This window comes from Fulvivirga sp. AWR4_260 (assembly GCF_056158185.1).
On sequence record NZ_JBSWSU010000015.1, the window covers coordinates 1,268,773 to 1,499,458 of the forward strand.

A 230,686-nucleotide genomic window follows, 5' to 3' on the forward strand; every position below is an offset into this window, starting at 1 on the left:
GCACATGGCAGCTTCCGGTGATTTTAATGATTCAAAGGCAATTGCTGAAATTTTAGCTCTATATACCGATAGTCAAAAAATCCTCAATCAGGTTGAAAGTGAAATCAAGGATAACAAAGCCTTGGCACGAAAGGACTATGACAGGTGGAGCATGGTTATGTTAGTGTCATGCTTCTTAATTATTTTATTGTTAGGTTTTCTGATAGTAGGCTTTTTGAAGCAGAAAAATGCTTTGGCGAAAGATATAGAAAATGTAAAAAACTCGGACGCTCAGCGTTCAAATGAACTCAGTAAATATGTAGAGGCTATTAGTCATGGTAATTTTGATAATCTTGAAAGTGTAGAATCTAATGACGATGAACTGTCCGGTGCTCTTAAAACCTTAAAAGAGCAGTTTGAACTCAACCAGAAAGAGTCTGATAGAAGAAGCTGGGTAAATACTGGATTGGCAGAGATAAATGAGATATTAAGATTGAATAATAATATCAATGAGCTTTCTAATCAGATCATTACTTATGTAATTAAGTATATGGAGGCGAATCAAGGATGCATTTTCATAGCTAGTGATGCAGAGCAGGACAGTTTGATGGAAATGAAAGCTATGTATGCGTATGGCAGGAAAAAATTTGTAGAGCGTAGCCTTAGCAAGGGACAAGGGTTAGCCGGCCAATGCTGGATTGAGGGACAAACTATTTACCTAACCGATGTGCCAGAAGAATACGTTAAGGTAACTTCGGGCTTAGGAGAGTCGCTACCCAATAGCGTGCTGATAGTTCCTTTAAAAGTCAATGAACTTACCTATGGTATACTTGAAATGGCTTCTTTCAAAAGGTTTGAGCAATATCAGATTGAATTTATTGAAAAGCTTTCTGAAGTTATAGCTTCTACCGTGGCTAATACCATTACTAATGAAACTACCAATAAATTGCTCCAAGAAACACAGCTGCAAGCAGAGGCTATGCGTGCTCAAGAGGAGGAAATGAGGCAGAACATGGAAGAATTGCAGGCTACTCAAGAGGAGATGAGCCGTGTAAGTAGAGATATGACATCGCAAATAGAAGCTATTAATGCAACTATGGCCAGCATAGAGTTTGATTTGGATGGTGTTATTCTTGATATTAATGAAAATTACCTTGAAATATTGGGCTATGGTAAGGCAGAGTTGTTGGGAGAGAGGCATGCCAAGTTGGTAAGTAAAGAAGATAAAATGTCCGAATCCTACCGAGAGTTTTGGGATCAGTTAAAAGAAGGCAGAGCTATTAATGGTTACTTTAAACGTCAAGACAAAAAAGGTAATGATATTCACATTAGAGGAATATACTCTCCACTATGTAATGCTGCCGGCAAACCTATTAAAGTAGTACAATTGGCTTATGATATTACTAATGAAGTCAAACAACAGGCAGCTGTTCAGCAGCAAGAAAAATATGTTACTGGAATTTTAGACAGCTCCTCAGATAATATATTTGTTATTGATAGGTCTTACTGTCTAAAAACAGTTAACAAGGCATTTCAAGACTTGATGGATAGTATTGAACTAGATATTAAAATAGGAGATTCTGTATTTGGTATTTTTGAAGGCTCTGAGCATAAAAAGCATCAGGCATATTATGATCGTGTTTTTCAAGGGGAGCAAATAGAGGAAGTAGACTATATTGAAAGAAGTGATAAGTACTACAACACTATTTATAGGCCTATTAAAAATGAAGCTGGAGAAATTGATTCGTGCGTAGTTTATGCAAAGGACCTTACAGAGCTTATGAAAGCTAAAAATGAATCTGAAAAGGCATTGTTATTAAGCCAACAACAAAAGGAGGAAATGCTAGCTCAAGAAGAGGAGCTTAGGCAAAATATGGAAGAGCTGTCAGCTACACAGGAGGAAATGGCTCGCGTGCTAGATCAAGTGCAGAAGAATGAAAATTATATGCAAGACCTAATTGATGCTAGTGTAGATACTATTGTGATGGTTGATAAAGACTTAAACCTAACAATATTTAATGAAAAGTATAAAAAAACATGGGAAGCAAAAGATTTAGTGCTTAGAAAAGGAATGCCATTGAGGGAAATTTATACTGATGACACGGAATTTAATAAGCACAAAGATATCATAAGCAAAGCTCTGAAGGGGGAGTATATTGAGGCTGAAATGAGCAAGGCAGATGGAGGTGTTACGTCTGATGTTAAGGTCACTTATACCCCAGTAAGAGGAGTAGATGATAAAATAGAAGTAGTTGCAATATTTGCTCGAGAAATAAATAGAAGCTAATATTATAAAGCCAAAGGAGTTTACTCCTTTGGCTTTATAATATTGTTACTAGTCTTAGTCGTTAAATGGTAGTAATGTTTTAATTGCTCTGCGTTGAGTTTTTGCTATTACTTAATTCTTTGATTACAGATTTCAGTTGGGCTTCAACAAAAATTAATTCATCACTTTTATTATTTATTATATCAGCTATATTTAAAATACATTCTTTTTCCTCAACAGGTATATCTGTATTGTTTTCTGTAAACAAACTAATGGAAGTTAGCTTAGATCTTAATTCCATAGAGGCTTTCTCTAACACCAACATATAATCCATTATTTGATGATATGACTTGTCTTCTAAGTGCATAGTTTCTTGTTTTAAAGTTTAAAATAAGAGGCCGTGTAAAAAAAGTTATCAGCACCTTTGAAGACCTACTCAGAAAAGCTGACCTCTCAAATTAACGGCCTCTCAGCAAATAAATTAACTAAGTTAAATAGCATAATAGGCTGGAGAACCCTCATTGTAGTATGGTTAGTTACTAACATTTTAGCTATTAATGTTAACTCATTGCTTATTACAGATCTTATAGCTCAATTTCACCTTATGCGAAAAGGTATTAGTATAGTAATAAAATATGGAAAGAATTGTTTTAGAATAAGTGTGGTTTTAATATGTCGATGCTTCACTATTGCTCTCGCTGAGTTATTTAAGTTAAAGTAATATTTATTTAAATTATGTTTTTATATATTATTTAAGAATTATGTAATTAATTCTTATTTTGGGAACATTAATTTTTTAAACTATGAAGAGAGGACGATTTTTGGGTAGTATAGGACTGGCTTTCTTGAGTGTTGGGGCTTTCCCTATGAAAGTATTAGAGAAAATCTCTGAGAGTAGAGGTAATTTTTTTTATATCTATTCTAATAATAAACTGAAGCGGAGATTTTATAAGTTTCTTAAAAATGTATTTAACCTTTACCCTGAAGATAAGCTCCACAATGTCATAGCAACAGCTAGTCGGGAGCATAATTCTGATCAGCAAATATACTCCAATGCACAACAGCAGCTGGGGGGTATAGACCCATTCCTTTCCATATTTACTTACAAGCTTCCTTCATTGCTTAAGCAGAAAGATGAAATGGCTAAGCAAACGGTAGAGTTATTGGGGAAAGGCTCTTCTTTCGATGGTTATCTAGAAATAGGTTCATCAGGACGGTACCTGGATTATCTTGAAGAAAAGGTCAAAATTAAAGGTAAACGTTGGTATGCAGATGGTAAAAAGCCCGGGTATTCGGTAACAGAAATGATTGACAGAGGGCAAATATCCATTGGTGCTGAATATATTCCTACAGATGAATACTGTACAAATTATGGTAATTATATAGCATTAGAAAGCCTTGATTTGGTGACAGTTTATATAGGATTTCATCATTGCCCATTAGACTTAAGGTGTGATTATATTTCTTCAATTAGAGATGTAATGCGTACAGGAGGGAAGTTGGTTTTAAGAGACCATGATTGTAATTCAGAAGATCAAAAAACTATAGTGGCATTGGCGCATGATGTTTTTAATATGGGTACTAATGAGTCATGGGATTATAATCAGCAAGAGATTCGCAACTTTTATTCCCTCCAGTTTATTCAGGAATTTGTCTCCTCATTAGGATTTAGGTTTGAGAAGCGATCGCTCTTTCAAAAAGGAGATCCAACTAAAAATGCACTAATGTTATTTACCAAAATCTAAAGCCAATCTCAGTGTATAGAATTCAAATTTTCATAGTAGTTATTTTTGCTTCCATTGTTGCTGTTTTTTTATTTATAGTTAAGCTGCTGGGGCGTTTTGTGAAATTTATACATCATAAAAAAAGGTATGCCATTCCATTTTATGCTTTTATAGCCTATGCATTTACTGTTTTTATTTTGGTTAAGGTGTCGGGAGATCCCCATTATGTTAAGGTGCTTGATAACAAGCGGGTGAATGATATCACGCAATTGAACGCGATTCAGGTGGGGCAGATTATTCAGCCGCATACTGTTGAAGACATTAGTCAGGCGATTAAATCCACGGATGGAAAAATTTCTATTGGAGGCGGGCGATTTAGTATGGGTGGTCAAATAGGTTATGAGAATAGCCTACATTTTGATATGAGGCAGTTTAATAAAGTATTGTCGCTTGATACCGTTAAAAAACAAGTGACCGTGCAAGCTGGGATAGTATGGCGGGACTTACAGAAAGTTATAGATAAGCATAATCTTGCAATTAAGATAATGCAGACTTACGCCAATTTTACTGTGGGTGGTTCAATATCTGTGAACTGTCATGGTAGATACATCGGTCATGGCCCTATCATTTCATCGGTAGTAAGCATAAAGCTTATTTTGGCTGATGGTAAGGTAATAATCGCAAATAGACAGCAAAATGTAGAGTTATTTAAGGCGGCTATAGGTGGCTATGGAGGTATAGGCGTAATTGCAGAAGCTACATTGCAATTAGTGGATAATACAAAAGTAGAGCGAGAAACGGAACTTGTAGAAGTAGCAGATTATAGAGCCTTTTTTAATGAAGAAATCCTTAGCGACAGTACAGTAATATTTCAAAATGGAGATCTATACCCTCCTAATTATGAAACTATTAATAATGTAGTATGGAAAGTGAGTACTAAAGAACTTACAGATACTACAAGAGTGACTCCGGAAGATGTGAACTATTGGTTGGAACCTCAATTAGTCAATATGGTTTCGTGGGGTAGTTTTGGTAAATGGGTAAGGCGGAATTTGATAGATCCGGCCTATTATAGTAAAGAAAAAGTGGTTTGGAGAAATAAAGAAGCCAGCTATGATGTAGCAGAATTAGAGCCAGCCTCGAGAGAAAAGACCACATATGTACTTCAAGAGTATTTTATACCCGTTGGTAATATAGAGTCTTTCATTCCTAAAATGAGAGCTGTTTATGAAAAGTACAATGTTAATGTTATTAATGTGTCTTTAAGGCATGCCTTTGCCGATAAAGAATCGTATTTGTCATGGGCTGATGAAGATGTTTTTGCTTTTGTGATATATTACAAACAGGGTACAGATGACGAGGCTAAAGATGATGTGGCCCGATGGACCGTAGAAATGACTGATGCTATTATAAGTGAAAAAGGTAAGTGGTATTTGCCATATCAGCCTCATGCTACACTTACACAATTTAATAAGGCTTTTCCAAAGGCGGAGGAATATTTTAAAATTAAGAATAGTGTTGACTCACTACACCGATTTACCAATAAGTTTTTGGATAAATACAATCCATATATAAGTACGGATTTAGCTAAAAAAAGAAAAGATATAAAGGGGTATTTCAGAGATGAAGGTCAGACTGTGCTTACAGTTCCGGAATGGTATTTGGTTTTTAATCCCAATGAATATGCCGATTATCTAGAATCTGGTGCAAACCCATCTAATTTTCCATTTTATGCCTCAATAGATGAATACTGGACCTTGTATGATAGATCTCAGCATTTAGTATCTGAAGCTTACGCTAATAATGATGAATACAACACAATGCTTCAGGTCATTGGTGTAAGTGTAACCATGGAATATGCTGCCAAACTTATCTACGAGAATACAATAGGCCGCCTTTTTAGTTGGTTTTATAATGGTACTATGTCTGACGAAGAGAAAGTAATAGTTCAAGCACAGCGTGCATATGCTGATTTTATTTATCATACTGCCTGGTATGAATTTGAATTTCTGCCATGGGTTAAAAAGGTATATACTACCAATAATCAAGAAAATAGCAATTGGCTGAGGAAGTGGGAGCGAATGTTATTCTTTACTGTGGAGTTTAGTTTTAAGGCTGCATATGCTCAATTGATAGATTGGGCAGCCAGTGCTACTTATGAGGAGCCTGTGAATGACATTTTTATGGTAGTAAATACGGAATCTCAGATAGCTGATGCTAGAGTAAGGGTAATGGAAGAAGATGACAGCCGTAAAATTGTGGCAATAAAAAGGTGGGGTGAATTTACAAAAACCTTGTTGGATTTAAATTCTGATGAGCTTTCTATACTCGAAATTAGTGGTAACGATCAAATAGCTGTATCTGTAATTACTAAGAGCGGAGATCTGCTGTCCTTTAAAAATGAGGAGTGGCTCTACAACTCTAAAGTAGTTACTGACAGCGAGCAAACACGGATATTATATTTGGTTCCAGTAAAAGAGCTCCTGCCATTTATTCGATTTGTTAAACAAGATAATAATGCTTCAATTGAACATATATATGATTTTTGATACTCAGATCTGCGTTGTGTGTAAATGTTCTATCTGATACAATATTTAGGCTAGTTAATTGTGAGACAGATAATTAACAGAAAATTTATTTGTAATTAGTCTAAATAAATTTCTTTGTCTCAACGCTAATTTATAGATTTGCATCAATTTAAAATTGATCTAAATAAAAAGGGGTGAATCTGTATCTTAAATCTGTAGTGTTATTTGTTTGTTTGTTTGCGAACACTACTTGTTTATGGAGTCAAAATGCTGGTAAATCTGCTGTAGAAGGTATAGTTAATTCTACAACAGGAGAAAGCTTAGTAGGCGTAAACGTGATTGTTAAAGGTGCTAATAAGGGGACTGTAACTGACATTAAAGGTCAATTTTTCATTAAGAACCTACCATCGGGTGTTTATACTTTAGTTTTTTCTTACGTAGGCTACCATTCTCAAGAAAAGGTGGTGACTGTTGAACCTGATAATATTTTGAAAGTAGGGGTGCAGTTAGAGGAAGAAACGCTTCAAATGAATGGGGTAGAGATTGTTGGTAAATCCATGGTTTCGGAAGTGAAAGCACTGCCATATGCAGTGGCTGCTGTGCCAGTTAAAAACTTGTACAACAGTGCTACTGATGCTAAGGAAGTATTGAACCGAGTGCCTGGGGTAAGAATTCAGCAAGAAGGAGGGGTAGGGTCCAATTATAATTTCACCTTAAATGGCTTTTCGGGCAATCAAGTCAAATTTTTTATGGATGGTATTCCTATGGATAACTTTGGTTCTTCTTTGAATCTTAATAATATCCCAGTGAATATGATTGATAGAATTGAGGTTTACAAGGGAGTAGTGCCAGTATGGTTGGGAACAGATGCACTTGGTGGAGCTGTCAATATTATTACCAACAAAAAAAATAATTTTCTCGATGCTTCCTATACCTATGGATCATTCAATACGCACTTGGCCTCTATTAATGCAGCAACAACAAATAAAGAGACAGGCCTTACATTTCGTGCTAATACATTTTATAACTACTCTGATAATGACTATAAGGTAGATGTACCTATTACTGATCTTAATGGTAATATACTGTATAATGATGAGGTGAGGAGATTTCATGATAGGTATAAGTCAGGAACCATAAAAGTAGAAGGAGGCTTTGTAGCCAGAAAGTTTGCAGATAATCTTCTGTTAGGAATGATTTATACTGAAAATAATAAGCAAGTTCAGAATGGTGTGACTATGACCGTGCCATATGGGCAATTGGTTAAGAAGGGGCATTCTTACATTCCATCATTAAAATATAGTAAGCAAGATTTATTTGTACATGGTTTAGATGTCAGCCTCAATGCGGCATACAGTTTAGCGGAAGAGAGCCAAGTTGATACCCTTGGGTATGCTTATAATTGGAAAGGGGATATTGTTTCTGATACTACTGACAATAATTCTAAAGCAATACGTACCACAGACCTTACTTATAAAGATAAGGAATTTACAACACAACTAAATACTGGGTATGCTATTGGCGAGAATAGTGCCGTGGCGTTAAATTACGCATACAGTAATTTTACCCGAAGTGCATTTGATAAAGAGCACCCAGATGATCCTGGAAATTTATATGATAAATCGCTGGTCAAACAACATGTAGGCCTGTCCTTAAAAAGAAATTTTGGTAAAAAAATTAATGTTACCGGCTTTGTCAAATATTATCATTTAAATGCGGAAACTTCAAAAGAGGTTGATTTTGCACTTCCAACTCAAAGAGTTGAGAAAGTTTCTAAAAAAACGAATAGTGTAGGGTACGGACTGGCCTCAAACTACTTCTTAAATACTGATTTACAATTAAAATTTTCTTATGAACATGCCTATCGACTACCAGTTCCGGGTGAGATTTTCGGTGTGCCACCATTTGTTTTGTCCAACCCTGATTTAGGACCTGAGCAGAGTGACAACATTAATGTAGGTGCTTTATATACTGGTAGACTAAGTGATAAAAATAGTCTAATGGTTGAGTTGAATGGTGTGTATAGAGGGACGGAAGATCTTATATATGCCGTGGTGAATAGTGGAGGGGCTACCATGCAGTATCAGAATTTGGGTAAAGCGAGAACTCTTGGTGTAGAGGGAAGTGCTACTTATAACTGGAGAAATAAACTCCATGCAGGTATTAATGTCACTTATCAAAATATCGTTGATAAGACCGATAAAATTTATAACGAGTCATATAATGGGCCTGGTATGGTCAAAAATTATCACAAGGGCTTTAAAGTTCCTAATATGCCTTACTTCTTTGGTAATCTGAATTTAGGTGCTGATTTTAAAAACGTACTCGCTGATAAAACTAACTTATCGGTTAACTACTATTTCAATTTTGTAGAAGAGTTTTATTTGACTTTTACAGAGTTGGGGGCTAATAACGATGACTTTATTATTCCAAGGCAGACGAGTCATAATATTGAGGTGTCATACAGCCTTAAAAACGGAAAATACAATATTACAGGTGAATGTAAGAATCTGTTTGATTCGGCATTGTATGATAAGTACTACTTGCAAAAGCCAGGCAGAGCATTTTATATAAAATTGAGATATACACTTTAAAACAATTAGATTTTTTTAACCAAATATATTTATGATTAATATGTTGTCACTTAAAATAAGCAGATCATTAGCCAAGTTACTTTTGGTTGCAGTTGTGGGTTTACTTTTTACATCTTGTGGTGATGATGATGATTTTCAGTCTTATTCAGGACCAGATCCATATGTGTTGTCATTGGCTGTTCAAGGCTCTGATGCTAGCTTCACTTATTATCAAGTGCCGTTAGAGCAAGTTGAAGAAGGAGTAATATCTGCAAAAGGTCAAGGTATAGTGTTGCCGGGCTATTATACTTTTAATCAAATAGATAAGCAGATTTTCGGTATGGGTGGCTTAGGGGCTACTGACTTAGTTCGTATAGACCAGAGCTCTACTACTGGACAATTGACAGAGTCTAATGGAAACATTAATTTCAATAATAGTGTTCAAGAGTTAATTAAAACTGAATCTAACAATCTTTTGGCTGTTGAGGTGTCTAGTGACGTAGATGTAATTAAGTTCAGCGTTATTGATCCAGCCTCTGTTACTGTTACTAGTACAAAAGAAATTCCCGTTTCTAAGATTACGGATAAAGTGGGGCCTTCGTTTTCAGGTCTTGTTCAAAGTGGTGACTATGTTTACCTGAGTTATTATATTTCTGATCCTGATAGCTATAAAACTGATTATACTGATCAAGCGGAAGTGGCAATATTCTCATATCCTGAACTAGAGTTTGTTAAAGTAATTACGGACACAAGAGTTGGGCCAGTTGGAGGTTTTGGAACCAAGTCAGGTTTAACTAAAGACGAGAAAGGTGATATATACGTATTGTCAAGTTCAAACCCAGCAAATGGTTTTAGCCAGTTCACTAAAAAGGGTGGAATTTTAAGAATCAATAAAGGTGAAACTACATTCGATGAAGATTACTTTTTTGATATTGAAGCTGCTACAGGAGGGTATAACACAGCTCACTTAAAGTATTTATCTAATGGTAAAGCATTTTCTGAAATTAATGCTCAGAAAAATTCAGAACAAGTAACCTGGTCAGATGGACCATTGAAGTCTGCTGTTGTTGACTTGTATAATAAAACGGTAACTTACATTACTGATGTGCCGGAACATACTGGCTTAGGAAGGAAGTTGGCTTCTGGAGCGTTATACAACAATGGTTATGTTTATTTTGTGGTACCTGAAGAAGATACAAACTTTGTATATAAAGTAAATGTAACAAACAATACCGCAGTAAAAGGAGCTGAAGTGGAAGCCTCTTTTGTAGCTGGATTCTTTAGACTATAATTCAAATAAAATATTGGCAGCTCTCATGCAAATGACGAGCTGCTTTTTTTATCTTCCTTCTTAATGAAAAGCAACAAAGAAAAATCTAAAAGTACATTTAGGAAAATTAATGACTGGCTTCACTTGTGGCTTGGTTTAGTTTCTGGTATTGTAGTTTTTATAGTCAGTATAACAGGCTGTTTTTATGCTTTTCAGCAAGAAATAAAAGATGCTTTAGAGCCTTGGAGGTTCGTTTCTATTCAAGATAAGTCATTTGTGCCACCAAGCGCTTTGTTAAAAGAGGCTAATGCGCATATGCCCGGTAAAGAACCTACAGGCTTAACATACAGTAATGAAGAAGGTGCTGCAGCGGTTGGTTACAGTGATTTTGAAAATGGAAAAAGAAGCTTTTCTGTTGTCTTTCTCAATCCATATTCTGGTGAATTCATAAGAAAGGAACAAACATTAGGTGGAGATCAATTTGATTTTTTTCGATTTGTTATAAATGGGCACAGAGCATTGTGGTTGCCTTATAATATCGGCAGGCCAATAGTAGGTGTGTGTACTCTTATTTTTGTATTTCTACTTATTTCAGGTCTTATTATGTGGTGGCCAAAGAAATGGAATAAAGCAAATAAGAAGAAAAGTTTTAGCATTAAATGGAATGGCAGCTTTAGGCGAGTAAACTATGATCTGCATAATGTATTAGGCTTTTATAGTTTGTTACTTGCTTTTGTGATAGCACTTACGGGGTTAGTATGGAGTTTTCACTGGGTGGAAGATGGTTTGTACTATCTTACTTCTGGGGGGCAAGAGAAACCAGGACATCATCATCCGCACTCTGATGTAAATATGGCTGAACTAGTGGAGATAGATTCTATAGCAGCTTTAGATAAGGCCTGGTATCTGACATTAGAGCACGAGCCTGATGTTCAAGGTATGTATATGACTCCTATCTTAAAAGACGATGATGATGCTATTGAAATCATTGCCTATCAGGATAATGGTTCTTTTTATGATCATAATTCATATTTTTATGACCGGTATACCCTTAAGCCACTTCGTATGCAAGGAGACCGTTTCAATGAGGCTTCATTTGCGGATCAGCTATCTATGATGAATTACGATATACACATTGGTGCGATTTTAGGCTTTGCAGGTAAGTTATTAGCTTTTTTGCTGAGTTTAATATGTGCGAGTTTACCTATAACAGGATTGTTAATCTGGCTTAATAAAAAGAAGAAATCCTCAAATAATGCTAATGGTAAGTCAGTGAATAAATCAAAAGTGAAAATGGCAAAGCCGAAAATTACCTTAGTAAACAGTTAAGTTACCAACTTTCTTGAAAACCGTTTTCTAACGCCCTTTTATAAACTTCTACATTGAAGCTGTATAAGTCTGGAGCTTTATGTGCTCCTCCTCTTCGGGTTTCATCCAGCTTATTTAATATGCCATAGCGCATCATTTTTCTATAGAAATTACCTCTATTTAATTTCTTGTCGAGTATAGTTTCATAAAGTTTCTGCAGTTCCGGCATGGTGAATTTCTCGGGAAGGAGGTTTAAACCCACAGGCTTATAATTTAAGTCACGCTGTAACTGTATCAAAGCATCTTTTAACATTTGCGCATGATCCATCATTAGTGGTGGAAGTTCATTAAGGTTTTTCCATGCCGCCTCTTGTGAAAACTCACCAGGTTTTGGTTCTACAGTTTCGAAGTCTATGAGGGCGTAATAGCCAATGGAAATAAACCTCTGCTTATTCCACAAATCGTCTGGATAATCTTTGAAGAAACCTTCAGATCTATTGAGCTTTCCATAAACATTAAAGTGGTTAAGAAATATATCTTTGGCTGATGTGCGTTCCTCTAATATCCGTTGAGCAGAACTATTCAAGTCCTCATCTTTATATAAATAGCCGCCAGGAAGCGCCCACTCTTTTGATTTTTTTAACCTCACTAGCAATATTTTTAGCGTGTCGTTATGAAAGCCAAATACAGTACAGTCTATACTAATATGTGCAAGGTATTTCTCTTTATTTTGGTCTGATGTCTCTATTAACTTGTGGAAAAGCTCAGTGTTCATCTCGCAAATATATTGGATTGAGGAAGAGATGAAAGTAAAACAGGAGAGTATATATGATCTAAGTTATTTAAATCGATTGCAAATTTTTATTGTTTCATTTTGAAGCAATGATAAAATAGAGTAATTTGGTAGACGTTAAGCTCGTGCGGCTTAATTAAGTTAAGGATTAAAGTATGAGGTTGAATCATATAAAGTGGATTTATTTGACTGTAGGGTTAATAAGCTACAGTAATATTATGGCGCAAAAAACACCGAAGTTGGGCAAGTCTTCTATAGAGAAGGTGATCAAGGCAATGACTCCTGAGGAGAAGGCTGATATACTTATAGGTCCTGGTATGCCGGGGTATGCAGGCTTAGTGCCATTGGAAGGTAAGCCGGATGTTCGGGTAGAAGGTGCTGCCGGAGGTACGCGAGCAATTCCTCGTTTGGGTATCCCCGAAACAGTAGTTGCTGATGGACCAGCAGGTTTGCGTATTCAGCCTATAAGAGAGGGGGATGATCAAACATACTATGCCACTGCTTTTCCTGTTGGTTCGGCCTTAGCTTCATCTTGGGATGTGAAATTGGTGGAAAATGTAGGGAAAGCAATGGGAGAAGAAGTGAAGGCTTATGGAGTTGATGTTTTATTGGCTCCGGCATTAAATATTCATAGAAACCCTCTAAATGGTAGAAACTTTGAATATTACTCCGAAGATCCACTGGTTTCTGGATTAATAGCAGCGGCCTATGTCAATGGTGTACAATCTAATGGAGTAGGGACTTCAATCAAACATTTTGCAGCCAATAATCAAGAAACTAATCGCTTGACCATAAATGAGCACATCAGTGAGCGAGCATTGAGAGAATTATACCTACGTGGATTTGAGTTTACTATAAAAAACTCTAAACCATGGACGGTAATGTCAGCATATAATAAAATTAATGGTGTTTACGCTTCTTCAAATAAAGATTTATTAACCACTGTTTTACGAGATGAATGGGGGTATGAAGGGTTTGTTATGACAGACTGGTTTGGCGGCTATGCTGGTTTTGAAGCTATCGTAAACCCTGATGCTGTTAGCGATGTGGTGGCGCAGATTGAAGCTGGTAACGATTTATTGATGCCGGGTTTGGAGGCTCAAAGAACCAAATTAATAAATGCTATAAAAAATGGAGAAATATCAGAGGAGGCTGTTAATGCAAGCTTAAAAAGGATTTTAACCATGGTGGTCAATTCTCCTTCTTTTAAAAAATATAAATTTGATAATAAGCCTGACCTGAAAGCCCATGCTTTGGTAACAAGGCAAGCTGCAGCTGAAGGCATGGTGCTCTTAAAGAATGATAAGAATACATTGCCGCTAAGTAATAAAGAATCAAAGGTAGCTTTATTTGGTAATTTCTCATATGAGTTTATCTCAGGAGGTACTGGTAGTGGTGATGTAAATGAGCTGTATACCATTTCCCTTACTGATGGATTGCAAAATGCTGGTTACAAGATTGATCAGAACTTAAAAAAAGTATATCAACCTTTTGTAAAGGAGGCACTTTTAGCAGAGCAAAAGAGAAGGGAATCGGAGGGTGGTCTATTGGCTAATAATCAACATGTAGAAGAAATGTCTCTTGATGAAGCTATGGTTGAGAAAAGTGCTCAAAACAATGAGCTGGCTATTATTACATTAGGAAGAAATTCAGGAGAGCAGTTTGATCGTCTATTAGATAGCGACTTTTACCTTGGTACAGATGAGATAAAGATGATTAATATGGTGTCGAGCAAGTTTCATGATAAAGGTAAAAAAGTAGTGGTGATTTTGAATATAGGAGGTGTTATAGAAACTGCAAGTTGGAAAGATAAAGTAGATGCTATTTTGTTGGCTTGGCAGCCAGGGCAAGAGGGGGGAAACGCAGTGGCTGATGTATTGGCAGGTGATGTTAACCCTTCAGGAAAATTAACCATGACTTTCCCTGTAGATTACAATCACCATCCATCATCATCGAATTGGTTAGGAAAACCTATTGAAAATCCTGAGGAAGTGTTCTATAAGGAAGGTATATATGTTGGGTATAGGTATTTCAATACTTTTAAGGTTAACCCTTCTTATGAGTTTGGCTATGGGAATTCATATACTGATTTTAAATATGAAAAACTCCAATTGAGTAGTGAAGTGGTAAATGAGCAGCTTGAAGTGTCCGTATCAGTTACCAATACAGGTAAAGTGGCGGGTAAGGAAGTAGTTCAATTATATATATCAGCGCCTGCAGCTATGGTAGATAAGCCAGAAGAGGAATTAAGAGCCTTTGCTAAAACAAAATTATTGCGGCCAGGTGAGTCTCAGGTGTTGTCATTTCAACTTTCTTTAAAAGATATGGCTTCTTTTATTGATGCCGAAAGCGCTTGGGTTGCAGAAAAGGGTACTTACTTGGTGAAAGTTGGTGCTTCTTCAAAAGATGTAAGACTTATAAGTAAATATAGAATTGAAGATAATATTACAGTAGAAAAGGTTAACAATTTGTTTGAGTTAGATACTCCTATGAACAGTTTGACTAATGATTAAATGAGGCACCTACTCAACTTCAAAATATGCTTAAAGGTGCACTGTAAAGAGGCCATTCAATTTTGAATGGCCTTGTTTGTATATAAATGTATTTTCTTCGTTGTTTATTTATATTATATTTTATTATTTGCAATCGTAATTATAATTAATTTAAATATTGAACTAATAAAATGAATTTTATTAAGAGTGTTTTTGTGGTTGCGTTTTTGACTTTTGCATTAGTATCTTGCTCAGATGATGATGATTCATCTCCCAATAATTATGTAACTGGAAAAGATATTGATTTTACTATCAAATCTGGATTTCTGTTTTATTATGGAGAATATAATAAGACCAATACTCAAGAGAAATATGAAGGGTCTAAGTATGAACTTACGTTATTTGATTTAGATAATGATGTTCTTGAAGATAACTTTGAGGAAGATTATAATGGTGCTTATCAAGGAATTTACTTTGAGTTATTTAGTAGTAATTCTACTGGGGTAGAGCCAGGTGAATATAGGATGGATTTAACCACTCCATTTTCTGTGAATACTTTTATTGCTTCCTCTTATTTCCTTGTATTAAATGATGATCAAGATGAGGAGCAGGAAAAGGAGTTGGATATAGTTGATGGTAAATTGATAGTAGAAAAGAATAAAGACACTTATACGCTTACTTTCACTCTTACGGATGAAAATGGTGATAAAGTTGAAGGACATTATAAAGGTGAGCTTACATTTGTAAAAGATGATTATGACATAAATGGACGTCTTAGTGCTCGTAAAAAATAAGTAAATTCGAAATATTGAAAAAGGCTGTTTTACTTAGTAGAACAGCCTTTTTAATTTTTGGCAAGTTCTATTTACTCAATCATTGAAAGAATATTGCAATACATTGAATTTTTTTCGTCTAATTATTATTAGACGAGTATCTTAGTCTATCTAAATTTCATATTCATGAGTAATTTCAAATTCAAAATCACGGCAGTTAAAATACTTTTTGGTCTTATTATTTCTGGCCTTGCTTTTTCTTGTAAGGATGATGATTCTTCAACAACTATTGATAGAACTAATGGGGCTTCTCGAGCAGAATTGACTACAGATTCAATATTTTTATATGCAAAGGAAATTTATTTTTGGAATGAAGATTTACCTGAGTACGATGATTTTGCACCTCGCAAATACATAACCTCAGAAGATGAGATTGATTATCTGGCTGATGAAATTTATGGTATAAGTAAATATGCGCTTAACCCTGCAACAGGAACTTCTTATGAATATCTGGCTGATGCTAACTATCCCAAATACTCATTTATAGAGGATAATTTAAGTGCTTCATCACAGTTAGGTGCTGTGGCTGTTAATTATTTAGATGGCCAAGATGAAGGGTTTGGTGTATCATTAGCTGCAATAGCTATCAATGATATTAGAGTTAAATACGTAACTACTGGATCCCCAGCCTATAAAGCAGGTCTACAAAGAGGTGATAAATTACTGGAAATTAATGGAAGAACTATACAAACTACTGAGTCTGATATCGACTATGTAAACAATACTTTTCAAGACAATTCATTATCTATGAAAGTTGAAAAGGCTGATAAGTCAGAGGTGACAGTTAACCTCACTCAAACCACTTACGATGTTAATCCGGTATTTAAAGATGCTGTAATAGAGGCTGGAGACAACAAGGTAGGGTATCTGGCCTACGATATGTTTTCATCTTTAGATAATTCTAAAGAGGTTTTAACCTCAGCTTTTTCCAAATTTGCAGCATCTCAGGTGAAAGATTTGATAGTAGATTTGAGGTATAATGGAGGGGGCTATGTGGCTACTGCAGATTTTTTAATCAATAATATCATTCCCGAAAGGCTTACAGGAAGTGTAATGTACACTGAGCACTTTAATGAACAAATGCGAACTGGCAATGCTACTATTCTGAAAAATCAAATTTATACCGACAGCAATGGTGATCCAGTAAAGGTAGGAGGGCGAAATGCTACTTATTTTGATATTGATTATTCCGATGCTAAGAATTTGACAAAATTCGAAAAAACTGGTCCGCTGCAAACCGTGGAAAATGTGTATTTTATTATCACTGGAGAAACTGCTTCTTCTAGTGAATTAGTCATAAATACTTTACAACCTTATATGAATGTTACACTTATTGGCTCTACTTCATATGGTAAGCCGGTAGGTTTTTTTGGGATTAACATTGATAAGTATACTATGTATATTCCTAATTTTGAAACTATCAATTCAAATGGAGAAGGTCAATATTATTCAGGATTTACTCCAGATGTAACCACTGCTGATGATCCTACTCATGATTTTGCAGACCCTGATGAAGCTTGTATTGCACAGGCTATAGCCATCATTAACGGTACATACGATCCTAACTCAAGAAATGCTAGAGCAAATGCTGATAAGCTAGTGGATATAACCTTTGCTAATAGATTTAATGGAATGATAGAAGATAGAAGCAGATGGAAGTAGTATGTGATTTTTTAGTAGATATTTGTGTTTTTTGGTTTTTGTGATTTTCTTTACTTTTATTATCAATAAAGTAATTAAGTTGTGAAATCCTTTAAGTTATTAGTTTTTATTTTTACTTGCTTCTTTTCAAGTATTGTGTCTTATGCTCAGAATGATCATTCTCCATTTCATATAGCTCCTCAGTTAGCTTTTAATACTTCTTGGTTTAATAGTAGAGTTGGACCATTTGGGACTGATGATAGGTATGACGAATTTGTAAGAATAAGTCCATTGATTGGGGTGAAATTACGTTACCAGATTAATGAGGTTATTTCATTTGAACCAGAAGTAAATTACAGCTTGAGAGGTGGATCTTATAGAATGGAGAATAGTAGTGTATTTTACGTTGGTGGTAATGGAGATGAAAAGGCTTATTATTTTAAAAATCACAGGTTGAATTATCTCGAAATTCCTTTATTGTTAGCTGTCAATTTTTCAAAACTTTTTAATAGAGAACTTGATGATTATAGGTTGCAGGTACGATTAAGCGCAGGATTAGCTCCTTCTATTAATACTGAGTCTAACATAAGATATAATGGCTTTGAAAAAGGTTCTGGAAATGGTTATATAGTGGATGTAGAAGAAAGTTATGAAGTTGAGCAATTTGATTATGCTGAGCAATTTGTATCCAATTATGTAGTCAATTTGGCTTTTGACTGGAATAGTATGTTTGTTAATCTTAAATACACACAGACTACAAACAATGTTTATCAACCTTCATTTTTGTCTGGAGATAATATGACCACTAAAATGTCAACGATTGCCATCGGTTGCGGCTACTTATTTAATCTTTAAATTCGAAATTTTTAATAGATAATAAGCTCGGTAAATATTACTGAGCTTTTTTTATTACTTTCAATTTGGATACTATTCTTTACAATCTAGCTACTTTTTCTGGTTAATAGGTACGCAACTTTGTATTCAAAAAAAGGAATAATGGGATACAATTTAAAAGATAAGGTTGTTGTAATAACGGGGGCAAGTAGTGGAATTGGTAAAGCTATAGCCATAACGTTAGTTCAGTGCAGGGCAAAAGTAGTACTTGGGGCTAGAAGGGAAGAAAGGCTTATAGCATTAGTTGACCAATTGTCTAAAGAAGGAGGCGAAGCTTCTTTTTTAATAATGGATGTTACAAAACGGAGTGATTTAAATGACCTTGTAGACTTAGCAGTAAAGAAATATGGTCGATTAGATGCTATAGTCAATAATGCAGGCGTGGCCAATATATCTCGTATAGATGAGTTGGATGTAGAGGGGTGGGAGGCAATGATTGATGTTAATTTAAAAGGAGTATTGTATGGGATGGCTGCTTCCATTGCAGTCTTTAAAAAACAGGGGGCAGGGCATATTGTTAATGTGATATCTACTTCAGGTATAAAAATAGTGCCTACCCAAGGAGTATACGCTGCTACAAAAAATGCTGTAAGAACTTTAGGCGAAGCTTTTAGGCAAGAGTCTGATGGAAAAATCAGGATTACAGGTGTTTCTCCTGGTTTTGTAAATACCGAATTGGTAAATGTGGGAGGTAATAAGGAAATACAGGAAATGATGGATAAGATAGCCATTAAGCCTGAAGCTATTGCTGAAACTGTTGCTTTTGCTTTAGCACAGCCTAAAGATGTAGAGGTCGGTGACTTGGTAGTAAGGCCAGCAGTTCAAAATTGATAATATTTATTCTATGGAAGGTAAAGCAAAGGTTTATTCATTTGATAATATTTCTGAGTTAATGGCTCACCTTAATCAGCCTAAACCTTTGCATCCACTTATAGCGCTTATTGATCATGATGCTAATGAAATTGAACTGGCAGAGGCAGGAAGTCAATACACACTTAATTTTTATAAGGTATCATTTAAGAAGGTTTTTTCCGGCCACGTAAACTATGGGTTAGGATATTATGATTTTAAAGAGGGAGGATTAGCCTTTTTGGCTCCTAATCAAGTGGTGACCATTACTGCTGACAAGATTAATTATGAGGGTTATTCTCTGTATGTACATCCTGATTTAATAGAAGCTTACCCTTTAGGAAATGCAATCCATAAATTTGGTTTTTTTTCCTATGCTGTTTCTGAAGCACTTTTTGTTTCAGAAAAGGAAAAAATGATATTAGAATCCCTCTTTTTGGCCATTGATGAGGAATTGAAGAATAATATAGATCAATTTAGTAATGATGTATTGGTATCTCAACTAGAGCTTCTTTTTAATCATAGTAATCGATTTTACAACAGACAATTTTTGACAAGAAAGTCAGCACATCATAAATTAATTCATCAATTAGATCAGTATCTTACCAACTATTTTAATGCTAATGTAGCACTGCAAAAAGGCCTACCATCAGTTGTGTCTATAGCCGATAAGCTAGGCGTTTCTGTGCAGTATCTGAGTGATATGTTGCGTACTTTAACGGGCTTAAATACTCAGCAATATATTCAAAATAAGATGATCGAAAAGGCTAAGACCTTACTTTCTACTACTCATATGTCGGTGGCAGAGGTGGCTTACCAGTTAGGGTTTGAGCACCCTCAGTCATTTCATAAAATTTTTAAAAGAAAGACAAATAGTTCACCTTTATCATTTAGGCAATCGGTTATTCATAAGAAAAATAATGGTTAGAGCTTTTATATTTACTAACCTTGACTTGTTCGGTATTAGCTATTAAATGAAAATTAAGCTCATTTGTACCCGCACTTAATGCTGTTATGGAAGATCTCTTAAAATTTTACTTGGATAAAGATGAACCCAATAAAAGTTGTTTATTGAGTTTGCGTCAATTGATATTAAAGAGCTTTGCTGCCTTAAAAGAAACGAGAAAATATGGAATGCCTTGCTTCTGTATTGAGAATAAACCACTTTTTTATTTGTGGGTAGACCGTAAAACTCAGTGTCCTTATATACTTTTTGTGGACGGAGGCAAACTTCAATATGACGTGCTAGAACAGGGTAAACGAGCCAAAATGAAGGTGCTGAGTGTGAACCCACATGAAGACTTACCTGTGGGTTTGATTAATGATATTTTGGCAGAAGCTATTGCCATCTATAAAAGGGGCAATTAATGAGGGTGACAGATGTATTTTAACTTGTACTTAATCCCTTTCTAATCTGGTTTTAATATACGAGGTATACATTTGGGCTAAGAGGATGGTGAAAACCGTTTTTCGTAAACTTTGTTAAATTCATTTTTGAAAACCTGAAGTGCGGGTTGGGCTGCACTTCGGTTTTTTCACAAAGAGCGGCCAACCTTCCCCCCAGAAGGCTGACTTTTCTTCGTGAATCATCATTCTCAAAATACATAAAAACCAAACTATATTTATCTTTAATAAATCTGATGATTTATTGAATTCATATCCGGGAAGCTCTTCCCTGCTTTTTTACTTGCTAATAAAGAGAAGGCCTCACTTATTAGTACATTTAATCTGTTTTCATTATCACTGAATAATGCCTCATAACTCTGGCTTTTATTTGGTGATTCGGTATAGTTAATAAAAGCCCTTTTTGATTTATGAATTCGCATTTCAATCCTTTTTAGAATTAGTGCTATTCTTGGATCATCAATATGTTTTTTTAGCTTATTTTTTTCTTGAACGTGCTTTACATATTGCGAATGATACTTGATATATGCGGCTTTATTTTTTAAGTAAGTATTCGCTTTGAAGTTGAGATTGGCCAACGATTTTATTTCGCGGCTTTGTAGGTTATCACAGCTAGTATAGCTTTCATACTGATAGCCTAATATTATACCTTTGTTTCGTATGCTCACATCATCAATAAAGGTTGATAGTTGAGTAAATAGAACTTCAGCATTATGAAAATTTAAGGTTATGTCATTTCCGCCACGTGTAAACGCAAATGGCGTGAATCCATAACTTTTGCATAAAACTTGAATTGCAGTTAGTACATCTCTCGTATATCCGCCCTTTAGATACTTCATGCTAAATGAAGAATCAAACTCATCGCAACATGCCTCATTGCTCCATTTCTTATGCAAAATCACTAGAATGTCTCCACCTGTTACTACTCCATTAATAAACTTCTGGCCGTATGTTGGCTCAAAGTTTCTTCTTATAGTATCGCAGGCCGTTGAATTAAGCTCGGGATAAGTGCTTAAAATGGAAACTGGGTTTAATACCGTAAGTTTTAGCAGCAGAGTGGTGCTGCTGGTGTTTATTTTTATTGCGTTTAGAACACTGTTAGGTATTTTATTGGTGTTTATTAAGAGTCTTTTGTTTAAGTCTAGGTGGGTAGAGGTAAATGATTTAAGCTCTTTCTTGGTAATTATTTTTCTTATACAATATTTGACACGCGTGCCTCCACAGCTTGGTTTGCTGGCGCTGAAAGGGTTGGTGGTAATGGCTGCATCTTTTACCGTATTATTATAGATATCCAGCCCTTTTCCCAAAAGCTGACTTTGCTGTTTTGAAATAGCACTTTGCCACTGGTTAGCCTGAATGTCCATAAAATGTTGGTTTTGGTTTCAGATAAATGATATCATAAATATCATAACATTATGTGGAAGTTTATTACAGCATTTTGGTGATTATGATGAATACTGCATTTGCAGTATTTCTAATCCTTGTAATTATAAATTATATTAAAAAAATTTTATAATTTGAATTAATGTATAAAATTATGATGTACAAGTCATTAAAATTTATTTAATAAATCTAATTTCTATAGTTATGGCAGAATTGAATATTTATTTACAATTGGATACCAGTGGGTTAAAAAGTTATTTGGAAGAATCAGCAGCTGGAGGTAAGGAGCCAGATCCTGATGTTATTTTACAGTATACAGTCCTGTTTGATCAGAATACTATGGTAGAAGGAATAGCAATTAAAAATCACCTCATAAATTTAGCGCTGTATGATGAAGTGAATTTTACGGTATTGCCAGCTGACTTAGCTAGTGACACAGTGGTTACTTTTGACTATACGGCTAACAGTAACGGGCTACCATATACGTTGAGTTCAGGAATTTCAAAATTAAAAATGACAGAAAATGCGGCAGCTTCTTTTAGTTGTCTTGCTGATGGTGCTATTGATGATGCCGACTTAAAATTTAATGCCAAAATAAAATATTTGAATTCTGATACTTACCCCATTATAATAGATCCAAAATTGCGTATTGACTCTAATGAATGATTGAAGTATTAAGATTTTATGAAAAGATTCTGTTAACAAATGGAATCTTTTTTGTTTTAGTCAGAGTATGGTGAGTTGATTTTATGTTTTTAATGATGTTGGATGATGGAATGAGCAGTAGGCTTATTGAATTTACAGTAATTATCACTTCATTTATTTATATATACTCCTTAAATTAAGCTTTGAAACGGCATTCTTTCCACAATAATAGAAGGCTTAATCATAACCATAACCAACCTGACATTATCATGCAACATAACATTTTTATTCAGATTGACACTGAAAAGGTGCTTTCTAAAATTAAATCTTTGCCCGAAACGGATGATTTTTTAACAGTGACCGAATACTCTGTACTCTACAATCAAGGGGCTATGGTGCTGGGGACAGCCGTTAAAGATTACTTACTGAAATTTACTATAGGTGATGTTATTAATTTTTGCGTAATACCGGGCGAGTTGTATGCTATTTCCTCCATTAATTTTTGCTGTCATGAGGGCAAGCCTTTTAAATGCAAAAGAGAGGGTGTTTTGAAAGTGGAATCAATAACGGATGTTTCTTTTCAATGTAAGGCTGAAGAAAGGTTGACGATTAAAGAGGATATTGTATTTTACTTTGAGTTACAACATCCCGAAATGAATGAATTGAAAAGATATAAAATTAAGATAGATCCCAAACTAAGAATTGATTCCAATTAATTTAATGAGTAAAAAAAAATTACTTGTCCTAGTTGGTATTTTGTTTAGCTGTAATGTATTCTCTCAAGATGTAACCAAAGCTGATAGTCTTAAAAATATTTTGTATAACAAGGATGAACTTGCTGATTCTATAAGTTATGAATTGCTTTTTTTATTAATTGAATATTCTCCTACGCCTTCCGATATAATAAAATATAGCGATGAATATTTGGCAAACAAAGCATCTCTTGATGAGGCAAATGTAATAAAGGTTCAAATAAAAAAGGGACTAGCTTATAGAATGTTAGGTGATTTGAAAAATTCACTTACTAACTTATTTAAAGCGGTTGATATTAGCCTTAAATATAATAGACCTCTGATTTTAGCAGAAGCTTATTCTGAAATTGCTAATACGTATTCTAGTAATAATGATTTGAAAAATTCCTTATTATTTGGTAATAAGGCTATTACAATTTTTGATAAGCATGGAAAGCAGCATCCGTTAGCTATTAATTTATTAAATAACGGGTATACCTATTATTTGATGGATAAATATGATTCGGCACTAATTTATTATGCAAGGTCAGAGCGGCTTTTTGAAAAGTTACAAAAGAAGGTTGGTATTGCTTATTGTATAGGTAATAAGGCGTTAGTGCATTGGAAACAGGGACTTAGGGAGCAAGCTATTGCTGAATTAAATGATGCTATCGAAAAGTTGATGCCATATGGCGACCAATTTGGGATTTCTGATTTTCATAATCAGCTAGGAAGCATTTATTTAGAAATTAATGATGTAGACAAGGCAATACATCATACTGAGACGGGGCTGTCTATAGCAGACTCGGCAGGTTTGAAGGAGCAGGTGAGGGATGCAGCGCTTGTATTGAGTAAGCTGTATGAAAATAAACTGGGTGATTATGAAAAGGCCTTAAACTATTATAAACAATATTTGTCCTATAAAGATAGTATTCAAAATGCTGAAACTACTAGGGAGATTGCGGATTTACGGACTGCCTATGAAGTAGGTTTACGAGAAAAGGAAATTAGCCTATTAGAAAAGGATAAATACTTGCAAAAGATATATATAGGTATCGCTATTATTTTAATGGTTCTTTTCATTGTTTTATTTCTCTTGAATAGGCAGAGATTAAAAAATCATAGGCTTACTGCTGAGGTGGAGCGCGAAAATCATAATAAGCAGGTGCAGGCTTTACTCCAAAAACACGAAAAGAATACCTTGGAGTCAATGATTGTAGGGAGAGAGAATGAAAGGCGGAGGATTGCTGGTGAACTTCATAATCATTTGGGTAATTTATTAGCCACTATTAAGGTCAATGTGAGTAACGTAGCATCAGGAAGTTTTAACAATATAGAAAAGCTTGAAGGCATGGTAGATCAGGCTTATAATGATGTTAGAAACTTATCTCATTCGTTAAATATGGGAGTATCTGAAGATTTTGGTTTAGAAGTGGCTCTAGCTGAGCTCACCGACCATCTTGCCATGAATAATAAGTTGCAGGTTGAGTTTACCTCTGCTTTAAATGATTGCAAAATTAGCTTTGAGCACGAAATTGTTATATATAGACTAATTCAGGAACTGGTAAGTAATATTCTGAAATATGCCAAGGCTTCTCAAATGTCTATTATGCTTACTTGTTATGGTGATGATGGCTTGGTTAATATTATGGTAAGTGATAATGGAGTAGGTTTTGACGTAAAAAAAATCTCTAAACGAAATAATGGAATGGGGCTTTCTTCAATGAGGGATTTAATTGCTCGTTTAAACGGTAGTTTTGAGTTGGATACTTACATAGGAAGAGGTACTACTGTAATTATAGATTTGCCGGTACATATAGTTAGTTAATATATGATTAAAGTTTTAATGATAGATGACCATCATCTGTTTGCAGAGGGTGTTAAGTCCATGTTTCAGCCTAATGACGGCATGCAGGTAGTGGCGCATACGGTTAATGGAAATGAGGCTCCTGCCATAATTGAAGCCCTGTCTATAGATGTGATACTGATGGATGTGGATATGCCTATTCTGGATGGGTTGTCAACTATGGACTTGTTAAAACGAAAAGGTATAAATGTGCCTATATTGATGCTAACCATGCATCAATCTATGAAACAAATTAAAGGTGCATTGGAAAAAGGCGCACAGGGTTATATTATAAAAGCAGCATCTAAAGAGGAGCTAAAAAGAGCCATTACTTGTGTGTTTAGGAGAGAAAATTATTTCCATGATAAAATCAGTAATCAGGTTTTTGACTACATGCGTGGAGCAAAAACTAAAACTGATAATGATATTTTGTCTCATAGAGAAAAAGAAATAATCTCTTGCCTTGCAAAAGGTCTAAATAGTAAAGCTATTGCAGATCAACTTTATATAAGCGAAAACACCGTTCGTACGCATAGGCGCAATATCATGCATAAACTACAAGTGAATACCTCTGCTGAGTTGGTGCGCTATGCTATGGAAAAAGGAATTATTGAAGTATAATTCTCATTTAGTGTAAAAGTTTAATTTTTCTTGCATGGCTTTCTGGGCTAATAATTCCCAACTTCATTGCTGCAGTCTATTTAAATGCTATTAAGTGTTTGAAATACTTTTAATTTATTGTCTTTTTTTACATCATTATAGAATTTTGAGAATATCAAACGATTGAATTATGAGATAATCTTATAGAGTGAAATGAAATATTTTTGTATTTTAGACAGCTCTACGCTAAATAAATCTATAAAACGATACTAGCATTGCTTATTGGGTAGCTCTTATTAAAAGCATTTATTTAGTGTCACATTATTCATTTTGATTTAAAAATTACATGATGGACTTTTATAAAGAAGGTAAAAATAGCTCTGTTGGTGATGTTCAAATTAATTATAATGATAGCCTATTAACGGGTGTAAACATCTATGGTGATGGAGATGCACTACATATTAAATCTACGAATTCGGGAGAAGGAAAAATTTATAGTATAGAAGGGAAATTTGTGACACTTCTGAAATATAATAGAGGAACCACAAAATATTACGGGTTGAAAAAAGGTTTTTATACCTTGAATCAATTTCAATTCTATATCAATTAAAAACACTCAAAAAAACAGTATAAGAGTAAGTTACATCACTTTTAGTGCGTAGTCAGGTTAAAATTTAAATTAGTGTTTGGCGTGTTTTGCACGATTGTTATCAATTAATTTGTTTTTTAAGGTAGAACCTGACTAATCCGATGCTGTTAAAGGCCACTTTTAGGTGGCCTTTCTTATTTATTTTATGCTATTGATGATTGAGGTTATTTCGCTAGTATCATTAACAATGTAATCAGCATTATACTTTTTTAGATCTTCGAGGGCACCATGTCCATAAGTTACTCCTATTGTCACCATTTTCATGTTTTTTCCTCCTATCATATCAAACTTGGTGTCACCAATCATAATACATTCATGGGCATGTAAATTATTGTTGGTTATCACATATTCGATAATTTCAGTCTTGTCTTTTCGTGTGTTATCGAGGTTGCTACCCACCATGTCTGTAAAATAGCTGTCGAGGTTAAAATGCTGAATAATTGCTTTGGCATAAATAGTAGGTTTTGATGTGGCCAAAAACAATCGGTATCCTAATTTATGAAGCGTTTTGATTAATTGCTCTACGCCAGGGTATAAGGTGTTTTGAAAAATGCCCTTTTCCGTATAATATTCTCTGTAAAAGGTGACTGCCTCATTGGCTTTTTCGGTGTCTAGATCATATCTATTCTGGAAAGAATCAATTAAAGGAGGGCCAATGAAGGAGCTGAATGAGGAGGTGTCGTTATCCACTATACCCATTTTGTCTAGGGCATATAGTATTGAATTAAAAATTCCCTCTTTTGATTCTATAATAGTACCGTCTAGGTCAAAAAGAACATTTTTTATTTTCAGCATGTAAGTATCAGTTAAAAAATCAAAACTACTTTATAAAGTGGCTAATTCATAATGATACCTGTTGGGTTTCCGTTTGGTTATATTTCAGGGTGACATCGGCAGTAATGCTTGGGCTTTTGGTTTGAGCGGATTAAACTTTGCACTACTTCTACTTCGTGTGAAAACCCACTATACTCCACTAGTATTTCTACAAAAGATAAAATTATATGCTTTATTGTAATTGACATTGAAATGTAATTTGAAAATTAAAGCAAAGAACATCTTATACGAAAGTATTCTCAATGGAGTAATGAAGGTGAACGTTGTATTAATTGAGGTTTTTAGAATTTACATTATTGAAAATCAAATGATAATATTGTTAACCTTTTAAATGAGGGTGTCATTTTTAATATTAAAGCAATAGTATTGTAAAGGATATAAATTAATAAATATGAAAAGTGTTTCAGTATTTTGCGGATCCAGTTTAGGAGAATCTGACGTTTATAGATCACAGGCCTTCGCATTGGGGCAAGCCTTGGCAGAAAATGGAATAGATTTAATATATGGAGGAGCCAAAGTGGGGCTTATGGGGGCTGTAGCAGATGGTGCGTTGAGTAAAGCAGGAAAAGTGATAGGCGTAATCCCTGAATTTTTAAAAACTAAAGAAATTGCACATGAAGGTCTAACTGAGTTGATTACAGTGGAAAGTATGCATGAGCGTAAAATTAAGATGAGTGATTTGTGTGAGGGGGTAATAGCTATGCCAGGTGGTTTTGGAACTATGGAGGAGCTTTTTGAGATGCTAACATGGGGGCAGTTGGGCTTGCATAAAAAGCCAATGGCATTATTTAATATTGATGGTTTTTATAATGCTTTAAGTTCTTTTATTCAAAAGATGGTAGACGATGGTTTTCTGAAAGAAATGAATCAAAAGATGTTGCTGATGAGTGATGATATAAAAGATTTACTTGATAAAATGGAGCATTATAAAGCGCCTGAGGTAGGGAAGTGGATTACAAAAGAGAGAACGTAGAAAAAAGGCCTTGAGATCAAGGCCTTTAGTATTATTTCTTTAATGTAAGCTTTTGTGTTTTAACGTCATCACTATTGGTTCCAATCATGATTTCGAATTCTCCTGCATCAGATACAAACTCTAAATCAGGGTTATAGTATTTTAACATTTCTTCTGTAATGGTGAACTCAATAGTTTTGGTTTCTCCTGCTTTTATCAATACCTTTTTGAATCCTTTAAGCTCTTTGAGCGGCCTAGATATACTGGCTACAAGGTCTCTGATATACAGCTGTACTATTTCTTCTCCATCTACTTTTCCTGAATTGGTAACAGTAATTGAGGCTTTAATACTACCATTAGCATTGATTTCATTGCTGCTTAGTTTCAAGTCTCCATAGGTAAATGTTGTATAGCTTAAACCGTACCCGAATGGATAAAGAGGTGCGTTTTTCTCATCCAAATAGTTGCTTCTGAATTTTTCAAAACCATTATCAGAGGCAGGGCGACCCGTTAAAAGATGGTTGTAATACAATGGAATTTGACCTACACTTCTGGGGAAGGTCGCTACCAATTTTCCGCTAGGGTTTACATCACCAAAAAGCACATCACCTATGGCATAGGCCGCTTCACTTCCTCCAAACCAAACATTTAAAATAGCAGGTACATTTTCCTTTTCCCAAGTTAACGTAAGTGGACGACCAGTGAACAATACTAATACCACCGGTTTACCTGTTTTTAATAGTTCTGCTAATAATTTTTGCTGTACAGCAGGTATGCCTATGCTGGTTTTGCTGCTAGATTCACCGCTCATTTCTGAAGACTCGCCAATAGCTGCAACTATTACATCTGCATTTTTTGCTATTTCTAAAGCTTCATTTCTTAGCTCTTCTTCGCTTCGGTTATCACGACCTAGTTCTCGGCCAAACATGGTAGCATCTTTTTCTAATTTCTCATCTCTAGTTAAATTAGACCCTTTAGCATACACTATTTGTGTGTCTTTTCCTACGATAGATTGTAAACCTTCAACTAAAGAGGCCGGCTTATCCAATTTGGCAGCCACACTCCATGTACCCACCATATTTGATTTGGTGTTAGCTAATGGGCCAACTACGGCAATAGTTTGTTTTTGGTCTTTATTTAATGGGAGAATGTCTCCTTCATTTTTTAAAAGCACAAAGCTTTTGCTTGCAATTTCTCTGGCAATGGCCCTGTTTTCTTTGCTAAAGATTTCTTTCTTAGCTCTTTTAGCGTCACAGAACTTATAAGGGTCATCAAATAAACCAAGCTTATATTTAGCCTCTAATATTCTTCTACAGGCTTTGTTTACCTGATCTTCAGAAACAGTACCTTCTTTAATCAGTGTTTCTAAATTGTTTAAAAAGCCTTCACTAACCATGTCCATGTCTAAGCCAGCATTCATCGCTAATTCAGATGCGTGCTTATAGTCTCCTAATCCGTGATTAACTATTTCTCCAACACCACCATAATCAGCAACAACAAAGCCTTCGAAATTCCACTGGTCTCTAAGCACGTCAGTTAGTAGCCACTTATTAGCATGAGAAGGTACTCCATTCACTGTGTTGAAAGAAGCCATTACACTACCCACGCCAGCTTCTACAGCAGCTTTGTATGGGTTTAGGTAGTAATTATACATTCCTACTTTACTCATGTCTACTGTATTATAATCTCTGCCAGCTTCTGCAGCACCATATAGTGCGAAATGTTTAACACAAGCTAGAATGTTGGTTTTTTCTGAATATAGATTTTCTTTTCCCTGATACCCGTAAATCATGGCCTTAGCCACTTCTCCTCCCAAATATGGGTCTTCACCACTACCTTCAGAAATACGGCCCCATCTCGGGTCTCTTGAAATATCTACCATAGGGCTGAAGGTCCAGTTGATACCATCAGCACTGGCCTCTGATGCTGCTACTTGTGCAGATTTTTCAATAGCTGCCATATCCCAGCTACAGGCTAGGCCAAGAGGAATAGGGAAAATAGTCTCATAGCCATGGATAACGTCCATGCCGAATAATAAAGGGATCTTCATACGACTTTCCGTCAGGGCAATTTTCTGGATGTCTTTAATTTTATCTCCACCTTTAATGTTGAACATTCCCCCAACTTCACCTTTCTTTATTCTATCGGCTATATGGCTGTTTGCGCCTAAGCCTGTGATAATATCTCCTTCACTAGGTAAGTTAAGCTGACCAATCTTTTCACGAAGGGTCATTTTTTCCATAAGGTCGTTGATAAACTTATCCATTTTTTCATTTTTGCCATCTTGTGCAAAGAGAGAGGTCGATGCGAAAAGTAGCATAACAGCAAAAAGTAGTTTTTTCATGTAGATTGTAGATTTTTAGTAAAACTGTATTTGACAATAAAGATATAATTATAATTCCTATTCTAGGCATAATGGCCGTTTGCCTCATGTTTGATGAAACTAAAATGCATGCTTGGAAGAAATGAACTGAGCAATATTTTTTCTATTGAGTGAATAGTTTGAGATATACCTTGATGTAAAATTTACCCTTGATTTTTGAAGTATTTACCGCTGTAAAATGCTTCAGTCTATTGATAAGTCAATGAGTGTTTGTTTAAGGTGAGTGAACCATCTGATCGTATGTTTTATCGATATGAATTGGGCGTTATATGAGCTACTCAATTTTAAGATGTTTAATTTTCAATAAGTCCGTGGAGTGTTAATGCTATTTATTATTATTTATCACCTTTCATGCATCTTGTCAAAAGGCATCAAAAAAGATATGGCAGCAGGAAATACCAGCAAAACGGAGACCTTCAAATCCAACTCTCCTTTAGTTAAAAACTTTAAACTGGCTGACGATATACTCATCCCATACCTTGTGGGTGATAAATTTGGCTACTGAGATAAAGATAAAAACATAGTGTTAGCTCTTCAGTGGGATTATGTAACAGCCTTTAATGATGATCTTGCCGGAGTAGCTTTAGAAAATAATGGTTTGGTTTCGGTGGCATTAATGAATAAAAAAAGGGAGCTACTTGCTGAATATGAATATGCTACTATAATACCTTTTAGAGATGGAGTCAAAGTGACCCCAGTGAAAGCCATAGGTGGCTTTTGGGGTATTATGGAAAGAGAAGGTAAGCTTACTAGTAGATTGTATGTATAATGAGCTTTATCCTTTACAAAAATTAGGGTTATGTCAAGTGCGTATAGGAAGAGATTGGGGTATTATAGATGCTTCAGGTGAAATCATTTATCCAGTAGAAAACAAAAAGATTTTTTATTACGGTGATGATGAGCTGACAGGTGTTAAAACCCATGAAGGTAAATATGGTTTTGTCAATGTGAAGGGTGATATAGTTATTCCATTTCAGTATGATGGTACTTCACAATTTATGGACGGAATAGCTTATGTTGAACTTGAGGATAGTGAATTTATTATCAATAATAAGAATGAGGTTATCTACGACCTGAGTAAGTATGATCTTGCTGTCTTGGACGACCCAGCTGTTGTAATAATTTATAAAGAGAATGGTAGTTATAGTTACTTGTCGGGACTGTTAGATTTTATAAACGATAAAGTTCTTTTGCCGATGAAATACCCAAATATTTCTAGGTTTCACTATGGTTATGCATCTATTCAAATGCCACAAGATGATTTGAAGCATGCAATGAAAGTTGGAGTGGTTGATGTAAGTGGCAATATTGTTGTTGAACCAATTTACGATGATATGTTCACGCATAACAAAGGTGTTTTTATAAGCTGGAAAGAGCATAAACGTTTTTTATTGGACTATGATGGTAATGTTCTTTACGTTACTAATAATTATATAGCCTCATTTGAGAACTCCGAAACTAAGGGTTTGTTTATCGAAGATACTGGCGCTGCAGATAGATATTTAATAGGCGTAGTAGATGAATTTGGTAACCCTGTTATCCCTGTTAAATATAACAATATGGATAATGATGGTTTTACAGATGAGGGTATTATTAGCATGAAAATGGATGGGAAGGATTATTATATAGATTTATTAGGGAATGAATATGTAAATTAATAATTTAATTGATATGTAATTATATTATTAAATTGTTTTATTTATTCTTAATACATAAGTCTATGTTGTTGTTTTTATCTATAGCAATTCTGGTGATTCTTCTATTACTTATCACCAGTTATAATAATCTGGTACGGAGAAGAAATAGGGTTAAATCATCTTTTAGCACCGTTGATGTAATGCTTAAAAAGCGTTATGATCTAATTCCTAATCTGGTAGCGGCAGTGAAGAATTTTATGCATCATGAGAAAAATCTGTTTGCTGAAATAACATTAATTAGAGAACAATTGAATGGCTTGCCTGCAAAATCAGATCAAAGAGCACAGGTTGAAAATAAGTTAAGTCAGCTCACGAGCCAGTTGAAAATATCTATGGAGGCCTATCCTGAAATTAAATCAGATCAAAATGTTCGTCACTTACAGCTTTCGCTGAATGACCTAGAAGAACAGATTTCTGCAGCGCGTAGAGTATATAATAATAGTGTTCGTGAATATAACAATAGTACGGAGACCTTTCCTTCTTCTATTATCGCCTCTATGTTTGGCTTTAGCCCAGAGACCTTTTTTGAAATAGATCCGATAGAAAGACAAAATGTAAGTGTAGGTAATTTATTCTCGTCATAGTTAAGTAAGCATGGAAATATCTAATTTAAAACAAGAACTAGAGGAAAGGGTAGGTAGAGTAGAAAAGGCGCGAAGTCGTAAATACACGATTCATAAAATATTCAAAAAATTTATCGCTCTTTTTAAATTTGTTTTTATTCTTTCGTTTCTGAGCTGCTATATAATGGTAGCTTTTCCGTTTCTGTTTGCTGTTCTTTGGCCAGTAATTGTGGTAGCTGTAGTCTCAGGTGGGGCATTTTTATTGTTAGAAGCGTATGATCCTGCTAATTCTTATCGAAAGTACTTTAAAGAGGAAATTGTAGGGTGGCTGATGCATCAAATAAATGAGAGTTATGATTATAACCCTGATGATAAAATTCCAGAGGAAGAAGTTACAAAATCTAATGTTTTTAAAGAAAAGCTAGACTTGTATCGAGGAGAAGATCATGTAAAGGGGGAGATAGAGGGTGTAGCTGTAGAATTTTGTGAAGGTCAATTTTACGTAGATAAAGAAACTGTAGGAAGCTTCTTTATGTCCCTTTTGGAGGATATAATGGGGTTTTTGTTGAAGCTGGTTTTATGGCCACTTTTATTGTTATCTGGAGGGAACACAGAAGTTCTTGATGAAGAGGAGGAGGAGGGGTCTCATAATTACATCATGTTTTTTGGAGGGTTGATAATGAAGGCGGATTTTAATAGAAGGCATAATGGGAACTTACACATATTACCGGCTTCAAAAGTTAGAAAGGGCTTATTGAAAACCGATTTTTATCATGGTAAAAAATTTATTGAAATGGATGATCCTCACTTTAACGAGACCTATGCAGTATATACTTCAGGGGAGTTAGAGGCTCATTATGTGTTGTCGACCAGCCTAATGGAAAAGTTGATGAGTTTAAATGCCTTGGCTAAATCTGATGTTTATTTCAGCTTGATGGAAGGGAAGTTGTATTTGGCTATCGACTGGGGAAAAGATTTGTTTGAAAGTCATATCAGTAAGCCCATTACCAGTGCGCAAGACATGGCTTACATAGTGGATCAAATTAATTTTTTCGAATATTTAGTGAGGCATTTATCCTTAGAAAGGAATATTTGGAAGTAGTAAGCACATCAGATGCTAATATTTCAATCCTAATTAATTTATAATTAAGTAAATATTGTATTTATTTAATTGTAAAAGTATTGTAATTGAATGTAAATAATATTGTTAATTCCTGTTAAGCATTTAAAATAAGTCTTTTTAAGTACAGGCATTAGCAAAAGTTAGCAATGATTTTTTACTAATAATACAATATGGCTACTGTAGTCCTTGGGCTTGACACCAGAAACAAAAAAGCGAAAGATTATCCACTAGTATTAAAGGTTTCGTATGGTGAAGTCCAATTGTGCGCTTGAATTTTGTTAGCCCTAGTTATTTATTATTACATCAAGCTTAATATTCAACTTGTCAAATCCAAAGCAAATACTAGCATTTGCTTTAGAAATGGAGGTATACGGATTATTATTTGTCGTTTTTAGTATGCTGCAATGTCCTGCATGAGGAGATGTTTTGTTTTTTTGTATCAACTGGGCTGGTTCTGAATACAATGGCGAAAAATATGGCAAAAATTACGTATGCACCTGTTAATGCGATCATAATTTTTGAATCTTCGGAATTATTAAAAACGCAATTTCACTACAGCAACCCTTGTTTTGGCTACAGACAAGATACATAGAAGCAAGACCTTTGTATCATCAAATAAAAGAAAGATGTCAAACAAAATTGAAAAAACAGCACTCGTAACAGGTGCCAACAAAGGGATTGGGTATCAAATAGCCAAAGCTTTATCAGAGAATGGATATAGGGTTTATCTAGGATCTAGAACTGTAGCAAATGGAACAAAAGCAGCAGCGGAAATCGGAGGAAATACAAAAGCCATTCAATTGGATATTACAAATACTGAATCCGTAGCAGCAGCCGTAGCAACCATCAATCAAGAAGCAGGTTCTTTGGATTTATTGGTCAATAACGCTGCTATTTCCAACACTGGGCTCAACGGGCGCTCATTAGAGCAAATTTTTGCCGATCAAATGCCTTCCGTTGCTTCTATTGAAGAATTGAAAACGGTCTGGCATACCAATGTTTTTAGTACGTTGGCAGTTACACAGGCTTTTCTACCGCTATTGAGAAAAGCAGAAAAAGCAAGAATTGTAACGGTAACAAGTGGTTTAAGTTCATTAACTTTAAATGCTAACCCAGAAAATCCGTTTCGATTTGGTTTCGATGCCGTGTATTCGGTTTCTAAAACCGCGTTGAATGGCCTTATGCTTTCCCTTTCCATCGAACTAGAGAAAGATAACATAAAAGTTCACTTGGTAAGTCCAGGGTTTACTGCGACAGATTTGAATAATTTTCAAGGTACCGATACATTGGAGTTTGGATCACGAGAGCCGATACGAGTTGCCTTATCAGAAGACTTGCCAACGGGAAGTTTTACGGCTCCAGAAAATTTTGCAGGTCCGCAATTAACGCTTCCTTGGTAGAATTTTTAACCAAACAGAGTCTGTCTTATGGTATAGACTCTGTTTTACTTGAAAAATGATAATGAAAAAGCGAAACGAAAATATTTCCAGATATCGTTCTATCACAGAGATTCACAAGGTATATAACTTACCCAAACCGAAACATCCATTGATCAGCCTCATACGTTTCGATGAAAATAATCCGTTCAACCTCAGCAATATTCCCAGATATGATGTCATCGATTTTTATAAAATAGCGTTCTCGAAGAATAGTATTGGGCGTTTAAAATACGGACAAGATTATTATGATTTTGATGAAGGAACTTTACTTTTCACGGCTCCCAATCAGCTGGTGGGCGAGATTGAATACGAAGGCGATATTTATGGGTATATTTTATTTGTGCATCCTGATTTATTTCTAGGTTATCCTTTAGCAAAAAACGTCAAAGATTTTGGTTTTTTCTCGTATTCGGTAAATGAAGCTTTGCACGTTTCTGATAATGAAAAAGAAGTCTTGTTATCGGTTTTTCGCATTATCGATACCGAACTAAATAACCGTGTGGATGAGTTTAGTCAAGGTGTTCTGATTGCCCAATTGGAGCTTTTGCTCAACTATGCCAATCGTTTTTATAAAAGACAATTCATTACTCGAAAAGTAGTACACCACGATGTTTTGGATAAACTAGAATCAATCTTGGATCACTCTTTCAGTTCTGAAAACACTTTAAATAATGGCATTCCCACTGTTCAATATTTGGCAAACCAAATGCATTTAACACCCGGATATTTAGGCGATTTATTGCGTTCGCTTATTGGGCTGAATGTGCAACAATACATACATCTCAAACTCATCGAGAAAGCCAAAGAACGACTTTCAACCACCGACTTAACCGTTTCAGAAATCGCTTATGAACTTGGATTTGAGCACTCGCAATCCTTTAGCAAACTATTCAAACAAAAAACCAATCAAAGTCCGCTGGAGTTTCGAGCCGGGTTTGCTTATACAGGCACAGCGTGACGTGCGTGTTTCTCGCTGAACTTTGCGAAGGACAACTTACTACTCATAACTCTATTGGACTAGCTACAAAATATGGAACAAAAAATATCAAGCTGTTTTGTTATAAATTAATTTTAATGCTTTTTCTAGTGGTGTCATATAGCCTAGTGCAGAATGTGGCCTCTGATGATTGTACCAGACAATATATTGTCTATACTATATCAAGCATGTAAATAATTGCAGAACTTTAACCTGTTTAACCATTCGTATTAGATTGATTTAAAGAAACCTTCAGCTACTGCATTATTCCAATACTTACCTCTTCTGCTCATAGCTATTACGCGACAAAAGGTGCCGGATCTTATTAGAGGCATACTGCACCCCTCTATCTGAATGGAAAATCAATTTGCCATTTTCAAATCTAATCATTGACGAACTCTCTTTTTTAGTACCACCTAAGGTAGAGACTCCAAGCTAGCAAAGAGTCAGTTGGGCGCATTCGTGCTAGCGATTGTGTGTGCCCAGCATGGGCATATGGTATCTAAGATACCAAATTATTCCAGAGGGTGAAAGTCCCTTATGCGCGGGAGTCGTGTCCCGAAGCATTAGCAAGTCGCAAGGTGGTTTGCCGTGAGGCATGTACTAAAGTAAGACAGACTGCAAAGTCCTGTTTTCAGTACTACCATTACCGTATCACGACTAAGAAAGAAAGGTTATAAAAGTATGCTGGATTATTACCTGAAACTTCAACCCGAGATTCAATGAACCGCGTAGTGCGAGACCCGTACGCTACGTGGTGTGTGAGGCGCATCGTGGGCTTACAGCTCACGGCCGTCTGCACGATTAGTTGCTTTTTGCTTTAAGTTCAAAGATGTATTCTCCTGTGTTTTCTGAAGTGTCTGTTGCCGTCAATTTAAGCATAAGGGGTTCCTTAGTGTTCCATTTCCCATTTAAAATGAGCTTTCCATTATCAAATTCCATCCATTCTGGAATTGCTGAATCATTTTCCAGGGTTAGTTGAAATGACAACTTCTCGTCATCTACATCTTTAAAGATATCTTTAGGAAAATGCAGTTCAAATTCTTCGTCATATCTAATTGAAGCATCTATTTGGGGGTTGTAGGCGTACGGAGAAAACACTGATTTAGTGCTTACCCAGTAAATATCAGAATCATAAAATGCCTGTTCATTTTCTTGGGTTACGCTTGTTCTGCTAAAGAAAAGAAACTTATTGTCTGGTGAAACGAATGGTCGTTGCTCAATTTCTTCACCGTTTATTAGTAAGCTCAATCTTTTAGGAACCGTCCATGCACCTTTCTTGGTGCGGTAACTGATAAATAAGTCGTGTTTAGATTTAGAATCGTATTTCCATGCTTGAACAATGATATAGTTTTCGTCAGGAGACAAAAACAAACTTTCTTCATCGGCCGGTGAACTTAAAATATCTGATTTTTGAACTTTGGAGTAGACACCAGATTCAAGTTGAGTATAATAAATATCACCGCAACATTGGTACTGATCATCTCGGTTCGATGTAAAATAGAAAGATCCACTTTTTGATTTGCCGTGCCCAGCCTCTCTTTCTGAGGAGTTGATTATGGAATCCAAAGGTTGAGGGTTAACGGCATTTTTGTCAACATACTCTGCAACCCATAAATCGGTAGGTGATTTATCAACAGATTTGACAAAATAGAGTTCCTTTCCGGATGGCGAGAACATCGGGAAAAACGTGTTTATGTTATCGGGGAGAAATGATTTTTTTGGTGATGTCCATTTCTCATTGTTGTAGTTCATCAGGTAAATACAGGTCTTTTCAGGGTTTGATTCATCAGCAACTCCAAAAGCCATGCTTTTGCCATCCGGAGAAATTGTGAAACCCATATCGAACCTACCTTTGACCGATACAACATCTTTTCCAAAGACTTGAGGAATGCTGTCAGGAGTTTCTTGTTCTAAGTAAGTAATATTTGGTGCTTCTGTATGCTTCTTAGGCGAGCATGAGAAAGACAATATTAAAAGAAAGGATATATAGAAGTATTGATTCATATTAAGGTTCATTTGAAATATGCGGCAATTGCAACTAACGGTCCGCATAAGATGTCGTAGCTCACGTTAGGAAACTATGCATTTTATACGGTGTGTGTGCCCAGCATGGGCATATGGTATCTAAGATGCCAAATTATTCCATAGGGTGAAAGTCCCTTGTGTGCGGAAGTCGTGTCCCGAAGTATTAGCAAGTCGCAAGGTGGTTTGTCGTGAGGCATGCACTGAAGTAAGCCAGACTGCAAAGTCCTGTTCTCAGAACTACCATTACCGTATCACAACTGAGAAAGAAAGGTTATAAAAGCATGCTGGATTATTACCTCAAACTTCAACCAGAGATTCAATGAACCGCGTAGTACGAGACCCGTACGCTACGTGGTGTGTGAGGCGCACCGTGGGCTTAAAGCTCACGGCCGTCTACACGATTAGCCACTGGCTTTACTTCTTTTTATCTTTTTTAGAAGTTTTCTTTAATGGTTTAATTTCATCAAGGGTGCTTTCAATTCCTTGCTCTTTAAATTCAGAGGAAAGTCCAATTTGTACAATATCCCTTTCCTTTCTCCAATAAATTACTGCTAAAAAGGCGATTGTGATTTGAACTTGTATTTCCGAATTATCTTTAAACTCTTTACTATCCCATTTTTCTTTTACTTTATTATTCTCTGGATTACTTACATCTATTACTGAAGCATATATATTTAAATCTTCATTAAGTAATTTTAGTTGACTATCCGCTTTTTCCTGTTCTAGTATATCTCTGTGTTCGATACTAGGTAAATCCGTTTTATTTAGCACATAAATTATATCTTGTATTCGATATTCAGTTGATGGAATGTATTTTGTTCTTGCATCATATTCTTTCAAAATTTCTTTTAAACGATAACCTGCGTTTACAGCAACAATAACAACATCAGGATTTTCTCCAATTAATTTATTTAAACCTTCAAGGAAATTATCCTTATTTAGTAAATATCGTCTAGTTCTTGAAACTAAAAATGAATTTGGAATAAATCGCTTTATACTATTTTGTGCTACTTGACTTGCAAAAATTGAATCGTAGTTTAAATGAGGAATGTCATTATCTGTAAATGCAGATTTTGACATTAAAGTCTGCCCACCAGTGACGGTTAATTTTAACTCATCATCTTTTTCTTTATCATCTAGTTCAATGAAAATATCATTATAGCTTTCGAATGCTTTTGAAATAATATCGTTTGATTTATTTTCGAAATTTTCAATTTTATCCTGAGATAACGGTGCATTTAATTTTTCTTGACCAATCTTATCTTTTATTTTGTCTTTTAAGGTTTTTGAGTAATTCTTGATTTCATCTGACTTTTCTGCAACGACTTCTGTATAACCTAAAACATTAATTAGCTCTTTATTTGATAATACATCATTAAGGCAATTTTCAAAGAATGATACAGTTGCCAACCAGTTGTTTAATTCAACGACATTATTGGGTAAATTTGGAAGTGCTGTAAAATCTTGGAAAGTATAATATTTATGTAGGGTCCACTGACGCAAAAATAAAACTGTTAAATAACTACAGATCCAATAATTAACTTGTCTTCTATTACCTAAATTATCCAGTTCGGGAAAATAAAATTTGATGTCAATCGGTGTCTGACGATTTTTAAACTCATTTCTAAATTCTTCAAACCACTCAAAAATTTCTGTCATTGTTTCCGGCAGAAGAACAAACTTTGGTGGTAATGATTGAGAATAATTTAATATGTATTTTAAGGTTTTGTACTGGTTTCTATATAATAAAAGACCTCCTAAAGCGTAATGAAATTCAAGAAACGTTCTTCTCTGTTGTAATCGGTTTTGGACTTCTATTTTATTTTTGACCTCTCCAGATTCAAAATCGTAGTCTTCTATAATTGGTTGTAATCTAAAATCTAGATACTGATGAGCGTTTGACCAATACATTTTTATAAACTTCTCATTCTCGCAAATAACATACAGATTTCTCCAAAGCCAATTATATGTCTCTTCGGAAATCGGTATTTCTTCAAAATCTTCTCCAAGTAACCACCAACCACTAACAGTTCTATGTTCTATTGCAGGTAGTTTTAGGTTACTGCTATTTGCTAACTGTACATTCAGTTTATGTACCATTGAATATAAATCTGCTGGATAAATCAATGGTTTGGACTTATCGTGATTTTTTCGAATCGAAGAGAATTCACTATAGTAAAATTCAAGCAAAGTCTCTTGTAAATGCTCATCTTGCTTATCAATTGCGTAAAAAGTAAATTCATTGATTGTTTTTAGAAAGTATGGTTTGTCCGTAGATTCCTTTTTAAGTGATGTGTATTTTTTAATTACATAGCTTAACAAAGAGGTTGGTTTACCATTGAAAAGGATGACCTTATTTAACCATTGGAAAAACAAAATGGTTAAGGTTGTGGTTAATGCAAAAACTAATAGTTTTGCGGAATTATTGATGAAAAAATTATCCCAACCAAAAGGTGGCCGAATTGGAAATATTAAAAATAGAAAAGAAATAATTGTTACATATAATGCTAACTGAAAGATTGATAATTCAATTCTTTTTTTTTCAAATTTTAAAATTACTGGTCGTTGAGGGATTTCTTTATTAAAAAGAACTGATAAATAGTTTGAATTGTATCTTTCTCCAATGTTTGATATTTTATCCACAATAATTGGATATGCAATACCCAAAATTGCAATATCAATTGCTATGCAAATTTCAACTATGTAATTTATTGTCATTCAGATTTTTTTTCAGCTTGTGGCTAACGGTCTCGGCTATGAGTAGTTGCGTGGTTTAGCGTTTAACTTAGCAAATACACACCAAACTGAAAATCCGCGAGGATTTTCAGAAGTAGGCGAGAACAAGCAATTACTTATAGCCATTGTTGTGTGTAGTTTTTATTTTATTCAGATGTCGGATTGGTAATTAATCCTACAATTTCGGTTACTTCATAATTAGCAACTGTTCTTGCACCCTCACGTGCGTGACATTTCATTCCAACTTTTATTTTGTCCTGATGATATTTTCGCATTTTGTCGTTAATAATCCACATTTTTGCTTTTCCCTCACTTTGAACAGGTTTCTCTATCTGCGTAATTACCTTTCCATTTTTATCTATGAATTCAGGCCATATCATAAAAAGATGGTCTTTATCGTGTTCTTTATGCTCGTACCACAAATCCCAACGTATGCCTTGGTAAGGTAGAGTTTTTCTTCCTCCTTCCATTTCAGTTAAAATTCTATATTCCACTTCAAAATCGTGAGGATGTTGCAGTCGCTCTATATATGATTTGTGCTCTTCCATTTTTCTTTAGCTGTCAGTGGAAATTATCAAATTTGGTTTTTCTCCAGCTTCTATTTTTCTGTAATTAACGAAAGCTCCACATTCCAAAATTGCGTTCAATAATTCAGGTGCATTTTCTTTTAGGTATTTTCCGTTGTCAATTTCCAAAAGAGTTGGTCTATCAGAAAGTTCGTCAACACAGTCAATCCAAGCATTCATATTTTCTCCATAGTAATCTGGGAAACTCATTTCTCTTTTAAATTCAGAGTGGAATGTCTTCCAATTCTTTAGTCTCTTACCCTTTATTCTGAATCTTTGCATTTCGTTTCTCAAATTACACACAACATCCGTATAACCGAACATTTATGTCCCTTATATACCTATAATAATATTAAGTTAATTAAAAATGTTAATATATCATCATGTTAGGTAAATTTAAAACTGTTAAAACTATATTTTACTGCAAATGAGTGATTTAATTAGCGGTATATTATCCGGATATTATACGTATAATATTCACTTCTCCGTGGTGCTGCTTAAGCTTGTAATTATTAAAGATTATTCCACTTCCTTATACACTACATTTACATTAGGGGTGTGTGTGTGTGATGTATCGCAGGATCTAGGCTTCATTGAAATGATTTCTTAGTACTATCCATTAAAGGTCTAGTATCGAATTCATAAGTTTTGTGTAAGATTGGTGATATTATATTCTCTATTAAGCCCGCTGGTTTTGAGGATTTGCCTATAGTATTGGATTCAATTTGCTAGTCTGATGATTATAGTATTTTTGAAACGTTAGCAAATACTTCGCAAAGTTGTAGGAAAGAATGAGGTTTAAATACTTTTTAATTGTAATATGTTGATTTGTGATGTTTTTTGGGGAATTGTAATTGTATTCACTTTCAACTTCTAAGTAAGAAAGCATTACCTGTTACAGGTAATGCTTTCTTACTAATAATTACTTCTTAATTACTTTTATAGTCTCGTTGCGTGTAGCAGAAGTTACTTTTATGAAGTAAATACCTGCTTTTTGAATGTTGCTGTCAATATCGATAGTTTTTGTACCGTTAGTACTGCTTAAGGTTTCGCTAATAAGTTTACCTTGTGAGTTATACATTTGTACGTTTATTTGCTCTCCTTCTTGTGATTTACCTATTTTGATAGATATTTTGTCTTCAAAAGGGTTAGGGTATACTTCAATGCTGTGGCTTTCTTCTGTAGCTAATTCAGTTGCTTTAGCTGCCAGTCTTGCTCCTGTGCCAGGAGATCCTGGTACAAGGTCTAACTTCCATCTTTGAGCATCACCGCCAAGGTCAGTCCATTGTTGTACATTAGCTCCAGGGGCGCTACTTCCTTGGTCTACATCTAATACTTGATTCGTATTTCTGTGTACAATTTTAAAGTAACCATCACCCATATAATCTAACATCCATCTTTGGGCGTCTCCACCAAGGTCAGTCCATTGCTGTACATTTGCACCAGGCTCTGCTACACCTTGATTTACATCAAGCACTTGGTTGGTGTTTAGGTGATTAAGTTTAAATGAGCCTCCTTCTTGCGCAGTAATTACCCATTTTTGGGCATCACCACCGATATCGAACCATTGAGCAACGTTCGCGCCTGGCTCAGTGCTACCTTGGTTTACATCCAGAACTTGGTTAGTTCCTTTGTGTGTTACTTTGTAAATACCACCAGATACTATTGGCATTTCCATTAACTCAAGTTTCCATTGTTGAGCATCTGACCCATTGTCAGTCCAAATGGCTACGTTAGTGCCTGCAGTAGCATCATTGTTGGCAACATCAAGACAATTGTGTGTTCCTTTGTTCACTAACTTAAAGAATCCTCCACTGGTTGGAATAATAGCCCATCTTTGAGCATCTCCGTTAAGATCTTCCCATTGTTGAACATTAGTTCCGGGCTGAGTACCTCCTGCATCTACATCCAAAACCTGATTAGTACCTAGGTGATTTAACTTGTAGTAGCCATCTGGCTGCAGTGTGATTTTCCACCTTTGTGCGGTAGCATTATTGTCTGTCCATTGCTGTACATTAGCACCGCTTTCTCCTGAGTTAGCATCAACATCTAGGCACTGGTTGGTTCCTTTATGTACTAATTTATAAATACCACCAGATACAATTTGGCTGCTTCCAGGGCCTCCAAAAATACCTCCAAACTTAAGTTTTACATTGCTGCCATTGTTGCTTCCTCTATCGATAGAAGCCATGGCTGCTATTTCTAACTTACCAGTTTCATAAAGAGCAGTCCATCTAAAGGCTGGCCACGTTACGGCTCCGAAAGGTCTTGAGTTTACTCTCCAAGTGGCGCCATAATTATCACTTAATGAAACATTGCCATTGTTAGAGCTTAGGTAAAGTCTTCCTGATGTGGTGCTTAAGATATAAGGGGCGCCACTTTGATCTGGAATCTCTTGTCCTAGGCCAATAGCCCAATTGACACCATCGTTAGAAGTTTTAATAAAAATGTTACAGTTGTTAGTGCCACATACTTCATAGGCTACTATCCATTTGCCATTAAGCATTTTTGTCCATACTGGCATGCCGGGTCTTGCTCCCGGTACGGAAGGCTCCCAGGCTACGTATATTTCAGGGCCCCAGCTTAGTCCTCCGTCCGAGCTGATTTTCTCTGAAATTACTTGACTCATGCTTGGGTTTTCTCTCACGTGTTTTTCATTAGCATACATCACTGCTAAGCGGCCATCATCCAAAATATTGAAATGAGGTTCATAAACACCTACGCCACCCATAGTGCCGGCAGGTCCTTCACTGGTGTCAATGGTGCTTAGGTAATGCCATGTAGTTCCATTGTCGGTGCTTTTGTACACAGGTAGTTTAAATGAAGTACCCCATACTACAGATCTGCACGATAATAAAATACTGCCATCAGGCATAAGTTGCATTTGTCCATTGTCAACTTCTCTTCCTGCTTCAGAAATCATTGAAATATTAGTCCAAGTCCTTCCATTATCACTGCTTTTGGCTATCTGTAAATCTAATCCGGGCTGAGCTCCATCATAAAAGGTTGTTACTGCTAGCCAGGTGCCATCTGTTAATCGTAGCATTCGGCCATATTCTGTCTGGCCGGGCGCGTTGTTTACAATGTATTCATTGCCCCAAGACTGTGCTATTACTTGTGGTGTAATAAATGGAATTACTAATAAACTTAATAGTAAAATGCATTTCGCAAGGCGTGCTGATCCCTTGCTTGTGTGTGCGGCAAGCTGCTGAATTCTTCCGCTTTTTACATGTTTCATAAATATAGGTTTAGGTAAATAATGTGCTTCTATATAGAGCACTTAATTCAACTGTGAATTAAGCGTAATTATAACGGTTATGGAAATTTTCTATATTAAATTTTGGCAGTTGAGAGGGGCTAAATGCTTGATATTTACTCTAATAATGTGCTTAGGGATGTGAGGTATTTAGTAGAAAAGAAAATAACTGGATAAGTTGAATTGAATAACATTAAATTATATAAAAATAATTATGCAGTTAAAGCTGAATAATTGAGCTTAAAATGGCATAACTAATAGTGTGTGCTGCTAGTTATAATATGAAGATAGATTGTATGGAGTCTATTGAGGAACCAATGAAATATGTCTGAGCTTTCGTTTTCAGGGTTTTTTCGCTTTGAATTGATTCATTGCGTTTGCTTGCGTTAAATATGTAGGCATTACACAGTTACGCCACCTAATTGAAAAGGCTAGTTTTTATGTAAGTTTTATTGTACTAAAAAATTATTTCGATAGTTGAATTTTACATCTGCTAAACTTCTTTTGTGTGCAGCTTTTCCTTTCTGAATTGTCTTGGACTTACTTGATGGTATCTTTTGAAGAACTTGTTGAGGTGACTTTCATCAGTAAAACCAAATTCATGCATAATTTCCTTTATTCTTTTAGTGCTATTCATTAACCTGTGTTCAATAAGGTTTAATTTGTATTTGGAAATATAGGCTTGCATGGTACTGCCAGTTTGGTTTTTGAAATATTTGCCTAGGTAGTTTGTTGATACACTAAATATTTCGCTTACGTGCTGGGCTTTTAGTTTTTCAGGGTAGTAAATATTGGTTTGAATGTATTGTAGAATTTGCGAAGCTCTTTCTTCATGTTGTTCTGGTATGGCCAATTGTATTCTGCGAGTAATATTTCTCGCCACTATGAGAATAAGCGTATTAATATATTGTATAACCAATTCTTGGTTATACACCTCTTTGTTTTTGTACTCTCTTATTATAGCCTCTATTATCGGTTTTACAATTTGCTTGTCTTCCAAATTGCACAGTATGCAGCCAGGTTTATGATTAGCGTTTTGTAGAATGTATTCTAACTTTTGCACATTGCTGTCAGTTATAGCCTCATTGCTTATGTATATGTCGTTAAACCGTAAAAAGAAGAATGTAGTGTCAGACTCAATATGAAAGGAGTGGCAGTCTTCAGGTGTGATTAAAAACATATGGTTTTCATGATAGGAAAACTGGCTATTATTTATGCATTGAATTCCGGTACCTGAAATCACATAGACTAATTCGAAGAAGCTGTGCTGGTGAGCTGATTCTTCTCCCTTGTTAATGGTTGTGTATTCTATTGAATAAGGCTGGTGTAAATTTTCTATAATCATGCGAAGGTAAAATTATACAAATAAAATGATCTTTATTGGTAATTAATTGCGCTTTGTGCTTTTGGTGCAGTGAGGTGCTTGTCTGCTGTCCATAGCATTGTCGTATTAATGATTGTGCGAAACCTGATGATGGGCTAATAGATAGGGGGAGGGCAATTGGTAAGTTTCTTAATAAAGAATAATGTTAAAAGGCGACCGTTTAGCCGCCTTTTAAATTCATATCATTTATAGGTCAGTGATGGTGTATTGGTTATCCACCTTTTCTATTTTTAGATACCTTACATTAAGTCCCTCATCGCTTGGGTAAAATACGCTAGAGTAAGTTTTTAGATTACTATTGTTTTGCCCAGCTAAATATAAAGTGTAGTCTACATTACCACCAGAAGCCTCTATGTATTCTACTTCTATGTAATAAGTACCATCCTTAAAATGATTCTCCAGTGCTAAGCTTTCAAAAGTGGTGAAATGTTCAGAGCTAGCCACTAAATCATCGCCTAAATATAGATAGAGGTCAATGTCTGCATCTGCTGTGGCTTGTTGGCTCGAGCTTCCCGTATTCCACTCTAGGTCAATAATTAATCCATCAGAACTTTCAATGACGTTAGTAGGCAAGTTCTCTTCATCAGAGCAAGAGTATAGAAATAATGTAAGTGTCAGTAAGTAAATGTATTTCATGTTTTTAATTAATTAGATGTTAATAAAGTTTTAGAAGCGGGTATATTTCCTGCGTTAGCCTCAAAGCGTTTTGTTCTGCCATCGTAAAAGCTTTTTGATGCATAATCAATTGCATTCTTTTTGATTTTTTGCTCTGCTTCGGTTCTTATACCATCTGCTTTGTCAAATTCTGACATCATGGTATAGGCTAAATAAATATTGTTGTATATGGCTTCTGTTACCTTTTTGTTTACTCTTGTTTTTTTTGCGTCTAAATCACTTTCCTCTAAAGCCTTAAACCAAATGTCGATAGCCTCGCTCATAGTGTTATTAAAATCATCAGAGAATATAATGTCGGTAGCAGCTACAAGAGACTGAGCTTCTTTAGCTTTTAGCCATGCATTTGTTAGGTCATCGTAATCGTAGGACTTAAATTTTTTCACCGTATAAAATGTAGTGTACAAATTTGAGGTTCCGTAAGAATACAAAGAGGTTAAACGAGCCTTTAGTGCTCCCGTGTGATTATTCAATAAGGTTCGCCTTAGTTTTGCTTGTACAGTTTTGTAGTTGTCATTCCACCATTTGTTTAAGTCTGATTCTGATCTAAACTCATTGCTTTTATAATATTGCATGCTTTGAGATCCGTTCACGAATTCTTGGTGAAGAGCATCAAACTCATCTGGTAAGTAAATTTCATAGTAAAGCGGATATTTGTATTCAAAGGTCAAGTAATAGTAAGTAACACTTACTTCTTTGTCATCTCTTTTTTCTGTGTGAACCGCAGTAAGGTATTTTACTTCGCTTTTGTAATAGGACTCTAGGCGTACTTTTAATTTAATACCATTGGACATTGTTTGTTTTAAGTGAGGAATTTTTGATGCAGCTTTTAGCTTATTTTCTACCTCAGATACATTGTCTCCTGCGTAAATGTAACTTCTGTTAATTTCTACATGGTAGCCGGCAATGTCTTCGGGTAGTGGTGTTAAAGGAAGTTGAGTGTATGTCACTTTTGTTTTTTCTCGGTCCAAATTTTGAGACCTTACATTCACCCCAAATGCTAAAAAAATAGCCACTAAGATTATAAATCTTTTCATTTCAAAAAATTTTAAGGTTTGTATTATCACTTAATGCGATATTTTTTATAAAAGTAACTGAAATAAATAACAATTTTCCATTTTATGTAAACATGTTATAATAATTTAAATATTAAATTTAATTAATCATTTTGTTTTTATGGCCTGCGGAATTGCTAGGGGCAGATATATTTGTTTTTTTGTAATTTTCGAAGGTTAATGATTTGTGTTCAAACCACATTAGTCAAATTAAAATTAATTCTTTTTGTAATATGCTGTTTATGAGATTTTTACATGTCTTGTTGCTTGTTTTTCTATCGGTTTCGGTGCTGAAAGCCGATATTCCTAATATTTATTTAAAGAGTAGTGCTAGTAATGATCAGTTGGTGGTGGCTTCGAAAATTTTTTGGAATGACAATAAGCCATTGACAAATGAATATTTTAGGGTGGAGAATGGTGAATTTACAGATGAATATGATGTAGCAGGAAAAAAGGTGAAAGTTGAGGCTTATTTCCCAGCCTTTGAAGGGGGGAGAAATGCCTGCGAATCATCGTATATACAACTAAATGTTTATGTTGATGATGTTATGGTTTTTGAAACTGAGCATTTTGGTCAGCATTGTCACCCATATTTTAATGGTATTTTAGGTCGAGCTAATTATTTAGTGGTTAAACCCTCTGCAAATGGAGCTATAGTTTCGCTGTCAGGAGAGTATAATGAGTTAGCAGGAGAATATGAGTATGAGAAATTTGAGTTGAGTAATATTTTAGTAAGACCAGCGGATAGTAGTGTTGATGATGTGTATGTTACTGATAAGATTAAGACCAAGTATGACGATATTTTCAATAAGAAAGGAGAAACTTCATATCATAATGGCTATTATGATGATGCCGTTTTGAATTTTACTAAGGCGGTGGAGTTGAATAGTCAATTTGGGCAGGCCTATAGTAATTTGGCCCTCTCATATGCTAAGTTAGGTAATAATGAAAAGGCTATTTGGGCAAATGAACAGGCTATAGAGGCGGCTTCAGGTAAAAATGCTCATATTACAAAAGCTAATTCTTATTATAACATTGGTAGGATTTACGAAAAAGAGGGGCAATGTGACAAGGCTCTAAATCATTATAATAAAGCTAAGGAAAATAATCCTAAATCAGCTTATGATGAAGCGATCGCAAGAGTGAAAAATAAATGTTTATGATACTGATTATATAAGAGGAGACTTTAGTAGCTCCCTCTTATATAGTTTAAATATTCTGGTTTGAAAAATCTTTATATTGAGGTGATTAAGCCATGTTTTGAGGTTGATTCTGACATTAACCAGAAATAGTCAATGAATATTTCCGCTTAATGGAACATGACTATTTGTTAACTTATGAAAGTTGTTGGTCAATGCTTTTAGTTATATTAGAATTTACCTCTCCGGTATGTGCAGTGCTTTTATTTTCAATAAGCATGATTTTGCATTCTTCATTGGCAGATACTCTATGGTTCACACCTTTTGATACCACATACATTTGCCCAGCCTTCAAAGTAAATGGAGGTTTGTTTTCTTCTTCAAATAGCAGTTCGCCCTCTAGCACGTAAAATAACTCATCTTCGTTTTTATGGTTGTGCCATGGTAAGTCTTCACCTTTAATTTTAGCCAATTTTACATACACATCATTTACTTCACCTACTACTTTAGGGGAGAAGTAATCTGTGATTTGATCGAATTTTTTTGAAATGTCTACAGGTTGCATAATGTTATAAACAAGATTTATCGTTAGGGTAATCAATATCGGAATGTTTTCTGTCCCATTCTTCAAGTAATTTGAGTATTGGTAGGAGATCGAGACCTTTTTCGGTTAAAGAATACTCTACTCTGGGTGGTAATTCTTTAAATTCTACGCGTTTTATCAGTCCATCCATTTCAAGTTCTCTTAATTGATCGGTTAAAACTTTACGCGAAATAATATCGATAACAGCCGCAATTTGTCCAAATCTCAAATTTTTGTCTCTAATCACCGCGATGATGATAGGTTTCCATTTAGATCCTAATGTAGCCATGGCGCTAGACAGCGGGCAGTTGCTTGATATCAGTTTGTGCTTAATCATTGATCAGTTACTTTTAGGTAACTACTATTTTATAATATTAGTTACTTATTAAAACTAATGATAGTTACATCTCGTAACCAGTATAGAGTATAATTAAAACTAAATTACGCATTTATGTCATTATCGTCTTTATTTGAGCCATTTAGCTATAAAAAACTGAACCTAAAAAATAGGTTTGTAATGGCTCCCATGACTCGTACACAATCTCCTCAGGGAATTCCTACTGATGAAGTTGTAGCTTATTATGAAAGAAGAGCTGCTGCGGAGGTTGGACTTATTTTATCTGAAGGTACGGTAATCAATAGAATAGGTTCTAAAAATCATTTCGATATACCTGATTTTCACGGAGATCAGGCCTTAGGTGCATGGCAAAAGGTAATCAATGCTGTGCATGATAAAGGAGGTGCTATGGCTCCTCAAATCTGGCATGTTGGAAATGTAAACTACTTAGGTCAGGACTTTGGTATTAAGTTAGAAGGCCCAGATAGCATGTCTTTAGAAGACATTCATGATACTATAAAGCAATATGCTGAAGCTGCGACAGCTGCAAAAAATCTAGGGTTCGATGCATTGGAGTTGCATGGAGCTCATGGCTATCTTATAGATCAGTTTTTCTGGGCAGAGACTAATAAAAGAACTGATGAATATGGTGGAAGTACTATAAAAGAAAGAAGCAAGTTTGCTGTTGACGTAGTGAAAGCAGTAAGAGCAGCTGTTGGTGAAGATTTCACTATTATTTTAAGGTTGTCGCAATGGAAGCAGCAGGAATACACTGCAAGATTAGCGAATACACCAGAGGAGATGGAGCAGTGGCTACAACCCCTTGCCGATGCCGGAGTAGATATTTTCCATTGCTCTACTAGGCGTTTTTGGGAGCCTGAATTTGAAAAGTCGGATATGAATTTTGCAGGCTGGGCTAAGAAGATAACTGGGCAGCCAACTATAACTGTTGGTTCTGTTGGGCTTTCAGGTGATTTTATGGCAGCTTTTTCAGGAGAAGGATCTGACTCTACCAATAATTTAAGTGACTTAGTAAAAATGTACGATAGAGGAGATTTTGATTTGGTGGCTGTAGGTAGAGCATTATTAAAAGATCCACAATGGGTGAAGAAGGTAAAAGAAGAGAGACTTGGTGAATTGCAAGACTTCGATAGCTCTAGCTTAGCGGTATATTATTAAGACTTTAGATAGTTAATATGTAAAGTTGAAGGCTCATCTTTAAAAGGGATGGGCCTTCTCTATTTTACCCTTAAACCATAAATTTAATCTATCTTTGAGGTTTAAACTTTACACTCATGGTAATGATAAGATTCTCTTTTTTAATCCTTTCTATTGGTCTTTTGTTAGGTTGTAACAGTCATACCAATACTGTTGGATATGATTCTGAAACGCTACATATAGAGAGAATTTCGAAACATACGTATTTGCATGTTTCTCATTTTACTGTTGAGGGGTTTGGTAAAGTAGCTTGTAATGGTTTGATTGTGGAAAATAATGGAGAGGCCATGGTGTTTGATACACCAGTTAATAATGAGATTTCTGATGAATTAATTCGCTGGATTGAAGATAGCCTGCATTTAAAAATAAACGCTGTGGTGCCTACTCATTTTCATTCTGATTGTCTTGGTGGGTTAGATGCGTTTCATCAAGCTAGTATAAAGTCATATGCTAACGAATTAACGGTACAGCTAGCTAAGGCGGATAGTGTAACTGAACCAATGGAGGGGTTTACTGGCAGCAAGGAGTTTTCTGTAGGAGGCTTAAAGGTGCTTGCAAGCTTTGAAGGTGCAGGACATACTAATGATAACATAATAGGTTATGTACCTGCTGATCATTTGATTTTTGGAGGGTGCCTGGTGAAATGTGATGGAGCTGATAAAGGTTACTTGGGGGATGCTAATACCGAAGAGTGGCCTCGTACTATAGATTCAGTAAGTGAAAGGTATGCTGATGTGTTGGTTGTTGTACCTGGACATGGAGCAGTGGGAGGAAAGCAGTTATTTGATTACACCAAAAAACTCTTCCAAACTAAGGATTAATAACTGATTTATGGAGTGCTATGCCTTTTCTTGCTTTTGAAAGGACTTGATACAGCTCTATGGTAAGTAAAAGTACAAAAATAGGACTTCCCTAATCTAAACGAACATTTGCAGGTTGGATAAATGTAACTGAACCAGTTATTTGGATTTACCAAAAATTAACTAAATCCAAATTATATTTATCATGAACAACCTTAAACCCAGCAGTAAATTATTACTGTTTCTTATGTTTTTTTGTGCATCGTTAATTGCCTCATTAACATCCTTTGCGCAGAATGCTAACTTTAAAGTGGTAGCTTTTTATTCCGGCACATGGGATGTCGCTCACATCAGCTTCGTTAATGAGGCTAAAAGGTGGTTTCCTCAGAAAGCTCAGGAGTATGGTTTTACATTTGAGGCTACCAACAACTGGGGTAATCTCAATGACTCATTTTTATCAACTTGTGATGTAGTAATCTTCTTAGATGATAAGCCCTCAGGAGCATCTCAAAAGGCTGCTTTTCAAAGGTACATGGATAATGGTGGGGGCTGGTTAGGCTTTCATGTGTCTGCCTTCAATACGAATCCCAACGGATGGAGTTGGTATCATAACACCTTTTTAGCTACTGGTGCATTTAGAACCAATACTTGGGGGCCTACTCCAGCTGTTTTGAAGGTTGAAAATAGAAATCATCCTGCTACTTCAAAATTGCCTGCTACTTTTACTTCTGCGGTTAGCGAATGGTACGGATGGAATAATGACCTTCGTAGTAATTCAAACATTCAAATTCTTTGTTCTGTAGATCCGGTGAGTTTTCCTCTGGGGTCAGATCCTAATCAATCATGGTATAGTGGTTATTATCCAATAGTATGGACTAATAAAAACTATAAAATGCTGTACATGAATTTTGGGCATAATGATATCGATTATGGCAATAACAATGCGGACAAGTCCAGCACTTTTGCTAGTGACATTCAAAATAACATCATCATTGATGGGCTTTTCTGGGCGGCAGGTGGCGGTACTCCTCAAGACGATAGTTATATGGCTTTGCCCGGAAAAGTATGTGCTATAAATTATAATAACATGAGTGGTGTGCAAAAAGAAAATACTACTGATGGTGATTGTGGGCAAAGTGTAGGTTATATAGATGCGGGTGACTGGATGACATACAGGGTAGATGTTGCTGTTGCGGGAAAATATGAAGTAAAATATAGGGTGGCCAGTGAAAGTGGTGGTGGCACCATTAGATTAGAGGAAGCCGGTGGTGGAGTTGCCTATGGTGCTGTTGAAGTTCCTTCAACGGGTGCATGGCAAAATTGGACTACCATTACAAATGAAATAGAGTTAAAGGCTGGAAAACAACAATTAGGATTGGCTGTACCTTCTGGTGGGTTTAATCTCAATTACATAGAGTTTTTACGGATTGGTGCTCCTGTGGAAATTGCCAAAATTGAAGCTGAAGATTATGCTTATATGAGCGGTGTTGAAACTCAGGCCACAACCGATGTTGGAGGTGGGTTAAATGTCGGGTATATTGATGCTGGTGATTGGATGTCTTATAATGCTGTTGATATACCTGCTAGTGGCACTTATACCATTGCATTTAGAGTAGCAAGTCAAGCAGGAGGAGGGAATATACAGCTAGAGAAGGCAGGTGGAGATTCTGTTTACGGAACTATTGCAGTTCCTTCTACCGGAGCATGGCAAAACTGGACCACTATTTATTATACGGTAGAGTTGCAGGCCGGAAATCAAAGTTTTGGTATTAAAGCCCTTTCAGGAGACTTTAATCTCAACTGGTTTGCTGTGTATCAAGGAAGTAGCGTGTCGTTGAATAGTAACTTGGCTCGTAGCTATAATGTTAGCAATAAGGATTTAATGAAATATGTTTACCCTAACCCTTTTGTTAATGCTGTGAAAATTCCTGTATCTAATACAGGTCAATATGTGAGTTTACTAATTTTTAATAGCGAAGGAGAGGAAGTGAAGTTTTATGAAAGTGAAGGGGTGGCAGAGCATAATAATTATCTGGTGTGGGATGGAACTGATTCAAAAGGGCAAAATGTAGAAAAGGGACTTTATTTTTATCGTCTTATTGTAGATGGTGTATCAACAACAGGGAAATTGATAAAAAATTAATTTGTTACTTACTTTAAAGAAAAGCTCTTTCCATTTGGGAAGAGCTTTTTTTATATTGTCAAACGAAAGATTATGTTGCTAATATTAATGAAATAAATACTATACTAATATATTTATGAGGTGTGAATCGTAACTTTCTAATTATTAAATAAATAAGGATTAAATGGCAAAATCTTGGACATATCTTATTAAACGCATGGTTTAATTTTGCGAATTATTAATTTCATTTTCTATATTTGTGGCTGATTGGCTATAATAAATACTTTAATGAAGTTTTAATTATTCTTAAAAAGTCAATATATTCATATAATATAGCTTTTGAAGAAAAAATAGTATTAAGTAATTGATTGTAAGTTAATTAATTATTATATTGTGTCTATGGTTTATGGGTTTAATGATTTTATAATCAAATAAAATTATTAATTGTTCACATTTATTCTTCCTCATTAATCTACAACTACTTCAACCTGACCTGAATTTTTAGGTAAAACTCGAAACCTTTTTCACATGAAATCCAAGTGGTATCACAGACTTAAGTTAAAGCAGCGCTTTGTTATTCTCACCACCCTTATTTTAATTGGTACGTTAGTGCCATTAGCTATTGTGATTTATAAGACACAAAGAGATCGAATAGTAGGCGATAGGGAAGAGGAGATGCGTAATCATCTGCAGGACATGACTGACCTGTTAGACTTACAGTTGAAAGAGAAGCAAATTCAGGTCAACTCTGCACTGAAAGTAGCCAATAGTGTTTTTTATGAGAGTGGCGAGCCATTAAATATTATAGATTCTGTTACGCTGAATTATACAGCTATCAACCAGATGAGTAAAGAAGCCAAAAGTGTGGAGCTTCCTCAGTGGGAGGTGGCAGGAAGTCCTGTGTTAGAACATTTCGCCCTTGTAGATCAAATTCAAAAGCTCACCGGGCAGACGGCTACCATTTTTCAAAAAATTGATGATGGTTACTTGAGAATTTCTACTAACGTACGCAAGTTAAATGGAGAAAGGGCCACCGGTACTTTCATTCCCAATTCATCTCCAGTGGTGCAGACCATAGAAAATGGTAAAACTTATAGGGGGAGAGCCTTTGTTGTAGATGATTGGTATCTTACGGCTTATGAACCTATCAAGTATCAAGGTCAAATAGTAGGTATATTGTATGTGGGGGTCAAAGAAAAGGATATGAATTTCCTTAAAGAGAAGTTCAAGAAAAAGCAATATTATGATTCCGGGTACCCTTATTTACTAACAAAAGAAGGTAAACTTTTAATACATCCATATGCCGAGGGGCAAAATGTAAGTGAGGTGAGTTGTATCAATCAAATGCAGAATATGGATGCTGGTTCTATTTTTTGTGAATGGGGCAGTGAAGAGGATCAGCTCATGTTGCATTTCTTTATGCACCATGATTTTTTAAATATGACTTTGGGTATTGCAGTGCCTAAAAAGGCTATAGTTGATGATCCATTAAATGAATTGAGTTATATTATTGGAGGAGGCTTTGTGCTTACCATTGTTACTCTTTTCGTTTTGATATCTTACTTTGCGGGTAGGCAATTGGCTCCATTAAAAGTTATTACTGAGCAACTTGATAATTTGGCTAACAGAAAGAAAGTGCAGGCCAATAGTTTCAAGAGACGAGACGAAATTGGGTTGATCAATGATTCACTCAATCAGGTGATTGAAAGTCAAAATCAGATATCCACCTTTGCTCAGGCTATAGGTCATCAAAAGTTTGATGTTGATTTTTCGTCTATGGGAGAGGAAGATGAACTGGGTAATGCATTAATAGGTATGAAAGAAAGCTTGAGAAAAGCTTCTATTGAGGAAAATCAACGTGCTTGGGTTAATGAAGGCTTACAAAAAGTTACAGAGTTGATTAGAAATAATCAGGATTCTGTGCTTCAGATGTGTAATGTATTGTTGCCAGCAATTATTAGATATATGCAGGCTAATCAAGGTGGGTTATTTATTTATAATGATGAAGGTGGAGATGAATACCTGAATCTGATGGCTACTTTTGCTTGGGATAGGCAAAAGCATATTGAAAGTAAAATATCTTTGAAGGATCCTACATCTCAAGGATTAATAGGTCAGTGTTATTTTGAGAAAAAGCAGATCATTTTAAAAGAAGTGCCGGAAGATTTTGTAAGAATCACATCGGGCTTGGGTGGTGCAAACCCTACTTTTATAATTATTCTTCCTATGGTGTATAGAGAGAAGATTTACGGAGTAATAGAGATAGCATCATTCAAAAAGTTAGAAGATAATCTTATTGAGTTTTTGCAGCAGAGTTGTCAAAGTATGGCTGCAGCTATTGCTTCTTTAAAAATTACAGAATCTACAGAAACCTTGTTGGCTGAGACCCAAGAAAAGGGTAGTGCTATTGCAGCTATGGAGGAGGAGCTTAGACAGAACCTCGAAGAGATGCAAGCTACTAATGAAAGTATGGTGAGAAAAGAAAAAGAATATCAAGAGAGGATAGCCGAGTTAGAAGCCTTATTGGGAGAGAAGGAAATTCTTTAATAGAAAATATAATAAGCCGATTTTTATCGGCTTTTTTTTATGTGAGCCATAGCTTCATTAATGTTTTTAACTTCCACTGTATCATATTTAACATTGCTTAGTAGCTGAGCTTTTTTAAATTGGGCTTGTGAAAAAATTGAACCTACTACCCGTATAGTCTTTACTGCCCCCATTTGAAATAGCCAGGCCTGAATTTCTTTCACTCTTTCTGCTTCATATTGATTGAGTACATCTAAGCTTGAGATGTCATTGATAATGGTAAAGCCTTGAGATAATTTTTGAGTTTCATAATGTAATATGGAGACTATATCTTTGAAATTAATATCTTCATTACTGTCTATAGCCTGAATGAATAAATAATTGTTTTCCTGATTTGCTTTTATATAATACATGCTAATTACTTTAAAAAGTATTTTTCAATTAGCATGCCACCATCCTACTATTGTTTAAATGCTATTTATCGTATGTTTTCTATTTCTTAGGTGGATTATTATTCCAATAAAAGGAATGTAATAAAAGTGGTGGAATGTTAACTAATGATAGGAAATGCTGCGAGTGAGTATGTAGTGGTTAATATAAAAAGGGGCTTAGACTTTAGTATGAAATAAAAAACTTTATATTTGCAGTTTTTTTAAAGGCAAAAAAATGACTAAACTGTTCAGTAACTTTACTGTAAACCCTAAAAATGATATCCTTTCAGGATTAACTGTTGCATTGGCTCTGGTGCCAGAGGCAGTAGCATTTTCTTTCTTAGCACATGTAGATCCATTAGTGGGGCTTTACGGAGCTTTCATGATGGGATTAATCACTGCTTTATTTGGTGGACGTCCGGGTATGATTTCCGGAGCAACCGGAGCTATGGCCATCGTAATGGTTGATTTGGTAAGAAAGGGTAATGAGGTGGGCATGGAGCTTGCCGCCCCAGTGGAAAATTTAGGGTTACAATGGTTATTCATTACACTACTATTCGTAGGTGTCATTCAAGCGTCTGCAGGTATCTTTAAACTAGGTAAGTTTGTAAGGTTGATACCTCATCCTGTGATGCTAGGTTTTGTGAATGGTTTGGCAATAGTGATTTTCTTGGCTCAGTTGGAGCTTTTTAAGGTGCCAGTAGGTGAGGAGAAGGTTTGGCTTCAAGGTGCTGATTTATGGATTATGATTGCATTAGTGGCAGTTACTATGGGGATAATGTTTGGATTGCCAAAGTTAACTAAAAAAGTGCCGGCAGCGCTAACAGCAATCATTGTAGTGGCGTGCATTACTATTTTTGGAGGGGTAGATGTTAATACTGTTGGGTCGTTTATTCGCCAGGGAGGAGGATCAGGTCTTCAAGGTGCATTGCCTACTATTCAGTTTCAGCTGTTAGATATTTTGCCTACCATATCAGGGCATTGGGGTACAGTTATTAGTACTGCCTTTCTTTTAGCAGCAGTAGGTCTTATTGAGTCATTGATGACATTGAACTTGGTAGATGAAATAACTGAAACTAGAGGTAGCGGTAATAGAGAATGTCTTGCGCAAGGAGCTGCTAACTTCATCAATGGTATGTTTGGTGGAATGGGCGGATGTGCTATGATTGGTCAGTCTATTATAAATGTTAATTCTGGTGGTAGAGGAAGGCTATCAGGTACGGTGGCGGCAGTTGCCTTATTGTGCTTTGTGCTGTTTGGAGCCCCTTTAATAGAACAGATACCTATAGCAGCATTAGTAGGTGTAATGTTCATGGTGGTAATAGGTACTTTTGCGTGGAGTAGTTTAAGAATCTTGCATAAGATTCCGTTGGCTGATGCTATTGTTTTAATTATTGTCTCAGTAATTACTGTATGGAAGGATTTAGCAGTGGCAGTAATAGCTGGTATTATCATTAGTGCTTTAGTTTTTGCATGGAGAAATGCTACTATGATTAGGGCGAGAAAGCGCGTTAAAGAAGATGGTTCTAAAGTATATGAGATTTGGGGGCCTTTATTCTTTGGATCTGTACAAAATTTCAATGCTAAATTTGATGTGAAAAATGACCCTGATAAAGTGGTAATTGATTTTATTGAATCTAAAATAAGTGATCATTCTGGTATAGAGGCTGTTTGGAACCTTACTGAAAAGTATTTAAATGTGGGTAAAAGTGTGAAGTTGTTGCACCTGAGTCCTGAGTGCAAGACTTTGTTGCTAAAGCATAATCCTGAGTTCGATAAGCTTATAGAGTCCTCAGTAGACGATCCTAGATATTACGTAGTTACAGATCAGATGGAAGAGAAGTTTGTTTAGATAATACTCCAAACCATATACACAAAGGAAGTCTTCAGAGGCTTCCTTTTTTGTTGATGTAGACTAATAAAAAAGGTTACCCCAAATGGGATAACCTTTTCTAACTCTTAAGAAATTGTATGATTGAATTATGAATTATTTAATTCCTCGGCTAAAAGTTTATTAGTAAGATATACTTTTCTTCCATTTTTGTAAAGATAGTAAGCCGTTACTAAAAGGGAGAAGGCAAGCAAATAAGCTGCTATTTCCCGGTAAGTCTTTTCTTGGTTGGCCTCTGTAAGCTGATTGTTTAATTCGGGTATTTCCAAATTAATCTTAATGAGGTTCTGTTTCATTAGGGTTTCAAGCTGAGCTTTTAAGTCTGAAAGTAAGATTATTTGCTGAGCTTGAAAACGAGTGGCATTTGAGTAAATGTTGTAATAGTCAAATGCTTGTTCTTTAGATAGGTGTGGCTTAGCAGCCTGTAATGCGCTGTCTAGATATAAAACATTTTTGGCTGATAAAGGGTAGATGATGCCCTCTTTCGTTAATTTAATGGCCTTATCAAAGCTGTTGATGCTTGATTCGTATTGCCCCATCTTATACTTTAAAACCCCCATATTGTTTAGAGTGTAGATTAACGATCGGGTGTCTTTATTTTCTTCTGTTTTTTTTATGTCAATTGATTTATTAAACCATTGCTCTGCTTCGCTGAAGTTGCCTTCTTCTAAGTAGGTTTCACCTACGTTATTATAAGCCATACCCTTTTTTAATGGGTCATTTTTGAGGTCATCGAAGTCAATAGAGGCCAAAAAATGGTTTCTTGCCAACTCATATTCCCCACGTTTCTTGTATAAATCACCTAAGCCGGTGTTGATGTCATATAAGGCGTAGTTGTTGTTGTAGTTAACTTCTATATCTAATGATTTCTTGTAATTGTCAAAGGCTAATTGATCATCTCTTAGTTCGGCATAAGAGAAGGCTATGTTTCTGTAGGCCATAGCTTCAAGCTTTTGGTCTCCAGATTGCTTATATATTTCTAGTGCTTTGTGGAAGTGTTTTAGCGCATTAGAGTACTCTTTGGCAGATAGATATATATTGCCTATATACATAAGGTTATCGGCCAAATGTAGAGGCTCTTCGAGTCTTATGAATAAGTCTATCGCTTTTCTGTAATTAAGGATTGCTTGACCTAAATATCCTTTATTTTTTTGAAGCAGGCCTATACGAGAGTAGGCCTTTGCTAAGTAGAGTTGATTGTCTAGTTTTTGAGCTAGATCTCTTTGGGCAGAAACATAAAATAGTGCGTCTTCAGGTGATTCTGAATTTTTACTTTTAAGGTATAACGCTTCTAATTTATCTTCGCCATCAGGCATGTTAAACACTTTATCATCTTGTCTACTATCTGATGGGTGGGCAGATAAAAAAAAAGACAGAAATAATAAAGGTAGAATTACTATATATTTCATAAGAGTTTAGGTTAAGCAGTTTTATTCCGCATAATTCAGAAAGTTGCTTTTCACAAAATTATTAAAAGTAACTCTAGGAAAAATACGTAATCCTACTTTTTATTACATAACTGATGGTAATTCTGATTAAGTTTATATAAACTTAGTCTCTAGATGGAGGGTCACCATCGCTGTTTGTACCTTCAGTAAGTTGTACATCAGGACTTGATTGTCTTGGCTTAATATCTTCAGAATCGTCAGAACAAGCTGTAAAGATTGCTCCGGAAGCCAAAAGTGCAATTGCTAAAATTACTTTTTTCATATTCGTTGGTTTTTCTAGTAAAAGATGCATCCAAGTAAAGGATTATTTAGAACGAATAAAAATGGTTTTTAGTATATAAATGACTTCTGTAATATAATGCACTTAAATGTAACTCCTTGATGCTCTATGTGATTAAGTGGCGTAATTAAGCTGTTGATGGGAAGACTATGGTAGAAAGGAAAAAGTGTAAATGTGTATATTCTGTTTCTTTTTGTTTAAAAAATGAGTAAAACCTTACATCAATATTTTAAATAATAACTTTGCTTTTTTAAATCTTTAAAAGATTTTGCTTCTAGCAAGGTTTACTATGTTGAATATATAAAAGTCTTTTTAGAAAAAGAAGATTTTATGGTCTTTTATTCTTCTTTTACGTTCCCCACATACTAAAATGTGTGATACGGCTATTGGTGTCAAACGAAATCAGGTAGTGGGGATACGTTTAGCTCAATTTTATTGAGTGAGCTCATACGATAATTTTATCTCAGGGATGTCTTCATTATCAGGGTTGATTACGCCCTCTGCTATTATGGTGTAGTACCTTGCCTCATTTAATCTAATATTTTCTAATTTGGCTATAACCTGATCGCCTTCCGCTGTAGGGTCGAATAATTCGTAGGTAGCTATAGATGCCTCTGTTTTAATAAATGAGCTTACACTCTTATAGGTTCTATAAGAAAATAAACTTTCGTTTTCATCTCTAATTCTCAAAGAAAGTTGAGGAAAACTAGGGCATAAGTTGATGAAGCGGATAGCAGCTTCAGAATAACCTAAATTTTCAAGTCCTTCATCTGTAGTGGTCACTAGGCTTACTGTGCTATCATTTGATGATGTTACAAAAATTGAGTACGTTTTACCTTCTTTGAAATTATATGATGGCAAGCCTATGATGGAGTCACTAGTGCTATAATCTACAAATTTGAAAGAGTTATTGCCAGCTTGAACGTAGCTGTATGATCTAAAATCACTAAAATTAAAAGGCTGATTAAGAGCTACACCATTAACTAAAATATTTAAAGTTGGAGTGTAGGCCGAGCCATTATATAATGCAATGGCTGCAGATGGAGTATAATTGAAATCTGAATCATCAGTATTATCCAAACAAGACGTGAGACTAATACTGGTTAATAAAAACAGAGAGCAAAGAAACGCGAAGTTTAACTTTTTGTAGTTGTATTTATTCATGTGAAAATGGTTGGTTTTTGTAATTACAAGACTCACGAAATCGTGATAAAGTTGTAATTATTTTCCATTTATCTTTTTAGTGGTAGACTCCCTTATTATTAAATCTGTAGGTAAGAAAATACCATCCTTTACTTCTTCTTCATCCTTAGCATTTATTTTATCAATAATGCCGGTTATCACAGTTTCTGCTATTTTTTCTATGGGCTGAGCAAGGGATGATATAGAAGGCTTGCTTACCCTGAACAAATCGTTGTCATCAAAGGATAAGACTGCGAGGTCTTCAGGGATTTTTAAGTTCAGTTGAGATATTGCTTCTAGTCCATTAACACCTAAGTAGTTAACGCTAAAGAATATAGCGTCTAAATCTTTGTTTTTGGAAATAAAACCTTTAATGTCTAATACTGATTTATTGTCTACTTGATTGTATGGTACTTCAAATACATTTTGTTCTAAGTTATTTTCCGATAAAGCCTTTTGATAGCCCCTTAGCCTTTCTTGCATTTGTGTTTGTTCTGATTCAATAGTAATGAATGCAATGTTGGTATACCCTTGCTCTATGAGGTGTAAAGTGCCCTTATAGGTGCTTTCTTGATTGTTTACCATCACGAACTCTGCTTCTATTTCTTCCAAAGTTCTATCTAAAAAGATTATTTTTTCACCTCTGTTTATTAAGGTTTGTATATCATCAACAAGGCCTGGAGGTGGGGTTAAGATGTAGCCATCAACGCCAAGGTTGTAGAACATGTTGAGAAATTCTTTGGCACGATCCGAATCATTTTCAGTACTACAATAAATGATTTTATAGTTGTTTTCATAGGCTTTCTCTTCTATGTTCCTTGCTATGCTCGCAAAAAATGGATTTGAAATATCTTCAACCATTAACCCTAAAATTTTTGTTTTGCCAGTTCTTAAACTTTGAGCAAACTGGTTAGGGCGGTAGCCTACCTCATCAACAAATTTGAGTACTTTCTTCACTAAAGCATCGCTGATACGCTTTTCCTTCGCCTTCCCATTCAGTATAAACGAAACGGTGGTTTTAGAAATATTTAACCTTGTGGCAATGTCATTAATGGAAATTTTTTCTTTCATAATGTTATCGGATATATTCAAATATAAAAAGATTTAGCACAATTTTCTTAATATATCACAGGCTGTAGTAATTTTGTTTTGATTAATATTTAGGCTAAATCGATTTTATAATTTGAATTGAAGTAATATATTTATGTTTTAAATGATTACATCAATTTTTTCATTTTAATAACCATGGATTTATATAAGGACAATCGTGTAGTAATGACACTTGATGCAGGAGGTACAAACTTTGTTTTTTCTGCATTACAGTATGGTGAGGAGATAATTAGTAGTATTGTGTTACCTTCTAATGCTCACGATTTAGACCTTTGCCTTAAGACAATAATTCAAGGTTTCGAAAAAGTAAATTCCCTTTTAAGTGTAGAGCCTTCGGCTATAAGTTTTGCTTTTCCTGGGCCAGCCGATTATAAATCAGGTATTATAGGTGACTTGATTAACCTACCAGCTTTTAGAGGAGGCATTCCTCTAGCTCCAATGTTAGAGGAGCATTTTCAGATACCGACATACATTAGTAATGATGGAGATTTGTTTGCTTATGGAGAGGCCATGGCTGGGGTGTTGCCAGAGGTTAATAAAACACTAGAGAAAAGAGGAGTAAAAAAACGTTATCGTAATCTTCTTGGCATTACCCTAGGAACGGGCTTTGGAGGCGGAATGGTTATGAATAATGAATTATGCGAAGGAGATAATTCATCGGCAGGGGAGATATGGCTTTTGCGTGATTTTAGTAATACAAAAATTATAGTAGAAGAGAGTGTGAGCATCAGGGCGGTACAGCGAGTGTATGCTGAGCTAGTGGGTGAAAATGATGGTTTTACTCCGAAAGAAATATATGAGATTGCCAGTGGTAATAAAGAAGGTGATCAGCAAGCAGCAGTAAAAGCATTTAATGTAATGGCCGAAAATATTGCAGAAGCTCTTAGTAATGCTATTACTTTATTAGATGGAATTATTGTTATCGGTGGAGGCATTTCAGGTGCATACCCTTTGCTGGCTCCCAAAATAGTAGAATGTATGAATGGTACTATTGAAAACCTTAAAGGAGATAAAATCAATAGGCTTACTTCTACTGTTTATGATTTAGAAAATCTGAATTCTGCCAAGGCATTTTTTGAATATGATATTAAAGAGGTTCAAATACCTTTTTCAAGTAAAACGGTGCAGTACACTCCTGAGAAACGCATAGCAATTTCAAAATCTAAATTAGGTACGAGCAAGGCCATCAGCTTAGGAGCTTATGCTGTGGCCTTAAAACGTCTTAATCAAGAGGAGATGGCTTCAATGTAAATTCAATATGGTACCCTTTGTTGAGCAGCTGTTCGTATTGAGTTTTATCAAAAGTATAAAGGTAGGCGCCTTTGCGAGAAGAAGATTTATCTTTGGCTTCAAGCTTTAATAGTAATTTTGTAGATAAAATTTTCTTCCTGAAATTTCTATCGTCTAAGTTCTGCTGATATATGGCTTCATAAAGCTTTAGTAATTGAGGTAGCGTAAATTTTTCTGGCAGAAGCTCAAAGCCCAAGGGGTGTGTTTTTGCCCTTGCCTGTAAATTTTTTATGCCCAGTTCAATCATTGAACTATGATCTAGAACGGTAGAAGGTAGTTTTGTTAATTCAAACCATTTTGCCCCTGTGTTTTCAACCACTTCTTCGTTAAGATCATCGAGTTTAATTAAACTCCAGTAAAGAATAGAAATTACCCTGCCTCCAGGATCTCTTTGTGCCGAGCCATAGGTGGAAAGAAGCTCAAGGTATACATCTTCTAAACCTGTAAAATCTTTTAATACTCGCTTAGCTGCGTCAGAAAGGTTTTCATTATAGTTTACAAGTCCTCCTATTAGAGACCAAGAACCAGAAAAAGGCTCTACTTTACGTTTAAATAATAACAATTTTAGTTTCTCATCCCTTATATCGTAGCCAAATACAAGGCAATCTATGGCAACCCACATGCGGTCTGCTTGATACATAATTTAAAAAGCTGTTAATTTTAAGCGTATTATATACGTTTAAAGGTTAATTTCTGGTAAAAAAATATTATAATTGATCCACCTATAAAACTACTATTCAAAAAATAAATAAACTCATGAATACTACAATTATTAATACTTTAAAGCAATCTTATGAGAGCAGGTTTGGAGAAAAGCCTGAACTGATGGTTAAATCTCCTGGTAGAATTAATCTTATTGGTGAGCATACTGATTACAATTTAGGATTTGTGTTGCCAGCAGCAGTGGATAAGGGGATTTATATGGCATTGAGTCCTAATGGTAAAAATGATTGTTATTTATATTCTGTAGATCAGGAGGAAGAATTTGTTTTTACAATAGGTGAATATAATACCAAGGTGGAACAGCAATGGTATAATTACATTTTGGGAGTAGTAGCCGAATTAGGTAAAAAAGGACATGAAGTTAAGGGTTTTAATCTTGTTTTTAGTGGAGATGTGCCCCAAGGAGCAGGTATGTCTTCGTCAGCCGCGTTAGAGTGTGCCACAGCATTGGCCATGGATCAATTATATTCATTAGGTCTAGAAAAAAGAGAGCTGGCCGAAATCAGTCAAAAATCTGAACATAACTATGTAGGTGTAAAGTGTGGTATTATGGATCAGTTTGCATCAGTGATGGGTAAAGAAGAGCAGGTTATTCGTTTGGATTGTAAATCTTTAGAGTATACCTACATTCCTTTACACCTCAAGGGGCATACTTTAATGTTATGTAATAGTCACGTAAGTCATAATTTGGCTAGTTCGGAATACAACGTGAGGAGGGAGCAGTGTGAAGAAGGTGTCGCTATTCTCAAAAAGTATGATAGTTCTATAGAGTCATTAAGAGATGTTTCTATAACATTATTAGATGCTCATAAAGATGAATTGAGCGAAGTAGTTTATAGAAGATGCAAATATGTAATTGAGGAAAATGATAGGGTGAATAAGTTTTGTGATGTTTTGCAAAACGATGACCTAGCTGCTGCCGGGGAAATACTTAAAGAGGCTGAAAAGGCCATGAAGGATGAGTATGAAATCACGTGTAAAGAAATTGACTTTTTAGCCGATTTTGCCAATGGATGGAATGGTGTAAAAGGAGCTCGTATGATGGGAGGAGGCTTCGGAGGTTGTATCATTACAATGGTCGAAGATGATGCAGTAGAGGCATTTAAAGAGGCAATATTTGAAAGCTATAAAAACGAATTTAACCTTGAACTCGATTTTTATGAGGTTAATATTGGTACAGGTTCTCAGGTAATAGAGGCATAAAACATTTTCCATGTCAAATTCATTAAGGTAATGCTACATTAATGAATTTGACATGGTTTGTAAAGAATATGATAGGCTAAGCGGGCAAGTGGCACTTGTTACCGGAGCAAATAGTGGAATAGGAAAAGCAATAGCCTTGGCATTGGGAGCAGAAGGGGCTAAAGTTATTGTAAATTATTATGAAGGGGATGATGCTGCGCAGGAGGTAGTAAATGAAATCAAGCAGAAGGGAACTGAAGCTGTAGCTATTAAAGCGGATGTTGGAGATGAGGCACAAGTCAAACAAATGTTTGAAAAGGTATTGAATACTTTCCATTATCTTGATATACTAGTAAATAACGCAGGTATTCAGCGCGATGCGCCTTTGGTTGATATGACTATAGATCAGTGGAACGCTGTATTAAGAACTAACTTAACGGGGCAGTTTTTATGCGCCAGAGAAGCATCTAAGATTTTTTTAAAACAAGGTGTTAGGCCAGGAGTATCTGTGGCCGCTGGCAAAATCATATGCATAAGTTCAGTACATGAGGTAATACCTTGGGCAGGACATGTTAATTATGCGGCTTCAAAAGGTGGCGTGGATTTACTGATGCAAACTATGGCTCAAGAAATGGCGCCTAATAAAATTCGTGTTAATAGTATTGGTCCAGGAGCTATTAAGACACCTATCAATAAAAAAGCATGGTCTACAGCCGAAGCCGAAAAGAAATTACTAGAACTCATACCCTACAAACGTGTTGGGGAACCACGTGATATAGGTAAATTAGCAGTGTTTCTAGCTGCAGATGAATCTGATTATATTACCGGAACTACGATATTCATTGATGGGGGTATGACATTATACCCGGGATTTGCTACTGGGGGGTGAAGCATTTTGACTTTAATCCCTTTCAATATTCCATATGATCTTGTCTATTTCATCAACAAACTGCTTTTCATTTTGACAATTGAAGTAGCTAAGCAAATTTCTTGATTCATGATCGCGGATGATGAAGTGCCCTGTAAAGAAGTTAACCTTAGCTTCATTACTTGGTAGACGCTTATATGCTTCCCGCTGCAGTGTGTTGTTTAATATGTAAAAGATTTTATCCTTTACTCCGTTAGATTCATTAAAGCTAGTACGTTGTTTAGAAATCACTTTAATCATAGCGTTTGTTTATTTGTTCTTGCTCATATGTAGTGGGTTGATTTCATAAATAATAGTAGTACAGTAGGTATTATAAAAATATAATAAATATTTTATATTTTATAACATTTATCTCTTAATTATTTGATTTCGAGAAGCTAGCAGTTCAAATATTAACATTGAACTGCTGCAAATCGATTTAGTCTTGTTGAAATATTTTATCTGTACGTACCCTTTTATCTGACGAATCTCTTATAGGTAGCTTTCACCATCATAAAAACTCCATAGCAAACCAAGCCAAATGCTACTAATGCCATTAGCCATGGCCCGCTAGTTGACTGCTGTATAAACGAGAAGGCACCTGAAGAACCTTGTATTTCTCCAGCATTACTATGCAGTGCTGCCTGTAGAAAAAAGTATCCAACTATGGCTATCAAAATTCCTCTGCTAGTAAAGCCTGCATATCCGGCTTTTTTAATTAATGATTGAGCTTTGTGGTAGGGGATTTTGCCTGAGTGAATATGTTTGGTGAAATCACCTTTATAAACTCTATAAAACTGATACAGTGCCTTTGCGAATAATGCTATTGCTATACAAATTACTACTATAGTGCCTGCTTCGCTTTGTAATAGTTTTGCCACCATGCCCTGCTTGGAGCTTCCTCCTCCGCTACCTCCACTGCCAAATAATTGGGATACTGCATATCCGCCCAATGAAAGGTACAGTATGCCACTTATGAAGTAGCCTGTTCTTACAGCCTTGGCTTTAAAATCATCGCCTTCATTATTTAGGTCTTGAAAAGATTGTAGAAACCTCCAAAAGGCATAGCACGCCAACCCTATAGCCATAAGAATGAGAAGTACATTGCCAAATGCTTGTTTCTGTAGGAAATCAATTACTTGAGTTTTGCCTGCTTTTTGACCTCCCATATTAAGTGCAGATAGTAGAGTAAGTACACCCGCTATCCCATAGACAGCTCCTTTGGCGTAGTGCCCCACTTTAGCGGTTTTCTCCTTCCAGTTGTCACCTTTTTCTGCAGAAATTGATATATGTGGATTCATAGTTTCTAGTTTAAATGGTTTAACTGACTAATTGAAAATACTATGCCGTGGTGTATAACAGCTTAGAAACTAATTATTAATACTGCAGGTGTAAAGAATTTTCCGCAATTGATCATCAATAATACACAGTGGTATTACCCATTTTTCGGTGTATTCACGAAATAGAATTGGTGTACTAATTAATTAAAAATGAGTTTAACACCATTTTATAAACTGTCTGCTTAATCGATTTTTAATTAAAAGAGCCAGTTAAAAAAGGCTATTGTGAGTTTAGCTATAACAAATAGCATAAAAAATAATATTATTAGAGTTATAAGAATTATGGTAATAAGTGTACCTTTGCCCGATCCTTGGTGTCTACCTTCATTATAATATTCTTTTAACAGCTTTACATTTCTGTTATTGGCTTTAAAGAATAGGTCGAAGATGGTACCGATAATAGGAATAGCACCAATTATGGTATCTAGGGCAACGTTAAGCATCATTTTAATAACCACCTTCTGGCTTGCTCCGTAGTTATACATCTGCCACACAAGCAGGCTAGATATGATGCAAGTTACACCCTCACCAAAAAAATGGTATTAGGCTGAAAATGGGATCCAACCCAAATTTTATTTTGGTACCAGGGATAGTAAACTTGCTATCCAAAAGTTCAGCTAACTTATCAATCCATTTAAATTGAGTTGAGGTGTGTGTATCGTGGGTATGAGTAATATTCATAAAATAACCTATTGATAATACTGTGCCAGAAGCAGACAATATCATTATACATAATTTAGCAATGTAATGATTTGTTGCCGATACGTGGTACCCTTTTGAGTATAATGACTTTATTTATTATTTTTTGAAAATTTTTAGAACTAAATACAATATATGACAGGATCAAAAGAAAGAACCCGCGAGTCAAGGGCGGCCATAGAAAGACTTTACATAACCATGAGACACCTTTTAATAAGAGGAAGCTATAAGCCTCTTGGGGTTTCTGGTCGCTCATTAATTGAGGCACTACTTACGCTGAGACCAGAAATTTATGGTACAGTGGCAGATCCTGAAAAGGTAGAGCTAGATGGTCTTTTATATGTGCTAGAAAGACTACCCAATGGGATAGAGGAATGTAGGTTTATTAAACTGGTGGCCAGAGAAGGTTATGAAGAGGCTGGCCATTCACCAATGGTTCCTATAAAGAGAAGACGAAACTGTTATCGCATTGATGCGGACAGGATGTATATAGAAATGACTAGAGGTAGAAGTGATATTTATGATATTTTAACTCACCTAACATTTTTATTTATAGAAGGAGAAAAGATCAAGAGTCATTGCCTTGATCAGAAGAATAGAATTATTGACGACTGGTACAGGCTTGAGGAGATAGTGAAGATGGAAGAGGCTGGAGAACCTTTTGATGAGAAAAAAGCGGCAGTTTATTTAAGTAACTTTCTTGGTAGGACTATTAAAGAAACCCAAGTAGCTATTGAGAAGTTTAAGAAAGGAAAAAATAATAACAGCCTTTACCATGTTATTTACTGGTTGGGGCAGAAGGCCATTTTAGAGGGGCAAGAAAGTGAAGATAGAGAAGTTACTTTTTCTTCTAAGCTTAGGGAGATAATTGGTCATCATATCTATGGCGAGAAATGGGCCAGAAAGATAAAGTCTTACTTGTATAGTAATGGCTTACATCAAAAACCGATACATATCATTAGTGCCAACTTACACAGTTTTTTAAATGCTATTTATGGTGTAAGTGCTATTGAAGATCAGGAGTTTGCTAACCTTGAAGATTTGGCTGTTAACTCAAGCAAAGAAGAAAATATAGAAATGCGCAGCCGTATTAGAGAGTACGCTTTGGACAACGGTATGCATGAAATTAAAGATCAGTCTGGTACTAATCTTTCCGTTCAGATATTTGATTTAGCGCATTTTGATCTAAATAAGCTTCCTGAGGACATCAGGCCTAAGGCAGAACTGAAAGAAAAGCCGGTGTTAATAGTTATGGACTATGCTTTCGGAGAGCAAGCTTTTGAATGCTTGGACGAACTGTTAAAGCCATATGAAGATGGACAGGATATTCATGATTTTAATATCAAGTCTGTTTCAATTATGGGTAAAGCTGGTATTTTAACTGGTAATAAAAGCGATATTATGCTGCCTACAGCACATGTTTTTGAAGGCACGGCTGATAATTATCCTATAGATAACGACATTGATCCGGATGAGTTTCAGGGTAAAATGTCTACGTATGTAGGTACTATGATTACTGTGTTGGGAACTTCCTTGCAAAATCGTGATGTGCTTAATCACTTTTTAACTTCTACCTGGAATGCCGTAGGGTTAGAAATGGAAGGGGCTCACTATCAAAAGGCCATACAGTCAGCAGCTAAAATCAGGAAAAGTATAGACGAGAATGTAAAAGTGCGCTACGCATATTATGCCTCAGATAACCCATTAGTTACGGGAAGTACGCTTGCTTCAGGAAGTTTAGGCTTAGAAGGAGTGAAGCCCACTTACCTTATTACAGCTGCTATTTTGAAAAAGATTTTAATCTAAGCTATTGAGCTTGTTCTGGCAAATATCCAGTATAGTGTTACAGAGATGTTTCACTTTAATCATATTTATCCTTTCAGCCTTGCCATCAGATGATGGCGAGGCTAGTAATTCCTCTCCCTTATCTATTTGCTTCTGTAGTAATTGAATTTCAAGCATTTTCAATGTGGGTAATATTTTGTGTCGCGCAGCCTGAAGTTTTGCTATATCACCTTCTTTTATAGATACTACATAACTGTCTCTGAATTTGGCCATTTCCATTAAAAATGTATCTAATAGCTTCACCATTAATGGAATATTTTTATCAGCTAAAGATTCTAATTTGGCCATGTTAATAAACGGTTTGCTTTTCTCGGTTTTAACAGGGGTGGTATTTTGTTTTATAGAAAGGTTGTTGATTATTTTTTCATATAAATCTTTAGGGTTAAATGGTTTAGATACAAAGTCATTCATTCCGGAAGCTAATACATTGTTTTTAATGTCCATTAATGCGCTGGCTGTTAGGGCAATAATAGGAACAAAATCCAGTGATCCTCCTAGCTTTCTTATTTCTTTGGCAGCGGTATATCCGTCCATTTCGGGCATTTGAAGATCCATAAGAATAAGGTCGTAATTATTGGATTTAACCTTTTCTATGGCCTGAAAACCATGTTCGGCAATGTCAGTGTTAGCGCCCCACATATCAAGAAATTTGCTGGCTACCATTTGGTTTACCAAGTTGTCTTCTACCAAAAGTATTTTAGTGCCTTTTAGGCTGTTATGACTGATAGTTTTTGAGGCATAAGCTTCTTCGGTAATGTCTTTGGTGCTTTTTTTAAACTCTAACGTGAAAGAAAATGTAGATCCTTTGTCTATCTCGCTTTCCACTTTAATTTCACTACCCCATAAGTTTACCAGTTTTTTAGTAATGGCCAGGCCTAATCCTGTACCTCCATATTTACGAGTAGTCTCTTTTTCTGCCTGGCTGAAGTGTTCGAATATGGTGTCTAGTTTATTTTTATTAATGCCAATACCCGTATCTTTCACGTAAAAGTCTATTTTAAGGCTTCTATTATCCATTTCAGCAACATGAGCAGAGATGATAATGCTCCCCTGATGAGTGAATTTTAGGGCATTGCTAGTTAGGTTGTTTAGTACTTGACCAAGTCTTACAGGGTCGCCAACAATTAAGTCGGGTATTTTGTAATCAATTCTAGTTTCTATATTGAGCTGGTTTTTGGGAGCTCTTAAAACCAGTGATTGGCGTATGCTTTTTAGTATCTCGCGTAAGTTGAAGTCTGTTTGCTCCAAAGCTACTTTGCCTGCCTCGATTTTGTTGTAATCAAGAATATCATTGATTAGAGATAGTAAATTTTCTGCAGAAAATCTTAATGTCTTTAAATTGTCAAGTTGATACTCTTGTGGTTTTTCTTCCAAGAGAATGTGGCTGAGCCCAATTACTGCATTTAGTGGGGTACGAATTTCGTGGCTCATTATAGAAAGAAAATCTGCCTTTGATTGAGAGGCTCTTTCCGCTTTTTCTTTGGCTTTTAGCAGCTCTTGTTCCTGATTTTTTTCTTTTGAGAAATCTTGAAACACACCATATATTTTAGCCACTTTGCCAGAAGACCATTCTACGGCACCAATAGTTCTAATCCATTTGTGTGTTCCTTTAGCTGATATAATGCCGAGTTTTATATCCCACCCTTGACCGCTTTTAATCGCATTGCTAACTAACTCGGTAATGATGGGCTGAGAATCTTCATCATAAAAGTGGATGGCTGTTTCTACATCGGGCATGAAGTCTTCTGGTACCTCATGAATTTTTTTGGTTATATCTGACCAGATTAAAGTGTTCTGTGTAATGTTAAATTCCCATTGACCAATTTGAGCCATATTCTGTGCTTGAGACAATAGGTGAGATTGCTTCTGAAACTCTAGCTCATAATGGTGTCTTTCTATAAACATGCCTAGCCAATTAGCTACTGTTTTTAAAAAGTCTATTTCCTTTTCATTAAAAGATTCGTTTTTCTGTTGGGGGGAGGTTAGACTCAGCGCTCCGTATAGAGTTTGATTAACGATAATAGGAAGTCCCAGAAAAGAATTCATTTCAAAAAAAGAAAAGCTGTGCTTATTAGGAAATTCGTTTGAGCCAATTTTTTCAAAAGCCAGTACATCATCTAGTGCTTCAGTATGTATTACCTGAGCGAGTAAGTCTAGCTGATCTGCCGGGATTTCTATTCCATCAAAATGATAGTGCGTGATTTCGTTTTTGTTTTCGCCAATTTTGGTAAGTGTAACCAAAGGAAATTTGATGAAATTACTCAATATACTTAAGGCTTTATTAACCTGATCATCAAAGATAAGGTCTGTGGCATTGGTAATTTCGTTAAAGAGCTGTATGTGATGAAGGAGTTGTTCTAACCTCTGTTCATTCACTTTTAGTTTTTCTTCAGCCGTTTTTAATCTGGTAATGTCTCGGGCTACGGCTCTTATGGAAGTGACAATTTCTTCATTGAATTCCATTTTTACATTCTGGCCAACCCATACCTCATCGCCATTTTTTCTTATCATGATAAATTCATAATAAGTGTTGGCTATTTTTTTATCCCTCTGGTTTTTATAAAACTCAATTAGCTTGGTGCGATGCTCCTCTTTTACTATTTCCCAGTATTTTGTGCTTCTGAGTTCTGATTTTTCAAATCCAGAATGTTTTATCAAACTACTATTTCCATATTTAAAGCAACCAGAATAGTCCAGTTCATAGATCATATCCTCTAACGATTCTACAATCTCTTCAAAATTGGATGGGGTGGTAGAAATATGACTTTTGGCTTTCATTAATTATCAATATATACATTTATCTGAAGATATAGTTGGATATGTAACATTTAAACTCAAATTAATTACTGAGTAAGCTTATGAGAATAAATGTTGATAATTATAATCTGTAAAGCGACAGATGGGTAGATATAAGCCCTTGATTTATACTTTTACTTTATTGTAAAAATGTTTCGGGGCAGGAGAAGTAATGATGAAGAGGTGTAAGTTTTGGAGGGGATAGTTAAAAAAAAGAAGTAAGTCGAGAGGACTTACTTTCTTAAAATGGGTACATGTACTACTTTTTTGGTTTCAAAAAATTCTTCTTCAAAATGATCTGATAAGTTGTACAAGGTGTATTTCTTTTTGGCTTCTTGAAGCTCCTCAGCCAAGTCTCCACCTTTAAGGTACAGAATGCCATTGCTAAGGGAGTTGATCGATTCTTTTTTAACTTTATTCTTTATCCATTGGTAAAAAGGCTTCAGTCTGGTTACGGCACGGCTTACTATAAAATCAAATTCACTATTTACTTGTTCTGCACGTGTTTGTTCTGCTTTAACATTGGTTAAGCCCAATGAATCACTCACGCCATTTACTACTTTTATCTTTTTCCCGATAGAATCTACTAAATAAAAGTTAACCTCAGGAAACATTATTGCTAATGGTATACCTGGGAATCCACCTCCAGTGCCTACATCCAATACATTGGAGCCCGGTTTGAAGTTCATGATTTTGGCAATGCCTAAAGAATGAAGTACATGATGCACATATAGCATCTCTGTGTCTTTGCGAGATATAACATTGATCTGACTATTCCAATCTACATATAGATCGTACAGTGCTTCAAATTGTGATTTTTGAAGGGTGTCAAGATTGGGAAAATACTTTTCTATAATATCAGATTTCATTTTGCTATGGAATATTTGTCATTAATTCAGAGCAAAGATGAGCATCTCTAATGAATTTTACTTCATTTATATATAAATACTACCAGGTTGAGAACTGGTAGTGGCCTAGTTTTTTAGTAGGTGATTTGGTCTACATATGGTCTTTTTTGTTCTTTACAAGATCGTACATTAACTCACGAGCTCTATGCAGCTGTGCTTTAATAGTTCCCAAAGGGGCATTTAATTCTGTGGCTATTTCTTCGTAAGAATATTCTTTAAAATACCTTAAACGTACTAGCTTTTGGTATTTTGCAGGTAGCTTGGTGACAAACATTTGTATAAGCTCTATTTTTTGGCTCTTAATAGCTTCTTCCTGAGGGTTCAGGTTGCTGTCTTCTACGTCTATTTGTACTGCCTCGCCATTATCATCTGTAAAAGACGTGTCAAGACTCATGGTCTCTAACCGTTTCTTTCTAATGAAATCGATAGCATTGTTGGTGGCAATTCTAAACAACCAAGTACTGAAAGTATAATCTTTTTTGAACCTATGCAGGTTTTTGAAAGCTTTTGCGAAGGCTTCAATAGTGAGGTCTTCCGCATCATCTACGTTTCTCACCATTTTTAATATCATATGATAAACAGGCCTCTTGTACCTTTCCATCAGCATAGCGTAGGCTTGTTCATCACCTTCTTTTACTGCTTGGTCAATTAACCTAAAGTCTTCTATTGCTTTATCAGAGAACTGTTTCTTTAACTCCATCTAACGCTTTTTGTAAAAAGTGCTCTTATTCCTATATAAATGTAAAAAGCATCAAAAATAAAATCTAGCAGTAATAATGACCAGAATGTGAATTTAATGCCTAGTTTTTTGCATGCGAGAATAAACGTGATATAAACCAACAAGGTTTTAATTATAAAACATGTTAGTAAAATATATGGTTGCATCTGCATGACAATTAGAAGAGCTAAAATTAACCAAAAAAATATATGACTTAATGAAAATAAGCCTAAAATAACTTTATTACTACTTTTATAATGTTTTCCTACATAAATATGTCTTAATTTTTGACGTATATAAGCTGAAAAAGTTGTTTTTGGTATAGAGTATGTAATGCTGTCGGCTCCGGTAGTTACTGCAGTATTGGCTTTTTTAGCATGTTTATTTACAAAAAGGTCATCATCCCCGCCTGTTACACTTAAGTGCCCCGAAAACCCCTTGTTGTTTATAAATAATGATTTTTTATATCCTAAATTTCGTCCTACACCCATGTATGGAGCGCCCACTAGGGCCAAACCCATGTATTGAATGGCAGTCCAGATGGTTTCAAACCTTATGAAGGTGTTTAATACTCCTTGCCTTTTTTCGTAATAAGAAAAGCCTAAGTTTATTTCGTTGTTGGTCAAGCCCGAAGACATTTCTTGAAGCCACAGGTCGTTGGCAGGAGTACAATCAGCATCTGTAAATACTAAATTTTCTTTTTTTGCAGCTTTTATTCCGAGTGTAAGGGCGTATTTTTTTCCGTTGAAGCTTTCTGGTTTTTCATTTACTTTCACCACTTTTAATCTAGGCTCTCTTGTAGCTTCTTCTAGTAAAAAATCATAAGAATCATCGTAAGATCGATCATCAATAACTACTATTTCGAAATCGGGATGATTTTGTTGGTAAAGTAATGGTAGTAATCTTCTTAAGTTAGCTTCTTCATTATGAGCGGCTATGATTACCGAAACGGGCTGAGGAGTAGAGTTGCCGCTATTTTTTTTGCTAAAGGCAGTGATATATATTAAGTAATAAATGACTTGAATTACAGTAGAGGTAATGAGTAATGCTATTAAAAAAATATAGGCCATTTAAATTTAATTTAGACTTTAGTGAATATAGTAAGATATTTTGAAAAGCAAGATGGAGCCGAGGATGAAAGGCATTGGGAGTATTCAATAAAACGTTAGACTCGTTAAATAATATCTTCTATTTTTGCAAAGTTTTAATTGTGATAGATGGATTTTAAGTTACAAGCTAAAGATACTGGAAGTAAGGCGAGAGCAGGAGTAATAACTACTGATCATGGCGAAATAAAAACGCCTATTTTTATGCCCGTAGGCACTGCAGGTTCTGTTAAGGCAGTGCACCAAAGAGAATTGAAGGAAGATATAAAAGCTCAAATTATTTTGGGTAATACGTATCATCTTTATTTAAGACCAGGGTTAGATATCATAGAAAGAGCTGGTGGTTTGCACAAGTTCAATGGTTGGGATAGACCTATTTTAACCGATAGTGGTGGCTATCAGGTATATTCTTTGGCCGATACTAGAAAAATAAAAGAGGAAGGAGTGACCTTTAAATCTCATATTGATGGATCGAGGCATAATTTTACACCTGAATACGTGATGGATATTCAGCGCACCATAGGGGCAGATATTATGATGGCCTTTGATGAGTGTACACCTTACCCTTGTGATTATGATTATGCAGAGAAATCAATGCATATGACCCATAGGTGGCTGAAACGATGCTGCGATAGGTTTGATAGTACAGAGGGAAAATATGGGTATAGCCAAACACTTTTTCCTATAGTACAGGGTAGTGTTTATAAAGATTTAAGGAAGCAGTCTGCTGAGGCTATCGCTTCTTTTGGAAGGGAAGGTAATGCTATTGGAGGTCTTTCAGTGGGAGAACCGGCAGAGATGATGTATGAAATGACTGATTTGGTGTGTGATATACTTCCATATGATAAACCTCGCTATTTAATGGGGGTAGGTACACCTGCCAATATTTTGGAGTGTATTGCTTTAGGAGTAGATATGTTCGATTGTGTAATGCCTACGCGTAATGCAAGAAATGGTATGTTATTTACATCTGAAGGCATTATTAATATTAAAAACAAAAAGTGGGATGATGATTTTTCTCCTATTGATACAGCGCTGGGTGGTTATGTAGATACATTTTATTCTAAAGCATATTTACGTCATTTAATTATGAGTAAAGAAATTTTAGGCGCGCAAATTGCTAGTATTCATAATCTAAGTTTTTATTTGTGGTTAGTAGGGCAGGCTCGTGAGCAAATAGAACAAGGGACTTTTGCCACTTGGAAAAATCAAATGGTGGAAAAAGTATCCAGAAGATTATAATAACCCATATTTAAGTTTTTATTAAAGCTATAAGCTAGTGAGATTAATTGATAAGTACATTCTAAAAAAGTTTCTTGGTGCTTTTATTTTTACAGTACTAATTATCGTAGCCATTATATTAGTAATTGATATAACTGAAAAAACGGATAAATTTTCAGAGGCACATCTTACTACACAGCAAGTTATTGGTTATTATCTTGATTTTATTCCTTGGATCGCTAATTTCATTACGCCTCTTACGGTTTTTATAGCCACAGTATTTGTAACAGCTAACATGGCAGGGCATACCGAAATAGTAGCTATACTGAGCAGTGGCGTATCATTCAAACGTATGTTGCTGCCCTATTTAATGGGGTCGGTACTTATAGCCATCATCAGTTTTATACTTATAGGGTGGGTAATCCCTAACTCCAATAAGTCACGGGTAGATTTCGAAATCAAGTACCTGAAAAGTAAGTTCTATTTCGATAAGACTAATTATCACATTCAGGTGGCCCCTAATACTTACCTTTACATAAGGCAGTATAATAACCAAACTAATATGGGGTATAATTTTACTTTGGAAAAGGTAGAAGGCACGGTGCTAAAGCAGAAACTATCGGCTATGCGAATTAAATGGAATGAAGAGAAGGAGAAGTGGACGCTTTCTAACTGGAAAACCTTGGAGCTAGATGGAGTAAAAGAGAGTATTAGCGAAGGTCAAACTATGGATACTACATTAGCTATTCATCCTAGTGAGTTTGCGAGTGACTACCATAGTTATGAAGCTATGACCATTAATGAGTTAGATGAAGAAATAGCCAAGCTTACCATGCGCGGGGCAAGTAATGTAGAGGTGTATGAAGTGGAGAAATATACCAGGTTTACAGCACCGTTTGCTGTGCTTATTCTCACGTTTATGGGAGTAATTGTATCTGCCCGAAAAACAAGAGGGGGAGCTGGTTTTCAAATAGCGCTAGGCTTCTTCCTGTCTTTCCTTTATATATTATGCTTTATAATGAGTAAAACCATAGCAGAAGCGGGCGGTTTGCCTCCGGCTATTTCTGTTTGGGTTCCTAATATTTTATTTGGTGGTATTTCTTTATTAATGTATAAGTATGTTCCAAGATAATGTCTGCAGCTAAAGACTATTTGAAACTTCATTTCGTGGTTCTGATATGGGGTTTCACGGCCATTTTAGGCTTATTAATTAATATCCCTTCATTGGATATCGTTTTTTACAGAACGCTAATTGCTTTTGTTTTTTTAGGTCTTGTGTTATTTTTTAAGAAACAAAACTTTAGAATTGGGAAGAACGAAATTTTTAAAATTCTTGGTACAGGCGCTATTATAGCCTTTCATTGGATGCTGTTTTTTGGTGCCGCTCGTGTTTCTAATGCTTCGGTGTGCTTGGCAGGTATTGCTACTTGTAGTTTGTGGACCAGTTTGATAGAGCCGCTATTCAATAAAAGAAAAGTGAAAATTTTTGAAGTAATACTGGGCATTGTAGTGTTACTAGGGCTTTATATTATTTTTAGGTTTGAGTTTGATAATGCACTAGGGTTATTAATGGCCATTGGTGCTGCATTTTTAGCAGCTGTATTTTCTGTCATTAACGGAGGGTTTACAAAAAAACACAGCCCATACATGATTACTTTTTATGAAATGTTGGGTGCATGCATCGCTAGTTTACTGTTTATAGTAATTTTTAAAATAGCTTATGCAGGAGATTATACCATTATTCATATGCCTACAGTAGCTGATTGGGGCTATTTGTTGTTGCTATCCGTAATTTGTACCGTGTATGCTTTTAGTATGTCAGTGGAGTTGATGAAGCGTATTTCGGCATTTGTGGTGAACCTTACGGTTAATTTAGAGCCTATTTACGGTATTATTTTAGCCCTAATTATATTTGGAGAGAAAGAGCAAATGGAAGGTGGATTTTATGTGGGTACGGGTGTTATTCTTTTGTCTGTGCTGATCTACCCATTAGTTAATAAATTTTATAAAAGAAAGGCTCTTGAACTAGATAACCTGCGTTAAAGGTAGCCTTCCCAAATAATATCACTTATGGTGTTGGTGTCAGGTTTATTTTCAAATATACCATATACGCTGGCACCAGAGCCACTCATGCTGGCATAAGTAGCTCCTGCATGGTAAAACTTATCTTTCAGAGATTTTATTTCTGGAAATTGGGGAAACACTGATAGTTCAAAGTCATTTTGAAGAAGTGTTTTCCATTCATTAATCGGTTTATTTTCAATGATTTCTTGCACCGATATTTCGGGCTCTTTGGGCATAACCTTACTATAGGCCGTAGCTGTGCTCACATGTACTTGAGGGCATGATAAGATCAGATATTTATTAGAAAGATCAATGTTTATTTTACTGAAAGTAGTACCAGTTTCTGTGGCTAAAATAGGTTTGTTTTCAATGAAAAACGGGCAGTCGCTACCTAGTTGTTTGGCCAATGCCTGCATTTGAGCGCTATTTAAACCAAGAGAAAATAACTCATTGAGCGCTTTAATTGTAAAAGCGCCATCAGCAGATCCTCCGCCTAAGCCTCCGCCCATAGGTATTATTTTGTGCAAGTGAATGCTTATACTGGGCAGGTCAAACTCCTTTTTAAGAAGTTGATAGGCTTTGATGATTAAATTGTTTTCAGTGTCTCCTGGTATTGGTAGACCGCTAGTGTTAAAAGAAAACTCAGTTGAGGGGATAATTTCTAATGGTTCTTGAAGTGGGACAGGGTAAAATACAGATGATATGTTATGAAGCCCATCCTCCCTTTTGGATAAAATATTAAGCCCTAAATTGATTTTGATGTTTGGGAATACAACCATTAGAAAACCTTTAAAAAATGAAAGGGGTAATTAATGAATAATTACCCCTTGAAATAATCTTTAACGATATATCTTACTTGCTAAGTTCAGCCACAATGTCTTCGGTAATTCCTGAGTTAGAGAATCCACCATCGTGCATTAAGTTTTGCATTGTTATCATTCTAGTGTAGTCACTAAACATCATTACAATGTAGTTAGCACAGTCTTCAGCACTAGCATTTCCTAGTGGAGACATTTTGTTTGCGTAATCGTAGAATACATCAAAACCAGTAACTCCGCTACCAGCAGTAGTCATAGTAGGAGACTGAGATATTGTGTTTACACGAACGTTGTTTTTCTTGGCGAAACGGTATCCGTAGCTTCTCGCAATTGATTCTAACAAAGACTTAGCTTGTGCCATGTCAGAGTAATCAGGGAATGTTCTTTGTGCAGCAATGTAAGACAAAGCTAAAACAGAACCCCACTCATTCATAGCTTCAGTTTTTTCAGCTGTCTGAAGTACTTTATGGAAAGAAACACCTGAGATATCTAAAGTTTTAAGGAACCAATCGTAGTTAAGATCACCATACTCTTTCCCTTTTCTAACATTAGGGCTCATACCTATAGAGTGAAGTACGAAGTCTAATTTTCCGCCTAATATTTCCATAGATTTCTCGAAAAGGTTAGTGAGGTCTTCTATAGAAGTAGCGTCAGCAGGAATAACCTCTGCGTTACATTCTTCAGCTAATTTATTGATCACCCCCATTCTAAGGGCTATAGGAGCATTAGTTAAAACAAATTCAGCACCTTCTGCTTTTGCCTTTAAGGCAGTTTTCCAAGCAATTGAATTTTCATCTAACGCACCAAAAATAATTCCTTTTTTTCCTTTAAGTATGTTATTACCCATGGTCTGTTTATTAATTCATTATTATGTAGCTGCAATAATACAAATTATTTACCATTAACAGTTAGCCATTGCTAGGCAATAAAACCAGAGTAGAGCTTCAATGAGTGTTGATGTATATTATCGGGTTATTTTAATAATTGGAACTTACTAAAACTAAATTATTCTAGAGGGCTGCTTATTTTTCCTCACAAATAAAATGAGCTAATAAAAAGGCTGTATCTGTAAAACTCTTACTTTTGGTGCGCTAAATTTTTTGAATATATGGATGCTTCTCAGCCTGTAGGTATTTTTGATAGTGGAATAGGGGGATTGACCGTAGCGCATGCTATAAAAAAGGTGTTGCCTAATGAATCTATGATATATTTTGGTGATACTGCACACCTACCATATGGAGATAAATCAGAGGCTGCGGTACAAGCCTATTCTATAAAAGTGGCTGATGTACTTTTGCAAAAAAACTGTAAAGTGATTGTTATAGCGTGCAATTCGGCCAGTTCTGCAGCGTTTGATTTACTTACAGAATACGCGGGTAGCAAAGCTAAAGTCATTAGTGTAATAGATCCGATGGTGAAGTATGTAGAACAGCACTACCAAGAAAAAAGGGTAGGCTTGATAGGTACTAAACGAACGGTTCAGTCAAATATATACGCAAATAAATTAGCTGCATATGAACATATTAATTTGGCTTCACTAGCTACTCCTTTATTAGTACCTATGATAGAAGAAGGCTTTTTTAATAACAAAATAAGTCATGAAATTATAGAAGAGTACTTAAAAGATGGACAGTTAGACAATATCGATGCGCTGATTCTTGGTTGTACTCATTATCCACTAATTAAACGACAGATAGCAGCATACTATCAAGGGAGAGTCGATGTTTTAGACTCATCAGAGATTACGGCAGCTTATTTAAAAGAACAACTGATGAAGTGGGACTTAATAAATGAAAACAGTAGAGGAGATGAGTATGATCAATTTTATGTTAGTGATTATACAGAGTCGTTTGAGGCTTCTACTAAGATATTTTTCAGAGAGAAAGTGCACTTAGAAAAGTATTTAATATGGGATTGAGATAAATAAGTTCAATTTTTTTCGTTACCAGAAATACAAATTGGAATATTATTGCGTATCTAGTGATTGTAAAATTAAATAAGTATTCGTTTTATTTGCAGTAAACTTAGCCATTATTCATGCCTACGATTCTATTCTACCTTCCATTTTTACTTATTTACGCGGTTTTTGCTATTTATGCAGAGAGGAAGGTTTCTGCCTTTATACAAGATAGGTATGGGCCAATGGAGGTAGGATATTACGGATTACTACAAACCGTAGCTGATTTATTAAAGCTCTTACAAAAGGAAGACATAATTCCTACCAAAGCAGATAAGAAGCTTTTTATTATAGCACCAGTACTTATTTTCGTTTCAGTATTTTCAGGGTTTGCAGTATTGCCTGTAACCTCCGGGTGGGAGGGCGCACCCATACAAACTGGCGTATTTTTCCTTTTAGCCATAATATCTTTAGATGTAATAGGCCTGTTAATGGCGGGTTGGGGCTCTAATAACAAATATTCATTATTGGGGGCCATGAGAGCTGCCTCTCAAATGATATCTTACGAGGTGCCCTTAACGATAAGCGTGCTTTCAGTAGTGGCCATATCTCAATCTTTGGATTTACAAGAGATTTCATTACAACAAGGTACGTTCATAGTAGATCAGGAGAATTATTTATTTGGAATAAAAGCATTGGGCATTAATGTAACAGAGGTAGGAGGTTTCCTTACTTGGAATGTATTTAGAATGCCCTTATTATTTATAGGTTGGCTTATTTTCTTTATTACCACATTAGCAGAAAGCAACAGAGCACCCTTTGATTTGCCCGAGGCAGAATCAGAATTGGTGGCTGGTTTTCAAACAGAATACTCTGGTTTTCGCTGGGCAGTGATTATGATGGCAGAATATGCTATGATGCTATTGGTGAGCTTTTTAGGTGTTATTCTGTTTTTAGGAAGCTGGAATACTGCGCTCCCAAACATTGGCGTGGTAGCACTTGCTGACTGGACTAGCGGAGAGCCGGGGACGGTAGCAGGACACTTGTGGGGTGCTTTTTGGATTATAAGTAAAGCCGTAATAGTTGTATTGATACAAATATGGGTAAGATGGACCTATCCTAGAGTAAGGCTCGATCAGTTGATGTCATTAGGATGGAAATATTTAACCCCTATAGCTTTAGTGCTGCTTATGGTTTCTGCAATATGGAGGCTGCTAATGCTATAAAGCTGTTTTTTTGAAAAATAAACTATACATATTTTCCTTTCTAATTCTACTGCTTACTAGAGGGGTATCAGCACAAGCTACAATAGATTCTCTCTCTAAAATGCACTATGAGTCAAGTCCTGACTCTATTAAAATTAAAATATTATTTTCTTTAATCCAGTCATACGGGTACACTAAGGTTGATACTTGCTTACAATTAGCCAAAACTGCAAGAGAAATATCTATAGCTAATAACGATGCTTTTAATGAAGCTGTAGCGGTAGAGAATATGGCTCATTTTTATAACGTGCAAAGCAACTATCAGCAGGCATTAAAATATGATCTTGAATCTTTAGAGCTTTACAAGAAGGCTAAATATGGTGATGGAGAGGTGATAGCCCTAAATAACATTGGAGAAGATTACTTTGACCTAGACCTTTTTAACGATGCTTATGACTATTATCAAAAAAGCTTAAGAAAAGCACAAGAGGTAAAGTATGACTTGTACGTAGCCATAGGTACTTATAATATTGGTAGGGTATTACGCTCTATGGGACAAACGCATAAAGCGTTAGAATATATAGTACAATCCAAAAAGTTAAGTGAAGCCATTGGCGATACAGAAGGACAAGCTTATGCGCTTAATGATATTGCTGAAATATATATTAGCGAAAGCCGTTATAAAGAAGCGCTAGATCGAATAGAACAAGCCTTATCAATCAGCAAAGAATTGGATATAGATATATTACAGCCAGAATTACTTCAAAAAAAGGCTAAAGTCTATATGAAATTAAACGATTACAACAGTGCCTTGCGCAACCTGGATAAGTCGTTTAAGTTTTTTCAAATGTTTGCGAGCCAAAGTGGTATAGCAGAGACCTACCTGTGGAAAGGCGTGGTGATGATGAAAATGCAGAACTACGATTCTGCCAACACTTATATGGTTCATAGCCTGTCTATTGCTCAGGAAATGAACAATAAAGAGCTAATTATTGAGTGTTTTAAAGAGCTTTCTAGGTTGTATGAAAAAAGGCAAATGTTTGAACATGCACTTTCTTTTTATAAACAGTATAAGGCTCAGGAAGACAGCTTGTTTGGCGAAAAAAAGAAAGAACAGTTTGCTCAAATTCAAATTAAATATGAGACTGTAAACAAAGATATGGAGATAGCCTTGCTCAATCAGCAAGAGCAAGAGCGTGCTATTGAGCTTAAAAAGGAAGAATTCTTTCGTAATATATTAGCCGTGATACTTGCCTTTACGGCCTTGCTATTGATTACAGCATACAGAAGTGGAAGGAGAAGAAAGCGTATCAATAGGTTGTTGGTGCTTCATCAAAAAGAAATGGAGCAGCAAAGTAAAAAGATGGAGAGTTTACTTGAGTTGAAAGATAAATTCTTTTCTATACTTTCTCATGACTTACGATCACCCATTCATGCGCTTATGGGCATATTTAATATACTCGATAAGGGAAATCTTACGCAAGAGGAGCTCCGTAGCCTTACTAATTCGCTAAGAATAAGGCTGGACAAAACTAAAGCCCTGCTAGATAATTTATTAGACTGGGCACTAGTACAAATGGATAATATTAGCTTGCAGGAAAAGAAAATTAAGCTGCAAAAAGTGGTGGAAAAGAATCTTGACTTGTACCGTGATGCCACTGACAAGCATATTGATTTTATTAACAAGGTTTCAGATTATTTCTTTGTAACGGCCGATGCTAATATGCTTGATTTGATACTACGAAACCTTATTAGCAATGCAGTAAAGTTTACAGATAATGGAGGCCAAGTGGTGGTAGACTGCGAAGAGGCTAATAACGATGAGTTAATAGTAAAAGTAGTTGATAGCGGTATCGGAATGAGTGATGAACAAAGAAATTTACTTTTTAATACGGATGAATTGCACAGTACCGCAGGTACAGCCAATGAACAAGGCACAGGCCTGGGGTTAAAGTTATGTAAAGAATTTGTAGAGAGGATGGGGGGACAGATATGGGTAGAGAGTATGGATGGAATAGGAACTACGTTTCTATTCACGATAAAAAAAGCACCTTTATTCTAAACATTTTCTAATAAAAGTTGGAATTTCATCCGTTACGGGGCAATATTTGTAACGGTTTTATTCAATGGATGTTTAGCCATTGAATTTAACGCCATAGACACAGAAGAATAAATACTCACATGGTGGCTTATTTAAAAAATATTAATTCTACTATCGGAACTTTGTTTACAGGACTAAAGCTTACTTTCAGGCATTTGCTGAAGGCAAGGAAGTCTGCTAAGCCTATCCACGTGAGTGAACCAAGTTATTTTGATCAGGCGGAAGGTATTGTTACTGTTCAATACCCACACGAAAGTATTCCTATACCAGATAACGGTCGTTATAGGTTGCACAATGAAATAGACGATTGTATAGTATGTGATAAGTGCGCCAAAGTTTGTCCTGTTGATTGTATTGAAATAGATCCTATAAAAGCAGTAGAGACTTACGGAAAAACCTCTGATGGTACTGCTAAAAGAATATATGCTGCTAAGTTTGATATAGATATGGCTAAGTGCTGTTTCTGTGGGCTTTGTACTACTGTGTGCCCTACAGAGTGCTTAACTATGACTAAGGTGCATGACTTTAGTGAGTATGATGTGGCGGACCACACCTACTCATTTGCTAATATGACACCTCTAGAAATACTTACTAAACGAAAAGAGCTGGAAGAGTATGAAGCAGAAAGAGCTGCCGCAAAAACCAAAACTGCGGCTACAGCAGGTAAAAGTAAGCCTGTAGCTGCTATGAAACCGAAGCCAGCAATAAAGAAACCTGTAGCTCCCAAAAGTGTAGATAATAATGACACGGAGGAGAAAGCTGCCAAACCAAAGCCTAAGTTTATTCCTAAAATGAAAGCTAAACCTGCCATAAAACCTAAAATGCCTAAAAAAGACCAGGGGGAGGATAATAATGATTGATATTATCTTTTATGCATTTGCTGGCCTGGCCGTAGTTTTTGCGCTCATCGTTCTATTTACTAAAAATATTTTATACGCAGCCTTTGCCTTAGTAGGCACGTTTTTATGTATTGCGGCTGTATATGTACTGGCTCAAGCCGAATTTTTGGCTATAGCTCAGTTAATGATCTATGTAGGTGGTATTTTAGTGCTACTAATATTTGGAGTAATGCTAACCAATAAAGTCAGAGAGGGAGTGTTGCTAACCTCTGCACATAATAAAGTAATTGGAGCTATAGTTTGTGTTTCTCTTTTCGCCATTTTGGTGTATGGTATACTTAGAATGAATTTAAGTGCCGTTGAAACTACAACCTATACAGAAAATAATGTAAACCAACTTGGAGAGGGCCTAATGAGCAGTTACCTTTTACCATTTGAAATAGCAGGAGTTATTTTATTGGTAGCCTTGGTAGGTGCAGCTACTATTTCAGGATATAAAAGTAAAGTAGATGAGCATTGAGAATTACTTCATACTAAGCGCACTGCTTTTTTCTATAGGGGTGGCCATTATGGTTACCAAGAAAAATGCCATTATGGTTTTAATGGGGATAGAGCTGGTTTTAAATGCAGCAAATATTAATTTTGTGGCTGCAAACCAATTATATGCAGCCCAGTTAGATGGGCAGTTCTTCGCACTTTTTGTCATTGTAATGGCTGCAGCGGAGGCATCTATAGGCTTAGCGATAGTGTTAAAAGTATATAAATACTTTACTACTACCGATTTGGATAAAATTAATCACCTAAAAGGATAAGGTTTGGACTACTCTCAAATGTTACAACCATTAGCTTGGACTACACCTACTTTATTAGCTTTAGTGGTATTGATTTTACCTTTTGCTACTTTTTTGATTAATACTATTGCAAGCAATTCATTAAAGAAGGTCACTTCTATAATTAGTACATTAACCATTTTTGTAGGTGCACTCATTTCTATCTATCTACTAATCAATGCATGGGGGGTAGCACCTTTTCATACTCGAGTAGAATGGTTTAAAATTGGTCATCTACCACCTATTACTGCAGGTATTTTGCTAGATAGCACAGCTGCAATAATGCTAGTAGTAGTTATGGTAATATCATGCCTAGTACACTTATACTCTATGAGTTATATGAAAGGTGATGAAGGTTTTAAGAAATATTATGCTTTTCTAGGCCTCTTTACTTTTTCTATGTTGGGTATTTTATTATCTGATAGCTTACTACTCATTTTTATATTTTGGGAATTGGTAGGACTATCATCTTACTTGTTAATAAGCCACTGGAATAAAAAAGATAGCGCTGTAAAGGCAGCAAAAAAGGCTTTTGTAGTGAATAGAGTAGGGGATGTTGGTTTTGTCATTGGGTTGGCTATTATGTGGATGCAATTTCAGACTTTTGATATAGAAGCATTAAAGCATCTTGTAGAATCGTCAGTGGTAGAGAATGGCAACTGGATATCATATTTAGGGCACCCGGTAAGTGTTAAATGGTTGTCTATTTCAGGCATATGCCTATTCTTAGGTGCCATGGGTAAGTCAGCTCAATTTCCTTTATTAGTATGGTTGCCCGATGCCATGGAAGGCCCAACTCCAGTTTCTGCATTAATACATGCTGCTACTATGGTAGCTGCAGGGGTATTTTTGATGACCCGAGTTTTTGTAATGCTGGATGTTACAGCCCTTACATTTATTGCCACTATAGGGGCAATAACTGCTTTTATGGGAGGGGTGGCAGCATTGGCACAGCATGATATTAAAAAAGTACTAGCTTATTCTACCATATCACAATTGGGATACATGCTTATGGGTATTGGGGTAGGAGCATATGATGCAGCACTTTTTCACTTGTTTACACATGCCTTCTTTAAAGCTTGTCTATTCCTTTCTGCAGGTGCAGTTATTCATGCTTTACACGATTACGAACATAAGTCTGGAGCACATTTTGATGCTCAGGATATGAGAAATATGGGTGGGTTAAGAAAGCATTTGCCTGTAACTTTTGTGGCTTATGTGGTTTCTACATTTGCATTAATAGGTATTCCATTCTTTTCTGGTTTCCTTTCTAAAGACGCATTGCTTTCTGGTGCTTATGCCTGGGCAGATGTTATGTCTGAAAATACCCTGTCATGGCACTATTTGATCCCCGATCTTGGGTTTATTACCGTTATTTTGACTGCACTCTATATGGTGAGGCAATTGTTGTTGGTGTTCTTCGGAGATTTTAGAGTGGCTTTAAGGAAGGGAATAGATACCTCTATAAAAGTGATGGAGGTACCTCACATCATGAAAATAGCCTTAGTAATATTGGGTGTAATGTCATTGGGAGTGATTTGGTCTATCAATCCATTTAGTCATAATGAAAGTTGGTTTTTCGAATCATTGAACATACCAGAAATTATTAGTCCTGGGTTTAATACAACTTGGCAGCATCATTTGGCTGAGCTAACAGAAGCTAACCATTTGCAAGTGAGTATAATATCATTAATAATGATTGTTATTGGAGCTGGTGTTGCTATTTACTTGTATCAACCAAAGGGAAGATACGTGGCTAACTATTATGAGCGACCAGAGGTAAGAAATGTGTGGCAGAAGCTCTCTTATAATAACTGGTATTTAGACCCTGTTTATAATAATTCTGTGGTGAAAGGTACAGAGTGGTTGGCCAGTATACTATTAAAATTTGAATCTCGAGTTATCGATAATATAATAGACAAGTTTGCCATTTTTAACGTAATTCTGGGGCATTTTATAGCCTGGATTGATCGGAATATTGTTGATGGTATTGTTAATTTTTCTGTTTTCTTTGCGGGGCGAATAGGCGTGATGACGAAGTCATTACAAGGAGGAAGGATTCAGAGTTATATTATAATTGCTTTTGCAGGTTTATTAATACTTATGTTTTGGATAATCTGGTAGTTCATGCTCAATAATTATTTACTTTCAATCTTAATATTTTTACCACTTACTGCTGCGGCAATAGTGGCTGTTCTGCCAGGTAAACTGCGTGATTCGTTTAAGTACGTATCATTAGGCGTGGTGTTAGTGCAGGCGTTTTTCTGTATTCCATTTTTCATTAATTATGACAATGCTGCTGCGGGGGTTAATAAAATAGAGCAATTTCAATTTGTTCAAAATATCCCATGGATCAACCTTAACCTTTCCAGTTTAGGTAAATTGTCTGCCCATTACTTTGTAGGGGTTGATGGACTAAGTGTTACCATGGTTTTACTTTCGGTATTTGTCTTATTGATAGGTACTGTTTCTTCATGGCATATACAAACCAAACAGAGAGGGTACTTTAGCCTTTTATTGTTGCTCAATGCTGCTATCATTGGTTGTTTTGTAGCCTTAGACTTTTTATTGTTTTATCTTTTCTTTGAGTTTATGCTATTGCCTATGTACTTCCTTATCGGCTTGTGGGGTGGTATTAGGCGCGAATACGCATCTATTAAGTTCTTTTTATATACGCTATTGGGGTCTGTATTTATTTTAATAGTAATGATAGCCCTTAACCTTAGTGTAATAGATCCGGTAGCTACGGCAGTTGAAAACAATATGGCAGAAAGCATTGAGGTGGTTACACCAGAGGTGGTCAACAAGGTGCAAGCCAAGCTAAAAGCTAACGAACTGGATGAAAGTACACTTGTACATACATTTAATATGGTGTACATGACAGACAGTAATAATTACATTCCTAACTCATTGTTAGATGCTCAAGCTGTAAAAACGATTTTTGGAAAACCAGCCAGGTTGGTAATGTTCTTACTGATTTTTATAGGCTTTGCTATTAAAATACCGGTAGTGCCCTTGCATACATGGTTGCCCGATGCTCACGTGGAGGCACCAACACCAATATCGGTTATTTTGGCCGGTATACTACTTAAAATAGGAGGGTATGGTCTTATTCGTACTGGCTACCTAATACTGCCAGACGGGGCAGTGCATTATGCTTGGTTAATAGGCTTTTTAGGAGCGTTATCCATTGTATATGGTGCCATGAATGCTTTAGGAAGTAAAGATTTGAAAAAATTGATAGCCTATTCTTCGGTATCGCATATGGGCTACGTTTTATTAGGCTTGGCTTCTCTCACTTCAGAGGGAGTTAGTGGAGCAGTATATCAGATGGTGAGCCATGGTGTAATCTCTCCTGCACTGTTTTTAATTGTAGGAGTATTATACGAGAGATCGCATGATCGATTAATTGGCAACTATTCCGGTTTGATGAATGTAATGCCTAAGTATACAATATTTACAGTTATTTTCTTTTTTGCATCATTAGGATTGCCAGGTTTTTCGGGTTTTATCTCAGAGGTGTTTGTGCTCTTAGGTTCTTTTAATTCTTCTGTAGTAAATGGACTTTTGCCACGTTGGATGACGGTAGTAGCTGCATCAGGCTTAGTGTTAAGTGCTGCCTATTATTTATGGACTATCCAAAGGATGTATTTTGGAGAGTATTACTGTAAAGTAGATTTGGAAACTGATACATTGTCAGACCTCAATGCAAGAGAATATGTTATGCTGATTCCATTAGTGGTATTGGCCATGGTTATGGGTATTTTCCCTAGCCTTTTATTAGATATTATTAATGAATCTGTTACTGTGTTTGTAGAAATGGTAAACACTAATGGATTAGAACTACTTCAGCAAAAATAAAGTGGGCAGTATTCACCAAAAGTTAATCAGTATAACCGAAAGCCTGGGTGGGCTACTACCAGAGATAATTATTGTATTAACATTATTGGTAGTGTTAACTCTTGGGCTTTTCAAAAAAGGCGAACAAGAGTGGCTATATCGTGCCGTGTCTGTAGCAGGTGTTTTTATCGTACTTTACTTAGAGTATCAGCAGTGGCATTCACTTGCTAAACAATCGCACATTAATCTTTTCGATATGCTCAGAAAAGATAGACTATCCGTTTTGTGGAGTGGTGTTATAGGTGTAGGAACAATCCTGTCTTTATTGATGGGATTTAAAGACGATAGCCTCAAAGCTAAGTCCAGTGAGTATTACGTATTGGTCTTATCTATGCTATTAGGAGCCAATATACTGGTAATGGCCAGTAACTTGTTGATGGTTTATCTGGGGCTCGAGATCCTTTCTCTTGGCGCATATGTACTCACTACTTTCGCATTTAACCAATCATCGGCTGAGTCGGGTATAAAATATTTACTGTTTGGTGCGGCTTCATCAGGTATAATGCTTTATGGCATGTCTTTGCTTTATACTATTACAGGAACTTTAGATTTTGAAGATGCACGTTTTGTGGAGCAGCTGATGCAGTCAGATAATATGGTAATTATAATTGCCGGAATATTAGTAATGGCCGGTCTGCTCTATAAGATATCGGCAGCACCTATGCATGTGTGGTCTCCAGATGTTTATACTTCTGCACCTACACCAGTAGTTGCTTTGTTTTCTGTAGTGCCCAAGTTGGCAGGTGTGGCTATTTTTATGAAGTGGGTAATGAATTTTAATCTCTTCGGTATGGCCCCGCTCAATTGGTCGGCTGTATTAGGACTTATAGCTGCAATTACTATTTTGGTGGGTAATTTTTCAGCTTTATGGCAGAAAAATGTTAAACGCATGCTGGCTTACTCTTCCATTGCGCACTCTGGGTTTATGCTACTTGGGATTGCCATCTTTTCTGAAGCAGCTTACGAAGCAGTGCTTTACTACGGCATGGTTTATCTTCTGATGAATATGGCCATTTTTATTATAGTTAATGATATCGAATATAGGTTAGGGTATACCTTATTTAAAGAATATAGTGGTTTAATTAAGATAGCTCCGGCTATTGTAGTGAGTGTAATAGTGTTAGCTATAGCACTTACCGGATTACCACCAACAGCAGGGTTCACTGCAAAACTATTTTTATTTACTGCATTATGGGAAAAGTATAATATCGCTGGTGAAAGCTGGATGTTGTACTTATTAATTTTTGGTTTACTCAATGCAGTAATATCATTATTTTTCTATCTGAAGCTGCCTTTCTATATGATTTTTAGAAGTAGTAGCGAAGAAGAAAAAAAGGATAAGTATAATTTTAATTTACAGAATTTTTTAGGCTTTATTTTGGTTTTAGCCGTATTGATAATATTCTTTAAGCCAGAGGCTTTGATGAGTATAATTAATAACGTTAGTTTTGCATTTTAACTACTGATAATGAGCGATATTATTAAACACGAATGTGGTATAGCACTAGTTAGGTTAAGAAAACCACTATCTTACTACATAGAAAAGTACGGGAGTCCTACATACGCTGTTAATAAGATGTACATTCTTATGGAAAAACAGCGAAATAGAGGCCAGGATGGAGTTGGAATTGCAAACATAAAGATCGATCAGAAACCGGGACTGCGTTATATTAGTAGGTATCGTTCTATCGACCAAGAACCTATCAAAAGCATATTTGAGAAGATAGGTAAAAAGTACCGCAAGGCGCAAAAAGAGGGGAAGGATAAGTATTACAGTGAGCAGTGGATGAAAGAAAACTGCGCATTTACCGGAGAGGTTTGGCTAGGCCACTTGCGTTATGGTACTCACGGTAAAAACAGTATTGAAAACTGTCACCCATTTTTAAGACAGAACAACTGGAGAAGTAGAAACCTGGTAGTAGCAGGTAACTTTAACATGACCAACCTTGATGAGCTTTTTAACATACTTATCAAACTTGGCCAGCACCCCAAAGAAAAAGTGGATACCGTAACGGTAATGGAGAAAATAGGCCACTTTTTGGATGAAGAGAATAATGATATTTTCAGAAAGTATAAAGAAGAATATACTAATCAGGAAATAACAGAAGTGATTGAGCGTGAGCTAGATCTTCAAAAGGTGCTTAGCAGAGCTTGTAAAGGCTTTGATGGAGGTTATGCTATGGCAGGCATGGTGGGGCATGGAGACGCTTTTGTGGCCAGAGACCCAGCAGGTATCAGACCTGCATATTACTATGCCGATGATGAGGTAATAGTAGTAGCTTCTGAAAAACCAGCGATCAAATCAGCATTTAATATTGACTATAGTCAGATAAAGGAGATCACTCCTGGTCATGCATTAATCATCAAAAAAAGTGGTGAGTATGCCGAGCATCAGTTCATAGAGCCTTTGGAGAAAACTTCGTGTAGTTTCGAAAGAATTTATTTCTCAAGGGGTACTGATCCTGACATCTATAATGAGAGAAAAAAATTAGGTCAACTTTTGGTGCCTCAAATTTTAGAGGCTATTGATCATGATTTAAAAAACACTGTCTTCTCTTACATTCCTAATACCGCAGAAACTGCATTTTTAGGGTTAATGGAAGGGATGGAAGATTACTTGAGTAACAAGAGGAAAGAGGTGGTGCTTAATGGTAAGCATATGGATGATTTGGCAGATTTCCTTTCGTTCAGGCCTAGAGTAGAAAAAATTGTACTTAAAGATGCTAAACTAAGGACCTTTATCGCAGATGATGACCATCGAGATGAAATGGTAGCTCAGGTGTACGATACTACATATGAGGTAATTAAAAAGAGAGTAGATACCTTAGTAATAGTAGATGACTCTATAGTAAGGGGAACTACGTTAGAGAAAAGTATCCTTACCATGCTTACACGCCTAGAGCCTAAGAAGGTCGTAATCGTATCTTCAGCGCCTCAAATTCGTTTCCCTGACTGTTATGGAATAGATATGTCTAAGATGAATGAATTCATCGCTTTTAGGGCTATGGTGCAGTTGTTGAAAGACAGAAATAAGGAGCATTTGATGGATGAGGTTTACGATAGATGTAAAACGGCTCTTGAAAATAAAGAGAACGTAAACTGCGTTAACCGATTATATGAGGAGTTCACTTACGATGAGATTTCTGAAAAAATAGCAGAAATAGTGAAACCACCAGAAATGAAAGCTCAGCTTGAAGTGATTTACCAAACGGTAGATAATTTGCATGTGGCATGCCCTAAACACTCGGGAGACTGGTATTTTACTGGTAATTTCCCTACTAAAGGGGGGATGAGGGTAGCTAACCAATCATTTGTAAACTTCATGGAAGGTAAACTTGTAAGAGCTTACTAAGAAGCCAAAACATAAAATAGTAAAGCCTCTGTATCTGATACAGAGGCTTTTTTGTTTACGCCTAACTTATTATAACTCAGCTGATACGCACGCATATTTAAAGTTGAAAATAATCATATAAATACCTGATGGAAACTTGCATTAATGCTATAACCTTTGTATCATGCTAAATCAATTTAGCGAAGTTGTTATCTTTCGGTTAACAAATGGCTTAGTTTTAGGCCTTTATGTTAGCGGGAGATGGCAATTCTTAAATTTTAACAAATGAATGATCATTTAATGAGTGAATGCACCTGAAAGTGAGGTGAAGTAGTGGAGGGTGTGCTGAGGCTTCTGCCATTAAATTATAGGTCTTATATGCTTAAATAATATTTAGTATGAACACCAGCGTAAAAAATCTTCCGGAAACTAGTCGTTTCGCGCGTGACAACTCAGGTGTGGCACAGCCATTTATGCACTCGAAGAGTGACGAAGAAATATGGTTGGCATTTAAAGCAGGTGATGAAGCTGCATTTATTTTTATTTATCAAACTTATTTTGATCCATTAGTTAATTATTGCTATCAGTTTACACAGGACCATGACCTTATAAAAGATTGTATTCAAGACCTATTTATATTTTTAAGAAAGAAACGCAAAACTATATCTGGTACCAATAATATTAAACTTTACCTATATAAATGTTGTAGAAATAGGATCATGGATTACATCAAAAAGAGTAATCGTAACCATAGGGTGCTGGGTGATGCTAAGTATTTTACTCCCATAATGTCTACCGAAGACAATATCATTAACCTTCAAACCAGAGAGCTAAAAGAACAGAAATTAAAAAATGCTATAGCTAAGCTTTCTTTGAAGGAACGCGAAATGATCTATTATTTCTATTTTGAAAATATGGATTACCAAACTATTACAGAACTAATGGGATATGAGCACATTAAGTCTGTAAGAAGCCTTTTATATAAAGCACTGAATAAGCTCAAGAATTATTTTCTTCTAATAATATTGTTTTTGCTGATCTCTGTTTAACCACTGATTTAAGAAGCACTTCCTTTTTATAAAACTTTTGAATTATAGTCATCTGATGCTTAATGGGTTATAAGTTTATTGCTAAATCGATTAATTTTTTGTGCGTGTTTTTCTTCTTTTTTTATAATTTTTGTTACCCGAGGATAACCTACTATACAATGAATAAGGAAGACAATGACCTGATTGACTTGCTTTTAAATGAAGATTTTAAGCGCTGGGTGATGATGCCTACCGCTGAAAGGGATCTTTACTGGAATACATGGTTGAGTGATAATCCGGCAAGACAACAACTGGTAATTCAGGCAAAGGAATTTATCAGGTCTGTTAACTACAGTAAATTGGAGTTTGAAAATAATGACAAGGAAATTGTATTAGCAAAGATCATTTCGGAAAAAAACTCGGTTTCATATCTCAAAGGAGCTAAGGGCTCTGCTCGGAGATATATTTATTTTAAGGTAGCAGCCGTGTTTCTGATTATGCTAACGGTTGCAGTACTTGTAAATGAGTTTTTAAAAGATACTGACGCAGATAAATATGTCTCTAATAATATCAGAAAGATAAAAAAGAGTACAGATGAAGGTCAGCGATTGACTTTTGCTTTACCCGATGGTTCCGTAGCTCATTTAAATAATGCTAGCCAGTTAACATATCCTTCTAGGTTCAATGAAAAACAAAGAGTAATTCATTTGCAAGGAGAGGCCTTTTTTGAAGTGAAATCTAATAGCGGGCGTCCATTTATAGTGGAGTCTAGAGGAGTTTATACCACAGCGGTGGGTACTGAATTTAATGTAAACGCATATGATGATGCCATATTGGTATCAGTTAAAGAAGGAAAGGTAGTTCTGACATCAGATTCAGTAAATACTTTGCCAGTGAGGGTAAATGAGGCGGCCGTACATAATGCTAACGGAAATTTACACCATGTGCCATTTGATGATGATAAGAGCTATGGGTGGGTTAATGGAGTGATGGTAATGAAGGACCAAAGCTTACAAGAAGTGAAGCGAATGTTGGAAAAGTGGTATGGTGTAGAAATTAGAATGATAGGTCATCATGATGACTGGAAACTTAATGGTCGATTTGAAAAGAAAAGCCTTGATGAGGTGCTCAAAAGCTTGAGCTTTACTTATGATTTTAAATATAAAATAGTGAATAACATAGTTACAATAAACCTTTAATTATATGATATAAAAACTGATTAAACCTAAACTGTTAGCCTCAATGGCTTTCGGTTAATGAATATCTAATCACACATCAACTTTAAAAATGGATTAGGTTCATTTATCAACTCATAACACTAACTAAAACCATGAAAAAGAATTTTAATGTTTTATCCCAAAGCTTTAAGCTTTTATGCTGTGGAGTTTTGGTTGGCCTTCTTTTACCCGAAGGTCTTAAAGCGGAGAATAAATCTGAACTCTCTGGCTTATACGCAATTCAACAAGATCAGGTTACTGTATCAGGTAAAATTACCGATATGACTACTGGTGAAGGGCTTCCTGGTGTAAACATTTTGATAAAGGGTACGGTCTTGGGTACAGTATCTGATGCTAATGGAGATTATACACTAAATGTCCCTTCTACCGAAAGTGTATTGATTTACAGCTACATTGGTTATGTGAGTGAAGAAATTCCGGTGGGGACACAAAGCACCATTGATGTAAGTCTTGTACAAGACATTACTTCGCTTCAAGAAGTAGTAGTAGTAGGTTATGGTACTATGAAAAAAAGTGAAGTGACATCATCAGTAGCTTCAGTAACTTCAGAAGATTTTAATAAAGTAGCAAGCCGCAGCCCGCTAGACCTTGTGCAAGGTAAAGTGGCCGGGTTAAATATTACCAGAGCGCGTGGTGGCAATCCTAACTCAAGTAGTTCCATTCAGCTGAGAGGGGTGACAAGTTTATCAGGAAACAACTCGCCTTTAATTGTAGTGGATGGAATTCCTGGTGGTAACTTAGATTTGATTCAACAGAATGATATTGAGTCAATCGATGTACTTAAAGATGGTTCTGCTGCTGCTATTTACGGAACACGTGGTAATGGTGGTGTGATTTTAATTACTACCAAGAAAGGTAAAGCCGGAGATACGAAGTTCAACTACAACGCATATGTAAGAAGAGATTTTGTAGATAATGCACCGGATGTTTTAAGTGCGAGTGAGTACAGAAATGCTCTTGATCAAGGTTATATTGTAGGCGATGACTTAGGAGGTAATGCTGACCTTTTTGATGAGATGATTAACAAGGATAATCTCAGTACTTATCATACGCTGTCTGCTGCAGGTGGAGGTGATAACTCTAATTACCGTGCTTCAGTATTTTATAAGAAATCTGAAGGTATTGCAGTGGAAAATGATAGAGAAGAATTTGGTGGTAGATTCAACTTCAATAGTAGAGGGTTAAATGACAAGTTAAGCATGCAAACCAATATTGCTATTAACTTGAATCAGCCGAACTTATTAGGCGGTTACGTAAATGAAAATGATCAAAGTTCAAGTGACTTTATCCAATCTGTATTATGGAACCCTACCTTGAATATTAAACAGTCTAATGGTCAGTTTAATGAATTGGAGTCAGGAGGATATAATCCTATTTCTCAATATGCACACCGTTTGTATGAAAGAGATCAGCAAACACTTTCAACAGATGTTAAATTCACTTTGGATATTGCTAAAGGACTAACAGCCTCTGCTTTTGGTGCATATCAAAGAAATAGCTATAACGACAGAGAGTATATTTCTAAAAATGACTTTGCATTAAGAGAAAGTACTTCTTATAAAGGTATGGGTTATGCCTCTAAGTATAATTACCTTAACTATAGCCGAGTATTTGAGTCCACTTTCAATTACAACAAGATAATTGATCAGCACTCATTTTCTGCATTGGCGGGCTACAGCTACCAGTACCAAACTACTGAAGAATACAGCTTGTCAAACACAGGTTTCACTACCGATGTATTTGAAGATTGGAATTTAGGAGCCGGTTTAGGAATAAACGACACCGGAAGTTTGCAAAACCCATCTATGGGTAGCCATAAAGAGGACAATACCCTTATTGCTTTCTTTGGTAGAGTGAATTACAATTTTGATGAAAAATACTTTGCTCAATTCATTTTGCGTAGAGAAGGTTCTTCTCGTTTCGGAGATAATAATAAGTGGGGTAATTTCCCAGCAGTTTCATTAGGATGGGCTATTCATAATGAAGGTTTTATGAGTGATCTTCCTGTAATTAATAAATTGAAGTTAAGGGCAGGTTACGGTGTTACCGGTAACCAAGGTATTCCGAATTATCAGTCTTTAGTTTTGTTGGGTACTGGAGGTGTTTATCTAATAGATGGAGAGTATTACCAGACTTATGGGCCTAACAGTAACCCTAACCCTGATTTGAAATGGGAGAAAAAGCAAGAGTTAAATTTAGGACTTGATTTCGCTGTTTTAGATAATAGAATTAGCGGATCGATAGATGTGTACCGTAGAAAAACAGTAGACTTATTGTATAACTATACGGCACAGCAGCCTCCATTTATTCAACCATCTGTGTATACTAACGTTGGAAGTATATTAAATAGAGGAGTAGAGGTAGTAATAGATGGTTTGGTTATGGAAAGTGGTGATTTTAACTGGAGAGCTACTTTAGCAGGCAACTACCAATATTCTAAGTTAGATGAGTTGTCTAATGAAAACTTCAAAGCGAGTTATTTAGAGGTGGCTAAATTGCCTAATCCTGGGAACTTGCCTAATGCCATCAGAATTGAAGATGGAGTGCAAATTGGTAGTTTTTATGGTAACCGCTATGCAGGTTTAACTGAAGATGGAAAGTGGTTATTCTACAATAAAGATGGAGATGTAGTAACTAAAGAAGAAGTTACCCAAGACGATAAGGCTTACATAGGTAATGGTGTACCTAAATACAATGCTTCTATTACCAATACCTTAACTTACAAGAATTTTGATTTTAGTTTTATGTTCAGAGGTAAGTTTGATTTTGATATTCTTAATGCTAAGGACATCTATTATGGAAACCCATATACAGCAAGAGGATTTAATGTGTTGAAAAGTGCCATTACCGACCATAGAGAATTGAACGATGATCCGGTGTATTCAGATTACTATCTTGAAAAAGGTGATTTTGTGAAGCTTGACAATATTACTTTAGGTTATACTGTACCAATGAAAAATAGTTATGTGTCTAACTTAAGGTTTTATGTAACAGGAACTAACCTTTTTACTTTCACAGGGTATAGCGGTATAGATCCCGAAATCCAAGACACCGGCTTAACAACAGGTATAGATGGTAAAGATTTCTATCCTAGAACTAAAGCATGGACAATAGGTGTAAATGTTGCATTTTAATTAGGAGGAATAACAATGAAATTAAATAAAATATATGTTGCAGTAGTGGCTCTTTTATTGGGTACTGCTTGCACTGATTTAGATGAAAATGTTTATAGCGAGGTTAGTAAAAAGGATTTTTATCAAAATTCTTTAGAAATCAAACAAGCGGCTTTTCGTCCTTTTACTCATATGCAGGCTTGGTTGGCTATTGGTGGAGAAAGAGGTTATTACTACCACAATGAACTAAGTGCAGACCAATTGGCATGGCCTCAAAAAGGGAGACACGGGTATGATAATGGTGATCATATCAGATTACATTATCACACATGGACTTCTCAGGAAAACAGGATTACCGAGTGTTGGAATTTGATGTGGACAGGTATTGGTTATATCAACTCTGCCATTCAGGATATTGAAGGACTTAAAAGAGAAGATTATGATCTTAGTGAAACAGAGTGGAATAATATCTTAAACGAACTAAAAGTTTTAAGAGCTTATCATTATCTGAAAGTGATGGATTTATTTGGTAACGTACCTATTGTTACTGAGGTACCGAAAGATCCATACCCCACAAGTCCTGAAACAAAATCAAGAAAAGAGGTTTTCGATTTTGTAAGAACAGAGTTAGAGACGTATGTGCCAAAATTGGCTAAATATGATGAAAGTATGATTGGTAGAGTTTCTCAAACTGCTGGTTATGCTATGCTTTCTGAGTTGTACCTTAATGCTGAAGTTTGGGCAGGAGAGAAGATGTATGACAAGTGTATTGAAGTTAGTAATAAAATTATAAACGGAGATGCGGGAGGCCTAGGAGGAGCACCTGTACTTGCTGATAGTTTATTAGAAACATTTAGTAACACTAACCACTACGCCTCTGAAAACTTATTCCAATTTGCCTATAGCAAGTCGGCAGGTTTCACATTCAACTGGGCAAGTTTACTAGCAGGGTTTTCATATTATAGTGAAATACTGGACGTAGATTATACTGGTAATAATGCCGTAGTAGTTATTCCAAGTGCCTTCGATGCTTTTGAAGATAATGATGCAAGAAAAGAGGCTTGGTTCTTATTTGGTCCTCAATATTATTATGGAGCTGATTCACTCGTAAAAGGTACTGAAGAGTATAAAGGAGAGCCTATTATATTTGTGAATACCATTAGGCGTGAAAGTGAGGGAGATCTTACCAGTGCAGGTGGTATGACGCAAGGAGAAGAAAATAGTGGCGCAAGGTTTAATAAATATAGATCAGGTAGACAGTCAGATGCGAATTATTGGGAAAACCACTATATCATTTATAGATTGACTGAAATTTACTTTAATAAGGCAGAGGCGATCATGCGCCAAAATAATGGTGTGGCTACTCAGGAGGCTGTTGATTTAATTAATGCCTCACGTCAGCGTGCATTTACTAAAGACGACTGGGTGGATGAACAATACACTACTGCTGAGTTAACCATGGATGAGCTATTAGCTGAACGTGGAAGGGAGTTTATCTTTGAAGGTAAGAGAAGAACTGACTTAATTAGGTTTGGTAAGTTTGTTACTACAAGCTGGTGGGATCATCAACCATCTAATGACCCTAATAAAAGGTTATTTCCGATACCTTATTCTGCAAAGGCAAATAATGATAACCTAGAGCAGAACGATGGTTATTAAAAAATAACTGATAGATACTAAAGAGGTACTTTGTAAAAGTGCCTCTTTTTTTTGATTATGAAATTTTGAATTTAATCAGAATTAAATCTCATGAATTAAAATATTTAAGAAATTAAAGGTGGTAAAATTAAATTTTTACAAATTTTAATTTTAACTGAGGTTGTTTGAGGCCTTGCTCACTTATTAGGGTGTAATCAGATGGTATATGTCCAGTAAGGAGATAGACATATTTTATTTTTTATTAAATGAGGACTTTAAAAAGTGGGTGCTGGAGCCTACTTATGAAAGAGATCTTTTTTGGTCTACATATGTCAAAAATCATCCCGATGAACTCAATGCTATTAATGCTGCCAAAGAATTTATACGAACTACTAATTATTATAAGTCTAGTATATCGCAGCATGAGAAAGATGCTGTACTTGCAAAAATAATAAAAGAAGATCCTTCCTTTATCCATAAATCTACTCAGAGGAAAAATTTCAATTTTAGGTTAAAAGCAGCTGCAACGGTTCTGTTAGTATGTATATTTTCAGTACTTACATATTTCATCTTACAGCATAAAACCACACCGCAGCTACAATATATTTCCAAAAAGACTACACAAGGACAAAGAGCCACCATCAAACTGTCTGATGGTAGTAGGGTAATACTCAATTGCAATAGTGAAATCATATTTGATGAGAATTACGGGGGTACCCATAGAAAAATTAAACTAGAAGGAGAGGCATTTTTTAACGTAGCAAAAAATGAAGCATTACCTTTCATTGTAACGGTGGATACCCTTCACATTCAAGCGTTAGGAACGGCTTTTAATGTAAATGCCTATCATAAAAAGAAATCTATCAAGGTGTCTTTGCAAGAAGGGCATCTTATGCTTCAAGACATATCTTCTGCAGCACCTCAATCTTACCTGAAAGAAGGTGAAGCTTTCAGCATTACTAAAGATAATTGGCAGAAATCAACCATAGATTATGGTGATATCAATTGGAAGGATGGCATTTTAACTTTTCAAAATGCGTCATTACCCCAAGTAAAAGAAACGCTAGAGCATTGGTATGGCGTGCAAGTAACTGTGGCGGGTAGTCCTGAAAATAACTGGCGAGTAAACGGGAAATTCAAAAATCAAGGATTACGCGAAGTGCTTGAAGGGCTGAGCTACACCTATGATGTACAATATAAAATTAAAGGAAAGCATGTGGAACTTAAATTTTAGCAAAATGAAAGAGATACCCTGAACATAAAATAACAGGGGCTTTTGGCGAAGCCCCTGAATAATAATGCCATCTACTTCACTGTAAATTGAATTTGGCGATTCTGATCGTAAGTAGATGATTAATTGATAGTTAAATGAATAACAATGTGAAAATATGAAAAAAAAGCTACAATTTTTACTATTGATGAGCTCAAAGTTGATGCTATATGGTGTCTTTCTACAAATGTTATTTGTAGGGGTGCTATTGGCTAATGGAGGCAATGCACAAACAAAAAGTGTTAAAGAGGTGTATGTCAATGTTGATATGCACGAAGCTTCTATAGCTAATGTTTTTAAGTTAATAGAGAAGAAAACGAATTTCAATTTTCTGTTTGATAGGAGTGATATAGATCCTGCCAAGAAAATTGATTATAGAGGCCGTGTTTCGGTGGCAGATTTGCTGGTTAAGGTTGCAGAATCTGCTAATCTGAGGTTCAGGCAGATTAATAACCAGATTAATGTGAGGCAGATGTCAGCATCAGGTTTAGATACTGATAACCTTGCTATTGAAATAGATCCTATAAAAATTACCGGAGTAGTAGTGGCTGACGATGGTTCAGGAGGTTTGCCTGGCGTTAACGTAAGTGTGAAAGGTACTACTCTAGGTTCTATTACAGATATTGAAGGTAGATATACTATTCAGGTCCCATCCAAAGATGCTGTGCTAATATTTTCCTATATCGGTTATGTTACTGAAGAGGTAAAGGTAGGAGAGAAGAGCATAATTGATGTTACACTAGCATCAGATATTACCACCCTGCAAGATGTAGTAGTGGTTGGTTATGGAGAGCAAAAGAAAATTAGTGTAGTAGGTGCTCAGTCAGAAGTGCCCATTAAAGAATTACAGCAGCCTGTAGCCAATGTGTCTACTATGCTGGCAGGGCGTATTTCTGGGCTTACTGGTGTTCAGCGTTCGGGGCAGCCTGGCTACGATGGTGCTGATATTTGGATTAGAGGTATCTCCACCTTTACGGGAGCGGGCAACTCGCCACTTATTTTGGTAGATGGTGTAGAAAGGTCTATGAATAACCTAGACCCGCAAGACATTGAGTCTTTTACCGTATTGAAAGATGCCGCTGCTACCGCAGTGTATGGGGTAAGAGGTGCTAATGGGGTTATTCTTATTAATACTAAAGAAGGTAAAGTAGGACCTCCAAAAGTAACTTTTGATTACAATGAAGGTATCACGGAATTTACAAAAATTCCAGATTTGGCAGATGGTGTTACTTATATGATGCTGGCCAATGAAGCCTTAACTACTCGTGGTCAAAATGCCAAATACTCTGAAGAAACCATTCGAAATACCATTAGCGGAGTTGATCCTTATGTTTACCCCAATGTAGATTGGTTTGATGAGGTGTTTAAAGATCAAGGAAGGAATAGAAAAGGAACTATCAATGTGAATGGTGGAGCTGAGAATGCTCAATATTATGTTTCTTTGGGCTATTATGATGAAACAGGGTTGTTTAATACCGATGCTTTAGAAGAATATAATTCTACTACTCGTTATAAAAGATACAATGTTACCACTAATGTTAACATTGATTTAACCAAAACCACAAAGCTTGATTTAGGTATTCAAGGTTATATTTCTGAAGGAAATTACCCGGCAGAAAAGGCTGAGGATATTTTCTTTCAGTCCATGCTAGTGCCACCGGTTGAGTATCCGGTGATGTACCCGGGAGGTTATGTGCCAGGTAGAAGCTCTAACGGTGATTTAAGAAACCCATATGCTGATGTGGCACTTCGTGGTTATAGAAATGAAACTAAAAATCAGATATACTCTAATTTCAAATTAACTCAGAAGTTAGATTCCTGGACCAAAGGGCTGTCATGGTCGGGGTTATTCGCTTTTGATGCTTACAATGAGCATATCATTACAAGAAACAAAAGAGAAAGCACATGGATTATTGATCAAAATAATCCTAGAAATGCAGACGGAACATTAAACTTAGGTACTCAGCCTACTTTTGCAGGACAGAATTTCTTGTCGTATGGTAGGCAAAATGGTGGAAATAGAAGGTTTTACCTTCAAACATCTTTCCATTATGATAGGGCTTTTGGAAAGCATTATGTTGGGGGGCTATTGCTGTTTAACCGTACTGACTACAATAATGCTTTTGCAGATAATTTCACGGAATCTATTCCTTTTCGTAACCAAGGTTTTGCTGGTAGAGCTACTTACTCTTATGACGATCGTTATTTCGTAGAAGTAAACGCGGGTTATAACGGGTCTGAAAATTTTGCTCCTGACAACAGGTATGGATTTTTCCCTTCTTTTGCTTTAGGCTGGGTGCTTTCTAATGAACAGTTCTTTGAGCCTTTAGATAATGTATTCGATTTTTTCAAAATTCGCTACTCTGACGGTAAAGTAGGTTCGGCCTCAGGAGCAGGTAGGTTTGCTTACCTCAGCTTTATGGATGATAGTGATGGTGTTAACGGATTTCAATTTGGGGAGAGCCCGTTGGGGTACGGAGGTATTTCAGAATCTTCTTACGGGGTAGATGTTACTTGGTCAGAGTCTAGAAAACAAGATTTAGGTCTTGAATTGTATGCTTTTAACAGAAGCCTTCAAATTATTGTAGATGTATTTAAAGAGCGTACGGAAGGTTCGTTCCTTCAAAGAGGCATAGTGCCTAACTACATTGGTTTGGCTACAGACCCGTATGGCAACTTGGGTATAGTTGAAAATAAAGGTACCGATGGAAGTATCAACTATAACAAAACCTTTAATGAAGTAAGGTTAGGCTTTAGAGGTACTTTCTCTTATAACAAAAACAAAATCATTGAGAATGACCAGCCTAAGACATTGTACCCGTGGCTAAATGAAAGGGGGAGAGGTGTATTAGCTCGAGAAGGTTATGTGGCGGAGAGACTATTTACATTAGAAGATGATGTAAATGGAGATGGTTTTATTGACCAGCAAGATGGCGATGAATACGCTAAGCAATTTGGACAAGTAATGCCGGGTGATATTAAGTACAAAGATTTGAATGGCGATGGTGAGATCAATGCTTATGACCGTACTCAAATCGGAAATGGAGATGTACCATCCTTCACTTATGGCTTTGGTATAAGTGGCGGTTATAAAGGCTTTGACATAAGCTTATTTTTCCAAGGCCAGCATGATGCCGATATATTATTGGGCCAAGAAGGTAATGATCCATGGTTTTCTAAATTAGGTATTATGCCCTTTACTGGCGATGGTGGTAGCGGTAACTTGTATAGTATTGCCACTGATCGTTGGACAGAAGAAAATAATAATGCCTACGCCACTTTCCCAAGACTTTCCTACGGTGCTTCGGGTGTTGGGCAGTCTAACAATACACAGCCTAGTACCTGGTGGATTAGAGATGTAGATTTTTTAAGATTGAAAACGGCTGAGATTGGTTATACCCTGCCAAAAAGAACGGTGGATAAATATGGTTTAAGCAATGTGAGGTTTTATCTGAGGGGAGTCAACCTGCTTACTTTCAGTGAATTCGATCTGTGGGATCCTGAATTGCTTACTTCTAACGGAGGTGCATACCCCAACACCAGGATATGCTCATTGGGTGTAAATGTTCAATTTTAATATGCTGAGCAATATGAATAAGATAAAAATATTAATATCAACAATACTTCTTCTCTCTGTTGTATGCAGCTGTGATGACGATTACTTAGATCAGGTGCCTGATGACAGACTTACATTTGAAGAGACTTTCAATAAAAAAAGTACGGTAGATGAGTACTTGGCAAATGTCTATTTCAGGATGCCCAATGAGTATGCGCAAAGGTATACTGCCGTTGAAAACTCGGGGCCATGGACAGGCGCTTCTGATGAAGCAGAGTATGTTTGGTCGTTCTCTGGCAGTAACTATCTTAACATTGGAGATTTTAATACCAGCACAGGTTTTGTAAGTACGCTTTGGTCTAATTTCTACAGAGCTATTAGAAACGCTACTAACTTTATTAATAATGTAGATAATTGTGAAAATTGTACTGACCTAATAAAGACTCAATATAAAGCGGAAGCTAGAATATTAAGAGCGTTCTTTTATTATAACTTGGTACGTACTTGGGGGCCTGTGCTTTTAATGGGTGATGAGCCTATATCACCCAGTGCAGATCTTTCTTCTTTAAAGTTAGAGAGAGCAACCATGGCCGAATGTGTAGACTATATCATATCTGAATTAGAAATTGGAGCTGAAATATTAAAGAATACACCTTTTAGAGAAGCATATGCAGGTAGAATGAGCAGACCCTTTGCCTTGGCGCTCAAAGAAAAAGTGCTGTTGCTTAATGCAAGTCCTTTGTTTAATGGCAATGCACAATATGCTGGAATGAAAAACTCTGAAGGGGTGGAGCTTATTGCTCAAGGAGTGGATAACAATAAATGGAAAATGGCAGCAGATGCGGCTAAAGCTTTTATTGATGAATATGTGCCAGGTTCTTTCAGTCTTTATAAAGAGAATGATGCCAATGGGGTATTCAATCCTTATCTCTCTACTAGAAATGTAATGTTTACTGATTGGAATGATGAGATTATCTATGCTCGTCCTCGTGGTTCCATATATTTATATTATGATGTTACTCCATATCATGCCGGCTATGACGGTTCTTTAAAAGGAGCCGGTGGTTTAGGGGCAACTCAGGAAATAGTAGACGCATATTTTATGAACAATGGAAGGACCATCGATGATCCGTTGTCTGGTTATCAAACTACTGGGTTTTCTGATTTTCAAGCTCCTTATGATTTTGAAGAAAGAGAAACATTTAATCAGTGGGTGAATAGGGAGCCGAGGTTTTATGTTGGCATTACTTATAACAACAGCCTTTGGCTTAACAGAACCTTGGGGAATGTAATTACTGAAACTTGGTATGGAGGTAATAGCGGTAAAAAGGTAGGGGTAAATGACTATAGCCCCACAGGTTATATTGTAAGGAAAGGAATACATACTCAAGCCTGGACAAATGCAAATTACTCCATACCGGTACTGAGGTTGGCAGAGATCTACCTAGATTATGCTGAAGCATTAAACGAATATGCGCCAGGCTCACCCGAAATCTTACTTTATCTGAATCTAATACGTGAAAGAGCAGGTATTCCTGAGTATGGTAGTAATGATTTGCCTGCGCCATCAGGACAGGCTGCCATGCGAGAGGCTATTAGAAAGGAAAGAAGGGTAGAGCTTGCATTCGAATCTGTACGATACTTTGATGCTCGCAGATGGTTAATTGCTGAGGATAAATTTGGTGGTGCTATGCACGGAATGGATATTCAGGCCGAAGAGGAAGAAGATTTTTATAATGTAGTCACATTTGAAAATAGAGTGTTTAATGCTCGTCATTACTTATGGCCCATCCCTCAAGATGAGGTTGATACTAATCCTTTATTGGTTCAAAATTCAGGATGGTAAAAGGCTTTCTTATCTCAATTATTAATTCAATGTGAATCCGATGATTAAAAGAATAAAATATTATAAAATATTGGTGCTTGCCATGGCGTTGGGGGTGTCTACGTTGGGGTATACTCAGGACCTTATAGAGCAAGAAACCGATGGTGAGTTGACCGTTTCAGCAGAGAATACTAATGCCGCTGAAAATTCTGAAAAGGTGATTGATAATAATATCGAAACTAAGTTTTTGCTCTACACTTTTGAAGGGTTAACTATTCAGTACAAATTTTCTAGTGCTAAAGTAGTGGATGGGTATAGTATTACTTCTGCTAACGATGCCCAGGATAGAGACCCCAGAGACTGGAAATTGCAAGGTTCTAATGATGGGGAAACTTGGACTACCATTCATACAGTAACCAATACTAGTTTTGATAGCCGATATTTCACCAAAAGTTTTGATTTAACCAACAATATAGCATACGCCTATTACAGGTTAAATATTAGTGCTATTAAATCTGGAGGCAATGGTTTATTTCAGCTGGCAGAGTGGAGATTGTTTAAGGTGCAGGCACCTCCTGCACCATCTGATCTATCTGTAACATCTACTGCACCTACTGAAAATTACCTCAGTTGGACAGATAATAGCACTTCTGCAGCAGATCAGGAAAGCTATTTCATAGTTGAAAGAGCAGCAGGAGCAGGTCAGTTTATGGTTGTTGATTCTGTAGGCGCAGACGTAAACACGTATACAGATGGTAGCGCAATGCCTAATACCTCATATGAGTACAGGGTGAAAGCAGTGAGAAAAGTTTCATCAGGTTATTCTAATACAGTCTCAGTATCTACTTCTGCTTCAAGCGGAATTTACGGAGATGTTACTGATGATGGAGGTAGCTTGTTTGTGGAGTTTGAGTCAGATAACGAAAATGAGAATTCACCCAAGATTATAGATAACAATTATGGTACAAAGTATTTGTATGGAGCTTCTACTGCCGCCTTTGAACCACTTTGGGTAGCTTATACGTCATCAGAGGCAGCTCCATTATTATTAACTAAGTATAGAATTACTACAGGTAATGATGCTCCTGATCGAGACCCGAAAGCATGGGCTTTAAAAGCTTCGGTAGATAGTGCCACTTGGGATCTGCTAGATGCTAGAAGCGGTGTTGAATTTGACAAAAGGTCTACTACTAATACCTTTTTAATTAGTGGAGCTACAGCCAAGGCGTATAAATATTTTGTACTAGATGTTACTAGTAACAATGGGAGCTCGGCCTTTCAGTTTGCCGAATTAGAAATTTTTGGATATGCCGAAGGAGCAGTGGAAATACCTACCAACTTAGCAGTTTCTGATAGCACTTTTGAGTCTATAGAAATCATGTGGCAAGATAATAGTTCTTCTGAAACAGGCTTTATTGTTGAAAGGTCAGAAGATGGTGTCAGCTATGAAGTAATTGGTGAATTAGCTGCTAATGTGAATACTTTCTCGGATACAGATTTAGGCTCTTACACCAAATATTACTACCGTGTGCAGAGTGTGAAGTCAGGCAGTAAATCCAGATATTCTGAAGTTTTGGAGACCATCACAGCTCCTGACCCAAAAATACCTGTTGCACCTATAAATGTGGCAGGCGAAGCATTATCAGCTTATGATATTAAATTAACATGGGAGGATATTACTGATAATGAGGATGGTTTTATTATAGAACGCTCTTTAGACAGTATAAACTTTAAAGCAGTTAACCAAGTAGGTGCTGATGTGGAGGAGTTTGTAGATGGTAATTTAAAAAAAGGAATCAAATATTATTACAGAGTAAAGGCATTTAATGGCTTTGGTGCTACTCAAGTGCCGCCTTCATATATTGAGGTAATTACATTGGGGAGTAATTTTCCTCCTGGTTTTAACACGGTAGATGATCAGGTGGCGTGTGCTGTTGATACGCGTTATCAAGTATTGATTGATGGTATTACAGCAGGAGAGGGGGAAGCCGATCAAAAATTACAGTTTAGTGTAAGCACTGATTTTCCTGAGCTTTTTAATGAGTTAGAAATAACGTCAACCACTACAGATTTCACTTATCTTAATTATACTACCACTACCGATACTATTCCTATTGCTACAGTGACCATTACACTAAAAGACGATGGAGGTAATAATAACGGTGGAGTAGATACTTATGAGCAGACCTTTTTGCTCACTGTGGATAGCACTATAGTTTCTGCTTCGGTGGATACCTCTAATCCTGTTGAAAGAGGGGCGGTAATAACATTATCTGCAGAGGGAGGTGTGTCTTATCATTGGCAGGATGCTCCTGGATATGTTGCAGGCCAAGATAAAGGGGATGTTCAAGTGAAGCCTACCCAAGATTTTCCATATGTGGTAGATATTCTTAGTCCGCAAGGCTGTGTGTTAACGGATACCGTAACGGTGAAAATGGCCGGTAGCTATGCTGTGGAACCTAATAATATATTAACACCGAATAATGATGGTTATAATGATACATGGGTGATTTGGAATGTGACATCATTTGAAGAAAATGAAGTAAAAGTATTTGACAGATCGGGACGTACGGTATATAGCGCCATAAATTATGACAACTCATGGGATGGTACTGCTGATAACGGTAAAAAGCTAGAGTCAGGAGTCTACTATTATGCAATTATATTAGGCCGTGGTTTGCCTAGGCTTACAGGAAGTTTAACTATCATCCACTAAAAGTCTCGAATCAATGAAAATAACAATAAATAAAAAAATAAAGTATGCCAGTGTAGCATTGGTGCTAGCATTAATGACAGGTGCTAAGTTTGCTTCAGCGCAGGTTAATACTTTAGGCTCGGCATATTATCAAAATCAATATCAGGTTAATCCGGCTTTAGCAGGTGCCAAGTCAGGCGATTTACTAATCAATGCTTCCTATCGTAAGCAAGCAACTGATATAGACGGGGCAGCACATGTTCAGGCTTTTACTGTAGAGTATGGCATGAATCCTAAAATGGGTGTAGGACTTAATATTTATAGAGAAAAAATAGGTTTGTTAGAATTCAGTAGGGTAATGGCCAGTTATGCATATCATTTACCTATGGCTGATAATCAGGAGTTAAGCTTTGGGCTTTCTGCAGGTGTAATTAGTCAGCAACTAGATGTAGATGGTATTAAGGGCGATGCTGGAGATCCTACAGCCATGGCTTTCGATAGTCAGGGAGCTACCTTTGATGTAGATTTCGGTGTAGCTTATCAGTTCAATGCACTGAAAGTGCAGGTGGCAGCCTTGCATTTAGGTACTTATGCTGATAATGAAAATATCATCTCTACCATAAGAAAGCCTACATATTTTGGGGCGGCAAGTTATAAAGTTACCCTCAAAGAGGCAGGTGTTAATTCCATTACGCTTGAGCCAAAAATATGTTATAGAAAGGTGGAGGATTATGATGGAATTATGGATGTTGGGTTTCAACTTGGCTTTCTTGGTGACAACCTAAACTTTATGACCATGTACCACAGCTCTCAAAATACATCAATGGGGGTAAGCTTTAGGCTGCTCGATGCTGTAAGACTCAATGGAGTTTATACCACCGATGCTAAAGATTTTGATGGGCTGGCAGGTAGTGACTATGAAATAGCCCTGCAAATACTTTTAAACAAATTCGTTAGTTTAAGTAAATAGTTAAAGGTAGAGGAGGCTGTTCTGTTCAGCCTCCTTTTTATTTCTTAATGTATGACATAAATTCAAGGGGAATATTTCATTAAACGCTAGTCGATAACATAACTTATTAAACAAAACACATAATGATTATTAATAAAATTAAAGCACTATTTACTATAGCCGCACTTCTTGTTTTAACAGGGGCATTTTCAAATTCTTATGCCCAGGTGGTATATAAAAAAAGTGGATATACACTTACTATTAATAACCAATCAGAAGATTTGGATGGTGATGTTTTAAATAATTTAATAGAAACATTTTTTACGGTCTACCCCGTTTTAGCCAGAAGTTATAATGAAAATGCTGTGAAAGATGTGGAGTTTTTCATTGATCCTGAATATAAAGGAGTGGCCGAGGCAGGAGGAGGTAGAGTGAGAATTAGTTCTAATTGGCTGAAGCAAAAGCCGGATGATTTTGATTTGGTTACGCATGAAGTGATGCACTTGGTGCAGGCTTACCCTAATGAGGCAGGTCCTTGGTGGGTGACAGAAGGTATTGCTGATTATGCTAGGTATGTATATGGTGTGGATAACCTCAAAGGTGGTTGGGCTATGCCAGAGTATAATAGCGAGCAAAACTACGATAATAGTTACCGAATTACCGCCCGTTTCTTCTTATGGATCGATAGAAAGGTGAAGCCGGGTTTTATCAAAAACCTTGATAATGCCATGAGAACTAAAACTTATACCGATAAAATATGGAAAAACGAGACCGGTAAGAATATTGATGACTTATGGAAGGCATATACCGCTAACCCAGTTATCTGACCACGAGAAATAATTAATTGCAAAATCGTCAGATAGGTTTGGTAAACCGATTTAGAAACCGCAATTTTAAGGTATGCTGAGGAATGAAGGCTCCTCAGCATATTCAAACTAAGCTAATTCTAACATTAAATTTCAAAATGAGGATTTTCTATATTTTCACTGTTTTGTTTATCTATAGTTTGGCTGCATCAGCTCAAATGGTAGATAAAGTTACCGACCCGGTTGATTACGTAAACCCATTGATGGGTACTGATTCTGATCCAGGTCTTTCCAATGGAAACACTTACCCTGCTATAGCAGTGCCATGGGGCATGAATTTCTGGACAGCGCAGACAGGGCCAATGGGCCACGGATGGGCTTATACTTATAATAGTCATAAGATTAGAGGATTTAAGCAGACACACCAGCCATCGCCATGGATGAATGATTATGGTCAATTTTCGATCATGCCTGTAATCGGTAAAAAGTTTAACCAAGATGCACGTGCAAGTTGGTTTTCTCACAAAGCAGAGGTAGTAAAGCCTTATTATTATAGTGTTTACTTGGCAGATCATGATGTAACTGTTGAGTTAACACCTACTGAAAGAGCTGCTCAGTTTCAAATTACTTTTCCGGAGTCTGATAGCGCTTATATTGTTGTAGATCCTTTCGATAAAGGTTCATACGTAAAGGTGATACCTGAAGAGAATAAAATTATTGGGTACACTACCAAATATGCCAGAGGTAAGCTTACTAATTTTAAAAACTACTTTGTAATTAAATTTGATAAAGCTTTCACAGACGTAAGTACTTGGGATGGTGATAAATTAGCTGCTGATAAAGCCGAAATGACAGCTGATCATGCTGGAGCCATTGTTGGTTTTAAAACTTCTAAAGAAGAAAAAATACACGTACAAGTAGCTTCTTCTTTTATTAGCTTCGAGCAGGCAGAGCTTAACCTAACGAGAGAAATCGGTAAAGATGATTTTGCTACTACCGAGAAAAAGGCACGTGATCTTTGGAATAAAACATTAGGTAAAATTAAGGTAGAAGGTGGTACCATCGATCAGGTGAGAACTTTCTACTCATGTTTATACAGAACTTTGTTCTTCCCTAATAAGCTTTACGAAATAAACGAAAAAGATGAAATAGTACACTGGAGTCCTTATAATGGTAAAATATTGCCAGGGTACATGTTTGCAGGTACAGGCTTTTGGGATACTTTCAGAGCACTTTATCCATTCTTAAACCTTGTTTATCCATCAATAAATAAAGAGATGCAAGCAGGTTTGGCTAATGACTACAAAGAAGGCGGTTGGTTGCCAGAGTGGTCTAGCCCTGGTTATGCTAATATTATGGTGGGTAATAATTCTGCTTCTGTTGTTTCTGATGCGTACATCAAAGGCCTAAGAGGTTATGATATTGAAACATTATACGAAGCATTAATTCATGGCGCTAACAATGCCGGGCCTATGACTGCAGTGGGTAGAGCTGGTGCTGAGTACTATGTAGACCTCGGTTATGTACCTTATGATATTGGCTTAAATGAAAGCGCAGCAAGGTCATTAGAATATGCTTATGATGATTTTGCTATTTATCAATTGGCAAAAGCTTTAGGGAAGAAGAAAAAAGAAATTAAGTTATACAGAGAAAGAGCCATGAATTATAAGAAACTCTTTGACCCTGCTACAGGTTTGATGAGAGGTAAAAATAAAGACGGTTCATTCCAAACACCATTTAATCCTTTTAAGTGGGGCGATGCATTTACTGAAGGAAACAGCTGGCACTATAGCTGGTCAGTATTTCACGATCCTCAAGGGTTAGTAGATTTAATGGGAGGTAAAGATAATTTTGTGGCCAAGTTAGATAGTGTGTTTGATCTTCCTCCAATTTTTGATGATAGCTATTACGGTGGTGTTATCCATGAAATTAGAGAAATGCAAATCGCTGATATGGGGCAGTATGCTCATGGTAACCAGCCAATACAGCATATGATTTACATGTATAACTATGCTGGTGCACCTTGGAAAGCTCAGTATTGGGCCAGAGAAACCATGAACAGAATGTATAAGCCTACACCAGATGGCTATTGTGGAGATGAAGACAATGGACAAACTTCTGCTTGGTATGTGTTCTCTTCTATGGGATTCTATCCGGTGTGTCCTGCTGTTAATCAATATGTGTTAGGAGCCCCATTATTTAAAAAAGTAACTGTTGAGTTAGAAAATGGAAATAAGCTTGAGATTAATGCAAAAGAGAATAGTGATGCAAATCGTTATGTTCAGAAGCTTACTATCAACGGAACGGAGAGCACAAAGAATTACCTAGACCACAACGAGATAGTAAAAGGGGCTACGCTTAATTTTGAAATGGGCGATAAGCCAAATAAAAATAGAGGAGTAAATAAGGAAGACTTCCCTTATTCTCTATCTAACGAGAAATAACTACAATTATACAGATCAAATAAATGATTAAGAAAAATTGGCTATATGGCGTGTTGCTTAGTGCGGTTGCATTTAATGGTCATGCGCAAGATAAAGACGATAAAAACCTTGTTCAGTATGTAGACCCCATGATTGGCACGGCCAAAATGGGGCATACTTATCCGGGTGCTACAGCTCCTTTCGGTATGGTGCAGCTGAGCCCTGATACCGATACCATTCCCTATGCAGTAGATGGTAAATATACTGGAGATGTGTATAAGTATTGTGCTGGTTATCAGTATGAAGATAAAACCATAGTAGGTTTTAGTCATACGCACTTTAGTGGTACTGGGCATTCTGATTTAGGAGATTTTTTAGTGATGCCTACCACTGGCAAACTTCAATTGAACCCAGGAACTGCCGACCATCCTGAGAGTGGATATAGATCAAAGTTCAGTCATGATAATGAAACCGCTGAAGCGGGTTATTATAAAGTAAAGCTTGATGACGATAATATTACTGCTGAATTAACCGCAACTACTCGCGTGGGTGTTCACCAGTACACTTTTCCAGAGTCAAAAGAGGCTCATATCATTCTTGACATGATGTATGGCATATATAACTATGACGAGAAGACAACATGGGCTTTTATCAGAATGGAGAATGATACGTTGGTTACAGGTTATAAATCTACCAACGGCTGGGCAAGAACTAGAACAGAATATTTTGCCATGGCTTTTAGTAAGCCAATAAAAACTTATGGTTTCAAAAGCTATGAAAAACATCCTTATCATGGTTTTTGGGGTAGATTCGATCAGGAACATAATTTCCCTGAAGCAGCAAATGAGAAGATAAGAGCGCATTTTGATTTTGAAACTCAAGAAGGAGAAAAAATTAAAGTGAAATTTGCCTTGTCTCCAGTGAGCACAGAAAATGCTATCGAAAATATGAAAGCAGAAGTGCCAGGGTGGGATTTTGATGCTGTTAAAAAGCAAACCCAATCAGCCTGGAATAAAGAGCTGAGCAAAGTGGTGGCCGATGCAGGCAGTGAATATGAGATGAAGAATTTCTACACCGCAATGTATCATGCCTTTTTAGGGCCTACCGTTTATATGGATGTAAATGGCGAGTACAAAGGTTTAGACCAAAATGTACACAAGGCCGATGGATTTACTAATTATACAAGTTTTTCTTTATGGGATACTTATCGTGCCTTACATCCTTTATTTAATGTTTTACAGCCAACCAGAAACCAAAACATGGTGCAAAGTATGCTTGCTCACTATGATCAAAGTGTACACAAAATGTTGCCCATTTGGTCACACTATGGAAATGAAAACTGGTGTATGATAGGCTACCACAGTGTGCCGGTTATCGCTGATGCAGTAATAAAAGGGAATGCTGACTTTGATGTAGAGCATGCTTTACAAGCTTGTATCAACACGGCAAATACAAGATATTTTGATGGTATAGGCGAATATATTGATCGTGGATTTGTGCCAGAAGACAAGAGCAGAGCTTCTGTGTCCAAAACATTAGAGTATGCTTTTGATGATTGGTGCATAGCTCAAATGGCTAAGAAGTTGGGTAAAGAGGATGTATACAAAGAGTTTATGAAGCGTTCAGAAAACTACAAAAATGTATATGATCCTAAAACTGGTTTCATGAGACCTAAATTGGCTAATGGCGAGTGGGTGAAAGAATTTGATCCATTAGATACACATTGGAAAGGTTTTATTGAAGGTAATTCGTGGAACTACAGTCTTTATGTGCCGCAAGATCCTGCTGCTATGATAGAAATGATGGGAGGTAAAGATAAGTTTACTCCTCATTTAGATTCATTATTCTCAATGGAGCTGCCAGATAAGTATTTTGAGCATACAGAAGATATCAGTAGAGATGGAATTATAGGAAACTATGTGCATGGTAATGAGCCATCGCACCATGTGGTATATCTGTATAACTGGACTGATCAGCCATGGAAGGCTCAGGATAAGATTAGAATGATTTTAAAAGCCATGTATAAACCTGCAGCCAATGGCTTAGGAGGTAATGACGACTTCGGGCAGATGAGTGCTTGGTACTTGTTCAGTTCATTGGGCTTTTATCCTGTTGCACCAGGATCTAATCAGTACATGCTAGGAAGCCCAGCTGTAAAATCTGCTACTATCAATTTAGAAAATGGTAAAACATTTAAAATTGAAGCTAAAAAACAAAGTGATAAAAATGTGTATGTTAAAAAAGTGGAGCTAAATGGAAAAGCTGTAAACGAAAGATACATTACACATGAAGATATAGAAAAAGGTGGTACGCTTACATTTTATATGAGTAGCAAACCAACCAAATAAGACAATAGATTTAGTAATAGTGGACGGAAAGGTACAGCGGGTGGTATTTATTTATCATTGCTGTGCCTTTTTTTGTTTGCGCTAAACGATTAACGTACAAACTCCTAATAACTACTACCCATGAAAAAACGCGATTTTATTAAAACTTCTGCCTTAATAGGCACCGGAGCTATGCTTGCCAATCCTTGGTCATTATTGGCTAAAGACAAAGGTTCATTTCCTGTAGTGCGTACTCCCGAGGCTAAGCGTAACTTTAGCAGTAAAGCTATAGAAAAGGCTATTAAGGAATTTAAAAAGCATGTGAGTGACCCCGAATTAGGCTGGTTATTCGAGAACTGCTTTCCCAATACTTTAGATACTACAGTTACCTACACTGAAAAAGGAGGGAAGCCAGATACTTATGTGATTACTGGTGATATAGATGCTATGTGGTTAAGAGATAGTGTAGCTCAGGTGTGGCCGTACATGAAGTTTGTAGATAAAGATGAAAAGCTTAAAAGTTTAATTGCCGGGGTTATTAACAGGCAAATGAGCTATATCATTAAAGATTCTTATGCCAATGCCTTTTACGATGATCCTAAAAAAGTGGGCGAGTGGGCATCGGACTATACCGATATGAAACCCGGAGTGCATGAGCGTAAATGGGAAATAGATTCGTTGTGTTATCCTATAAGGTTGGCTTATAATTATTGGAAAGAGACTGGAGATACTGCTCCTTTTGATGACAACTGGCATAACGCCATGAAGTTGGTGCTCAGTACCTTTAAAGATCAGCAGAGAAAAGAAGGTAGAGGTAAATATCACTTCCAAAGAAATACGCCAAGAGCAACAGACTCTTTGCCTATGTCAGGTTATGGTTACCCTGTAAATCCAGTAGGTTTAATCTCTTCAAGCTTCCGACCTAGTGACGATGCTACTATTTACCCTTTTCTAATTCCTTCAAATTTCTTTGCGGTAGTGAGTTTAAATCAGGCTGCAGAAATGCTAATAGCATTGAAGAATGACAGTGCCACGGCTTCACAAATGAAAGCAATGGCTAAAGAGGTGAAGGCTGCTATTGATAAATATGCGGTAGTTGAACATCCTAAATTTGGTAAAATCTATGCTTATGAAGTAAACGGATTTGGTAGCTATAATTTAATGGACGATTCTAATGTGCCGAGTCTTCTTTCCTTGCCTTATCTCGATGCTATAGATGTGAAGGATCCATTATATGTGAACACCCGTAACTATGTACTTTCTGATAGTAATCCGTTTTTCTTTAAAGGCAAAGCTGCCGAAGGCATAGGTGGCCCACACGTAGGTATGGATTTTATATGGCCTATGAGTATTACTATGAGAGGCTTAACCAGCACTGATAATGAGGAAATAAAGGAATGTATACAGATGCTGAAGAAAACGCATGGCGGTACAGGTTTTATGCATGAAGGTTTCCATAAAGATGATCCTACCAATTTTACTAGGTCATGGTTTGCTTGGGCTAACACATTGTTTGGAGAGTTCTTGTATAAGACTTATGAAACAGCACCTAATCTATTAAAAGCTTAATATTTAACTACTACATAAGAATGCGCAAAATATCATTAGTCATACTTTTTGTTGTAATAGGTGCGGCTGCTTTTGCTCAAAAAAAAGCAGGCAATCCTATCGTAAAAGGCTGGTATGCAGACCCAGAGGGAATTATTTTTGATAAGCAATATTGGGTTTATCCCACTTTTTCTGATGCTTATGAAAAACAAGTTTTTATGGATGCTTTTTCATCAAAGGATCTCATAAAGTGGAAAAAACATGAACATATCATTGATACGGCTGCTGTAAAATGGGCGCACAAAGCTATGTGGGCTCCTGCCATTGTGCATAAGGGGGATAAGTATTATTTGTTTTTTGCTGCTAATGATATTCAAAGTGACAGTGAAGAGGGAGGAATTGGTATTGGTGTGGCTGATAAGCCTGAGGGGCCATACAAAGATTATTTAGGTAAGCCTTTGTTAGATAAGTTTTATAATGGAGCTCAGCCTATAGATCAGTTTGTTTTTAAAGATCAAGATGGTCAATATTATATGATTTATGGTGGCTGGGGGCACTGTAACATTGTTAAACTGAAAGATGATTTTACAGGATTTGATACGTTTAGTGATGGTACTACTTTTAAGGAGATAACACCAGAAGGATACGTAGAGGGCCCTTTCATGTTTATTAAAGATGGTAAATACTATTTTATGTGGTCTGAAGGTGGCTGGGGTGGCCCTGATTATAAAGTGGCCTATGGTATTGCAGATTCTCCTTTTGGACCTTTTGAAAGGATAGGAGTGGTCTTGCAGCAAGACCCTAAAGTAGCCACCGGTGCAGGCCACCATTCTATGATTCATGTAGCAGAAAAGGATGATTGGTATATTGTGTACCATAGAAGGCCACTGTCTGAAACCCATCATAATCATAGAGCCACCTGTATTGATAAGGTGGAATTTGATGAAAATGGATTCATTAAACCAGTTAAAATTACTTTTGAAGGCGTAGAAAAAAATAAGCTGAAGTGATAAGTAGTAGACTCAAACTTGTGTGCGGTGTTTTAATTCTAGCTGCTATTTTCAACAATAGGGCTTCAGCACAAGAGCAACCAGCAGATTATGTAAATGTATTTTTAGGAACTTCAGGAGATCACGGTCAGTTATCTCCTGCAGCTTCATACCCTTTTAGTATGTTGAGTATTGGGCCTCAAACTTATCCTAATTTACATGCAGGATATGAATACTATGCAAAGGAGTATTTAGGTTTTACTCACACCAGAATGGAAGGTGTGGGTTGTCAGGGAGACGGAGGTAACGTTTTAATTAGGCCTTTTACTGATGGTAAACCATATGAACATCTTACTAGAATTTCTCAAGATGGAGCGCCCGGTTTTTTTGCTGCTCAGTTTGATAATGGTATCAATGCCGCTGTGGCTGTAAGTGGAAAAGAAGGAGTGCATAAATACAATTTTGAAGGTGAAAATAATGGGCTTTACATAGATTTGGGATACGCGTTTGTAGGCCGATTTATAGAAGAGCAACATGAAAATGGAGATGATTACCTTAAGGGGTATTTTAAAGCCGGCACCACGTGTAGTAGGGGAGCTTACACTATTTATTATTACATTCATTTTGATCATAAGGTGAAGTGGCAGGAAGTTGAAGAACATCAATTGATTGCTTCTTTTGCTCATAATATTAAAAGCACTGAGACCAAAATTGCCTTCTCATCAGTAAGTACTGAATATGCCGAGAAATCTATTTCAAAATCATCTTATGCAGAAATAGCTAAAAACGCTAGAGAAGCATGGAACAGTGAATTGGGTAGGGTAGAAGTTAATGGTGATGAGGAGAGAAAGGCATTGTTTTACTCTCTGTTATATAGAACAATGCAAAGTCCATTTAAAATTTCTGAAAATGACGGGGTCTATAAAAATATAGATGGTTCTGAAGGGAAATCAAAAGAAGTGATGTACAATGGTTGGGCTATATGGGATAACTATAAAACTCAATTGCCCTTATTGTCATTTCTAATGCCAGAGCGATATGCAAATTTTATGTGGTCAATAAAACAGATGTATTTGCATGGGAAGCAAGATTTTTCAACCCCAAATGAGCCTTCATTGACCGTGCGTACAGAGCACGCGCTTCCGGTATTATTAGATGCTTACAATAAAGGGTATAAGCTGTCTTTTAAAGATGCGCTAGATTCTATGAAGGCGGAGAATGAAAGGCTAGATTATGGTACTCCTGATAAGGCTCTCGAAGCTGCATATGACGATTGGGCGTTAGCCAATATTTATGATATTGAAGGGAATGAAGGCGAAGCTAAAAAGTATTTTGAAAAGGCAAAGGGTTACAAAGAATATTGGGAGAAGGATTTTAAGGACCTGAGTAAACGTGATATTGATTGGATGCCTGCTAGGAATATGTATCAAGGCACTATTTGGCAATATCGCTGGTTGGTGCCGTATGATTTGAAAGGATTGATTGACTTATGTGGAGGAGAAAATGAATTTGTGAGTCAGCTGGATCAATTTTTTGACGGTGATTATTATAACCATGCCAATGAGCCCGATATTCAAGTGCCATGGATGTATAATGCTACGAGTTCTTCATGGAAAAGTGAGTTGCTGATACATCAGTTGGCATTAGATACTGTGAATCAATTTTATTTTAATAATAATAGTAAAGGTATAGATCCTTATGTAGGTAAAATATATAAAAATGAGCCAAAGGCCTTTTTACGAACCATGGATGATGATGCAGGAGCCATGTCAGCATGGTATGTGTTGGCTTCCATTGGATTATCGCCCGCATTAGTAGGAGAGCCTATATATTATATGCACGTACCTTTTTATGAATCGGTAACCTTGAAAGGAGGGAAATCTCCATTAAAGGTACAGGTACTTAATTATTCTGAAGATAAGATCTTTATTAAGCAAGTAAAGTTAAATGGAAAGGTATTAAATCGTCATTGGTTAACTCATAAGGAACTGATGGCTGGAGGACTTTTGGAAATCACTGCTGCGGACGTGCCTCTATTGAATAGCAATATTGAAGTTTACCAAAGCGAGCTGAATAATTATTAAGGGCTGATATAGGTTGCTTAACCTTATAAAGTGCAATTGGTCGAAGTGTGTTGTGCGTATTTAAGTGATATGTATACCTTCGTATCAATTAAAGCCAACTATAGACAACGAAAAGCCCCGATAGACTAGGTTCATCGGGGCTTTTTTTATGATCTATTTTAATTAAATCTCATCGATTTTTTGCTCAACATGCCTTTTGAGTTTAGGCATAAACGTATTATTGAAGTCTGTGATTTCATTTTATAAGAATGATACGCTATCCTATAATTTTTTTGACTTATGATAGTTCACCTGCTTTGTAGAGTGTGATGTCTTTTGGTAAAGCGACACCTGTTGGCTTAGGTGGGGTACAGTATGCCTGCCCTTTGATGGCACTTTTGGCCTTGCCATTGTAGAGTATATGATATTTTTAACTGTTTATTTAGTTTTATACGTAGGTCTGAGCGATTTAATTGTAATTCAGAAAGATTTATAATGCAGTTAGTTGTAAGTGTCCAATTCTTTTATCGATAAAAACAGTCATTCAACTGGCGTAAAAGTTTTTGGTGGATACTGGGTGGCAAGTTCTCAGGTTAAACAATACCTTCGTATCAATTAAAGCCAACTATAGACAACAGAAAGCCCCGATAGAACTAGGTTCATCGGGGCTTTTCTTTATTTAAACTTAAGCAATTTCTATTATTGTTTGATGAACTTACCAATTACGGTTTTGTCACCTTGTTTTAGGTTATAAATGTATAATCCCTTTGGAGATTGTGTCAGGTCAAAGTCAAATTTTCGTTGACCGTTTGAGGTAGCTTCAATCTCAATAGTTGTTATTATTTTTCCTGTTAAATCCATAATCTGCATTGTTGCAGGTATTTCATATGGTAATGAAACAGTGATGGTTCCTTTATCGTGCAGTGGGTTAGGGCTAATCAAAGCATTGATATCTTGCGTATTGCTTGCTACTTTGCGCGCGTTTAAACTTGGTAATGCAGTTACTGTTATGGAAGAGGCTTCATCATTCCATCCAGCATCTACTAAGCAAGGGATATCACCTGTAAGCACTAATGTATTTCCGCTGAAATTGTGATCTTGATATAAGGTGACCTGATATCCATCAGCAATTTTTAATGAGCTCAATTCATCATTAGGCATGCCTAAGGCTTGCAAATCACTAAGGTTGTAATTGCCTACTTGTAATTGTGCTGAAATACCCAGATAGTCACAGTGTTCACTTAATACTACTATGGCATCATTATCTCCACCACCATCATCGCCATTAAATACGCTATTAATAGCTTGTGCATACGCAGCAGTGGCTGAGGTGTTGTCAAAGTCATCGTAGAGCCACATAAATCCACCTTTGATATTGCAAGAGTTTTTCCATGTTGTCAGTTGGCTTGTAACTTGGCTGGTGGTGCTGTAAGTGTCCCAAAGACCAGGGAAAATAGGAATATCGCCAAAATTCCAATTACATGGAGAGTTGCCAGACCCTCCGGCATAGCATTGTAAATCTATACGATCAATGGTTCCTGGTCTAGCAGCATTGGTGTTGGTGGCTACACTTGTCCAGAAGCTAGCGGCAGTGTAAGGGCAGAGGGATACTTTGAAGCCAATGTCGCTAAGCATAATGGCAAACTGCGTGGCAGTAGCGGCATCGTAGGTGCTTTCATCATCAAAACTAAAGCCGTCTACAGCAGGAATGTTGTCTTTTATGGCTTTAAAGTTTTTATATAAATTCGTTTCTGGGCCTGTTCCATAAGCGTTGATCAAAGTTTTTATATGCCCAAAGGTGCCAGAGCCCCAAGCGCTCAGCCCAAACTCTACTCTTTGCACGTTCGTTTCTCCTGCTTTTAGACTGGCCATATCTTGTGGGAAATAAGGATAAGTTTCATTTCCTATGTACTGGCCACTTTCGCAAAGTGGAAATTCTCCGTTAAATCCAAGGTCACCATTTTCGTCACTGTGGATTGTCCAGACAATGACATGTGTAAATCCTGAGTTTTTTAATTCACTAATGGAGTAATCACGGTTTTTATAAATAGGACCTCCACCATAAATGGCTGATTGTCCAAAAGATGTTATGTGAAATAACAGGGTGATGGTTAATGTGAAAATTAACCGGAATAGGTAATTAGTTTTTATCATATCGATTGAGTTAGGTTTTAACTAAGCAGTGTGCTTAGCCTTGGTTGATGGTTTGTTTATTAAAATTTACCAATAATTATGCGGTAAAACCAGTTTTAATATTCCTATTTTCAATAGTATTTTGTAGTTGTTTAATAGTAAGGAGGTTGTGAATTGCAGTTTATCTGCAATTATTACTTTTTAACTGTGAAATAAGGAGGAAATAGAGATGATGTTGAAAATTCAGGCTTCTGGGCATACCTTAGTATCAATTAAAGCCAACTATAGACAACAGAAAGCTCTGAGCGACTAGGTCCTCAGAGCTTTTTTATTTATAGTGCTTAGGAGACAAATAAAAAATGATGTGCAACCGTAAGATGAATCATTTAAAGGTCAAAACTTGCAATTAAACATTAAATAAGTTGCTTGGTCGATGCAGAGTATGCAGCAGAGCAGTAAAGCCTTACCTTAGTATCAATTAAAGCCAACTATAGACAACAGAAAGCTCTGAGCGACTAGGTCCTCAGAGCTTTTTTTATTTATAGAGCTTAGGTGACCAATAAAAAATGATATGCCACTGTAAGGTGAATCATTTAAAGGTTAAAACTTGCAATTAAACATTAAATAAGTTGCATTGGTCGATGCAGAGTATGCAGCAGAACAGTAAAGCCTTACCTTAGTATCAATTAAAGCCAACTATAGACAACAGAAAGCTCTGAGTGACCAGGTCCTCAGAGCTTTTTTTATTTATAGAGCTTAGGAGACAAATAAAAAATGATGCGCAAGCATAAGGTGAATCATTTAAAGTTAAAACTCGCAATTAAACATTAAATAAGTTGCATTGGTCGATGCAGAGTATGCAGCAGAACAGTAAAGCCTTACCTTAGTATCAATTAAAGCCAACTATAGACAACAGAAAGCTCTGAGTGACCAGGTCCTCAGAGCTTTTTTATTTATAGAGCTTAGGTTGCAAATTGAAAATGATATGCAACCATTAGGTGAATCATTTAAAGTTAAAACTCGCAATTAAACATTAAATAAGTTGCTTGGTCGATGTAGAGTATGCAGCAGAACAGTAAAGCCTTACCTTAGTATCAATTAAAGCCAACTATAGACAACAGAAAGCTCTGAGCGACTAGGTCCTCAGAGCTTTTTTTATTTTATCTCATCCCTTTTTTCTTGCCTTTCCCCTTTATATGTTCAATAAGGGCGTATTTAACACAAAGCCTCTATAAAAGTTTAAATTAGTTAAACTTAATCACTTCATTTATCGTAATAACTATTAGATATCAGTTAGAAAATAACAAAGCAATAGAATAATTTTAATTTCATTAATTCAGGTTTGAAACTGCCTTGGGGTAAATTCCAAGGCAGTTCTTTTTTATATAGCTGGTATTAATTCAATGATGAGGAATATTAAGAACCCTACCGTATTGCCTATTGCATTGGCTGTAATAGGTGTAGTACTTTTTTCAGCTAAAGCAGTGATGGTGAAGTTGGCGTATCAATACGAAGTTGATCCGGTAACTTTATTACTTTTTAGAATGGCCTTTGCTTTTCCTTTTTACTTGTTAATGGCTTTACTAAATAAAGACCGTAAGACAAAAAAGTTAAATAGAAAGGATTGGGTGTGGTTAATTTGTTTTGGTATAATCGGATATTACTTGGCCAGTTTATTTGATTTTCTGGGGCTTCAATATATCAAAGCTAGTCTTGAGCGAATTATATTGTTTATTTACCCTACGTTGGTATTGTTTATTACGTGGCTGTTTTTTAAACAACGACCTACTAAAGTTCAGGCTTTGGCTATAGGGGTAAGTTATTTGGGCATATTTTTGGCCTTTAGTGAAGAACTAAGAATAACTACTATGGATAGTGGTCAGCTGTACCTTGGAGGTTTTCTTATTTTTATGAGTGCTATTACGTATGCATCTTATTTGGTGGGGAGTGGGTATTTGATTCCAAAATTGGGCGCATCACTGTTTACTTCATATGCCATGATGATAGCCTGCATATGTGTAATGATTCATTATTGGGTAACTACAGAAGTCCATTTAGGAGATTACCCTGCGGAGGTATATTATTTAGGAATCGCCATGGCTACACTTTCTACTGTTATACCATCGTATCTTATTTCTTATGCTATTAAATCTTTGGGAGCTTCCAATTTTTCAATTATCGGCAGTTTAGGTCCCATTTCTACTATCATATTAGCTAATATTTTTCTTGATGAGTCTTTTAGCGCATTGCAACTGGTCGGGACAGTGGTGGTTATTTTCGCTATCATCATCATCAGTAGAAGTAAAAAGTAGAGTTATTTGCTGATCAGGTTTTTGTAAACTATGTTTTGCATCAATTCTTCTTTTCTTTGTCGAGAAATGGGGATGTCATACTTACTGATTTTAAGTTTATTGCCTGTTATAGAGTTAATTGCATTGGCATTGACTAAGTATGACCTATGCGTTCTGATGAAGTTGTTTTTTGATAATACATCTTCCATAGAAGCCATGGTTTGGTGTATAGTCAGCACTTTATCTTTCAGAAATAGTTTAAGGTAATTTTGCATTGCCTCTACAAATAAAATCTCTTCACTTTTTATTTTAATAAAAGCGTCTCCTTGCCTGATGTACATATTTTCAGATGCCTGATCCAAATTTATTGACGTATCATGATTATGCAGTTTATATGCTTTTTGGCAAGCCAGTGAGAAGCGTTCAAAACCGATAGGCTTTAATAAATAATCAACTACATGAAGGTTAAAGGCATCTAATGCATATTCGGAGTAGGCTGTGGTAAAAATGGTTAAAGGTGGCTTTTTTAGGCTTTCTAGCAATTCAATGCCAGTAAGAGTGGGCATATTAATATCTAAAAATAGTAGATCAATATCTGTATGGTTAAGTGTAGAGTAGGCTTCTTGTGGTGCAGAACAAGTGCTTATAAGTTCTAAATAATCTAATTTATTGATATAGTGAGTTAGGCCCCTTATAGCTATAGATTCATCATCTACTACCATACATTTTAATATTGATGATTTTGTGTTCATGGCTATAAGTTTATAGTGAGATTAACGGAAAATTGAGAAGAATTCTGATGAATTAACAGCGTATGCGAGTTGGGAAATAGAATAGACAATCGTGTTTGTATATTTTTCAGCCCAAGTCCTTTTTGCTCAGTATCTTTTTTTACAGTCGATGGATTTATAGTATTTTCTACCATAAACAGTATTTGATTTTTATAATGCTTTAAATGAATAGATATGAATCCGGGAGTGTGTTCATTTTTATAAACGTACTTAAATGCATTTTCTATAAAAGTGATAAATAGTAAAGAAGGTATGGTTGTGGTGGGGTCTTCCACGTCCCAATGGCAATCGATATTAATTTGCTTTTCCCAGCGTATTTTTTCTACTGCTATAAAACTTTTGAGATACATAATTTCTTCATTTATGCTCACGCGTTCGGTATCCCCCTTGTACAGTTGATACCTCAATATGTCAGCATACTGGAGTAAAAGCGTAGAAGCTTTGTCTACATCTTCCTGCATAAGTACATGTATGTGATTTAACACGTTAAACATAAAATGAGGTGTAACCTGGTGTTTTAATGTCTGTAGTTGGTATTCGTGCAGTGTCTTTTGGGATTTTACATATTCTATTAAAAATCTGAGGCCACATATACATAAGTTAATAAATAGACCTGCAGATAAAGAAGTGTATATGCTATATATTGGTTCGGAGGCTATGCTAAAGTATTCTGAAGTAGGGAAGTATTGGAGCTTTTCTAAGTAATGAAATAGATATAGGTACGCCAATAAAACTGCTGCTACTGCTATGGATAGGAGAATGAAGGCCATAAAGAAGTGTAGCATTTTTTTCTGGTTGAGCGCTTTCAATAAAATGCTATTGCTCAAGGCAGTTGCTATAGGGTAAATGCTGAGAGTAATACAGCTAGAAAAAATTAATGTTTCTAATAAAGATTCCGTTTGAGGGTACATCTGAATGATAAATACCAATAGTAAGATTATCCAATAACTAGTGGTAAACAAGCAGCTATTTTCGAGTGCACTACGATTCATGTTGCAAAATTAACCTTAATAAAGAAACTGCTGTCGCGGTTCGTCAAAGGCAGTATGCTGTTGGTCAAAAAGATTATTGTAAGCAGTAAACATCTATCAACTTTGTAGCTCAATTTAAAAATTGTTCAGTTATGAAATTCGTTCTGCTTATTTTTTTTAGTTCTTTATTTTCAGTTGCTTATGCCCAAGTAAATATCAAAACTGAGTTTGTAGGGAAGTCACAATATCGATATAGTGACGGAGAGCACAGCAATAGAGTGGGGGACAGCGAGGGCAGTGCTATGGTCTATCAGATAGGAGCAAAACTGCCAGTAAAAATTAAAAGTATAAAGGATAATGAGAAGGATATATGGGGCGTAGCCTTTAACACTGCATATGTAGATTTAAATAATAATGGTTTTGATGATGATTTGGTGGTAAGTGAAGTAAGTAATGCATCAATTGGTGTATTTCACTTGAAAGATCTTAATGAAAAATGGACACTGTTGACCATGCTTGGAGGGGGTGTGTATGCGGTTTCTCCTAGGTTAAGCGAAGTTACAGGAAAGCAGTTGTTGGTTAATGTGGGAGGTTTATTTATTAGGCACCTTAAACCAAATCTGGATTTAGGAATAGGTGCAGCGCTCAATAATTCATTAGGTTACCCAATGCTTTATCCGGCTTTGTATGTAAAGTGGACAAAAGAGGGGAAGTATATGCTTGATGTTTCTATGCTAGAGGGCGTGAGTATATCCTTAGCTTATGAAGTGAGGGACAATTTAAAATTAAGTTATGTAGTGGAAGTAGATGGGCAGTTAGCTATGCTTCGTCATAATGATAAAGATGCCATGTTTACCCATCAATATATTGTTACTGGAATTCGACCTGAATTGAGGTTATCCGATCATTGGAACTTGCCAATTACTGTGGGTATTAATGCGCAAAGAACCGCTCAGATTTATGAGCGAAAGTTGAAGAGTTTGTGGAGCGATTCTAATTATTATTTCCGATTATCTCCTTATGCATCTATTGGTCTAAGTTATGATTTTTAAAAAGTAAAAGGCTTCACAAAAGTGAAGCCTTTTACTTTTTAAAAGAATGTATCTATTCCTTTATGATCATTTGAGAGAACTGTTCTCTTGAATTTTTAACAGAGAGAATATAAGTTCCAGGTTTAATATTATTGAAATCTAAAGTGTTAAAGCCATCTTTGGTTAGCGTTAAAGTCTGTTTAAAGTATGTTTTTCCGCTTAAATCTATCAGTGATATTTCACAAGGTTCATTACCGAAGTTAAGGCCTTCAAGTTTTATGCTATTGTTGAAAGGATTAGGATAAGCTTTGGCGGCTTTATCATTCAGAGCATCTTCAACTCCTGTTAAAAAAGAAGCATTACCGAAAGTTAGAATGTAGCTTCTTCCACCGTAGGCGCGATAAGTGTCATCGTCCGTTGTAAATTCTCCAGTAAGAGTACCCGTGGTTATTAAATAATCTTCTTCAATTACGGCAATATCGCTTCCTCGTGAATTCATGTCTAAATAATATGCCCATTGGAAATCTCCATTGCTGTTAAACTTCGTAGTTATAGCACCAAATGAAGAATAGGCATCAAATTTTAGTCCATCTATAGTGGCACTTTTATAGACTGTAGAATGGAGGTATAAGTTATCCATCTTATCAAAATCAATTCCTGAGTAGCCAGAGAAGTTTCCTAATTGTATGCTTTTTGCCCAGAGGCTATTTCCATCTAAGTCATACTTTGCAATGAAAGTATTATAACTTAAGGTAGAATTTAAGTTCGTACTACCTATAAAAACATTCTTCCCATGACCACCAATTAAATAAATTCCATTGTTAGTTTGATGAATAAGTTGCCCCCATGTGAAAAAATCTGAAGAATCATCTTCTGGAGCTCTGCCAAATGTTTTCAACCAGTTTATATTACCATTACTGTCAAAGTTTAAAATGATATTTCGTCCATCATTTAATCTGTTCAGGCTATAATCTTTACCAAAAACTTTAATACTATACTCTTCTGTTTCATCTGCCATGTCAATCTCTGCAGTAAGTGTAATGGAATTACTTCCTGCAGATAATATACTATTGTAACCACTAAGTGAGTTGAGGTTAATGTTTTTTAACCACATGACTTGACCCGTCTTATTTAATTTTGCTACATAAAAAGATTTCTGTAACCCTGGAGAATCGATACTTGTAGCGGCAATAGATATTTTATCTGAATAAATTCCAGTGACAAAAATGTCACCTTTTTTATCACAGCTAATGTTTGCAGAGAGCGCACCTTTCAGTGATAAGGTCCAATATTCATCAGAAGTGTAATCAAGACTAGTTAAGAATAAACCTGAATTGTTAATTTTGTTATTATTGATTTCGATTTCTTGTGCTGAGTATCCAATTAAGATCGCATTATGATTTGTCGAATCAATAGCTAATTGAGGTCCATAATAACTATAAGATAAGTTAGCGTTCTTAATAGATTGAGACCAAATTAATTGATTTTTATTTTTGTGCGAAACAAGAATAGTTGATTCTTTATTGTTGTATTCTTGAGTGTTCCATTTGCTTTTTCCTAAGTGCTCTGATAGGTAAAAATCACTACTTCCAACATGTTCTACATCAGTGATTTTTGTATTTCCGCTTTGGCCGGCAGCGGTAGTTTGAAATATTGGAGAGTCAACATTTTCATTGGATTTAAAAAGCAGTGCATCTGTTACTAAAATACCTGCAACGATAAGTTTATCATTTTCAGTGGTTAGATTGTTTAATGAAATGTCACCAATATTGGCATAATCTAATTTACTAAACATGAAATTACTATCAAATCTGTATACTTTTTTTGAGTATTTAATAATAGCATAAGTAGCAGCACTAGTCGTTTGGATATTTAATATGCTAGTTTGGGCATGATGATATTGATCATCAAATTCGTTTGAAGTAATATAACCCCCTGAAGTGTTGAAATAAGAAGCAACATATCCATTGGAGTTCAATATATTATTGTCATTCCAGCCTCCCCCCGGATTAGTGGTGTGAAAATAAATTATCTGATTGTTAGAGTTTATTGTAACTCTTGAGGGAATCATGAATTCTGTGTCTTTAGATAGCTTGACCCAATTGTACTTTAGGGTTTTTAAGTTAAATGATGCGATGAAAATTGGAGGGATACTATGATGTTCATCATAAAATACATCTCCAAAATTTATGTAACCGTTAGTTTGACCTATAAATATTAGGTTATCACCATCTAAAGTCATGTCTTTTAAACTCACTGAATGCTCAAGGTTAATAGATGAAATTTTATCACCATTGGAATGGTAGATTTCTAAATTGGTATCTCCATTATTGAATAATATAGAATCATTTCGCGAGATGATAGAGGTGCCTGGGTCAGGGCGTGGCTCTTCCGTCATCCAAGAATTATTACCATTCAATTCAAAGGAGGCGAGGAAAGCTTGACTTTCATTAGATACAAAAGTATTGTTTTTCATATAAATGGTTGCAGCTTCCATTATCCCAGATACAATGATTTTATTGTTTGCTATTATAAGATTTTCAATGGTAACATCATTATGGTCGGAGTCCATGAAATTGGTAGCGCTAAGAATATTGCCAGAAGCATCATATTCTGTTAGAAAATAGGTATGTAAGCCTTTTCCTTTTAGTGTAGTGCTGCCAACTTCAATACTATTTTGGTATGTGCCAACAGTGTAAAGTTTATTGTTTACTTCAAAAACAAATTCATTGGAGCTAGTTCCATTACCTCCAGGAAGTTCTAAGTCTGTGAGAGAAGGCGCACCTTCTGTGGTAATTACCCTTGAGTTCAGGTTTTGCGAGAAGCAGAAGTTGGCCTTAAATAGTACAATAAATAAAATAAGTAGAATTTTTTTCATATTAAAAAATCTTTATATAATAATTATTGCAATGTATGTATAAATATTTCTTTTTTAAAGTCTAAAAGGGGGTTTATTTGTATGTTATAGCCTTGTGCATAGGTGCTTATAAATAAAAAAAGCGTCTATTTATTCAAATAGACGCTTTTGAAAGATGATTAAATAGTAATTTAAATCACTACGTTGACTATCTTTTTAGGTACCACTATTACCTTTTTAGGAGTTTTTCCTTCTAGCCATTTTTGAATTACCTCAGAGGCTAGTACTTCTTTTTCTATTTCTTCTTTAGCCATCGTCAGTGGAAATTGCATTTTAGCACGCATTTTTCCATTTACTGATACCGGATACTCATGTGCATCTTCTACCAAGTGGCTTTCATCGTAAGCAGGGTAGGAGGCATTAGTTATGCTGTTTACATTACCTAACTTGCTCCATATTTCTTCTGCAATATGAGGTGCATAAGGCGCTATCAGAACTACTAATTCTTTTAAAATTTCAGCCTTGTTACACTTTAATGAAGTTAATTCGTTTACACAGATCATAAACTCACTTACAGAGGTGTTGAAAGAGTATCTTTCTATATCTTCTTGAGCCTTTTTAATAGTTTTGTGTAAAACTTTAAGTTCTTCTTTTGTAGCTTTTTCATCAGATACAAAGAAGTTGTCTTCAGCGTCATGATAAAGGTTCCAGAATCTTCTTAAGAACTTAAATACACCATCTATACCATTAGTATTCCAAGGTTTGAATTGCTCCAATGGCCCTAAGAACATCTCATATAGCCTCAATGTATCAGCCCCGTATTTGTCTATAATTTCATCCGGGTTAACCACATTGTATTTAGACTTGGACATCTTTTCTACCTCAGAGCCACAGATGTATTTGCCATCTTCTTCAGTGATGATGATAGCATCTTTAAGCTCAGCTCGCCAGTTCTTGAATGCTTCAATGTTCATTTCATCATTATGAACAAAGCTGATGTCTACATGTATAGGAGAGATGGTTTCGAAGTCTAAACTATTAACTTCGAAGTTTGTATTATTTGTTGAGTTGAAAATGGCTACACCATCAATTACTTGTTTGGTTATAGCGCTTTTTTCCTCTTCAGAAATTTTGTCCTTTTTTATTTTAGTAACAAAGCCTTTAGATAAATAAACTTCTGGCTTTTTACCACTGATGTCTTCCTTGTAATTAATTCCCAACCTGTAAACCAAGCTAGATACTCCTTGTATCATTCCTTGGTTGATTAGCTTTTTGAAAGGCTCTTCAACAGTTACTAAACCTTGGTCGAAAAGGAATTTAGTCCAGAAACGAGAGTATAATAAGTGTCCAGTAGCATGTTCTGAACCGCCAATATATAAGTCCACATTTTCCCAATACTCTTGAGCTTCTTTACTTACAAATTCGCCATCATTATTGGCATCCATGTATCTAAAGAAATACCAGCTAGAACCTGCCCAGCCAGGCATTGTGCTCATTTCTATGGGATAACCCTCTGCTGTAGCCCAATCTTTGGCTCTTCCTAAAGGTGGCTCTCCATCTTCAGTGGGTAAATATTTGTCAATTTCTGGCAATACTACAGGTAATTGATCTTCGCTCATTAGATGAGGTAAGCCGTCTTTAAAATATACAGGCAATGGCTCTCCCCAATATCTCTGTCTTGTAAAGATGGCGTCACGCATTCTGTAGTTGATTTTTGCCTGACCTATACATCTTATTTCTAACTCTTCTATACCTTTTGTGATGGCTTCTAATGGAGATAGGCCATTAAGGAAATCAGAATTAATCATTTTTCCTTCTTTAGTAGGGTCAGCAGCTTCTTCTATATTGGCCCCATCAATTATTGGCGTTATTGGTAAATCAAAATGCTTAGCAAAATCATAGTCTCTTTGGTCTCCTGCAGGCACAGCCATAACAGCGCCAGTGCCATAACCTGCTAATACATAGTCAGCTACCCAGATAGGTATTTTTTCTTCACTAAACGGGTGTATTGCATATGCTCCCGTAAAAGCACCAGTAATGGTTTTTACATCTGTCATACGCTCGCGCTCAGATCGGTTGCTAGCCTTTTCAGTATAAGCAAAAACTTCCTCTTGCTGATCAGCCGTTACTATTTTTTTTACTAACTCGCTTTCAGGAGCTAAAGCAAGGTAAGTGACACCAAAAATAGTATCAATTCGAGTAGTAAATACAGTGATGTCTATAGCATGGCCGTCTACTCTAAAATCGAGTTCAGCACCCATAGATTTGCCAATCCAGTTGCGTTGCATTTCTTTTAATGGCTCTGGCCAATCGATGGTATCTAGGCCTTGCAATAACCTTTCTGCATAGGCAGTGATACGCATCATCCACTGCATCATTTTTTTTCTTTCTACAGGATGACCACCTCTTTCTGAGTAGCCATCTTTTACTTCATCATTAGAAAGTACTGTGCCTAATGCAGGGCACCAGTTTACTGTGGTGTCAGCAATGTAAGCTAATCTATACTTTAAAAGTAAAGTTTGTTTCTCTTCATCAGAATAACCATTCCACTCCTCGGCACTGAATACAGGGGTATCCTCATCACATGTAGCTACTATCGATTCATTTCCATCTTTTTCGAAAATAGTAATAAGGTTTTCAATGGATTCGGCTTTTTCCTCTCCTTTATTATACCAGCTATTAAATAGCTGCATAAAAATCCATTGTGTCCATTTATAGAATTTAGGGTCAGAAGTTCTTAATTCTTTATCCCAATCAAAAGAGAAGCCTATGTTAGTAAGCTGCTCTTTGTATCTTTTTATATTTTCTTCAGTAGTTATGGCAGGGTGCTGTCCTGTTTGAATAGCGTATTGCTCAGCAGGCAAACCAAATGCATCAAATCCCATAGGGTGTAATACATTGTAGCCTTTTAATTTCTTATATCTAGATACAATATCAGAAGCAATATAACCCAGCGGGTGGCCCACGTGAAGTCCCGCGCCAGAAGGATAGGGAAACATGTCTAAAGAATAAAATTTAGGTTTAGACGTGTCTACAGAAGCTTTATATGTATTGTTTTCGGCCCAGTATTTCTGCCATTTTTTTTCTATTTCGCTAAAGTTATATTCTGCCATTTTACTTTTTTTAGTTTACAGAGCTGCAAAAATAACAGGATTTTATTGCATTAGAAGAGTTAGAGGAAGTAAATATAGAAGGTGTGTGAGAAAGTGTATGTCTTACATCTGATAAGGGTGGGGCATTTGTGTTGCTTTTATTTATTGGAGGCAATTATGATAGCATTGCTTGGGAGTGGATAAAATACAAGTGGACTTGTGATGTTGCTATCATGAAAGTTTTAGATGTATTACTGGCTATTGCTTGAATATATGAAAATATAAAAGCCTCTAACTTGTAGAGGCTTTTGTTAATATTTTAGTTGTGAGCTATTGGGTCTGGATTTCCGTCTGGGTCACCAGAAACATACCCGTCAGATTGGATGTTGCCATTCGTAACGAGTAATAGACCTGCTACGTGCGGAGCAGCCATTGAAGTACCACTGATGGTGTTGTATCCACCATTTAACCATGTAGACTCAATGCTTGATCCAGGAGCTGCAAAATCTATTGGCGGGTTAGCATAGTTTGAGAAGTAAGATAGCCCGTCACTGCTTGTCATAGCAGAAACTGTGTAGATTCTAGAGCCATTAACTCTTGCAGGCGAAGTGTTATTCGCATTTTGAGATTCATTACCGGCAGCTAAAGATACATATACACCAGCGTTACCCAGAGCAATTACTGCGTTATCAACAGACGTATCTGTAGGGCCGCCAAGGCTTAAGTTGGCAACATCGCCTGGATTAGCCGTTTGCGCAACATAGTCAATTCCTGAAATTACTCCAGCGTAGGTTCCTGATCCTTGAGAATTAAGTACTTGTACAGCTACTACTTCTACGCCTGCAGCTACACCTACTACACCTATACCGTTATCAATGGCACCAATAGTTCCGGCTACGTGCGTACCGTGGCCGTTTCCATCATTAGGGCTACTAGTAACGAAACTAGTACTTAGCGAGGTGTTTACATTTAAATCGGGGTGGTCTAAATCTATACCAGTATCAATAATGTAAGCTCTTTTAGAAGAATTGCTAAAATCAACAGGGCCGCCTACTCTTGTAATACCCCAAGGTGTAGTTTGATCAGGGCTAGGATCCGGATCTTCATTACACACCTCTAACCAAGGGAAAAGTGCGCAATACCATGGAACTAAAGCTATTACTCTGTTTGGGGTGATTGATTTTATGTTGGGCATGCTTTTTAGTTGCTCTAGCTCTGCATTGCCAATGTTGTCAACAGAAAAACCTAATAAGCCATTAGAGGAATATACATTTTTTAAATGCTTTTGTTCGATTCCCGCCTTGGCTACCAGATTGGTCATCATAGGCTTTGCTGCAATTTGTCTTGCATTATAGCCTTTCGAAATTCTCATATTAGTGGTCATGGATTCATCGTTAAGCGTTACAATGTAACTTCCGGGAATAATATCCCCATGGCCCTCAACGGTAGTTTCTACGGCTAATTGTTTTTCTTGGTTGGTAGGTTGATCTACAATTTGCTGGTTTTCTTCATTACATGAAGAGATGATGGCTGATGAAATAAAAGCTGCGCTAAATAGGAAAGCGCTTCTCCTTAATAAATGTTTCATATTTATTTGGTTTAGTTTAATTGGTTGGGTGGCAATTTATTTTGAATTAATTTTAATAAAAAATGGTTTTTCGGCTATAGACGTTAAATTATTGCGGTGTAATTTATTTTTACAGTATAATATTTTTGTAAACCCAATTATTGGTGTTTGTGATTTCTTTTAAGGATTGTACCGAACACTTTTTTAAATGCAATTACGTTGCATTAAGTAATAAATAGGCTTAATGTTAAAAGTTTTATAAAATAATATGTAATTCCTTGTATTTTGACATGTTCATCAGTGTGTGCTGCTTAGTTATGTCTCTGATTAAGCCCACTCTTTACTGCGCTTTTACTCTACTGTATTAGTGTGGTGTAGTAAATAAATTCAGACTTTTGTATTTTTAGCCCATGAGATACATCCTGCTTATAATTACCTGTTTCTTATTTCTTACTGCATGTGATAAGCCTGTCAATAGAAAGGCAAAGTCACATACGGAGCATATCAACACGCACCCTAGTAAAAACTATCACTATATAGATATAGACACTGCCGATATTGCTTATGAAGAGGCCGTGTATGTGCCGGTGTATTCCGATATTTATTATTTAGATGGAAGTAGAAAATTTGCACTTACTGCTACACTAAGTTTGCGTAACCTTAATATGCAGGATAGTATTTATATTAAAGAGGTGGACTATTATAACTCCGAAGGAGAATTAGTGAGGCAATATATAAAAAAGGCTATTGCTCTTACTCCTTTACAAACAGTGGAGATAGTGGTGCCTCATGATGATGCCGCAGGTGGGCCAGGAGCAAACTTCATTGTTCATTGGTTTTCAAAAAAGGCGGTATTGCCTCTTTTTGCCCAAGCAGTTATGATTGGTACTGCCAGTCAACAAGGCTTGTCTTTTACCACCGAAGGGATAGTAATTTCAAAATAATATAGACCAACGCCTTGATGCGGTGATAAGGACATCATCGCAAAAGATTAAACGATCATGAATTTATGATATGATTTCCGTTGTGTTATCGCCAACATGCTGGTTTTGAAGTTTTTTCTATGAACTTATTAATGATAATATTAAGTTTGTAGAATTCATGATATTCAGTTTTCACGAAAATAGAAATTGTCGCGTTTTCAGTTTTGAATTTTTAGTCTTTAGAATCCAAACGGCTGAATATATCCCTCCTATGCCTAAACATTAGTTAGGTAAATTAAATTATATACTAAGACTCAATCATCAGAAGTGAATTCTTGCTTCTGTGTTTTATCATAATTATAACCAAAACTATATTATAACCTATGATTTTTAAGAAAGGGATAGTAGGCCTATGCCTATTAGCCAGCGTAAATCTATTCGCACAAGAAAAACCACCAACAGAAAAACCAGAGTTAAAAGTAGGCGGGGCACTACGTTTTAACTATAACCTATCCACCTGGAAAGAAGGGCAAGTGAAAAGAGGAGGTGACTTTGGCTACGATATGTTTCGAATCAATGCTAAGGCCAAATATAAAGGCGTAAAGTTAAATGTTGAGTACCGTCAATATTCAACAGCTTTTGGCGGTGGCATGCTCAAGCAAGGGTGGATGGCCTATGACTTAGATAGTAAAAATGAATTGCAACTGGGACTTACTCAAGTTCCGTTTGGGATTACACAGTATAATTCGCACAACTGGTTCTTTGGTCTCAATTATTATGTGGGACTAGAAGATGACCACGACATGGGTTTGAAACTCATCCATAAGGGCGAAAAATGGGATTACAACCTCGCTTTTTTCAAAAATGCAGAAGAATTGCGCTTTGGTTCAGCAACTGATGCATCAGATAGCCGCTATTCTTATGATGTAGGCTCTATTGATTTAGATGGAGATGAGGTGTTGGAGCTCAGAAACAAAGAGGTCAACCAAGTAAATGGAAAACTTGTATACAAGGCAGGCAATGATAAAGTGAAGCATAGAATAGGAGGTTCGGTGCAGTATGGCGGACTTTTTAATTTGGATACAGAAGACATGGGGCACCATTACGCACTTGCTGGTCATTATGAGATGGTAGCTGGCAAATTTGATTTAAAGGCTCAAGTTTCTCATTTTCAGTATTCACCGGCTAATCCTGATGGGGAAACCGATGATGTAATTGCGATGACAGCATATGGAGCACCTTACTTGGTAGCTTCAGAGGCTACTACATATACACTTGGTGTTGCTTATTCGATTCCTGTAGAGTGGGGGCCGGTATCAAACCTGCAGGTGTATAACGACTTTGGTTATATGACCAAATCTATCGATGCATTTAAAGATACTTATATGAATGTTACGGGCGTGCTAGTAACAGCTGGTCAGGTTTATACTTATATAGACTTTGCGGCAGGGAAAGATCAGCCGTGGTTAGGACCCGAGTGGACCAATGCCTTAGGTGCTGGCTCTGCAGATGCTTCTTGGGAGGCACGATTTAACATCAATTTTGGGTATTATTTTTAATACATAAAGCATTACTATGGGAAGTGAAAATGTACGAAGTGACGAAAAAGAATTTCTTGGCATAAAAGCCAATGGTCCAGTTTTTATAGGTTCGTTAGTAATTATTATGGCTCTGGTACTTACCACGGTTATAGTAGGAAAACCTATGGAAAAATGGTTTAGTGAAACCCAAAACTATATAGCCGATCATGTTGGTTGGTTCTTTATTTTACTGGTAAATGGGTTGTTGATATTTGCCGTGTTTTTAGGTTTTGGAAAATACAATAATGTAAGAATAGGCGGTAAAGATGCCAAGCCCGAGTTTACCATGTTAGGCTGGTTTTCTATGTTATTCAGCGCAGGTATGGGTATAGGGCTGTTGTTCTGGAGTGTGGCGGAGCCAATATTCCACTTTAATAGCAATCCTTTTCTTAAAAATCCTGAAAATCAGGTGGCAGCGGCCAAAGAGGCTATGGGTATTACATTTCTTCATTGGGGGGTACATGCTTGGGCACTTTATGCAATTGTAGGGGTGGCACTTGCCTTCTTTACTTTTAATAAAAAGTTGCCGCTTACTATCAGATCTGTGTTTTATCCTCTTTTTGGGGAGAAAATACATGGGCCTATTGGCGATGTAATTGATATTGTAAGTGTTATTGCTACGCTTTTTGGTTTGGCTACATCACTAGGCTTAGGCGTGCAGCAGGTGAATGCCGGCCTTACCTACCTATTCGATATAGAAAGTAGTAGTACTGTACAGGTGATATTGATTGTAGTGATTACCTTTTTTGCCACTTTATCATTGATTTTAGGTATTGATAAAGGTATAAGAATGCTGAGTGAGTGGAACATGAGATTGGCCATTTTCTTATTGTTATTTGTACTTGTAGTAGGGCCTACCTTGTTTATATTCAAATCTTTTGTGCAGAATATAGGTCATTACATCTACGAATTTTTTGAGTTAAGCTTCTGGACTAATACTTATAAAGGAGTAGGTCAAGAGAAAAACTGGCAAAATTCATGGACAGTATTCTACTGGGCATGGTGGATATCATGGTCGCCATTTGTAGGAATATTTATAGCTAGAATATCTAAAGGAAGAACCATTAAAGAATTTATTTTAGGGGTTTTATTAGTGCCTTCTTTGCTTACTTTTTTATGGATGTCAGTGTTTGGTGGCAGTGCCATTTACCAAGAGCTCATAGGAAATGATACCATTACAGAGGCTGTAAATAAGAATGTAGCTACTGCTATTTACTATTTATTGGAACAATATCCTCTTACAACATTTGCATCTATAGTTACGGTGCTTTTGGTAGCAAGTTTCTTTGTTACCTCATCAGATTCAGGATCATTTGTGGTAGATACTCTAACTTCTGGAGGGAGACACGATGCTCCGAAAGGACAGAAAATATTCTGGGCTTCTATGGAAGGTTTGGTGGCTGCTGTTTTGTTAGTAGGAGGGGGATTAACAGCCCTTCAGACTGCTTCAATTCTTACAGGTCTGCCGTTTGCAATCATCATCATTGTAATGTGTTTTAGTTTCTATAAGTCACTTAAAGAATATGGTGATAAAGAAATAGAGGAGGCGCGTCAGCAGCATTCTCCAAAAAAGGAATAATTGACAGTGATTTAACTTTTTTAAGAGCAATTGATATTTAGTTATCAATTGCTCTTTTTATTTTTACTCATAATTAATAGAATCAAGGAATGAAAGATAAGCCGAAGATGAGTTACAAACCCACAAAGTTTAAATTAATACTGGTAACGGTATTGTGGTTTTTTGGTGTGTCTCTGTCATTGCTTGCAGTTACTGATCTTTTTACTGAACCTCTGTTTCAACAAAAATTCCTCACTTTAGGCTTTATGATATTATTTTCCACAATGACAGTAGTTGTGGTGCATTATAACTATTGGACAAAGAGGAATAAAGATTAATTTATTTGTGGGCAAGGTTCAATTTGTGTGCTAGCCATTTTACAGTTGATCCTTGTATTAGTATTGAAGATATCACCACTATAAAGGAGATGTTGAATAGGTTTTCGGCCACCGGTACTCCATCAACTAATGGTATCAATGAGAAAACAATAGGTGTGGCACCTTTGAGGCCTACCCATGAAATGAAGGTTTTATGTTGCCAGGTTTTCTTTTTTATAAAAATATAAGTAATCCATGTAGCTATTGGCCTGGCTACAAATATCAGTATTAGGCTTATAATAATTGCAGGTACTATTACATTGCCAACGTGAGTGATATACACTTGCAGGCCGAGGATTAAAAATAGAGCAGCTTCCATGAGCCAAGAGATGCCCTCATAAAAATTAAGGTTGAAGTCTAGGTATTCCCATTTTTTATTGCCCAAATAAATGCCTGCTACATACACGGCAAGAAACGCACTGCCACCAACGAGCTCATTAAGCCCAAAGATAAATAGTACGCTGCAAATGAGTACCATGGGAGATTGTCCCTTTTTTAGTTTAGCCTTGTGGATGAGGTAATAAATGAAAGCACCCACGCCTAAGCCAGATAATACTCCAAAGACAGCATTCCATAAAAATTGAGGCACTATAGTTAGGTAGCTTTGGTCTTCGATAGTAAGAAAAGATGAAAGGCTGATGGTTAAAAAGTAAGCCATAGGATCATTAGTTCCAGATTCAAATTCTAAAACATACCCTAGTTGATTTTTTAACCGCAACTGTGTGCTTTCAAGAATTGAAAATACTGCTGCAGCATCGGTAGAGGAGATTACTGCTCCTAGTAGTAATGATTCTAAAAATGACCAACCCAGTAAAAAGTACACGCCAATACCTACGCACAGGGCAGTAATGAGTACGCCAATAGATGCCATGGAAAGGCCCTGAGTAGCTACTTTTTTTAGCTCTGGCCATGAGGAACCTATGCCCCCGAAAAATAGAATGAAGCAGAGTGCAATTTGACTGATTTTTAAAGTGAGCTCAGGGTAGTTATAGTCAAAATCATAGACCCCACCATTGCCCAACACTAAGCCTATACCAAGTATGCCTAATAGAGATGATACTCCAAACTTAGAAGCAAACTTGCCAGTGAGTACGCTGAGTAGCAATAGCACCGAAATAATAATGATAGTGTAGTAATAGTTTAATTCCATTTCTAATTATTATTTCAGTGCCAAAGTATCAATTATTTTAATTGTGAAATTAATGCATCAACATCGTTTTTAATAGATGGAATGCCTTCAGATTCGCCTTTCAAGGCATTAGACATATAGTCAGGAATATCTTTGCCTGATGATAATTTAGATTTGATGTCCGTTAAAATAGCTTTTAGGTTTTCGGCATCATTGTTATCATTAAGTTTTTTAAGGATGTCATCAATTAAAGAGATGGCTGGATGATCGACTTTGGCCTCTTCTCTAATCACTTTTGCTGTGGTATAAGTCGTAAGTGTTTTAGCATCCATGCACTTGTTGTATTCATCTACTATTAGTGCTATGTCTCCTCTTTTATACTCTTTGTTATCAATTTTGGCAGTTACAGTTTCACAGTTTTCTAAGAAGTTAGTCAAAGTAGCTTTAAATAAAAATGTAGGTACATCTATACCTTCGCCAGTTCTTTTAAGAAGAAACTGGTTGCCAAAGTCATGTGTTCCTTCAGCTCTGTATTCCATCAAGCTTAAATAACCTGGCTTTATCTCTTTCATTATTTTATAGCTGTCAGCTACTTTGGCGGGTCTATAAGTGCTTCCTTCATTGGTGAATGATAAGAACTGATAAGCTTTATAGCGTTTATTACCATTATCATTTTTCAGTATTATCTCATCGGCTTGGTTGCTGGGCATTAAAATTTGAATTTCACCACTTAACGTATCGCCTTGTGTAGTAATTAAATAATCTTGAGCTTGGCTAAAACTAAAAGTGAATAGAAGTACTGCCAACATTGAACACCATTTATTCATCATAAAAATTGCTTATTTTCTAATTTTGTTTGTTAAAATGCATTGGATGCCAATGCATAATAGATAGTAATTTCTTTATAGTTAGTAGTTTATAACGATAATGATAAGGCTTTAGCCTTCATTTCTGGAAATATCTTTACAAATTATCAAATGCTTTTTTAATAATAGCACAAGCTTTGTGAATATCTTCATCGCTAATGTTAATTGGTGGTGCTACTCTAAAACTCCACGGGCACGATAAAAACCAGAAAGTGATAATGCCATTGTCTAAACACTCTTTAGCTATTTGAAATACCTGATCTTGGTTTTCAAAGTCAATAGCAAACATTAACCCTATACGCCTTATTTCTTTGATTTTCGGGTGTTGAAGTAGGCTTTCAATAAGTTGGCCTTTTCTTTCTACTTCATCAAGTAGGTTTTCATTTTCAATAATCTCCAACACTGCCAAAGCCGAAGCGCAACTGACAGGGTTTCCGCCAAAAGTAGTAATGTGCCCTAACATAGGTTCATGTGTTAGGGTATACATTTTATCATACGAAGATATGAATGCACCTATGGGTAAGCCTCCACCCAAGGCTTTGGCTGTGGTGAGTATGTCGGGCACTACATTGTAATGCTCAAAAGCAAACAATTTGCCGGTGCGGCCGATTCCACTTTGTATTTCATCAAATATTAACTGAGCTCCTGTTTCGTCACAGCGCTTGCGGATGGCTTGCATGTATGCTAGGTCTGGCACCCTTACCCCAGCATCGCCTTGTATGGTTTCCATTATAACTGCAGCGGTCTTATTGGTGATCTGCTGCAAATCTTCTTCTATATTAAACCTGATAAAACGAACATCAGGCAACAATGGCCTAAAAGCCATTTTTTTTGTTTCATTACCCGAAACGCTCAAGCTGCCATGAGTGCTGCCGTGATATGCTCCTCTGAATGAGATAATTTCGCTTCGTCCTGTTACGCGTTTGGCCAACTTTAGTGCTCCTTCATTGGCCTCTGTACCGCTGTTTGTAAAATAACTACAGTTAAGTGATTCGGGTAAAAGTGAGGCCAGTTTTTTTGCCAATAGGTTGGGAGTAGACTGCACATATTCTCCATATACCATCACGTGCAAGTGTTTATCTACCTGTTTTTTTATGGCTTCTTTTATATGAGGGTGACCATGCCCCAGGTTGCTAACTCCTACGGCCGAAATAAAATCCATGTAGGCTGTACCTTCAGGAGAGTATAGGTAACTGCCTTCTGCCCGTTCAATATCTAATAATATTGGAGATTGGGTAGTTTGCGCTAAATTTTTAAGAAAAATATCGTGACTGAATTCCATGGCGCAAAAATAAAGAATGCGCACGGACTTATTTTATTCTTTTTCTTTAATAAGGTGAGTAAGTTTTTAATAAAATGTGTTGGCTGGCGGTAGTGTAGTCTCTCCATATTTTATTAATAGGGTGCTGGCTGTGTGCAGCTACCATGCCTAATGCTTGATAAAGTTCGAATGCAGATAAGTTTAAGAACTTATAGAAAATATTGATGTAGTTAATATAATCAGCTTGCAATTGCTGGTCTACACCTTTGCTAGTGCAGGCATTCCATAGGGTGTCGGCCTTTTCGTATAAATTATTACTGTGGCTTTTGTATTGTCGCTTTACTTGTTTTATCAGCCAGCTTACTTCGTGTCTATGCAATTCTATTTTTATTGTTTTGCTATATAGCTCTGCTTCTTGGAGCAGGTGAAGAAGGCAGCCCATAAGTACAGGAAGTATGGAGGATTTGGCAAACAGCGTAAATGGTAAATGATATAATTTGTAGTCATAATCATTGACCATGAGGTCGAGATCAAAGGCCATATCATCTTCTACGGTCACATTTTCGATGCTTACAGTATTCGAAAGCGTGTTTTTTAATCCATACATGTGCCAGTCAGTAGTAATGGTTGCTTCTAGAGGCAAAAAAGCAAAAGGCTTTACCTGATCGTTGAGTTGCAAGTTAGCCGTAAATAAAGTGGCGTAATTGCTGCCACTGCAGTATTTCCAGCTCCCAGTTAGGTGATAAACATTATTCTGTTTCACGGCTATACCTGTAGGTCTATCGCTGCCAGCGATTACAAATTTTGGATCGTGAATATATTTTTCTGCAAGCGTACTGTTAAAGAAAGCTGTAAAGAAACCACCGCCAGAGCCAATTTGTACTGCCCAGCCCAAGTCACCGTCTATTTTAGAGCAGGCCTCTATGTACTTCATACCTTCAGCCAGTGTGCAGCCTTTGCCTCCAAAGTAAGTAGGTGTGAAAAGTTTAAAAAGATGGTGTTCATAAATGAAATTTAAAACTTCTGTAGGCCAGCAATCAGAGTGATGTGCGCTAAATATGTTTCTTAGTGTGGCCGCTTGTAGAGGTGAAAAGTTCATCATCAGGCAATAATAATGTAATTCACTGAAGGCTTTAAATATAAAACAGGATATTGTTTTTCTGCAAGTAATGGATGACTTGTAGAGCGCTACAAATTATTGAGCAAACAGAAGCATGAATCTTTCGTAAGTGCTAACAGGAAGATGGTAAAATAATAAAGACGATGAAAAAGCCACAAGACAGATTTTCAGGGCACGCAGAGATATATAAAAAATTTAGACCAGTATACCCTCCGGCACTATACGAATACATTTTAAGGTATTGTGCTACAAAAAGTGTGGCTTGGGATTGTGGTACAGGTAACGGACAAGTGGCAGAAGAGTTGATTAAATACTTTGATCAGGTATATGCTTCTGATATAAGCGCAAAACAGCTAGCAGAAGCGCCAAGTAATAGTAAAGTGAGTTATATGGTGAGTAGGGCAGAGCATACTAATTTTGAAGCCAATAGGTTTGATTTAATAACCGTTGCACAGGCACTGCATTGGTTTGATTTTACAGCGTTTAATAAGGAAGTGGAAAGAGTATTGAAACCAGGCGGAGTATTGGCTGTTTGGGGATATGATTTGTTGAGAATTAATGAAGTGGTTAATCCAATTATTGATGATTTTTATTTTAATAAAATCTATAATTATTGGGATAGCGAAAGGAGGTTTATCGAGAATCGTTATGCCGATATTTCATTGCCGTTTACTCAGCATGTAGTAGCTGAATCGTTTTCAATAGACTTGAAATGGTCTTTAAGTCAGCTTGAAGGCTATTTTAGTTCATGGTCTGCGGTGCAGAAATATGAAAAGCAACATAGTGGTGAACAGCCAGTTGAGCAGTTGATGAGTTCAATTCGTAAGGTGTACGCTCAAGAATATGTGCATGTGCAATTTCCTGTGTTTCTACACCTGAGGAAGTCTGAATAAGGATGATAAACGTATGTATATGTCGTCTGTCTGGTCGTAATGGTTAGTTTTTTTTATCTGAACGCTTTGTGTTTTTTGTATGTAATTGATTTTTAGCGTATTGTGGTGTCGTCTGTCTCCGGGTAAAATCATACCATCGAGGGTAGACGACATTTATTTATATTAAAAGGTTAAGAAAAGTTGCTAATAATTAAAATATTGCCCAATTTCAACTAGAACCATACGGGTTTTAATCGCACCTAACAGGAATTGAAATAAGCTTTAACACGAACATGAAAAAGTCTGCTATAGAGTTTTAATCGCACCTAACAGGAATTGAAATTCGTAATAATGAACAAAAGCCCTAGATCGAAATATAGTTTTAATCGCACCTAACAGGAATTGAAATTGGCCGATTGAAAGTAAATTCTAGTTTGCCCATTTGTTTTAATCGCACCTAACAGGAATTGAAATCATTTTCCCCGTTTATGATGGGTTTTCCGTTTTCGTGTTTTAATCGCACCTAACAGGAATTGAAATAAAAGTTGCTCAAATAAAAGGCTTCCCACTACCAGAGTTTTAATCGCACCTAACAGGAATTGAAATAACATATGCATAACAGAGACAAAACATGACAAAGGTTTTAATCGCACCTAACAGGAATTGAAATATATTTAAGGTACAGGAGTAGAGAGGTTAATAAATTTGTTTTAATCGCACCTAACAGGAATTGAAATTTATTTAATACTTCGTCCGCATCTTCTTTATAATATGGTTTTAATCGCACCTAACAGGAATTGAAATTGAAAATTTAATGTTTAATGATGGTTCAGTAACAAGTGTTTTAATCGCACCTAACAGGAATTGAAATTATGCATTAGCATAAAAAAAAGCGGTGAAGATCTTCGTTTTAATCGCACCTAACAGGAATTGAAATTAGGTCGGCCGCATGTGAAGCATTTGGCACGCCTGGTTTTAATCGCACCTAACAGGAATTGAAATATACCACGGAAGTAAAAACAATGCCTTTATACTTCCGTTTTAATCGCACCTAACAGGAATTGAAATATGCTAGGCATCCTGAAAACCAGCATAGTTTTGGTTGTTTTAATCGCACCTAACAGGAATTGAAATGCTTGAAACATCTGGGTCATTATCGCCTGTGCTTTTGTTTTAATCGCACCTAACAGGAATTGAAATGCGCAAAGCAGGTGCTTTCATAACTGTTCTTACGAAGTTTTAATCGCACCTAACAGGAATTGAAATCTATGTTAATATCTCTGTCAATTAAGTTTAAAAATTGTTTTAATCGCACCTAACAGGAATTGAAATATATCTTGAACTGCTGACCAACTAACGCCTTCGTCAGGTTTTAATCGCACCTAACAGGAATTGAAATTAATCAGGGGTGCTATCTGCGGTTATGACTGGTGTAGTTTTAATCGCACCTAACAGGAATTGAATATAGCATCATCAAAAGCGGCTTTATGTCAAATATGGGCTAAGCTTTAAAAGCTTATCATCTTTTTATGAGCACAGCACTCAGGCCCAAGTGCTTATTACATTAATGTAAAACAATGTTTAACATGTATTAACACTATAATTGGTGTAACTATTTAATGATCAGGTGGCTAATGATGGCATTAACAACACATAGTTAAGATTGAGGAAACATTAAGTTAATATAAGATGGCGTTCTTTGACGAAATTTTTTCGTAATGAAGATGAAGCCTTATTTTTTATTAATAGTAGGCATATTAGCCTTGTATTCATGTACTGAAGACCGCGTAATTCCTGAAGAGCAGGTAGACGAGTCAACTTATGATTTAGTACATTATTGGAATTTTAACGATAATAGTTCTGATCAAGATTTAATCAATCCCACTTACTCAGTTGGTGGAGCTTCTTTGGGTTATGCTGGTAGTAGCTATGACGATACTGACGAGGGGTCAGACATTAATGCGCGCAATAACGATGCTGCGGAAAATGCCCTAAGATTGAGAAATCCTTCAGGTGATTTTATTATTAGCATCCCTACAGTTGGGTTTGACGATGTAATACTGACTTATGCCGTAATGCGTACCAATAGCGGGCCGCAACAGCAAAAAGTGTATTATTCTATTGATGGAATAAATTATACACAAGATGGGTTAGAAAATGCAGATTATGCTGTGACCGAGAATTTTGTGCAGCATCAGTTCGATTTTTCGAGTATTAGTGCCACCAGTAACAATCCTGACTTTAAAGTAAAAATCACCTTTGACGTAAATGCTGACGGTGAATCTGGTAATTCTCGGTTTGATAACCTTACATTAGATGGTAAGAGAAATGGTGTAGATATTCCTGAATATGAGTCAGAAGGCGATGCAGGTACACAAGCTAAGGTTTTTCAATACTGGGATTTTAACGATGTAGAAGATTTTTTAACACCTACTATTGGTGATGGTAGCTGGTCTTTCTCAGGAGAGACTTATGATGATGTAGAAGGAACTGTTTTAAATGCTATGCCCAATGATTCTGCAGCTACAGCTTTGAGGTTAAGAAACCCGTCTGGTGATTTCATACTATCTCTACCTGCTAAAGGTTACGAAAATTTAATATTGAAATTTGCTGTTCAGCGTTCTGGCAAAGGAGCTCCTTCTCAAAATGTGTTTTACTCTGATAACGGTACTGATTTTAAACAAGATGGTTTGCAGGTAACATCATTTGATGTGCCTGAAGAAGATGAAACCGAAGAGAATTTAGGATATACAATTATTACAATAGATTTTTCTGACATTTCATCTGTAAATAATAACGAGAATTTTAAAGTTAAATTCTCTTCTGAAGCCACAGAAAAAGGAAATACACGCTTCGATAATATAACATTAGAAGGTCATTCAATATAACTCAATGAAATTTTATATTAAGTCATTAACAGCCATAAGCTTTTTATTGGTGAGCTCATGGTTATGTGCACAGGATATTAAACCTGTAAAAATTAAGCCAACAAAGAAGGTTGATATCGCTATTCCAGAACCATCTGATGTGGCGCTGTCAGCCGATGGTAAGTCATTATTTATAGTAAGTGATAATGGATACCTTTTCGAAACTGATCTGGATGGAAGCATAGTACGCAAGGCTGAAAACTATTTAGGGCTTGATAATGAGGCGGTATACGCTGATGAGCAGTATGTATATGCAGTAGAGGAATTTTCCAGATCTGTGAAACAGTTTGATTTAAAGACTTTTAACCAAGATCGTACTTATAGTTTTCCGTATCACGGAGGAAGAAATAAGGGCTATGAAGCTTTTACTTATAACAAGGCAAAAGGGCGGTATATGCTGATTACGGAAAAGGACCCAATTTATGTATTTGAGTTGAGCCAAGAGTTTGAAGTATTAAACAAATTAGACCTTAGCGCAGTGGCAAGAGATATATCAGCCGCTACTTTTTATAATGGGTATGTATACTTGCTAAGTGATGAAGACCGTAGTATTTTAAAACTCGATCCTCATTCATATAAAGTATTAGCTCAGTGGATTATCCCTGTGCTCAACCCAGAGGGGGTAACTTTTGATCCTAAAGGTAATATCATAGTCATTTCAGATGCTATGCAAAAGATGTTTTATTTCAACAACCCTGAAAATTAATATATTTTGAAAAGAGTATTATTTGTATTGTTTTTAGTATGTGTCAGCACTTGGGTTAAGGCGCAGGTGACTATTGGCACGGGAGATCATGTGGTTGAAATAAAAGGTAGGCTCTCTACTTACTATAATCAACGTTTCTTGAAAGATGAAGAAGAAGACCAAAAAAAGAATAGGTTTAAATTAAGGGATGCTCAAATTGATATTGAAGGTAGAGTAAAAAACTTGTGGGAGTACGAGGTACAAGTAGATTTTGCTGACCTAGCTGCCGGAGGTGAAATTGATCCTGCTAACCCAGGGTTGATGGATGCTAATGTTACCTATAAAGGTTTATCTTTTATGAATGTAAAGTTAGGTTACGGTAAAGTGCCATATTCAAGAAGTTCTTTAACTCCGTTTCCATATTCGCCATATTGGCAAAGAGCACAGGTTGTGAGGGGCGACTTATTTAGTCGTAGAGATGTAGGAGTAACGCTATTTAAAGATTTTTGGAAAAGTAGAGTTAACGCATATTTAGGTGCTTACACTGGTTTAGGAGAGTACTCGCTGCGTGGTGATAATGACGCAAGCGGTAGTTTAGAATACATCGGTAGAGTGGATGTTTCGTATCCGGCAGGAAGCAAAAAAAGAGATATAGATTATGTGCATAGCCCTATTCCTATTTTTACATTGGGTGTGAATGGACGCTACGCCAATAAAAAATTACCTGAAGGAGAAGAGTTGCCTGAAGATAGCCAAGGAGAGTATGGAATGAGTGTGATAGACGGAAAAAAGTATGTTTATGGCCTAGATTTATCTTTCCAATACCAAGGTTTCTCTGGCCAGTTTGAAATACATCAAATAAAGGGAAAACCACAAAATACTAATGATCCTTTGTTTTTAGGGCTTACGGAAGATAAAACCGATGGATATTTCCTTGCAGGAGGGTACTTAGGGCAAATCAATTACTTTGCTAAAGACATAAAAACCATCATAAGTGTAAGGTATGAGCAGCTTGATTTAAATGATCTTGCCAAAGGAGATTCTAAAAGATTATCAGCGGCACTAGCTTATCAGCTTAAAGGTTTCGATGCTATGTTTAAAGCACAATATTTTAATGTGCTGTCAGAAGAAGAAACCATGGATGTACTGAAGTGGAAGGAGCAAGTGAGAGTAGGGCTTGTTTTGAACCTCTAGTAAATATACAATATTGATAGAAAGGCTTAGGGGGTACTCTAAGCCTTTTTTTATATATCAAAATTGGTTACTTCTACTACTTTGCCTGGCTCCAATTCATTTAAACAGGTATTGCCAATCCTCACCCTTATAAGTTGTAGGGTTGGAAAGTTTACGCCTGCTGTCATTTTACGAATCTGCCTAAATTTTCCTTCGGTTATAATAATGCGAATCCAACTGGTAACACGGTTTCCCATTTGCTTTTTAACTATAGCTTTTGGTAAACTAGCAACCTTATCTACCTTGCATGGCTTAGTAAGGTAGCTTTGCCCATTAATACTAATTGCTATACCCGTTCTTAGTTGGTTTAAAGCTGTGTCTGTAATGTCACCATCCAGCTGGGCCAAGTATTCTTTTTCTACGGTATTACTTCTTATTAATTCACTTACCTGACCATCTGTGGTTAATAATAACAAACCTTCAGAATTTTTATCTAACCTTCCTATAGCCATAGTGCCTTCAGGAAAGTCAAATAACTCGCCTAGTAGCTTCTTGTTCTTCCGTTTGTTTTGGTTGAATACAAATTGAGATAGATAGCCAAATGGTTTGTTAAGTATAAAGTGTCTATGTTCTGGCATTGGCTTATCGGTTAAAAAGCACAAAGATAAACTTCCTAAATCATCAGCTTTAGTTTTGTTATTGTAAATTAGATGGAGAACCATTTATAAGAGCAATGAAAAAGATTAACGTAGGTATATTTCTTTTTAATGAGGTGGAGGTGCTAGACTTTGCGGGGCCATTTGAGGTATTTTCTTTGGCAGAAAAAAATAATATGAAATGCTGCAATGTGATGACCATAGCAGAGCAAAAAGGAGCTATTAGTGCTAGAAATGGTTTGAAAGTATGTGCTGATTTTGATTTTAATGATACATTCAACTTAGATGTTTTAATAGTGCCAGGAGGGTACGGTGCTGAAGAAGTAGAGCGTTTTAACCCTACTGTAATAGATTGGGTGAAAGCTCAAAAGAAAGAGGTAGATATACTTGCCTCTGTTTGTACAGGTGCTTTTATCCTGGCAGAGGCGGGGCTTTTGAATGGGAGGCGAGTAACTACTCACTGGATGGATACTAATAAATTAGCAGAGGAATATAAAGACCTTGAGGTCATTAGTGATGTGAAATATATTGATGAGGGTGAAATAGTGACCTCTGCAGGCATTTCTGCAGGTATAAACATGTCTTTTGGTTTATTAGAAAGGCTACTCGGAAAAACAGTGGCCAGTGCAGTGGCCAAAAGGATGGAATACGATATAGAGTTGTAGCAGTATGCTATCCAATGAAATACATTCATTGGATAGCAATATTGATTATTTTTTAAGCTTAATCACTTCTGTTTTACCTTCAGAAACTACTTTAAGTACTACTATGCTATTGGCAGGAATAGTACTTGCATCAAGTTCAATATTGGGGCGTGCTGTAGTAGTCTGGAATAAAAGATTACCTTTTAAGTCATATAAATAAATAGATGAGGCGGTATCTTTTTCTCCCAAATTAATGGTAAGCTTATCAGTAATTGGGTTAGGGAAAGCATTAATGCTTACTTCTTTGTTAGCGATAACACCTATTTTAGTATTGCTGCTATTTAAAGAATAATCAGCAAAACCCAATTGCGATACCACAGCCCAGCTGTCAGAAATGTCAGTAAATGCTAAGCTAATGCTGTTGTTAATGTTTAGTGTGCTTAAACCAATAGCTATTTCAACAAAAGCATTGCTTTTAAATGCAGTTATGGCAGAAATATATGCCCAAGACCAGTCACTTCCAGTACCTGTGTACTGATATAAAGATCCGTTTTCTACCATGTATTCTATACCAGAAGCACTGAAATCGGTACTCTGATAGCCTGTATTCGTATTTTTATCAGCATCAATAAAGAAATGGTAGTTCGTAGAGCTTAGGTTTGCTCCTGATACCGATAAAAATAATGAGCTATTGTCATTAAAAGCCTTTAATGTTTGAGCTGTTTGGTTGCCTGCAGTAGCTATTGATTCAATGCTAGACCAATCTGAAGCGTCTCCATCTATAGCTATGCTTAAAACTGGAGTAGCAGAACCGGCTTCATCGGCACCTACGTCTATTCTTCCATTGGCAACTCTTGCTTCACCATCTATGTCCACTTCACCTGCGTAAGCACTGTAATTGGGGCTTCCTGCGTTTATACATGGCGAAGTTTCAGTTAAATGAACATCAGGAGATGTAGCATTCGCATTTTGCAATAAAGGGTTAACATTTAGAGAGCTGTTGTCATTATTTTCAGCTTTAAACTGTGAAAAAGTTAATGTGCTCCATCCTGTGGCAGTTTGCTTACTAACGATAGGGCTTAAGCCAAGATCATTGTAAAATACATTATACCCAAAAGTGTTGTTGGCTGTACCTAAAGCCTGAGTGATCATAGGCTGGTACAGGCCATGGAAAATGTTATTGTAAACTTCAATGTAGCTACTGTTTTGTATTACAATTTCTGATCCCCAGCTATCGGTGGTTGAGTTTTTTAGAAAAGTATTTCCACTGATGTAACAGTTGGTAACTTCTCCTTGTAAACCATCATCATCTCCGCTGGTACCAATCATAATACCTGCTTTTTCGTTGTTATAAACTACATTGTTGAGCACCTTTATGCCTGAAGTAACACCTCCGTCTACTTGTCCTTGGTTTTCGCTACCAATAGTAATACCGTATCTGCTACTATAAATTCTATTGTTGGCAATAATGATGTCTTTACCACCGTCTACATATATGCCTCCATTATCAGTAATGTTACATTTGGCTTCATAAACAGTATTGTTAATAATTTTACCATTACGAGCCTGTGCACTGTTAGGCCAACTTCCTAGACCATAAGCATCAATAGCAATGTTAGTTACATGGTGTACCGTGTTATTTTCTACCACAAAACCATCTACATTAGCTTTTACCGTAATTGATTCATTCCATCCGGTCATGCAATAAGAAACCGTATTTCCACTGATTAACACGTTGGTAATAGGAGAGGAGGTATCAGTACCTGCTATCATTAAAGGATTTACTCCTACTACATTGTTGCCAGGGTTGTCAGTGGCATCCCAGCTTCCTTCACGGTAAGCAAAATCAGTTAAATTGTTGTTTAAAATGCTAATGCCTGAGCCAGAACCTTCTACTGCTATACCGGTTGACCAAGCTAATTTTCTAATGTTGGTAACATTGAAATTAGAAAATGTAATGTTATTAGGGTTAAAAATGTAAACGGTGTTTACTGCGTTGCCATCTCCTGTAATGTTAACAATGCCGTCACCAGCTGCTGTAATGGTGAGGTTGCTTTTGTTGCTTACTTCTATGGCCTGTGCATAAGTACCAGCATGGATAATAATTTGATCACCAGCTGCTGAATTGTCTATGCTTGACTGAATGTTATCTCCAGGATAAACATGTCGATCCGTTGCATACAACGAAGAAAGTGATGCTGCACTAAAAAATAGTGCGAGCAAAGTTGATTTTTTCATATTAATGGATTTGGTTATAAATAAAATATTGGCATTTGGATATAGCCAATATTTTAAAAGAGAAATATACAAGTATAATCTTATTAAAAAATGTCTAAAAAATATGAAGTAATAAAAATCCAGTTTAAGGGTAGGTTATTCCGGTTAATTTTTCCGCCCTTTGCCATAGTTCGGTAGCTATGGCTGTATCGTGAGAAACATCGTTAGATTCTACCAATGTGGGTTGTCCTTTAAACTCCCAAAGTCCATCTGGTCCTAAATATTCACCTCCTTCTATTTCGCTATTCAGTACAGCATTGACTAACGGGAGTGCCCCTTTGTGCGGTTTTTGAAAAAGAAACGGTGCTACCAGCTTGATGAAATGCTGTATTTTTTTTGATAGGTATTGATCCAAAGCAGTAGTAGATACGCCCGGGTGTACCGCAACTGAAAGAACATTACAATTTTTAGCTTTTAACTTTCTGTCAAGATGGTATGCAAACATCAGGCAGGCCAGTTTACTTTGGCTGTAGGCTTTTTTGCTAGTGTAATTGTGGTTCAGGTTAATATCTTCAAAGTTAATTTCACCTATTTTATGAGCTATGCTGCTAAGTGAAATTATTCTGGAGCCGGGCAGTTGCAAAAGCAATGGAAGAAGAAGTCCTGTAAGTAAAAAGTGGCCTAAAAAGTTAACCTGAAGGTGCATTTCATTGCCGTCATTGGTTATTTGGCGTTTGGGGAGTATAATACCTGCATTGTTGATAAGTACGTTGAGGCTATTGTATCTTTTTAGTACTTTATTGGCCGCCATTTTAACTGATGCAAAGTCAGATAGATCAATTTGGATAAGGTCTAGCTCAGCTTCGGGGTAGCGCATTTTAATTTTTGAAATGGCCTTTTCACCTTTAGGCAAATTTCTACATGCCATAATCACGAAATAGCCTTCTTCTACTAGTTTTAAAGCAGTCTCAAATCCGAGTCCAGAATTGGCTCCTGTAATTAAGGCTTTTTTTTGTGAGGTAGAAAGTTCGTTATCCATGGCGCTGATCTTTTCTATAAATTAGAAATTCTAATTCAAATTTTTATCAATGTCATTGTTTTCAGGGGTGAGTATTGATAGATTACAAGAGGTATTCTTACAAGCTTTTAGGTGGGGTGCTCTATAAGCTTTGTATTATTATTCATTTATTTAAAATACAACTGCTGATTTTATCTTAAGGGTAGAATGAAGCCTAATTTTAACCTTAAGAGGTGGGAATTTAAATTTATAGGTGTTTTTTGAGACGGAAGATTTTAATTTGTTGTATTTTTTTGTAACTAGTGTATGTATTTAGAGTGCTAAAATGCAGTTACTACAGTAATGTTTGTTTTATGCTAAATAAAAGATCAAATTAGATAATTTTTTGCTAAAAAAAATTGATCTTTATGTAACATAATGCATCACAAAACAGTCTAATCTAAAAATAAACCCTAAGCGTATGTCTATTTTACGAAAAACTGTTATCGAAAAAGTATTTTACATTGCTATATTCTCCGTGTTGATTGGGTTTTCTGGGTTTTGTTGGAGTAGATTGGTTACGGAGACGTACCTGGAAGATGCGCAAGTAAAAGAACCTCATTTAATAATCAAACAAGAAGCAGCCGAAGAGTTTATGAATAACTCTATGGTATCTACTGGCATTATGGTGGTGTTAAAAAAATATTTGCCTTTGCACTAATACAATAATCTGTTTGATGTTCTTTTTAACGCAGTGAAATTTCTTTTTATGGACTTATTCTAAGTCTTAATGATATCTCCTTTGCAAGGGAGGTTAATGATTACATTTCCTTTTTAGTTTCTTTTTTTATAAGTCATCTCCTTTTCCACAACTGTAGAATATTTTACTCATTAATAGTGAAATAACTTCTGTTTACAGTTTAAAATCTGTTTATTTAAGTACATCCGTGTGCGTATGCATATTGGTGTGATTTTTTCTGCAATAATTTTAACCAATAACTAGAACATCATTATGAAAAAGATTCTTGTTCCTTCGGACCTATCCGATATCTCTGAAAATGCATTGAAAATGGCTGTTGATATTGCTAAAAAAGCTGAAGCTACCATTTCTATTGTACATTTTTATGAGCATCCTTATGGAGAGACGTTTACAGCTACAGGTGAGCTAGATAAAAAATTCTCTGATGAAGAGAACTTGTTTACCATTCAGCTATTGAGAAAGAACTACGAGCGCCTTGCTAATCTGGCTGCTACCTATGGATGGGCTGAAGGAAAAATACATTATGAAATTTATGATGAAGACTTAAAAGATGGTATTGATGCCTATGTGAAAAAGGCTAATATTGATCTTATAGTTATGGGCACAAGTGGTGAGGAATCTGCTGAAGAGTTCTTTACAGGAAACCATGCTGAGCAGGTGATTGAAACCGCCAGTTGTCCAGTGATAACCATCAAGTCGCCTTACGTAACTAAGCCATTCAGTAGTATAGTATTAGGTGTAAGTACTGAAAAGGACAGGCATGATAATTTTACTCAGGCCGCTGCTTATTTATCTGACATTGCTCAAAGCTTAGGTGCTAGCGTGCATATAGTAAATATTGCTGGAGAAGGGGCTGATAAAATAGAGATTGAAAAGGAACTTTCGGCTTTCACTACCAAGCATAATATACATGGCTCATCGATTACCGTAGTAGAAGATGACGATAAAGAAAAAGGCCTTATTGCTTTTGCTCATGAAAAATCTGCTAACCTATTGGCTGTGTTAACACATGCCGAAGACGGCTTCTTCAAAATATTTTCGAGCAGCCTTGCTGAAGACCTAAGCATGGAGTCTGATGTACCGGTGCTTACCATCAATTTACACAATATTTAATCTGATATATTTTGGCAGAGACTATTTCAGAAGACGCTAAAATGAGTTTTTCGATAAGGCATGTGTTTTTTGCCTTATCGACTTTTTTTGGCATTATAGCGCTATTATTTCTTGGGAGAACTGTAATCGTACCCATAGCCTTTGCGCTACTTATTTCATTTATACTTTACCCTATATGTATTTTTTTAGAAAAAAGAGGGGTAGGGAGAATGTTTTCAATTTTATGGACCATGATTGGGGTAAGCCTAGTTATCATAGGTCTTATTTATTTGTTTTCTGCTCAAATAGTAAAAATAGCCACTGAATTTGATGATTTTAGAAATCGCTTGCATCATATCTTAGCCAGTGTAACTACCTTCTTCAATCAAAAAATATCCATTTTACCTGATGTGAATGAAGATGAGCTCATGCAAATGAGTAAGAAATGGGTAACCTCAAAGTCAGACGGTTTGCTGAAAGTTACGCTAAACAGTACTACCTCTTTTATTACTGGTTTAGTACTCACCATGATTTACACCTTCCTTCTGTTGCTTTATAGAAGAGGGCTCAAAGCCGCATTTGTGAATTTTGCTCATAAGGATAAACAAGCCTGCTATGCCAGTATGATTGATAAAATGCAAAAGGTAGGACAGCGATACCTTACAGGCATGTTTACACTTATCGTCATATTAGGTTTGTTAAATAGCCTAGGGCTTTTATTTCTAGGAATTGACTATCCGTTCTTTTTCGGTTATATGGCTGCTTTTTTGGCTATTATACCATATGTAGGCACTATTACTGGCGGAGCCATACCTACTTTGTATGCTTTTATGACTTATGACAGTATCTGGTATCCTGTGGGTGTTATACTTATATTCTGGTTTGTACAATTACTAGAAGGTAATTTTCTTAGCCCCACCATTGTAGGGGGAAATTTAAACCTCAATGCCTTGGCGGCTATCATAGCTTTAATTACCGGAGGCTTTGTCTGGGGCATACCCGGTATGATACTTTTTATGCCTTTCACGGCTGTGGCAAAGGTGGCTTGTGAGCACTATAAAGAGCTTCAGCCTATTAGTGTAGTGTTGAGAGATGACCTGTATAAGAAAAGTGAAAAAGGAGATTTGAAGAAGAAAGTGAAGAAAATATTAAACAAGTGAATTTAATATCTATAGCCATGGATTATTGGAAAGTGCTAAAGCTAACAGTGAAGGAGTTTATAGAAGATGATCCCATGAGTTATGCATCATCAATTGCTTTTTATACCATTTTTTCACTACCAGCTATACTTATTATTACCGTTTCTATTGCAGGGTCAGCCTACGAAGATCAGGTCGTAAGAGATAATTTAATTCATCAGATTCAATCCATGTTTGGTGCGGATAGCGCATCTACCGTTAATAAAATATTAGCAAATGTAAATGGAGTAGGATCTACACTAATAGCAAAAATTATAGGTATTGGTACATTGATTTTTAGTGCTACTACCGTTTTTGTTTCACTACAAAATGGCCTTAATAGTGTTTGGGGTATTAAGCCTAAGCCAGAAAAAGGTGTTCTAAAGTTTGTAATCAATAGACTACTTTCATTAGCCATGATTATCAGTATTGGCTTCTTGCTACTGGTATCATTAATGGTGGATACATTAATAGTAGTTTTTAATAATATATTGACTCAATTATTTTCAGGAGCTACATATTACATTATTTCAGCGGTTAACCTGGGCTTCTCTTTGGCGGTAATTACATTGGTTTTTGCTCTAATTTTTAAAGTACTGCCCGATGCCAAAATTAAATGGAAAGATGTATGGGTGGGGGCTTTTGTAACTACTCTTCTGTTTACACTTGGTAAATATTTAATAGGGTTTTACTTGGGTAATAGCTCTGTAAGTAATGCTTACGGTGCTGCCGGTTCTTTGGTGTTGCTTTTAGTATGGGTGTATTATTCATCAGTGCTAGTGCTGTTTGGTGCCGAATTTACCTTTGTGTTTTCTCGTGAGATAGGACACCGCATTAAGCCAGATAAGGGGGCTGTTATAGTAAAAGTAGTAGAAAAGGAAACAGGAGCCGTTAACGACTAATTCATGAAAAAATTAAAAACATCGGGCAAGATTCTCATTGTAGTCATATTGCTACTTATTGCCGGACGAATATACCTACCATATTGGGTAACAGATTATGTAAATGAGACCTTAGATGCAGTACCTGAGTATTCGGGTTCTATTGAGGGGGTAAATATCAACCTGTACAGAGGAGCATACACCATAAAAAAACTGAAGCTAGAAAAGACAGGAGAAGAGATTCCTGTTCCTTTTTTAGATATTGAGGCTATTGACCTATCAATACAATGGAAAGCCTTATTTAATGGCAAGGTAGTAGGAGAGGTAGAGTTGCAGCAGCCAGTAGTTAATTTTGTAGTGGCTGTAAAAGATAGCGATGGAGCAGAACAGACCGGTGCAGAAACAGATTGGACTAAGCCTATCAAGGATTTAATGCCTTTACAAATTAACCAGTTTACAGTGGTTGATGGCAAATTAGTTTATAGAGACTATAGCAGCAAGCCAGAAGTAAACCTGCCAATGGATAATCTACAATTGACGGCCTCTAACTTAAGTAATGCCAAACGTAGTGATGGAGATTTACCTTCTGATATTAAAGCTACAGCAAGCTCTATCGGTGGAGGAAAACTCAGTATAACTTGTAAGGCCAACTTACTAAAAGAAATTCCTGATTTTGATTTAAATGCAAAGTTTGAGGGAATATCAATGCCTGCTCTTAATGATTTTGCCACCGCTTATGCCAAACTTGATTTTGAAAAAGGCACTTTCAATTTATATAGTGAAATGGCTGTTTATAATGGAAAAATTGAAGGGTATGTAAAGCCTGTACTTACAGATTTAAAAGTGGTTGACTTCTCAGAAGATAAGAAAAAACCTGTAAAGCTATTTTGGGAAAGCATAGCTGGTGCTGTAATTAAAATTTTTGAAAATTACCCTAAAGACCAATTTGCCACCAAAGTGCCTATAAGTGGAGATCTAAACGCTCCCAAAACTCCTATATGGCCTACCTTATGGAATGTACTTAAAAATGCATTTATCAATGCCTTTAAGCAAGACACGGATGATTCTGTTTCTTTTGAAGATGTGAAGCAAGATAAGTAGATATTAGAAGTGAGGAAAAAAATACTAGTGTAGATTTATTTCTACACTTTTTTTGTGCCCAAATATTTCGCTCACATTTTGAAAAATCGTAATTGAGAGTGTTTAAGGCAGTTACCCACAGCATCAGCATGTGAAACTAACACTTAATATTTTTTACATGGTATTTGTAAGAAGATATAAAAACACAAACATTAAATGCCCTTTAAGTCTACTTACAATATTTTATTTCTAACCATTATCGTATTTTTTATTCAAGCTGGCTGTGGTACCGTTAAGCCTTATTATGGTAAGGCGTATAAAAGCTGGCCAGATAATAATATGCCTGCAGACGAAGTGCTGCATAGCATTTACCTTATTGGTGATGGAGGAGATGTACTTATAGATGAACCAGATAATGTTTTGGCTGCTTTAGAAAAGAAAATAAAGGCCGAACCCGATAGCACTAGCAGTATTATTTTTCTTGGTGATAATATTTATGAAAGAGGGCTTCCTGAAGAGTCGTCTCCTGTTAGAGAAAAGAAGGAAGAGATTATAGAGGCACAAATGAATATAACCAAAGGTTATAAAGGAAGAGTGATATTTATCCCAGGTAATCATGATTGGGATAAGAGTGGGCCAGTAGGACTAGAGGCTATCAATAGGGAAGAGGAATACATTGAAGAGTACTTGAAAAATACTAAGAGCAACGTTTTTCTGCCAGATAACGGTTGCCCCGGCCCTGTAGAAGTTAACGTAAATGATCAGCTTACTATAATCATTGTTGATACCGAATGGTGGCTAAGAAAGTATGATAAACCTCATGCCCCAGAAAATGGCTGTCAGGTAGAGGATCAATTAGATTTTATTATCCAGCTAGAAGATATAGTAAAGAAAAATGATGGAAAGCATGTACTACTTGCTGCTCACCACCCATTGTTTAGTAATGGAAATCATGGAGGTCATTATAATTTCTGGGATAATATATTTCCGTTGCGTCTGGTAAGAGATCACCTTTACATTCCCTTGCCGGTAATAGGTTCTTTATATCCCGTACTTCGAAAGTCTGGAGCTTCTGCTCAGGATATTCCAAATACAGATTACCAAAGATATAAGAAGGCTCTGATTTCAATATTGGAGAATAGGCCAAATGTAGTTTATGCAGCAGGTCATGACCATAATTTGCAAATGCATAAGCAGGGCTTAATGCATGAAGTAATTAGTGGAGCTGCCTCTAAATCTAATTTTGCTGCGAGGGGATTTGGTGCTGAATATGTACATCAAACCTCAGGTTTTTCTCGCATAAGATATTATAAAAGCGGAGAAGCGTGGGTGGAATTTTTTTCGGTTACAGAAGCTAATCATGATGGAGAAGTGTCTTTTAGGACTCCTCTCTACGCACTTAATCCCGAACAAACACCAGCTGCAGATATTGATCACGTACCCGATTATGGCGACAGTACTAAAATGATGGCCGCAAACCCAAATTACTCCATGAGCAAATTGGGGGAGTTCTTTTTTGGAGCTCATTATAGAAATGAATGGGTAACGCCTATCAAAGTTCCTTATATAGACCTTAAAACATATGCTGGTGGTTTAAAACCGATCAAAAAAGGAGGAGGAAAACAAACTATTTCTATTCGTTTTATGAATACTGATAGCGTACAGTATAATTTAAGGTCTATTGACAAGTTTCCTGCGGGCGCCATTCCAGCAGTATTTAGAGATACTTGGGTAAATGATTTTGTGAAAGATCAAATTAGTACGGCACATCCTTATGGAGCCCTTACAATACCTGCTATGGCCAGTGCAGTTGGCATTAATCATACTAACCCTAAGATATTTTACACGCCCCACACGCCAACTTTAGGTCCTTATATTGGTGATTTTGGTGGCCGCATGGGCTTAATGGAAATTAGGCCCGATGAAGATTTAAGCGCATATGAAAGGTTTGGTAATTCTACAAATGTGGTAAGCACTGAAACCATGTTTGAGCATCTTAAAAAGGATAATGACAATGAAGTAGATGCAAAAATGTACTTAAAGTCAAGGCTTTTTGATATGCTCATTGGTGATTGGGATCGTCATGAAGATCAGTGGCGCTGGGCAGAATATGAGAAAGAAACTAAAGGATCGGTGTTTAGGCCTGTACCTAGAGATCGAGATCAGGTGTTTGTGCTTTATGATGGTGTTATTCCTTGGATTCTTAGTAGAAAGTGGGCTTTTAGAAATTTCAATAGCTTCGATTATACTATAAAAGATGTGGCTGGTCTTAACTTTTCTGCCAGAAATATAGATCATGCATTGTTATCCGAATTATCAAAAGATGATTGGAAGAAAATAGCACAAGATGTACAGCAAAAATTAACAGATCAGGTCATTGATAAAGCAATACATGAGCTGCCCAAAGAAGTATATCCAATTTCAGGTAAGGAGATAGCCGCCAAGTTGAAATCTAGAAGAGATCATCTTTTAGAATATGCTTTTGAGTACTATACATATTTAAGCAAAGATGTGAGCATTGTGGCTAGTGATAAGCATGAGCTAATTAAAATAGATCGAATGTCTGATGATGAGACATGGGTTAGGGTATATAAAACTACTGAAGATAAGGAGGTAAAGCAAAAGCTATACGATAGGGTGTTTTCAAATGATGAAACGGATGAAATATGGATTTTTGGAAGGGATGGTAACGACCAATTTGAAATAGAAGGTGAAGTGAATAAAGGGTTGAAGTTAAGGATAGTAGGAGGAGAAGATAGCGATACATTTACCGATAAGTCCCACGTAGCGGAATGGGGGCATCAGGCTATATTTTATGATAATAATGAAGATGTACCTCGTATGTATGCCGGTACAGATGCGAGAATAAAGACATCAAAAAAAGAATGGGTAAATAGGTATGATAGGGATATGTATAAATATAACTATCTCGGCCCTCGACTTTTTTTTGAGTATAATGTTGATGATGGAATTTATCTCGGTGGAGGTGCCAAGTTTACTACACAAGGCTTTAGACACGATCCTGCTAAAACTTCGCATACTGTTTTAGCTAATTATGCCATTAACACACAGGCTTTTAATTTTAAGTATAGAGGAGATTTTTATTCATTATTTGGTCACCATTGGGATTTACAACTCGATGCCCTGGCCAATGGACCTAAATATGTACTCAACTATTTTGGGCAGGGAAATGAAACAGACTATAATGAAAATATAGATTACTATAGGGTTAAGATGAACAGCGTGAAGGTGAATCCTTCTATCGTAAAACGCTTGTCAAAGGTGGTGAAAATAGGACTAGGGCCTGATTATGAATTTATTGATGTACAAGAGAATAACAATACCATACTTGATGCTGAAGTAGCACAGGATGACTACCTCAAAACATCATCTACCAAGTTTGCAGGGGCTCGTTTTTTTACTTCTATAGCATTAACGGATCATCCCGTAAACCCAGAGAAAGGGGTAATATGGAAAAATGAAATTCATTATTTAAAAGAATTGACTTCAAATGGAGTTGATTTTACACGATATAAATCGGATCTCAGTGTTTACTTCTCTCCAAACTTACCTTTGAGGCTCACTGTGGCTTCTCGGGTGGGGGTAGCCACTAATGTGGGAGATTATTATTTCTATCATTCAAATTTTCTCGGTAATCTGGAAAACTTAAGAGGCTTTAGGAAGTTTAGGTTTGCAGGTAAAACTAGTTTCTACAATAATAATGAGGTGAGGTTGAAAGTTTTTAACCTGCGCAATAACCTTGTTAATGGCAATGTTGGAGTATTTGGCTTTTATGATCAAGGTAGAGTGTGGACCAAAGAAGGCAATTCTTCCAAAATGCATCATGCTTATGGGCCAGGGGTTTACCTACATTTATTTGAGGTTTTTCTGCTGTCGGGGTCTTATGGCATATCAGAAGAGGAGAATCTATTCACTATCAAAACAGGATTTTTATTTTAATTATATATGAAAAAGTTTTTAATAATAGCCACGTTGCTAGGTGTCATTGCACAGGTTAATGCACAGAGTCAGGAAGATGAAGATGATGACAAATGGGCTTCGCCCCGAGTAAAGAATATGATGCCCAGAGGTATTGTAGCCAGTTATACTCCTGTAACAGCATATGATATTGAAAGCCATAGTAATTTGAATGGACTTCCTGATGCTGATACACGAGTAGACCATCTTAATAAGCTGTTATTTAAAATAAAGGCTCCCATATTATTAAGAAAACGAACTAATATAATTATTGGTCTTGATTACGCTCAGGATCAGTATAAATTCAAAAGCAGTGATTTTGAAGATTATGCCTTGTACAAATCTTTACACGATAAAAGAATGAAATCAAGGGTATTTAAATTTTACTATGACCATTCTATAGATGAAAAGCACTGGCTTTATATAAGATCTAGTGCTGCGCTAAACGGAGATGTGGGTGATTTAAATTTAAGTATTTATGAGTTTGCCAAGTATACCATGGCCGCATTTTACGGATGGAAGAAATCAGAAAATAATTCTTACGGTATAGGGTTGTACATGAGTTATGACCTTGGGCAGCCAAGCATTTACCCCGCGTTTTTGTGGAACAAAACTATAAATGATCACTGGGGGTTTGAGTCTAAAATACCCGCCCAGTTTCAATGGCGATATAATGTTAATGATAAGCAAAGATTCTTTGCCGGATACGAAGTGTCAGGAGCTAGCTACAATGTGAAATTAGATGATGAGCAGCTGGCACGATATAACGATTTACAACTGAGAAGATCAGATGTTTTTGCATCTCTTACTTATGAAAGAGCTGTAATTTCTGATTTTATATGGATGGCAGTCTCGGCTGGTTACAGGTTTAACTATAAGCTAGATATCTCCGAAGATGATTCTTTTAAGAAGAGCGATCCTATTATCGAAAATGATATTAGCCCAAGTCCGTATTTCAATTTCTCAGTCTTTTTTACACCATCAGAAACCATAAAAGAGGTGTTTCTTGATGAATAACTAAATAAACGAAAACTATTATGGAAACAACAGGAGTTATACCTTTAATATTACTTTACATTGTTTTACCCTTACTTATTTTGGGAGCAGTAATGTACATCATTAGAAAGAAAAATGATAAGGCAGCCGGGAGGTCACCTTCCAAGAAATTTGATTCTCTAAAAGCCGAGGAAAGAAAAGGAGAGAGAAAATCGTAAGATTTTCTCTTTTTTTTAGTCGGTATCTATACGCTCTTCCGGAGCTTCAATTCCGGTGCTAGACCTGAAGCCCGTAAGGAGTGATTTCCACCAGTAATTGAAAATAGACTTCTTCTTGTCTCTTTCAAAGTGAATGTTTCCCACCCTAAATTTACCGTCAGATTTAGTGTTGTCAGTTTTAACTATAAAGGTATTGGCCAAGAATGTTTTAAGGCTTTCACCTATCCCTTCTGTTTCATGCGACTCTTTTGATAGCGTATTTATTTTGAGGTTGCTGTACTCAAAGTTCATGGTGCCATCAGAGTAATTATTATTATAAGTGAAGTCAAAATCTAAGCTTAGCAAGTCCCCATCTTTAATTCTGGTAAAGCCCACATACTCTAGCATAGGATTAAAATCTGTTAATTTCATAGGTGATAAATTACCCTTAGTAGTGTACTTGCCCTTGCCTTTGGTTAATGGAAAAGAGAAAGATGCTGACAGCTTACCTTTACCCATTACTTGAGCCTGAGCATCCATTATAGCTCTGTAATTGCTTTTTTGCTGGATACTATCAATGTTAGTAATAGAATATACAGAGGCATATATGTTTTCGAAATGGACCCTGCCTGGGCCTTGAGCTTCTTTTACAAACTCCTGATATTCCACGCGCCCTTTTTTAACTTGAATGGTGTCAATGTTTAAATTAAAGCTGAGCTCGTCCATTACAGTGTGCAGCAGTTTCGTATCTGGCTTGTCAGTAGGGAAGCTTAGTCTTTTGTCTCTGAAAATTAGAGCGTTGGGCTGTTGTAAAGTTACCTTGCTAAAATGGTAGATGCTGTCATTTAACATGGTTTTAAAACCTATATCGGTGATGGTGATGTTAGGAATTTTTAAGTCTATCCAGTCTATTTCATGTCCAGCATATGATCCAATTTCAAATTTACCTTTTGTAGATTTATATTGTACAGAGTCAAGGTTTAGTTTTTTTTCTTTTAACGATACTGTGCTACTAGCCACATTAAGGGTGAAAATGCTATCGGGTAAATTTATAGCCAAATCTTTAATAGACATTTGCATGTCTTCAATATCAAATAATTTGTATTCGTGTACCTTGTTGCTGTCACTTTCAAAATCATATAAGCTCAGTTTAAAATGGCCTTTTGCAAACAAATGATCTTCAATAGTATCTCTGTGGTTGATGACAAAATCTCCTTCTTCAATAAATGCCTCATCAATTTCCATTTTAGGAAGCTTTAGGGGTGAGGGCTTTTTCTTAGCACTGTCACTATTATAATAAGTGTTAATAGTATATATGACGCTAGGGGAAGAAAGCTTTATTTCCGAAATATTAACTTTTTTGGTTACTACATAAGACAGAATGCCGATACCACTAACCTCAAGCTTGTCAAAGTTAATTTTATACTCTTGGGCGCTGTCGCTACTGTGGAATTCTACGTTATGAATGTTGAATTTTCTACTTAGTATGTCAATGTTAAATGAGTCATATTTTAAAGTAATACTCTCATTATTAATTGAATTTAACCTTTTTGATATCAAATCTTTGGCCCATGGGTTGGCATAATGGCCAATGAGGTAAATACCTAATACAATCAATATTAATATCACCATCCCGGTAATTATTAATATGTTCTTATTACTCTTTTTAATTGACAATGGTTGATAGTTTATTTACTTAAAGGGTAAATTTCGTGCCATTTAAAAAGAGCAGTATTTATCTGCATTGGCACTTTGTTTGCATTACTGCTGTAGATTTATTGCTACATTAAAATATTGAGATTTTGGAAGTAACATTTATTGCACTAGCTATAATTACTATTGTAGCCACAGTAGTTAAATTAATTAAAAAGGATGCCTGGTGGATTCGTTTTTTTGATTTTCCTCAGGCCCAATTTGTAGGTTTTGGCTTTATATCAATTGCCGGATTAATTTATTATTCTTCATTTACAGAAATTTGGCAGTTTATTTTACTTGCAGCACTCACCATTGCTACAGTTTACGAAACTATAATAGTGTTTCCGTATACTTGGTTAGCGCCCAAAGAGTCTCATAAGGTGCTGTCAGAGGTTAAAGGTAATGACATTAGCATTATGATGAGTAATGTTTACATGTATAATAGAGAATATCAAAACTGCGTAGACCTTATTAATAAAGTACAGCCAGATTTGATAATTATGGTAGAAACAGACCAGAAGTGGGAGCAAGGAGTAAAAAGTATTGAGGAAAATTATCCATACCGCATTAAATATCCATTAGATAATACTTACGGTATTTTAATGTATTCCAAACTTAAGTTGTCAGGTTCTGAGGTGAAGTTTCTTGTGGAAGAAGATATACCCTCCATCCACACCTATGTGACTTTACGTAATGGCGAAAGCATTAAACTATATGGAATTCATCCTAAGCCACCTAGTCCTACGGAAAATTATAGATCTACTGAAAGAGATGCAGAGCTATACCTTGTAGCACAAGAAGTAGAAAAAGTAAAAGGGCCAGTAATAGTGGCTGGTGACCTTAATGATGTAGCATGGTCTCGCAGTACCCGTATTTTTCAGCGTATAAGTAGGTTGCTAGATCCTAGAAAAGGAAGAGGATTCTTTAATACCTTTCATGCTAAAATACCATTTTTAAGATGGCCTTTAGATCATGTTTTTCATACCCCTGATTTTAAACTAATAGATATAAAGAGGTTGCCAAAGATAGGTTCTGATCATTACCCTATGTACATCTCTTTAGCTTATACCCCTGATAAGCCTAAATATGAGACTTTAGAAGATCCTGCAAATGAGGAAGAATTAGAGGAAGCTAAAGAAAAGATACAAATGGTATTGTAATTAGTGTTTGTTATCTATGAAGTTGAAACGACAGTCAAACTTCATACAGGTATAAATTTCCATTAAATGCCTCTCTATAGGAGAGGTTATTTCAAGGAAAATTACATCCATGTTCATAATTATATTCTTCGCCTTTTTTAAGTTAGGCGTTTGATTCTTCTTATTGGTGTATAATTCATGAGCTTTGGCTATTTCCCAGGCCAAATGCGCCTGGTACTTAGTGTAGCCTTTTATTTGATAGCTAAGTCTGTTAATTACCTTTTCAGAAGTGCCTACATAAATAATTTCTTCATTTTGTATGAAGGCATAAAGCCCTTTGAAATCAGATACACGGCCTAATTTTTTGATTATATTTTTTTCTCCTTGGCCTTTACCAAACAGCTTTTTAACAGGAAACGCATGTTTTTTTAATGATTTTAGCATTTCCAAACGTCTGGGAAGAATGTCATCAGTGTATTCTTCAAAAGCAAGATCGTAATATTTCATGGGCTTTATTTCAGTTCTTTAGTAATATTTATAATCTGCGGCCGCTAATTAACCTAAACAGAATGGCAATAACTGCGAAAACTAATAGGATATGTATCAATGCTCCCACACTGTAAACAAACACACCTAATAACCACCCGATTATTAATATTACTGCAATTATATATAGTAAATTACTCATAGTTGATAAATTAATTTTAGTTTAATTAACTATATAGAAAATGACGTGCCATATACGGATTTGAAATTTTATAAGTCTTAATTCATGTAGCTGCATCTCCTACTGAGAATATTATGCCTCTTTATTGTGTAAAAAATTACACACCCTACTTTTTTGTTTTATAAATTTGTCAACCAATAGCCTTGCTATTACGCTATTTAGAGACTTAAGACTGAATTGGTACAAAATTTTCAGTTTCGCCATTGATTACCCAAAGTTTTAAGTCTTATGATAATTTTGAACATGTTCCTCTCAATTCTGTTAGCATTTGTAGTGTTCCTAAGTTCTGTTTATTTCCTTACCAGAGTAATTTTCAAGAAAGTGAATTTAGACGAATACATAGAAAAGGGTAGTGAGGCTTAGTTAATCAAAAGAAGAGAATTTAATGAAAGAGCAGATTTTAGTTGTGGACGATGAAGTTGAGATATGCTTGCTGTTATCAGGTATGTTGAAAAAGCTTGGGTTTTATACTACCTATGCACATAGTGTAAACGATGGACTCAGGAAAATCAAAGGAGACACTTATGATGTAGTGTTCCTAGATCTCAACCTTCCTGATGGTTTGGGGTTTCATCTTATTCCTAAAATAAAAGCGGAAAACCCTGATGCCAAAATCATAATTATTAGCGCCTATGATAGCAATATTGAAAGGCAAAGGGCTATATCCGAAGGTGCTAACTTTTTTATTCCTAAGCCCTTTAACAAAAAGATGATTTTAGATGCACTGGGAGAACTCAATGTGTCGGATGCATCTAACTAAATTTTAAACAGCGTAATTTATATCAGCCCAATGGAGAAAATATTAATAATAGATGATGATAATGACATTTGTTTGCTACTGAATAGATTCCTTACAAAAAAGAATTATGAAGTAGAGCATGTCAATACTGGTGAAGAAGGTATCAGAATTCTAAAAAGAAAAACGTTCGATCTGGTCATCAGTGATTATCGTCTGCCTGATGAAGACGGGATTAGTATTTTAAGAAAGATAAAAATCATTAACCCAGAAACTGCTGTTATTATCATAACGGGGTATTCTGATGTGCGCATAGCTGTACAAACATTAAAACACGGGGCTTATGATTATGTAACCAAACCATTATATCCCGATGAGATTTTGGTTACAGTAAAAGAAGCTATCAAACAAAAGAAAGAACAGAACGAGCAGGTGCAATCTGCAAAGAGTGGAGGTAAGAAGAAGAAAACTGGTTCCAAAAAGGCTTTTGTTTCGGGTAAAAGTAGCCAAGCCGAGATAGTACACAAGCATATATCTCTAATAGCCCCTACAGATATGTCAGTGATTATTACTGGAGAAACAGGTACCGGTAAAGAGTTTGTGGCTAACGAAATCCATAATAAAAGTAAGCGTAGCGACCAGCCTTTTGTGGCCATAGATTGTGGTGCTCTTCCAAAAGAACTTGCCGGCAGTGAGCTTTTTGGACACATGAAAGGCGCTTTTACAGGTGCTTTGGCTGATAAGTTGGGTAGTTTTGAGATTGCCAATGGTGGTACGCTGTTCCTCGATGAAATAGGAAACCTTTCTTATGAAAATCAGATAAAACTTTTGAGGGTGCTGCAAGAGAGGAAAATTAGAAGGTTAGGAGGGGTGAAAGATTTAAATATTGATGTAAGGGTAATTGCCGCTACTAACGAAGACCTAAAAGAAGCAGTTAGAAATGGTAAATTTAGAGAGGATTTATACCATAGATTAAACGAATTTAGAATAGAACTATCTCCATTAAGAGAGAGAAAACAAGATATACTTATTTTTAGTAGACATTTTCTTGACTTAGCCAATGCTCAGCTAGAGAAGGAAATTGATGGTTTTGAAGATGAGGTGGAGGAGAAGTTAAAGAATTACTATTGGCACGGTAACTTACGCGAATTACAAAATGTGATTAAGCGAGCAGTATTACTTTGCCAGACCGATAAGATAAGTATCGAATGTCTTCCTTCTGAAATAATTTCACCTGATTATTTGTCTGCTTCACTCACCAGTAATGATAGTCAGCCAGCAGATGTGACCAACCTGAAGTCAGTTTCAGAAAATGCTGAAAGAAATGCCATTATTAGCGTTTTGGAAAAAACTGGTTATAATAAAACCAAGGCAGCAGAAGTGCTTAATATCGATAGAAAAACACTTTATAATAAGTTGAAAGCATATGATATTAACATTTAAGTTATTGCTCATAATATAAATATTTTAATACTTGCGAAGTATTTTGAACAAATATACTTCACAAGCATTTATACTATATCAAGGACTTTAGTACGAAGAAGCTAGCAGGTCCTATTTTTTGTTTGATAAATATTTATCGAATGATTTAATAATACCCAAACTATAAATTCACTTTACACAACTTGTTACTTAACTTATTTTTAGCGCTCACATAGTGCTTATTAACCTATGAAATCCATTAAATCATTTAGGATCATATTCGGAGTAGTAGCAGCTATTTTGCTTATTATCTCTTACGTAGCTTACCGCAGTTTAAATAATATGATTGATGATGCCGCTTCTGTTTCTCGTACCAATATTGTTATGCGAGAATTAGAAAAAGTGATATCCGAAGTTAAAGATGCGGAATCTGCTCATCGGGGTTATCAGTTAACGAATGATTCTACCTACCTTGAACCATACTACAATAGTAAATGGATAGCGCTTTCTAAGCTGGATTATGTAGATAGCTTAACACGTAACTACCAGGTGCAACAATTAAGACTGGATACGCTTCGTATACTGGTCAAAAAACAATATGATATTATAGAGGCTATCATTTATGATATGCAAGACAAAGATCGCTTTGAAGAGGTAGAGAATAAATACCTCAAGAGTGGTAATGACAATATGGATGAAATCCGAGGGTTGGTAGACCGTATTGCTGATACCGAGTGGCAGGCATTAATACGAAGAACTAACCGGCAAGATTATTCTAATACCATAACTCCATTATTGATTTTTATGGGGTTCATTTCAGCTGTTATTGCTGTGGCGTACTTATTTACTCAGCTCTATAAAACACTGCGCATAAAAATTGTAGCAGAGCAAGAGCTAGAACAAAACCTTATGCAAATAAGCAATGAGGTCAATGAGAAAATGAGAGCCAAGGAATCTCTGCGCAGGGTGTTAGATAGTTCTCCAAATGGTATCTTATTCATGGAGGCCGTTCGGCAAAATGATGAAATAGTAGATTTTCAATTGATTTTAGGTAATAAAACCGTTGAAACCATTTTCAAAAGACCACTGTCTGAAATAGAAGGTAAATTACTGACTACAGCATTCCCTAATACCAAGGAGACTGGGCATTATGATGACTATGTAGAAGTTACAAACTCTGGTATATCGCAAAATTTAGAGGCTCATTATAAAGATAATATGGCTGATGTTTACCTTGATGTGAATGTGGTAAAGCTGGAAGATGGTATTGTAATGACCTTGGTAGACACTACGGAAAAGCGGCAGACCGGTAAAATTATAGAAGAAAGTACTCAGAAGTTCGAGGCTATATTTAATGGTACATTCCAGTTCATTAGCTTGTTAGATGCTAATGGAGTGGTGCTAGAAGCTAACCGAACTATTTTAGATTATGGAGGAGTTGAAAGCGCTGATATAAAAGGTTCAGTGTTGTGGGATTGGCCTTGGTGGTCTAAGTCTAATGATGTGCAGAAAGATCTGCGCTTAGCAATAGAACGTGCCGCCCAAGGTGAGTTTGTGAGATATGAAAGTGAGTTTTATAATCAAAATTCGGAAGTAACCACTATAGATTTCTCCCTCAAACCTATTAAGGAAGGTGATCATGTGAAGCTTATTATATTTGAAGGAAGAGACATTTCTGAGATAAAAGAAGCTGATAATGAAAGGGCTTTTACTAGTCAGTTGAACTTAACTATTGCTAATTCAAATAACTTTGACGAAGCGGTAACAAGTGTTTTTGACCAGATAAGTACTCGCTTCGAAATGGATTATTCAGAAGTATGGTTACCGTACGAAGGGCAATCTTATCTTTCTGAAATTTACTACGCCACGGAGCATAAATTTGCTCAGCTTCACGATGAAAATCAGGAATTACTGATCAATAGAGGTGAAGGTATGGTTGGCCGTGTGATGGAAAGCCTTCAGATGGAATATATAGAAGATCTTAATTCGGCTTCCTCTGAGCAGCTAAAGCATGTTACAAGAGCATTAGATTATGGATTGACAACGGTTTTTGCAGTGCCAATTTTATTTAATAAAGAGTTGGTATTAACCGCCTTATTCTTTTCTAAGCAGCGAATAGCCGATTTTGAAGGTTTATTAAGAACAATACAGCAAATATCATCATCCATTGGTGCTCTTTTGATTAAGAAAAGAACCCAAGATGATATAGAGATAACAAATAAAATTTTGGCTAGTGCCGAAGATATAGCCAATATGGGGAGCTGGGAGTGGTACATTCCTAAGAATAGCATTAAATGGTCTCGAGGAGTTTATAGAATTTATGAGCAGTCTCACAATTATAATCCTACAAGAGAAAGTTTCTTTCATGCTATTCACCCAGAAGACCGAGAATCAGTAGAAAACAAAATATCAACGGCTATTCAAAATAGAACAGGTTTTGATATAGTTTATAGAACACTGACCAAAGAGGGTACTATAAAGCACATCAGAACTTTGGCTACCTTCTCGTTAGATACAGATGGAGATAACGATACCTTGTATGGTACTATACAAGATATTACACAGCAAAAATCATTTGAAGCAGATATACTTCTTAAAAATGATGAGCTGGTAAAATCTAATAAAAATCTAGAGCAATTTGCCTATGTAGCTTCGCACGATTTGCAAGAGCCACTAAGGAAGATACGAGCCTTTGGAGATAGACTAGTAACCAAATACGAAGAGGCTCTTGATGAAAGAGGCGTGGATTACATAGCACGTATGCAAGGGGCGGCTGCACGTATGCAAGCGCTTATAGATGACTTGCTGAAGTATTCCAGAGTAGCCCGTAATTTGGAGCCATTCCACCCCATAGACTTAAATAAATTATTAACAGAAGTAACTGGCGATTTGGAAACGCGAATTGCAGAAACAGATACTCAGTTTGAAATAGATACGCTGCCAACGCTAGACGGTGATGCGGTGCAGTTAAGACAGCTATTCCAAAACTTGATTAGCAATGCTATAAAGTTTACTCCTGAAGATAGAAATCCGCTTATAAAAATTAAAGCCGGTGTAGTGGATGGTGCCAAAGCAAAAAGTTTTTTCAATATTAATGGTGATTTGACTAAACAATTTCTCGAATTAAAGATTACTGATAATGGTATAGGTTTCGATCAGAAGTATGCTGAACGAATTTTCAATATCTTTGAGAGATTACATGGCAGAAATGAGTTTCAGGGCACAGGTATTGGTTTGGCGATATGTCAAAAAGTGGCTCAAAATCATAATGGAGCCATAAAAGCCACCAGTGAAGTCGGCAAAGGGACTACATTTACAATTTTATTACCTCTAAAAAGCGATATATAAATGGCTGAAGTAGCAAAAGCAATTACCATTTTAATGGCGGATGACGATCCGGATGATAGAATGTTGGCCAAAGAGGCCTTAACAGAAAACAGGTTGGCTAATGATCTTCATTTTGTGGAAGATGGAGAAGAGTTGTTAGACTTTTTATACCAACGTGGTAAGTATACTGCTGCACCAAGACCAGGTTTGATTTTGTTAGACCTGAACATGCCAAGGATGGATGGCAGAGAAGCCTTAAAGCACATTAAAAGTGATGCTGACTTAAGGCGTATTCCTGTAATTATTTTAACCACAAGTAAGGCAGAGGAAGATATTGTGAGAAGTTATGACCTAGGGGTTAACTCATTTATTTCTAAGCCTGTAACTTTTGATGAACTGGTAGAGGTTACAAGACGTATTGGTGATTATTGGTTTGGTATTGTTGAATTACCTAAAAATTCAGAACAAAAGTATTAAGACAAATGGTTGAGCATAAGAGCAGCGTCATTAATGTATTTTTAATTGACGATGATGAAGACGATTTTATTTTAGTTAGGGATTATTTAGATGAACTTAAAAGCCTAACTAATTTTGAAATAGATTGGCAACCCGATTATGATAAAGCTCTCGAAGAAGTGTGTGCAGATAAGTATAATATTTGTCTGGTAGACTATCGATTAGGGGAGAAGAATGGGCTAGATTTTATAAAGACCGTTCGTTCAAAAGGGTGTCAGATTCCGTTAATTCTTTTAACAGGTAAAGGAGACAGAGAAATTGATTACAAGGCCATGCGCCTAGGAGCTTCTGACTACTTAGTTAAAAGTGAAATCAACGGAAATACATTAAGTAGAAGCATTCGGTATGCGATCAACCATTCTCAGTCTATAAAAGAATTAAACGTTAAAGAAGAGAAATACAGGTCTTTGTTTGAAAGATCTGTAGACTCTATTTATATGATTAACAAAGAACACCTGTTCATTGATGTTAATCAAAGTATGGAAAAATTGCTGGGTTTTTCTAAAAACGACATCTTACATAAGTCTATAAAAGACCTATTTGATGACGAAGAAACCTACCATTATTTCTATGAAATGCTGGCCAAGAATGGTCAGGTTAAAGATTTTGAAATCACCTTGGTACGAAGTGATGGTGTTAAAATTGAGTGTTTGGTAAATGGTATTGCACTTAATGATGATCATGGAGAGTTGTATGGTTATCAAGGGATTATACATGACTTAACGCTAAGAAAAAGAGCCGAAGAAGACCTGTTAGTAGCTGAGAAGTTGGCCATGACAGGGCAAATAGCCAGAAGTATGGCTCACGAAGTTAGAAACCCTCTTACTAACCTTAATTTGGCCCTAGAGCAACTGAGAGATGAGGTGGATGAGGAAGAAACAGATACCGGCTTATATTTCGATATTATCAGGCGTAATGCTGATAGAATAGAACAGTTGATAACAGAGATGTTAAAAAGCTCTAAGCCTAAGCAGTTGAATCCTGAAGTAGGTGATATTAATGCTGTGGTGGAAGAAACATTAGCCATTACTGCTGATAGGGTTAAACTTAGAGGTATCAGACTCGTTAAAAAATTAGAAGAAAATCTACCCAAGGTATCTTATGATAAAGAACAACTGAAAACGGCTTTTCTCAATATCATTATTAATGCTATAGAGGCCATGGAAGTTGATAAGGGTATATTAAAAATTGACACAGTACAAACTGAGAATTCAGTAGTTACTTGTATAGCAGATAACGGAAAGGGTATACCTCAGCAAGAAATAAAGAAGCTTTTTGATCCTTTCTTTACAGGTAAAAAAGGCGGTATGGGATTAGGACTTACTTCTACACAAAATATTATTAATAGCCATGGAGCTAAAATAACAGTAGACAGTGAAGTTGGAAAAGGGACTATTTTTCGTATAATTTTCCCTATTCATTCTTTTATGTCTTAATCAATTTATTGCTGGCAGGCATAACATTTGTATCCGTACAGGTAACTTTTTTATAAAATAAAAGTAACTATAGATATGAGTATGCTAGTTATAAATCCTGCCAGTGGAGAAGAGGTGAAATCTTATGAAGAGCTTTCTTCCCATCAGGTAGATGAAATTATAGATCAAGTACAGGCAGAATGGCTAGAATGGCGCAAAACTTCATTTAAAGAGCGTGCTGCCTTGATGATGCAAGCAGCTGAGATCCTAAAAAGGGACAAAGAAAAGTGGGGCAGGCTGATGATGGAGGAGATGGGCAAGACCCTTGCTGATGGTATTTCAGAAGCAGAGAAATGTGCATGGGTGTGTGAATATTATGCCCAAAATGCAGAAGGTTTTCTTCAACCAGAAATGGTTAAAACAGATGCATCTAAAAGTTTTGTGTCCTTTCAGCCAATAGGAATTGTACTCGCTGTAATGCCTTGGAATTTTCCATTTTGGCAAGTATTGCGCTTTGCCGCACCCGCTATAATGGCCGGTAATGCGGGTATTTTAAAGCATGCCTCTAATGTGCCTGGGTGTTCTCAAGCTATAGAAGAGATATTTAGAGAAGCGGGCTTCCCTGATAATATTTTTAAAAGCTTGCTTATCGGCTCTGGTGAAATCAACAATGTAATAGAAAACTCGCATGTTAAGGCGGTAACTCTTACAGGAAGTACACCTGCAGGAAAGGCCGTAGCCTCTAAAGCAGGTGAAGAGTTGAAAAAGACCGTTCTAGAATTAGGAGGGAGTGACCCTTATGTAGTTTTAGAAGATGCTGATATAGCACTTGCAGCTGAAACTTGTGTAAACAGTAGGTTGATTAATGCAGGTCAGAGTTGTATTGCTGCTAAGCGTTTTATTGTGGTCGCTGAGGTGAAAGATGAGTTTGAAAAGCTAGTAGTTGAAAAAATGAAAGCCAAAGTTATGGGAGACCCTGAGTCAGAAAAGACAGATATAGGCCCTATGGCTCGAAAAGACCTTAGAGATGAATTGCATGAGCAGGTACAGAAAAGTGTTTTGGCTGGAGCAAAATGTGTACTAGGTGGTGAGATTCCTGAGCGTGATGGTGCGTTTTACCCACCAACTGTGCTTACTGATGTGCCTAAGGATGCACCTGCTTATCATGATGAGTTGTTTGGCCCTGTAGCTGCAATAATTGAAGCTAAAGATGAAGAGGATGCAATTAAAATAGCTAATTCTACCTCATTTGGTTTAGGTGCAGCAGTTTTTACTAAGGATATTGAAAGAGGAGAAAAGATAGCTGAAGAACAGCTGCAAGCAGGCTGTTGTTTTGTTAATTCTTTAGTGAAATCTGACCCAAGATTGCCTTTTGGAGGGATTAACCAAAGTGGATACGGACGTGAACTGGGGCCTTTTGGTATCAAAGAATTTGTAAATATAAAAACTGTTTATATTAAATGAGGTTGAAAATACTGACGTGTATTTTTAGCTTCATCTATTTTGCAGGTTTTGCTCAACAGCCCGATTCAGTTGATGCTGGAGAAGGTAAGAGGTGGCATCAAACCACGTTTGTGAAAACGGCCGGAGTGCCTATAGGTTTGACGCTTATGGGCTTATATGCAGCCGAGACTAATGCCATTTTCAATCGGCATGATGCCAAAACTATTGTAGATAATAACTTTCCTAATTTCTCATCACATCTCGATGATGTGATGAGATATATTCCTCCTGCTACTGTATATGGACTAGATGTTTTAGGTGTAAAAAGTAGGCATAACTTCAAAGACAAAACCTTAGTCTTTCTAAAATCAAATATTATCGCCTTGGCCATTACTTATCCCCTTAAAGCGATAACGAAGGTGAGGCGCCCTGACGGTAGTAGTTCTGCATCATTTCCTTCCATGCATACTACGCAAGCTTTTTTAGGCGCTGCATTTATGAGTAAAGAACTGGGGTATAAAAGTGTGTGGTTTTCTATAGGAGCTTACTCTGTAGCTACTGCCACAGGGGTGTATCGCATATTGAATAATAGACATTGGCTCTCTGATGTTTTAGTAGGAGCAGCAGTTGGAATACTTTCATCTAATATTGCTTATCTTACTCATCATTTTAAAGAAGATAGAGCCGTGGGCAATAATAAAGTGACATGGTATGTTGTACCTACTGTAGGTACTCATAATTATGGAGCAACTTTAACGCTGGCTTTTAATTAGAAAATTTAAGCATGTAAAAGAAACTGTTATAAAAGAGGAAAGGCAGTTTTAAACTGCCTTTCCTCTTTTATATTATGTATCAATTATTTCTTAGTGAGTCAATAAGTTCTTTTTTATTCATTTTACTTCGCCCTTCTATACCCACATCTTTTGCCTTATTAAGGAGCTCTTTCTTAGTACGCTCTTCGTAGGGCTTACTTTTGCCACCCTTTTTTCCTGCATCTTCTGTGTTGGCTATTCTTGCAGCTTTTTCTTTGCTCATGCCCTGTTTGCGCAGCTCTTCGTATTGCTCATCATTTTTAATTGATGGGCCATGATTTTTTGTCATAGTCATTTCATTATTGGTGTCAGTGTCAATTATGAAAAAACTATACCATTATATTTTTGGCAATAGAAAAGGAAATAACCCCGTGATAATGAAAAAGTAGAGAATTAAATTCAACAAACTTGTAGTTATTTGTTGTCGTTAAGTTTACGTACTTCTCTTCGCAACGTCTCTAAATTATTTTCAAGCTTTTCTATTCTTTTGGCATCCACTAATCCAGACTCCACAAATACATTGGTGATTTTGGCTTCAATTTTCCAAATCTCCATAATTTTCTTACTCTGGATGCTGAAAGTCTTGTACTTACTGTTATCACTTTTTAATATCAGTAATTGCTTATCGTTTTCATAGTAATAAACACGTTTAGCCACTATACCATCAGAGGTAATTACTACGCATAGGGTGCCATTTTCGATGTTTTCTATTTCTTCTACGTGCTTACAAATTACAAGTTCTCGCGGAAAGATAGTAGGTACCATGCTTTCACCTTCTATTTCAAAAAGGCGATAGTTCCCATTTTGATAACCAGGTATCAAATAGGCATCAAGTGTTTTAATATAATCAGGGTCAGAATGCTTATCTATATAGCCAGCATGAGCCTCTTCTTTAATAAAAGGTATAAGATTCTTATCGTTACTCTTTAGCTCTATATATACCTTTTTAGGCTGGATATTTACATATTCCTCTTCTTCTTGAAATATTTCTCCTGCGCCATTCACTATCCAGTTACAATTTACGTTTAATTCAGTACTTAGACTGCGCAAAGTATCAAGCGAAATTTGTGACTTTCCACTTTCTATTTGCGATAAAGCACCTTGAGAAATATGTATCTTCTCGGCAAACTTTACTTGCGACATCTGTAGTAATTCTCGGAGCATTGTTATACGCTCAGGTTGAAATCTACTCTTCTTCTTCATCATTATATAAGAGAATTAATAATAAAAAATTATTATTAATGTTGTAATAATATATACAATTTAATATATTGCGGGATTATTATCCAGCAATTATGCATTTAAGTTTTTGAAAATGTTGGCAAGGTAGCAAACTAATCTGAGAATGGTAAAAATTACTTCAATAATCATTGCAGAAGATGACGAAGACGATCGTCTTTTAATAGAAGACGCTCTTAATGAGAATGCCATTGATAGTGAAAGTCTAGTGTTTGTTGCTGATGGAGAGGAGTTAATGGAGCGCCTTGAGAATGAAGCCCAAACACCTACTATGGTTTTTTTAGACCTCAATATGCCTCGTAAAGATGGTCGCCAGGCTTTAAAGGAAATTAAACAAAGTGAAAGGTTTAAGCATATTCCTATTATAGTATTTTCTACCTCTAGTAGTGAAGAAGATATTAGAACATCTTATAAAAATGGTGTGAATACTTATTTTACTAAACCATCAAAATATTCTGAACTTGTAGAAATTATAGGAGCAGTTAAGGCCTATTGGTGGGAAAAAGCATCGTACCTGAGCTAATTTTTCATTCAATCTCTTCATTAAGTAACAGATAAAATTGGTCTGCTACCTCGGGTAACTGTTTTAACCTACTTTTAAAAATATTAATGTGCTTTGTGCCGTATTTTTCAAATATTGGTTGCGGATATACTTGAAACGCACTGTTGATAATCTCATCTGTAAGTATACTTTGGAGTTCTTCTGCTTTACTTATAAACACTTCTTGTTTTACTTTTCCTAATATCTTTAAGTCTAAAGTTTTTGAATTTTTTATCAGTCCGCTAACGTCTTCAAAATGCTCGGTGTAAGATTGGAATTTATTATTGATTAATAGCGTCACCTGATTCAACAAACCATCATTGAACATGTAAAAAGCCATGTCTCTATCCATAGGAATGGGCGATGCTACTTTTCTCCCTGTCCTATCAATGTTAATAGCCCATGCCCATTGTTTCTCATGTCTATCCCAGTCGCTCATCAGCATATCTAACAACCTGCATTGTAGGTATTTTTTTACATTGATCTCTATATGCTCTTTTTCTAACATGGGCAGTAATTCATCGGTGTCCAGTATTTTGTCTGCGTTGCCAAATACTGAGTGGTGCTCCCAGCTCTCATCAGGCTCTTCTTCTAGCAGTACGGGCCTGCCAGACATATTTGCTTGAAGCATAATATTCATCGATGAATCAAACGGTACAAAGTATAGGTTGGGTGAAGTATGAAGTATATCGCAAGCTTCTTCAAATTGATTAGCAATGAGAGCTCCGTATGGATTTAGTGCACAAGCTTGATCTCTAAACATAGGGCGAGCTGCCGTTAGTTGAAGCCAGTAGGGTAGGCTTCGGGCTTGGTCTTTATTGACCGATCGCATCGTATATGATTTTTTATTGTGAGATTCTAAATCGGCACTAATGGTTTGACCACCTCCTCCTAGCTTTATGAATTTTAATCCTCCATGGATTTTGTTTAAATCAATTACTGGTAGCGTAATTTCTGTAGCCCACACATCTCTATAATGGGAGCCAAAAATAGATTTGACAAGGCTGCCTCGGTCATAGAAGGTAGATAAGGCTATGGTTATACTATCAGATAATGCTTTCTTATTATACTTTTTGACGGCTTGCTGAAGGTGGATGTCATGGTTAAAGGTCTTGCGCTCTCTTTTATTAATGATATTGGGTAGTATTACTAACAGAACTATGAGAGTAGAGAGCGTGTAGATAAGTCCTTTATGTTTGATTTTCATTTTCTCAGCAAATCGTTAAGTCATATTACAGTTTATACACAAAAAGTAACTAAATAACGGCAAGTATGTTTAATAAAACTTAATAGATATTTATATTGTGGTCGCAAAAAAATATTTAAGTATATGTCTATTATAATGATTCTATTAGCCCTGTTTTTTCCTCCTGTAGCAGTGGCGTTAAAGTTTGGAGTGTTTTCAGCTAAGTTTTGGATTAATCTAATACTTACATGTTTAGCGTTAGTTCCCGGAATTATCCATGCCTTTTGGGTTATTTCTAAAGATAAAAGCTAATATTCTAGCATATAATGTTGCTTAGTTAACTCGGGGTTGAGAAATACAATGCCGAGTTGATATAAGTCCATACTTATTGATACATGAGGCGAAGAAAGGATTTGCTGCCAGGCTGCGGTCATATCTTTTGACCAATGAATGTCATCTATAACTATGCATGTATGTTTATGAGTTATAGATAATAGTTGATTAAAGTACTGCACTGTAGCTTCATAAGTATGGTTAGCGTCTAAATACGCAAGGTCTATACTTTTTATATTTCCTTTACTGATGGCTGCTGGCAGCGTGACATCAATATTGCCTTCTATAACCTCAATATTTTTAATATCTAGCATTTGAAAGTTGTCTTTTGCCAAATGCGCTAAAGTTGAAGCTCCTTCAAATGAGTATACTTTTTCTACCTTACTATGGCTTGTGGCCAAGTGCGCAGTAGAAAGCCCCAGAGAGGTGCCCAATTCTAATATAGATTTTGCATTGAGGTATTCTGCTAATTTTCTCAGTAGTATGTGGTTTTTCTTAGGTGTACTACCTGTAGTAGCCAGTTGACTAATTTTTTTTATTCTACTGCTAGATATTTGGCTTCCAGCTCCAAAGTCATCCACTTCAATAGTTTTTGAGCTACTTGCTAAAGCCTGTCTTAACTGTTCAATGTTATCAAATGATTCTGAATGTATAAGAGGGGAGTGGATATGCTCATAAATATCAAATACAAATGGGCTCTGTAGCGAATGTCTCCCTAATGCATATAACCAATAATTTAAATATTGCCTTAACTGGTGTAGTTTATTGCTCGCCAACCTTAGTTGAGTTTGAATGGTGCCACCATATGAAATTCGGGTATTACTACTTCAAATCGGTGCCCGTCTACAATGCGCTCCATTAAATAAGTGCCGCCCATTTTACCCACGCCAGATTTTAAATTGCATCCAGATACGTATTGGTGGTATTGTGTAGGCTCTAATATTGGTTGCTGACCTACTACACCTTCTCCTTCTACTTCCCTAAAGGTGTAGCCCGCATCATAAATATTCCAATGCCTACTTAGCAGTTGGATGGTGTTATCGCTCTGGTTTTCAATAGTTACTCTGTATGTAAATACATAGTGATACTGGCTAGGACTAGAATAATCAGGCTGATACTCTGTCTCTACAGTAACTTTTATACCCTTTGTGATTTCCGTAACCATCATAACTGCAAATTTCTAATTATAATACGAATATGAAATATAAGAAGTTTTAAATTTAAATCTTAAAAAAAAATAATTGAAAAATATGGATGTCAATATTGCACCTTCTTGGAAAGAGAGGTTATCGGATGAATTTGATAAGTCCTATTTTAGGAGTTTGGTTGAGTTTGTGAAGACTGAATATAAAACGCAGACTGTCTATCCTCCGGGAAAGGAAATTTTCAATGCTTTCGATCATTGTAGTTTTGAACATACGAAGGTGGTTATTATAGGTCAAGATCCTTATCATGGGCCAAATCAAGCCAATGGGTTGTGCTTTTCAGTAAGAGATGGCATTAGAAAGCCTCCTTCACTAGTCAATATTTTTAAAGAGATTCAAGAGGAGTATGGTACGCCAATACCGGAATCGGGTAATTTGGAAAGATGGGCAGATCAGGGTGTGTTGCTTCTCAATGCTACATTAACTGTGAGGGCGTCTGATGCAGGCTCACATCAAAATAAAGGTTGGGAAGAGTTTACTGATGCAGTTATTAAAAAAGTGTCAGAGGAGAAGGAGGGAGTGGCTTTTCTGTTATGGGGAGCATATGCTCAAAAGAAAGGTGCAGTAATTGATAATGCTAAGCATTTGGTTTTATCTTCTGCTCACCCATCACCATTTGCAGCACATAGAGGCTTTTTTGGTAATAATCACTTTAAAAAGGTGAATGAATATCTTACTTCACGAGGTGAAAGTGAAATTAAATGGTAATAAAAAAGGCTGCTAAATTTTAGCAGCCTTTTGTTTTTATTCTATAGGTTTAAAGAACCTGTTCCATCTTACCTTGTCTAAGAAACTTCTATGAGGATCTAATGATAGCCAAATAAAGAAACCTTTACCTACTACGTGATCTTCTGGTACAAAACCCCAATAGCGAGAATCTAAAGAGTTATGCCTGTTATCTCCCATCATGAAATAATAATCTTGATTAAAGGTGTAACTGGTCACCTCTTTGCCATCTATTAATAGTTTATCTCCTACTATTTGAGCATCATCGTTATGATCATACTTGGTAATTACGTCACCATAAGTAAGAAGATTTTTTCTATTGATTTCAATAGTAGCACCTTTGGCTGGTATGGTTAAAGGTCCGTACCAATCTCCATTCCAAGGGAAAAGTTCTTGGTCATTAGGGAAGATTCCTTCATCCCATTCACCTTTTTCGTAAGGCTTAAATTTTTTGTATCCGTTTCTTGAGGCTTCTTTCACATCTACAACGAAAGACAATGATTTTAACTGTTTTACTTGATCTAGTGTTAAGAACATAAAGTAAATATTGCCTTCGCTGTTTACTTTTTCAGCATCATATAGGTTGTACTCATCCATAACCCTTTTGCTAAGTCCATCTTTGGTATATACCAAATAAGAGTATTGCATGTCTTCAGGATTTTCCATAGGTACATCGTTTATGATTACCTGCTTGTTTTCTACCTTTAAAACATCTCCAGGAGTGGCTACACATCTTTTAATGTAGTCTGTTTTTAGGTCAATAGGATAATCTATATTATCGTTGAGGTATACCGGAGGAACGTTGAATACCACCACATCACCTCTTTTTACATCTGTAAAACCAGGTAAACGGTATTGAGGCAATTGAATCCAATCTAAGTAAGAAGGAATATTGGTACCCCAAATTTTTTGGTGAGTTAAAGGCACCTGTAATGGTGTAGCAGGAGTTCTGGTACCATAATGGAATTTACTAACAAAAAGGAAATCACCCACTAACAAGGATTTCTCCATAGATGGAGTAGGTATAGTAAATGCTTCCATTAATAACCACCTAATTAGTGTGGCAGCAATAACCGCAAATAATACGGCATCTACCCATTCTCTTGTCTTTGATTTGGGTTTTTTATCTTCTTTTTTCTTTTGCCAGAATTTCCAATTCATTGTTTCCTTCTTTAATTATTTAATAACTCTTAGGCGGGTTATTAATTGTTTTATAGCGGTAAAAAGTCATCCATAGATAAAACACCTTTTTTATCTACTAACCATTCTGCAACTAATACAGCTCCTAAAGCAAAGCCCTCACGAGAATGTGCGGTGTGTGTCATCTCTATAGAATCGATAGGAGAGTTGTATTTTACAATGTGTGTTCCAGGTACTTTATCTTTTCTGTATGAATTGATAACGAGCTCATTTTTGTTTTCTGAGGGCTCGTTTACCCAAGAGACCTTTCTTTCGTTATTATCTATTATGCCTTCAGCAATGCTTATAGCAGTGCCACTAGGAGAGTCTTTCTTCTCGGTGTGATGAGTCTCATCTATTTGAATGTCATACTCGTCAAAATCTTGCATAATTTCAGCCAAGTATTCATTAATCTTAAAAAAGATATTGACACCAATGCTGTAGTTAGAAGCATAGAAGAAAGTACCGTTATTTTCTTCACAGATTTTTTCTATCTCTGGTTTGTCATTTAACCATCCTGTAGTGCCAGAAAGCACCGGGATGCCGTTATTAAGGCAGTAGGATAGATTGTCGAATGCCGCTTTGGGCTGGCTAAACTCTATGGCAACATCGGTGTTACTTTCGTTATAATCTTCTAAGTCTGCAAGATTATCTTCGTTAATTGTGCCTACGATTTCGTGGCCTTTTTTGATGGCAATAGCTTCTATAGCTTTTCCCATCTTGCCATAACCTAATAAAAGGATTTTCATGTTAAAATTTCAGTTTTAAAGAGATGCCGGCATTATAACCATAGTAAGTGGTGCTTTTTAATGAAGGCTCTATTGTTACTTTTAAGTCTGGGTTTAAATCAAATTCTTTTAGGTGAGCATCTATATGAGCATCTGCTATTTGTAGTAAATAAAGGGCTCCTGTTAAAATCATATAGAAGTCACGTTCTCTTCTAGCCTTATCTACGTTAGATCTTAGTTGAGCTTCGCCTCCGTAAATAGACGAGTACCCGGAGTCATTAAGTGTTTTGAAAAGTTCTCTTCTTTGTTTCCTATATTGACCATTCCAATAGTCTATGGTAATACCTAAAGAAACGAAGCCGCCATATATAATTGGCAGCTTCCAGTATTTTTTATTATATATTTGACCACCACCGGGAAATATGGCTGAATATAAAGAGGCCTTTCTGGGCACAAATTGATCAGCATAGGTTTCTATCTCTTCAATTTTTACATCGTCATTTTCGGAGATAATTTCTTGTTGGTCGGTGACAGTGCTATCACCATCAACATGACCTGGAGGTGTTATCTGTCCGTTGCTTATAGTCACAGACAGCATTAATAACACAAGTACGCTTAATATTTTAGCCATTTAAACTTCTAAAATCTCTAGAATACGATTTAAATCTTCAATTGAAACAAAAGGGATTTTAATTTCTCCTTTGCTTCCATCTGATTTAACGTTAACCCTTGTTCCAAAGTGTGAAGTTAACTTAGTTTGTAGCTGGGTAATTTCTTTAGTATGCTCAGGGTTTACCTCTTTCTCAGCTTTTTCTTCTTTTGCTTTGGCAGGAGCCAAGCTTTCCCTCACTAGTTCTTCAACTTTTCTTACAGAAAGGTCGTTTTCGATTACCTTCTTAAATATATCGAGCTGTAAATCTACATTTTCGATGTTGATCAAAGCTCTGGCATGGCCCATAGATATTTTTTTATCTCTCAGCGCAGCCTGAATATCTGGCGGTAATTTTAAAAGTCTTAAATAGTTATTTACTGTAGTACGGTTTTTGCCAACCCTATCACCCAGTTGTTCTTGTTTAAGCTCACATTCAGTAAGGAGGCGCTGATAACTTAAAGCAATTTCAATTGCATTAAGGTTTTCCCTTTGAATATTTTCGATTAGGGCCATTTCCAGCATTTGCTGGTCATCAGCAGTTCTGATATAGGCCGGAATCTGCTCTAATCCCGCTAATTTAGAGGCCTGAAACCTTCTTTCACCAGAAATTAATTGATACTTATTAGCAGAAAGTTTTCTTACTGTAATAGGTTGAATAATTCCTTGAACCGTAATGGATTCAGAGAGCTCTTTTAATGCTTCCTGATCGAAGTGTGTTCGTGGCTGAAATGGATTGGTTTCTATTTCAGCAATAGGAATTTCATTAATACTACCAGCGAGCACTGGTGGTGCTGCCTGTGGTAGTTCCTGGCTACTTTCCTTAGCAGGAGAATCTTCTAAAAGTGCTCCTAATCCTCTGCCTAATGCGTTTCTTCTCTTTAAAGGTTTTTTCGACATGCCCTCCTCCTCAATTATAATTATGCGAGACCGTTTTTATTTAAAATTTCTTTTGAAAGGTTAAGGTAGCTGATGGCTCCTTTACTTTCAGCATCGTGAGCAATAGCTGGTAAACCAAAACTAGGAGACTCACTTAACTTGATGTTTCTTGGTATAATAGTATCAAACACAATTTTTTTGAAATGAGTTTTCACCTCATCTACTACTTGGTTAGAAAGTCTTAACCTCACATCATACATAGTGAGTAGAATACCTTCAATTTCTAAATCAGGGTTTAACCTTGTTTGAATGATTTTTATTGTGTTTAATAGTTTTCCTAGTCCTTCAAGAGCGAAGTACTCACACTGTACAGGTATAATTACAGAGTCAGCGGCAGTAAGTGCGTTGATGGTAATTAAACCTAATGAAGGAGAACAGTCGATAATAATGAAGTCGTATACGTCTTTCACTTTATCCAAAGCGTCATTCATACGCTCTTCTCTTCTGTCTATGCTCACCATTTCTACTTCAGCACCCACCAAGTCGATGTGCGATGGTAGAATGTCTAAGTAGTTGATGTCTGTTTCTACTATAGCTTCGCGCACGTCAATTTCATCGACCATACACTCATAGATACTTACTTCAACTTCTTTTGGGTTCAGACCAACGCCTGATGTGGAGTTAGCCTGCGGATCCGCATCTACTACAAGGGTTTTGTACTCGAGAGCCGCCATACTGGCAGCAAGGTTAATAGCGGTAGTAGTTTTTCCTACTCCACCTTTTTGATTCGCAATGGCAATAACTTTACTCATCTAAAACTTATAAATTAGTAGTTTCTCCAATACCCATTAATAATAATTCAACGTTTGCATTTTTATATGCAGTTTGAGCATCAGTGTGATCAATTTTAATATAAGGGAAGGTATCATAATGCATACCTACTACCTTTTTAGCTCCTACAAAATCAGCCGCTTTAATACTATCTTTTACGTTCATAGTAAAATTGCTGCCTAAAGGTAGAAAAGCATAATCTATATCAAATTCTTCTTTTATTAACTTCATGTCGTAAGTAAGGGCGGTGTCGCCAGCAAAATAGAATGTTTTGCCTTCAGCCTCAATTACGAAACCTACAGGGTTGCCGCCATAGCTTCCATCGGGCATGCTGCTCGAATGGATGGCATTTACCACTTTTATGCTACCAAAATCAAAATCCCATGTGCCACCTTGGTTCATAGGGTGCGTGTTTTTAATGCCTTTATTGGCAAACCAACCTGCAACTTCGTTGTTAGCAATAACAGTAGAGTTAGGGTTGTTTTTGTAAACAGTTTCTACATCTGCTACGTGGTCACCATGACCATGAGAAAGAATGATATAGTCTGTTTTTATAGCATTAACGTCTATGTCTTTTGCCAGCTCATTAGGGCTGATAAAAGGATCAAATAGCACGATTTTGCCGTTTAATATGATTTTGAAACACGAATGTCCGTAGTAAGTAACTTCCATTTTTTTACAGGTATTTTGAGTAAATCAGGTTTACAAAGATATAAGTTTAATTGAATTATGTAAGTCATTACAACTACTCTCTTTAAGGAAATAAAAAAGGCTCTTAATTTTAAGAGCCTTAGGGGATTTTTATAATTTTTTTATTTCTTTTTATTTTTTGCTTGAGCTTGTTGGCTTGCTTTCATTGCTTCTTCCATCCTCATCCTAAATGACGATTTCTTCTTGTTGCCACTTTTCTTTTTGTTCTCTTCCATCACCGCTCTGATCTTATCATCGTCAACAAATTTTCTTATTAATGCCTGCTGACCAAACGTAACTAAGTTAGATACAAAATAGTAGAAACTTAATGCAGCCGGATAACCATTCAGTACAAACATGAAGATAACTGGCATGAAATAAGAAATAGATTTCATTGGACCTTGAACGGTACTTACTTGCTGGTTAGACCAAGTGTAAAGGATGGTTGATAAGGTCATTAGCAATACGAATAAACTCACGTGATCACCATAAAAAGGAATAGTGAAAGGTAAGTGGAATATGCTATCGTATGTAGACAAGTCTTCAGCCCATAAAAATGGCTCTCCTCTTAGTTCTATTGACTGAGGGAAGAATGTAAACATGGCAAAGAGTATTGGCATTTGAAGTACCATAGGGATACATCCACTCAATGGACTAACACCTACTTTTGAGTATAGCTTCATTTGCTCTTGTTGAGCTTTAGCCATATCATCACCATACTTTTCTTTTATTTCATCAAGCTCTGGCTTTAATACTTTCATTTTTGCCATTGATAAATATGACTTGTATGAAAGAGGAGAAAGCACTAGTTTGATTAAAAGCACCATTACGATAATGATTATACCGTAGTTACCAATAAAGCTGCTCAAAGAATCAAATAATGGTATGATTACAAACCTGTTGATCCATTTCATAGGAGGGAAGCCAAGATATAGGTTGCTTTCAAACTCCTCTGTAACATCTTTTATAACATGGTAATCATTTGGCCCGAAGTAGTAAGTGAAGTTTCCTTTACCTGATTTAATATCTGCTAAAGGTACTTGAAGTTTTACTTGCGCAAATTTTACAGTAGAGCTATCACTCTCATTTACTGAAGTGTGTATGTTACCACTGTTGAATTGGTTTTCGGCAATAATTCCAGATATAAAGAACCTTTGCTTAATAGCTATCCATTTTAAAGGCTCTGTAAGTTCTTCAACTTCGTCTTTACTAGACCTCTGATTGATGCCATCAAAATCTTCTGACTTGGTGTAATAATTAATAGTAGTGTTATTACGACTTTGTTTAAGATCTTTTTCAAGCGTTTTAATATGGTCTAACCACTCGTAGGTTAAATTTTCTTTAGTAACATATTTATCTAAACCATTAACTTCTAGGTGATAGCCTAATTGAAATCCATTGGGCGCCAATTTATAAATGTGTTTTACACTTTGGTTGCCTCCAAGGTTTAAGGCGAAAGTTACAATGGTAGTGTCGCCAACCGTGGTAGTAGAAGGAGTATAGTATAAATCGTTAAGATTAATACGTCTGCCTTCTGCATCAAGTGTTAAAGCGAATTTATTACTGTTGGCATCTAAAAGTGTTACGGTATTACTTTGGTAGGTCTTATAGTTTTTAAGCTCTACGTTAGTTATTTTACCACCACGATTAGATAGCTTAATCGTTAAGTTTTTATTTTCAATAACGGTTTCGGCTTCATTTCCAGCTCCTCCAGCAGCAAATACACCATACTTTTCTCTTAGTTCAAGGTTTTGAATAGAGTCATTCACTACCTCTTCCTCTGTGGTAACTGATGAAGGAGTATTTTCTACTAATGTAGTGTCATTAGTAGGAACATCTTCCACCGGCTTAGGATCGGGAGAAAAAAAGTAAAAGTATATCATTAGCATTGCTGCTATCAATATTAAACCCGTTGCTTGGTTTCTATCCATCGTATTATTTAAAAATTAGTTTTTTGAATTATTCGTTTTTTTAATATTAAGGGCCGCTTCAATAAATTTTACGAAGAGAGGATGTGGGTCTAATACTGTACTTTTTAACTCAGGGTGATATTGTACACCTATGAACCACGGGTGCTCACTGATTTCCACTACTTCTACAAGTTTGGTCTCAGGGTTAATGCCCGTAGCTTTAAGTCCTGCCTCTTCCATTTGAGCTAAATACTTGTTATTGAACTCATATCTGTGGCGGTGTCTTTCACTAATTTTACTTTTACCATACACACCGTATGCCTTGCTGCCCTTTTTCAAATCGCAAGGATAAGCACCTAAACGCATAGTACCACCCATTTCTACGATTTTCTTTTGCTCTTCCATCAAATCGATTACCGGGTTTTCCGTTTTTTCATTCAATTCTCGTGAAGATGCGTCTTTTAATTTAAGTACATTACGAGCAAATTCTATGACAGCGCACTGCATGCCTAAGCAGATACCAAAGAAGGGTACATTGTTTTCTCTGGCATATTTTACTGTTTGTATCTTACCTTCACTACCTCTTTCTCCAAAGCCCGGAGCAACGAGTATGCCATCTAGTTTTTCTAAGACAGATTGGCAGTTATCAGCATTGATACTTTCTGATGGAATATATTCAAGGTTTACTTTGCATTCGTTGTAGGCGCCTGCGTGTATAAAAGCTTCTACTATTGATTTATATGCATCGGGTAGCTCTACGTATTTTCCTACCAGGCCTATTTTTACTTCATCGGTAGGATTTTTTAATTTTCCTAAAAACGCTTTCCAGTGATCCAGACTAGGTTCGTTTTTGTTGGTGATGCGTAATTTAGATAGTACTCTCTCATCTAATTTTTCTTTGCGCATCAATAATGGCACATCGTAGATAGTGTCTGCATCCATCGCTTCTATTACAGAGTTGATGTTTACATTGCAGAATAAGGCTAGTTTTTTTCTTATTTCTACTGGCAGTCTTCGTTCTGATCTACATACCAGAATGTCAGGTTGGATACCCGCTTCAAGTAATTGTTTTACAGAGTGCTGAGTAGGTTTAGTTTTTAATTCCTTAGCTGCACTTAAGTATGGAATAAGTGTAAGGTGAATAACCAAAAAGTTATTAGTGCCTACATCCCATTTAACTTGCCTTACAGCTTCAATAAACGGCAGTGATTCTATATCACCAACACAGCCTCCTATTTCAGTAATTACAAAATCATAATCACCGCTTTCGCCTAAGGCATAAATGTTTCGCTTAATTTCGTCTGTAATATGAGGTACTACTTGTACAGTTTTTCCTAAGTATTCGCCTTTTCTCTCTTTAGTTATAACATTATTATAGATTCTACCTGTAGTAATGTTATTTGCCTGAGAAGTAGGTGTGTTTAGAAAACGCTCATAATGACCTAAATCTAGGTCAGTTTCTGCACCATCATCAGTTACATAACATTCACCATGCTCATACGGATTAAGCGTACCAGGATCAATGTTTATGTATGGATCAAATTTCTGGATGGTTACTTTGAAACCTCTAGCTTGTAAGAGTTTAGCTAAAGATGCTGCAATGATACCTTTACCCAAGGAAGATGTTACCCCACCGGTAACAAAAATGTACTTTGCCGTGGCCATAAGTTGTTTTTAAGAAAATTTATTGAAGTAAAACTTATGGGACACAAAGGTACAGGATTCCCCTTAAATGGATAAGAAATTATTACTTTTTTATTTTTTAAAATTAGTTCCTTACAAGCTTGACATGAATAAAATAGGCTTGTAATGTAATAGACGTTTTAAAAGGATTTTTAAAAATAAACCTGATACTCAAATTAAAGTATTTGTTAATGAGGATATAAGCTCCCTCTTAATTGTTTTATTATAAAAATTAAAGGAATTTTAAAATATTGATTCTCAGAATAGTAGTATTTGTAGGGTTGTTTCATCTGTATTATTTTCCTTTCGTGGCTGCATATGTTCGCCTGTCGACAAACATATTTTTACTTCCTATATAAGCGGTTTCTTTTCAGTCACATAGAGGTATATACCAATCTGATGTTCCAAATTAATCAGAACCTTACTTACGTTAGAGATTAATGTTTTTAAAGAAATTTATTGTTATCAACCTATTCCTTAGTTTGGTCATGGCTCAAGCTGCGTGGTCGCAGTGTGGAGACCTTATTATGGATCCTGGATTTCGTTTTTTAACCAATAGCCGCGGTTGTGCTCCTTTTACCGTGAGGATGAAAACAGCCTATTTGGCTGCCACTCCCGGTACTGTATATTATGTAAACTGGGGTGATGGTACACCTGAGGAGACATATGTTCAGGTGGATGATGAAGGTGTAGAGTTAGATCATACTTACCCTAATAGTCCTGTTGAATGTGGTTTTGATGTGGTTATTGATGCTGAAAATGCTTGTAACCCCAGAGGTAGCGTTATTAGTGTAACTACACAAGTTGTAGTGTGGACTAACGATATCGTTTATATTGACCCTGGTGTTTATCGTGTCTGTCAAGGTTACGCTGCCAATTTAAGGTTTCTTGATAATAGTGATTGGAACTGTTTTCCTAGAGATACCCGGGAAAATGATGAGGCCAGATGGCTTCAGTGGATTTATGGAACAGGAAATGCGGCTAATCGAATTCCCGGAATAACAGTGGGTTATATTACTCCGCCTACTTACCCATATAATAATCCGGCTCCTAATATGAATCCGCAGTACCCAGTAGCAGCACCAGGAGAGCAAAGTTTGCCCATTCAAGTGCCCGCTACAGCAGTGACAGATATTGGTAAAGAATTTGAAATTACTTTAAAAAACTGGAATAGGTGTCACAGGTATGATGATGATATATTGGATGGTGATCCATTTAATCCTGTTAGTGGAGACTTGGTTAATGGTGATAATATGCCGGGGGTGGTGACAGCCAGAATTGTAATTGTAGATTCTCCTGAGCCTGAGTACCAGACAAGAGCAAATAATTCTTCGGGTGAAATAAGGGATAATTTTTGTATTGGTGAACGTATTTATTTTGAAGACTTAACCCCATTTATAGCCGGTTCTAATTATACTTATACGTGGGAGTTTTATGATAATAGTACTGGTGCCGGAACACCAATCCATATTAGTAAAGCATCTAACCCTATGTTTACCTATACTACTGGGGGAACAAAGTTTGTAAGAATGGTTGTCCGAGATAGTAATGCCGCGGGTAATTGTGAAGCTATTTATGAAGATGTTGTATATATTTCTCCTACTATTATTGCCGAAATAGGCGTGACAGATGTTGATGGAAATGCTTTAGGCACAGAATTTTGTCAAGATATGAGTGTGCCTGAAGATTTTGAGGTGGTATTTAATGATATTTCTACAGGTACTGCTAATCCTAATACAAGGTGGAGATGGGAGTTTTATGATGACGCAGACAATTTAATAGAATCTTTTCCTACTGGTACCGGTTACTCTACCACACAGCTAGGGCCTTTTCAAAGAGTGTTTAATAATACTGGTCATTACAGAGTTAAGCTTATAATTTTTGATGCGTCTACTTCTTGTAGTACTGAAGATGAAATTATAATTTCTGTTTATCCTAAGCCACAGGCTCTCTTTCAGGCACAAGGTACTTGTGAGGGGGAAGAGGTAAGTTTTATTGATCAATCAACTTTAGCAGCTTTGGAGACAGAGTCCATTGCTGAATGGGAGTGGGATTTTGATTACGATGGTGTTACTTTTAATAGCGATACCGCCTATCTTAATGAAACTAATTTCACTAGGGTTTTAGGGGCTTCGGGCGATTATCAGGTGGCTTTAAGGGTTACAGCATCGCCAACTAACTGTACTGATATATATGAGCAAACTATAACCGTAAGCCCTCTTCCTGTGTCAGTTATTATGCCTGATAAAACGGATGGGTGTAGTGACTTAGAGGTTACTTTCAATAATACAGGGCATTCCATTCAGCCAGCACCAATTGATAGGTATGTTTGGCAAGTTGATGATGGTGAGGGCTTTGAAGATGAACTTACGGAGTCGCCTGCAGATACTGATTTTGCGGAACAGCACTCTTTTACATTTAAAAATAATAGTACTACCGATAAAGTATATAACATACGCCTTCTTTCAATAGGCGAGAATGGATGTGCACAAATTAGTGACACTATTGCTGTTACGGTTTATCCTGGCCCGGCTTCAGAGTTTAACTATTTAAACTACTCTCCATTTGATGATAACTGCTCTCCTGTAAGTATAGATTTTGAAGTGGGGCTACAAACTCAGGCCATGAGCCCTTCAACTTATGAGTGGGAAATTTCTGATGAGAATGGAATAGTTTATACTGAAAATAGAGGGAATGACCCTGAGTTTTCATTTGACTTTACTAATGAAGGGCTTTCTAGTAAAAACTTCAACGTGAGGTTAACTACCACGTTGCCCACAGGTTGTTTTGGAGATTCTGTAAGGCAGGTGAGGGTGAACCCTGTTCCTGTAGCCAGTTTCGATGCTACTGTAGAGGTAGATTGTGAGGAAAGTATTGTTCATTTGGAGGCAGATCAAAAAGGGCTAACCAGATACTATTGGACAATAAGTGAGAATGGAGCATTGCAGTATGTTACTGATGTGGAAGGTGAATCATTGGATTATGTGGTGTCCAGAGGGAATCAGGATATAACAATTACAGCAACATTGCAGACTACTAATTTTTCTAATTGTGAGAGTAATGTGGTAACAGAGTCTGTAATTGTAGAGGAGAAAGTCGATATAGTAGCAGACTTTGAGGTGTCTCCATTAGAGCAAACCTTGCCAAGTAATACTGTTCAGTTGAACAATAAGTCTACAATCGGGAGCTTAGATTATTTGTGGGATTTTGGAGATGGCCAAACATCAACAGATCCATTAGAAAGTAGTCATGCTTATGATACTTATGGTACTTATACCATTGAGCTTACGGTGTCTGATGGTAAATGTATGGATAGTTATATTCAGGTGGTGAAGATAAACCCTATTCCTCCCATAGTAGATTTTGAATATGATCCGGGAAAGGGATGTGCACCATTAACTATTAATTTTACTAACATAAGTATGTATGCCGACCCTACCAGCTATTATTGGGAGTTTGGACAGGGAGAAGGAGTGTCTAGAGCTGAAAATCCATCATATACCTATTATGAGCCAGGGCTTTATACAGTAATTTTATATGCTACAAATTCCGTTGGTGATACCATTAAACAAGTGAAGCCACTGGTTATAGAAGTGCATGATAATCCGGTGGCTCAGTTTCAAATTAAACCCACTTTGGTGTATATACCGGATAGTCCTATTTATACGGATAATGCAAGTTTCGGAGCTACATCTTTTTTGTGGGATTTTGGAGATGGTACCACATCTAAAGAGTCAGAGCCAATTCATTATTATGAGAATGAAGGGCAGTATGATATAACCCTTACGGCCATGAATGAAGACGGATGTAGTGATGTTTTGGTGCGTCCTGGTCTGGTGCAAGCCATAATGGGAGGCGATATTTTGGTGCCAAATGCATTTTCACCGAACCTATCCGGTCCACTGGGTGACGGTGGAGCTTCTGGAGGGGGTATTAATGATGTTTTTCTACCTATTACCAAAGGAATTTCAGAGTTTGAAATGCTAATATTTAATCGCTGGGGGCAATTGCTTTTTAGAAGTGTAGACAAGGAAAAAGGGTGGGATGGCTACTATCAAGGTAAGCTATGCCCGCAAGATGTTTACGTATATAAGCTGATATTAACATACGGTGATGGCCGTAAATCAACACGAATAGGAGACGTGAACCTGATTAGATAATGAAAACTTTTAAGCTAATATCAGTACTTTGTCTAGTATGGTGGGCTGCTTCTTTGCGTGCTCAGGATTTACATTTTTCGCAGTATCATTCTGCTCCATTGTATCTCAACCCTGCTTTTGCGGGTACGTCTTCAGGGCATCGCTTTATCGCCAATTATAGAAATCAATGGCCAGGCCTTTCAAATGGCTTTGTGTCTTATGCTTTTTCTTATGATTTTCATTTGGCTGATCTAAGAAGTGGCGTTGGGCTGTTAACCACAGTGGATAAAGCTGGCTCTGCAAATCTTAAATCAACAACTGTTGGCTTTGTGTATTCCTATAAAGTGCAGTTAGAAAATAAATGGATTGTTACTCCAGGATTGTATTTTGGTTACGGTCATAGAGATATTGATTTCACTAAATTGGTTTTTGCCGATCAGTTGGAATTTCAAAATGACGGTCAAGTACCTACTTCCGATCCTACTTTTGGGAGTTTGGGAAGTAGTAGTTATTTTGATTTTGCAAGTGGTATTCTCATTTATAATAAAACATTCTGGGCAGGAATATCAGCTAGCCATATGAATGAAGGTAATCGATCTTTACTAGGGGAGGAGAGTAAATTGCCCATGAAAATATCCATTCATGCAGGAGCTAAAATTCCTTTATATAATGGCATGTTTAAGAAAGACCGTATATCTAGCATTTCACCTTCATTTGTTTACCAGCATCAAGGTGAGTTTGATCAGTTAGATGTAGGTATGCATTTTATTTATGAGCCAGTGATGATTGGGCTTTGGTATAGGGGTATTCCTATTACCCAAAATGCTAAAGGGCACTCCAGCAGAGATGCTGCTGTTTTAATATTGGGATTACAGTTCGATGATTTTGAAATAGGTTATAGTTATGATTTTAATGTGTCTGAATTAGGTGCTGTATCCGGTGGGGCTCACGAAGTGGCTTTACAGTATAATATCGATATTTCCATCAGAAGAAAGGTAAAGCATAAAGATAAATTTATTCCATGCCCTACGTTTGTTAAATAGGCTTTAGTGTCATTCGGTTAGAAATAGTAACTTTGCTTTTTAACTAAAATTAATCACCCTGTTTTAAAAAGTATCCACGGGGCTGGGTTTATGGACTATAAAGAGCATATCACTAATACGCCTGTTTTTCAAGTAATTCATGAAGCTGCTACAGAGTTAGATTTAGAGACGTATGTAATTGGCGGCTACGTTCGTGATTTAATATTAAAAAGACCATCAAAAGATATAGATTTTGTTTGTGTAGGTAGTGGAATTGCTTTAGCTAAAGCAGTGGCTGCCAAACTGAAAAAGTCGCATCTTAGTGTGTTTAAAAATTTTGGTACCGCACAGGTAAAATATAAAGATTGGGAGCTGGAGTTTGTAGGTGCCAGAAAAGAGTCGTATCGACATGATAGTAGAAAACCTGTAGTAGAGGATGGTACGCTAGAAGATGATCAGAATAGGAGAGATTTTACCATAAACGCCATGGCTATAGGCTTATCTAAAAATAACTATGGCCAGCTGATAGATCCTTTTGGAGGTTTGAAAGACCTAAAAAGGAAAGTGATTAAAACACCACTTGAGCCCGATATTACTTTCTCTGATGATCCTTTGAGAATGATGAGGGCTATTCGCTTTGCGTCACAATTAGGTTTTGATATTGAACCCGATACATTTGATGGTATTGTGAAAAATGCTTCTCGAATAGAAATCGTTTCTCAAGAGAGAACTACCGATGAGCTCAATAAAATTATATTATCGCCCACACCTTCTTATGGTTTTAAGCTGTTGTTTCATGCCGAGCTATTAAAGCTAATTTTTCCTGAGATGGTGAAACTTCACGGAGTTGATGTTATCGATGGTAAATCGCATAAGGATAATTTTTATCATACACTTCAGGTTTTAGATAATACAGCACAAAGATCGAGATACTTATGGTTGCGCTGGGCAGCTATTTTGCATGATATTGCTAAACCAGCTACCAAGAGGTTTGATAAAAAGGTAGGATGGACATTTCATGGTCATGAAGATAGAGGCGCCCGTATGGTGCCAAAAATTTTCAGAAAGCTCAAGTTGCCTTTAAATGACAAGATGGATTATGTTCAGAAGCTTGTAAGGCTGCATTTGAGACCCATTGCTTTAGTGAAAGAAGATATTACTGATACTGCTATACGTAGGCTTTTATTTGAAGCTGGCGATGACGTGGAAGATCTTATGAAGTTGTGTAAGGCTGATGTTACCTCTAAAAATGATGATAAGGTGAAGCGTTACATGAGCAACTTTAAAAAGGTAGAGAAAAAAATGAAAGAGGTGGAGGAGAAAGATAAAGTAAGAAATTTTCAGCCACCGGTTTCTGGAGACGATATTATTAAGGCTTTTGACCTTACACCCGGCAGAGTGATAGGTGAGATAAAAGAGGAAATTAAAGAGGCGATTTTAGATGGTAAAATATCAAATAACCGTGAAGATGCCTGGCAGTTTATGCTAACTATAGCAAAGGGTAAGGGATTAACTGTTAAATAATTGTCTACATTTGTGTGTTAAACTTAAAATCAGATTCATGCATTTTATAAATAAAGTATCATTACTTTTTGTAATGACCTTGATATCAGTTTCAGTAATGGCTCAGGATAATGCTAAGCCGGCTGATAATTCTAATGTGCCTACCGCTGGTCAAGTGCTGTCTAGTCATTATGCCAGGGTATATCAAGTAGCCATAAGATATAATGATTATGATATGGCGAAAGATGCACTTTATAATCTTTATGTAGAAAACCCTCAAAACGACTCTATCTTATTTTCATTGTCGGCTATATATTTTCAAAGTAGACAATACCCATCGGCAGCCATAGCGGCCAAAGATGTGATTCAAATGAAGCCACACCATACTGGTGCGATGGAGATATTGGCTAATAGCTACGAAAACCTTGGTGTAACGGAGAAAGCATTGGACACTTATGAGTCTTTATACTTAGAAAATGATAGTTATGAAACACTTTATAAAATAGCATTTTTGCAGTATGACTTAAAGCGCTATAAAGAGAGTTTGACCAATGCGGATATATTATTAGGTAAGAAAGAGGCCGATGAACTAACTGTTGTTTATGAAAACGCAGCTAAAGAGCAGAAGGAGTATCCTATAAAAGTAGCTATCATTAATTTAAAGGGTTTGATCGCTCAGGGGCAAGGAAATAAAGCGGAAGCGAAGAAATACTTTCAAGAAGCTTTAAAGTTGGCGCCAGATTTCTTATTGGCTAAGCAAAATCTCGATGCATTGAAATAAGCATAAAAATACTTTACTGAAAGCGAGTGACTTATGAGTTACTCGCTTTTTTTGTGTCTATGAAAAAATATGTTGTAATTGTATGCAACCTATTATTTAAGCGCCTGTCATTAGTGAAAAAATATTGCTTTTGAACCATCAAGATATACATGCAGATTTAATTGAGAGTTGTTTGCGAGGCGAAAGGTACGCGCAAAATAAGGTGTATCATTTGTATTCAAAGGCGATGCTAAATGTAGCGTATAGGATTGTGAATAATCAAGATGATGCAGAGGATGTTTTACAAGATTCATTTATCAACGCTTTTAGTAAATTACATACTTATAAATCAGAGGCTACATTTGGCGCATGGTTAAAACGAATAGTCATCAATAAATCTATTAATTTTGTTAATCTCAAAAGGTTAGAAACCTCTGAAATAGGAGATGAAGTAGATATTGTTGATATGGAGGAAGAGGAGGGGAGGTTTCCGTATTCTATAGAGCAGGTAAGGCAGGCTATGAGGAAAATGCCAGACGGTTACAGGGTGGTGTTTTCGTTATATTTGATAGAAGGCTATGATCATAGTGAGATTGCATCAATTTTGAATATTACTGAGTCTACTTCAAAGTCTCAGTTTAATAGATCTAAAAAGAAAATCAGAGAAATACTAATGCAGGAGGTGAGTTATGAAGGATGAATTAGAAAAGTTTGTGATTGAAAATAGAAATGATTTTGATGATCTGGAGCCATCTAAAGATTTGTGGGGAGGTATAGAAAATAATTTATCATCTTCTAGTCGAAATACTCGTTCATGGCAGTGGTTGTGGAAAGCTGCTTCTTTAATTTTCTTTATTTCTACGGTATATCTTTTGTATAAGTTAGAGGAGAGTGGCATGTCTACCAATCAAATTGCTACAATAGAAAATAATAAAGATACCGCTGCTTACAATGAGGATTTTAAAGATGTGGAATCATTTTATTTTCAGCAGATAAGTGAAAAGCGAGATTTGATATATGATTTTGAAAGTAAAGACTTTAATGTGGATAGCGACTTTGAGGCCGATCTGCAAAAGCTAGACGCTATGTATTTGGTGTTGAAAGAGGAAATGAGTAAAAACCCAAGTAAGGAAGTGGTAGATGCTTTAATCCTTAATTTATTGGTAAGGGTGGGGATTTTGAATAAAGAGCTTGAAAAGCTAGAAGATACTAGCCTAAAAAAAGAAAAAGAGCATGAAGTAAATGCTTGATTATAGGTATTGCGTGCCTAGCTCAAAAGATTCAACTTTAGAGTCTAATAGTCTTCCGTTTTCGCATTTTAATACCCTAGACGATTGTTTTTTAACCAAGTTGTGGTCGTGTGTGGCCATCAGTACAGCGGTGCCACTTTTGTTAATGTCCTGAAACAGTTTAAAGATGCCGTTAGAAACCTCAGGGTCTAGGTTTCCGGTAGGTTCATCAGCTAGTAGAATTACAGGTTCATTGAGTAGCGCCCTAGCTATAACTATGCGTTGTTGTTCTCCACCTGATAACTGGTGAGGCATTTTTGAGGCTACTGAGCCTAATCCTACTTGAATGAGCACTTCAGTTTGTCGAGCTTTCATTTTAGAGCCTTCTTTCCATCCTGTAGCTTTCATTACAAAGTTTAAATTCTCTGCAACCGTGCGGTCAGGGAAAAGCTGAAAGTCCTGAAATATGATGCCTAACTTTCTTCTTAATAAAGGAATCTCTTTTTTCTTAATGTTTCTGATGTTGTAACCTGCAACAGAAATTTCTCCTAACCTAAGGTCCAGGTCAGCGTAAAGAGTCTTTAATAAAGATGTCTTTCCTCCTCCTGTGCGTCCAACCAGAAAAGCAAATTCTCCTTTTTCTATTTCAAAATTTACGTCAGTTAATACTGTACGATCATTTTGGAAAATGGAGGCATCTTTTACACGAATTATTGGATCTGAGGAGAAAGACATCTATAAGTATTTTTATTAACTATTAACTTTTTTGTGGTCAGCTAAGAATTTTGCCAAGCCCGCATCAGTTAACGGGTGATTAAGTAAACTTGTTATTACGTTAAGAGGGCAAGTAGCTACATCAGCGCCAATTTCTGCGCACTGAATTAAGTGCATAGTGTGTCTTACACTGGCAGCAAGTACTTGTGTAGTATAACCGTAATTGTCATAAATCTGTACAATTTGCTCTATTAGGCTAAGGCCATCATAAGCAATATCGTCTAGTCTGCCTATAAAAGGAGAAACATAAGTAGCTCCAGCTTTAGCAGCAAGTAAAGCCTGTCCGGCAGAGAAAACTAAAGTACAGTTAGTGCGAATACCTTTGTCAGATAAATATTTGATGGCTTTAACACCGTCTTTTATCATAGGTATTTTTACTACTATTTTGTCATCAATTTTAGCTAATTCTTCACCTTCTTTGATCATTTCATCGAAAGTAGTAGCTATAACTTCAGCACTCACATTGTTGTCAACTATATCACAGATAGCTTTATAATGAGCTTTTACATTTTCTTCTCCTTTAATGCCTTCTTTAGCCATTAAAGATGGGTTAGTAGTAACACCGTCCAGCACGCCAAGATCATAGGCTTCCTGAATTTCGCTTAGGTTAGCTGTGTCTATAAAAAAATTCATAAGGTATGTGTTGTTAGTTTAAGAGCGTGGAGGTTTTGTTAAAAGATTGAGGGCTTAAAACAAAAAAAGGCAAACCAAGTATCGCACCGCTACAACCGCCTACCCTTGCTACCTTCCGGTCCTGGGGGAGTTCAGCAGGAGCTGGTCGTACTGATTTGCCACTGCAAATGTAAGAGGATTTCTGTAAATCGAAAAAGATCTGCGTTTTTTTAATCATTTTTTTTGTGATAACCTCAAAATCATGCCTTCAAGCCCTTTAAATAAAGATTAAATTCTAAAGAACTTGATTCGGCAAAACCATCGTGCTCCAGATCTTCATATATATTTTCATCAAAATCTAACTTGCGCTTTTCGGTTTTACCTTCTTTAGGTATCATTAATTCTATTCCTTTATAAGTAATAGGATTTACTTGTACTAGTATAGTAAAGTCATCAAATACCCTTTTGTAATATTTATGTACCACATTTTGCATGTGGTAAAAATACATTCATTTATAATTTTGCTTATGAATTTAACAAATATTTTCTGAGGCTATTGTATTTACAGGGGAAGAAATGTCATGTGGTAGCTTAATTTTATTAATTAATTCTGATTCAAGCTTTGACGACCATGTTTTTAAATACTTAATGACATCTGACTTTATGTTGTGTCTTAATGCTCTTTCTTCAAAAGGTAAATTTTTTAGTATTGCCGGATCGGATAGTTTTTCTAAATGCTTTAGGTCATCTGTGTCAAGGCCAAATGCTAGTAATTCGCTTATTAAATCGTCCATAAGTAGGCCGCTGGTTGGACAATAGTCGTTTAGTTGCTCATTCCAATCGCCATGTTTTTGCATTGCTCGTTTGTGAATGTCTGTTTTTGAAAGCTTTGTAATTTCTTGGGCTAAGAAACCGCAGTTACAGCTACCCATGTGCCCCCATTGGTAGTTGTTGCTTTTTTGTAGCATTTGTATGGTGTTGTTAATAGCTACGATCAGTTTTTCGCTTGCTTTTGCCATGGTAAAACCTTTTTGAATAAAACAACTACAGAATTTTATAGTTCGGCAGGGTGTTGATTTTGTTATTTAGCTATTTCAGTATGAGGCAGAGAGAACATTCATTGCATTTTGAAAAAGTTAATGATAATGATTTATAATTTTAAAAGGTTAAGTGCTAATGGATTAAATCTAATTGCTTAGCTAAGAATGAAGCCGTTGATATAAATTGTGATGCTTTTTAACTAGAAATTTATAAAATTAGAGGGTTACTAAATCTTATATATTAACATGAAATTTAAGAGCTTGAATTATTCTAATGTGTTAACAGCTCTTGGTCTCGGATTAGTGATGGTAGGCTGTAATGCTCCACAAGATCACAAAGAAGAGGAGAGCCAAGAGGCGGTAGTAGGGTTGAATCTTACGAATATAGATTCTGCTGTTAATCCAGTAGATGACTTTTTCCTGTTTGTTAACGGAAAATGGATTGATAAGACTGAAATTCCAGGAGACCAAGGAGCTTGGGGGAGTTTTAATGAGTTGAGAGAAAATACGAACGAGACAGTTCTGGATGTATTGCAAAATGCAGGTAATGCAAATAAGTATAAAGCAGGATCGGATCAGAAAAAAGCGATAGATTACTATGCTATTGGTATGGATTCTTTATTAGCTGAAAAAGTTGGGTATAAGCCATTAGAGCCCATATTTGCTAGTATAGATGAGATAAAAGATGTAAAGGGCTTACAGAAATACTTGTCTAAAGAGCAGACAATGGGAGGCGGATCATTCTTTAATTTTGCGGTATTCCCAGATTTTAAAAACAGTAAGGCTATGGCTACTTACCTCGCTCAGGGTGGTTTAGGGTTGCCAGATAGAGATTATTATACAAAAACAGATAGTAAGTCTAAAGAAACCAGAGAAGCATATGTGAAACATATTGCTAGAATGCTCACTTTGGTAGGCGAGGGTGAAGAAGAAGCCGCTACGCATGCTGATAAAATCATGAAGCTGGAAACACGCTTGGCGGAAGCTTCAATGACTAATGTAGAAAGAAGAAATACTGTTGCACTTTATAATAAAAAGTCGTTAGGTGAACTAGCTAAGTTAGCTCCTGCAATTGATTGGAAACAATATTTAGGTGATATGGGTGTAGATAATGTAGATACATTAATAGTAATGCAGCCTAAATTTATAGCTGAAGTAAATAAAATTACTGAAGAAATTCCATTGGATGATATTAAAGCATATTTAAGATGGAATGTGATAAATGGTGCTTCTCCATATTTGAACAATGCTTTTGTGCAAGCTGATTTTGATTTCTACCAAAAAACATTGAAAGGTACTGATGAAATGAGAGCCAGATGGAAGAGGGTGTTAGGTTCTACTAACCGTGCACTAGGAATGGCAATTGGTAAACTTTATGTTGATGCTGTTTTTCCTCCTGAGGCTAAAGCTAAGGCTGAAGAAATGGTTGATAATATTAAATTAGCTTTCGGTGATCGTATTAAAGGGCTAGAGTGGATGTCTGACAGTGCAAAGGATAAGGCGCTAGAGAAGTTGAAGACTATGACTGTGAAGATTGGTTATCCTGAAGAATGGAGAGATTACTCAGATTTAGCAGTTACTACAGGAGAAAATGCTTCTTATTTTGAAAATGTAATGAATGCTACGGCATTTGAATTTCAATATGATATAAATAAAATAGGTAAGCCTGTAAATAAGAAAGAATGGGGAATGACTCCTCAAACAGTGAATGCTTATTTTAATCCTATGTTCAATGAAATAGTATTCCCTGCGGCTATACTTCAACCTCCGTTCTATAATTACAAAGCCGATATGGCAGTGAATTATGGTGGTATCGGAGCTGTAATAGGTCATGAAATCTCGCATTGCTTCGATGATCAAGGAAGTAGATTTGATGCTGAAGGTAACCTTAAAAACTGGTGGACTGACCAGGATGCAGAAAGCTTTAAAGCAAGAACGGGTAAGTTGATAGCCCAATATGATGGTTTTGAACCGCTTGATAGCGTACATGTAAATGGAGCATTTACTTTAGGTGAAAATATTGGTGACCTTGGTGGAATCAATGTGGCTTATGACGGTTTACAAAAACACCTTAAAGAGCACGGAGATCCAGGTTTAATAGATGGGTTTACTCCAGAGCAGAGGTTCTTTATGTCTTGGGCCACTATCTGGAGAATCAAGTATAAAGATGAAACGTTAAGGACTCAGGTGAATACTGATCCACACTCGCCAGGAATGTACAGGGCTAATGGACCTTTATCAAATATGCCAAGTTTCTATGAAGCATTTAACGTGAAGCCTGGAGATGGTATGTACAGAGATGATAGCGTACGAGTAAAGATTTGGTAATTTAATAACAGTGTAATTTTAACAGATAGAGAGAAAGTCAAAAAAAAGTTTGCTTTTAAAATTTCTCTCGTTACATTTGGTTATCGATATGAACAATACATTTTCACATAACAACGCATGGTGGTGGCACTTTACAAAAAAAGTAAGGTGAACAGCGTTATTGTGAGATTACCATAGATCTTAAATTAATTATAAAGGCTCGCTGTTCCAACAGCGGGCCTTTTTTGTTTAATACGGAATTTGAATGAAATACATTTTAAAAACCTTTTCAAAGAAATTATTAGCTGACACGTTAACCCCTGTTAGCATTTATCTGCGCTTGCGAGACAAATTTGCTAATAGCATTTTGCTAGAAAGCTCTGATTACCATGGAACTGACAATAGTTACTCCTATATATGTTGCTCTCCTTTGGCCACTTTTGAGGCTAAAAATGGTGGTTTGGAGATTAGTTATCCTGGACAGGAGCCTGAAACCAAAAAGGTAAGTAGAGAAAACTTATTGAGCGAACTAAATGAGTTTAAATCGAGCTTCAAGGTAGAAGAAACAGATCATAAATTTGTGACCAATGGCTTGTTTGGATATATGGCTTATGACAGTGTTAAGTATTTTGAAGACATTGATTTAAGACATGACAATGAAGATATTCCGGATGCCATTTACTCTATTTACAAGTATGTAATAGTGGTCAATCATTTCAAAAATGAGTTGTTCTTGTTTGAGCATTCTGTAGCAGGGCAAGAAGAAGAGAGTAACCTTCAGTATATTGAGTCTTTAATCAATATCAATAATAACCCGAAGTTTCATTTTGCTCTTTCAGGAAAAGAAAGCTCTAACTACTCAGATGAAGAGTTTCTCGAGATTCTTAAGAGTGGGAAATCTCACTGTCTTAGAGGTGATGTCTTCCAAATTGTATTAAGTAGAAGATTTCAGAATGAGTTTTCAGGAGATGAATTTAATGTGTACCGTGCATTAAGATCAATTAACCCATCACCATATCTATTTTACTTCGATTATGGTAGTTTCAAAATCTTTGGTTCTTCTCCCGAATCACAAATTGTAATCAAAGATGGTCAGGCTAGTATTTTTCCTATTGCCGGTACATTTAGAAGAACGGGTAATGATCAGGCCGATGCTGATTTGGCTAGAAAATTATTCGCTGATGAAAAGGAAAATTCAGAGCACGTGATGTTGGTTGACTTAGCCAGAAATGATCTTAGTAGAAGCTCTGAAAAAGTGAAAGTTGAGGTTTTTAAAGAGATCCAATACTACTCTCATGTAATACACTTGGTGTCAAAAGTAGTAGGCACACTAGCAGAAGATTCTATTCCATTGAAATTAGTAGCAGATACTTTTCCTGCTGGTACTTTGTCCGGTGCCCCCAAGCACAATGCCATGACATTGATAGATAAATACGAAAATAGAAGCAGAAATTACTATGGTGGCGCCATTGGTTTTATGGGCTTTAATGGAGATTTTAATCACGCCATTATGATTCGTTCTTTTCTAAGTAAGGAAAATACACTGTATTATCAGGCTGGGGCTGGCGTAGTGGCCAAATCATTGCCAGAAAGTGAGCTTCAGGAAGTGAATAATAAGTTGGCAGCACTGAGAAATGCATTAGAAGTAGCAGAAACGATTAACAAATAAGCCCCCTCCATGAAAGTATTAATTTTAGATAATTACGATTCCTTTACTTACAACTTGGTTCATATTTTACGAGAGCTGGATGAGGTAAGGACTTTAGATATTTTTAGAAACGATAAGATAGCTCTAGATAAGGTAGCTGATTATGATAAGATATTGATCTCTCCTGGTCCTGGCATACCTGAAGAAGCTGGTATTTTAAAAGAGGTGGTAAGTGAGTATGGTGCAAATAAAAGTATTCTTGGTGTTTGCCTTGGGCATCAGGGTATAGCAGAAGTGTATGGTAGTGAACTGTTCAATATGACAGAGGTGCTTCATGGAATAGCTAGTGATATATCAGTGACAAAGCCCGATGACTACCTATTTAATGGCATGCCTAATACCTTCAAAGGATGTCATTATCATAGCTGGGCAGTTAAGCCTGACAAGCTAGGGGCTGATATTGAAGTTACTGCAGTGGATGGAAAGGGGCATATTATGGCACTAACACATCGGAAGTATGATGTGAAAGGATTGCAGTTTCACCCAGAGTCTATCCTAACAGAAAATGGCAAAGTGATATTAGAAAACTGGATTAAAAATTAATAAGCTTAACGGCTTTAAAAATAACCAAACAGAACAATGAAAGATGTTTTAAACCGGCTTATTGAGCACAAATCTCTTGATAAAGAAGATTCAAAGCGGATCTTGAAAAAACTTGCATTGGGTGAATATAACCAAAGCCAGGTAGCTGCTTTTCTTACAGTTTACATGATGAGAAGTATCACTGTAGATGAGCTGGAAGGGTTTCGAGATGGTATGTTGGAGTTATGTACACCTGTTGAAATAGATGAGTATGATGCCATTGATTTATGTGGAACTGGAGGTGATGGTAAAGATACTTTTAATATATCTACGTTATCCTCTTTTGTGGTAGCGGGGGCAGGGCAGTCTGTAGCCAAACACGGTAATAACGGGGTGTCGTCAGTATGTGGGTCAAGTAACTTGTTAGCGCACTTTGGTTATGAATTTACCAATGATAAAGATGAGTTGAAGAGAAGTTTGGATGAAGCCAATATTTGTTTTTTGCATGCTCCTTTATTTCATCCAGCTATGAAAAATGTGGCGCCTATCCGTAAAGATTTAGGAGTTAAGACCTTTTTTAATATGCTAGGGCCAATGGTAAATCCTGCATTTCCGCGTAAGCAATTGGTAGGTGTCTTTAGCTTGGAGTTAGCCAGGTTGTATGGCTATCTGTATCAGAAGTCAAATAAAGATTTTGTGATTTTACATTCTCTTGATGGGTATGATGAGATATCTCTTACAGGAGATTTTAAAGTAATATCAAATGATGGCGAACGATTATTAAGTCCATCGGATATAGGCTTGGAAAAGTTAAATGCAATTGAAATTAGTGGTGGTGGTACCATTCAGGATGCTGCAAAAATATTTGAAAGTGTGCTTAGGGGAGAAGGAACTACAGCGCAGGAGAATGTGGTCATAGCCAATGCGGGAATGGCGCTATACGCTTCTAATCAAAAAGAAGGTATACAGGCTAATATTGAAAGAGCAAAAGAGTCTTTAAAATCGGGTAACGCCCTAAAGGCATTCAAGAAATTAATAAATAAGGAAAAAACTTATACAACCCATTGACATATGAATATCCTAGATGAAATAGTAGCGCATAAGCGCAAGGTAGTCGAAGACCGCAAAAGTATATTCCCAACCAGATTATTAGAGCAAAGCATATACTTTAACACTCCAGCAGTTTCTTTAAAAAAATACATTTTAAGAGAAGATAAGTCTGGAATTATTGCTGAAATAAAGAGAAAATCTCCATCAAAGGGAGATATTAATCCTAATGTTTCTATAGAAAGGACCTCCATAGGATATATGCAGGCAGGGGCTTCTGCACTATCAATATTAACTGATACGAAATTTTTCGGAGGTAAAAATGACGATTTGGTAACGGCTAGGAAGTTTAATTTTTGTCCAATTCTCAGAAAAGACTTTATAGTAGATGAGTATCAAATAATAGAGGCTAAGTCTATAGGCGCTGATGCAATTTTACTTATTGCTTCGGTGTTATCATCAGAGGAGATAGAACGACTGGGGGCATTTGCCAAATCATTAGGCTTAGAGGTGTTAATGGAAGTGCATAATGAAGAAGAGTTGAAAAGGAGCTTGTCTGATAAAATAGACTTGGTGGGAGTGAATAACCGTAATCTAGGCACTTTTGAGGTCGATATTAATACTTCAAAGAAGTTGTCCTCGTTAATTCCTTCCGAATTTGTGAAAGTGGCAGAAAGTGGCATTCATTCGCCTGACGTAATTGTTGACTTAAAGGAGCACGGCTTTCAGGGCTTCTTAATCGGTGAGCGTTTCATGTCAGGAAGTAGACCTGAAAAGGCTTGTCAGGAATTTATAGATAAATTAAGTATTCTGGAAAAAAAGCATTATGCCAAAGCTTAAGGATATAAAATTAAAAATCTGTGGATTAAGGGATAATATCAATGAAATAGTTGCTGTTAAGCCTGATTACGTAGGTTTTATTTTCTATGATAAATCACCGCGGTATGTTGGTGATGACTTTGAACCTTCTCATATAGCATCTATACCTAAAGAAATCAAAAAAATAGGTGTTTTTGTTGATGCTCCGCTAGCAGAGGTGGTGAATAAGGTGAAGAAATATGATTTGCAAATGGTGCAGTTGCATGGGTTTGAAACAGTGGAGTACTGTAAAGCGCTCAAAGCTGATGGGATTACTGTTATCAAGGTCTTTTCAGGTAATAACGAGCTTGATTGGATGGAATTTAAGGTATATGAAGAGGTGTGTGACTACTTTTTGTTTGATACACGTGCTAAGCAGTTGGGAGGGAGTGGTAAAACCTTTGATTGGTCGAGGTTGGCATCAGTACATCTCACTAAACCAATATTTTTAAGTGGCGGTATTGATCTGGAGAATGTGGAAGGTGTGGAGAAAATTGAGAATGTGCTTATTCATGCTATTGATGTGAATAGCAAGTTTGAGATTTCTCCAGGATTGAAAGACGTTACATTAGTTAAACAGTTAAAAGAAAAAATGCTATGCGATACAGTGTAGATGATAAAGGCTACTACGGAAATTTTGGTGGCGCATATATTCCTGAAATGTTATACCCTAACGTGGAGGAACTAAGAGAGAATTATCTTACAATTATTAAAGATCCTGAATTTAAGGCTGAGTATGATAAGTTGTTGAAAGACTATGTTGGAAGGCCAACACCTCTCTATAGAGCTAATAGGCTTTCTGAGCATTATGGAGCCAATATTTACCTGAAGAGGGAAGATTTGTGTCATACAGGAGCGCACAAGGTAAACAATACAGTTGGTCAAATTATTTTGGCAAAGAAGCTTGGTAAGCAAAAGATTATAGCAGAAACAGGTGCAGGCCAGCACGGAGTAGCAACTGCCACTGTTTGTGCCCTCATGGGTATGGAGTGCATTGTTTATATGGGTGAGGTGGATATGGCTAGGCAAAAGCCTAATGTAGAAAGGATGAGAATCTTGGGGGCTGAAGTTGTACCTGCGAAAAGTGGAAGCCGCACTCTTAAAGATGCTACTAATGAAGCCATGAGGCACTGGATCAGTCACCCAGTAGATACACATTATATTATAGGTTCTGTGGTAGGACCACACCCTTACCCCGATATGGTAGCACGCTTTCAAAGTGTGATTAGTGAGGAGATTAAATGGCAATTAAAAGAAGAATTAGGTACGGAATATCCTGATTATGTTTTGGCGTGTGTAGGAGGAGGAAGTAATGCTGCAGGAGCATTTTATCATTACCTCGATGAGGAGAAAGTGAAGCTTGTAGCTATTGAGGCAGCAGGGAAAGGCGTTAATAGTGGTGAATCTGCCGCTACTTCATACTTAGGTAAGCCGGGTGTTTTGCATGGAAGTAAAACACTTTTGATGCAAACCGAAGATGGTCAGGTTGTGGAACCTTACTCCATTTCTGCGGGGCTTGATTACCCAGGCATAGGTCCAATTCATGCTCACCTTTTTGAAACCGGAAGAGTGAAGTTCGAAAACGCAACAGATGAAGAAGCCATGAAGGCGGGTGTTGAGCTTAGTAAATTAGAAGGAATTATACCGGCTGTAGAGTCTGCGCATGCGCTAGCTGCTCTTAAAAAAATACAATTTAATAGTAGTGATGTTGTGGTGGTTAATTTATCGGGTAGAGGGGATAAAGATCTTGAAACATATATAAAGTGGGGACAATATTAAATGCCGGCTTTAAGATTTAGATCCTAACCACAAAAATATTTACCATGGAAACAAAAACTATTAATAGAATTAACGAACTTTTTAAAAATAAAAGTGATATTTTATCTGTGTATTATACTGCTGGATTTCCAGTGTTTGAAAATACGTTTTCAATATCGGAATATTTGGAGAAGGCAGGTGCAGATATTATTGAAATAGGAATGCCTTTTTCTGATCCGGTTGCGGATGGACCTACCATTCAGGAAAGTAATAAAAAGGCTCTGGATAACGGGATGACCATCAAGTTGCTTTTTGAGCAATTAGCAGATATCAGAAGTAAAGTGACCATTCCTATTATTTTAATGGGATACATCAACCCTGTAATACAGTATGGAGTAGAGAAGTTTTGTGAAGAATGCTCTAAAGTAGGTGTTGATGGCTTAATACTTCCCGATTTGCCAATGGCAGAATATTTAGAGTCTTATAAGGAGACTTTTGAGAAATACGGATTGAAAAATATATTCTTAATAACACCCCAGACTTCAGAAGCGAGAATTAGGGAGATAGATGCGAAAACTGATGGGTTTATTTATATGGTATCATCGGCAAGCACTACCGGAGCCAAAGGAGATTTTACTGAACAACAAAGAGCGTATTTTGAAAGAGTAAATGAGATGAAATTGAGTAATCCAACACTCATTGGATTTGGAATCTCTAATAAAAGTACTTTCAGTGAGGCGTGTAAGTATAGCAATGGAGCCATTATAGGAAGTGCATTTATTAAGCATTTGGACAATGAACCACTGTCTCAGGAGAGTATATCTGCTTTTGTAAAGAATATTAAAGGGTGAAAATATGATAATTCAATTAGAAAAAAATCTGTCAGATGACAGAAGGCAAAATATAATAAAGAAGGTAAACGACCTTAAATATAAAACAACTGAAGTTACTACTCAAAAGGGGGAGTATGTGGTAGGTATTGGTAAAGCGGATTTTGATATCCGTGAGGTGGGTAATATACCCGGTATTGCTGATATCCATATCGTATCAGATGATTTTAAGCTTGTATCTAAAAAGTGGAAGGTTAAACCTACTACCATAGATTTAGGTAATGGTGTGGTTATAGAAGAGGGGGGTATGGCCCTTATGGCTGGGCCATGTTCTATAGAAGGAGAGGAACAGATTAAGAAAACTATAGATCACCTTAAGGCTAATAATGTAAAGATTATGCGTGGAGGTGTGTACAAACCACGTAGCTCTCCATATTCTTTTAGAGGCTTGGGGATAGATGGCTTAAAGATTTGGTACAAATTAGCCAAAGAGGCAGGTATAAAAATAATAACAGAAGTAATGCAGGTTTCTCAAATTGAGGAAATGTATGACTATGTAGATGTTTATCAAGTGGGAGCAAGAAATACTCAAAATTTCAACTTGTTGGATGAACTTGGTAAAGTAGATAAACCTGTTTTAATAAAAAGGGGCATTTCAGGAACCATTGATGAGTTGTTGGGATCTGCTGAGTATGTTTTCTCAGCCGGTAATGAAAACTTAATGCTTTGCGAAAGGGGAATTAGGACTTATGAGAAGGCCAGTAGAAATACCATGGATATCAATGCCATTGCTATACTCAAGGAAAAATCACATTTACCTGTAATAGCAGATCCTTCTCATGGTATAGGACTTAGAGATCACGTAGAGCCTGTAGCGCTGGCATGTATTATGGCTGGAGCCGATGGGGTAATATATGAAACGCATCAAGTGCCAGAGGAGGCATGGTCTGATGGTCAACAAACTTTAAGCTTTGAAGAAAGCGAGAGATTGATCTATAAAATGAGAAAGTTATTTGATCTACGAGAAAGTTTTTAAATGAATTCTTTTGAATCATTAAATTTAGTTTTAGCTTTACGAGCGTAATGAAAAACATGAACAGCAAATATTATTATTACTACTATTACCGAATGACTTCCTTCGGAGTAGGAGAGCTATGTTCATGATAAGCTAAGAAATAATCAAATGAATATATGAAGCCTGATTCCGAAAAGAATCAGGCTTTTTTATTTTAATACAATTCTAATTTAACCTGTTAAGAAAATGAAAACTAATACAGAAATGCCAAAGAGAATGATTCCTACGCTGCAAGATATGAAACAAGTGTATGATCAGTATACTGATGAAGATCAGAAAGTATGGCAGATTCTTTATGACAGGCAAATTGTAAACTTACCAAAAGCTGCTACTAAGGAGTTTATGGTGGGGTTAGATAAGATCAACTTTACTAGTGAGCAAATTCCTAATTTCGAAGAAACTAATGCGATTTTAAAACAGGAAACGGACTGGGAATTAGTAGCGGTAGAAGGTATTGTTGATGATAAGTTGTTTTTTGACTTGATGTCTAATAGGAAGTTTCCGGCTACTACATGGTTGAGAAAGATGGAAGAGCTTGACTATTTAGAGGAGCCAGATATGTTTCATGATGTTTTTGCGCATGTGCCCTTATTGGCTAATCAAGCGTTTGTGAACTTCTTAGAGGAGCTGAGTAAGATAGGAAGAGGGTACGCTGGAGATGCAGAAGCTATTGAATTACTGAGTAGAATTTACTGGTTTACAGTGGAGTTTGGGTTGATTAGAGAAAATGGAGAATTAAGAATTTATGGTGCGGGTATTTTAAGCTCTGCCGGAGAAACAAAATTTTCTATCAGTAACGAACCAGAGCACTTTGAATATAATGTAGATAAAATATTGGATACTCCTTACAGAAAGGATGCTTTTCAGGAAAAATACTTTATCATTGAATCTTACGAGCAACTTTACAACTCGCTTGACGAAGTGAAGGAGTTGTTAGCTAAAAAACTAGAAGCTATAAAAAAATGATTATATCTCCTGCAGACCGCCTAGGACAGGTCAAAGAATATTATTTTTCAAAGAAATTGGCTCAAGTGAGGCAAATGCAAAAGGAAGGTAAGGATGTGTTAAACCTAGCTATAGGTAGTCCTGATCTTCCTCCCGCTGATAGTGTAATTGAATCTGCATGTGAAGCAATCAGACAGCCTCAAAACCACGGTTATCAGTCATATGCTGGTATACCTGAGCTGAAAGAGGCTATGTCTAGGTGGATGAATCGGACCTATGAAGTGCAATTAAACTCAGAAAGTGAAATATTGCCTTTGATAGGCTCTAAGGAGGGGATTACGCACATTTCTTTGGCTTTTCTTAATCCAGGAGATCAAGTTTTGGTGCCTGAACTTTGTTACCCTGCTTATGGCGCGGTGGCAGAAATGTGCGGGGCTGAAGTTATAAGATTCCCCTTGAAGGAAAATGAGGCATGGGAGCCTGATTGGGAGTTTTTAGAGAATCTTGATTATAGTAAAGTAAAGTTACTGTGGCTTAATTATCCGCATATGCCTACGGGGCAGCCTGCAGCTAAAGGTGTTTTAGAGCGCTTTGTTCGTTTGGCCACGAATAATAGGGTGTTATTGTGCCATGATAATCCATACAGCCTGATTTTACCTTCTGCAAAACCTCAAAGTATATTTAGTGTGGAAGGAGCTAAAGATGTAGCTATTGAATTGAGTTCAATGAGTAAATCTTTTAATATGGCAGGATGGAGAATGGGTTGGGTAGCAGGAGCAAGTGACTATATTCAAAATATTTTGCGGATTAAAAGTAATGTTGATTCAGGAATGTTTAAACCACTTATGCTTGCTGCAGTTGAAGCGTTGAGTTTAGGTGATGATTGGTATAGAGCTATTAATGAGGTGTACAAGAGTAGGAGGGGTAAGGTGCTTCAAATAATGGATAAGCTAAAGTGTGTTTATGATTCTTCACAACAAGGCATGTTCATATGGGCTAAAGTGCCTGATGGTATGGATGCAGAAACGTTAGTGGAATCTTTGCTTCACGAAAAGCACATTTTTATAACTCCAGGCTTTATATTCGGAGATAAGGGGAAAAGTTATGTGCGTATTTCTCTTTGTAGTGATGTTTCAATGTATGATAAAGCATTAAGTAGATTATAATGAAAATAGCATTAGTAGGAGTAGGCTTAATTGGCGGTTCTTTCGCTTTAGGTATAAAAAGAAGGCGGTTGGATGTTGAGGTGATTGGTGTAGATAAAAATGAGCAAAACCTTATAAGGGCTAAGGAATTAAATATTATAGATCGTTCTCTCAAATTGGCGGAGGCGGTGGAGGTGGCTGATGTAGTATTGCTTGCGGTGCCTGTTAATGTGGTAGAGGTAGTATTGAAGGAGGTGCTCGATCAGTCAATTGACGGTCAATTAATTGTTGATTTTGGGTCTACAAAAGAATCTATTTGTAATGCAGTTGTAGATCATCCTAAGAGGGGGAATTATGTTTCTGCTCACCCAATGGCAGGTACTGAATATTCTGGACCTGATGCAGCTTTTGCTACATTATTTGAAGACAAAATCATGATCCTATGTCAGCAAGAGATGTCAGGAGATGAGCAGTTACAGTTATTTCATGAATTGTGTAAAAATTTAGCGATGAACGTAGTTGAGATGTCACCTAAAGACCATGATCTTCATATTGCGTACGTCAGTCATTTGAGTCATGTGTCTTCATTTGCCTTGAGTACTACTGTGTTAAAGAAGGAAGAGGATGAGGCGAGGATTTTTGCAATGGCAGGTTCTGGGTTTGCTTCTACGGTACGTTTAGCCAAAAGCTCTCCAGCCATGTGGGGGCCTATTTTTAACCAAAACAAGAAGAATGTTTTACAAGCGTTAGGTGCCTATATTGATGAATTAAATGCGTTTAAAAATGCCTTGGAAGAATCGGATGATGAGGCTGTTGATGATTTCATGGCCAATGCAAACCGAATTAGGCCTATCATTGATGGGATTAACTAGTTTCCAACTCCTTGCTTTCTAAAGGAATTGTTATTATGAATTCGGTGAACTTATTTACTATGCTTTTTGCTGCTATTTTACCTCCTATTGGTTGTAGCGCAAGTTGAGTTAAATATAAGCCTAGCCCACTTCCTTTTGAGTTGTCAGATGCTTTGAAAAACATATGATAAATCTTAGTCATATATTCAGGCTCTATGCCTTGTCCAGTATCTTTAATTTTAATGGATAAAGATTTTTGGTTCTTTTCTACGGTTACAGAGATGTAATGAACTTCCTGACTCGGCCTCCTGAACCAGATGGCATTTTCTAAAATATTTAATACTGCCACTCCTAGTCGGTAAGCGTCTGATTTAAAGGTGAGGTTGTCTTGAATATCGAAGCTATATTTTATAATAGCTCCTTCTTCTAAATGTTTTATCTGGTCTCTGATGCTACTTAAAAATGGAGCGAATTCTATAAGTTCCAATTTTACATCTTCATTCATAAGATCATGAACTTGAGTGAGCTTCATTAACAGCGAATTCATATGATTGGCCGTAACATCAATCAGGTCTATGTACTTTTTGCTTTGAGCATCGGGTAATTCAAGCTTTGCTAATGCACTAAGCCCACTTATTCTGGTAAGGGGGCCTTTTAAATCATGAGACGCTCTATAAATGAAATGATCGAGCTCTTGATATGTATTTTGAAGCTCATCTAGGGTGGTTTTGATTTTTTCAGTCCTTATTTCCACCTCTTTTTCTAAATGGTTATTCAGTTCTTGTAGAGCCATATTGGCCTTTAAGGTCTCTTTTTGAGCTTTGTTTAAAGCTAGGTTTTTGCCCTGTATATCATCTCTTTGGTGTTTTATTTGTTCAAACTGGTGTTGTAATAGGTTTTTTTGTTGTTCTATTTCCTTTTTCTGATTCAGTACTTCGTATGTCCTGTCTGCTACTATAAGTTTTAATCTTCGTCTTTGGGCCCTAACTCTAAAGGTGTAGGCGAGCACAATCATCCATAGAAGAGCACTTATAAGTATAATGAAACCAATGTAAGCCCATATAGTGCGGTACCATGGTGGTGTGATTTTAAACTTATAGATAGCTGCTTTGCTTTCGGTACCGTATATGTTTTTTGCTTTTACTCTAAAGGTGTAACTTCCTGGTGATAGGTTGTTGTATTCCTTTTTCTGTTCAATGCTCCATTGCGACCACTTTTCATCATTATTTTCAAGGAAATAACTATAAGTTGTTCTTTGAGGTTCTTCGTAAAATGCAGCACTGAATTCAAAGCTTATATTATTATTGCTGTAGGTTAGCTCAGGGATGAAGTTATCTGTTTGGTTGAAGGTTATTCTAGCTAAAGAAGAAGTGTCAGTATTGTCATAGTAGTATCCATTAAATATAGTTGAATCACCGCTGTTTACTTGGTTGATGAAAGAATTAAAGGGTATATTATAATCCTTTTTTATATCCAAGTCAAAACTAAACAAGGCATCGTTGCTGCTAAACCATATTAGGTCTTCATGAGGGTAAATTACATTATAGGTAGTAGGAGGAAGTCTATTGAATGGCGTCTTGATTTTGGTGTATTTTGCTCCTTCTTTTTTAAATTCAATTATTTCATACTCCCTATTTGCACCTATAGCAGAAATGAATATGTTATTATTCTTGTCAATTCTTGCGTTTTTTATGTCTAGGTCTTCTTTTAATAGTAAGGTGTCTTTAAAAAACGAATTTTTGGTTTCATCATAACTAAAGAAACCTCTCGAGCAAGCAAATAATAGCTTGTTAGAAAGGTTAAGTATCTTGATGTCATTTACATCTGGTAAATTAGATCTTTGATCATATTTTCTAATTTTGGGAGTTTCAGTTTTTAGGTCTGTGATCTTGTATAGTCCGTCAAATTTAATGCTTACCCAAATTTCATCATATTTGAATTCTATGGAGGTAAAATGAGGAGAGGCTAAAGGGATGAACTTTTCAGTAATGATGTTAAACTCATTGTCTACCTGCAATAGACTAATGCCTTTGTTGTGTCCAACAGCCATAATATTGTCTTTGCAATTAACAAAACTGACTCCTACATAGTCTCCAATCTCTTTTAGCTTATCTTTTTTGTCAATAGTAAAGAGGCCAATACCAGAGCCCACTATCAGTTGTTCTTTATAAGTGCAGAGAGACCATACAGTTGTTTTTAGAGAATCGACAGGATGAATGGATCTGTTGTTGTAGCTAAAAAGGCCTTCGGATGTGCCTATATATAGTGACTCATCTAATTTTCTCAAAGTAAGTATAGTGGATGTTGCATTAAAGATTTTGCTGTGTAATTTTATTGGAGAAGATAATTCAGTAAATGAGATGCCATCTTGGGTGGCAACCCATAGATTGTTCATCTTATCAATTAAAACATCTTTAACCATATTACTAGGTAGGCCTTTGTTTTTTTTAAATTGACTAAGAATTTTAAAGTTGTTGTCCGAAAAATAAATGCCATTGCCTAAACTGGATACTAGTATTTGACCATCGATCTGTTTAGGTAAATAATGCACAGAGTTGATTAAGGTTTTTTTGTCTGGAAATGAGGATTTTATGAGCGTTGTTTTGGAGTTACTATATCTGTATATCGAGTTCTTTACTGTTCCTATTAATAATTGATTTGCTGCTTCCTGCTTAATCCAAGTTATTTTTTCATCTGCAAGAACTTTAGTCTTAGGTAGCAATTTTAATGTATCATCTTTAATTTGAAATATACCTTCGTTTTGCTTAGTGGTGAAAAGTGAGTTTTTTCCCTCAAATAAAAACTTGTATGGATTTTCGTTAGAAAACCATGGGGTAACAGTGTTGTTACTGTATTTGATGATGACTTTTGGAGAGTAAAAGTATATGGTGTTGCCGAGATTATAAGTTTTGAAAAATGCCCCTAGGTCAATGTCTTTTAGTGAATTAGGTTTTAGAGATTTAAAAGAGAGATTACCTGTGGAATCTACTTTCATGTAGCCAAAATCATCTTTAGATCCAATGAAAATAGTTTCATTATTTATGGCAGCAGAAAAGCATATGTCATTTTTATTTGATGTATAGTATTGCCACCTATTTCCTGTTAAAGAAAGAAGTCCCTCATAATTAGCAACGTATATTTTTCCAGCTTGAGATTGAATAATTGACCAATTAGAGGGAGATGCATTATAATCTTTTGTTAAGAAAAAGTTTGAGAGGTACTCAGTTTGTGAAAAAACAGGAATGTTAATGAAAAAAATTGCAATTAATGGAGCTAACCTTTTGGTCATTACCAAGGTAATTAATCTCAGGTGTGGTAGAATTATAAAATATTTAGCATTCATTGAAGAATGCTAAATATAATGTAACTTTTTGATAAAAAAAATTAGTGTATAATGCCTCCTGTCACTGTTTCCTGATTATTTGTAAATTTTTATTAGAATATTTAATAGGGTAAGTTTGATACCACTTTATTAAGGTTTCTTCACCTAGGTGATCGTAAATTAAAGAATATTGCTTTTTTAGGGTTGCTTCCTTTTCCCTTATTAAATTTTTCTTATCAGATTTCATTCTATTCTCAATTTGTGATATCTCCTCATTAGTGGTGGGAGAGTGATGAATAAACCTGTTGAAGTGACGAATGCAAAAGTTGTAATAAATCTTTGTGTATAGAATGAATGTATGCCACATTTCATCAATCACTTTCAATGGTTGGTCTATAAACAAGTGAAAGTTTTCATCATTACTTGACTTTGCTGCAAGCCATAACCATTTCTTAGTTTCGTAAAAAATTTCTTTTGCTTCTTCTTTAGAAACATTATAACGTTTCATGAAACCCTCAATAACCAAGTGTTCTTCGTCACAGTCCAATGCTCGTTCTACATTTTCAATTAATGAATCGTTCATCTTTTTAAATATCTTAAGTTAGATAATGGTTTATTAGCTGCCTACGCAGTCATTGATGTGGCAATTCGTATGTAAGCTCACTTTATTTTGCTTGATTAGAGCGTTGATTAAAGTTTCTTTTCTTACGTCTGTCTTTGGAGTGTTACTTACTGTAGTTTTCATTTGATTTGTTTTTTAAAAGTTAATGATAGGTTAATATTAATTATTAAAATTCAATTAATCAATTAAAAAAATAAATAAATTTATACTTATTATAAAAAATATTATAATAATATATAAAACCTTGATAATTAGGAGTTTTGTGGAAATAAAACTGCTTATCTTGATAATATATTTTTATTTAACTTAATCTATCTATACTTTGAGGTGTGAATTAGTATTTTTTTAATAAATAAATAGCTATTTGTAGTTGAATAATTATGGGTTGGACAAAACGATATTTATTATGGGGTGTTAATATGTAACTCTCTCTTATAAGGTTTATTATAATTGAAGGGGATTCGTATATTTAACTATAAGTAATTTGGCTTAGTATGAGAAAATATGATTTGGTGGTTATTGGGGCGGGGCCTTCTGGTTATGCTGCTGCCATGAGAGCAATAGATTTTAAGAAAAAGGTTTTACTAATTGAAAAAAGTGCTATAGGTGGGGCTGGAGTTACTAACGGAGCTTTGTCTTCTAAAACATGGTGGGAGATAGCTAGAGATATGCGCAAATTTCATAGTAACCTTAGGAAATTTAATATGGATATTCCAGAAATAGATTTTCAGGATATTAGGAGAGAGGTAGTAAATGCGGTGGAAGAGCGTAAGAGTATGCTTTTTGATCATATGAATCTTTTAAATAGTACTTATTTTGCTGATTTACTTTCTTATGAACAAGGGAAGGCTCAACTGCTCAGTGAGAATGAGGTGGAGATTTTTAAGGATAATGGAGAGCTAGAGGTAGTTTGGGGTGATTACATTATTTTGGCTACTGGTAGTAAGCCCAGAAAATTACCTGATATACCTGTAGATGAGGAACATATTCTTACTAGTGATGGAATAGAAAAATTAGAGCACTTTCCTGAAAGTATGGTTATTGTAGGTGCTGGGGTTATAGGCTGTGAGTACGCCACTATATTTTCAGGTTTTGGAAAAACCAAAGTACACCTAATAGATAAAGGTGACAGAATACTTCCTTTTGAAGATCATGACGTGGTGCAGGTGATTGAAAGGAATATGGAGAATAATGGTATTCATATTCATAGGAGCTCTCAGTTGATAAGAATTGAAGTGGTTAGAGGTAGGGTGGAGTACGAACTAGAATATACTGACGGATCTAAAGAGGTGTTTAATGTTGAGAAGGCTTTGGTTTCGGTGGGTAGGGAGGCTAATTATAAAAATTTGTGGACTCCTAATGTAAACATAAAACACAATGGAAGAGGTATAGAAGATGATGATACACAGACTAGTGTTTCTAATATTTATGCTGTAGGAGATGTAACCGCAGATATTGCTTTGGTTAATGTAGGTGAGCTTGAAGGGCGATATGCGGTGGAGAAAATTTTTGGGAAACCTTCCAGAAAGTTGATTTATGAAAATATTTCAACTATCATGTTTCTCAATCCGGAGGTAGCAGGAGTAGGTTTTAATGAAAATCAGGCCAGACGAAAGTCTATAGACTATAAAGTGGTTACTTTAGATTATCAGTGCATACCAAGAGCGATAGCTAAAAGAAATACACAAGGGTTTATTAAGCTACTGGTTACTAACGATGCTGACATGAAAATACTAGGTATGCGAGTAGTGGGTAATCAGGCATCAAGTGCTATTCAAGCTGTAGCGTTGCTGATAAGTATGGATAAGGGTGTGGAGGAGCTGGCTGAATGTGTTCATCCTCATCCATCGATCACCGAAGGTATTCAGGAGTGCGTGAGGATGCTAATGGGGAAATCATTGTTTAAGCCAGAGGCTTTAAAAGGGCACCTTTCTGCAAGGATACATGCTAATGGTTGTTATGAAGATATTTTATTTTGAATTTCTAATCATATCTTCTTCTTCTCTACTCAATAGTAAATCTTCTGTTATTTTAGTGGCAGAAGGCCTATGTGCGTAAAGTAAAAGTGCAACCACCGGAATAATAGCTAAAATAATGTTAATGCCTAAAATTAACGCCACTGCACAGCTAATCATGCCTGGGATTTCATAACAGACATTCCTAACTACTACAGCTATAAAGTATTTTTTAAGCTTATTTTCTAAAGAGCCGCTGGCACTTTTGGTCATTTGCCTAAATAGTATTTTACTAATTGGCAAAGCCAGCAGGGTAATTATAAAAGGCAAATAAAGCATGTAGTCTATAGGTTCACCGGGGGCTATGCTGTTTTTATTGTTATTCAACATCAATACTACCAGTGAAAAGAAAAGTAGGGGTACCGAAATACCCCAATGTATAATTCTTATTGCTGATAAACGTTTTGCTATTTTGCTGCTCTCAGACATTTGTTGATATTATTAATTAGCCAATATTGGTGAATACAGCTTGAACATCGTCATCGTCTTCTATTTTATCAAGCATTTTCTCAATTTCTTCCATTTGCTCTTCTGTAAATTCTACAGGAGTAGTTGGAAAACGCTCGAGCGTAGCTTTCGAAACTTCGATATTTAAATCTTCCAAAGCTTTAGAAATAGTGCCGAAGTTGGTATAATCTCCGTATACAAAAACCTTATCGTCTTTTTCTTCTATTTCCTCCATGCCAGCGTCTATTAACTCTAGTTCTAGCTCTTCTACATCCATGCCTTCAGTTTTTTCAAATTCAAAAACGGCATTTCTGTTGAACATAAACTCTAACGAACCAGTAGGTACTAGTCCCCCGCCTGCTTTGTTGAAGTAAGATTTTACGTTAGCAACAGTTCTGGTAGTATTGTCTGTAGCACATTCCACAAAAACCAAAACGCCATGAGGGCCCTTCCCTTCATAGTTTACTTCTACATACTCGTCAGCATCCTTTCCGTCTGCTCTTTTAATAGCAGCTTCGATGTTGTCTTTAGGCATGTTCTCCGCCTTAGCATTTTGGATAGCCGTTCTTAACTTGGCATTCATCTCAGGATCAGTACCACCCTCTTTTGCCGCTACGGTAATTGCTTTGGCTAATTTTGGAAATAATTTGGACATTTTGTCCCAGCGCTTTTCTTTGGCCGCTCTTCGGTATTCGAAAGCTCTTCCCATAATTATTTATGTTTTTTTGATATCTATGAATACAATATTGGATCGCAAATTTAGCTAAATTCCACTATTTATAAAGTATTACCTTTTTTCAATTATCTTATCTATTGAAAACTTTCCGCTACCAAGAATAAGCAAGTTGAAGTAAATTAGTGCATAAAGTAGTGGGAATTCTTGTTTTCCAAATGCGTCATTAGCATGAATGATGAATATTGCAACAAGCATAGTGATTATTAACGGGATGACAGCTAGCCTAGTACCAAGCCCTAAGATTATAAGTATAGAGCAAATAACTTCTGCAAATACTGCTAACACCAGTGAAGTGGTTGCGCCTAATCCCATCCAATCAAAAAATTGTATTTCTCCACCACTTAGTAATGTTTGAAGTTTAGGTAGGCCATGTGTAAGCATAAGTGTGCCAATGGTGATACGTAGCACCAGTAGCCACAAGTGAGTAGAAGAGGAATGTGTTCCAGTCTTAAAAATGCTATTTTTCATAAAAAGTAGTTTAAGAGGGATTTCTCCCTCAATTTAAGAACGCTGTTAATTTTTTACTTATTATTTTCAGTGTCAATCCAGCGGTTGATTTTCTTTTCAAGCAAAGCTAGTGGAAGGCAGCCAGACTCTAGCACTTTCTTATGGAATGCTTTCACATCAAATTTATCGCCCAATGTTGCGTGTGCCTTATCTCTAAGTTCCCATATAGTAAGCTGGCCCATTTTATAAGATAGAGCCTGTCCGGGCATAGCCATGTATCTTTCAATTTCCGAAGTTATGCTTGCTTCTGATTCAGCTTCATTATCCAATGAAAATTGAATAGCCTTTTCTCGGCTCCAGCCTTTGGAGTGCATGCCTGCATCTACAACCAGGCGAATGGCTCTGTGCATTTCTGCGCTTAGCATACCAAAGTGCTGGTAGGGATCTTTGTAAAGCCCAAGTTCCTTTCCTAAAGATTCGCTATAAAGAGCCCAGCCTTCACCGTATGCGCTGTACCAAAGTGTTTTTCTGAATTCAGGAAGGGCTGTGTTTTCCTGTTGTAAGCAAATCTGATAGTGATGTCCTGGAATAGCTTCATGTAGGAATAATGATTCGTCAGAGAATACATTATAGGTGGCAGCATCTGGCACAGGCACATAGAAAATCCCCGGACGAGTACCATCTAAGGAGCCTTGATTATATTCAGCGCTGGCAGAAGCTTCTCTAAAGGCCTCTGTTCTTCTTACTTCAAATGGAGTTTTAGGTACCAGATCAAAAAGATCCTTAAGATGAGGCTTCATAGTAGTATAAATGTCATTGAAATGCGCTATCACCTGAGAGGCGGTGTCATAGGGCATAAGATCTTTGTTTGATCGCACATGGTCGAAAAACGCTTTTAGATCCCCTTTAAAACCTACTTCCTCTTTTATTTTTTCCATCTCTCCGGATATTCTCTTTACTTCGCTCATACCCAAATTAAAAATGGAGTCAGCGCTAAGAGTGGTTGTAGTGTATTGTTTTATTCGGTAGCTGTAGTATTCATTTCCATTTGGCAGGCCGGAAGCTCCTGCTGTAGTTCTACTAGCAGGGAGGTATTCATTTTCTAAAAACTCATGCAGCTTTTTGAAGGTAGGGATGATTTCATTTTCTACCATTGACTTATATTTCTCGGCTAAATTGTCTTTGGTTTCATCATTGAAGCTTTCCGGAAAGTTCTTTGCAGGGGAATAGAAAAGGTGACTCTCAGTAGGCCCATGGTCAAGATCAGCCATTTGTGGAATTACTTTTTGGGTCAGAGCTGCGGGTAGTACCCAGCCGGTTTTCATCCCTTTTTTCATATTTACTATGGCTGTATCACACCATACGGTGAAGTCTTCTATCCTTTTCAGCCAATTATCATAATCTTCTTCGGTTTTGAACGGTTGGGCCGATGCTCCGCTGGCATACTGCCCAATCATAATGTGCATGCTCCAAAACTGGTCTAACGGAGTAAGTTCAGTAGGATACTTAAGGCCTTCTAGATTGATATTACATTCCCAGTTTAGAATATCATAGCTTAGACGGTCCATGTCCGACAAGGAGTCCTCACTATAAGCTTTTAATTTATCCTGATAGCTGGAGTAAAAATCTTTTAGCTGAGATAAATACGCCTGTGAGATGTTGTTAGGTAGAGTGTCGTTATACCTGCTATCTCCGGCAGAGGTAGCTTCCAAGGGATAAAACTTTAACCTTTCCTGATAGTAGTCTTCATAAATTTGAGAGATTTCAGGTCTGTCTTGAGCTTCTTTGTCTACTTCTTTTTTTGAATTACAGGCTGTAATCACAAGAATTAGAAATACAAAACAGTAAAGTGGAGTTGGTTTCATAGATTGTGAACTTTTAATAAGGCTTAATATAAGTAAACTATTTTGTCCGTCAATTAAGTATTATTTGAAAGGCATTATAGGTGTTTAATCTTCGATAGTTAACGTTAAATGATATTGATTTACCATTGTAAAAATTGATTCAATACTTAATAAAATCCAAAATGAACTGGTACGCCAGTTTTTGGGCGAGAAGTATTATTGGTGATTTTGAAGGAAGATTGTTGCAAGCATTAAAATTCAAGCTCGAGCATCAATCATAAAAAACGCTCACTTCTTCAATCTTCTTTCTGTGTATGTCTGGTACAAAAGTCTCGGAACATGGGTAGCCAATAGGAATTAATAAAAATGGACGTTCGTTTGAAGGCCTTTGTAGCAAGTGGGCAAGGAAGTTCATGGGGCTGGGGGTATGGGTAAGTGCTACCAGGCCTGCGTTATGAATAGCTGCCAATAGAAAACCACATGCTAAACCCACTGATTCATTAACATAGTAATTGGTCTTTTTTGAGCCATCTTCTGTTAAATCATAAACTTTTTTAAAAACAACAATCAGGTACGGAGCTATTTCTAAAAATGATTTTTCCCAGCTAGTTTGCAATGGTTTTAGGTCTTGCAGCCATTCTTTACTCATGCGGTTTTCATAGCTTTCCTTTTCTTCTTTTTCAGCGGCCATCCTAATTTGTTTTTTCAAATTAGAATTACCCACCACACAGAAGGTCCACGGCTGCTTATGGGCTCCAGACGGTGCGGTGGAGGCGCTAAGAATAATGTTTTCCATTACCTCCTTTGGAATAGGCCGGTCAGAGAATTCTCTAACAGTTCTTCGCTTATTTAGCCATTTATAAAATAGTTTACTTTTTACCAGTACCTCTTTCTCTTCATACGTTTCTTTTTCATAGGAAATGAAAGGATACCCACCGATTATTGTCTCTTTAGCCATTGAAATCTCTTTAATGTAAGGATAGGCTTATTATAACCAAAATGTTGTAATCCTCCTGACATTATGATTCAAGGGGTATTAGCTATGTCTTTCTTTCAGTACTTCAATAACATCGTTTAATGTAAAATCTTTGGCTGCTAAGAGTACTAAATAATGGTACATAAGGTCTGCCGCTTCATTTAGGAATAGGTTTCGATCATTATCTTTTGCCTCTATCACAAGCTCTACCGCTTCTTCACCTACTTTCTGAGCTACTTTGTTTATGCCTCTGTTCAGTAGTGAGTTAGTATAAGAGCCTTCTTTCGGATTATTCTTTCTCTCTTGAATAGTATCCTCAAGAAATCCCAGGTCAGTGGAAGTGTTTGTTTTTTCTCCAAAACAAGTGTCAGTGCCGGTATGACAAACAGGGCCAACGGGAACAGCCTGAATTAACACCGTATCATTATCACAATCTAACTCCATGGATTTTACCTCCAAAAAATTACCGCTAGTCTCGCCTTTAGTCCATAGCCTGTTTTTGGTTCTACTAAAGAAGGTTACTCTGTTTTCTGTTTGTGTCTTCTGAAAGGCTTCGTTATTCATGAACCCCAACATAAGCACTTTTTTAGTATAAAAATCTTGTATTACTGCGGGTATTAGCCCGTTTTGTTTTTCAAAGTCTGGTTGTAGATTGTCCATTTATCTTACCGCTATATTATTTTCTCTTAAGTAACTTTTTAATTCTTGTATTCCTATTTCTTTAAAATGAAAAATGCTTGCTGCCAATGCGGCATCAGCTTTTCCATTTTCAAACACATCTTTAAAATGAGGCATATTACCTGCGCCTCCAGAAGCAATGATAGGAATACTCACCTCACTGGCCATCTTGCTCAGAGCTTCATTGGCAAATCCCTTTTTGGTGCCGTCATGATCCATGCTGGTGAATAGTATTTCTCCTGCGCCACGGGCTTCTACTTCTTTGGCCCACGAGAATAGTTCTTTTTCAGTGGGTTTGGAGCCTCCATGAGTATGAATAATCCATTTGCCATCAACAAAGCGTGCATCCAGAGCAGCCACTATGCACTGGCTGCCAAACTCTGCCACTAATTCGTCAATTAACTCGGGCCTTTTTACCGCACTAGAGTTAATGGATACTTTATCTGCCCCAGCATAGAGTAGGGGGGCTACATCTTCTACATGGCTAATGCCACCACCTACTGTAAAAGGAATATTCAAGTGTTTGGCGATGTCTTTTACCAGTTCTTTAAACGTCTTCCTGCCTTCATTCGTAGCTGTTATATCCAGGAAAACCAATTCATCAGCGCCCTGTTCAGCATAAAGTGCTCCCAGCTCTACAGGGTCTCCGGCATCTCTGATATTTACAAAGTTAACGCCTTTTACTGTGCGTCCGTTTTTGATATCCAGACAGGGAATAATTCTCTTTTTAAGCATTTTGAAATTCGTTTAATTCTCTCAAAGTAACTTTTCCTTCATAAATCGCCTTTCCTAAAATTGCTCCTTCACATCCTGCTTCTCTTAATTCGTGCAGATCGTTCATGCCACTAACACCACCACTGGCTATGAGTTTTATGCTTGGAAAAATATTAATGAGCTCTCGATATAAGGCAATGTTTGGACCTGTCAGCATGCCATCTGTGGCTATATCTGTGCATATTACCTCTTGCAGTCCGTCATCAAGGTATTTATGAAGCAGATCTTCTATGGAAAGAGTAGTCTGTTCAGTCCAACCGCTCACAGATATCATCTTGTCTTTAACATCTGCACCTAAAATAAGCTTGTTAGGGCCGTATTTCTCCAACCATTCTGAGACCTTATTGGGGTTTTTTACCGCAATACTCCCGCATGTCACTTTAGATGCACCGCTATTAAATACGTTCTCAATGTCATCATCAGACTTAATACCGCCACCAAAATCTATTTCCAGAGAGGTGTTTGAAGCTATCTTTTCTAATACTTTTAAGTTGATTACCTTTCCTGCTTTGGCGCCATCAAGGTCTACCAAATGAAGGTATTTAAGGTTTTCTCCCTCAAAGGATTTAGCCACTTCTAAGGGGTCTTCATTGTATATTTTCTTTTGATCATAGTCGCCTTGTGTTAGTCGTACGCACTTGCCATCAATGATATCTATCGCAGGTATTATTTTCATGTTTTATTTTTGTTTTAAGGCATTAAAGCCCTCGTTTGCATTCTTACAAACGACTATACCAGTTTATAACTTTATAAAATCTTCTATAATTTTAGCCCCTTGTACCGCTGATTTTTCAGGGTGAAACTGTGTGGCATAAAAATTATCCTTTTGTAGTGCCGCACTAAATGGTAGAATGTAGTCGCAAGTGGCTACGGTTTCATTCACTACAGGTACATAATAACTGTGTACAAAATATACATGCTTATCCGCTACGTCATTATCAATCCATGGGTGAGAAGTATTGTAAAGTGTATTCCAGCCCATGTGAGGTACTTTTTCTCCCTGGTTTGTGGGGAATTTTTTCACCTCACAATCAAATATTTTAAGGCAGTCTACATCATTTTCCTCGGAGTGACGGCACATGAGCTGCATGCCCAGGCATATGCCCAAAACGGGTTGCTTTAGGGAAGGTATTAGCTCATCTAACTTCATTTCCTGAAGGTGCTTCATAGTAGAGCTGGCTTCCCCTACACCAGGGAAAATCACCTTGTCGGCAGAGCGAATCTCATCAAAATCATTGGTGAGAATAGGAGTAATGCCCAGCCTTTCCAGTGCATAGATGACTGATTGTGTGTTTCCTGCGTTATATTTTATTATGGCTATTTGCATGATTTTATCATTTACAAAACACCTTTGGTGCTCGGAAGTTGAAAATTGTCTTTGTCTTTCTTTACTGCCATTTTTATGGCTTTGGCAAATGCTTTAAAAATGCCTTCAATTTTATGATGCTCATTATCACCCTCTACTTTTATGTTAAGGTTACA

Annotated in this window: 187 protein-coding genes, 1 other RNA gene, 4 pseudogenes and 1 CRISPR repeat array (2 of these 193 running past the window's edge); of the genes and pseudogenes, 114 read left to right on the forward strand and 78 right to left on the reverse strand. The window is 36.3% G+C overall.

All coding sequences use genetic code 11. The annotated features are described in order from the left end of the window. A protein-coding gene (locus tag ACXACQ_RS11975) for a PAS domain-containing protein (protein WP_474976182.1) crosses the window boundary here: on the forward strand, positions 1–2,266 show its 3' portion. Its footprint begins 347 nt before the window's first position; the window shows 2,266 of its 2,613 coding nt (coding positions 348–2,613); its start codon lies beyond the left edge, outside the window; the stop codon is at positions 2,264–2,266. Positions 2,267–2,345: 79 nt separating this feature from the next. On the opposite strand, the gene ACXACQ_RS11980 is transcribed toward ACXACQ_RS11975, so the two are convergent. Beyond that, on the reverse strand, positions 2,346–2,612 hold the full coding sequence (locus ACXACQ_RS11980; RefSeq protein ID WP_474976183.1) for a hypothetical protein: 267 nt from the start codon (positions 2,610–2,612) through the stop codon (positions 2,346–2,348). A 436-nt stretch (positions 2,613–3,048) separates the two neighbouring features. Between ACXACQ_RS11980 and ACXACQ_RS11985 the strand changes: the two genes are divergently transcribed. The 5 genes from ACXACQ_RS11985 to ACXACQ_RS12005 all read left to right on the forward strand — a co-directional run bounded on the left by ACXACQ_RS11985 (position 3,049) and on the right by ACXACQ_RS12005 (position 11,669). Continuing rightward, positions 3,049–3,990, forward strand: coding sequence for a hypothetical protein (locus tag ACXACQ_RS11985; RefSeq protein WP_474976184.1), 942 nt, complete (start codon positions 3,049–3,051; stop codon positions 3,988–3,990). 11 nt (positions 3,991–4,001) lie between these two features. Then, entirely contained in the window at positions 4,002–6,518 is a 2,517-nt protein-coding gene (locus tag ACXACQ_RS11990; RefSeq protein WP_474976185.1) for an FAD-binding oxidoreductase, read from the forward strand. A gap of 173 nt (positions 6,519–6,691) precedes the next feature. Further along, positions 6,692–9,091: a TonB-dependent receptor gene (locus ACXACQ_RS11995; RefSeq protein WP_474976186.1), complete on the forward strand. Its 2,400-nt coding sequence runs from the start codon at positions 6,692–6,694 to the stop codon at positions 9,089–9,091. 31 nt (positions 9,092–9,122) lie between these two features. Then, positions 9,123–10,361 carry a DUF4374 domain-containing protein gene (locus ACXACQ_RS12000; protein ID WP_474976187.1) on the forward strand — a complete coding sequence of 413 codons (1,239 nt, stop codon included), beginning with the start codon at positions 9,123–9,125 and terminating at the stop codon, positions 10,359–10,361. Positions 10,362–10,424: 63 nt separating this feature from the next. Further along, a complete protein-coding gene (locus ACXACQ_RS12005; protein WP_474976188.1) occupies positions 10,425–11,669 on the forward strand; it encodes a PepSY-associated TM helix domain-containing protein in 1,245 nt (414 codons plus the stop codon). A gap of 1 nt (position 11,670) precedes the next feature. Here ACXACQ_RS12005 and ACXACQ_RS12010 read toward each other — a convergent pair whose 3' ends face one another. Next, positions 11,671–12,423: an NUDIX hydrolase gene (locus ACXACQ_RS12010; RefSeq protein WP_474976189.1), complete on the reverse strand. Its 753-nt coding sequence runs from the start codon at positions 12,421–12,423 to the stop codon at positions 11,671–11,673. A gap of 173 nt (positions 12,424–12,596) precedes the next feature. Between ACXACQ_RS12010 and ACXACQ_RS12015 the strand changes: the two genes are divergently transcribed. The 8 genes and pseudogenes from ACXACQ_RS12015 to ACXACQ_RS12050 all read left to right on the forward strand — a co-directional run bounded on the left by ACXACQ_RS12015 (position 12,597) and on the right by ACXACQ_RS12050 (position 20,518). Further along, positions 12,597–14,954: a beta-glucosidase gene (locus tag ACXACQ_RS12015; RefSeq protein WP_474976190.1), complete on the forward strand. Its 2,358-nt coding sequence runs from the start codon at positions 12,597–12,599 to the stop codon at positions 14,952–14,954. A 170-nt stretch (positions 14,955–15,124) separates the two neighbouring features. After that, a complete protein-coding gene (locus ACXACQ_RS12020; RefSeq protein WP_474976191.1) occupies positions 15,125–15,727 on the forward strand; it encodes a hypothetical protein in 603 nt (200 codons plus the stop codon). A gap of 165 nt (positions 15,728–15,892) precedes the next feature. After that, positions 15,893–16,531, forward strand: a pseudogene (locus ACXACQ_RS12025) (PDZ domain-containing protein); the annotation flags it as partial. Continuing rightward, complete coding sequence (locus ACXACQ_RS12030; RefSeq protein WP_474978476.1) at positions 16,514–17,428, forward strand: S41 family peptidase; 915 nt, start codon at positions 16,514–16,516, stop codon at positions 17,426–17,428. The pseudogene ACXACQ_RS12025 and the gene ACXACQ_RS12030, both read left to right, overlap by 18 nt. A gap of 81 nt (positions 17,429–17,509) precedes the next feature. Continuing rightward, positions 17,510–18,262, forward strand: a complete 753-nt coding sequence (locus ACXACQ_RS12035) for an outer membrane beta-barrel protein (protein ID WP_474976192.1) — start codon at positions 17,510–17,512, stop codon at positions 18,260–18,262. 141 nt (positions 18,263–18,403) lie between these two features. After that, complete coding sequence (locus ACXACQ_RS12040; protein WP_474976193.1) at positions 18,404–19,132, forward strand: SDR family oxidoreductase; 729 nt, start codon at positions 18,404–18,406, stop codon at positions 19,130–19,132. 13 nt (positions 19,133–19,145) lie between these two features. Continuing rightward, positions 19,146–20,078 carry a helix-turn-helix domain-containing protein gene (locus ACXACQ_RS12045; RefSeq protein WP_474976194.1) on the forward strand — a complete coding sequence of 311 codons (933 nt, stop codon included), beginning with the start codon at positions 19,146–19,148 and terminating at the stop codon, positions 20,076–20,078. An 86-nt stretch (positions 20,079–20,164) separates the two neighbouring features. Next, on the forward strand, positions 20,165–20,518 hold the full coding sequence (locus ACXACQ_RS12050) for a DUF1801 domain-containing protein (RefSeq protein WP_474976195.1): 354 nt from the start codon (positions 20,165–20,167) through the stop codon (positions 20,516–20,518). A gap of 260 nt (positions 20,519–20,778) precedes the next feature. Here ACXACQ_RS12050 and ACXACQ_RS12055 read toward each other — a convergent pair whose 3' ends face one another. Beyond that, on the reverse strand, positions 20,779–21,918 hold the full coding sequence (locus ACXACQ_RS12055; RefSeq protein WP_474976196.1) for a hypothetical protein: 1,140 nt from the start codon (positions 21,916–21,918) through the stop codon (positions 20,779–20,781). A 223-nt stretch (positions 21,919–22,141) separates the two neighbouring features. On the opposite strand from ACXACQ_RS12055, the gene ACXACQ_RS12060 reads away from it, so the two are divergent. From ACXACQ_RS12060 to ACXACQ_RS12080, 5 genes are all read left to right on the forward strand, one after another. Then, positions 22,142–22,603 carry a hypothetical protein gene (locus tag ACXACQ_RS12060; RefSeq protein ID WP_474976197.1) on the forward strand — a complete coding sequence of 154 codons (462 nt, stop codon included), beginning with the start codon at positions 22,142–22,144 and terminating at the stop codon, positions 22,601–22,603. A 248-nt stretch (positions 22,604–22,851) separates the two neighbouring features. Further along, positions 22,852–23,298 carry a hypothetical protein gene (locus ACXACQ_RS12065; protein ID WP_474976198.1) on the forward strand — a complete coding sequence of 149 codons (447 nt, stop codon included), beginning with the start codon at positions 22,852–22,854 and terminating at the stop codon, positions 23,296–23,298. 4 nt (positions 23,299–23,302) lie between these two features. Further along, positions 23,303–25,141 carry a tetratricopeptide repeat-containing sensor histidine kinase gene (locus ACXACQ_RS12070; protein ID WP_474976199.1) on the forward strand — a complete coding sequence of 613 codons (1,839 nt, stop codon included), beginning with the start codon at positions 23,303–23,305 and terminating at the stop codon, positions 25,139–25,141. A 3-nt stretch (positions 25,142–25,144) separates the two neighbouring features. Beyond that, positions 25,145–25,780, forward strand: a complete 636-nt coding sequence (locus ACXACQ_RS12075; RefSeq protein ID WP_474976200.1) for a response regulator — start codon at positions 25,145–25,147, stop codon at positions 25,778–25,780. Between the two features lie 325 nt (positions 25,781–26,105). After that, on the forward strand, positions 26,106–26,369 hold the full coding sequence (locus tag ACXACQ_RS12080; protein WP_474976201.1) for a hypothetical protein: 264 nt from the start codon (positions 26,106–26,108) through the stop codon (positions 26,367–26,369). A 177-nt stretch (positions 26,370–26,546) separates the two neighbouring features. Here the strand turns inward: ACXACQ_RS12080 and ACXACQ_RS12085 are convergent, their stop codons facing one another. After that, a complete protein-coding gene (locus ACXACQ_RS12085) occupies positions 26,547–27,203 on the reverse strand; it encodes an HAD-IA family hydrolase (protein WP_474976202.1) in 657 nt (218 codons plus the stop codon). 430 nt (positions 27,204–27,633) lie between these two features. Here ACXACQ_RS12085 and ACXACQ_RS12090 point away from each other — a divergent pair, with 430 nt between their 5' ends. Continuing rightward, complete coding sequence (locus tag ACXACQ_RS12090; RefSeq protein ID WP_474976203.1) at positions 27,634–28,215, forward strand: LOG family protein; 582 nt, start codon at positions 27,634–27,636, stop codon at positions 28,213–28,215. Between the two features lie 31 nt (positions 28,216–28,246). Here the strand turns inward: ACXACQ_RS12090 and bglX are convergent, their stop codons facing one another. Next, on the reverse strand, positions 28,247–30,538 hold the full coding sequence (bglX, locus tag ACXACQ_RS12095; RefSeq protein ID WP_474976204.1) for a beta-glucosidase BglX: 2,292 nt from the start codon (positions 30,536–30,538) through the stop codon (positions 28,247–28,249). Between the two features lie 421 nt (positions 30,539–30,959). Here bglX and ACXACQ_RS12100 point away from each other — a divergent pair, with 421 nt between their 5' ends. From ACXACQ_RS12100 to ACXACQ_RS12130, 7 genes and pseudogenes are all read left to right on the forward strand, one after another. After that, the gene (locus tag ACXACQ_RS12100; protein WP_474976205.1) at positions 30,960–31,082 is read left to right on the forward strand and encodes a hypothetical protein; all 123 of its coding nucleotides are present in this window, start codon (positions 30,960–30,962) and stop codon (positions 31,080–31,082) included. A gap of 12 nt (positions 31,083–31,094) precedes the next feature. Beyond that, positions 31,095–31,346, forward strand: a pseudogene (locus ACXACQ_RS12105) (WG repeat-containing protein); the annotation flags it as partial. A 37-nt stretch (positions 31,347–31,383) separates the two neighbouring features. Then, positions 31,384–32,235 carry a WG repeat-containing protein gene (locus ACXACQ_RS12110; protein ID WP_474976206.1) on the forward strand — a complete coding sequence of 284 codons (852 nt, stop codon included), beginning with the start codon at positions 31,384–31,386 and terminating at the stop codon, positions 32,233–32,235. A gap of 62 nt (positions 32,236–32,297) precedes the next feature. Next, positions 32,298–32,858 carry a LemA family protein gene (locus ACXACQ_RS12115; protein WP_474976207.1) on the forward strand — a complete coding sequence of 187 codons (561 nt, stop codon included), beginning with the start codon at positions 32,298–32,300 and terminating at the stop codon, positions 32,856–32,858. Between the two features lie 10 nt (positions 32,859–32,868). Beyond that, positions 32,869–33,939, forward strand: a complete 1,071-nt coding sequence (locus ACXACQ_RS12120) for a DUF3137 domain-containing protein (RefSeq protein WP_474976208.1) — start codon at positions 32,869–32,871, stop codon at positions 33,937–33,939. A gap of 647 nt (positions 33,940–34,586) precedes the next feature. Beyond that, complete coding sequence (locus ACXACQ_RS12125) at positions 34,587–35,360, forward strand: SDR family NAD(P)-dependent oxidoreductase (RefSeq protein WP_474976209.1); 774 nt, start codon at positions 34,587–34,589, stop codon at positions 35,358–35,360. Positions 35,361–35,421: 61 nt separating this feature from the next. After that, positions 35,422–36,357 carry a helix-turn-helix domain-containing protein gene (locus ACXACQ_RS12130; RefSeq protein WP_474976210.1) on the forward strand — a complete coding sequence of 312 codons (936 nt, stop codon included), beginning with the start codon at positions 35,422–35,424 and terminating at the stop codon, positions 36,355–36,357. Positions 36,358–36,444: 87 nt separating this feature from the next. Here ACXACQ_RS12130 and ACXACQ_RS12135 read toward each other — a convergent pair. The 5 genes and pseudogenes from ACXACQ_RS12135 to ACXACQ_RS12155 all read right to left on the reverse strand — a co-directional run. After that, positions 36,445–36,543: pseudogene (locus tag ACXACQ_RS12135) on the reverse strand (integrase core domain-containing protein); the annotation flags it as partial. Between the two features lie 636 nt (positions 36,544–37,179). Continuing rightward, positions 37,180–38,382, reverse strand: a complete 1,203-nt coding sequence (locus tag ACXACQ_RS12140; RefSeq protein WP_474976211.1) for a hypothetical protein — start codon at positions 38,380–38,382, stop codon at positions 37,180–37,182. A 435-nt stretch (positions 38,383–38,817) separates the two neighbouring features. After that, a complete protein-coding gene (locus ACXACQ_RS12145; RefSeq protein WP_474976212.1) occupies positions 38,818–41,121 on the reverse strand; it encodes a hypothetical protein in 2,304 nt (767 codons plus the stop codon). A gap of 164 nt (positions 41,122–41,285) precedes the next feature. Further along, positions 41,286–41,687: a hypothetical protein gene (locus ACXACQ_RS12150; RefSeq protein ID WP_474976213.1), complete on the reverse strand. Its 402-nt coding sequence runs from the start codon at positions 41,685–41,687 to the stop codon at positions 41,286–41,288. A gap of 6 nt (positions 41,688–41,693) precedes the next feature. Continuing rightward, positions 41,694–41,987, reverse strand: a complete 294-nt coding sequence (locus ACXACQ_RS12155) for a barstar family protein (RefSeq protein WP_474976214.1) — start codon at positions 41,985–41,987, stop codon at positions 41,694–41,696. Between the two features lie 145 nt (positions 41,988–42,132). Here ACXACQ_RS12155 and ACXACQ_RS12160 point away from each other — a divergent pair, with 145 nt between their 5' ends. Next, complete coding sequence (locus ACXACQ_RS12160; RefSeq protein WP_474976215.1) at positions 42,133–42,315, forward strand: hypothetical protein; 183 nt, start codon at positions 42,133–42,135, stop codon at positions 42,313–42,315. A 312-nt stretch (positions 42,316–42,627) separates the two neighbouring features. Here ACXACQ_RS12160 and ACXACQ_RS12165 read toward each other — a convergent pair whose 3' ends face one another. From ACXACQ_RS12165 to ACXACQ_RS12180, 4 genes are all read right to left on the reverse strand, one after another. After that, on the reverse strand, positions 42,628–44,943 hold the full coding sequence (locus ACXACQ_RS12165; RefSeq protein WP_474976216.1) for an RICIN domain-containing protein: 2,316 nt from the start codon (positions 44,941–44,943) through the stop codon (positions 42,628–42,630). A gap of 511 nt (positions 44,944–45,454) precedes the next feature. Further along, positions 45,455–46,306 (reverse strand): helix-turn-helix domain-containing protein, encoded by an 852-nt coding sequence (locus tag ACXACQ_RS12170; RefSeq protein ID WP_474976217.1) that lies wholly within the window; start codon positions 46,304–46,306, stop codon positions 45,455–45,457. A gap of 225 nt (positions 46,307–46,531) precedes the next feature. Then, complete coding sequence (locus ACXACQ_RS12175) at positions 46,532–46,981, reverse strand: hypothetical protein (RefSeq protein ID WP_474976218.1); 450 nt, start codon at positions 46,979–46,981, stop codon at positions 46,532–46,534. An 8-nt stretch (positions 46,982–46,989) separates the two neighbouring features. Further along, positions 46,990–48,054: a hypothetical protein gene (locus ACXACQ_RS12180; protein WP_474976219.1), complete on the reverse strand. Its 1,065-nt coding sequence runs from the start codon at positions 48,052–48,054 to the stop codon at positions 46,990–46,992. 260 nt (positions 48,055–48,314) lie between these two features. Here ACXACQ_RS12180 and ACXACQ_RS12185 point away from each other — a divergent pair, with 260 nt between their 5' ends. Beyond that, positions 48,315–49,235 (forward strand): tetratricopeptide repeat protein, encoded by a 921-nt coding sequence (locus ACXACQ_RS12185; RefSeq protein WP_474976220.1) that lies wholly within the window; start codon positions 48,315–48,317, stop codon positions 49,233–49,235. A gap of 172 nt (positions 49,236–49,407) precedes the next feature. On the opposite strand, the gene ACXACQ_RS12190 is transcribed toward ACXACQ_RS12185, so the two are convergent. Together ACXACQ_RS12190 and ACXACQ_RS12195 are read right to left on the reverse strand one after the other, a co-directional pair. Then, positions 49,408–49,776, reverse strand: a complete 369-nt coding sequence (locus tag ACXACQ_RS12190; RefSeq protein ID WP_474976221.1) for a cupin domain-containing protein — start codon at positions 49,774–49,776, stop codon at positions 49,408–49,410. Between the two features lie 4 nt (positions 49,777–49,780). Further along, positions 49,781–50,131, reverse strand: coding sequence for a winged helix-turn-helix transcriptional regulator (locus tag ACXACQ_RS12195; protein WP_474976222.1), 351 nt, complete (start codon positions 50,129–50,131; stop codon positions 49,781–49,783). Positions 50,132–50,245: 114 nt separating this feature from the next. Here ACXACQ_RS12195 and ACXACQ_RS12200 point away from each other — a divergent pair, with 114 nt between their 5' ends. From ACXACQ_RS12200 to ACXACQ_RS12215, 4 genes are all read left to right on the forward strand, one after another. Then, entirely contained in the window at positions 50,246–51,310 is a 1,065-nt protein-coding gene (locus tag ACXACQ_RS12200) for an NADH:flavin oxidoreductase (protein WP_474976223.1), read from the forward strand. 116 nt (positions 51,311–51,426) lie between these two features. Continuing rightward, positions 51,427–52,170: a subclass B1 metallo-beta-lactamase gene (gene bla / locus ACXACQ_RS12205; protein ID WP_474976224.1), complete on the forward strand. Its 744-nt coding sequence runs from the start codon at positions 51,427–51,429 to the stop codon at positions 52,168–52,170. Between the two features lie 184 nt (positions 52,171–52,354). Next, complete coding sequence (locus ACXACQ_RS12210) at positions 52,355–54,292, forward strand: carbohydrate-binding protein (RefSeq protein WP_474976225.1); 1,938 nt, start codon at positions 52,355–52,357, stop codon at positions 54,290–54,292. A 507-nt stretch (positions 54,293–54,799) separates the two neighbouring features. Beyond that, on the forward strand, positions 54,800–56,818 hold the full coding sequence (locus ACXACQ_RS12215) for a Cache 3/Cache 2 fusion domain-containing protein (protein WP_474976226.1): 2,019 nt from the start codon (positions 54,800–54,802) through the stop codon (positions 56,816–56,818). A gap of 23 nt (positions 56,819–56,841) precedes the next feature. Here the strand turns inward: ACXACQ_RS12215 and ACXACQ_RS12220 are convergent, their stop codons facing one another. Beyond that, positions 56,842–57,210, reverse strand: a complete 369-nt coding sequence (locus ACXACQ_RS12220; RefSeq protein WP_474976227.1) for a hypothetical protein — start codon at positions 57,208–57,210, stop codon at positions 56,842–56,844. Between the two features lie 253 nt (positions 57,211–57,463). On the opposite strand from ACXACQ_RS12220, the gene ACXACQ_RS12225 reads away from it, so the two are divergent. Beyond that, positions 57,464–59,080 carry a SulP family inorganic anion transporter gene (locus tag ACXACQ_RS12225; protein ID WP_474976228.1) on the forward strand — a complete coding sequence of 539 codons (1,617 nt, stop codon included), beginning with the start codon at positions 57,464–57,466 and terminating at the stop codon, positions 59,078–59,080. A 128-nt stretch (positions 59,081–59,208) separates the two neighbouring features. Here the strand turns inward: ACXACQ_RS12225 and ACXACQ_RS12230 are convergent, their stop codons facing one another. From ACXACQ_RS12230 to ACXACQ_RS12245, 4 genes are all read right to left on the reverse strand, one after another. After that, on the reverse strand, positions 59,209–60,528 hold the full coding sequence (locus tag ACXACQ_RS12230) for a tetratricopeptide repeat protein (RefSeq protein WP_474976229.1): 1,320 nt from the start codon (positions 60,526–60,528) through the stop codon (positions 59,209–59,211). A gap of 142 nt (positions 60,529–60,670) precedes the next feature. Continuing rightward, positions 60,671–60,829, reverse strand: coding sequence for a hypothetical protein (locus tag ACXACQ_RS12235; RefSeq protein WP_474976230.1), 159 nt, complete (start codon positions 60,827–60,829; stop codon positions 60,671–60,673). A gap of 450 nt (positions 60,830–61,279) precedes the next feature. Beyond that, complete coding sequence (locus ACXACQ_RS12240) at positions 61,280–62,011, reverse strand: DUF4397 domain-containing protein (RefSeq protein WP_474976231.1); 732 nt, start codon at positions 62,009–62,011, stop codon at positions 61,280–61,282. Positions 62,012–62,068: 57 nt separating this feature from the next. Next, positions 62,069–63,100 carry a LacI family DNA-binding transcriptional regulator gene (locus ACXACQ_RS12245; RefSeq protein WP_474976232.1) on the reverse strand — a complete coding sequence of 344 codons (1,032 nt, stop codon included), beginning with the start codon at positions 63,098–63,100 and terminating at the stop codon, positions 62,069–62,071. A 174-nt stretch (positions 63,101–63,274) separates the two neighbouring features. On the opposite strand from ACXACQ_RS12245, the gene ACXACQ_RS12250 reads away from it, so the two are divergent. Beyond that, on the forward strand, positions 63,275–64,390 hold the full coding sequence (locus ACXACQ_RS12250) for an ROK family protein (RefSeq protein ID WP_474976233.1): 1,116 nt from the start codon (positions 63,275–63,277) through the stop codon (positions 64,388–64,390). On the opposite strand, the gene ACXACQ_RS12255 is transcribed toward ACXACQ_RS12250, so the two are convergent. Beyond that, positions 64,362–65,069 (reverse strand): NUDIX hydrolase, encoded by a 708-nt coding sequence (locus ACXACQ_RS12255; protein WP_474976234.1) that lies wholly within the window; start codon positions 65,067–65,069, stop codon positions 64,362–64,364. The two genes, ACXACQ_RS12250 and ACXACQ_RS12255, sit on opposite strands and share 29 nt — an antisense overlap. 116 nt (positions 65,070–65,185) lie before the next feature. On the opposite strand from ACXACQ_RS12255, the gene ACXACQ_RS12260 reads away from it, so the two are divergent. Together ACXACQ_RS12260 and ACXACQ_RS12265 are read left to right on the forward strand one after the other, a co-directional pair. Continuing rightward, positions 65,186–66,355: a galactokinase gene (locus ACXACQ_RS12260; RefSeq protein ID WP_474976235.1), complete on the forward strand. Its 1,170-nt coding sequence runs from the start codon at positions 65,186–65,188 to the stop codon at positions 66,353–66,355. Between the two features lie 52 nt (positions 66,356–66,407). Beyond that, positions 66,408–67,223 carry an SDR family oxidoreductase gene (locus tag ACXACQ_RS12265; RefSeq protein WP_474976236.1) on the forward strand — a complete coding sequence of 272 codons (816 nt, stop codon included), beginning with the start codon at positions 66,408–66,410 and terminating at the stop codon, positions 67,221–67,223. Positions 67,224–67,235: 12 nt separating this feature from the next. Here ACXACQ_RS12265 and ACXACQ_RS12270 read toward each other — a convergent pair whose 3' ends face one another. The 4 genes and pseudogenes from ACXACQ_RS12270 to ACXACQ_RS12285 all read right to left on the reverse strand — a co-directional run bounded on the left by ACXACQ_RS12270 (position 67,236) and on the right by ACXACQ_RS12285 (position 69,307). After that, positions 67,236–67,502 carry a hypothetical protein gene (locus tag ACXACQ_RS12270; RefSeq protein WP_474976237.1) on the reverse strand — a complete coding sequence of 89 codons (267 nt, stop codon included), beginning with the start codon at positions 67,500–67,502 and terminating at the stop codon, positions 67,236–67,238. A 215-nt stretch (positions 67,503–67,717) separates the two neighbouring features. Continuing rightward, entirely contained in the window at positions 67,718–68,542 is an 825-nt protein-coding gene (locus ACXACQ_RS12275; RefSeq protein WP_474976238.1) for a DUF1206 domain-containing protein, read from the reverse strand. Positions 68,543–68,778: 236 nt separating this feature from the next. Next, a pseudogene (locus ACXACQ_RS12280) lies at positions 68,779–69,102 on the reverse strand (DUF4112 domain-containing protein); the annotation flags it as partial. A gap of 4 nt (positions 69,103–69,106) precedes the next feature. Beyond that, positions 69,107–69,307 (reverse strand): DUF4112 domain-containing protein, encoded by a 201-nt coding sequence (locus ACXACQ_RS12285; protein WP_474976239.1) that lies wholly within the window; start codon positions 69,305–69,307, stop codon positions 69,107–69,109. Positions 69,308–69,415: 108 nt separating this feature from the next. Between ACXACQ_RS12285 and ACXACQ_RS12290 the strand changes: the two genes are divergently transcribed. Then, positions 69,416–71,086 carry a DUF6909 family protein gene (locus ACXACQ_RS12290; protein ID WP_474976240.1) on the forward strand — a complete coding sequence of 557 codons (1,671 nt, stop codon included), beginning with the start codon at positions 69,416–69,418 and terminating at the stop codon, positions 71,084–71,086. Here ACXACQ_RS12290 and ACXACQ_RS12295 read toward each other — a convergent pair. From ACXACQ_RS12295 to ACXACQ_RS12310, 4 genes are all read right to left on the reverse strand, one after another. Further along, the gene (locus tag ACXACQ_RS12295; RefSeq protein WP_474976241.1) at positions 71,078–73,903 is read right to left on the reverse strand and encodes an ATP-binding protein; all 2,826 of its coding nucleotides are present in this window, start codon (positions 73,901–73,903) and stop codon (positions 71,078–71,080) included. The two genes, ACXACQ_RS12290 and ACXACQ_RS12295, sit on opposite strands and share 9 nt — an antisense overlap. Before the next feature lie 251 nt (positions 73,904–74,154). Beyond that, positions 74,155–74,790, reverse strand: coding sequence for a 16S rRNA (guanine(527)-N(7))-methyltransferase RsmG (gene rsmG / locus ACXACQ_RS12300; protein WP_474976242.1), 636 nt, complete (start codon positions 74,788–74,790; stop codon positions 74,155–74,157). A gap of 130 nt (positions 74,791–74,920) precedes the next feature. Then, on the reverse strand, positions 74,921–75,529 hold the full coding sequence (locus tag ACXACQ_RS12305; protein ID WP_474976243.1) for an RNA polymerase sigma factor: 609 nt from the start codon (positions 75,527–75,529) through the stop codon (positions 74,921–74,923). Beyond that, a complete protein-coding gene (locus tag ACXACQ_RS12310; protein WP_474976244.1) occupies positions 75,520–76,617 on the reverse strand; it encodes a glycosyltransferase in 1,098 nt (365 codons plus the stop codon). The genes ACXACQ_RS12305 and ACXACQ_RS12310 overlap by 10 nt, the downstream gene beginning before the upstream one ends. 147 nt (positions 76,618–76,764) lie before the next feature. Between ACXACQ_RS12310 and tgt the strand changes: the two genes are divergently transcribed. The 3 genes from tgt to ACXACQ_RS12325 are packed head-to-tail and all read left to right on the forward strand — an operon-like array spanning position 76,765 to position 79,917. Next, positions 76,765–77,895 (forward strand): tRNA guanosine(34) transglycosylase Tgt, encoded by a 1,131-nt coding sequence (gene tgt, locus ACXACQ_RS12315; protein WP_474976245.1) that lies wholly within the window; start codon positions 76,765–76,767, stop codon positions 77,893–77,895. Positions 77,896–77,932: 37 nt separating this feature from the next. Continuing rightward, positions 77,933–79,006, forward strand: a complete 1,074-nt coding sequence (locus tag ACXACQ_RS12320; RefSeq protein WP_474976246.1) for an LptF/LptG family permease — start codon at positions 77,933–77,935, stop codon at positions 79,004–79,006. Further along, a complete protein-coding gene (locus ACXACQ_RS12325; RefSeq protein ID WP_474976247.1) occupies positions 79,006–79,917 on the forward strand; it encodes a DMT family transporter in 912 nt (303 codons plus the stop codon). Before ACXACQ_RS12320 ends, ACXACQ_RS12325 begins: the two co-directional genes overlap by 1 nt. On the opposite strand, the gene ispE is transcribed toward ACXACQ_RS12325, so the two are convergent. Together ispE and ACXACQ_RS12335 are read right to left on the reverse strand one after the other, a co-directional pair. Further along, positions 79,914–80,717, reverse strand: a complete 804-nt coding sequence (gene ispE, locus ACXACQ_RS12330) for a 4-(cytidine 5'-diphospho)-2-C-methyl-D-erythritol kinase (RefSeq protein ID WP_474976248.1) — start codon at positions 80,715–80,717, stop codon at positions 79,914–79,916. The genes ACXACQ_RS12325 and ispE overlap by 4 nt on opposite strands. A gap of 73 nt (positions 80,718–80,790) precedes the next feature. Then, positions 80,791–81,603 (reverse strand): enoyl-ACP reductase FabI, encoded by an 813-nt coding sequence (locus tag ACXACQ_RS12335; RefSeq protein ID WP_474976249.1) that lies wholly within the window; start codon positions 81,601–81,603, stop codon positions 80,791–80,793. 261 nt (positions 81,604–81,864) lie between these two features. On the opposite strand from ACXACQ_RS12335, the gene murI reads away from it, so the two are divergent. The 25 genes from murI (at position 81,865) to ACXACQ_RS12460 (ending at position 122,348) form a co-directional block, all read left to right on the forward strand. Beyond that, positions 81,865–82,674: a glutamate racemase gene (gene murI / locus ACXACQ_RS12340; RefSeq protein WP_474976250.1), complete on the forward strand. Its 810-nt coding sequence runs from the start codon at positions 81,865–81,867 to the stop codon at positions 82,672–82,674. A gap of 119 nt (positions 82,675–82,793) precedes the next feature. After that, positions 82,794–83,879 (forward strand): complex I subunit 1/NuoH family protein, encoded by a 1,086-nt coding sequence (locus ACXACQ_RS12345; protein ID WP_474976251.1) that lies wholly within the window; start codon positions 82,794–82,796, stop codon positions 83,877–83,879. Positions 83,880–83,889: 10 nt separating this feature from the next. Continuing rightward, positions 83,890–85,920: a tetratricopeptide repeat protein gene (locus tag ACXACQ_RS12350; protein WP_474976252.1), complete on the forward strand. Its 2,031-nt coding sequence runs from the start codon at positions 83,890–83,892 to the stop codon at positions 85,918–85,920. Positions 85,921–86,039: 119 nt separating this feature from the next. Continuing rightward, positions 86,040–86,819, forward strand: coding sequence for a 4Fe-4S binding protein (locus ACXACQ_RS12355; RefSeq protein WP_474976253.1), 780 nt, complete (start codon positions 86,040–86,042; stop codon positions 86,817–86,819). Beyond that, a complete protein-coding gene (locus ACXACQ_RS12360) occupies positions 86,812–87,318 on the forward strand; it encodes an NADH-quinone oxidoreductase subunit J family protein (RefSeq protein ID WP_474976254.1) in 507 nt (168 codons plus the stop codon). Before ACXACQ_RS12355 ends, ACXACQ_RS12360 begins: the two co-directional genes overlap by 8 nt. Next, a complete protein-coding gene (nuoK, locus tag ACXACQ_RS12365; protein WP_474976255.1) occupies positions 87,308–87,610 on the forward strand; it encodes an NADH-quinone oxidoreductase subunit NuoK in 303 nt (100 codons plus the stop codon). Before ACXACQ_RS12360 ends, nuoK begins: the two co-directional genes overlap by 11 nt. A gap of 18 nt (positions 87,611–87,628) precedes the next feature. Then, complete coding sequence (gene nuoL, locus ACXACQ_RS12370) at positions 87,629–89,752, forward strand: NADH-quinone oxidoreductase subunit L (protein ID WP_474976256.1); 2,124 nt, start codon at positions 87,629–87,631, stop codon at positions 89,750–89,752. A gap of 3 nt (positions 89,753–89,755) precedes the next feature. Then, positions 89,756–91,489, forward strand: a complete 1,734-nt coding sequence (locus ACXACQ_RS12375) for a complex I subunit 4 family protein (protein WP_474976257.1) — start codon at positions 89,756–89,758, stop codon at positions 91,487–91,489. A 1-nt stretch (position 91,490) separates the two neighbouring features. Beyond that, the gene (locus ACXACQ_RS12380; RefSeq protein WP_474976258.1) at positions 91,491–92,987 is read left to right on the forward strand and encodes an NADH-quinone oxidoreductase subunit N; all 1,497 of its coding nucleotides are present in this window, start codon (positions 91,491–91,493) and stop codon (positions 92,985–92,987) included. Positions 92,988–92,996: 9 nt separating this feature from the next. Next, on the forward strand, positions 92,997–94,880 hold the full coding sequence (locus ACXACQ_RS12385) for an amidophosphoribosyltransferase (RefSeq protein ID WP_474976259.1): 1,884 nt from the start codon (positions 92,997–92,999) through the stop codon (positions 94,878–94,880). Between the two features lie 377 nt (positions 94,881–95,257). Then, complete coding sequence (locus ACXACQ_RS12390; protein WP_474976260.1) at positions 95,258–95,908, forward strand: RNA polymerase sigma factor; 651 nt, start codon at positions 95,258–95,260, stop codon at positions 95,906–95,908. A gap of 158 nt (positions 95,909–96,066) precedes the next feature. Next, positions 96,067–97,086, forward strand: a complete 1,020-nt coding sequence (locus ACXACQ_RS12395) for a FecR family protein (protein WP_474976261.1) — start codon at positions 96,067–96,069, stop codon at positions 97,084–97,086. A gap of 131 nt (positions 97,087–97,217) precedes the next feature. Then, entirely contained in the window at positions 97,218–100,259 is a 3,042-nt protein-coding gene (locus ACXACQ_RS12400; RefSeq protein WP_474976262.1) for a SusC/RagA family TonB-linked outer membrane protein, read from the forward strand. A gap of 15 nt (positions 100,260–100,274) precedes the next feature. Next, positions 100,275–101,897: a RagB/SusD family nutrient uptake outer membrane protein gene (locus ACXACQ_RS12405; RefSeq protein WP_474976263.1), complete on the forward strand. Its 1,623-nt coding sequence runs from the start codon at positions 100,275–100,277 to the stop codon at positions 101,895–101,897. Positions 101,898–102,102: 205 nt separating this feature from the next. Then, positions 102,103–103,110: a FecR family protein gene (locus tag ACXACQ_RS12410; RefSeq protein ID WP_474976264.1), complete on the forward strand. Its 1,008-nt coding sequence runs from the start codon at positions 102,103–102,105 to the stop codon at positions 103,108–103,110. A gap of 154 nt (positions 103,111–103,264) precedes the next feature. After that, on the forward strand, positions 103,265–106,723 hold the full coding sequence (locus ACXACQ_RS12415; protein WP_474976265.1) for a SusC/RagA family TonB-linked outer membrane protein: 3,459 nt from the start codon (positions 103,265–103,267) through the stop codon (positions 106,721–106,723). A gap of 13 nt (positions 106,724–106,736) precedes the next feature. Further along, positions 106,737–108,548, forward strand: coding sequence for a RagB/SusD family nutrient uptake outer membrane protein (locus ACXACQ_RS12420; RefSeq protein WP_474976266.1), 1,812 nt, complete (start codon positions 106,737–106,739; stop codon positions 108,546–108,548). Between the two features lie 40 nt (positions 108,549–108,588). Further along, the gene (locus ACXACQ_RS12425) at positions 108,589–111,243 is read left to right on the forward strand and encodes a T9SS type B sorting domain-containing protein (protein ID WP_474976267.1); all 2,655 of its coding nucleotides are present in this window, start codon (positions 108,589–108,591) and stop codon (positions 111,241–111,243) included. Positions 111,244–111,256: 13 nt separating this feature from the next. Further along, entirely contained in the window at positions 111,257–112,192 is a 936-nt protein-coding gene (locus ACXACQ_RS12430; RefSeq protein WP_474976268.1) for a PorP/SprF family type IX secretion system membrane protein, read from the forward strand. Between the two features lie 122 nt (positions 112,193–112,314). Continuing rightward, positions 112,315–112,998 (forward strand): basic secretory protein-like protein, encoded by a 684-nt coding sequence (locus ACXACQ_RS12435; protein ID WP_474976269.1) that lies wholly within the window; start codon positions 112,315–112,317, stop codon positions 112,996–112,998. Positions 112,999–113,135: 137 nt separating this feature from the next. After that, positions 113,136–115,421: a GH92 family glycosyl hydrolase gene (locus ACXACQ_RS12440; RefSeq protein ID WP_474976270.1), complete on the forward strand. Its 2,286-nt coding sequence runs from the start codon at positions 113,136–113,138 to the stop codon at positions 115,419–115,421. Between the two features lie 23 nt (positions 115,422–115,444). Beyond that, on the forward strand, positions 115,445–117,748 hold the full coding sequence (locus ACXACQ_RS12445) for a GH92 family glycosyl hydrolase (RefSeq protein WP_474976271.1): 2,304 nt from the start codon (positions 115,445–115,447) through the stop codon (positions 117,746–117,748). Positions 117,749–117,868: 120 nt separating this feature from the next. After that, positions 117,869–119,296 (forward strand): glycoside hydrolase family 125 protein, encoded by a 1,428-nt coding sequence (locus ACXACQ_RS12450; protein ID WP_474976272.1) that lies wholly within the window; start codon positions 117,869–117,871, stop codon positions 119,294–119,296. Positions 119,297–119,316: 20 nt separating this feature from the next. Further along, entirely contained in the window at positions 119,317–120,285 is a 969-nt protein-coding gene (locus tag ACXACQ_RS12455; protein ID WP_474976273.1) for a glycoside hydrolase family 43 protein, read from the forward strand. Beyond that, complete coding sequence (locus ACXACQ_RS12460; RefSeq protein ID WP_474976274.1) at positions 120,282–122,348, forward strand: glycoside hydrolase domain-containing protein; 2,067 nt, start codon at positions 120,282–120,284, stop codon at positions 122,346–122,348. The genes ACXACQ_RS12455 and ACXACQ_RS12460 overlap by 4 nt, the downstream gene beginning before the upstream one ends. Before the next feature lie 678 nt (positions 122,349–123,026). Here the strand turns inward: ACXACQ_RS12460 and ACXACQ_RS12465 are convergent. Then, positions 123,027–124,481 (reverse strand): T9SS type A sorting domain-containing protein, encoded by a 1,455-nt coding sequence (locus ACXACQ_RS12465; protein ID WP_474976275.1) that lies wholly within the window; start codon positions 124,479–124,481, stop codon positions 123,027–123,029. 1,382 nt (positions 124,482–125,863) lie between these two features. Here ACXACQ_RS12465 and ACXACQ_RS12470 point away from each other — a divergent pair. Further along, entirely contained in the window at positions 125,864–126,772 is a 909-nt protein-coding gene (locus ACXACQ_RS12470) for a DMT family transporter (protein ID WP_474976276.1), read from the forward strand. Positions 126,773–126,774: 2 nt separating this feature from the next. Here the strand turns inward: ACXACQ_RS12470 and ACXACQ_RS12475 are convergent, their stop codons facing one another. Together ACXACQ_RS12475 and ACXACQ_RS12480 are read right to left on the reverse strand one after the other, a co-directional pair. Next, positions 126,775–127,503, reverse strand: coding sequence for a LytR/AlgR family response regulator transcription factor (locus ACXACQ_RS12475; RefSeq protein WP_474976277.1), 729 nt, complete (start codon positions 127,501–127,503; stop codon positions 126,775–126,777). A 2-nt stretch (positions 127,504–127,505) separates the two neighbouring features. Continuing rightward, complete coding sequence (locus ACXACQ_RS12480; RefSeq protein ID WP_474976278.1) at positions 127,506–128,534, reverse strand: sensor histidine kinase; 1,029 nt, start codon at positions 128,532–128,534, stop codon at positions 127,506–127,508. Between the two features lie 131 nt (positions 128,535–128,665). On the opposite strand from ACXACQ_RS12480, the gene ACXACQ_RS12485 reads away from it, so the two are divergent. Continuing rightward, entirely contained in the window at positions 128,666–129,565 is a 900-nt protein-coding gene (locus ACXACQ_RS12485; RefSeq protein WP_474976279.1) for a DUF6268 family outer membrane beta-barrel protein, read from the forward strand. Positions 129,566–129,617: 52 nt separating this feature from the next. On the opposite strand, the gene ACXACQ_RS12490 is transcribed toward ACXACQ_RS12485, so the two are convergent. The 3 genes from ACXACQ_RS12490 to ACXACQ_RS12500 all read right to left on the reverse strand — a co-directional run bounded on the left by ACXACQ_RS12490 (position 129,618) and on the right by ACXACQ_RS12500 (position 137,081). Continuing rightward, positions 129,618–132,422, reverse strand: coding sequence for a T9SS type A sorting domain-containing protein (locus ACXACQ_RS12490; RefSeq protein WP_474976280.1), 2,805 nt, complete (start codon positions 132,420–132,422; stop codon positions 129,618–129,620). 170 nt (positions 132,423–132,592) lie between these two features. Then, entirely contained in the window at positions 132,593–135,514 is a 2,922-nt protein-coding gene (locus tag ACXACQ_RS12495; RefSeq protein ID WP_474976281.1) for a leucine--tRNA ligase, read from the reverse strand. Between the two features lie 298 nt (positions 135,515–135,812). Continuing rightward, positions 135,813–137,081: a S8 family serine peptidase gene (locus ACXACQ_RS12500; protein ID WP_474976282.1), complete on the reverse strand. Its 1,269-nt coding sequence runs from the start codon at positions 137,079–137,081 to the stop codon at positions 135,813–135,815. 389 nt (positions 137,082–137,470) lie between these two features. Here ACXACQ_RS12500 and ACXACQ_RS12505 point away from each other — a divergent pair, with 389 nt between their 5' ends. The 3 genes from ACXACQ_RS12505 (at position 137,471) to ACXACQ_RS12515 (ending at position 141,142) form a co-directional block, all read left to right on the forward strand. Then, positions 137,471–138,004, forward strand: a complete 534-nt coding sequence (locus tag ACXACQ_RS12505) for a DUF3124 domain-containing protein (RefSeq protein ID WP_474976283.1) — start codon at positions 137,471–137,473, stop codon at positions 138,002–138,004. 362 nt (positions 138,005–138,366) lie between these two features. Continuing rightward, positions 138,367–139,542: a hypothetical protein gene (locus tag ACXACQ_RS12510; protein WP_474976284.1), complete on the forward strand. Its 1,176-nt coding sequence runs from the start codon at positions 138,367–138,369 to the stop codon at positions 139,540–139,542. A gap of 16 nt (positions 139,543–139,558) precedes the next feature. Continuing rightward, positions 139,559–141,142: a BCCT family transporter gene (locus ACXACQ_RS12515; protein WP_474976285.1), complete on the forward strand. Its 1,584-nt coding sequence runs from the start codon at positions 139,559–139,561 to the stop codon at positions 141,140–141,142. Positions 141,143–141,460: 318 nt separating this feature from the next. Here ACXACQ_RS12515 and ACXACQ_RS12520 read toward each other — a convergent pair whose 3' ends face one another. From ACXACQ_RS12520 to ACXACQ_RS12535, 4 genes are all read right to left on the reverse strand, one after another. Next, on the reverse strand, positions 141,461–142,648 hold the full coding sequence (locus tag ACXACQ_RS12520; RefSeq protein ID WP_474976286.1) for a potassium/proton antiporter: 1,188 nt from the start codon (positions 142,646–142,648) through the stop codon (positions 141,461–141,463). 32 nt (positions 142,649–142,680) lie between these two features. Further along, positions 142,681–143,436, reverse strand: a complete 756-nt coding sequence (locus ACXACQ_RS12525) for a hypothetical protein (RefSeq protein ID WP_474976287.1) — start codon at positions 143,434–143,436, stop codon at positions 142,681–142,683. Between the two features lie 154 nt (positions 143,437–143,590). Continuing rightward, positions 143,591–144,775 carry an aspartate aminotransferase family protein gene (locus ACXACQ_RS12530; RefSeq protein WP_474976288.1) on the reverse strand — a complete coding sequence of 395 codons (1,185 nt, stop codon included), beginning with the start codon at positions 144,773–144,775 and terminating at the stop codon, positions 143,591–143,593. A gap of 46 nt (positions 144,776–144,821) precedes the next feature. Beyond that, the gene (locus ACXACQ_RS12535) at positions 144,822–145,856 is read right to left on the reverse strand and encodes an acyl-CoA dehydrogenase family protein (protein WP_474976289.1); all 1,035 of its coding nucleotides are present in this window, start codon (positions 145,854–145,856) and stop codon (positions 144,822–144,824) included. Positions 145,857–146,017: 161 nt separating this feature from the next. Here ACXACQ_RS12535 and ACXACQ_RS12540 point away from each other — a divergent pair, with 161 nt between their 5' ends. From ACXACQ_RS12540 to ACXACQ_RS12555, 4 genes are all read left to right on the forward strand, one after another. Next, the gene (locus ACXACQ_RS12540) at positions 146,018–146,767 is read left to right on the forward strand and encodes a class I SAM-dependent methyltransferase (RefSeq protein WP_474976290.1); all 750 of its coding nucleotides are present in this window, start codon (positions 146,018–146,020) and stop codon (positions 146,765–146,767) included. A gap of 226 nt (positions 146,768–146,993) precedes the next feature. Beyond that, a CRISPR array of direct repeats spans positions 146,994–148,211; the repeat unit is 30 nt; unit sequence GTTTTAATCGCACCTAACAGGAATTGAAAT. A 253-nt stretch (positions 148,212–148,464) separates the two neighbouring features. Further along, entirely contained in the window at positions 148,465–149,634 is a 1,170-nt protein-coding gene (locus ACXACQ_RS12545) for a hypothetical protein (RefSeq protein ID WP_474976291.1), read from the forward strand. A 4-nt stretch (positions 149,635–149,638) separates the two neighbouring features. Next, positions 149,639–150,379, forward strand: coding sequence for an SdiA-regulated domain-containing protein (locus ACXACQ_RS12550; RefSeq protein WP_474976292.1), 741 nt, complete (start codon positions 149,639–149,641; stop codon positions 150,377–150,379). A 6-nt stretch (positions 150,380–150,385) separates the two neighbouring features. Beyond that, positions 150,386–151,552 (forward strand): porin, encoded by a 1,167-nt coding sequence (locus ACXACQ_RS12555; protein ID WP_474976293.1) that lies wholly within the window; start codon positions 150,386–150,388, stop codon positions 151,550–151,552. A gap of 50 nt (positions 151,553–151,602) precedes the next feature. Here the strand turns inward: ACXACQ_RS12555 and ACXACQ_RS12560 are convergent, their stop codons facing one another. Further along, positions 151,603–152,169 carry a pseudouridine synthase gene (locus tag ACXACQ_RS12560; RefSeq protein ID WP_474976294.1) on the reverse strand — a complete coding sequence of 189 codons (567 nt, stop codon included), beginning with the start codon at positions 152,167–152,169 and terminating at the stop codon, positions 151,603–151,605. Between the two features lie 95 nt (positions 152,170–152,264). Between ACXACQ_RS12560 and ACXACQ_RS12565 the strand changes: the two genes are divergently transcribed. After that, entirely contained in the window at positions 152,265–152,852 is a 588-nt protein-coding gene (locus ACXACQ_RS12565) for a DJ-1/PfpI family protein (protein ID WP_474976295.1), read from the forward strand. A 45-nt stretch (positions 152,853–152,897) separates the two neighbouring features. Here ACXACQ_RS12565 and ACXACQ_RS12570 read toward each other — a convergent pair whose 3' ends face one another. Both ACXACQ_RS12570 and ACXACQ_RS12575 read right to left on the reverse strand, forming a co-directional pair. After that, positions 152,898–155,069, reverse strand: coding sequence for a choice-of-anchor Q domain-containing protein (locus ACXACQ_RS12570; RefSeq protein WP_474976296.1), 2,172 nt, complete (start codon positions 155,067–155,069; stop codon positions 152,898–152,900). Positions 155,070–155,193: 124 nt separating this feature from the next. Then, positions 155,194–156,087, reverse strand: coding sequence for an oxidoreductase (locus tag ACXACQ_RS12575; RefSeq protein WP_474976297.1), 894 nt, complete (start codon positions 156,085–156,087; stop codon positions 155,194–155,196). Between the two features lie 439 nt (positions 156,088–156,526). On the opposite strand from ACXACQ_RS12575, the gene ACXACQ_RS12580 reads away from it, so the two are divergent. The 8 genes from ACXACQ_RS12580 (at position 156,527) to ACXACQ_RS12615 (ending at position 166,228) form a co-directional block, all read left to right on the forward strand. Next, positions 156,527–156,766, forward strand: a complete 240-nt coding sequence (locus tag ACXACQ_RS12580; protein WP_474976298.1) for a hypothetical protein — start codon at positions 156,527–156,529, stop codon at positions 156,764–156,766. 291 nt (positions 156,767–157,057) lie between these two features. Further along, positions 157,058–157,918 (forward strand): universal stress protein, encoded by an 861-nt coding sequence (locus ACXACQ_RS12585; RefSeq protein ID WP_474976299.1) that lies wholly within the window; start codon positions 157,058–157,060, stop codon positions 157,916–157,918. An 11-nt stretch (positions 157,919–157,929) separates the two neighbouring features. Beyond that, a complete protein-coding gene (locus tag ACXACQ_RS12590) occupies positions 157,930–159,057 on the forward strand; it encodes an AI-2E family transporter (protein ID WP_474976300.1) in 1,128 nt (375 codons plus the stop codon). Further along, positions 159,054–159,977, forward strand: coding sequence for a YihY/virulence factor BrkB family protein (locus ACXACQ_RS12595; protein WP_474976301.1), 924 nt, complete (start codon positions 159,054–159,056; stop codon positions 159,975–159,977). Before ACXACQ_RS12590 ends, ACXACQ_RS12595 begins: the two co-directional genes overlap by 4 nt. A gap of 3 nt (positions 159,978–159,980) precedes the next feature. Continuing rightward, positions 159,981–161,057 carry a DUF748 domain-containing protein gene (locus tag ACXACQ_RS12600; protein ID WP_474976302.1) on the forward strand — a complete coding sequence of 359 codons (1,077 nt, stop codon included), beginning with the start codon at positions 159,981–159,983 and terminating at the stop codon, positions 161,055–161,057. Between the two features lie 195 nt (positions 161,058–161,252). Continuing rightward, entirely contained in the window at positions 161,253–164,996 is a 3,744-nt protein-coding gene (locus ACXACQ_RS12605) for a BamA/TamA family outer membrane protein (protein WP_474976303.1), read from the forward strand. A gap of 6 nt (positions 164,997–165,002) precedes the next feature. Continuing rightward, a complete protein-coding gene (locus ACXACQ_RS12610) occupies positions 165,003–166,031 on the forward strand; it encodes a DUF6268 family outer membrane beta-barrel protein (RefSeq protein WP_474976304.1) in 1,029 nt (342 codons plus the stop codon). A 20-nt stretch (positions 166,032–166,051) separates the two neighbouring features. Next, positions 166,052–166,228, forward strand: coding sequence for a hypothetical protein (locus ACXACQ_RS12615; protein WP_474976305.1), 177 nt, complete (start codon positions 166,052–166,054; stop codon positions 166,226–166,228). 15 nt (positions 166,229–166,243) lie between these two features. On the opposite strand, the gene ACXACQ_RS12620 is transcribed toward ACXACQ_RS12615, so the two are convergent. After that, complete coding sequence (locus ACXACQ_RS12620; protein WP_474976306.1) at positions 166,244–167,839, reverse strand: hypothetical protein; 1,596 nt, start codon at positions 167,837–167,839, stop codon at positions 166,244–166,246. A 170-nt stretch (positions 167,840–168,009) separates the two neighbouring features. Here ACXACQ_RS12620 and ACXACQ_RS12625 point away from each other — a divergent pair, with 170 nt between their 5' ends. Next, on the forward strand, positions 168,010–169,062 hold the full coding sequence (locus ACXACQ_RS12625) for an endonuclease/exonuclease/phosphatase family protein (RefSeq protein ID WP_474976307.1): 1,053 nt from the start codon (positions 168,010–168,012) through the stop codon (positions 169,060–169,062). Here the strand turns inward: ACXACQ_RS12625 and ACXACQ_RS12630 are convergent, their stop codons facing one another. Both ACXACQ_RS12630 and ACXACQ_RS12635 read right to left on the reverse strand, forming a co-directional pair. After that, a complete protein-coding gene (locus tag ACXACQ_RS12630; RefSeq protein ID WP_474976308.1) occupies positions 169,063–169,548 on the reverse strand; it encodes a hypothetical protein in 486 nt (161 codons plus the stop codon). Positions 169,549–169,576: 28 nt separating this feature from the next. Beyond that, positions 169,577–169,729, reverse strand: coding sequence for a lmo0937 family membrane protein (locus ACXACQ_RS12635; protein ID WP_474976309.1), 153 nt, complete (start codon positions 169,727–169,729; stop codon positions 169,577–169,579). Positions 169,730–170,153: 424 nt separating this feature from the next. On the opposite strand from ACXACQ_RS12635, the gene ACXACQ_RS12640 reads away from it, so the two are divergent. From ACXACQ_RS12640 to ACXACQ_RS12670, 7 genes are all read left to right on the forward strand, one after another. Continuing rightward, on the forward strand, positions 170,154–170,528 hold the full coding sequence (locus ACXACQ_RS12640) for a response regulator (protein ID WP_474976310.1): 375 nt from the start codon (positions 170,154–170,156) through the stop codon (positions 170,526–170,528). Between the two features lie 30 nt (positions 170,529–170,558). Then, positions 170,559–171,947 carry a sigma-54-dependent transcriptional regulator gene (locus ACXACQ_RS12645; RefSeq protein ID WP_474976311.1) on the forward strand — a complete coding sequence of 463 codons (1,389 nt, stop codon included), beginning with the start codon at positions 170,559–170,561 and terminating at the stop codon, positions 171,945–171,947. A gap of 228 nt (positions 171,948–172,175) precedes the next feature. Continuing rightward, the gene (locus tag ACXACQ_RS12650) at positions 172,176–175,274 is read left to right on the forward strand and encodes an ATP-binding protein (RefSeq protein ID WP_474976312.1); all 3,099 of its coding nucleotides are present in this window, start codon (positions 172,176–172,178) and stop codon (positions 175,272–175,274) included. Further along, the gene (locus tag ACXACQ_RS12655) at positions 175,275–175,730 is read left to right on the forward strand and encodes a response regulator (protein ID WP_474976313.1); all 456 of its coding nucleotides are present in this window, start codon (positions 175,275–175,277) and stop codon (positions 175,728–175,730) included. Between the two features lie 5 nt (positions 175,731–175,735). Further along, positions 175,736–177,205, forward strand: coding sequence for a two-component system sensor histidine kinase NtrB (locus ACXACQ_RS12660; RefSeq protein ID WP_474976314.1), 1,470 nt, complete (start codon positions 175,736–175,738; stop codon positions 177,203–177,205). A gap of 75 nt (positions 177,206–177,280) precedes the next feature. Further along, positions 177,281–178,648 (forward strand): NAD-dependent succinate-semialdehyde dehydrogenase, encoded by a 1,368-nt coding sequence (locus ACXACQ_RS12665; protein WP_474976315.1) that lies wholly within the window; start codon positions 177,281–177,283, stop codon positions 178,646–178,648. Further along, complete coding sequence (locus ACXACQ_RS12670; protein WP_474976316.1) at positions 178,645–179,400, forward strand: phosphatase PAP2 family protein; 756 nt, start codon at positions 178,645–178,647, stop codon at positions 179,398–179,400. Before ACXACQ_RS12665 ends, ACXACQ_RS12670 begins: the two co-directional genes overlap by 4 nt. 79 nt (positions 179,401–179,479) lie before the next feature. Here ACXACQ_RS12670 and ACXACQ_RS12675 read toward each other — a convergent pair whose 3' ends face one another. Next, positions 179,480–179,728 carry a DUF7218 family protein gene (locus ACXACQ_RS12675; protein WP_474976317.1) on the reverse strand — a complete coding sequence of 83 codons (249 nt, stop codon included), beginning with the start codon at positions 179,726–179,728 and terminating at the stop codon, positions 179,480–179,482. 125 nt (positions 179,729–179,853) lie between these two features. Next, the gene (locus ACXACQ_RS12680; protein WP_474976318.1) at positions 179,854–180,645 is read right to left on the reverse strand and encodes an XRE family transcriptional regulator; all 792 of its coding nucleotides are present in this window, start codon (positions 180,643–180,645) and stop codon (positions 179,854–179,856) included. Between the two features lie 139 nt (positions 180,646–180,784). Between ACXACQ_RS12680 and ACXACQ_RS12685 the strand changes: the two genes are divergently transcribed. Next, positions 180,785–181,201 (forward strand): response regulator, encoded by a 417-nt coding sequence (locus ACXACQ_RS12685; protein WP_474976319.1) that lies wholly within the window; start codon positions 180,785–180,787, stop codon positions 181,199–181,201. 4 nt (positions 181,202–181,205) lie between these two features. On the opposite strand, the gene ACXACQ_RS12690 is transcribed toward ACXACQ_RS12685, so the two are convergent. Further along, positions 181,206–182,426: a hypothetical protein gene (locus ACXACQ_RS12690; protein ID WP_474976320.1), complete on the reverse strand. Its 1,221-nt coding sequence runs from the start codon at positions 182,424–182,426 to the stop codon at positions 181,206–181,208. 135 nt (positions 182,427–182,561) lie between these two features. On the opposite strand from ACXACQ_RS12690, the gene ACXACQ_RS12695 reads away from it, so the two are divergent. After that, a complete protein-coding gene (locus ACXACQ_RS12695; RefSeq protein WP_474978477.1) occupies positions 182,562–182,717 on the forward strand; it encodes a YqaE/Pmp3 family membrane protein in 156 nt (51 codons plus the stop codon). On the opposite strand, the gene ACXACQ_RS12700 is transcribed toward ACXACQ_RS12695, so the two are convergent. After that, positions 182,714–183,514: an O-methyltransferase gene (locus ACXACQ_RS12700; protein WP_474976321.1), complete on the reverse strand. Its 801-nt coding sequence runs from the start codon at positions 183,512–183,514 to the stop codon at positions 182,714–182,716. The genes ACXACQ_RS12695 and ACXACQ_RS12700 overlap by 4 nt on opposite strands. A 2-nt stretch (positions 183,515–183,516) precedes the next feature. Continuing rightward, positions 183,517–183,903, reverse strand: coding sequence for a Co2+/Mg2+ efflux protein ApaG (gene apaG / locus ACXACQ_RS12705; protein ID WP_474978478.1), 387 nt, complete (start codon positions 183,901–183,903; stop codon positions 183,517–183,519). Between the two features lie 85 nt (positions 183,904–183,988). Between apaG and ung the strand changes: the two genes are divergently transcribed. Continuing rightward, entirely contained in the window at positions 183,989–184,651 is a 663-nt protein-coding gene (gene ung / locus ACXACQ_RS12710) for a uracil-DNA glycosylase (RefSeq protein ID WP_474976322.1), read from the forward strand. 36 nt (positions 184,652–184,687) lie between these two features. Here the strand turns inward: ung and lepB are convergent, their stop codons facing one another. From lepB to ACXACQ_RS12750, 8 genes are all read right to left on the reverse strand, one after another. After that, positions 184,688–185,830, reverse strand: a complete 1,143-nt coding sequence (gene lepB, locus ACXACQ_RS12715; RefSeq protein WP_474976323.1) for a signal peptidase I — start codon at positions 185,828–185,830, stop codon at positions 184,688–184,690. Positions 185,831–185,880: 50 nt separating this feature from the next. Beyond that, positions 185,881–186,597 carry a 4-hydroxy-tetrahydrodipicolinate reductase gene (gene dapB / locus ACXACQ_RS12720; RefSeq protein ID WP_474976324.1) on the reverse strand — a complete coding sequence of 239 codons (717 nt, stop codon included), beginning with the start codon at positions 186,595–186,597 and terminating at the stop codon, positions 185,881–185,883. 1 nt (position 186,598) lies between these two features. After that, positions 186,599–187,207 carry a DUF5683 domain-containing protein gene (locus ACXACQ_RS12725; protein WP_474976325.1) on the reverse strand — a complete coding sequence of 203 codons (609 nt, stop codon included), beginning with the start codon at positions 187,205–187,207 and terminating at the stop codon, positions 186,599–186,601. Beyond that, on the reverse strand, positions 187,208–188,125 hold the full coding sequence (locus ACXACQ_RS12730) for a ParB/RepB/Spo0J family partition protein (protein WP_474976326.1): 918 nt from the start codon (positions 188,123–188,125) through the stop codon (positions 187,208–187,210). It lies immediately after the preceding gene. A gap of 20 nt (positions 188,126–188,145) precedes the next feature. Then, complete coding sequence (locus tag ACXACQ_RS12735) at positions 188,146–188,916, reverse strand: ParA family protein (protein WP_474976327.1); 771 nt, start codon at positions 188,914–188,916, stop codon at positions 188,146–188,148. Positions 188,917–188,923: 7 nt separating this feature from the next. Then, on the reverse strand, positions 188,924–189,607 hold the full coding sequence (locus tag ACXACQ_RS12740) for a metal-dependent hydrolase (protein ID WP_474976328.1): 684 nt from the start codon (positions 189,605–189,607) through the stop codon (positions 188,924–188,926). 140 nt (positions 189,608–189,747) lie between these two features. After that, positions 189,748–191,556 (reverse strand): membrane protein insertase YidC, encoded by a 1,809-nt coding sequence (gene yidC, locus ACXACQ_RS12745; protein WP_474976329.1) that lies wholly within the window; start codon positions 191,554–191,556, stop codon positions 189,748–189,750. A 15-nt stretch (positions 191,557–191,571) separates the two neighbouring features. Then, complete coding sequence (locus ACXACQ_RS12750) at positions 191,572–193,200, reverse strand: CTP synthase (RefSeq protein WP_474976330.1); 1,629 nt, start codon at positions 193,198–193,200, stop codon at positions 191,572–191,574. Between the two features lie 458 nt (positions 193,201–193,658). Here ACXACQ_RS12750 and ACXACQ_RS12755 point away from each other — a divergent pair, with 458 nt between their 5' ends. From ACXACQ_RS12755 to ACXACQ_RS12780, 6 genes are all read left to right on the forward strand, one after another. Beyond that, positions 193,659–197,378, forward strand: a complete 3,720-nt coding sequence (locus ACXACQ_RS12755) for a PKD domain-containing protein (RefSeq protein WP_474976331.1) — start codon at positions 193,659–193,661, stop codon at positions 197,376–197,378. Continuing rightward, complete coding sequence (locus ACXACQ_RS12760; RefSeq protein ID WP_474976332.1) at positions 197,378–198,400, forward strand: PorP/SprF family type IX secretion system membrane protein; 1,023 nt, start codon at positions 197,378–197,380, stop codon at positions 198,398–198,400. Before ACXACQ_RS12755 ends, ACXACQ_RS12760 begins: the two co-directional genes overlap by 1 nt. Positions 198,401–198,490: 90 nt before the next feature. Next, positions 198,491–199,903, forward strand: a complete 1,413-nt coding sequence (locus tag ACXACQ_RS12765; protein ID WP_474976333.1) for a CCA tRNA nucleotidyltransferase — start codon at positions 198,491–198,493, stop codon at positions 199,901–199,903. A 37-nt stretch (positions 199,904–199,940) separates the two neighbouring features. Beyond that, the gene (locus tag ACXACQ_RS12770) at positions 199,941–200,663 is read left to right on the forward strand and encodes a tetratricopeptide repeat protein (RefSeq protein WP_474976334.1); all 723 of its coding nucleotides are present in this window, start codon (positions 199,941–199,943) and stop codon (positions 200,661–200,663) included. 130 nt (positions 200,664–200,793) lie between these two features. After that, positions 200,794–201,342, forward strand: a complete 549-nt coding sequence (locus ACXACQ_RS12775) for an RNA polymerase sigma factor (protein WP_474976335.1) — start codon at positions 200,794–200,796, stop codon at positions 201,340–201,342. Continuing rightward, a complete protein-coding gene (locus ACXACQ_RS12780; RefSeq protein WP_474976336.1) occupies positions 201,332–201,892 on the forward strand; it encodes a hypothetical protein in 561 nt (186 codons plus the stop codon). The genes ACXACQ_RS12775 and ACXACQ_RS12780 overlap by 11 nt, the downstream gene beginning before the upstream one ends. Here ACXACQ_RS12780 and ACXACQ_RS12785 read toward each other — a convergent pair whose 3' ends face one another. The 5 genes from ACXACQ_RS12785 to ACXACQ_RS12805 all read right to left on the reverse strand — a co-directional run bounded on the left by ACXACQ_RS12785 (position 201,893) and on the right by ACXACQ_RS12805 (position 204,276). Next, positions 201,893–202,606 (reverse strand): cell division ATP-binding protein FtsE, encoded by a 714-nt coding sequence (locus ACXACQ_RS12785; RefSeq protein WP_474976337.1) that lies wholly within the window; start codon positions 202,604–202,606, stop codon positions 201,893–201,895. Between the two features lie 15 nt (positions 202,607–202,621). Next, a complete protein-coding gene (fsa, locus tag ACXACQ_RS12790) occupies positions 202,622–203,278 on the reverse strand; it encodes a fructose-6-phosphate aldolase (RefSeq protein WP_474976338.1) in 657 nt (218 codons plus the stop codon). Between the two features lie 65 nt (positions 203,279–203,343). Next, positions 203,344–203,438, reverse strand: an RNA gene (gene ffs / locus ACXACQ_RS12795) — signal recognition particle sRNA small type. Between the two features lie 79 nt (positions 203,439–203,517). Then, positions 203,518–203,766 (reverse strand): hypothetical protein, encoded by a 249-nt coding sequence (locus tag ACXACQ_RS12800; protein ID WP_474976339.1) that lies wholly within the window; start codon positions 203,764–203,766, stop codon positions 203,518–203,520. A 24-nt stretch (positions 203,767–203,790) separates the two neighbouring features. Then, positions 203,791–204,276 (reverse strand): hypothetical protein, encoded by a 486-nt coding sequence (locus ACXACQ_RS12805; protein WP_474976340.1) that lies wholly within the window; start codon positions 204,274–204,276, stop codon positions 203,791–203,793. 267 nt (positions 204,277–204,543) lie between these two features. Here ACXACQ_RS12805 and ACXACQ_RS12810 point away from each other — a divergent pair, with 267 nt between their 5' ends. From ACXACQ_RS12810 to ACXACQ_RS12865, 12 genes are all read left to right on the forward strand, one after another. Beyond that, the gene (locus ACXACQ_RS12810) at positions 204,544–206,625 is read left to right on the forward strand and encodes a M13 family metallopeptidase (RefSeq protein WP_474976341.1); all 2,082 of its coding nucleotides are present in this window, start codon (positions 204,544–204,546) and stop codon (positions 206,623–206,625) included. A gap of 244 nt (positions 206,626–206,869) precedes the next feature. Continuing rightward, positions 206,870–208,273, forward strand: a complete 1,404-nt coding sequence (locus tag ACXACQ_RS12815; protein WP_474976342.1) for an anthranilate synthase component I family protein — start codon at positions 206,870–206,872, stop codon at positions 208,271–208,273. Between the two features lie 9 nt (positions 208,274–208,282). After that, positions 208,283–208,855 (forward strand): anthranilate synthase component II, encoded by a 573-nt coding sequence (locus tag ACXACQ_RS12820; protein ID WP_474976343.1) that lies wholly within the window; start codon positions 208,283–208,285, stop codon positions 208,853–208,855. Positions 208,856–208,891: 36 nt separating this feature from the next. Next, positions 208,892–209,902: an anthranilate phosphoribosyltransferase gene (trpD, locus tag ACXACQ_RS12825; RefSeq protein WP_474976344.1), complete on the forward strand. Its 1,011-nt coding sequence runs from the start codon at positions 208,892–208,894 to the stop codon at positions 209,900–209,902. Between the two features lie 3 nt (positions 209,903–209,905). Then, positions 209,906–210,721 (forward strand): indole-3-glycerol phosphate synthase TrpC, encoded by an 816-nt coding sequence (trpC, locus tag ACXACQ_RS12830; RefSeq protein WP_474976345.1) that lies wholly within the window; start codon positions 209,906–209,908, stop codon positions 210,719–210,721. Then, positions 210,708–211,352 (forward strand): phosphoribosylanthranilate isomerase, encoded by a 645-nt coding sequence (locus ACXACQ_RS12835; RefSeq protein ID WP_474976346.1) that lies wholly within the window; start codon positions 210,708–210,710, stop codon positions 211,350–211,352. The genes trpC and ACXACQ_RS12835 overlap by 14 nt, the downstream gene beginning before the upstream one ends. Continuing rightward, the gene (trpB, locus tag ACXACQ_RS12840; protein WP_474976347.1) at positions 211,337–212,518 is read left to right on the forward strand and encodes a tryptophan synthase subunit beta; all 1,182 of its coding nucleotides are present in this window, start codon (positions 211,337–211,339) and stop codon (positions 212,516–212,518) included. Before ACXACQ_RS12835 ends, trpB begins: the two co-directional genes overlap by 16 nt. 44 nt (positions 212,519–212,562) lie before the next feature. Further along, a complete protein-coding gene (gene trpA / locus ACXACQ_RS12845) occupies positions 212,563–213,348 on the forward strand; it encodes a tryptophan synthase subunit alpha (protein ID WP_474976348.1) in 786 nt (261 codons plus the stop codon). Positions 213,349–213,352: 4 nt separating this feature from the next. Then, on the forward strand, positions 213,353–214,363 hold the full coding sequence (aroF, locus tag ACXACQ_RS12850; RefSeq protein WP_474976349.1) for a 3-deoxy-7-phosphoheptulonate synthase: 1,011 nt from the start codon (positions 213,353–213,355) through the stop codon (positions 214,361–214,363). Between the two features lie 225 nt (positions 214,364–214,588). Next, a complete protein-coding gene (locus ACXACQ_RS12855) occupies positions 214,589–215,368 on the forward strand; it encodes a phenylalanine 4-monooxygenase (protein ID WP_474976350.1) in 780 nt (259 codons plus the stop codon). Continuing rightward, entirely contained in the window at positions 215,365–216,513 is a 1,149-nt protein-coding gene (locus ACXACQ_RS12860) for a pyridoxal phosphate-dependent aminotransferase (protein ID WP_474976351.1), read from the forward strand. The genes ACXACQ_RS12855 and ACXACQ_RS12860 overlap by 4 nt, the downstream gene beginning before the upstream one ends. Then, complete coding sequence (locus tag ACXACQ_RS12865) at positions 216,513–217,364, forward strand: prephenate dehydrogenase (protein ID WP_474976352.1); 852 nt, start codon at positions 216,513–216,515, stop codon at positions 217,362–217,364. The genes ACXACQ_RS12860 and ACXACQ_RS12865 overlap by 1 nt, the downstream gene beginning before the upstream one ends. Here ACXACQ_RS12865 and ACXACQ_RS12870 read toward each other — a convergent pair. After that, the gene (locus ACXACQ_RS12870; RefSeq protein WP_474976353.1) at positions 217,357–220,632 is read right to left on the reverse strand and encodes a sensor histidine kinase; all 3,276 of its coding nucleotides are present in this window, start codon (positions 220,630–220,632) and stop codon (positions 217,357–217,359) included. The two genes, ACXACQ_RS12865 and ACXACQ_RS12870, sit on opposite strands and share 8 nt — an antisense overlap. Positions 220,633–220,747: 115 nt before the next feature. Then, the gene (locus tag ACXACQ_RS12875; RefSeq protein ID WP_474976354.1) at positions 220,748–221,248 is read right to left on the reverse strand and encodes a glycine-rich domain-containing protein; all 501 of its coding nucleotides are present in this window, start codon (positions 221,246–221,248) and stop codon (positions 220,748–220,750) included. Positions 221,249–221,781: 533 nt separating this feature from the next. Here ACXACQ_RS12875 and ACXACQ_RS12880 point away from each other — a divergent pair. Further along, the gene (locus ACXACQ_RS12880) at positions 221,782–223,266 is read left to right on the forward strand and encodes a dihydrolipoyl dehydrogenase family protein (protein ID WP_474976355.1); all 1,485 of its coding nucleotides are present in this window, start codon (positions 221,782–221,784) and stop codon (positions 223,264–223,266) included. On the opposite strand, the gene ACXACQ_RS12885 is transcribed toward ACXACQ_RS12880, so the two are convergent. The 10 genes from ACXACQ_RS12885 to hisB all read right to left on the reverse strand — a co-directional run. Then, entirely contained in the window at positions 223,258–223,731 is a 474-nt protein-coding gene (locus ACXACQ_RS12885; RefSeq protein WP_474976356.1) for a hypothetical protein, read from the reverse strand. The two genes, ACXACQ_RS12880 and ACXACQ_RS12885, sit on opposite strands and share 9 nt — an antisense overlap. Positions 223,732–223,747: 16 nt before the next feature. After that, positions 223,748–224,458 carry a YebC/PmpR family DNA-binding transcriptional regulator gene (locus ACXACQ_RS12890; RefSeq protein ID WP_474976357.1) on the reverse strand — a complete coding sequence of 237 codons (711 nt, stop codon included), beginning with the start codon at positions 224,456–224,458 and terminating at the stop codon, positions 223,748–223,750. A gap of 78 nt (positions 224,459–224,536) precedes the next feature. Then, positions 224,537–224,953, reverse strand: a complete 417-nt coding sequence (locus ACXACQ_RS12895; RefSeq protein ID WP_474976358.1) for a DoxX family protein — start codon at positions 224,951–224,953, stop codon at positions 224,537–224,539. 53 nt (positions 224,954–225,006) lie between these two features. After that, complete coding sequence (locus tag ACXACQ_RS12900; RefSeq protein ID WP_474976359.1) at positions 225,007–226,797, reverse strand: DUF885 domain-containing protein; 1,791 nt, start codon at positions 226,795–226,797, stop codon at positions 225,007–225,009. 250 nt (positions 226,798–227,047) lie between these two features. Next, positions 227,048–227,734: a nitroreductase family protein gene (locus ACXACQ_RS12905; protein ID WP_474976360.1), complete on the reverse strand. Its 687-nt coding sequence runs from the start codon at positions 227,732–227,734 to the stop codon at positions 227,048–227,050. A 78-nt stretch (positions 227,735–227,812) separates the two neighbouring features. Then, positions 227,813–228,412 (reverse strand): bifunctional phosphoribosyl-AMP cyclohydrolase/phosphoribosyl-ATP diphosphatase HisIE, encoded by a 600-nt coding sequence (gene hisIE, locus ACXACQ_RS12910; protein WP_474976361.1) that lies wholly within the window; start codon positions 228,410–228,412, stop codon positions 227,813–227,815. After that, positions 228,413–229,165 carry an imidazole glycerol phosphate synthase subunit HisF gene (gene hisF, locus ACXACQ_RS12915; RefSeq protein WP_474976362.1) on the reverse strand — a complete coding sequence of 251 codons (753 nt, stop codon included), beginning with the start codon at positions 229,163–229,165 and terminating at the stop codon, positions 228,413–228,415. It lies immediately after the preceding gene. Next, a complete protein-coding gene (gene hisA, locus ACXACQ_RS12920; protein WP_474976363.1) occupies positions 229,158–229,880 on the reverse strand; it encodes a 1-(5-phosphoribosyl)-5-[(5-phosphoribosylamino)methylideneamino]imidazole-4-carboxamide isomerase in 723 nt (240 codons plus the stop codon). Before hisA ends, hisF begins: the two co-directional genes overlap by 8 nt. 63 nt (positions 229,881–229,943) lie before the next feature. Continuing rightward, positions 229,944–230,531 (reverse strand): imidazole glycerol phosphate synthase subunit HisH, encoded by a 588-nt coding sequence (gene hisH, locus ACXACQ_RS12925; protein WP_474976364.1) that lies wholly within the window; start codon positions 230,529–230,531, stop codon positions 229,944–229,946. Between the two features lie 11 nt (positions 230,532–230,542). Next, positions 230,543–230,686: the 3' portion of a bifunctional histidinol-phosphatase/imidazoleglycerol-phosphate dehydratase HisB gene (gene hisB, locus ACXACQ_RS12930; protein WP_474976365.1), read on the reverse strand. It continues 978 nt past the right edge of the window; 144 of the gene's 1,122 nt are visible here — the last part of the coding sequence; its start codon lies off the right edge, out of view — the gene reads right to left on this strand; its stop codon occupies positions 230,543–230,545.

What these genes read in the sequence shown, in the direction of transcription:
- ACXACQ_RS11980 (WP_474976183.1), bottom strand. Translation starts at nt 2,612, where the DNA reads ATGCACTTAGAAGACAAGTCATATCATCAAATAATGGATTATATGTTG.
- ACXACQ_RS11985 (WP_474976184.1), top strand. Translation starts at nt 3,049, where the DNA reads ATGAAGAGAGGACGATTTTTGGGTAGTATAGGACTGGCTTTCTTGAGT.
- ACXACQ_RS12000 (WP_474976187.1), top strand. Translation starts at nt 9,123, where the DNA reads ATGATTAATATGTTGTCACTTAAAATAAGCAGATCATTAGCCAAGTTA.
- ACXACQ_RS12005 (WP_474976188.1), top strand. Translation starts at nt 10,425, where the DNA reads ATGAAAAGCAACAAAGAAAAATCTAAAAGTACATTTAGGAAAATTAAT.
- ACXACQ_RS12010 (WP_474976189.1), bottom strand. Translation starts at nt 12,423, where the DNA reads ATGAACACTGAGCTTTTCCACAAGTTAATAGAGACATCAGACCAAAAT.
- ACXACQ_RS12015 (WP_474976190.1), top strand. Translation starts at nt 12,597, where the DNA reads ATGAGGTTGAATCATATAAAGTGGATTTATTTGACTGTAGGGTTAATA.
- ACXACQ_RS12020 (WP_474976191.1), top strand. Translation starts at nt 15,125, where the DNA reads ATGAATTTTATTAAGAGTGTTTTTGTGGTTGCGTTTTTGACTTTTGCA.
- ACXACQ_RS12030 (WP_474978476.1), top strand. Translation starts at nt 16,514, where the DNA reads ATGAAAGTTGAAAAGGCTGATAAGTCAGAGGTGACAGTTAACCTCACT.
- ACXACQ_RS12040 (WP_474976193.1), top strand. Translation starts at nt 18,404, where the DNA reads ATGGGATACAATTTAAAAGATAAGGTTGTTGTAATAACGGGGGCAAGT.
- ACXACQ_RS12045 (WP_474976194.1), top strand. Translation starts at nt 19,146, where the DNA reads ATGGAAGGTAAAGCAAAGGTTTATTCATTTGATAATATTTCTGAGTTA.
- ACXACQ_RS12050 (WP_474976195.1), top strand. Translation starts at nt 20,165, where the DNA reads ATGGAAGATCTCTTAAAATTTTACTTGGATAAAGATGAACCCAATAAA.
- ACXACQ_RS12055 (WP_474976196.1), bottom strand. Translation starts at nt 21,918, where the DNA reads ATGGACATTCAGGCTAACCAGTGGCAAAGTGCTATTTCAAAACAGCAA.
- ACXACQ_RS12060 (WP_474976197.1), top strand. Translation starts at nt 22,142, where the DNA reads ATGGCAGAATTGAATATTTATTTACAATTGGATACCAGTGGGTTAAAA.
- ACXACQ_RS12065 (WP_474976198.1), top strand. Translation starts at nt 22,852, where the DNA reads ATGCAACATAACATTTTTATTCAGATTGACACTGAAAAGGTGCTTTCT.
- ACXACQ_RS12070 (WP_474976199.1), top strand. Translation starts at nt 23,303, where the DNA reads ATGAGTAAAAAAAAATTACTTGTCCTAGTTGGTATTTTGTTTAGCTGT.
- ACXACQ_RS12075 (WP_474976200.1), top strand. Translation starts at nt 25,145, where the DNA reads ATGATTAAAGTTTTAATGATAGATGACCATCATCTGTTTGCAGAGGGT.
- ACXACQ_RS12080 (WP_474976201.1), top strand. Translation starts at nt 26,106, where the DNA reads ATGATGGACTTTTATAAAGAAGGTAAAAATAGCTCTGTTGGTGATGTT.
- ACXACQ_RS12085 (WP_474976202.1), bottom strand. Translation starts at nt 27,203, where the DNA reads ATGCTGAAAATAAAAAATGTTCTTTTTGACCTAGACGGTACTATTATA.
- ACXACQ_RS12090 (WP_474976203.1), top strand. Translation starts at nt 27,634, where the DNA reads ATGAAAAGTGTTTCAGTATTTTGCGGATCCAGTTTAGGAGAATCTGAC.
- bglX (WP_474976204.1), bottom strand. Translation starts at nt 30,538, where the DNA reads ATGAAAAAACTACTTTTTGCTGTTATGCTACTTTTCGCATCGACCTCT.
- ACXACQ_RS12100 (WP_474976205.1), top strand. Translation starts at nt 30,960, where the DNA reads ATGGCAGCAGGAAATACCAGCAAAACGGAGACCTTCAAATCCAACTCT.
- ACXACQ_RS12115 (WP_474976207.1), top strand. Translation starts at nt 32,298, where the DNA reads ATGTTGTTGTTTTTATCTATAGCAATTCTGGTGATTCTTCTATTACTT.
- ACXACQ_RS12120 (WP_474976208.1), top strand. Translation starts at nt 32,869, where the DNA reads ATGGAAATATCTAATTTAAAACAAGAACTAGAGGAAAGGGTAGGTAGA.
- ACXACQ_RS12125 (WP_474976209.1), top strand. Translation starts at nt 34,587, where the DNA reads ATGTCAAACAAAATTGAAAAAACAGCACTCGTAACAGGTGCCAACAAA.
- ACXACQ_RS12130 (WP_474976210.1), top strand. Translation starts at nt 35,422, where the DNA reads ATGAAAAAGCGAAACGAAAATATTTCCAGATATCGTTCTATCACAGAG.
- ACXACQ_RS12140 (WP_474976211.1), bottom strand. Translation starts at nt 38,382, where the DNA reads ATGAATCAATACTTCTATATATCCTTTCTTTTAATATTGTCTTTCTCA.
- ACXACQ_RS12145 (WP_474976212.1), bottom strand. Translation starts at nt 41,121, where the DNA reads ATGACAATAAATTACATAGTTGAAATTTGCATAGCAATTGATATTGCA.
- ACXACQ_RS12150 (WP_474976213.1), bottom strand. Translation starts at nt 41,687, where the DNA reads ATGGAAGAGCACAAATCATATATAGAGCGACTGCAACATCCTCACGAT.
- ACXACQ_RS12155 (WP_474976214.1), bottom strand. Translation starts at nt 41,987, where the DNA reads ATGCAAAGATTCAGAATAAAGGGTAAGAGACTAAAGAATTGGAAGACA.
- ACXACQ_RS12160 (WP_474976215.1), top strand. Translation starts at nt 42,133, where the DNA reads ATGAGTGATTTAATTAGCGGTATATTATCCGGATATTATACGTATAAT.
- ACXACQ_RS12165 (WP_474976216.1), bottom strand. Translation starts at nt 44,943, where the DNA reads ATGAAACATGTAAAAAGCGGAAGAATTCAGCAGCTTGCCGCACACACA.
- ACXACQ_RS12170 (WP_474976217.1), bottom strand. Translation starts at nt 46,306, where the DNA reads ATGATTATAGAAAATTTACACCAGCCTTATTCAATAGAATACACAACC.
- ACXACQ_RS12175 (WP_474976218.1), bottom strand. Translation starts at nt 46,981, where the DNA reads ATGAAATACATTTACTTACTGACACTTACATTATTTCTATACTCTTGC.
- ACXACQ_RS12180 (WP_474976219.1), bottom strand. Translation starts at nt 48,054, where the DNA reads ATGAAAAGATTTATAATCTTAGTGGCTATTTTTTTAGCATTTGGGGTG.
- ACXACQ_RS12185 (WP_474976220.1), top strand. Translation starts at nt 48,315, where the DNA reads ATGAGATTTTTACATGTCTTGTTGCTTGTTTTTCTATCGGTTTCGGTG.
- ACXACQ_RS12190 (WP_474976221.1), bottom strand. Translation starts at nt 49,776, where the DNA reads ATGCAACCTGTAGACATTTCAAAAAAATTCGATCAAATCACAGATTAC.
- ACXACQ_RS12195 (WP_474976222.1), bottom strand. Translation starts at nt 50,131, where the DNA reads ATGATTAAGCACAAACTGATATCAAGCAACTGCCCGCTGTCTAGCGCC.
- ACXACQ_RS12200 (WP_474976223.1), top strand. Translation starts at nt 50,246, where the DNA reads ATGTCATTATCGTCTTTATTTGAGCCATTTAGCTATAAAAAACTGAAC.
- bla (WP_474976224.1), top strand. Translation starts at nt 51,427, where the DNA reads ATGGTAATGATAAGATTCTCTTTTTTAATCCTTTCTATTGGTCTTTTG.
- ACXACQ_RS12210 (WP_474976225.1), top strand. Translation starts at nt 52,355, where the DNA reads ATGAACAACCTTAAACCCAGCAGTAAATTATTACTGTTTCTTATGTTT.
- ACXACQ_RS12215 (WP_474976226.1), top strand. Translation starts at nt 54,800, where the DNA reads ATGAAATCCAAGTGGTATCACAGACTTAAGTTAAAGCAGCGCTTTGTT.
- ACXACQ_RS12220 (WP_474976227.1), bottom strand. Translation starts at nt 57,210, where the DNA reads ATGTATTATATAAAAGCAAATCAGGAAAACAATTATTTATTCATTCAG.
- ACXACQ_RS12225 (WP_474976228.1), top strand. Translation starts at nt 57,464, where the DNA reads ATGACTAAACTGTTCAGTAACTTTACTGTAAACCCTAAAAATGATATC.
- ACXACQ_RS12230 (WP_474976229.1), bottom strand. Translation starts at nt 60,528, where the DNA reads ATGAAATATATAGTAATTCTACCTTTATTATTTCTGTCTTTTTTTTTA.
- ACXACQ_RS12235 (WP_474976230.1), bottom strand. Translation starts at nt 60,829, where the DNA reads ATGAAAAAAGTAATTTTAGCAATTGCACTTTTGGCTTCCGGAGCAATC.
- ACXACQ_RS12240 (WP_474976231.1), bottom strand. Translation starts at nt 62,011, where the DNA reads ATGAATAAATACAACTACAAAAAGTTAAACTTCGCGTTTCTTTGCTCT.
- ACXACQ_RS12245 (WP_474976232.1), bottom strand. Translation starts at nt 63,100, where the DNA reads ATGAAAGAAAAAATTTCCATTAATGACATTGCCACAAGGTTAAATATT.
- ACXACQ_RS12250 (WP_474976233.1), top strand. Translation starts at nt 63,275, where the DNA reads ATGGATTTATATAAGGACAATCGTGTAGTAATGACACTTGATGCAGGA.
- ACXACQ_RS12255 (WP_474976234.1), bottom strand. Translation starts at nt 65,069, where the DNA reads ATGTATCAAGCAGACCGCATGTGGGTTGCCATAGATTGCCTTGTATTT.
- ACXACQ_RS12260 (WP_474976235.1), top strand. Translation starts at nt 65,186, where the DNA reads ATGAATACTACAATTATTAATACTTTAAAGCAATCTTATGAGAGCAGG.
- ACXACQ_RS12265 (WP_474976236.1), top strand. Translation starts at nt 66,408, where the DNA reads ATGGTTTGTAAAGAATATGATAGGCTAAGCGGGCAAGTGGCACTTGTT.
- ACXACQ_RS12270 (WP_474976237.1), bottom strand. Translation starts at nt 67,502, where the DNA reads ATGATTAAAGTGATTTCTAAACAACGTACTAGCTTTAATGAATCTAAC.
- ACXACQ_RS12275 (WP_474976238.1), bottom strand. Translation starts at nt 68,542, where the DNA reads ATGAATCCACATATATCAATTTCTGCAGAAAAAGGTGACAACTGGAAG.
- ACXACQ_RS12285 (WP_474976239.1), bottom strand. Translation starts at nt 69,307, where the DNA reads ATGATATTGTCTGCTTCTGGCACAGTATTATCAATAGGTTATTTTATG.
- ACXACQ_RS12290 (WP_474976240.1), top strand. Translation starts at nt 69,416, where the DNA reads ATGACAGGATCAAAAGAAAGAACCCGCGAGTCAAGGGCGGCCATAGAA.
- ACXACQ_RS12295 (WP_474976241.1), bottom strand. Translation starts at nt 73,903, where the DNA reads ATGAAAGCCAAAAGTCATATTTCTACCACCCCATCCAATTTTGAAGAG.
- rsmG (WP_474976242.1), bottom strand. Translation starts at nt 74,790, where the DNA reads ATGAAATCTGATATTATAGAAAAGTATTTTCCCAATCTTGACACCCTT.
- ACXACQ_RS12305 (WP_474976243.1), bottom strand. Translation starts at nt 75,529, where the DNA reads ATGGAGTTAAAGAAACAGTTCTCTGATAAAGCAATAGAAGACTTTAGG.
- ACXACQ_RS12310 (WP_474976244.1), bottom strand. Translation starts at nt 76,617, where the DNA reads ATGGCCTATATTTTTTTAATAGCATTACTCATTACCTCTACTGTAATT.
- tgt (WP_474976245.1), top strand. Translation starts at nt 76,765, where the DNA reads ATGGATTTTAAGTTACAAGCTAAAGATACTGGAAGTAAGGCGAGAGCA.
- ACXACQ_RS12325 (WP_474976247.1), top strand. Translation starts at nt 79,006, where the DNA reads ATGTCTGCAGCTAAAGACTATTTGAAACTTCATTTCGTGGTTCTGATA.
- ispE (WP_474976248.1), bottom strand. Translation starts at nt 80,717, where the DNA reads ATGGTTGTATTCCCAAACATCAAAATCAATTTAGGGCTTAATATTTTA.
- ACXACQ_RS12335 (WP_474976249.1), bottom strand. Translation starts at nt 81,603, where the DNA reads ATGGGTAATAACATACTTAAAGGAAAAAAAGGAATTATTTTTGGTGCG.
- murI (WP_474976250.1), top strand. Translation starts at nt 81,865, where the DNA reads ATGGATGCTTCTCAGCCTGTAGGTATTTTTGATAGTGGAATAGGGGGA.
- ACXACQ_RS12345 (WP_474976251.1), top strand. Translation starts at nt 82,794, where the DNA reads ATGCCTACGATTCTATTCTACCTTCCATTTTTACTTATTTACGCGGTT.
- ACXACQ_RS12355 (WP_474976253.1), top strand. Translation starts at nt 86,040, where the DNA reads ATGGTGGCTTATTTAAAAAATATTAATTCTACTATCGGAACTTTGTTT.
- ACXACQ_RS12360 (WP_474976254.1), top strand. Translation starts at nt 86,812, where the DNA reads ATGATTGATATTATCTTTTATGCATTTGCTGGCCTGGCCGTAGTTTTT.
- nuoK (WP_474976255.1), top strand. Translation starts at nt 87,308, where the DNA reads ATGAGCATTGAGAATTACTTCATACTAAGCGCACTGCTTTTTTCTATA.
- nuoL (WP_474976256.1), top strand. Translation starts at nt 87,629, where the DNA reads ATGTTACAACCATTAGCTTGGACTACACCTACTTTATTAGCTTTAGTG.
- ACXACQ_RS12375 (WP_474976257.1), top strand. Translation starts at nt 89,756, where the DNA reads ATGCTCAATAATTATTTACTTTCAATCTTAATATTTTTACCACTTACT.
- ACXACQ_RS12385 (WP_474976259.1), top strand. Translation starts at nt 92,997, where the DNA reads ATGAGCGATATTATTAAACACGAATGTGGTATAGCACTAGTTAGGTTA.
- ACXACQ_RS12390 (WP_474976260.1), top strand. Translation starts at nt 95,258, where the DNA reads ATGAACACCAGCGTAAAAAATCTTCCGGAAACTAGTCGTTTCGCGCGT.
- ACXACQ_RS12395 (WP_474976261.1), top strand. Translation starts at nt 96,067, where the DNA reads ATGAATAAGGAAGACAATGACCTGATTGACTTGCTTTTAAATGAAGAT.
- ACXACQ_RS12400 (WP_474976262.1), top strand. Translation starts at nt 97,218, where the DNA reads ATGAAAAAGAATTTTAATGTTTTATCCCAAAGCTTTAAGCTTTTATGC.
- ACXACQ_RS12405 (WP_474976263.1), top strand. Translation starts at nt 100,275, where the DNA reads ATGAAATTAAATAAAATATATGTTGCAGTAGTGGCTCTTTTATTGGGT.
- ACXACQ_RS12410 (WP_474976264.1), top strand. Translation starts at nt 102,103, where the DNA reads ATGTCCAGTAAGGAGATAGACATATTTTATTTTTTATTAAATGAGGAC.
- ACXACQ_RS12415 (WP_474976265.1), top strand. Translation starts at nt 103,265, where the DNA reads ATGAAAAAAAAGCTACAATTTTTACTATTGATGAGCTCAAAGTTGATG.
- ACXACQ_RS12420 (WP_474976266.1), top strand. Translation starts at nt 106,737, where the DNA reads ATGAATAAGATAAAAATATTAATATCAACAATACTTCTTCTCTCTGTT.
- ACXACQ_RS12425 (WP_474976267.1), top strand. Translation starts at nt 108,589, where the DNA reads ATGATTAAAAGAATAAAATATTATAAAATATTGGTGCTTGCCATGGCG.
- ACXACQ_RS12430 (WP_474976268.1), top strand. Translation starts at nt 111,257, where the DNA reads ATGAAAATAACAATAAATAAAAAAATAAAGTATGCCAGTGTAGCATTG.
- ACXACQ_RS12435 (WP_474976269.1), top strand. Translation starts at nt 112,315, where the DNA reads ATGATTATTAATAAAATTAAAGCACTATTTACTATAGCCGCACTTCTT.
- ACXACQ_RS12440 (WP_474976270.1), top strand. Translation starts at nt 113,136, where the DNA reads ATGAGGATTTTCTATATTTTCACTGTTTTGTTTATCTATAGTTTGGCT.
- ACXACQ_RS12445 (WP_474976271.1), top strand. Translation starts at nt 115,445, where the DNA reads ATGATTAAGAAAAATTGGCTATATGGCGTGTTGCTTAGTGCGGTTGCA.
- ACXACQ_RS12450 (WP_474976272.1), top strand. Translation starts at nt 117,869, where the DNA reads ATGAAAAAACGCGATTTTATTAAAACTTCTGCCTTAATAGGCACCGGA.
- ACXACQ_RS12455 (WP_474976273.1), top strand. Translation starts at nt 119,317, where the DNA reads ATGCGCAAAATATCATTAGTCATACTTTTTGTTGTAATAGGTGCGGCT.
- ACXACQ_RS12465 (WP_474976275.1), bottom strand. Translation starts at nt 124,481, where the DNA reads ATGATAAAAACTAATTACCTATTCCGGTTAATTTTCACATTAACCATC.
- ACXACQ_RS12470 (WP_474976276.1), top strand. Translation starts at nt 125,864, where the DNA reads ATGATGAGGAATATTAAGAACCCTACCGTATTGCCTATTGCATTGGCT.
- ACXACQ_RS12475 (WP_474976277.1), bottom strand. Translation starts at nt 127,503, where the DNA reads ATGAACACAAAATCATCAATATTAAAATGTATGGTAGTAGATGATGAA.
- ACXACQ_RS12480 (WP_474976278.1), bottom strand. Translation starts at nt 128,534, where the DNA reads ATGAATCGTAGTGCACTCGAAAATAGCTGCTTGTTTACCACTAGTTAT.
- ACXACQ_RS12485 (WP_474976279.1), top strand. Translation starts at nt 128,666, where the DNA reads ATGAAATTCGTTCTGCTTATTTTTTTTAGTTCTTTATTTTCAGTTGCT.
- ACXACQ_RS12490 (WP_474976280.1), bottom strand. Translation starts at nt 132,422, where the DNA reads ATGAAAAAAATTCTACTTATTTTATTTATTGTACTATTTAAGGCCAAC.
- ACXACQ_RS12495 (WP_474976281.1), bottom strand. Translation starts at nt 135,514, where the DNA reads ATGGCAGAATATAACTTTAGCGAAATAGAAAAAAAATGGCAGAAATAC.
- ACXACQ_RS12500 (WP_474976282.1), bottom strand. Translation starts at nt 137,081, where the DNA reads ATGAAACATTTATTAAGGAGAAGCGCTTTCCTATTTAGCGCAGCTTTT.
- ACXACQ_RS12505 (WP_474976283.1), top strand. Translation starts at nt 137,471, where the DNA reads ATGAGATACATCCTGCTTATAATTACCTGTTTCTTATTTCTTACTGCA.
- ACXACQ_RS12510 (WP_474976284.1), top strand. Translation starts at nt 138,367, where the DNA reads ATGATTTTTAAGAAAGGGATAGTAGGCCTATGCCTATTAGCCAGCGTA.
- ACXACQ_RS12515 (WP_474976285.1), top strand. Translation starts at nt 139,559, where the DNA reads ATGGGAAGTGAAAATGTACGAAGTGACGAAAAAGAATTTCTTGGCATA.
- ACXACQ_RS12520 (WP_474976286.1), bottom strand. Translation starts at nt 142,648, where the DNA reads ATGGAATTAAACTATTACTACACTATCATTATTATTTCGGTGCTATTG.
- ACXACQ_RS12525 (WP_474976287.1), bottom strand. Translation starts at nt 143,436, where the DNA reads ATGTTGGCAGTACTTCTATTCACTTTTAGTTTTAGCCAAGCTCAAGAT.
- ACXACQ_RS12530 (WP_474976288.1), bottom strand. Translation starts at nt 144,775, where the DNA reads ATGGAATTCAGTCACGATATTTTTCTTAAAAATTTAGCGCAAACTACC.
- ACXACQ_RS12535 (WP_474976289.1), bottom strand. Translation starts at nt 145,856, where the DNA reads ATGATGAACTTTTCACCTCTACAAGCGGCCACACTAAGAAACATATTT.
- ACXACQ_RS12540 (WP_474976290.1), top strand. Translation starts at nt 146,018, where the DNA reads ATGAAAAAGCCACAAGACAGATTTTCAGGGCACGCAGAGATATATAAA.
- ACXACQ_RS12545 (WP_474976291.1), top strand. Translation starts at nt 148,465, where the DNA reads ATGAAGATGAAGCCTTATTTTTTATTAATAGTAGGCATATTAGCCTTG.
- ACXACQ_RS12550 (WP_474976292.1), top strand. Translation starts at nt 149,639, where the DNA reads ATGAAATTTTATATTAAGTCATTAACAGCCATAAGCTTTTTATTGGTG.
- ACXACQ_RS12560 (WP_474976294.1), bottom strand. Translation starts at nt 152,169, where the DNA reads ATGCCAGAACATAGACACTTTATACTTAACAAACCATTTGGCTATCTA.
- ACXACQ_RS12565 (WP_474976295.1), top strand. Translation starts at nt 152,265, where the DNA reads ATGAAAAAGATTAACGTAGGTATATTTCTTTTTAATGAGGTGGAGGTG.
- ACXACQ_RS12570 (WP_474976296.1), bottom strand. Translation starts at nt 155,069, where the DNA reads ATGAAAAAATCAACTTTGCTCGCACTATTTTTTAGTGCAGCATCACTT.
- ACXACQ_RS12575 (WP_474976297.1), bottom strand. Translation starts at nt 156,087, where the DNA reads ATGGATAACGAACTTTCTACCTCACAAAAAAAAGCCTTAATTACAGGA.
- ACXACQ_RS12580 (WP_474976298.1), top strand. Translation starts at nt 156,527, where the DNA reads ATGTCTATTTTACGAAAAACTGTTATCGAAAAAGTATTTTACATTGCT.
- ACXACQ_RS12585 (WP_474976299.1), top strand. Translation starts at nt 157,058, where the DNA reads ATGAAAAAGATTCTTGTTCCTTCGGACCTATCCGATATCTCTGAAAAT.
- ACXACQ_RS12600 (WP_474976302.1), top strand. Translation starts at nt 159,981, where the DNA reads ATGAAAAAATTAAAAACATCGGGCAAGATTCTCATTGTAGTCATATTG.
- ACXACQ_RS12605 (WP_474976303.1), top strand. Translation starts at nt 161,253, where the DNA reads ATGCCCTTTAAGTCTACTTACAATATTTTATTTCTAACCATTATCGTA.
- ACXACQ_RS12610 (WP_474976304.1), top strand. Translation starts at nt 165,003, where the DNA reads ATGAAAAAGTTTTTAATAATAGCCACGTTGCTAGGTGTCATTGCACAG.
- ACXACQ_RS12615 (WP_474976305.1), top strand. Translation starts at nt 166,052, where the DNA reads ATGGAAACAACAGGAGTTATACCTTTAATATTACTTTACATTGTTTTA.
- ACXACQ_RS12620 (WP_474976306.1), bottom strand. Translation starts at nt 167,839, where the DNA reads ATGGTGATATTAATATTGATTGTATTAGGTATTTACCTCATTGGCCAT.
- ACXACQ_RS12630 (WP_474976308.1), bottom strand. Translation starts at nt 169,548, where the DNA reads ATGAAATATTACGATCTTGCTTTTGAAGAATACACTGATGACATTCTT.
- ACXACQ_RS12635 (WP_474976309.1), bottom strand. Translation starts at nt 169,729, where the DNA reads ATGAGTAATTTACTATATATAATTGCAGTAATATTAATAATCGGGTGG.
- ACXACQ_RS12640 (WP_474976310.1), top strand. Translation starts at nt 170,154, where the DNA reads ATGAAAGAGCAGATTTTAGTTGTGGACGATGAAGTTGAGATATGCTTG.
- ACXACQ_RS12645 (WP_474976311.1), top strand. Translation starts at nt 170,559, where the DNA reads ATGGAGAAAATATTAATAATAGATGATGATAATGACATTTGTTTGCTA.
- ACXACQ_RS12650 (WP_474976312.1), top strand. Translation starts at nt 172,176, where the DNA reads ATGAAATCCATTAAATCATTTAGGATCATATTCGGAGTAGTAGCAGCT.
- ACXACQ_RS12655 (WP_474976313.1), top strand. Translation starts at nt 175,275, where the DNA reads ATGGCTGAAGTAGCAAAAGCAATTACCATTTTAATGGCGGATGACGAT.
- ACXACQ_RS12660 (WP_474976314.1), top strand. Translation starts at nt 175,736, where the DNA reads ATGGTTGAGCATAAGAGCAGCGTCATTAATGTATTTTTAATTGACGAT.
- ACXACQ_RS12665 (WP_474976315.1), top strand. Translation starts at nt 177,281, where the DNA reads ATGAGTATGCTAGTTATAAATCCTGCCAGTGGAGAAGAGGTGAAATCT.
- ACXACQ_RS12670 (WP_474976316.1), top strand. Translation starts at nt 178,645, where the DNA reads ATGAGGTTGAAAATACTGACGTGTATTTTTAGCTTCATCTATTTTGCA.
- ACXACQ_RS12675 (WP_474976317.1), bottom strand. Translation starts at nt 179,728, where the DNA reads ATGACAAAAAATCATGGCCCATCAATTAAAAATGATGAGCAATACGAA.
- ACXACQ_RS12680 (WP_474976318.1), bottom strand. Translation starts at nt 180,645, where the DNA reads ATGATGAAGAAGAAGAGTAGATTTCAACCTGAGCGTATAACAATGCTC.
- ACXACQ_RS12685 (WP_474976319.1), top strand. Translation starts at nt 180,785, where the DNA reads ATGGTAAAAATTACTTCAATAATCATTGCAGAAGATGACGAAGACGAT.
- ACXACQ_RS12690 (WP_474976320.1), bottom strand. Translation starts at nt 182,426, where the DNA reads ATGAAAATCAAACATAAAGGACTTATCTACACGCTCTCTACTCTCATA.
- ACXACQ_RS12695 (WP_474978477.1), top strand. Translation starts at nt 182,562, where the DNA reads ATGATTCTATTAGCCCTGTTTTTTCCTCCTGTAGCAGTGGCGTTAAAG.
- apaG (WP_474978478.1), bottom strand. Translation starts at nt 183,903, where the DNA reads ATGGTTACGGAAATCACAAAGGGTATAAAAGTTACTGTAGAGACAGAG.
- ung (WP_474976322.1), top strand. Translation starts at nt 183,989, where the DNA reads ATGGATGTCAATATTGCACCTTCTTGGAAAGAGAGGTTATCGGATGAA.
- lepB (WP_474976323.1), bottom strand. Translation starts at nt 185,830, where the DNA reads ATGAATTGGAAATTCTGGCAAAAGAAAAAAGAAGATAAAAAACCCAAA.
- dapB (WP_474976324.1), bottom strand. Translation starts at nt 186,597, where the DNA reads ATGAAAATCCTTTTATTAGGTTATGGCAAGATGGGAAAAGCTATAGAA.
- ACXACQ_RS12725 (WP_474976325.1), bottom strand. Translation starts at nt 187,207, where the DNA reads ATGGCTAAAATATTAAGCGTACTTGTGTTATTAATGCTGTCTGTGACT.
- ACXACQ_RS12730 (WP_474976326.1), bottom strand. Translation starts at nt 188,125, where the DNA reads ATGTCGAAAAAACCTTTAAAGAGAAGAAACGCATTAGGCAGAGGATTA.
- ACXACQ_RS12735 (WP_474976327.1), bottom strand. Translation starts at nt 188,916, where the DNA reads ATGAGTAAAGTTATTGCCATTGCGAATCAAAAAGGTGGAGTAGGAAAA.
- ACXACQ_RS12740 (WP_474976328.1), bottom strand. Translation starts at nt 189,607, where the DNA reads ATGGAAGTTACTTACTACGGACATTCGTGTTTCAAAATCATATTAAAC.
- yidC (WP_474976329.1), bottom strand. Translation starts at nt 191,556, where the DNA reads ATGGATAGAAACCAAGCAACGGGTTTAATATTGATAGCAGCAATGCTA.
- ACXACQ_RS12750 (WP_474976330.1), bottom strand. Translation starts at nt 193,200, where the DNA reads ATGGCCACGGCAAAGTACATTTTTGTTACCGGTGGGGTAACATCTTCC.
- ACXACQ_RS12755 (WP_474976331.1), top strand. Translation starts at nt 193,659, where the DNA reads ATGTTTTTAAAGAAATTTATTGTTATCAACCTATTCCTTAGTTTGGTC.
- ACXACQ_RS12760 (WP_474976332.1), top strand. Translation starts at nt 197,378, where the DNA reads ATGAAAACTTTTAAGCTAATATCAGTACTTTGTCTAGTATGGTGGGCT.
- ACXACQ_RS12765 (WP_474976333.1), top strand. Translation starts at nt 198,491, where the DNA reads ATGGACTATAAAGAGCATATCACTAATACGCCTGTTTTTCAAGTAATT.
- ACXACQ_RS12770 (WP_474976334.1), top strand. Translation starts at nt 199,941, where the DNA reads ATGCATTTTATAAATAAAGTATCATTACTTTTTGTAATGACCTTGATA.
- ACXACQ_RS12780 (WP_474976336.1), top strand. Translation starts at nt 201,332, where the DNA reads ATGAAGGATGAATTAGAAAAGTTTGTGATTGAAAATAGAAATGATTTT.
- ACXACQ_RS12785 (WP_474976337.1), bottom strand. Translation starts at nt 202,606, where the DNA reads ATGTCTTTCTCCTCAGATCCAATAATTCGTGTAAAAGATGCCTCCATT.
- fsa (WP_474976338.1), bottom strand. Translation starts at nt 203,278, where the DNA reads ATGAATTTTTTTATAGACACAGCTAACCTAAGCGAAATTCAGGAAGCC.
- ACXACQ_RS12800 (WP_474976339.1), bottom strand. Translation starts at nt 203,766, where the DNA reads ATGTATTTTTACCACATGCAAAATGTGGTACATAAATATTACAAAAGG.
- ACXACQ_RS12805 (WP_474976340.1), bottom strand. Translation starts at nt 204,276, where the DNA reads ATGGCAAAAGCAAGCGAAAAACTGATCGTAGCTATTAACAACACCATA.
- ACXACQ_RS12810 (WP_474976341.1), top strand. Translation starts at nt 204,544, where the DNA reads ATGAAATTTAAGAGCTTGAATTATTCTAATGTGTTAACAGCTCTTGGT.
- ACXACQ_RS12815 (WP_474976342.1), top strand. Translation starts at nt 206,870, where the DNA reads ATGAAATACATTTTAAAAACCTTTTCAAAGAAATTATTAGCTGACACG.
- ACXACQ_RS12820 (WP_474976343.1), top strand. Translation starts at nt 208,283, where the DNA reads ATGAAAGTATTAATTTTAGATAATTACGATTCCTTTACTTACAACTTG.
- trpD (WP_474976344.1), top strand. Translation starts at nt 208,892, where the DNA reads ATGAAAGATGTTTTAAACCGGCTTATTGAGCACAAATCTCTTGATAAA.
- trpC (WP_474976345.1), top strand. Translation starts at nt 209,906, where the DNA reads ATGAATATCCTAGATGAAATAGTAGCGCATAAGCGCAAGGTAGTCGAA.
- ACXACQ_RS12835 (WP_474976346.1), top strand. Translation starts at nt 210,708, where the DNA reads ATGCCAAAGCTTAAGGATATAAAATTAAAAATCTGTGGATTAAGGGAT.
- trpB (WP_474976347.1), top strand. Translation starts at nt 211,337, where the DNA reads ATGCGATACAGTGTAGATGATAAAGGCTACTACGGAAATTTTGGTGGC.
- trpA (WP_474976348.1), top strand. Translation starts at nt 212,563, where the DNA reads ATGGAAACAAAAACTATTAATAGAATTAACGAACTTTTTAAAAATAAA.
- aroF (WP_474976349.1), top strand. Translation starts at nt 213,353, where the DNA reads ATGATAATTCAATTAGAAAAAAATCTGTCAGATGACAGAAGGCAAAAT.
- ACXACQ_RS12855 (WP_474976350.1), top strand. Translation starts at nt 214,589, where the DNA reads ATGAAAACTAATACAGAAATGCCAAAGAGAATGATTCCTACGCTGCAA.
- ACXACQ_RS12860 (WP_474976351.1), top strand. Translation starts at nt 215,365, where the DNA reads ATGATTATATCTCCTGCAGACCGCCTAGGACAGGTCAAAGAATATTAT.
- ACXACQ_RS12865 (WP_474976352.1), top strand. Translation starts at nt 216,513, where the DNA reads ATGAAAATAGCATTAGTAGGAGTAGGCTTAATTGGCGGTTCTTTCGCT.
- ACXACQ_RS12870 (WP_474976353.1), bottom strand. Translation starts at nt 220,632, where the DNA reads ATGACCAAAAGGTTAGCTCCATTAATTGCAATTTTTTTCATTAACATT.
- ACXACQ_RS12875 (WP_474976354.1), bottom strand. Translation starts at nt 221,248, where the DNA reads ATGAACGATTCATTAATTGAAAATGTAGAACGAGCATTGGACTGTGAC.
- ACXACQ_RS12880 (WP_474976355.1), top strand. Translation starts at nt 221,782, where the DNA reads ATGAGAAAATATGATTTGGTGGTTATTGGGGCGGGGCCTTCTGGTTAT.
- ACXACQ_RS12885 (WP_474976356.1), bottom strand. Translation starts at nt 223,731, where the DNA reads ATGTCTGAGAGCAGCAAAATAGCAAAACGTTTATCAGCAATAAGAATT.
- ACXACQ_RS12890 (WP_474976357.1), bottom strand. Translation starts at nt 224,458, where the DNA reads ATGGGAAGAGCTTTCGAATACCGAAGAGCGGCCAAAGAAAAGCGCTGG.
- ACXACQ_RS12895 (WP_474976358.1), bottom strand. Translation starts at nt 224,953, where the DNA reads ATGAAAAATAGCATTTTTAAGACTGGAACACATTCCTCTTCTACTCAC.
- ACXACQ_RS12900 (WP_474976359.1), bottom strand. Translation starts at nt 226,797, where the DNA reads ATGAAACCAACTCCACTTTACTGTTTTGTATTTCTAATTCTTGTGATT.
- ACXACQ_RS12905 (WP_474976360.1), bottom strand. Translation starts at nt 227,734, where the DNA reads ATGGCTAAAGAGACAATAATCGGTGGGTATCCTTTCATTTCCTATGAA.
- hisIE (WP_474976361.1), bottom strand. Translation starts at nt 228,412, where the DNA reads ATGGACAATCTACAACCAGACTTTGAAAAACAAAACGGGCTAATACCC.
- hisF (WP_474976362.1), bottom strand. Translation starts at nt 229,165, where the DNA reads ATGCTTAAAAAGAGAATTATTCCCTGTCTGGATATCAAAAACGGACGC.
- hisA (WP_474976363.1), bottom strand. Translation starts at nt 229,880, where the DNA reads ATGAAAATAATACCTGCGATAGATATCATTGATGGCAAGTGCGTACGA.
- hisH (WP_474976364.1), bottom strand. Translation starts at nt 230,531, where the DNA reads ATGCAAATAGCCATAATAAAATATAACGCAGGAAACACACAATCAGTC.